This window comes from Flavobacterium arabinosi (genome assembly GCF_048158725.1).
Lineage (GTDB): Bacteria > Bacteroidota > Bacteroidia > Flavobacteriales > Flavobacteriaceae > Flavobacterium > Flavobacterium arabinosi.
The window spans coordinates 1-192,086 of record NZ_JBLNKX010000009.1 but is presented as its reverse complement, the minus strand read 5'-3'; the positions used below and the strand labels follow the sequence as shown (position 1 = coordinate 192,086).

The 192,086-nt window shown below is 33.8% G+C and carries 164 protein-coding genes and 1 other RNA gene; 90 read left to right on the top strand and 75 right to left on the bottom strand.

Annotation, left to right across the window (positions count from 1 at the left end):
* Nucleotides 1-294 precede the first annotated feature (294 nt).
* The 3 genes from ACM55K_RS16480 to gcvT all read right to left on the bottom strand — a co-directional run bounded on the left by ACM55K_RS16480 (nt 295) and on the right by gcvT (nt 4,230).
* Nucleotides 295-1,008 carry a YebC/PmpR family DNA-binding transcriptional regulator gene (locus tag ACM55K_RS16480; RefSeq protein ID WP_416851363.1) on the bottom strand — a complete coding sequence of 238 codons (714 nt, stop codon included), beginning with the start codon at nt 1,006-1,008 and terminating at the stop codon, nt 295-297.
* Between the two features lie 101 nt (nt 1,009-1,109).
* Nucleotides 1,110-3,140 (bottom strand): S41 family peptidase, encoded by a 2,031-nt coding sequence (locus ACM55K_RS16475; RefSeq protein WP_416851362.1) that lies wholly within the window; start codon nt 3,138-3,140, stop codon nt 1,110-1,112.
* Between the two features lie 7 nt (nt 3,141-3,147).
* A complete protein-coding gene (gcvT, locus tag ACM55K_RS16470) occupies nt 3,148-4,230 on the bottom strand; it encodes a glycine cleavage system aminomethyltransferase GcvT (protein WP_416851361.1) in 1,083 nt (360 codons plus the stop codon).
* 261 nt (nt 4,231-4,491) lie between these two features.
* On the opposite strand from gcvT, the gene ACM55K_RS16465 reads away from it, so the two are divergent.
* Both ACM55K_RS16465 and priA read left to right on the top strand, forming a co-directional pair.
* Nucleotides 4,492-4,926: a DUF2147 domain-containing protein gene (locus tag ACM55K_RS16465; protein ID WP_416851360.1), complete on the top strand. Its 435-nt coding sequence runs from the start codon at nt 4,492-4,494 to the stop codon at nt 4,924-4,926.
* A gap of 58 nt (nt 4,927-4,984) precedes the next feature.
* A complete protein-coding gene (priA, locus tag ACM55K_RS16460) occupies nt 4,985-7,435 on the top strand; it encodes a replication restart helicase PriA (RefSeq protein WP_416851359.1) in 2,451 nt (816 codons plus the stop codon).
* 9 nt (nt 7,436-7,444) lie between these two features.
* On the opposite strand, the gene ACM55K_RS16455 is transcribed toward priA, so the two are convergent.
* On the bottom strand, nt 7,445-8,140 hold the full coding sequence (locus tag ACM55K_RS16455) for a LytR/AlgR family response regulator transcription factor (RefSeq protein WP_035674413.1): 696 nt from the start codon (nt 8,138-8,140) through the stop codon (nt 7,445-7,447).
* A gap of 167 nt (nt 8,141-8,307) precedes the next feature.
* On the opposite strand from ACM55K_RS16455, the gene rpsF reads away from it, so the two are divergent.
* From rpsF to ligA, 5 genes are all read left to right on the top strand, one after another.
* The gene (gene rpsF / locus ACM55K_RS16450; protein WP_035671622.1) at nt 8,308-8,649 is read left to right on the top strand and encodes a 30S ribosomal protein S6; all 342 of its coding nucleotides are present in this window, start codon (nt 8,308-8,310) and stop codon (nt 8,647-8,649) included.
* Nucleotides 8,650-8,654: 5 nt separating this feature from the next.
* Nucleotides 8,655-8,951 carry a 30S ribosomal protein S18 gene (gene rpsR / locus ACM55K_RS16445; RefSeq protein WP_007138295.1) on the top strand — a complete coding sequence of 99 codons (297 nt, stop codon included), beginning with the start codon at nt 8,655-8,657 and terminating at the stop codon, nt 8,949-8,951.
* A gap of 66 nt (nt 8,952-9,017) precedes the next feature.
* On the top strand, nt 9,018-9,461 hold the full coding sequence (rplI, locus tag ACM55K_RS16440) for a 50S ribosomal protein L9 (RefSeq protein ID WP_416851358.1): 444 nt from the start codon (nt 9,018-9,020) through the stop codon (nt 9,459-9,461).
* A 140-nt stretch (nt 9,462-9,601) separates the two neighbouring features.
* The gene (locus ACM55K_RS16435) at nt 9,602-10,075 is read left to right on the top strand and encodes a DUF6495 family protein (protein ID WP_416851357.1); all 474 of its coding nucleotides are present in this window, start codon (nt 9,602-9,604) and stop codon (nt 10,073-10,075) included.
* Between the two features lie 76 nt (nt 10,076-10,151).
* Nucleotides 10,152-12,155: an NAD-dependent DNA ligase LigA gene (ligA, locus tag ACM55K_RS16430; RefSeq protein ID WP_416851356.1), complete on the top strand. Its 2,004-nt coding sequence runs from the start codon at nt 10,152-10,154 to the stop codon at nt 12,153-12,155.
* A 715-nt stretch (nt 12,156-12,870) separates the two neighbouring features.
* Here ligA and ACM55K_RS16425 read toward each other — a convergent pair.
* A complete protein-coding gene (locus ACM55K_RS16425) occupies nt 12,871-13,782 on the bottom strand; it encodes a bifunctional metallophosphatase/5'-nucleotidase (RefSeq protein ID WP_416851355.1) in 912 nt (303 codons plus the stop codon).
* 174 nt (nt 13,783-13,956) lie between these two features.
* A complete protein-coding gene (locus ACM55K_RS16420; protein WP_416851354.1) occupies nt 13,957-14,766 on the bottom strand; it encodes a 5'-nucleotidase C-terminal domain-containing protein in 810 nt (269 codons plus the stop codon).
* Nucleotides 14,767-14,813: 47 nt separating this feature from the next.
* On the opposite strand from ACM55K_RS16420, the gene ACM55K_RS16415 reads away from it, so the two are divergent.
* The 12 genes from ACM55K_RS16415 to ACM55K_RS16360 all read left to right on the top strand — a co-directional run bounded on the left by ACM55K_RS16415 (nt 14,814) and on the right by ACM55K_RS16360 (nt 26,739).
* A complete protein-coding gene (locus tag ACM55K_RS16415; RefSeq protein WP_416851353.1) occupies nt 14,814-15,332 on the top strand; it encodes a DUF6913 domain-containing protein in 519 nt (172 codons plus the stop codon).
* A 6-nt stretch (nt 15,333-15,338) separates the two neighbouring features.
* Nucleotides 15,339-16,226, top strand: coding sequence for a 4-hydroxy-tetrahydrodipicolinate synthase (gene dapA, locus ACM55K_RS16410; RefSeq protein ID WP_416851352.1), 888 nt, complete (start codon nt 15,339-15,341; stop codon nt 16,224-16,226).
* 131 nt (nt 16,227-16,357) lie between these two features.
* Nucleotides 16,358-17,152 (top strand): outer membrane protein assembly factor BamD, encoded by a 795-nt coding sequence (locus tag ACM55K_RS16405; RefSeq protein WP_416851351.1) that lies wholly within the window; start codon nt 16,358-16,360, stop codon nt 17,150-17,152.
* Between the two features lie 8 nt (nt 17,153-17,160).
* The gene (locus tag ACM55K_RS16400) at nt 17,161-17,478 is read left to right on the top strand and encodes a DNA-directed RNA polymerase subunit omega (RefSeq protein ID WP_035671643.1); all 318 of its coding nucleotides are present in this window, start codon (nt 17,161-17,163) and stop codon (nt 17,476-17,478) included.
* A gap of 8 nt (nt 17,479-17,486) precedes the next feature.
* Nucleotides 17,487-18,704 carry a bifunctional phosphopantothenoylcysteine decarboxylase/phosphopantothenate--cysteine ligase CoaBC gene (gene coaBC, locus ACM55K_RS16395; RefSeq protein ID WP_416851350.1) on the top strand — a complete coding sequence of 406 codons (1,218 nt, stop codon included), beginning with the start codon at nt 17,487-17,489 and terminating at the stop codon, nt 18,702-18,704.
* 73 nt (nt 18,705-18,777) lie between these two features.
* Nucleotides 18,778-19,662 (top strand): type IX secretion system protein PorD, encoded by an 885-nt coding sequence (gene porD / locus ACM55K_RS16390; protein ID WP_416851349.1) that lies wholly within the window; start codon nt 18,778-18,780, stop codon nt 19,660-19,662.
* Nucleotides 19,663-19,717: 55 nt separating this feature from the next.
* Nucleotides 19,718-21,370 (top strand): DNA repair protein RecN, encoded by a 1,653-nt coding sequence (gene recN / locus ACM55K_RS16385; protein ID WP_416851348.1) that lies wholly within the window; start codon nt 19,718-19,720, stop codon nt 21,368-21,370.
* A 91-nt stretch (nt 21,371-21,461) separates the two neighbouring features.
* Nucleotides 21,462-22,652 carry an enoyl-ACP reductase FabV gene (gene fabV, locus ACM55K_RS16380; protein WP_416851347.1) on the top strand — a complete coding sequence of 397 codons (1,191 nt, stop codon included), beginning with the start codon at nt 21,462-21,464 and terminating at the stop codon, nt 22,650-22,652.
* A gap of 126 nt (nt 22,653-22,778) precedes the next feature.
* Entirely contained in the window at nt 22,779-23,777 is a 999-nt protein-coding gene (locus ACM55K_RS16375; RefSeq protein ID WP_416851346.1) for a glycosyltransferase family 2 protein, read from the top strand.
* A gap of 1 nt (nt 23,778) precedes the next feature.
* Nucleotides 23,779-24,375: a dephospho-CoA kinase gene (gene coaE, locus ACM55K_RS16370; RefSeq protein WP_416851345.1), complete on the top strand. Its 597-nt coding sequence runs from the start codon at nt 23,779-23,781 to the stop codon at nt 24,373-24,375.
* A 59-nt stretch (nt 24,376-24,434) separates the two neighbouring features.
* A complete protein-coding gene (locus ACM55K_RS16365; protein WP_416851344.1) occupies nt 24,435-26,018 on the top strand; it encodes a sensor histidine kinase in 1,584 nt (527 codons plus the stop codon).
* Between the two features lie 4 nt (nt 26,019-26,022).
* The gene (locus tag ACM55K_RS16360; RefSeq protein WP_416851343.1) at nt 26,023-26,739 is read left to right on the top strand and encodes a response regulator transcription factor; all 717 of its coding nucleotides are present in this window, start codon (nt 26,023-26,025) and stop codon (nt 26,737-26,739) included.
* A gap of 95 nt (nt 26,740-26,834) precedes the next feature.
* Here the strand turns inward: ACM55K_RS16360 and ACM55K_RS16355 are convergent, their stop codons facing one another.
* From ACM55K_RS16355 to ACM55K_RS16325, 7 genes are all read right to left on the bottom strand, one after another.
* Nucleotides 26,835-27,575, bottom strand: a complete 741-nt coding sequence (locus ACM55K_RS16355; protein ID WP_416851342.1) for an acyl-[acyl-carrier-protein] thioesterase — start codon at nt 27,573-27,575, stop codon at nt 26,835-26,837.
* A gap of 37 nt (nt 27,576-27,612) precedes the next feature.
* Complete coding sequence (gene miaA, locus ACM55K_RS16350; protein ID WP_416851341.1) at nt 27,613-28,530, bottom strand: tRNA (adenosine(37)-N6)-dimethylallyltransferase MiaA; 918 nt, start codon at nt 28,528-28,530, stop codon at nt 27,613-27,615.
* A 157-nt stretch (nt 28,531-28,687) separates the two neighbouring features.
* Complete coding sequence (locus tag ACM55K_RS16345; RefSeq protein ID WP_416851340.1) at nt 28,688-29,521, bottom strand: ion transporter; 834 nt, start codon at nt 29,519-29,521, stop codon at nt 28,688-28,690.
* Between the two features lie 27 nt (nt 29,522-29,548).
* Nucleotides 29,549-30,910 carry an exonuclease domain-containing protein gene (locus tag ACM55K_RS16340; protein ID WP_416851339.1) on the bottom strand — a complete coding sequence of 454 codons (1,362 nt, stop codon included), beginning with the start codon at nt 30,908-30,910 and terminating at the stop codon, nt 29,549-29,551.
* Nucleotides 30,911-30,967: 57 nt separating this feature from the next.
* A complete protein-coding gene (locus tag ACM55K_RS16335) occupies nt 30,968-31,636 on the bottom strand; it encodes a YggS family pyridoxal phosphate-dependent enzyme (RefSeq protein WP_416851338.1) in 669 nt (222 codons plus the stop codon).
* A 1-nt stretch (nt 31,637) separates the two neighbouring features.
* Nucleotides 31,638-32,525 (bottom strand): 3-hydroxyacyl-CoA dehydrogenase family protein, encoded by an 888-nt coding sequence (locus tag ACM55K_RS16330; protein WP_416851337.1) that lies wholly within the window; start codon nt 32,523-32,525, stop codon nt 31,638-31,640.
* Between the two features lie 84 nt (nt 32,526-32,609).
* Nucleotides 32,610-33,575: a Gfo/Idh/MocA family oxidoreductase gene (locus tag ACM55K_RS16325; protein ID WP_416851336.1), complete on the bottom strand. Its 966-nt coding sequence runs from the start codon at nt 33,573-33,575 to the stop codon at nt 32,610-32,612.
* Nucleotides 33,576-33,719: 144 nt separating this feature from the next.
* Here ACM55K_RS16325 and ACM55K_RS16320 point away from each other — a divergent pair, with 144 nt between their 5' ends.
* On the top strand, nt 33,720-34,361 hold the full coding sequence (locus ACM55K_RS16320) for a protein-L-isoaspartate(D-aspartate) O-methyltransferase (RefSeq protein ID WP_416851335.1): 642 nt from the start codon (nt 33,720-33,722) through the stop codon (nt 34,359-34,361).
* Between the two features lie 26 nt (nt 34,362-34,387).
* Here ACM55K_RS16320 and ACM55K_RS16315 read toward each other — a convergent pair whose 3' ends face one another.
* Both ACM55K_RS16315 and smpB read right to left on the bottom strand, forming a co-directional pair.
* A complete protein-coding gene (locus ACM55K_RS16315; RefSeq protein ID WP_416851334.1) occupies nt 34,388-35,437 on the bottom strand; it encodes a Fic family protein in 1,050 nt (349 codons plus the stop codon).
* Nucleotides 35,438-35,522: 85 nt separating this feature from the next.
* Nucleotides 35,523-35,975, bottom strand: a complete 453-nt coding sequence (gene smpB / locus ACM55K_RS16310) for an SsrA-binding protein SmpB (RefSeq protein WP_035671685.1) — start codon at nt 35,973-35,975, stop codon at nt 35,523-35,525.
* Nucleotides 35,976-36,044: 69 nt separating this feature from the next.
* Here smpB and ACM55K_RS16305 point away from each other — a divergent pair, with 69 nt between their 5' ends.
* Nucleotides 36,045-36,275, top strand: a complete 231-nt coding sequence (locus tag ACM55K_RS16305; RefSeq protein ID WP_416851333.1) for a VF530 family protein — start codon at nt 36,045-36,047, stop codon at nt 36,273-36,275.
* A gap of 2 nt (nt 36,276-36,277) precedes the next feature.
* Here ACM55K_RS16305 and ACM55K_RS16300 read toward each other — a convergent pair whose 3' ends face one another.
* The 3 genes from ACM55K_RS16300 to ACM55K_RS16290 all read right to left on the bottom strand — a co-directional run bounded on the left by ACM55K_RS16300 (nt 36,278) and on the right by ACM55K_RS16290 (nt 38,367).
* A complete protein-coding gene (locus ACM55K_RS16300; protein WP_416851332.1) occupies nt 36,278-36,829 on the bottom strand; it encodes a DUF3575 domain-containing protein in 552 nt (183 codons plus the stop codon).
* Nucleotides 36,830-36,945: 116 nt separating this feature from the next.
* Complete coding sequence (locus tag ACM55K_RS16295) at nt 36,946-37,497, bottom strand: GNAT family N-acetyltransferase (protein WP_416851331.1); 552 nt, start codon at nt 37,495-37,497, stop codon at nt 36,946-36,948.
* Nucleotides 37,498-37,515: 18 nt separating this feature from the next.
* The gene (locus tag ACM55K_RS16290) at nt 37,516-38,367 is read right to left on the bottom strand and encodes an aldose 1-epimerase family protein (protein ID WP_416851330.1); all 852 of its coding nucleotides are present in this window, start codon (nt 38,365-38,367) and stop codon (nt 37,516-37,518) included.
* Between the two features lie 173 nt (nt 38,368-38,540).
* Here ACM55K_RS16290 and ACM55K_RS16285 point away from each other — a divergent pair, with 173 nt between their 5' ends.
* Nucleotides 38,541-40,808 (top strand): M1 family metallopeptidase, encoded by a 2,268-nt coding sequence (locus ACM55K_RS16285; protein ID WP_416851329.1) that lies wholly within the window; start codon nt 38,541-38,543, stop codon nt 40,806-40,808.
* 81 nt (nt 40,809-40,889) lie between these two features.
* On the opposite strand, the gene ACM55K_RS16280 is transcribed toward ACM55K_RS16285, so the two are convergent.
* Complete coding sequence (locus ACM55K_RS16280; protein ID WP_416851328.1) at nt 40,890-41,930, bottom strand: agmatine deiminase family protein; 1,041 nt, start codon at nt 41,928-41,930, stop codon at nt 40,890-40,892.
* A gap of 185 nt (nt 41,931-42,115) precedes the next feature.
* Between ACM55K_RS16280 and ACM55K_RS16275 the strand changes: the two genes are divergently transcribed.
* A complete protein-coding gene (locus tag ACM55K_RS16275) occupies nt 42,116-43,639 on the top strand; it encodes a choice-of-anchor I family protein (RefSeq protein WP_416851327.1) in 1,524 nt (507 codons plus the stop codon).
* Nucleotides 43,640-43,717: 78 nt separating this feature from the next.
* Here the strand turns inward: ACM55K_RS16275 and ACM55K_RS16270 are convergent, their stop codons facing one another.
* From ACM55K_RS16270 to ACM55K_RS16255, 4 genes are all read right to left on the bottom strand, one after another.
* Complete coding sequence (locus ACM55K_RS16270) at nt 43,718-44,605, bottom strand: carbon-nitrogen hydrolase (RefSeq protein ID WP_416851326.1); 888 nt, start codon at nt 44,603-44,605, stop codon at nt 43,718-43,720.
* A 175-nt stretch (nt 44,606-44,780) separates the two neighbouring features.
* A complete protein-coding gene (locus tag ACM55K_RS16265) occupies nt 44,781-46,469 on the bottom strand; it encodes a glycoside hydrolase family 28 protein (RefSeq protein ID WP_416851325.1) in 1,689 nt (562 codons plus the stop codon).
* A gap of 536 nt (nt 46,470-47,005) precedes the next feature.
* Nucleotides 47,006-47,299 (bottom strand): type II toxin-antitoxin system RelE/ParE family toxin, encoded by a 294-nt coding sequence (locus ACM55K_RS16260; protein WP_416851324.1) that lies wholly within the window; start codon nt 47,297-47,299, stop codon nt 47,006-47,008.
* A complete protein-coding gene (locus ACM55K_RS16255; RefSeq protein WP_416851323.1) occupies nt 47,299-47,544 on the bottom strand; it encodes a hypothetical protein in 246 nt (81 codons plus the stop codon). The genes ACM55K_RS16260 and ACM55K_RS16255 overlap by 1 nt, the downstream gene beginning before the upstream one ends.
* A gap of 454 nt (nt 47,545-47,998) precedes the next feature.
* On the opposite strand from ACM55K_RS16255, the gene ACM55K_RS16250 reads away from it, so the two are divergent.
* Nucleotides 47,999-48,280 carry a hypothetical protein gene (locus ACM55K_RS16250; RefSeq protein WP_416851322.1) on the top strand — a complete coding sequence of 94 codons (282 nt, stop codon included), beginning with the start codon at nt 47,999-48,001 and terminating at the stop codon, nt 48,278-48,280.
* Nucleotides 48,281-48,351: 71 nt separating this feature from the next.
* On the opposite strand, the gene ACM55K_RS16245 is transcribed toward ACM55K_RS16250, so the two are convergent.
* The 4 genes from ACM55K_RS16245 to ACM55K_RS16230 all read right to left on the bottom strand — a co-directional run bounded on the left by ACM55K_RS16245 (nt 48,352) and on the right by ACM55K_RS16230 (nt 51,489).
* Nucleotides 48,352-48,762 (bottom strand): putative quinol monooxygenase, encoded by a 411-nt coding sequence (locus tag ACM55K_RS16245; protein ID WP_416851321.1) that lies wholly within the window; start codon nt 48,760-48,762, stop codon nt 48,352-48,354.
* Between the two features lie 122 nt (nt 48,763-48,884).
* Nucleotides 48,885-49,205 carry a hypothetical protein gene (locus ACM55K_RS16240; protein ID WP_416851320.1) on the bottom strand — a complete coding sequence of 107 codons (321 nt, stop codon included), beginning with the start codon at nt 49,203-49,205 and terminating at the stop codon, nt 48,885-48,887.
* Between the two features lie 146 nt (nt 49,206-49,351).
* Entirely contained in the window at nt 49,352-50,158 is an 807-nt protein-coding gene (locus ACM55K_RS16235) for a hypothetical protein (RefSeq protein ID WP_416851319.1), read from the bottom strand.
* Nucleotides 50,159-50,619: 461 nt separating this feature from the next.
* Nucleotides 50,620-51,489: a DUF808 domain-containing protein gene (locus ACM55K_RS16230; protein WP_416851318.1), complete on the bottom strand. Its 870-nt coding sequence runs from the start codon at nt 51,487-51,489 to the stop codon at nt 50,620-50,622.
* A gap of 200 nt (nt 51,490-51,689) precedes the next feature.
* On the opposite strand from ACM55K_RS16230, the gene ACM55K_RS16225 reads away from it, so the two are divergent.
* On the top strand, nt 51,690-52,157 hold the full coding sequence (locus ACM55K_RS16225) for an OsmC family protein (protein ID WP_416851317.1): 468 nt from the start codon (nt 51,690-51,692) through the stop codon (nt 52,155-52,157).
* Between the two features lie 34 nt (nt 52,158-52,191).
* Here the strand turns inward: ACM55K_RS16225 and ACM55K_RS16220 are convergent, their stop codons facing one another.
* The 4 genes from ACM55K_RS16220 to clpB all read right to left on the bottom strand — a co-directional run bounded on the left by ACM55K_RS16220 (nt 52,192) and on the right by clpB (nt 58,542).
* Complete coding sequence (locus ACM55K_RS16220; RefSeq protein WP_416851316.1) at nt 52,192-52,839, bottom strand: HAD family hydrolase; 648 nt, start codon at nt 52,837-52,839, stop codon at nt 52,192-52,194.
* A 116-nt stretch (nt 52,840-52,955) separates the two neighbouring features.
* Nucleotides 52,956-53,555, bottom strand: coding sequence for a nitroreductase family protein (locus tag ACM55K_RS16215; RefSeq protein ID WP_416851315.1), 600 nt, complete (start codon nt 53,553-53,555; stop codon nt 52,956-52,958).
* Between the two features lie 845 nt (nt 53,556-54,400).
* The gene (locus tag ACM55K_RS16210) at nt 54,401-55,384 is read right to left on the bottom strand and encodes a hypothetical protein (RefSeq protein WP_416851314.1); all 984 of its coding nucleotides are present in this window, start codon (nt 55,382-55,384) and stop codon (nt 54,401-54,403) included.
* A 554-nt stretch (nt 55,385-55,938) separates the two neighbouring features.
* Nucleotides 55,939-58,542, bottom strand: coding sequence for an ATP-dependent chaperone ClpB (gene clpB, locus ACM55K_RS16205; protein WP_416851313.1), 2,604 nt, complete (start codon nt 58,540-58,542; stop codon nt 55,939-55,941).
* 143 nt (nt 58,543-58,685) lie between these two features.
* Between clpB and ytxJ the strand changes: the two genes are divergently transcribed.
* Nucleotides 58,686-59,075 (top strand): bacillithiol system redox-active protein YtxJ, encoded by a 390-nt coding sequence (ytxJ, locus tag ACM55K_RS16200; protein ID WP_416851312.1) that lies wholly within the window; start codon nt 58,686-58,688, stop codon nt 59,073-59,075.
* An 86-nt stretch (nt 59,076-59,161) separates the two neighbouring features.
* Here the strand turns inward: ytxJ and argH are convergent, their stop codons facing one another.
* The 12 genes from argH to fahA all read right to left on the bottom strand — a co-directional run bounded on the left by argH (nt 59,162) and on the right by fahA (nt 72,633).
* Nucleotides 59,162-60,442 carry an argininosuccinate lyase gene (argH, locus tag ACM55K_RS16195; protein ID WP_416851311.1) on the bottom strand — a complete coding sequence of 427 codons (1,281 nt, stop codon included), beginning with the start codon at nt 60,440-60,442 and terminating at the stop codon, nt 59,162-59,164.
* Between the two features lie 166 nt (nt 60,443-60,608).
* Nucleotides 60,609-61,679 (bottom strand): M20 family metallo-hydrolase, encoded by a 1,071-nt coding sequence (locus ACM55K_RS16190; RefSeq protein WP_416851310.1) that lies wholly within the window; start codon nt 61,677-61,679, stop codon nt 60,609-60,611.
* Nucleotides 61,676-62,461, bottom strand: a complete 786-nt coding sequence (gene argB, locus ACM55K_RS16185; protein ID WP_416851309.1) for an acetylglutamate kinase — start codon at nt 62,459-62,461, stop codon at nt 61,676-61,678. The genes ACM55K_RS16190 and argB overlap by 4 nt, the downstream gene beginning before the upstream one ends.
* Nucleotides 62,451-63,398: an N-acetylornithine carbamoyltransferase gene (locus ACM55K_RS16180; RefSeq protein WP_416851308.1), complete on the bottom strand. Its 948-nt coding sequence runs from the start codon at nt 63,396-63,398 to the stop codon at nt 62,451-62,453. Before ACM55K_RS16180 ends, argB begins: the two co-directional genes overlap by 11 nt.
* 70 nt (nt 63,399-63,468) lie before the next feature.
* Nucleotides 63,469-64,239, bottom strand: coding sequence for a glutamate 5-kinase (gene proB / locus ACM55K_RS16175; protein ID WP_416851307.1), 771 nt, complete (start codon nt 64,237-64,239; stop codon nt 63,469-63,471).
* On the bottom strand, nt 64,223-65,419 hold the full coding sequence (locus ACM55K_RS16170) for a glutamate-5-semialdehyde dehydrogenase (protein ID WP_416851306.1): 1,197 nt from the start codon (nt 65,417-65,419) through the stop codon (nt 64,223-64,225). The genes proB and ACM55K_RS16170 overlap by 17 nt, the downstream gene beginning before the upstream one ends.
* 90 nt (nt 65,420-65,509) lie before the next feature.
* A complete protein-coding gene (locus ACM55K_RS16165; RefSeq protein WP_416851305.1) occupies nt 65,510-66,646 on the bottom strand; it encodes an aspartate aminotransferase family protein in 1,137 nt (378 codons plus the stop codon).
* Between the two features lie 124 nt (nt 66,647-66,770).
* Nucleotides 66,771-67,748, bottom strand: coding sequence for an N-acetyl-gamma-glutamyl-phosphate reductase (argC, locus tag ACM55K_RS16160; RefSeq protein WP_416851304.1), 978 nt, complete (start codon nt 67,746-67,748; stop codon nt 66,771-66,773).
* A complete protein-coding gene (locus tag ACM55K_RS16155; RefSeq protein ID WP_416851303.1) occupies nt 67,741-68,934 on the bottom strand; it encodes an argininosuccinate synthase in 1,194 nt (397 codons plus the stop codon). Before ACM55K_RS16155 ends, argC begins: the two co-directional genes overlap by 8 nt.
* 4 nt (nt 68,935-68,938) lie before the next feature.
* Nucleotides 68,939-69,556: a GNAT family N-acetyltransferase gene (locus ACM55K_RS16150; RefSeq protein ID WP_099715142.1), complete on the bottom strand. Its 618-nt coding sequence runs from the start codon at nt 69,554-69,556 to the stop codon at nt 68,939-68,941.
* 475 nt (nt 69,557-70,031) lie between these two features.
* Nucleotides 70,032-71,216 (bottom strand): hypothetical protein, encoded by a 1,185-nt coding sequence (locus ACM55K_RS16145; RefSeq protein ID WP_416851302.1) that lies wholly within the window; start codon nt 71,214-71,216, stop codon nt 70,032-70,034.
* Between the two features lie 133 nt (nt 71,217-71,349).
* Complete coding sequence (gene fahA, locus ACM55K_RS16140) at nt 71,350-72,633, bottom strand: fumarylacetoacetase (protein ID WP_416851301.1); 1,284 nt, start codon at nt 72,631-72,633, stop codon at nt 71,350-71,352.
* A 108-nt stretch (nt 72,634-72,741) separates the two neighbouring features.
* Here fahA and glyA point away from each other — a divergent pair, with 108 nt between their 5' ends.
* From glyA to ACM55K_RS16110, 6 genes are all read left to right on the top strand, one after another.
* Nucleotides 72,742-74,016, top strand: coding sequence for a serine hydroxymethyltransferase (gene glyA / locus ACM55K_RS16135; protein ID WP_416851300.1), 1,275 nt, complete (start codon nt 72,742-72,744; stop codon nt 74,014-74,016).
* A 143-nt stretch (nt 74,017-74,159) separates the two neighbouring features.
* Nucleotides 74,160-74,753 carry a MiaE family protein gene (locus ACM55K_RS16130; protein ID WP_416851299.1) on the top strand — a complete coding sequence of 198 codons (594 nt, stop codon included), beginning with the start codon at nt 74,160-74,162 and terminating at the stop codon, nt 74,751-74,753.
* A gap of 194 nt (nt 74,754-74,947) precedes the next feature.
* The gene (locus tag ACM55K_RS16125; RefSeq protein WP_416851298.1) at nt 74,948-75,508 is read left to right on the top strand and encodes a helix-turn-helix domain-containing protein; all 561 of its coding nucleotides are present in this window, start codon (nt 74,948-74,950) and stop codon (nt 75,506-75,508) included.
* Between the two features lie 51 nt (nt 75,509-75,559).
* Nucleotides 75,560-75,991 (top strand): response regulator, encoded by a 432-nt coding sequence (locus ACM55K_RS16120; RefSeq protein ID WP_039110653.1) that lies wholly within the window; start codon nt 75,560-75,562, stop codon nt 75,989-75,991.
* A 10-nt stretch (nt 75,992-76,001) separates the two neighbouring features.
* Nucleotides 76,002-77,798 (top strand): ATP-binding protein, encoded by a 1,797-nt coding sequence (locus ACM55K_RS16115; RefSeq protein ID WP_416851297.1) that lies wholly within the window; start codon nt 76,002-76,004, stop codon nt 77,796-77,798.
* A gap of 18 nt (nt 77,799-77,816) precedes the next feature.
* Nucleotides 77,817-78,314 carry a GNAT family N-acetyltransferase gene (locus ACM55K_RS16110; protein WP_416851296.1) on the top strand — a complete coding sequence of 166 codons (498 nt, stop codon included), beginning with the start codon at nt 77,817-77,819 and terminating at the stop codon, nt 78,312-78,314.
* On the opposite strand, the gene ACM55K_RS16105 is transcribed toward ACM55K_RS16110, so the two are convergent.
* The 3 genes from ACM55K_RS16105 to ACM55K_RS16095 all read right to left on the bottom strand — a co-directional run bounded on the left by ACM55K_RS16105 (nt 78,315) and on the right by ACM55K_RS16095 (nt 81,620).
* Complete coding sequence (locus ACM55K_RS16105) at nt 78,315-78,884, bottom strand: pentapeptide repeat-containing protein (RefSeq protein WP_416851295.1); 570 nt, start codon at nt 78,882-78,884, stop codon at nt 78,315-78,317.
* Between the two features lie 101 nt (nt 78,885-78,985).
* Nucleotides 78,986-79,420, bottom strand: a complete 435-nt coding sequence (locus tag ACM55K_RS16100; protein WP_416851294.1) for a DUF6526 family protein — start codon at nt 79,418-79,420, stop codon at nt 78,986-78,988.
* Between the two features lie 109 nt (nt 79,421-79,529).
* Nucleotides 79,530-81,620 (bottom strand): TonB-dependent receptor family protein, encoded by a 2,091-nt coding sequence (locus ACM55K_RS16095; RefSeq protein WP_416851293.1) that lies wholly within the window; start codon nt 81,618-81,620, stop codon nt 79,530-79,532.
* A gap of 1,391 nt (nt 81,621-83,011) precedes the next feature.
* Between ACM55K_RS16095 and ACM55K_RS16090 the strand changes: the two genes are divergently transcribed.
* The 18 genes from ACM55K_RS16090 to ACM55K_RS16005 all read left to right on the top strand — a co-directional run bounded on the left by ACM55K_RS16090 (nt 83,012) and on the right by ACM55K_RS16005 (nt 104,379).
* Entirely contained in the window at nt 83,012-84,376 is a 1,365-nt protein-coding gene (locus tag ACM55K_RS16090) for an MFS transporter (protein WP_416851292.1), read from the top strand.
* A 63-nt stretch (nt 84,377-84,439) separates the two neighbouring features.
* Entirely contained in the window at nt 84,440-85,750 is a 1,311-nt protein-coding gene (locus ACM55K_RS16085; protein ID WP_416851291.1) for a DcaP family trimeric outer membrane transporter, read from the top strand.
* 36 nt (nt 85,751-85,786) lie between these two features.
* Nucleotides 85,787-87,199, top strand: coding sequence for an MFS transporter (locus ACM55K_RS16080; RefSeq protein ID WP_416851290.1), 1,413 nt, complete (start codon nt 85,787-85,789; stop codon nt 87,197-87,199).
* A gap of 114 nt (nt 87,200-87,313) precedes the next feature.
* Nucleotides 87,314-88,192: an AraC family transcriptional regulator gene (locus tag ACM55K_RS16075; protein WP_416851289.1), complete on the top strand. Its 879-nt coding sequence runs from the start codon at nt 87,314-87,316 to the stop codon at nt 88,190-88,192.
* Between the two features lie 353 nt (nt 88,193-88,545).
* On the top strand, nt 88,546-89,667 hold the full coding sequence (locus tag ACM55K_RS16070) for a muconate/chloromuconate family cycloisomerase (protein WP_416851288.1): 1,122 nt from the start codon (nt 88,546-88,548) through the stop codon (nt 89,665-89,667).
* Between the two features lie 11 nt (nt 89,668-89,678).
* On the top strand, nt 89,679-89,969 hold the full coding sequence (gene catC, locus ACM55K_RS16065) for a muconolactone Delta-isomerase (RefSeq protein ID WP_282731547.1): 291 nt from the start codon (nt 89,679-89,681) through the stop codon (nt 89,967-89,969).
* Between the two features lie 51 nt (nt 89,970-90,020).
* On the top strand, nt 90,021-90,947 hold the full coding sequence (gene catA / locus ACM55K_RS16060; RefSeq protein ID WP_416851287.1) for a catechol 1,2-dioxygenase: 927 nt from the start codon (nt 90,021-90,023) through the stop codon (nt 90,945-90,947).
* A gap of 164 nt (nt 90,948-91,111) precedes the next feature.
* Nucleotides 91,112-92,461 (top strand): Rieske 2Fe-2S domain-containing protein, encoded by a 1,350-nt coding sequence (locus tag ACM55K_RS16055; RefSeq protein ID WP_416851286.1) that lies wholly within the window; start codon nt 91,112-91,114, stop codon nt 92,459-92,461.
* Between the two features lies 1 nt (nt 92,462).
* Nucleotides 92,463-92,948, top strand: coding sequence for a benzoate 1,2-dioxygenase small subunit (gene benB, locus ACM55K_RS16050; RefSeq protein WP_416851285.1), 486 nt, complete (start codon nt 92,463-92,465; stop codon nt 92,946-92,948).
* A gap of 10 nt (nt 92,949-92,958) precedes the next feature.
* The gene (gene benC / locus ACM55K_RS16045) at nt 92,959-93,978 is read left to right on the top strand and encodes a benzoate 1,2-dioxygenase electron transfer component BenC (RefSeq protein ID WP_416851284.1); all 1,020 of its coding nucleotides are present in this window, start codon (nt 92,959-92,961) and stop codon (nt 93,976-93,978) included.
* 16 nt (nt 93,979-93,994) lie between these two features.
* Nucleotides 93,995-94,783: a benzoate diol dehydrogenase BenD gene (benD, locus tag ACM55K_RS16040; protein WP_416851283.1), complete on the top strand. Its 789-nt coding sequence runs from the start codon at nt 93,995-93,997 to the stop codon at nt 94,781-94,783.
* A 15-nt stretch (nt 94,784-94,798) separates the two neighbouring features.
* Nucleotides 94,799-95,578: a 3-oxoadipate enol-lactonase gene (gene pcaD / locus ACM55K_RS16035; protein ID WP_416851282.1), complete on the top strand. Its 780-nt coding sequence runs from the start codon at nt 94,799-94,801 to the stop codon at nt 95,576-95,578.
* Nucleotides 95,579-95,581: 3 nt separating this feature from the next.
* Complete coding sequence (locus ACM55K_RS16030) at nt 95,582-96,928, top strand: 3-oxoacid CoA-transferase (RefSeq protein ID WP_416851281.1); 1,347 nt, start codon at nt 95,582-95,584, stop codon at nt 96,926-96,928.
* A gap of 62 nt (nt 96,929-96,990) precedes the next feature.
* A complete protein-coding gene (locus tag ACM55K_RS16025) occupies nt 96,991-97,509 on the top strand; it encodes an FUSC family protein (RefSeq protein ID WP_416851280.1) in 519 nt (172 codons plus the stop codon).
* A gap of 16 nt (nt 97,510-97,525) precedes the next feature.
* Nucleotides 97,526-98,734 (top strand): 3-oxoadipyl-CoA thiolase, encoded by a 1,209-nt coding sequence (gene pcaF, locus ACM55K_RS16020; protein ID WP_416851279.1) that lies wholly within the window; start codon nt 97,526-97,528, stop codon nt 98,732-98,734.
* Between the two features lie 35 nt (nt 98,735-98,769).
* The gene (locus tag ACM55K_RS16015; RefSeq protein WP_416851278.1) at nt 98,770-99,309 is read left to right on the top strand and encodes a TetR/AcrR family transcriptional regulator; all 540 of its coding nucleotides are present in this window, start codon (nt 98,770-98,772) and stop codon (nt 99,307-99,309) included.
* 481 nt (nt 99,310-99,790) lie between these two features.
* Complete coding sequence (locus tag ACM55K_RS16010) at nt 99,791-101,395, top strand: family 43 glycosylhydrolase (protein WP_416851277.1); 1,605 nt, start codon at nt 99,791-99,793, stop codon at nt 101,393-101,395.
* 77 nt (nt 101,396-101,472) lie between these two features.
* A complete protein-coding gene (locus ACM55K_RS16005) occupies nt 101,473-104,379 on the top strand; it encodes an exo-beta-1,4-galactosidase (RefSeq protein WP_416851276.1) in 2,907 nt (968 codons plus the stop codon).
* A 166-nt stretch (nt 104,380-104,545) separates the two neighbouring features.
* On the opposite strand, the gene ACM55K_RS16000 is transcribed toward ACM55K_RS16005, so the two are convergent.
* The 4 genes from ACM55K_RS16000 to ACM55K_RS15985 form a co-directional block, all read right to left on the bottom strand.
* Nucleotides 104,546-106,894 (bottom strand): glycoside hydrolase family 2 TIM barrel-domain containing protein, encoded by a 2,349-nt coding sequence (locus ACM55K_RS16000; RefSeq protein ID WP_416851275.1) that lies wholly within the window; start codon nt 106,892-106,894, stop codon nt 104,546-104,548.
* Nucleotides 106,895-107,124: 230 nt separating this feature from the next.
* Nucleotides 107,125-107,457, bottom strand: a complete 333-nt coding sequence (locus tag ACM55K_RS15995; protein ID WP_416851274.1) for an ATP-binding protein — start codon at nt 107,455-107,457, stop codon at nt 107,125-107,127.
* A 27-nt stretch (nt 107,458-107,484) separates the two neighbouring features.
* Nucleotides 107,485-107,841, bottom strand: a complete 357-nt coding sequence (locus tag ACM55K_RS15990; RefSeq protein WP_416851273.1) for a hypothetical protein — start codon at nt 107,839-107,841, stop codon at nt 107,485-107,487.
* Nucleotides 107,842-109,184: 1,343 nt separating this feature from the next.
* On the bottom strand, nt 109,185-110,285 hold the full coding sequence (locus ACM55K_RS15985) for a Fic family protein (RefSeq protein ID WP_416851272.1): 1,101 nt from the start codon (nt 110,283-110,285) through the stop codon (nt 109,185-109,187).
* Between the two features lie 569 nt (nt 110,286-110,854).
* Between ACM55K_RS15985 and ACM55K_RS15980 the strand changes: the two genes are divergently transcribed.
* The 4 genes from ACM55K_RS15980 to ACM55K_RS15965 all read left to right on the top strand — a co-directional run bounded on the left by ACM55K_RS15980 (nt 110,855) and on the right by ACM55K_RS15965 (nt 114,618).
* Nucleotides 110,855-111,109, top strand: coding sequence for a hypothetical protein (locus ACM55K_RS15980; protein WP_416851271.1), 255 nt, complete (start codon nt 110,855-110,857; stop codon nt 111,107-111,109).
* Nucleotides 111,110-111,519: 410 nt separating this feature from the next.
* On the top strand, nt 111,520-111,711 hold the full coding sequence (locus ACM55K_RS15975; protein WP_416851270.1) for a hypothetical protein: 192 nt from the start codon (nt 111,520-111,522) through the stop codon (nt 111,709-111,711).
* A gap of 151 nt (nt 111,712-111,862) precedes the next feature.
* Nucleotides 111,863-112,369, top strand: coding sequence for a hypothetical protein (locus ACM55K_RS15970; RefSeq protein ID WP_416851269.1), 507 nt, complete (start codon nt 111,863-111,865; stop codon nt 112,367-112,369).
* A 50-nt stretch (nt 112,370-112,419) separates the two neighbouring features.
* The gene (locus ACM55K_RS15965) at nt 112,420-114,618 is read left to right on the top strand and encodes a TonB-dependent receptor plug domain-containing protein (RefSeq protein WP_416851268.1); all 2,199 of its coding nucleotides are present in this window, start codon (nt 112,420-112,422) and stop codon (nt 114,616-114,618) included.
* Nucleotides 114,619-114,959: 341 nt separating this feature from the next.
* On the opposite strand, the gene ACM55K_RS15960 is transcribed toward ACM55K_RS15965, so the two are convergent.
* The 3 genes from ACM55K_RS15960 to ACM55K_RS15950 form a co-directional block, all read right to left on the bottom strand.
* Entirely contained in the window at nt 114,960-116,171 is a 1,212-nt protein-coding gene (locus tag ACM55K_RS15960) for a glycoside hydrolase family 27 protein (protein ID WP_416851267.1), read from the bottom strand.
* Between the two features lie 65 nt (nt 116,172-116,236).
* Nucleotides 116,237-117,172 carry a family 43 glycosylhydrolase gene (locus tag ACM55K_RS15955; RefSeq protein WP_416851266.1) on the bottom strand — a complete coding sequence of 312 codons (936 nt, stop codon included), beginning with the start codon at nt 117,170-117,172 and terminating at the stop codon, nt 116,237-116,239.
* An 84-nt stretch (nt 117,173-117,256) separates the two neighbouring features.
* Complete coding sequence (locus ACM55K_RS15950; RefSeq protein ID WP_416851265.1) at nt 117,257-119,182, bottom strand: glycoside hydrolase family 97 protein; 1,926 nt, start codon at nt 119,180-119,182, stop codon at nt 117,257-117,259.
* 477 nt (nt 119,183-119,659) lie between these two features.
* Here ACM55K_RS15950 and ACM55K_RS15945 point away from each other — a divergent pair, with 477 nt between their 5' ends.
* The 12 genes from ACM55K_RS15945 to ACM55K_RS15890 all read left to right on the top strand — a co-directional run bounded on the left by ACM55K_RS15945 (nt 119,660) and on the right by ACM55K_RS15890 (nt 139,426).
* The gene (locus ACM55K_RS15945; protein WP_416851264.1) at nt 119,660-122,755 is read left to right on the top strand and encodes a SusC/RagA family TonB-linked outer membrane protein; all 3,096 of its coding nucleotides are present in this window, start codon (nt 119,660-119,662) and stop codon (nt 122,753-122,755) included.
* A gap of 19 nt (nt 122,756-122,774) precedes the next feature.
* The gene (locus tag ACM55K_RS15940) at nt 122,775-124,457 is read left to right on the top strand and encodes a RagB/SusD family nutrient uptake outer membrane protein (RefSeq protein ID WP_416851263.1); all 1,683 of its coding nucleotides are present in this window, start codon (nt 122,775-122,777) and stop codon (nt 124,455-124,457) included.
* A 325-nt stretch (nt 124,458-124,782) separates the two neighbouring features.
* Nucleotides 124,783-126,228: a family 43 glycosylhydrolase gene (locus tag ACM55K_RS15935; protein ID WP_416851262.1), complete on the top strand. Its 1,446-nt coding sequence runs from the start codon at nt 124,783-124,785 to the stop codon at nt 126,226-126,228.
* 55 nt (nt 126,229-126,283) lie between these two features.
* Nucleotides 126,284-128,569, top strand: a complete 2,286-nt coding sequence (locus ACM55K_RS15930) for a GH92 family glycosyl hydrolase (RefSeq protein WP_416851261.1) — start codon at nt 126,284-126,286, stop codon at nt 128,567-128,569.
* 13 nt (nt 128,570-128,582) lie between these two features.
* The gene (locus tag ACM55K_RS15925; protein WP_416851260.1) at nt 128,583-130,112 is read left to right on the top strand and encodes a glycoside hydrolase family 28 protein; all 1,530 of its coding nucleotides are present in this window, start codon (nt 128,583-128,585) and stop codon (nt 130,110-130,112) included.
* Between the two features lie 108 nt (nt 130,113-130,220).
* Entirely contained in the window at nt 130,221-134,216 is a 3,996-nt protein-coding gene (locus ACM55K_RS15920; protein WP_416851259.1) for a two-component regulator propeller domain-containing protein, read from the top strand.
* A gap of 141 nt (nt 134,217-134,357) precedes the next feature.
* Nucleotides 134,358-135,986: a glycoside hydrolase family 43 protein gene (locus tag ACM55K_RS15915; protein WP_416851258.1), complete on the top strand. Its 1,629-nt coding sequence runs from the start codon at nt 134,358-134,360 to the stop codon at nt 135,984-135,986.
* A gap of 153 nt (nt 135,987-136,139) precedes the next feature.
* Nucleotides 136,140-136,655: a cupin domain-containing protein gene (locus ACM55K_RS15910; RefSeq protein ID WP_416851257.1), complete on the top strand. Its 516-nt coding sequence runs from the start codon at nt 136,140-136,142 to the stop codon at nt 136,653-136,655.
* A 179-nt stretch (nt 136,656-136,834) separates the two neighbouring features.
* Complete coding sequence (locus ACM55K_RS15905) at nt 136,835-137,041, top strand: hypothetical protein (protein WP_416851256.1); 207 nt, start codon at nt 136,835-136,837, stop codon at nt 137,039-137,041.
* Nucleotides 137,042-137,983: 942 nt separating this feature from the next.
* Entirely contained in the window at nt 137,984-138,193 is a 210-nt protein-coding gene (locus tag ACM55K_RS15900; protein WP_416851255.1) for a helix-turn-helix domain-containing protein, read from the top strand.
* Between the two features lie 2 nt (nt 138,194-138,195).
* The gene (locus ACM55K_RS15895) at nt 138,196-138,510 is read left to right on the top strand and encodes a HipA N-terminal domain-containing protein (RefSeq protein ID WP_416851254.1); all 315 of its coding nucleotides are present in this window, start codon (nt 138,196-138,198) and stop codon (nt 138,508-138,510) included.
* Nucleotides 138,511-138,568: 58 nt separating this feature from the next.
* Complete coding sequence (locus ACM55K_RS15890; protein ID WP_416851253.1) at nt 138,569-139,426, top strand: HipA domain-containing protein; 858 nt, start codon at nt 138,569-138,571, stop codon at nt 139,424-139,426.
* A gap of 387 nt (nt 139,427-139,813) precedes the next feature.
* On the opposite strand, the gene ACM55K_RS15885 is transcribed toward ACM55K_RS15890, so the two are convergent.
* The 7 genes from ACM55K_RS15885 to ACM55K_RS15855 all read right to left on the bottom strand — a co-directional run bounded on the left by ACM55K_RS15885 (nt 139,814) and on the right by ACM55K_RS15855 (nt 145,324).
* Entirely contained in the window at nt 139,814-140,464 is a 651-nt protein-coding gene (locus tag ACM55K_RS15885) for a nuclear transport factor 2 family protein (protein ID WP_416851252.1), read from the bottom strand.
* A gap of 40 nt (nt 140,465-140,504) precedes the next feature.
* Nucleotides 140,505-140,822, bottom strand: a complete 318-nt coding sequence (locus ACM55K_RS15880; RefSeq protein ID WP_416851251.1) for a cupin domain-containing protein — start codon at nt 140,820-140,822, stop codon at nt 140,505-140,507.
* 64 nt (nt 140,823-140,886) lie between these two features.
* A complete protein-coding gene (locus ACM55K_RS15875) occupies nt 140,887-141,078 on the bottom strand; it encodes a hypothetical protein (protein WP_416851250.1) in 192 nt (63 codons plus the stop codon).
* Nucleotides 141,079-141,098: 20 nt separating this feature from the next.
* On the bottom strand, nt 141,099-141,911 hold the full coding sequence (locus ACM55K_RS15870) for an SDR family NAD(P)-dependent oxidoreductase (protein WP_416851249.1): 813 nt from the start codon (nt 141,909-141,911) through the stop codon (nt 141,099-141,101).
* A 7-nt stretch (nt 141,912-141,918) separates the two neighbouring features.
* Nucleotides 141,919-143,133, bottom strand: coding sequence for an acetyl-CoA C-acyltransferase (locus ACM55K_RS15865; protein ID WP_416851248.1), 1,215 nt, complete (start codon nt 143,131-143,133; stop codon nt 141,919-141,921).
* 133 nt (nt 143,134-143,266) lie between these two features.
* Nucleotides 143,267-144,484, bottom strand: a complete 1,218-nt coding sequence (locus ACM55K_RS15860; RefSeq protein ID WP_416851247.1) for a CaiB/BaiF CoA transferase family protein — start codon at nt 144,482-144,484, stop codon at nt 143,267-143,269.
* Nucleotides 144,485-144,490: 6 nt separating this feature from the next.
* Complete coding sequence (locus tag ACM55K_RS15855; RefSeq protein ID WP_416851246.1) at nt 144,491-145,324, bottom strand: HTD2 family dehydratase; 834 nt, start codon at nt 145,322-145,324, stop codon at nt 144,491-144,493.
* 127 nt (nt 145,325-145,451) lie between these two features.
* Between ACM55K_RS15855 and ACM55K_RS15850 the strand changes: the two genes are divergently transcribed.
* From ACM55K_RS15850 to ACM55K_RS15800, 11 genes are all read left to right on the top strand, one after another.
* Nucleotides 145,452-145,868, top strand: coding sequence for a VOC family protein (locus ACM55K_RS15850; RefSeq protein ID WP_035672919.1), 417 nt, complete (start codon nt 145,452-145,454; stop codon nt 145,866-145,868).
* Between the two features lie 70 nt (nt 145,869-145,938).
* On the top strand, nt 145,939-146,724 hold the full coding sequence (locus ACM55K_RS15845; protein WP_416851245.1) for an IclR family transcriptional regulator: 786 nt from the start codon (nt 145,939-145,941) through the stop codon (nt 146,722-146,724).
* Between the two features lie 36 nt (nt 146,725-146,760).
* Entirely contained in the window at nt 146,761-147,858 is a 1,098-nt protein-coding gene (locus ACM55K_RS15840) for a hypothetical protein (RefSeq protein ID WP_416851244.1), read from the top strand.
* A 184-nt stretch (nt 147,859-148,042) separates the two neighbouring features.
* The gene (locus ACM55K_RS15835; RefSeq protein WP_416851243.1) at nt 148,043-148,606 is read left to right on the top strand and encodes a hypothetical protein; all 564 of its coding nucleotides are present in this window, start codon (nt 148,043-148,045) and stop codon (nt 148,604-148,606) included.
* A gap of 46 nt (nt 148,607-148,652) precedes the next feature.
* Nucleotides 148,653-149,777, top strand: coding sequence for a bile acid:sodium symporter family protein (locus ACM55K_RS15830; protein ID WP_416851242.1), 1,125 nt, complete (start codon nt 148,653-148,655; stop codon nt 149,775-149,777).
* Nucleotides 149,778-149,818: 41 nt separating this feature from the next.
* A complete protein-coding gene (locus ACM55K_RS15825; RefSeq protein WP_416851241.1) occupies nt 149,819-150,679 on the top strand; it encodes a 3-hydroxyacyl-CoA dehydrogenase family protein in 861 nt (286 codons plus the stop codon).
* A gap of 52 nt (nt 150,680-150,731) precedes the next feature.
* On the top strand, nt 150,732-151,697 hold the full coding sequence (locus tag ACM55K_RS15820; protein WP_416851240.1) for an HpcH/HpaI aldolase family protein: 966 nt from the start codon (nt 150,732-150,734) through the stop codon (nt 151,695-151,697).
* 60 nt (nt 151,698-151,757) lie between these two features.
* Nucleotides 151,758-153,281, top strand: a complete 1,524-nt coding sequence (locus ACM55K_RS15815) for a carboxylesterase/lipase family protein (RefSeq protein ID WP_416851239.1) — start codon at nt 151,758-151,760, stop codon at nt 153,279-153,281.
* Nucleotides 153,282-153,382: 101 nt separating this feature from the next.
* Complete coding sequence (locus ACM55K_RS15810; RefSeq protein ID WP_416851238.1) at nt 153,383-154,243, top strand: alpha/beta fold hydrolase; 861 nt, start codon at nt 153,383-153,385, stop codon at nt 154,241-154,243.
* Nucleotides 154,244-154,512: 269 nt separating this feature from the next.
* The gene (locus ACM55K_RS15805; RefSeq protein ID WP_416851237.1) at nt 154,513-157,155 is read left to right on the top strand and encodes a TonB-dependent receptor; all 2,643 of its coding nucleotides are present in this window, start codon (nt 154,513-154,515) and stop codon (nt 157,153-157,155) included.
* 289 nt (nt 157,156-157,444) lie between these two features.
* Entirely contained in the window at nt 157,445-158,227 is a 783-nt protein-coding gene (locus ACM55K_RS15800; RefSeq protein ID WP_416851236.1) for an alpha/beta fold hydrolase, read from the top strand.
* A 205-nt stretch (nt 158,228-158,432) separates the two neighbouring features.
* On the opposite strand, the gene ACM55K_RS15795 is transcribed toward ACM55K_RS15800, so the two are convergent.
* The 6 genes from ACM55K_RS15795 to ACM55K_RS15770 all read right to left on the bottom strand — a co-directional run bounded on the left by ACM55K_RS15795 (nt 158,433) and on the right by ACM55K_RS15770 (nt 163,673).
* Nucleotides 158,433-159,173 carry an alpha/beta hydrolase gene (locus ACM55K_RS15795; protein ID WP_416851235.1) on the bottom strand — a complete coding sequence of 247 codons (741 nt, stop codon included), beginning with the start codon at nt 159,171-159,173 and terminating at the stop codon, nt 158,433-158,435.
* Nucleotides 159,170-160,003, bottom strand: a complete 834-nt coding sequence (ygiD, locus tag ACM55K_RS15790; protein WP_465245428.1) for a 4,5-DOPA-extradiol-dioxygenase — start codon at nt 160,001-160,003, stop codon at nt 159,170-159,172. The genes ACM55K_RS15795 and ygiD overlap by 4 nt, the downstream gene beginning before the upstream one ends.
* A 70-nt stretch (nt 160,004-160,073) precedes the next feature.
* A complete protein-coding gene (locus ACM55K_RS15785; protein ID WP_416851233.1) occupies nt 160,074-160,637 on the bottom strand; it encodes an ester cyclase in 564 nt (187 codons plus the stop codon).
* Between the two features lie 81 nt (nt 160,638-160,718).
* Nucleotides 160,719-161,549: a helix-turn-helix domain-containing protein gene (locus tag ACM55K_RS15780; RefSeq protein WP_416851232.1), complete on the bottom strand. Its 831-nt coding sequence runs from the start codon at nt 161,547-161,549 to the stop codon at nt 160,719-160,721.
* 436 nt (nt 161,550-161,985) lie between these two features.
* Nucleotides 161,986-162,382, bottom strand: a transfer-messenger RNA (tmRNA) gene (gene ssrA / locus ACM55K_RS15775).
* A 73-nt stretch (nt 162,383-162,455) separates the two neighbouring features.
* A complete protein-coding gene (locus tag ACM55K_RS15770; protein ID WP_416851231.1) occupies nt 162,456-163,673 on the bottom strand; it encodes a serine hydrolase domain-containing protein in 1,218 nt (405 codons plus the stop codon).
* A gap of 239 nt (nt 163,674-163,912) precedes the next feature.
* Here ACM55K_RS15770 and ACM55K_RS15765 point away from each other — a divergent pair, with 239 nt between their 5' ends.
* From ACM55K_RS15765 to bglX, 11 genes are all read left to right on the top strand, one after another.
* On the top strand, nt 163,913-165,115 hold the full coding sequence (locus tag ACM55K_RS15765) for an NAD(P)-dependent oxidoreductase (protein WP_416851230.1): 1,203 nt from the start codon (nt 163,913-163,915) through the stop codon (nt 165,113-165,115).
* 249 nt (nt 165,116-165,364) lie between these two features.
* On the top strand, nt 165,365-166,435 hold the full coding sequence (gene corA, locus ACM55K_RS15760; protein WP_416851229.1) for a magnesium/cobalt transporter CorA: 1,071 nt from the start codon (nt 165,365-165,367) through the stop codon (nt 166,433-166,435).
* A gap of 54 nt (nt 166,436-166,489) precedes the next feature.
* Nucleotides 166,490-168,583, top strand: coding sequence for a phosphate acetyltransferase (gene pta, locus ACM55K_RS15755; protein ID WP_416851228.1), 2,094 nt, complete (start codon nt 166,490-166,492; stop codon nt 168,581-168,583).
* Nucleotide 168,584: 1 nt separating this feature from the next.
* A complete protein-coding gene (locus ACM55K_RS15750) occupies nt 168,585-169,784 on the top strand; it encodes an acetate/propionate family kinase (RefSeq protein ID WP_416851227.1) in 1,200 nt (399 codons plus the stop codon).
* A 95-nt stretch (nt 169,785-169,879) separates the two neighbouring features.
* Complete coding sequence (locus ACM55K_RS15745) at nt 169,880-172,624, top strand: LuxR C-terminal-related transcriptional regulator (RefSeq protein WP_416851226.1); 2,745 nt, start codon at nt 169,880-169,882, stop codon at nt 172,622-172,624.
* A 242-nt stretch (nt 172,625-172,866) separates the two neighbouring features.
* The gene (locus ACM55K_RS15740; protein WP_416851225.1) at nt 172,867-175,875 is read left to right on the top strand and encodes a SusC/RagA family TonB-linked outer membrane protein; all 3,009 of its coding nucleotides are present in this window, start codon (nt 172,867-172,869) and stop codon (nt 175,873-175,875) included.
* A gap of 4 nt (nt 175,876-175,879) precedes the next feature.
* The gene (locus tag ACM55K_RS15735; RefSeq protein WP_416851224.1) at nt 175,880-177,334 is read left to right on the top strand and encodes a RagB/SusD family nutrient uptake outer membrane protein; all 1,455 of its coding nucleotides are present in this window, start codon (nt 175,880-175,882) and stop codon (nt 177,332-177,334) included.
* Between the two features lie 17 nt (nt 177,335-177,351).
* Nucleotides 177,352-178,254: a LamG domain-containing protein gene (locus tag ACM55K_RS15730; RefSeq protein WP_416851223.1), complete on the top strand. Its 903-nt coding sequence runs from the start codon at nt 177,352-177,354 to the stop codon at nt 178,252-178,254.
* 76 nt (nt 178,255-178,330) lie between these two features.
* Nucleotides 178,331-179,719, top strand: a complete 1,389-nt coding sequence (locus ACM55K_RS15725) for a glucoamylase family protein (protein ID WP_416851222.1) — start codon at nt 178,331-178,333, stop codon at nt 179,717-179,719.
* A gap of 6 nt (nt 179,720-179,725) precedes the next feature.
* On the top strand, nt 179,726-180,424 hold the full coding sequence (locus tag ACM55K_RS15720) for a carboxylesterase family protein (RefSeq protein WP_416851221.1): 699 nt from the start codon (nt 179,726-179,728) through the stop codon (nt 180,422-180,424).
* Between the two features lie 3 nt (nt 180,425-180,427).
* The gene (gene bglX / locus ACM55K_RS15715; protein WP_416851220.1) at nt 180,428-182,728 is read left to right on the top strand and encodes a beta-glucosidase BglX; all 2,301 of its coding nucleotides are present in this window, start codon (nt 180,428-180,430) and stop codon (nt 182,726-182,728) included.
* 157 nt (nt 182,729-182,885) lie between these two features.
* Here the strand turns inward: bglX and ACM55K_RS15710 are convergent, their stop codons facing one another.
* The 4 genes from ACM55K_RS15710 to ACM55K_RS15695 all read right to left on the bottom strand — a co-directional run bounded on the left by ACM55K_RS15710 (nt 182,886) and on the right by ACM55K_RS15695 (nt 186,496).
* Nucleotides 182,886-183,977 carry a PAS domain-containing sensor histidine kinase gene (locus tag ACM55K_RS15710; protein WP_416851219.1) on the bottom strand — a complete coding sequence of 364 codons (1,092 nt, stop codon included), beginning with the start codon at nt 183,975-183,977 and terminating at the stop codon, nt 182,886-182,888.
* A 232-nt stretch (nt 183,978-184,209) separates the two neighbouring features.
* Nucleotides 184,210-185,055, bottom strand: a complete 846-nt coding sequence (locus tag ACM55K_RS15705) for a hypothetical protein (RefSeq protein ID WP_416851218.1) — start codon at nt 185,053-185,055, stop codon at nt 184,210-184,212.
* A 21-nt stretch (nt 185,056-185,076) separates the two neighbouring features.
* Nucleotides 185,077-185,895, bottom strand: coding sequence for a 3-deoxy-8-phosphooctulonate synthase (gene kdsA / locus ACM55K_RS15700; RefSeq protein WP_416851217.1), 819 nt, complete (start codon nt 185,893-185,895; stop codon nt 185,077-185,079).
* A 148-nt stretch (nt 185,896-186,043) separates the two neighbouring features.
* The gene (locus ACM55K_RS15695) at nt 186,044-186,496 is read right to left on the bottom strand and encodes a 2-dehydro-3-deoxyphosphooctonate aldolase (RefSeq protein ID WP_416851216.1); all 453 of its coding nucleotides are present in this window, start codon (nt 186,494-186,496) and stop codon (nt 186,044-186,046) included.
* A 194-nt stretch (nt 186,497-186,690) separates the two neighbouring features.
* Between ACM55K_RS15695 and ACM55K_RS15690 the strand changes: the two genes are divergently transcribed.
* Nucleotides 186,691-187,248 (top strand): YeeE/YedE family protein, encoded by a 558-nt coding sequence (locus tag ACM55K_RS15690; RefSeq protein WP_416851215.1) that lies wholly within the window; start codon nt 186,691-186,693, stop codon nt 187,246-187,248.
* 3 nt (nt 187,249-187,251) lie between these two features.
* Nucleotides 187,252-187,665: a DUF6691 family protein gene (locus tag ACM55K_RS15685; RefSeq protein WP_416851214.1), complete on the top strand. Its 414-nt coding sequence runs from the start codon at nt 187,252-187,254 to the stop codon at nt 187,663-187,665.
* Nucleotides 187,666-187,706: 41 nt separating this feature from the next.
* Here the strand turns inward: ACM55K_RS15685 and ACM55K_RS15680 are convergent, their stop codons facing one another.
* From ACM55K_RS15680 to ACM55K_RS15660, 5 genes are all read right to left on the bottom strand, one after another.
* Complete coding sequence (locus ACM55K_RS15680; protein WP_416851213.1) at nt 187,707-188,378, bottom strand: lysoplasmalogenase; 672 nt, start codon at nt 188,376-188,378, stop codon at nt 187,707-187,709.
* A 15-nt stretch (nt 188,379-188,393) separates the two neighbouring features.
* Nucleotides 188,394-189,659, bottom strand: coding sequence for a sterol desaturase family protein (locus ACM55K_RS15675; RefSeq protein ID WP_416851212.1), 1,266 nt, complete (start codon nt 189,657-189,659; stop codon nt 188,394-188,396).
* A 94-nt stretch (nt 189,660-189,753) separates the two neighbouring features.
* Nucleotides 189,754-190,029: an ATP-dependent Clp protease adaptor ClpS gene (locus ACM55K_RS15670; protein ID WP_416851211.1), complete on the bottom strand. Its 276-nt coding sequence runs from the start codon at nt 190,027-190,029 to the stop codon at nt 189,754-189,756.
* 46 nt (nt 190,030-190,075) lie between these two features.
* Nucleotides 190,076-190,909 carry a 50S ribosomal protein L11 methyltransferase gene (gene prmA / locus ACM55K_RS15665; RefSeq protein ID WP_416851210.1) on the bottom strand — a complete coding sequence of 278 codons (834 nt, stop codon included), beginning with the start codon at nt 190,907-190,909 and terminating at the stop codon, nt 190,076-190,078.
* A 124-nt stretch (nt 190,910-191,033) separates the two neighbouring features.
* The gene (locus ACM55K_RS15660) at nt 191,034-191,834 is read right to left on the bottom strand and encodes a hypothetical protein (RefSeq protein WP_416851209.1); all 801 of its coding nucleotides are present in this window, start codon (nt 191,832-191,834) and stop codon (nt 191,034-191,036) included.
* Nucleotides 191,835-192,086 lie beyond the last annotated feature (252 nt).

The following is a 192,086-nucleotide window of genomic DNA, read 5'->3' as shown; positions in this document are numbered from 1 at the left end:
AACAATTTGCAATTTAAAAAACATCGAATAGTCTTTTTGGGTGCGCTTTAAATAGCGTGGTTCTTCTTGTTTTTCCATAAGGATACTTTTTGTGTATCACTATTTCAGGACGGGACAGTATTAAGATAAAAAACCCCATCAACTTAAAGCTGATGGGGTTTTCAGTTTTAAAGTGGGTTTTTAAACGTATAGTTTTATTCCCTTTTTTTATGACAAATTTTAAGGTATTAAAAACAAAAAACTCCAGATTTCTCCGGAGTTTAAAACTGTAATCTTATAACTGTAATCTGATAGCTATTCTTCTTCCATAGTATGATACACGTTCATCACGTCATCATCTTCTTCTAATTTTTCAATTAGTTTTTCTACATCGGCTACTTCAGCTTCAGAGAGTTTTTTAGTAATTTGAGGAATTCTTTCAAATCCAGACGAAAGAATTTCTAATCCTCTGTTTTCTAATTCTTTTTGAATAGTTCCAAAACTTCCAAACGGCGCATAAATTAATATACCGTCTTCATCTTCAAAAACTTCTTCTGCACCAAAATCGATTAATTCTAATTCTAATTCTTCAGGGTCAATTCCGTTTGCTGGAATTCTAAAGTTACACGTATGGTCAAACATAAATTCAACCGAACCTTGCGTTCCCATTGTTCCGTTGCATTTGTTAAAATAGCTTCTAACATTAGCAACAGTCCTGTTATTATTATCAGTAGCCGTTTCAACCAGAATTGCAATTCCATGAGGAGCATATCCTTCAAATAAAACTTCTTTATAGTTAGCGGTGTCTTTATCCGTTGCTTTTTTGATTGCGCGTTCTACATTTTCTTTCGGCATATTAACTGCCTTGGAATTCTGAATAACAGCTCTTAATCTTGAGTTGGCATCAGGATTAGGTCCACCTTCCTTTACAGCCATCACAATATCTTTACCAATTCTGGTAAATGCTTTGGCCATTGCTGACCAACGTTTCATTTTTCTTCCTTTTCTGAACTCAAACGCTCTTCCCATTGCTAGTTTATTATTTTGATCTGCAAAAATACAGTTATTCCTTATTTTACCAAAATCAAATTAAATTCTTTTATCTAATTAAATAAATTAGTAGTATTATTTTATTTCAAAGTATTAAAATCTTCAATTATTGTAATGGCTTCATTCAAATAATGATTCTTTTTTAATGCATCCAACTGGAATTGATTGTTGCTTTTTTCTAATGGATGGATGGCGAGAAGGAATTTATTAAAATCCGAATTGTAAACATTCAAATTAATATTTCCGGAATCAAAAGAATTAATATCTTCCCATAAATTACTGACTTCATTTTGTTCTTCAAAAACCAGATCAATTGTCAATGGTATCGCTTTCTTTGGTTGGTTTGTCAAAGCATCGATTCGTTTATTAATCATTTTAATAGCATTAAAATAAGAGTCGTTGCTAATTCGGAGTTTGCTTTTTTCTGATACTTTTTGAATCAAATTGTTTTTCACATAAGGTTTAAATTTAATAAAAGTATCAATACTGTCATTTTTGAAAGAAGTAGGATAGTCATTCTCTTTTTGAAAGATTGTTTCATAGATCTCCGGTATTCGAACATTTGGAAAAACACCCACACTTTGATGACTTTTACCAGTTATTCTGTAAAATTTATTGACGGTTACTTTTATAAAATTTTCAGAATCATTTTCTTCTAAAGGGACTATGGTTTGCATGGTTGCTTTTCCTAAAGTAGTATTGCCTATCAATAATGCTCGATGATAATCTTGAAGAATTGATGCGAAAAATTCACTTGCGGATGCTGAATTGCCATTTATTAGAAGCACGATAGGATCTTTATAGATCATTCCTTTGTATGGATCGTCAATTGTGGTTTGTCCTTTTTTATTATCAATTACTACGGATATTGGACCGTTATCAATAAACATTCCGGCTAATTTTATCGCTTCTTCCATCGATCCGCCCCCATTATCCGCTAAATCAATAATTAATCCCTTGATGTTGTCTTTCTTTAATTTGATTACTTCTTGGGCAACATCTTGGGCACAACCTTTACCGCTCTGGCCTTCTAAATCAGCATAAAAACTAGGGATTTTTATATATCCTATTTTGGTGTCTTTCTCAACAATAAAACTGTAAACAGTGTTTTCTTCGTCTTTTATGACTTGCTTCTCGATTAGTACTTCAAAACTTTTTCCGGAACTACGTTTCAGGGTTAGTAATATGTTTTTATTTGCTTCTGAGAGGATCATATTCGAAATGGATTCCATTGAAGTGCAAGAAACCAGTAAAGTCTCTTTTAGATTTGAAATCGAAACAATCTGATCTCCTTTTTTTATTTTTCCAGTTAAAAATGCGGGACCATTTGGATCTAATTCATCTATAATAATTTCACTTTTTTCATTTAAGCTTACATTAAGCCCTAATGATAAATGTTCCTTTGATAATGAAGCTACAAAACTTGTCTTGGAATCATCACTAAAATAAGCGGTATGTGGGTCGAAGTATCCGCAGAAATGATTGTATAGGCTTTCAGCTAAGCTCGATTCATTTTGTAAAATGCTATTTATTCTACAAAGTTCATTTTGAATAACAGTGTTTTTCGAATGAATAGCCAATGTATTAAAATTGGTTTTAATAGAATCTAGATTTTTGCTTACCTGAGCAATATCATCCAAAATTTCATATCGAATTTTTTTTCTCCAAACTTTCTCGACTTGATTCTCTACTAAATAGATTGGAAATGATTTTTTATAAAACCGAATCGTATCTTTCCCTTCATAGTCCATGGTTTCTTTATCTATTTTTTCTAAAATATTCTTATTTCTTAAAAGATCTTCTTTGTAAACCGAAGCTATATCGGTTAGAAAAGTACAATCTTTATCTTTGATGAGATTGTCAATATTCAAGCGGTATTTTTGAGATAAAATATTATATTCTGATTTTAGAAAAACAGTTCTTGAAGGATCAAGTTGGTCAATAAAGCTATCAAAAACAAAAACCGATAAACTGTCGTCTACCGGTTTTGGATTAATATGTTCGCGCTGAATTAACGCATTTATTTTAGAAAGTATTTCACAAGTTTTGACATCATTTTGACCAAATAGTGAAAATGTAGTCAAGAATAATACGAGTGAAATTTTTTTCATTTATTTCTTATTTCTTGTAAAACGGTAATTTTACCACTTTGGCAGGAACATCATTTTTACGGATTCTAATGAATATATCACTGTCTAAAGCGCTGTTTTCAGTGGTAACGTAGCCTAAACCGATTCCTTTATTCATTGATGGCGACATGGTGCCCGAAGTTACAATTCCTATTGGATTTCCTGCTGCATCAACGATTTCATAATCATGTCTTGGCACAGCACGTTCCTGCATTTCAAAAGCCACTAACTTTTTAGAAACTCCTGCTTCTTTTTGCTTTTTCAAGTTTTCTGAATTGGTGAATTCTTTGGTGAATTTAGTAATCCATCCCAAACCAGCTTCAAGTGGAGAAGTGGTGTCATTGATGTCATTTCCGTACAAACAAAATCCCATTTCTAATCGTAACGTATCACGGGCGGCAAGACCTATTGGTTTAATCCCAAAAGAAGCACCAGCTTCAAAAACTTTATTCCAAATTTGTTCTACTTCTGAATTTTTGCAGTAAATCTCAAATCCTCCAGAACCTGTATATCCTGTTGCCGAAATAATCACGTTCTCAATTCCTGCAAAATCACCTACTTCAAAATGGTAATACGGAATAGCTGATAAATCCCTAGAAGTCAATGATTGCATGGATTCAACAGCTTTAGGGCCTTGAATAGCCAATAATGAATAATCATCAGATAAGTTTTTCATTTCGACTCCTAAATCATTATGAGCTGAAATCCAATCCCAATCTTTATCAATATTCGAAGCATTTACGACTAATAAATACTGCTCGTCTTTCATTTTGTAAACAATCAAATCATCTACAATTCCACCATCATCGTTTGGTAAACAAGAATATTGTGCTCTTCCAATGGTCAAAACAGATGCGTCATTAGAAGTTACTTTTTGTATCAAAGCCAACGCATTTGGTCCGGTAAGCAAGAATTCGCCCATGTGTGAAACATCAAAAACACCCACGGCATTTCGAACCGTTTCATGTTCTGCATTCACGCCTTCATATAAAATAGGCATATTGTATCCGGCAAACGGAAGCATTTTTGCTCCCAAACTCTCGTGTATGTGCGTAAGCGCAGTATTTTTCATTGTAATTTTGTATAGGATTTCAAGTGGCTAATTTATTGATTTTATTTCGGGTGACAAAGGCCTATATATGCAAAATTTAAAGTTTCAAACGTTTTCGTAATAACAGACGGAACAATTTTTTTAAAATAATTTTCAGAATTTAATCCAATGAAGTTAGCAAGCAATTTCCTGCTATTCATTACAATCTTTTCCTTTTTAATGTTTAATTTTACAATTAATTAATTTGAGGTCTTTAATCTGCCAGAGCAAAAATCAATCATTATGAAAAAAAGTAGATTTGTTATTATAGCGCTGTTTTTTGTTACCATTTTCTATGGTCAAAATCAAACGGTTATTGGTAAATGGAAAACTATTGATGACGAAACTGGAAAAGCAAAATCAATAGTGGAAATCTATGAGAAATCTGGAAAGATTTATGGTAAAGTAATTGAAATTCTCGAAGAAGAACATAGAAAAAAAGTTTGTACTAATTGTTCAGGCGAGGATAAAAACAAACCTATTCTTGGAATGATTGTAATTAAGGGATTGAAAAAAGACGGAGATGTGTATACTAAGGGTAAAATCTTAGATCCTAAAAACGGGAAGCTTTATAAATGTTTCATTACATTAGAATCAAAAGATAAACTTAAAGTTCGTGGTTTTATTGGGATTTCATTGTTTGGACGAACACAATATTGGTACAGGGTAAAAAGTTAATTCAAGTAGAATGAATTTAATACCCGTCCAAATAATAATAAATACCTAAAATCTAAAAATGCATTTCTTCGAAGTAATTTTACCCCTTTCTCTTGCCAAAACCTTTACCTATAGCGTTTCTGAAGCTGAATTTCATTATATCAAGAAAGGAATGCGTGTGGCAGTACCTTTTGGTAAAAGTAAAATTTACACGGCGCTAGTAATTGAAATTCATCAAAATGAACCCATTTTATACGAAGCCAAAGAAATTCACCAAATTCTGGATGAAAAACCTATAGTTACTGAAATCCAAATTGCACATTGGCAATGGATAGCTTCTTATTATATGTGTGCTATTGGTGATGTGTATCGAGGCGCTATGCCAAGCGCACTTTTGCTGGAAAGCGAAACCATAATTTCTCAAAAGCAAGATTTGTTTGTGGATGAAAGTCTGCTTTCGGATGATGAATATCTAGTTTATCAAGCCTTGCAACAGCAAAGTTCGCTCAAAGTTCAAGACATTATAGCTATTTTAAACAAGAAAAATATATTTCCTGTTATTCAAAAATTGATTGACAAAAATATATTGGTTCTTCAAGAAGAAATTTCAGAAAGTTACAAGCCAAAGTTGGTTCGTTATTTGCGTTTGCATTCTAAATACGATTCGAATGCAGGTTTGGGTGAATTGTTGGAAACTTTGAAAAGCGCTAATAAACAAAAGGAAATTGTACTGGCTTATTTTCAATTGAGCGCTACCGAAAAGAAACCGATAACTGTTAAAAAATTGGTTGAAGCTGCTAATTCCTCTTCGGCAATTATAAAAGCATTAATTGAAAAAGAAATATTCGAGGATTATTTTCTTCAGGAAGACCGAGTAAATTTCAATGGAAAAATAAGAGAAGATCAACTGCAATTAAGTCAAGCGCAGCAAACTGCTTTTGAAGAAATTAAAGATAGTTTTGTTCAAAAAGAAGTCTGTTTGCTACATGGTGTAACTTCCAGTGGAAAAACCGAAATTTATATTAAGCTTATTGAAGAATATCTGGAAACGGGAAAACAAGTGTTGTATTTATTGCCCGAAATTGCTTTGACTACACAATTAGTGGGAAGATTGCGAACTTATTTTGGAAATAAAGTAGCTGTTTTTCATTCGAAATATAACAATAATGAACGTATCGAGGTTTGGAATCAAGTTTTGGTAAATTCAGAGAAAGCGCAAGTAGTAATAGGAGCGCGATCCGCTTTATTTTTGCCTTTTCATAATCTGGGATTTATAATTGTTGATGAGGAGCACGAACAAACTTTCAAACAAGTAGATCCTGCGCCGCGTTATCATGCGCGTGATGCTGCGGTGGTTTTGGCTCATTCACATAAAGCAAAAGTTTTATTAGGTTCGGCAACACCAAGTATTGAAACTTATTTTAATGCAAAATCAGAAAAATATGGTTTAGTCGAAATTTCGAAACGATTTGGAAACGTCATGATGCCAAATATTGAATTGGTGGATTTGAAAGACAAATACTTTCGTAAAAAAATGACAGGACATTTTAGTGATGTTTTAATTGAAGAAATCAATATAGCTTTGTCATTAGGTGAACAAGTGATTTTATTTCAAAATAGAAGAGGTTATTCTCCTATAATTGAATGTATTACTTGTGGTCATGTTCCCCAATGCCAACAATGCGACGTGAGTTTGACGTATCACAAACATAAAAACCAGTTGCGTTGTCATTATTGTGGCTATACGATGGCAAAACCTTCGCATTGTCATTCGTGTTCAAGTGTTGATTTGACTACAAAAGGATTTGGAACCGAGCAAATAGAGCAAGAGCTGATTTCGATTTTTCCTAATTCAAAAATGGGAAGAATGGATCAGGACACCACGCGAGGAAAATTTGGTTTTGAGAAAATTATCGATAGTTTCAAGAATAGGGAAATTGATATTTTAGTTGGAACGCAAATGCTTGCCAAAGGATTGGATTTTGACAATGTAAGTTTGGTAGGAATCATGAACGCGGATAATATGTTGTATCATCCTGATTTTAGGGCATTCGAAAGAAGTTTTCAAATGATGACTCAAGTAGCGGGTCGGGCAGGCCGCTCAGAGAAACAAGGAAAAGTAATTATTCAAACGTATAATCCCAATCACAATACGATACAGCAAGTAACCAATAATGATTATCTGGGAATGTATAAGGAGCAATTGTATGACAGGCAAATCTATAAATATCCGCCTTATTTCAGAATCATAAAGCTGACATTAAAACAACGCGATTTTGATAAACTAAAGGAAGGTGCCATGTGGTTGTATCAAGTAATGAGTCAAAATCTTACTATGCCGGTATTAGGTCCTGAGGAACCCGCTATAAATAGAATTAGAAATGAATACATACGAACAATCATTATTAAAATTCCACAAAACGTGTCTGTAGTAAGCACAAAAAAAACTATCCAAAAGATATTGAATAGTTTTGAGGCTGTTGCTCAATACAGAGCTATAAAAGTTACGCTAAACGTCGATTTTTATTGAAAAATAGTTTTATGCAAATGATAGGGCTTTAACTAAATCTTCTTTTTTATTTCTACTTAAAGGTATTTTGGTAACTCCAATTTCGGCAAACTTACTGTTGAAGCGCTCTACTTTGTCTATATTTATAATATAGGACTTGTGAACTCGGATGAATTTTTCTTTAGATAAATCATTTTCAAAAGATTTCATCGTAGAAAGCACTAAGTTGCTGTCTTCTTCTGTAACAACTCTAACGTAGTCGCCAAAAGCTTCAATCCATTTAATTTTAGAAGTAAATATTTTTAATTTTTTCAGATTGCTCTTAATGAAAATATGTTCCCCTTCTTCTTCTTTATTTTCTTTTTTAAGAGAATATAAATCGATTGCTCTTCTAACAGATGCATTGAAACGATCAATAGCAATAGGTTTTTGCAGATAGTCGGTAGCGTCATAATCAAATGCTTTCATGGCATACTCCGCTTTAGAAGTAATGAAGATTATTTGGGGTTTAATTTTTAAACCGTCTAAGAAATCGAAACCGCTTATCACAGGCATCTCAATGTCTAGAAATATTAGATCCACATTATGCACGGACATGCAGCTTCTAGCTTCAATTGCATTAGAAAAATCACCAATTAAATGCAGATTTGGATGATTATTTACTAACTTTGCGATGATCATTCTTTGAATGGAACTATCGTCAACTACTACACAATTAAGTTTCATAATTTTTGTATTTTAAGATTTGGAATAGTAAATTTAATAATCATTTATTTAAAAAACTAATTTTCATCGGTTTTTTTAACCATACAACGAATAAAGTGAAATTGTCATTGTTTGTTTAAAAAAATTGATTACTTTTGCAGCCAAATTAACAAATAAATAAAACATTTATGAATCATTATGAAACTGTTTTCATTTTAAATCCCGTTTTATCTGAAGTTCAGGTAAAGGAAACAGTAAGCAAATTTGAAGATTTTCTTACTAGTCGTGGAGCTGAAATGGTATCGAAAGAAGACTGGGGTCTTAAAAAGATGGCTTACGAAATTCAAAACAAAAAAAGTGGTTTTTACCATTTATTCGAATTCAAAGTAGCAGGAGAAGTTCTTATTGCTTTTGAAACTGAATTTAGACGTGACGAAAGAGTAATGCGTTTCTTGACTGTAAGTTTAGATAAACATGCTATATCTTGGGCTGAAAGAAGAAGAACTAAATTAAAATCTACAAAAGCTTAATTATCATGGCAACATTACAACAATCGGCTTCAGGAAAAAAAGACGGAGATATCAGATATCTTACACCTTTAAACATAGAAACAAACAAAACTAAAAAGTATTGTCGTTTCAAAAAATCAGGTATCAAATATATTGATTATAAAGATGCTGATTTCTTATTGAAATTTGTAAACGAACAAGGGAAAATTCTTCCTCGTCGTTTAACAGGAACTTCATTGAAATACCAAAGAAAAGTGTCAGTTGCTGTTAAGAGAGCACGTCACTTAGCATTAATGCCATATGTGGCTGATTTATTAAAATAATTAAAAACTAACAGTTGTTGGTTTTCTGAAATATGAAACCTAACTTCTCAAATAAAGGACAACAACATGGAACTTATTTTAAGAAAAGATGTTCAAAATTTAGGATTTAAAGATGACGTAGTAAATGTGAAAAACGGATACGGTCGTAACTTTTTAATCCCACAAGGTCACGCACATTTAGCAACTTCTTCTGCAAAGAAAGTGTTAGCTGAAAACCTAAAACAAAGAGCTCACAAAGAAGAGAAAGTAGTAAACGACGCAAAAGCATTGGCTGAAGCTTTGAAAGCTATTGAAATTAAAATTTTCGCAAAAGCAGGTGGTGAAAAATTATTCGGTTCAATTACGAATATTGATATCGCTGAAGCATTAGCAAAAGGTGGTCAAGTAATTGATAGAAAATTTATTACAAGTGGAATTGTTAAACGTACAGGAAAATATGCTGCTAACGTTAGATTACACAGAGAAGTAATTATTGAATTAGCTTATGAAATTGTTGCTGAAAAAGCATAATTTTAAATTTATATAATTAAATCCCGATGGAAGTCGGGATTTTTTTTTGTTTAATCTGAACTTGTTTCAGATTCTTTACTTTAAATATAATATAAAGAGCATCTTAATAAATACAAGATGCTGAAATAAATTTAACATAAATGAAATACTCAAGATTAACAAAAGAACAATTTGAAGAATTAACGCCTGAATTTACTAATTTTCTAGCCACTCAAGCAATTGATAAAGCGGAGTGGGATAAAATTAAAATTGAAAAACCGGAAGTGGCTGAACAAGAACTTGATGTTTTTTCTGATTTGGTTTGGGAAGGGGTTCTAACAAAAGCAGAATATTTAGAGCATTTTTCTAAAAACCATATTTTTCTTTTTCATTGTTTTGATACTTATGTTCAATCTATTGTTTTGAAATCATTGGTTCCAGAAACTGATTTTCTTACCAAAGAAGGATTGCAATGGCTTAGCGATAACATGTTTACCGATACAATTGAAATGAAAGTGGGGAAAAAAGAGTTTACCGATGAACGTAATACCTCAGTTTTCGAATTAATACAGCAAGGTTCTTTTTTAAGTGATGGTCTTTTGTACAAACAAATAAATACAATTATAGAGTCATAATTGTATTGCAGTTTCTTTTAATTTGGTTATTTTAGTACACTTTTTCAAAAACTAAAATAGCCAATTTTTATTTTCTATGGATATTCAAAATACAATTCAAACTTTAAGAGAGGAATTAAATCAACACAATCATAATTATTACGTGTTGGATAAACCAATAATTTCCGATTATGAATTTGATTTGAAATTAAAACAACTTCAGGATTTAGAAAATAAATATCCAGAATACTTTGATGAAAATTCTCCTACGCAACGAGTAGGCGGTACGATTACAAAAAACTTCCAAACCGTTCCTCATGAACACCGAATGTATTCTCTTGATAATTCTTATTCGAAAGAAGAATTGATCGATTGGGAAAAGCGTATTCAAAAAGTTCTCGGAGAAGTTCCATTAGAATATACCTGTGAATTAAAATATGATGGGGCATCAATCAGTATAACTTACGAAAACGGAAAATTAAAACGGGCAGTAACTCGTGGCGATGGTTTTCAAGGGGATGATGTTACTAATAATATTAAAACCATAAAATCAATTCCGCTTAAGCTTAAAGGAAATTTTCCTGATAAATTTGATGTGCGTGGTGAAATCATTTTGCCCTTTGCCGGTTTCGAAAAAATGAACCAGGATTTAATCGAAATAGGGGAATTACCGTATTCAAATCCTAGAAACACAGCTTCGGGAAGTTTGAAATTACAAGACAGTGCCGAAGTTGCAAAAAGACCGTTGGATTGTTTGTTGTATTTTTTAATTGGAAATAATTTACCTTTTAAATCACAATATGAAGGATTAGAAACGGCTAGACAATGGGGATTTAAAGCACCCAAAGAAGCAAAACTGGCTCGTAATTTAGAAGAAGTTTTTGAATTTATTGATCATTGGGACACTCATAGGCATACTCTTCCTTATGAAACAGATGGCGTAGTGGTAAAAGTAAATTCTTTTCACTATCAGGATGAATTGGGTTTTACTGCCAAATCTCCGCGTTGGGCAATTGCTTATAAATTCAAATCAGAACAAGTTTCAACAAAATTAAACTCCATATCCTATCAAGTAGGAAGAACTGGGGCTATTACTCCAGTGGCAAATTTAGAACCAGTACAATTGGCAGGAACCATAGTGAAACGTGCTTCATTACATAATGCTGATCAAATTGAGAAACTGGATATTCGTGTAGGAGATACCGTTTTCGTAGAAAAAGGAGGAGAGATAATCCCTAAGATTATTGCCGTTGATTTAGGCAAACGTCCAGAAAATACACAGCCTACAAAATACATCACGCATTGTCCGGAATGTAATACAGAGTTGGTCAGATCGGAAGGCGAAGCGAATCACTATTGTCCGAATTTTTATGGTTGTCCTCCACAGATTATTGGACGAATACAACATTATATTTCCAGAAAAGCTATGGATATCGAAGGCCTTGGCGGAGAAACAGTTGCGTTACTTTTCAATAATGGATTGGTTCACAATTATGCTGATTTATATGAATTGACGGTAGAACAAATTCTTCCTTTGGAAAGAATGGCTCAAAAATCTGCTCAAAATTTGGTGAAAGGGGTAGAAAATTCGAAAAATATTCCTTTTGAAAGTGTTTTATTTGCTCTTGGAATCCGATTTGTTGGTGAAACGGTAGCTAAGAAATTAGCCAAGCATTATAAAAATATTGATGCATTGAGTCAGGCCACATTGATGGATTTGATTTTGGTGGATGAAATTGGAGAACGAATTGCACAAAGCGTGATTGATTTTTTCGAAAATCAAGAAAATAGGATTATAATCGAAAGAATAAGAAAACATGGCGTACAATTTGAAATTGTTGAAAAAATAAATCCAAATGCCACGGATAAACTTTCTGGAAAAACCTTTGTAGTTTCAGGTGTTTTTGAGAAATTTTCAAGAGACGATTTGAAAAAAGCTATTGAAGATAACGGTGGGAAAGTGGGAAGTTCTATTTCTGCCAAAACAGATTATGTTGTTGCCGGAGATAATATGGGACCGGCTAAACTAGAAAAAGCCAATAAACTTAATGTCCCGATAATTTCTGAAGATGATTTTATGAAACTGATAAATGAAAGCTAGAAAGTGTAAATGCCAATAGTAAAAAATAAAGATAGCCTTGAAAAATGGATTACAGTTTTTTATTTCACAGTTGCTTCGGTTGAAGTTACGGTAGAGTTATTTGTATATAAACCAGTACTTTTTTTTCTAAATCCTCTTATTTCAATACTATTGATGATTTTGTACTGGAATACTTCAAATGAAAGAAATAGACTATTTTTTGCAACAATATTCTTTTCATTAATTACAAATATTTTTTTTATTCCAAATACTGAAAAGATGCTTTTTTTTTAGGATTACTTGCCTTTTTAATACATCGAGTACTAAAAATTTATTATATAATTAAATTGACAAAGCTTATCACTTTCATTCCCTTACTGATTGCAATTGTTCCATTTATGTTTGTTTTCTTTTATTTATTATCTATTTCGGAGGGATTAACGTCTAAAAGTTATGATATTTTAATCATTCAAAATATATTGATTTTCATTCTTGGCGTAATTACTTTATCCAACTATGTGATGAATGACGTTAAAAATAATACTTAGTTATTAATATTTGGTTTGTTATCAGTGACGCAATATTTATAGTTTTTATTGAAAAATACTATTTTTCTAATTTAGCACCAACTGTTTTTAGACCATTGGCAATGCTGTTAAACATAACATTACATTATACTTTTTATAAATTTGTTATTGATGTGGAGTATTCCAACTTGATTTCAGATCCCGAAAAATTAAACAATAATTGATGTTCCTTTGGATGTATTCTGTTTATTATTATCCAGATAAAAATCAATTCGGCCTAAATTAATTCCGTAACAACCTACTTGATTTACCAAAACTTCTTTGCCAATAATGTTTTTTGCAACCGTTGGTTTATCAAGAAAAGTATGCGTGTGACCGCCTATTATTAAGTCAATATCCTGGGTCAGTTCCGCTAGTTTTAAGTCACAAATTTTATTGGGTTCGTCTTTGTATTTATACCCTAAATGCGACAAGCAAATTACTAAATCACATTGTTGCTCTTTTTTTAAAATCCGAACCATATCTTGAGCCGCCTCAACAGGATTATTGTAGACCGTTTCTTTGTACATTGCTTTATCCACTAATCCATTGAGTTCAATTCCAAGGCCAAAAACACCAACTTTGATTCCATTTTTATTAAATATCTTATACGGTTTTACAAAACCATCCATCACCGTGTTTTTAAAATCATAGTTTGCTGATAAGAATTCAAACTTCGCATGAGGCATTTGAGCATACAAACCTTCAACGCCATTATCAAAATCATGGTTTCCTATTGTGGAAGCATCATATTGCATCATGCTCATCAATTTAAACTCTAATTCACCGCCGTAATAATTAAAATACGGCGTTCCCTGAAAAATATCACCGGCATCTAGCAATAGCACATTTGGATTTTCTTTTCGGATTGATTCTATAAGAGCCGCTCTTCGTACAACGCCGCCCATATTAGGATTTCTGGGATGATCCGCCGGAAAAGGATCTATATAACTATGTACATCATTTGTATGTAGAATTGTCAAATGTTTCGTCACACTAGATGTAAAGCTAGTTAAAGGTAGTCCTAAACTCAATAAAGCGGTACTTGCAGCGGTTTTTTCGATAAAATCTCTTCTTTTCATTTTTGTTTTTTTGGAGCTATTTACTTCGTCAGTTCGCTTCGCTCGTGTCCTGCTGTACGCTATATCTTTATGTTTTTAAAAAAAACATAAAGGTAATTGCGAGAGCAATTCGACCATCAGGGCTAGGGCTATATATTTATAAAACTATTTTCTGTTTTTTAAAAGGAATTTTTTCTATTCAACAGTAATCCTGACATCATTTAGAACCGGAATCGTATCCACTTCTTTGAAATAATCAATTAAAACGTTTCGTAACTTATAATCCAAAACATATTTCTGAATGCCTTTTTTAAAGAAATTCATATTGTCCCCACCATTGGATAAATAATCATTGGTACCCACATAATAAATTTTGTCTTTTTCAATAACTTTTCCTTGCACTAAGATGTTTTTGGCGGTATTATTTTTGTCAATTGTAAAAGTTATTCCAGATAAAGGATGCGGTTTTTTTTCGGCAATGAAATAATCAACTAATTCAAAAATTTGCCCTCCTTTTAAAGCAATGACAACCATGCTGTTTTCAAAAGGCATAATTTCAAAAGCAGTTCTTGTCGTTACATTTCCTTTTGGAAGAATAGAACGAATACCACCATGATTCAGTAAACAGATATCGATATTCTTTTTTTCTCGGGCATTAAAAACTAAATTGCCTCGCATCAAGGTAACATCGGCTAGTAAATTACCAATATTGGTCTGCCATTTGCCGGAACTTTTGTCTAAAGTTACCGGACAATACGCCAAAACGCTGTCTAAATCTTTATTAATGTGTTCGCGGTAGGGTTTGATAAAGTTTTCAATTTGCTTTGTCTGCTCGTCATCTAGGCTCGGGTCAGGAACTTGGTTTTTCTTTTCAGTAATTGGGATTCTTTTACCTTCTATCTTCGTAATGTAGTAGTTTTGTTTGCTACAGGAAGTAATGAAAATAAATGTTAAGAATATAACAAAAAGTTTTAAAACATCGTTATACTTTTTTAGATTTACCATTTCAAATGCGACTTAATTAATTAATTTTGTAATCAAGTAAAAGTAATATGTTTTTAAATTACATAAAGAATTTTTCTGTAAAAAAAATATTAAAAAGCAGCTTGCAGAATGTTAAAGGCAGTTCGCTTTCAACTTCGGTACAAACTGTAGGTTTACTTATAGATGCCAGTTATTTTTCGAAAAAAGAGGCGTTGATTAACGAGTTAATAGCAAATGGAATTCCAGCAGACAATATTAAAGTTATTGTTTACAAAGACACTTTTAGAAAAAGTAATGCGCATAATCATCCTGCTTTTGGAGCGAAACATCTCAATTGGAAAGGGGAGATAACGAATCAACAGGTAAATGATTTTGTAAACGAAAAATTTGATTTACTAATCAATTATTACGATGTTGAAAAAGCAATTTTAATGGTTGTTACTCACAATTCAAAAGCAAAATTTAAAGTTGGATTTTCATCAATAGATAAAAGATTAAATCACTTGATAATTAATACCAATGCCGAAAATTATAAAGTTTTCACTCACGAATTATTTAGATATTTAAAAATGTTAAACAAATTATAATCCCATATGCAATCATTAATAGGAACAGGTGTTGCCCTTGTGACGCCATTTAACGAGGATTTTTCAATTGATATTGAAGCATTAAAAAGAATTGTAAATTTCTCAATTGATAATGGAATTGAATACCTTGTCGTACTTGGTACAACTGCTGAAAATGCAACATTGTCTCATGACGAAAAAGAAGTAGTTATCAAGACGGTAATAGAAACTAATAATGGAAGATTGCCATTGGTATTAGGTGTTGGAGGTAATAATACAATGAAAGTTGTAGAGGAGCTTAAAACGAGAGATTTATCACAGTTTGCTGCAATACTTTCGGTTTCACCATATTATAGTAAACCAACTCAGGAAGGAATCTACCAACACTTTAAAGCTGTTGCTGAAGCTTCTCCTATTCCTGTAATTTTATACAATGTACCAGGAAGAACGGCAAGTAATATGTTGCCTTCAACTGTTTTGCGTTTAGCAAATGATTTTGAAAATGTGGTTGCTATCAAGGAAGCAGCTGGTGATATTGTTCAAGCGATGCAAATATTAAAAAACAAACCAAAGGATTTTCTTGTGATTTCTGGCGATGATATGATTGCCTTGCCAATGATTTTGGCAGGTGGATCTGGCGTTATATCTGTAATTGGACAAGGTTTTCCAAAAGAATTCTCTGAAATGATTCGATTGGGTTTAAATAGAAAAGTAGAGGAAGCATTCAAATCACAATACCTTTTGTCGGATTGTATTGATATGATTTTTGAACAGGGGAATCCTGCAGGAATCAAACAAGTGTTTCTATCATTGGGAATTGCTGAAAACACAGTGCGTTTGCCATTAGTAAAAGTAGATGAATCATTGGCTGACAGAATTGGACAATTTGTTAAAAAAATGAATAAACAAGCGTAAAAAGCAGTGTGTTTTTTTATACAAAAATATATTTTGTAGTAGCTAAATTAATAACTAAATTTGCCACCGAAACTTCGGTATGATTTTCTGTAGGTTGAATACAACACAGAAATCGTAAAAAAAGTAAAAAAATGAAAAAAATAATATCTCTATTGCTTCTTGTTACCCTTTTTTATTCTTGTAACGAATATCAAAAAGCACTAAAAACCGAAGATGTTGCTGTAAAATTTGACATAGCTACTAAATTGTACGATACAGGTAAATATTCAAAAGCGATTCGTCTTTTTGAACAAATTGCCCCGGCATACAGAGGGAAACCACAAGCGGAAAAGTTGTTTTACATGTTTGCACAATCGTATTACAAAACCAAACAATATTATTTAGCAGGATACCAATTTGAAAGTTTTGTTTCTGGTTATCCAAAAAGTGAAAAAATACAAGAAGCGGCTTATTTAGGTGCGAAAAGTTATTCAATGCTATCTCCAGTTTACAGCTTGGATCAGGCAGATACAGTGAAAGCGATAGATAAATTACAAGCATTTATTGATACTTATCCTAATTCGGAATATTTAGCAGAAGCAAATGCAACTTTAAAAGTGTTAAGTGATAAAATAGAGAAAAAGGTATATGAAAATGCAAAAGGGTATAATACTATTTCCGATTTTAAATCAGCAATAGTTGCTTTTGATAATTTTATAGCGGATTACCCTGGAACAAAATTCAAGGAAGATGCCTTGTTTTACAAATATGATTCAGCTTATCAACTGGCAATCAATAGTGTTCCTGCAAAAATGGAAGAGCGATTAAATGTTGCAAAAGTAGCACATTCAAATTTGGTTAAATTTGATGCCAATACAAAATACAAAAATAAAGCAGACGAAATGTTCGTTAGAATTGAAAAAGATTTACAAAAATTTACTAAATAAATAAAGTCATGGATTTAAAAAAGACGAATGCTCCGGTAAATACAATAACATACAACAAGAATGTTATTGAGGAACCTACTGGAAACGTGTATGAAGCGATAACCATTATGGCTAAAAGAGCAAACCAAATCAATTCTGAAATCAAAAAAGAATTGACTGAGAAATTGGAAGAATTTGCTACATATAATGACAGTCTTGAAGAAGTTTTTGAAAACAAAGAACAAATTGAGGTTTCAAAATTTTACGAGAAATTGCCTAAGCCTCACGCTTTAGCGGTTCAAGAATGGTTAGATGGTAAAATTTACCACAGAGATTCAAATAAGTAATAGTAGTAATGTCAGTTTTAAACGGTAAGAAAATTTTGCTAGGGATTTCTGGTGGAATTGCAGCCTATAAAACAGCTTCATTAGTACGACTTTTCATAAAAGCAGGTGCGCATGTCCAAGTGATAATGACACCTGCTTCTAAGGATTTTATAACTCCATTAACGTTATCTACGTTATCTAAAAATCCTGTATTTTCCAGTTTTTACAATCAAGACGACGAAAATGAGAAATGGAATAATCATGTTGAATTAGCACTTTGGGCTGATTTGATGGTTATTGCTCCAGCAACTGCAAATACCTTGTCAAAAATGGCAAATGGCACTTGTGATAATCTTTTGATTGCAGCATATTTATCAGCAAAGTGTCCCGTCTATTATGCACCTGCAATGGACTTGGATATGTACAAACATCCCTCCACCATTGCTAATTTTTTCTCGCTTACTGAATTTGGAGACACTATAATTCCTGCTGAAAGTGGAGAATTAGCCAGTGGACTTTCAGGCGAAGGACGTATGGCTGAACCGGAACATATTGTAGGTTTTATAGAAGCAGATTTAGAAAGCAGATTGCCATTAAAAGGAAAAAAAATATTAATTACTGCCGGTCCCACATACGAAGCGATAGATCCAGTACGTTTTATAGGAAATCATTCTTCAGGGAAAATGGGGTTTGATATTGCCTCTAGTGCTGCAAATCTGGGAGCTTCAGTAGTATTAGTTACTGGACCTACACATTGTAAAACTACTAATCCATTTATAAAAGTGATTCCAGTGGTTTCTGCCCAGGAAATGTATGATGCCTGTCATCTTTATTATGCTGATGTGGATGTTGCGATTGCTGCTGCTGCAGTTGCGGATTATAAGCCTAAGAATGTAGCTTTGCAAAAGATCAAAAAGAATGATGATGATTTCACTATTGAATTGGAGAAAACAAAGGATATCTTAGCATCTTTAGGACAAAGTAAAAAAAATCAGTTTTTAATTGGTTTTGCTTTGGAAACAGAAAATGAAATTGAAAATGCTAAGTTGAAAATTCAGAAAAAAAACTTAGATTTGATAGTTCTAAATTCATTGCAGGATATAGGAGCCGGTTTTGGAAAGGCGACAAATAAAGTTACTTTTATAGATAAGTTTTTTACTATCGAAGCCATGGAATTAAAATCGAAAGAAGCAGTTGCTGATGATATTCTAAATAAAGTAATAGCACACTTTTATAAAATGAGCTAGCGGATTGCAATTCAAACGGCAATGATGGTGAGTGATTTACAGATGACCCATAAGAAACAATAGAAAGCTACAGATGAATAAAATAATTACTTTTCTTTTACTACTTACTTTTGGGCTTACACAAGCGCAACAGTTAAATTGTACTGTGACTGTAAATGCACAAAAATTAAGTAATGCAAATCAGCAAGTTTTCAAGACGCTGGAAACATCGATAAGTGAATTTGTAAACAAAACGGATTGGACAGGGCAGACTTTTAAGCAAAACGAAAAGATTAATTGCTCTATGTATATTACCGTTTCATCAAATAGTTCGGATCAATTTACGGCCACTATTCAGGTACAATCATCAAGACCAGTTTTTAACTCTTCCTACGCATCTCCTGTATTGAATTTTAATGATAAAGACTTTAGTTTTAGATATACGGAGTTCGAAAATTTAATTTTTAATCCAACAACTTTCGATTCTAATTTAGTTTCGGTACTCGCGTTTTACAGTTATGTTATTTTAGGAATGGATTTGGATACTTTTGTTTTGGAATCAGGAAATCCAAATTTTGAAATTGCTCAAAATATTTCCAATGTGGCGCAACAAGGAGGATCTAAAGGATGGGGGCAAACGGATGGAAATCAAAATCGATATTTTCTAATAAACGATATTTTATCACCGGCATTCAAACAAATCAGACAAACTATGTATGACTATCATACCGGATTAGACTTGATGAGTCAGGATTTAAAAGCTTCGAAAGAAAAAATAAAAGGATCGTTAATTAATTTGGCAAAATTAAATGCTTCAAGACCTAATGCCTTTTTAACGCGTGTCTTTTTTGATTCCAAATCAGATGAAATCGTTTCTATATTTTCTGGCGGACCAAGTATTACTATATCAGATTTAGCTGATAATCTGAATAAAATTTCTCCTTTGAATTCAAGTAAATGGGTGCTAATAAAATATTAATTGGTTTTCAATTTTTAATTTATTCTTTAGCTCCTCATCCCAAAACAATATATAGATGATAACGTCACTTTCGATAAAAAACTATGCTTTAATAGAAAAATTGACTATCGATTTTTCAAAAGGTTTCTCAACAATTACAGGAGAAACGGGCGCCGGTAAATCAATAATTTTAGGAGCATTAGGACTAGTTTTAGGAAAAAGAGCCGACTTAACTTCTTTGAAAAACAAGGAGGAAAAGTGCATCATTGAAGCTCATTTTGAAATTTCAAAGTATAATTTATTGCCGTTTTTTGACGCCAATGATTTAGACTATGAAAATGAAACTATAATTAGACGCGAAATTCTGCCTTCGGGGAAATCCAGGGCTTTTATCAATGACAGTCCCGTAAACCTTCAGGAACTTCAGGAATTGAGTTTGTTTTTGATTGATATTCATTCGCAACAGCAAACGCAAGAACTTTCGGATGAAAATGTTCAGTTTGATATTATCGATGCCATTGCCAATAATAAAGAGACGATTCTGGATTACCAATCGCTTTTGAAAAGTTATAAATCGGATAAATCCAAATTGAATTCGCTGCTGAAAAGGCAAAGCGAATCTAAGAAAGAACAGGAATACAATACTTTTTTATTGGATGAATTGGTTACGGCTCAATTAAAATCAGGGGAACAAGAAACTCTTGAAGCTGATTTTGAAAAATTGAATAATGTTGAGATTATTAAAGAGTCTATCGATAAAGCTTTGGCTATTGCCAATGAAGAACAAATAGGAGTCTTGAATAATTTGAAAGAAATTAAAATTTCATTACAAAAAATAGCTCCTTTTTCAGCTGATTATCATTCTTTATTAGAAAGAATTACAAGCGTAACAATTGAGTTTGATGATATTTCAGAGGAGATGAATCGTTGTTCTGAAAAACTAATTAATGATCCGGAGCAATTGGACTTAATTAGCCAAAAGTTGCAGGTTCTTTTTAATTTGCAAAAGAAACATCAGGTTTCTACGGTTGATGAATTACTGAAAATTCAAGCTACCTTAGAAAATTCAGTTTTAGAATTAGGAAATATCGAAGAAGAAATTATCGCATTAACGCATTCGATTGAACAAAAAACAACGACATTAGACGCGATGTCGACTATAATTCATGATAATAGATTAGAATCGATTCCAGTTTTATCTCAAAAATTGATTGCGATTTTAGAAACGTTAGGAATGCCTAATGTTCGTTTCAAAATCGATATTAATACTGCTGAAACGTATTTTCAAAATGGAAAAGATGAACTTCAGTTTTTATTTTCTGCCAATAAAGGAACTGATTTTGGTTTGTTGAAAAAAGTGGCTTCCGGTGGGGAAATGTCAAGAATCATGCTGGCCGTTAAAGCAATATTAGCACAATATTCAAAATTGCCAACACTAATTTTTGATGAAATTGATACTGGTGTTTCAGGAGAAATTGCCATCAGAATGGGAGAAATCATGAAGGAAATGAGTCAGGAGATGCAAATTTTTGCCATCACGCATTTGCCTCAAATCGCTGCAAAAGGGAATGCACATTTCAAAGTATTTAAATCGACTGTTGGTGATGATACACAATCGGAACTAAAGCTATTGAACGAGGAAGATAGAGTAGTGGAGATTGCACAAATGTTATCAGGAACAATCGTTTCTGAATCGGCCTTAAATCACGCAAAAGCGTTGTTGAACTAATATTTTGCTTTATATTTGCTCCCTTTTAGGAAGCATTTTGCGAAAGCTTAAAAACAATTATACAAAAAATTAAATTAAAGAATAACCAAATATGATTATAGAACCTAGAATGAGAGGATTTATTTGTACGACATCTCACCCAAAAGGATGCGAACAAAATGTTAAAAATCAGATAGAATATATAAAATCAAAAGGAAATATTGATGGGGCTAAAAAAGTCTTGGTAATTGGAGCTTCAACCGGTTTTGGGTTGGCTTCTAGAATTACAAGTGCTTTTGGTTCTAATGCAGCAACGATTGGTGTATTTTTTGAAAAAGCACCTTCTGAAGGAAAAACGGCTTCACCAGGTTGGTATAATTCTGCAGCTTTCGAAAATGAAGCTCATAAAGCAGGTTTATATGCAAAAAGTATCAATGGCGATGCCTTTTCTAATGAAATAAAAAAACAAACATTAGATCTTATCAAAGCTGATTTAGGTCAAATTGATTTAATAATTTATAGTTTAGCTTCTCCTGTTCGTGTTCATCCAGTTACTGGTGTTGTGCATCGTTCTGTTTTGAAACCAATTGGAAGTACTTATACGAACAAAACGGTTGATTTTCATTCGGGTAAAGTTTCTGAAATTTCTATTGAGCCTTGCAGTGGCGATGATATTGAAAATACAATTGCTGTAATGGGTGGTGAAGATTGGGGTATGTGGATTGATGCTTTAAAAGCAGAAAATTTATTGGCGCCTGGAGCTACAACTGTTGCTTATTCTTATATTGGCCCCTCATTGACTGAGGCAGTTTATAGAAAAGGGACAATAGGTCGTGCTAAAGATCATCTTGAAGCGACTGCATTTGCTATCACTGACAGTTTAGCTGATATTGATGGAAAAGCATTTGTTTCTGTAAATAAAGCATTAGTAACTCAAGCAAGTTCTGCGATTCCTGTAATTCCATTGTATATTTCTTTATTGTACAAAATAATGAAAGAAGAAGGAATTCATGAAGGTTGTATTGAGCAAATTCAACGTTTATACCAAGACAGATTATATACCGGAAATGAAGTTCCTGTAGATGAGAAAGGAAGAATTCGTATCGACGATTTAGAAATGCGTCCTGACGTTCAAGAAAAAGTAGCTAAATTATGGATTGAGGCTGTTACCGAAAACTTATCTGAAATAGGTGATTTAGAAGGTTACAGAAAAGATTTTTACAATCTGTTTGGCTTTGACGTTCCAGGAGTAGATTATAAAGCAGATGCAAACGAAGTGGTCAACATCGAAAGTATTGCGTAATCCCATACCAAAGTAAATATTTATAAAACCATCAATTAATAGTTGATGGTTTTTTTATGTATAAAGATTATATTTGTTAAAATTATTTGAGTCTAAAAAACATCTTTAATACCACATTCTTAATTTATGTTATTTTCCCTTATCATACCGGTTTACAATCGCCCGGACGAAGTTGATGAACTTTTAGAAAGTTTATCTCGTTCAACCTACAACGAAATTTTTGAAATTGTTATAATTGAAGATGGCTCCACTTTACCTTGTAAGGATGTTGCTCAAAAATATGGCGACAGACTTGATATTTCCTATTATTATAAAGAAAATTCAGGACCAGGGGACTCTAGGAATTACGGAATGACTAAATCTAGAGGAGATTACTTTATCATTTTTGACTCGGATTGCATTATTCCGGAAGGTTATTTGATGGAAGTAGACAAAGCCTTAAAGCAAAATTATGTAGATTGTTTTGGAGGTCCTGATAAAGCTTTAGACAATTTTTCAGATATTCAAAAAGCAATCAATTTTGCAATGACTTCTTTTCTTACTACAGGAGGAATTAGAGGTGGTTCAGAAAAAATCGATAAGTTTCAGCCTAGAAGTTTTAACATGGGATTGTCTCGAAGAGCTTTTGAAGCGTCGAAAGGTTTTGGAAACATCCATCCTGGTGAAGATCCGGATTTATCAATTCGTTTGTGGAATTTAGGTTTTGAGACCAAATTATTTCCAAAAGCTTATGTCTATCACAAACGAAGAATTGATTGGGATAAATTTTCCGTTCAGGTGAATAAGTTTGGTAAAGCAAGACCGATTCTTAACAGTTGGTATCCACAATACAATAAACTCACTTTTTTCTTTCCGTCTATTTTTATAATAGGATTTTTCATATCCTTACTATTATTGGTTTTCAATTTTGATCAGCTACTTCAGTTATATTTTTTTTATTTTTTGGTACTGTTTTTGGTGTCTACGTATCAGAACAAGAGTGTTAAAATTGGATTTTTATCATTGATAGCTGTTTGGAAACAATTTTATGGTTACGGAATAGGATTTTTAGAATCATTTATAAAAATCATCATTCTGAAGCAAAACCCACAAGAGGCTTTTCCTGAGTTATTTTTCAAAAAATAATATGACAAAAATAATTGGTTTAACAGGCGGTATCGGAAGTGGGAAAACAACCATTGCAAATTATTTTCAATCATTTGACATTCCTGTTTACATTGCAGATGATGAAGCAAGGGAAATTATGAAATCAGCAGAAATTATTGAAGCTATTAAAAAAGTATTTGGTAATTCTATTTTTATAAATGATGTATTGAATAGAGAAAAATTAGCTGAGATCGTATTCAATGACCCTGAAAAATTAAAAGAACTCAATAAAATAGTTCATCCTGCCGTAAAAAGACATTTTGATCAGTGGCTTTTGCAACATGCAGCAGCACCTTATATTATTTATGAAGCTGCCATTTTATTTGAAAGCGGTGGTTATAAAAATTGTGATTTAATTATATCGATTACTGCACCAGTTGAATCAAGGATTCAAAGGGTTATGGAGCGCGATAAAATTACACGCGAACTTGTTTTAAAGCGAATAAATGCACAATGGACTGACGAACAGCGCATTTCAAAAAGCGATTTTGTCATAGAAAATATTTCAATTGAAGCGGCAAAATTAGAAATTGTTAAAATTCTTAAAATTTTAAAGATTAAACAAAACGAGTCTTAGATGTTAATCTTTGGTTAATGTATTATTTAATATATTGTTAAAATACTAATTTTGTCTCGATGAATAAACTTTTTTTTAGATTACTTGTATTGTTGATGAGTTTATCCCTGATAGGAATAATTCTTGTTCAGGTGTATTGGTTTAATACCTCATTTAAAAACAATGATGAACAATTTAAATTTCATGTCAAGCAGGTTATTGGTAATGTAGCAGATAAATTGCAACAACATGAAGCATACAGTTTTTATGATAAATACAATCATTATAAAGACAGTACTGGAAAGATTCCAAAAAAGAATGATTTATTAGAGTTTTATTACGTTCAAAAGAATCCGAAAACAAACAAAACTATAATATATTCAAATAGTATCATATCAGAGGATTACAATATATCTTCAACGCTCTTTGACAAAAAATTTGACACTGAAAGGTTTAAAAATTTTAATTCTAAACGTGTTACTGAAGTTTATAACAATAATAATATTGATAATCCTGGCGTTCAACAAAGTTTGATACCAGATGTAAGGATTGAAAAATCTGGAAATTTAGATGTTTTAGACAATGCGCAATTTGAAATTTTCTTTAAAGATATTGCTTCTGCAATGCCTCTTGAAGAAAGAGTTTCAAAAGAAACATTAAACAAACTCATAAAAAAAGAATTAGAGGAATATGGTGTAAATACAAAATTTGAGTTTGGTATTTATAGTAATAATTTGGCAACTAAAATTAAGTCAAATAATTTTAAATACGATAAAGAAGCCACATATTCAATTCCTATACTTACTGATAATGAAGGAAATAGTAAATACCAATTATTGGTTACTTTCCCTCATAAAAAGAAGTTTTTATTATCGGAACTCGTTAGCATAACCATACTTTCAATCATATTTACGCTTATTATTATTATAGCTTATTCAAGTGCTTTGAACCAATTGATTCGTCAACGCCACATATCTGAAATAAAAACGGATTTTATTAATAATATGACGCATGAGTTTAAAACCCCTATAGCGACTATTAATTTAGCTTTGGACGCTATTAAAAATCCAAAGATTATTGATGATAAGGAAAAGGTGTTTCGATACCTCCAAATGATTAGAGATGAAAATAAGCGAATGCACGCTCAGGTTGAAAATGTTTTAAGAATCTCTAAACTGGAGAAAAAAGAATTAGACATTAATAAAGATTCTAATAATATTCAGGATATTATTAATGATGCGATTGAGCATGTTAATTTGATTTTAGAAGACCGACATGGATCTATTAGAAGTCATTTTGACGCTAGTAGAACTACTGTTTTAATTAATGATGTTCATTTTACGAATGTGCTTGTTAATATTTTAGAAAATGCAATAAAATATTCCCCAAATGTTCCGGAGATTGATGTGTATACCGAAAATGTTAAAGACATGGTTATTATCAAAGTAAAAGACAATGGTTTGGGTATGAGTAAAGTGGCTCAAAAAAGAATTTTTGAAAAATTTTATAGAGAACATACTGGAGATATACATAATGTTAAAGGTCACGGATTAGGTCTGGCGTATGTTAAAAGAATAGTTGAAGACCATAACGGTCAAGTTTATGTAGAAAGTGAAAAGGGAAAAGGAAGTACCTTCATAATAAAATTACCATTAATAAATTAGGAATATGGAAAATGTAAATAAAAAAATACTTTTAGTGGAGGATGACCTTAATTTTGGTGCGGTACTAAAAGATTATTTAATGCTAAATGATTTTGATGTTACTTTAGCAAAAAATGGAATGGAAGGATTTGAAAAGTTCAAAAAAGATACTTATGATTTGTGTATTCTAGATGTAATGATGCCATATAAAGATGGCTATACACTAGCTAAAGAAATCAGAGAGAAGAACAATGAAGTGCCTATTATTTTCTTGACAGCAAAATCTATGAAAGAGGATGTATTGAAAGGATATAAAGCAGGTGCTGATGATTATTTGAATAAACCCTTTGATTCTGAAGTTTTATTGATGAAAATTAAAGCTATTATTCAAAGAAAATCTTCTGATACAAAAGCAGAGCAAGTTCAATTTGAATTTAACATTGGTAAATTCCATTTGAATTCTAAACTTCGTTTTCTAACATATGATAATGAAGAACCGATAAAATTGTCTCCAAAAGAGAATGAATTATTGAAAATGTTGATTCTTCACGAAAATGATTTAATGCCAAGAGAATTGGCCTTAACAAAAATATGGAGAGATGACAACTATTTTACGTCAAGAAGTATGGATGTTTACATCGCTAAACTAAGAAAATATCTGAAACTGGATGAAGATGTTGAAATCTTAAACATTCACGGTGAAGGATTTAGATTAGTAGTGAAAAATAAAAAAGCAGTATAAAATAGAAAAGGCTTCGAGAAATCGAAGCCTTTTTTTTTGGGAGCTATTTACCACTTGAGTTCGCTTAGGGAGTTTGTTTAAATAACAATTTTATTCTATTTGCAATTCAATTGTAAAGCGAAACTTGTTTTATCTTCTTTCGTAATACTAAAAATGGTTTCGTTTTCAGAAATATTTTCATGAATGATTACTTTATCTTTTAAAGACAATTCCTTTAGAAAATTCATTTCAAAACTTTTAATCTTTTGATTCAGAATTAATTTTTCATCAACTAAATCCAAACACCATTCCAGGTATTTTACATTATTGACATGATTTACGATATCTAAATCCGACAAGAATACGGTTTTTTCAAAAGCGATCTCTTTTTCATGATTGAAATTAATCTTAGAAAAACCTTCCTGTGTGGCTCTTTTTTCCGGATATAATTCAAAATGGTCAAACGGCAAGGCCAAACCTTCCGGTCTGCGGGTTTTAGTGTTGAAAACAGCCCAAAAAGTCTCCGATCCTACGATTTTTTCTCCATTCACATGCATTTCTAAAGCACGCACAGAACGGGAATTTTCTAGTGAATTGATCCACGTTTTCACGGTTACAATATCTCCCCATTTTGGTAATTTAGTAATTTCAACACGCATTCTGCTTAAAACCCAAGCTTGGTTGAATTGCTGCATATCCAAAAAACTAATCCCCCCAATTTCCGAGTGTGCCGCAGCCGTTAATTGTAAAATATTACACAAATCAGTATATTTTAAAAATCCATTGGGCGCGCATTGCGTGAAATTGATTTCCCAATCTTTGCTTAAAACAGAAGTGAAATTTGGAGCTATTGGCATATAAATAATTATGAATTTGTATTCTTAGATTTAAGTTTTATTTTTTGGAATTGATATAATCAACAATAACTTCATATGGGGTTTCAAAATCAAACCATTTGGTATTTTCAGTTCTTTTGAACCAGGTGAGTTGTCGTTTAGAAAACCGTCGGGTGTTTTTCTTTATTTCTTCAATGGCAAATTCCAATGTTATTTGTCTGTCAAAATAGCTAAACAATTCTCTATATCCTACGGTTTGTAAGGCATTCAATTCTTTATTTGGGAATACTGTTTTTGCTTCGGCCAATAAACCTTCGTTCATCATGATGTCAACACGTTGATTGATTCGGTTGTAAATGATCTTTCTATCCGCTTCGAGACCAATTAAAATAGAAGTAAAGTTACGCGTGTTTTGCTTTTGATTTAAAAAAGAAGAATACGGTTTCCCGGAACCCAAACATACTTCCACAAAACGCATCATTCGTTGTGGGTTTTGTAAAGTTTGCGGATTTTCGATTGTCAAGCTTTTATAATAATCGGAATCTAGTGTTTCTAGTTTTTGTTGTAAATATCCAATTCCTAATTTTTCGTAATTAGCCGTTATTTCTGAACGTACTGCTGGTTCAATTTCGGGAAATTCGTCAAAACCTTTCAAAATTGCATCTACGTATAATCCTGAACCACCAACGAGAATCGCATAATCATTTGTCAAGAATAATTCGTTGAGTTTGGTAATTGCTTCTTTCTCGAAATCACCTACGGTATAATTCTCAAATATGGATTTGTTTTGGATGAAATGATGCGATGCTGCCGCCAATTCTGTTGTGCTTGGTACAGCTGTCCCAATAGTCATTTCCTTAAAAAACTGTCGGCTGTCACAGGAAAGAATATCACATTTGAAATAATTGGCTAATACAATACTCAAGGAGGTTTTTCCTATAGCTGTAGGTCCGATAATAGTTATTAGGTACTTCATATTTTTTAGCCCAGATGGAAACGTAAACCCCGGAGTTATGAAAGTCTTTTTTCTTGGTGTAAAAGAGCGACCAAAGGAAGCTCCTTTTATGCCTTAGAAAAACAACTTTCATAGCGAGGAGTTGCAGTGTACAACTGGAATTAGCTTCAGATTAGTATTATTTTAAATTTGCACCACAATGGAAACAGTATTTAGCGTTATATACATGTCCTTCTGTTCCACAATTCGGACATGGATTAGTGGTGTCAGATACCTTCTTTTTAAGGGAGTTAGTGGCAAATTCTGCTGTAACTATTCCTGTGGGCACAGCAATAACGCCATATCCCATTATCATGACGATGGAAGCGATGAATTGTCCCAAGGGTGTGATGGGAGATATATCTCCGTAACCAACGGTTGTGAGTGTGACAATGGTCCAATAAATACTGGTGGGAATACTGGTAAAACCGCCTTCTTCCCCTTCAACGACGTACATTATGGAACCAATTATGATGCTGCTGATTAACATGAAGTAGATAAAAATAAGGATTTTGCCTCTACTGGCAATCAAAGCTTCTTTTAGGTGAATGGATTGGCTAGAAAATTTAGGATGCTTCAAAATCTTGAATAATCTCAATAATTTAATAGCTCGAACGACTGTTAAAACGCTGGCTCCTGCCAAAATAAAAGACAAATACATGGGCAAAATAGCGATTAAATCGATAATGCCATAGAAACTGAAAATGTACTTAATAGGTTTATTGATGGATAGTATTCTAAGAATGTATTCTAAAGTAAAAAAAACGGTAATAATCCATTCTAGGACAATGAGTTCATGATGGTATTTCGTATCAAACCCTTTAACCGTTTCGAGCATAACTATGAATACGCTCAATAAAATAATCCCTAAAAGGATAAGGTCAAATAAGCGCCCTGAGGCGGTATTCGTGCCATAGATTACTACATTGGTTTTTTGTCTGAAACTTTCAAATTTTGATTTTATTGTTTTCATATTTATTTGGGAATTAATAGAATATGATTAAAATCGTATAATTTTGAGCGTTTTACTTTTTCGGACATGACTTTGGATAATATTTCGGGTATCACGGTTGCTTTGCATTGGGATTATAATGTTTCTAAGGATTTCAATATTGTTAATTTGATAGTTTAAATCATAAAAAGCATATCCTTTGTAAATCCCGTTTTCGATTAAAACCGCACTGCGCTCGTTGATGGTTCTTCCTCTGTCTATAAGTACCATATTTTGATTTTCAAAACTGTTTTTGTCGATGAATGCCTGAACTCTTGTATTGTATTCTTCTGGAGAAACATTGCCTATACAAGCACCATCACATTCTTTTATATTGTATTGAAAACAGTTCGTTTTTGAAACATACAAACCTGTTAATTTTTGGCATAAATTATAATGGGAAGTGATTCTAAACAATGCGTCTTTTCCTTCTTGTAATGAAGTAAATGAAGTTATTTCTTTTTTTCGACCGTCCGCTTTTTGAAGTTTTAAATTAAGATAACCCTTTTCGTCTTTTTCGGCATACAAAGCCAATTGGAAAATACTTTTTCTTTGCGCCCGATTATAGATTGGTTTATTGACTTTTACTTCTTCGCTTTCTTTCAATAAAGCAATCAGTTCGCTTCCGGTTTCATCATAAGTTACCGTGAAAACTTCGGCTTGTATTTTTTTGCATTTAGCAGAAGTTCCAGTAAAATGTTGGTTGATACGTTTTTTTATGTTTCGGCTTTTGCCAATATAAATCAAATTTCCTTTTTCATTGTGAATGTAATAAGTTCCGGTTTTTGCGGGTAAACTTGAAACAATGTCTAATAATTTGGGGGCAATTCCTTTTTCAATTTCTAGTTTAATGAAATCTTTGACAATTTCTTTTTCTAAATCTTTCTCCAAAAGGATTTTGAATAATTTCACTGTTGCCAATGCATCGCCGCTAGCACGGTGTCTGTCTGCCATTGGGATTCCAAGAGCACGAACCAGTTTTCCTAAACTATGGGAGGGTTGCTCCGGTAATAACTTTTTTGATAATTCAACCGTACAAAGTGTTCTGGCTTCAAAATCATAACCTAATCGTCTGAATTCGGTTCTTAATATTCTGTAATCAAAAGAAGCATTATGAGCGACTATGACACAATCATTCGTCATTTCGATAATGCGTTTGGCCACTTCAAAAAACTTGGGAGCAGAGCTCAACATGGCGTTATTAATACCAGTCAATTTTACAACAAAAGGCTGAATTGGAATTTCAGGATTGACTAAACTGATGAATTGATCCACAACTTCATGACCATCAAATTTATAGATGGCGATTTCGGTGATTCCTTCTTCGTTGAATTGTCCTCCAGTGGTTTCTATGTCAAGTATTGCGTACAAATTTTTTGTTTAATGTTTAAGTTTCAAGTTATGAAACATCTATCGTTGTGTCAAAAATTACTTTCTTCCCCCAAAGATACTACTTCCTATTCGAACCATCGTGCTTCCACACTCAATTGCAAGTTGATAATCACCGGACATTCCCATTGATAACATTGATACCGTAGAAACGCGATTAATCGCGTCTGTACTTCGAATCGAATCAAAAATCGATTTCAAATGAGTGAATTCTTTCTTGATTTGCTCTTTATTATCGGTAAAAGTTGCCATTCCCATTAGTCCTACAATTCGAATGTTTTTCATTTTCTGAAATTCATTTGAAGATAGGAGAGAAGTGAGTTCTTCCTCGTCAAGTCCAAATTTAGTTTCCTCTTCGGCAATATGCATTTGTAATAAACAATCGATAATTCTATCGTTTTTTTGTGCTTGCTTGTTGATTTCCTGTACTAATTTTAAACTATCCACGCCATGAATCAAGCTCACAAATTGTGCCATAAATTTGACTTTATTGGTCTGAACGTGACCAATCATATGCCATTGAATGTCTTTGGGCATTTGTTCCCATTTCTCGGCCATTTCCTGGATTTTGTTTTCTCCAAAAATGCGTTGTCCCGCTTCATAAGCTTCCATCAAATCAGTAACAGGTTTGGTTTTTGAAACAGCAACAAGAGTTACGTGTTCTGGTAAAGTGGATTTTATTTTGAGAAGGTTTTGTGCGATTGACATATTAAATAAATTGTTTAGCAATTTTCTCTGCTTTTTTGCTTTCCGAATAATCGTAGAAACCTTCACTGGTTTTCACTCCCATTTTCCCAGCACGAACCATATTTACTAATAATGGACAAGGGGCATATTTTGGGTTTTTGAATCCGTCGTACATTACATTTAAAATGGCTAAACAGACATCAAGACCAATAAAATCAGCTAGTTGTAAAGGTCCCATAGGATGGCCCATTCCTAGTTTCATAACCGTATCAATTTCATAAACACCTGCCACTTTGTTATATAGCGTTTCGATGGCTTCGTTAATCATGGGCATCAAAATTCTATTGGCAACAAAACCAGGATAATCGTTTACTTCAACAGGAGTTTTTCCTAATTTCTCAGATAAGTCCATGATGATTTTGGTCACTTCGTCGCTCGTATTGTAACCACGAATGATTTCTACCAATTTCATAATAGGCACCGGATTCATAAAATGCATTCCAATAACACGTTCCGGATGTGCTACTATCGCTCCAATTTGTGTAATGGAAATGGAAGAAGTATTGGTTGCCAAAATCGTATTATGAGAACAAGCTTCGTTTAATTGCTTGAAAATATTCAGTTTCAATTCAACATTTTCCGTAGCTGCTTCAATCACTAAGTCAACACCTACAACACCATCTTTGATATCCGTATACGTGATTATATTGGTAATTGTTTTTACTACATCTTCTTGGGTGATGGTACCTTTGGTCAACATTCGGTTTAAATTAGCAGCAATAGTTGCCATTCCTTTATCCAAAGATTTTTCGGAAACATCAATTAATTTTACGGTAAAACCACTTTGGGCAAAAGTATGGGCAATTCCGTTACCCATTGTTCCTGCACCTATTACAGCTATTGTTTTCATTTATATTTTGGTTTAAAGTTTAAAGTTCAAGTTATAAAGTTTCTCTAGGGAGACTTTATAACTTGAACTTTAAACTAATCTTATTTATTTTTTAAAACAATCAATGATTTGATACGCCACTTTTAAAGCTTCGGTTGCTTGTTCCAATGTTACAACAGGAGTTGTATTATTGGTGATGGCATTAGCAAATGATTCTAATTCGTCAAGAATTGCGTTGTTTTGTTCCACATCAGGATTTGAAAAGTAGATTTGTTTTTTTACACCTTCAGCATTTTGTAAAATGATATCAAAGTCACCAGGAATTTCTGGAGCATCTTTCATTTTTACCACTTCGCATTTCTTTTCAAGGAAATCAACGGAGATATAGGCATCTTTCTGGAAGAAACGAGATTTACGCATGTTCTTCATCGAAATTCTGCTTGCAGTTAAATTAGCTACACAACCATTTTCGAATTCGATTCGGGCATTAGCAATATCCGGAGTTTCACTTATAACGGAAACGCCACTGGCATTGATATTTTTAACTTTGGATTTTACAACACTCAAAATAGCATCAATGTCATGAATCATCAAATCCAGCACTACGGGAACATCCGTACCCCGAGGATTGAATTCCGCCAAACGGTGCGTTTCAATAAACATAGGATTTTCAATCATGTTTTTGGTAGCGATAAACGCTGGATTGAATCGCTCTACATGTCCTACTTGTCCTTTGACATTGTACTCTTTTGCTAAAGCGATTATTTCTTCAGCTTCTTCAACAGTTGTAGAAATGGGTTTTTCAATAAAAACGTGTTTTCCTGATTTGATAGAAACTTTAGCACATTTGTAATGAGAAAGGGTAGGAGTGACGATGTCTATAACATCAACAGCGTGAATCAATTTGGCTATGGTCTCAAATTGTTTGTATCCAAATTCAGCAGCAATTTTGGCTCCATTTTCAAGATTTTCATCATAAAAACCAACCAATTCATATTTTTCTGATTGTTGTAATAAACGCAAATGTATTTTTCCTAGATGACCGGCACCTAATACTCCAATTTTCAGCATAATTATGTAATTTGTACAAAAATAGCAATTAATTGATTAATTTTTTATTGATAATGAACAATTATTTAATGTATTTTAAATTCAATTTTCAATATTTGATATTAGAAATTCTTTTCTATTTTTGCCGAAATAAAATAGTAAACTTTGAAAGACACAGCCAAACATCAAGGACTTCGGAATCAGTTAGTAAGCACTTTGGAACAAAAAGGGATTACTGATAAAAGTGTTCTGGCTGCGATAAAAAAAATCCCAAGACACTTATTTTTGAATTCCAGTTTTGAAGATTATGCCTATCAAGATAAAGCATTCCCTATTGGCGCAGGCCAAACTATTTCTCAACCGTATACAGTAGCTTTTCAATCCCAATTATTAGAAGTCAAAAAAGAGCATAAAATTTTAGAAATAGGAACAGGTTCAGGTTATCAAACGGCTGTTTTATGTACCATGGGAGCAAAAGTTTTTAGCGTAGAAAGACAAAATGAATTGTTTAAACAAACTTCTATTTTATTTCCAAAATTAGGTATTCGTCCCAAACATCTTTCTTTTGGAGATGGATACAAAGGATTACCAAGTTACGCGCCTTTTGATAGTATTATTGTAACTGCGGGAGCTCCATTTATTCCCCAGCCTTTGATGGCGCAGTTAAAAATAGGAGGAAGGTTGGTTATTCCATTAGGAGAAGATGTCCAAATTATGACTTTACTAATCAGAAAAAATGAAACACAATTTGAGAAACATGAGTTTGGGGAGTTTCGATTTGTACCACTATTAGAAGATAAAAATTAACTGAAACCCGCTAAAAAGCGGGTTTTTTATTGACCAATAATACTTAGATAACGTTCTAAGCTTTCTTTTTCCATTTGAGCTATAAATAACAAAAAATCTTCTTTATTATTTTTAGTTTGAGCTGTTTCCAGTGCTTGGTAATATTGCATTCTACTTTCATAATCACCTTTTATATTAGCAATGATGTAGCCATGTTGCAGTAAAATTAAGTTCATGACCAAGCGTGAAGTTCTTCCGTTTCCATCAATAAAAGGATGGATAGTGACTAAGCGTTCGTGCATTTCGGCAGCTAAAATGATAGGATGAAGGCTGTTTTTATTGGTTTCAAACCAAATGAAAAAATCTTCCATTTCTTTGGCAACCAGAAAAGGTTGTGGAGGCATATGGCTACTTCCTTGTATCATGACCTGTACTTTTCTATAACGTCCTGCATCTTCAGGATGAATACCTCTTAAAATAAGATTGTGAATAGAAAGTACTTCTCGTTCATTTATGGAAGTGTTTTTTTGTGTCAAATCTTTGATATAAGCAATCGCTTCCTGATGATTAATTACTTCAAGATGTTCCCGCATACTTTTCCCCGAAATTGTCAAACCTTCATTGATAACCAAATCAGTTTCCCGAAGCGTCATCGTGTTCCCTTCGATACGATTACTTTCAAAAGTATATTCTAGTTCCAATGCCTGAGCAATACGATAACTGTCAAACGCTCTAAAAGAATCTAATTTTTTCTTTAAGGAATCTATTTCATCTAGAATTTTTTGTAATGTTGTAGATACCTTTTTCTTAACAGCTTTATTTTGGTATCTTATTTCTTCCTCTGCAACCTGTAATGCTTTTAATGCAAATTCATCTTGACCTATTTCATAAAGAATTTTTTCTTTAAGCCAAGCTACCATTATTGTTTCTAAATCTATTTCAAGTAAAGCTGCAAGTTTCAAAACTTGATCTCTAGTAGGCTTTCTCGTACCACTTTCAAATTTACTGATTAAGGCTTGATCAATTCCTAAAAGTTGAGCCACTTCTCTTGTCTTGAGTCCTTTTTGTTCTCTTGCATTTTTGAGTAGTGTTTTCATTTTATGAAAAATGTTTTAAATTGTCTTGACAAATTTAGTCATTTTATTTTGATAAAAAAACAAAATTTTAGACTTAAAATTTAATTTAAAATGATTTTTTTATTCTGTCAAGGTCGCGTTTAGTATCTTGTTCTTTTAGCGATTCGCGTTTGTCATAGGTTTTCTTTCCTTTACAAAGACCAATTTGTAGTTTAGCCATTCCTTTTTCATTAGTGAACAATTTTAAAGGAATAATAGTCAGTCCTTTGGCTTGAACGCTTTTGATTAATCCTTTCAATTCTCTTTTATTCAAAAGTAATTTACGTTCGCTTCTGGCTTTATGGTTGAATTGATTACCAAAAGTATACTCTTCAATATAAGTATTGATTGCAAAAAGTTCGTTGTTACTAAATTCACAAAAACTCTCTGTAATATTAGCCTTTCCTAATCGAATGGATTTAATTTCAGTTCCTGCCAAAACAATTCCAGCAGTAAATGTCTCGATTATTTCGTAGTCGAATTTGGCTCTTTTATTGTAGATATTTATTGTTTTTAGCATAGGAATACAAAGGTAGAAACAAATCTACGAAACACCAATTGTTTTTATATAAATACTTAAATTTGCAAAATGGAAAATTTGAAATCAAAAGACCCTTTACACGGAATGACCCTTCAAAAAATTGTGGAACAATTAGTCGATCATTATGGATTTGATACTTTGGGAGAACTCATTAAAATTAAATGTTTCACAGATAATCCAAGTGTGAAATCCAGTTTGACTTTTTTACGAAAAACAGATTGGGCTAGAAAGCTAGTGGAAGATCTGTACCTGAAATCATTGCCTAAATTACTGAAGTAAGTTTAGTTTAATTTATATGAAATCATTACGCCTCCTCTGTATGGGATCCATTCGCCGCTTTTGTTATATTTTTCCGCAGTTTCATAGCGTTCGTTAGTACCAATATAATATCCTTTATAAAAACCTTGATGCCATCCACCACCAAAGAAACAATCCAACATAAATTTATCATTAATTTTCACCTGGTATCCTAGAGTTGAACCTACAAAATATCCAACACCTTTTTCATATTTATCAGTATTTAAATAATTCCACTTTTGAAAATTAAATATGCTGGCACCAATATGGGCTCCAACATAAAACCCGTTATATTTTTCTTTAAAATGGTACCGATATTCTGGGGTAAATGTGTAAAATTCTCTCGGCTTTCCAGCTATCGATTTCCAGGGAGAAGCTAAAATGTCGAATTGAAAAGTGGATTTTTTTCCAATACTAGTTTCAATACCTACATTTGGAATTGCTAACATAGTAGTTAATGCATTAACCTTTACATAGGTTTGACTTTGTGAATGAATTGAAAAGATAAGAATTGCAATTACTAATAATTTTTTCATGATAAAGTTTGCGTAATGCTTTGGAGAAGCATTTATTTTGGTGGCAAATATAAAGATTATTCTTTCAAAGCGATTACGAATCCATTTTTATACTGAATCGGGTATTGAAAATTTTATCAGATTTTATTCAAAATAGAATAAATAACAGTGTCTAAAAAATGCCCATCATAAAATTCATTTTCTTTTAAATGGGCTTCTTTTACAAAACCACTTTTTTGTAATACCTTTTCAGAACCAAAATTTTCTGGATCAATTATAGCTTCAATTGAATGCAGCTGCATTACTTTAAAACCATAATTAACAGCCTCTTTTACAGCTTCAGGCATGATTCCTTTTCCATTAAATTCAGGAAGTAGCATATAACCAATTTCTGCTCGAAAATGTTCCGGTTTTATCCTGTAATGTCCAATGATACCAATCAGTTTTGGACTGTCTTTAAGCGTAATTGCCCAATTGATTCCTTCGTTAGTTTCAATTTTAGCATCAATCATAGCTATGTGTTCCAAGGCATCCTCAGTAGTTTTTACTAAAGGTCTTGGAATATATTTCATCGTTTTAGGATTAGAACGTAAATCGAAAATTTCATTTACATCACTTGCATCAACACGTCTCAATATTAAACGCTCGGTTTCCAGATTCGGAAATGGATTAAAATTTATGGTTAACATATTTTGTTGCTTTAAAAATTAAAAGATTTCGATGCTAAATTCAGAATGAAATGTTTGATTTGCGTTCAGAATTTGAATTTCTTCTTTTTTAAATAGATTTCCAGAATTTTCGTTTGTATCTGAATAACCAAACCAAGGTTCTATGCAAAGAAATGGCGCGTTCACTTTTGTCCAAATTCCTAAACTTGGAAAATCTTTGAAATTTACTCTCAAAACAGGATTTTCATTTTCTAAAATCATCAATGAATTTGATTCTAATGTTTTAAAAATTATAGCATCATTTTCGAATAATTGGTAGGTCAGTGGAATTAGGTTGTTTTGAACATCTAATTTTTTAGTTTTATCAGAAATCAAATCATTTTCAAGAAGATAATATTCCAGTGGTTCTTCTTTTTCGAATACCAAGTAATAGTTCTCAAAATTTCCGGGTAAAGCAAATGCTGGATGTGCCCCAATAGAAAATGGCATTTGTGATTCTCCTTTATTAATAACTTTATATTCAATGCGTAAACTATTTTCATCCAATGTGTAAATGAGCTGTAATTCAAATGCAAATGGATATACTTTTAACGTTTCTTCAGAAGACTGTATCGAAAAAGTGGCAGTATTTTCCTTTTTATCAATTAATTCAAATTCCATATCTCTGGCAAAACCATGTCGTGATAAATGATATTCGGTGTCATTATATTGATAGGAATTATTTTTTAGCGTACCTACAATAGGAAATAAAATAGGGGAATGCTTGCCCCAAAAATCAGGATTTCCTTCCCAGATATATTCTTTATTTTTATTATTCTTTAAAGAACATAATTCGGCTCCAAAGTGTTTAATTTCAGCAGTTAGATTCGAGTTTTTAAGTGTTGTAGTCAAAATAGTTTCCAGTTAATTTAAAAATTGATTTTAGATGGTAAATATATTTTATAATTTTTGATAATAATTGGGATTGACATTAATTTTATTTTCTTCAAAATTTAGCCAAATTTCTTAAAATTAGTTTAAAATTCTCTTTTTTTTCATTTATTTGTGATATAAATAAAATGAAAATGAAAAAAAGCCGCTTCAGAGTCCTATTAAATTTGACTTTATTAGTGGGAGTTTCGTCTATTTGGGCACAACAAACTCCTACAAATGCAACAATTAACGAAGGTTCAAAGTATGATTACCATGATGCTTTTGCCCCGTTTTTTTATACTAAAAACGGAACAACTACCCGTTCAGCAAGTGGTCAGCCAGGATCAGAATACTGGCAAAACAGAGCGGATTACCAATTGACGGCACGGCTGAATGATCAAAACAATGAAATTACCGGATCAGGAATTATAACCTACACAAACAATAGTCCGGACAAAATGAATTTTGTTTGGATGAATCTGGATCAAAATTTATTTAAATCAGATTCAAGAGGAAACGCAGTTGTTCCCATTACAGGAAGCCGAAATGGTGCCCAGGGTCAAATTTTTGACGGAGGTCATAAAATCAAATCGGTTAAAGTAATTGCGACTAGTAATGGAAAGACAATTGAATCTGTTGCTAAATATATAATTTCTGATACCAGAATGCAGGTTTTTATTCCTCAGGGATTGAATGCTAAGGGTGGAATTGTAAAAATTAAAATTGATTTTTCTTTTATAGCTCCTAACGAAGGTTCAGATAGAATGGGAGTATTGGAGACTAAAAACGGTAAAATATTTACCATAGCACAATGGTATCCTAGAATGTGTGTGTATGATGATGTACGTGGATGGAATACGAATCCTTATTTAGGAGCTTCGGAGTTTTATTTAGAATATGGCGATTTAGATGTAAATATTACTGCTCCCTCGAATCATATTGTAGTTTGTTCCGGCGAATTACTAAATCCTACAGCAGTATATTCTGTTGAGCAACAAAAGCGTTTGGCGCAAGCTTCAAAAAGTGATAAAACGGTACTAATTCGTTCTGCTGATGAAGTTACCGCTGCAGCAAATAGTACTGCTCCCAAAACGGAAAAGACTTGGCATTATAAAATTAAAAATGCACGTGATCTTTCTTGGGCTTCCTCTGCAGCTTTCATTTTAGATGGTGCAAAAATTAACTTAGCAAGTGGTAAAAAATCATTGGCGCTTTCAGCATATCCTATAGAAAGTGCAGGAAATGATGCTTGGGGACGTTCCACAGAATATACGAAAGCTTCGATAGAAAATTATTCTAAAAGATGGTTAGAATATCCTTATCCAGTAGCTACAAATGTGGCTGGAAATGAAGGTGGAATGGAATATCCAGGAATTGTTTTTTGTGGATGGGAATCAAAAGGTGAGGATTTATGGGGAGTTACAGATCATGAATTTGGTCACAATTGGTTCCCAATGGTTGTAGGTTCAAACGAACGCTTGTTTGCCTGGATGGATGAAGGATTCAATACCTTTATTAATTCACTAAGTTCTGTTGATTTTAATAATGGGGAATACAAAGAGAAAGTAACTGATTTACACGACAGGGCAGAAACGTTTACTAATCCAAATTTAGAAACGATTATGAGTTCACCAGATAATATGAAAGAAGCTAATATTGGCCTTTTATGTTATTTTAAACCTAGTTCGGGATTAGTGATTTTGCGTGAGCAAGTTTTAGGTCCGGAGCGTTTTGATTTGGCTTTTCGCACGTATGTAGAACGTTGGGCATTTAAACATCCAACTCCCGATGATTTCTTTAGAACTATTGAAAATGTTGCAGGAGAAGATTTAAGTTGGTTTTGGAGAGGTTGGTTTCAATACAACTGGCGTTTAGACCAGGGAATTAACTCGATTAAATATATAAAAAATGATCCTAAACAAGGCGTTATAATTTCAATTGAAAACTTCGAAAAAATGGCAATGCCTGTAATTTTAGATATAAAAACTAAAAGCGGAAACGTAACTCGAGTTAAATTACCTGTAGAAGTTTGGCAAAAAAATGTTGAATGGTCATTCAAGCATAATTCTACCGAGGAAATTGAAAGCATTACAATCGACCCTGATCACGTACTTCCTGATAGTAATGACAGCAATAACATTTGGACTTCTGCCAATGGAATGGTTGATGTTGACATTGTATTAGATGAATATTTAGGGACTTATTCTAATAAAAATTCACCAATTAAAATTGTGTTTTCAGAAAAGAACAGTATTTTAAATGTTGCAATAACGGATTATCCAAAGTTTACTGTTGAACGTATTGCAAAAGATACTTTTGAGTCTAAACAAGCAGGAATTACATTTAAATTCAATGAAACTAAAATAGGATTAGACATGATTTTGACTAATGGGCAGAAAATACCTTTTACTAAAGAGTAATTTATATTTATTGAGTCGAGTCACAAAAAAAACACCAGCATAATGTTGGTGTTTTTTTATGCAAAAGAAAAACTTGAATTTTTATTCAGGAATTTGTTGACTCAAACAATGTAATGTTCCAAAACCCCAAATAAAATCAGTAGCACTAATTCCGATGATTTCTCTATCAGGAAAACATTCTGAAAGTATGTTTAACGCTTTTCTATCATTGCTGTCGTTAAAAGTAGGAACCAAAACACAATTATTCAAAATCAGGAAATTAGCATAACTGGCAGGCAATCGCAAGCCATCAAATTCCAAGCGTTTTGGCATTGGTAAAATCACAATTACAGGTGATTTTCCATTTTCCAGTTTGGCATTTTGCAAGCGTTTTAAATTGTCTTGTAATGGTTTGTAATTGTTGTCTTTTGGATCTGTTTCTACAATGGTCACAATAGTATCTTCGTTTACAAATCGGCATAAATCATCAATGTGCCCGTGAGTATCGTCACCTTCAATTCCGTCGCCTAACCAAATCACATTTGTAATTCCAAGATATTCCTTGAAAACAGCTTCGTAATCTGCTTTGGTAAAATTTGGATTCCGAACCTGAATATCCGGATGCATCAAGCATTCTTCTGAAGTCAGTAAAGTACCGCGTCCATTTGAATCGATTGCGCCTCCTTCAACAATTACCGGTTTTCCTTTGTACATTACCGAAGTAACAGGAATATTTAGAAATTCGCCTACTTTCGCAGGAACGAATTTGTCTAATTGAATGTTTTTATATTTTGCCCAACCATTAAAATTGAAGTTCAAAGCTTCTCTTTCGGCACCGTTTTTAACGATTATTGGACCCGAATCACGCATCCAACTTCTATTGGTTTTATGAATGATGTACGAAACATTTGTTAGGGCAACATGTGCTGTTTCCAGCATTGCATTGACTTTTTCTTTTTGGTTTTCATCGGCAACAACTAAAAAGACTTGCTCGAAAGTGGTCACTTTTTTTATAAATTCTACAAAAGCCCATTTTACAGCTTCATATTTCCCAGGCCAATCTTTTCCATTGTGTGGAAAACATAGTAAAATACCTTGTTGTTTTTCCCACTCAGCAGGAAATCTTCTATTGTTTGTCGTCATACAGCGTTTCTAATTTTACAGCGTACAAATATAAACATTCAGGAGGATTTTGAAATAGTTGACAAAGATCATTTTTTGAGTACTACATAATTTACAGGAATAGTTTTGGTAATGATTATATAATATTGAGTTAATTCTTGTCGAGTTACAGCTAGGTATTTTTGAAAAAAAATAAAAATACAGTTATGAAAAAATATGGTATTACAATACTGGCGGCAATTATGGTATTGTCAAGTTGCGAAAATGACTCGAATAAGGAATCTTCTGAGTTGGTTGTAAATGAAAATGCAGCCAGTTTCAAAGAAATTGGTTCGATAACTATTGGTGGTGCCGGAGCTGCTGAAATAAGTGCTTATGATGAAGTTTCTAAAAAATTATTTACGGTTAACAACAGTAATACGAATAGAATAGATGTTATTGATTTATCTAATCCATCCAGTCCGGTTTTTATAGCAAGTATCGATTTAACGCCATTTAATGGAGCTTCAAATAGCGTTACAACGTATAATGGTAAATTAGCAGTTGCATTAGAAGCGAAACCTAATAAGCAAGATGCCGGAAAAGTGGTCGTTTTTGATACGGCTAATTACAGTGTGATAAAAGAAATTACGGTTGGTGCTTTGCCAGATATGATTACGTTTTCTCCTGATGGGAATTACATCATGACTGCTAATGAAGGAGAGCCAAATGACACCTATTCTATAGATCCGGATGGATCCGTTTCTATTATTGCGGTGAATAATAATTATGCGGTGACAACGTTAACTTTCGAAAATTTTAGCAGTCAATTGAGTACGCTGAAAACAAAAGGATTCAGAATTGCAAGTCCAACCAATAATTTCACCTCCGATATTGAACCGGAATACATAACCATTTCTTCTGATTCTAAAACGGCTTGGGTTACCTTACAGGAAAACAACGGAGTGGCTAAAATTGATTTGACTACCAAAAAAATTACGAATATTTTTCCATTAGGTTATAAAGAGTACAATCTTGCCGAAAATGCAATTGATATCAGCGATAAAGACGGTGGTGTTTTTATGAATATGTGGAAATTGAAAGGAATGTTTCAACCGGATGCTATCACTAATTTTGAAATCAATAAAATTCCTTATTTTGTTACTGCAAATGAAGGAGATGCCAGAGAATATTCTGCTTTTGTGGATGTAAAAAGAATCAGCAGTTCTTCGGTTGTTCTTGATCCAATAGCGTTTCCTAATGCTGCTGCTTTAAAAGCAGAAACAAGTATGGGAAGGTTGAATATCAATACCAAAATGGGTGATACGGACGGCGATGGTGATTTTGACGAATTAGTTTCTTTTGGAGCTCGCTCTTTTTCTATTTGGAATGGAAATACTGGAGAAATGGTATTCGACAGTAAAAATGAATTAGATAAGAAAGCACAAGAATTTGGTGTGTATGATGATACTAGAAGTGATGATAAATCAGTAGAACCAGAATCAGTTGTGGTCACTAAAATGGGAGATAAAACGATTCTTTTTGTTGGATTGGAAAGAGTGGATGCCGTTATGGTGTATGATGTTTCGAATCCAGCCGCTCCAAAATATTTACAGACTTTTAAAACAGGTGATGCTCCAGAAGGGTTGCTTTTTATTCCAGCTTCGAAAAGTCCTACCAAAAGAAGTTTAGTGGTGGTGAGTAGTGAAGGGGATGGAACCGTTAAAATATTCCAACCGGATTTGAATTAGGTATAGAAGTTTATTTTAAATAAAAATCCCTGCTTAGAATTATTTCTCAGCAGGGATTTTCTATTATAGAAAGATTATTTAGTCAATCGCTCTTTTTGTAATATCACCAAAAGCGTCTATTCTTCTGTCTCTAAAGAAAGGCCAGTTCTGACGTACGTTTTCTTGTAAGTCTAAATCTACTTCGGCAATCAGGATTTCTTCTTTGTCGTGTGAGGCTTGCGCCAAAATTTCGCCTTGTGGCCCCGCTATAAACGAAGATCCCCAAAACTGAATTCCCGCTGTATCAGGTAAATATTGTTCTAAACCAATTCTGTTTGCTGCTGCAACATACACGCCATTTGCAACTGCGTGACCTTTCATTACACTCATCCAAGCACCATGTTGATTTACACCATATTCATCTTTTTCTGCTGGATGCCATCCAATTGCTGTTGGGTAAAATAATACTTCAGCACCTTGTAAAGCGGTTAAACGAGCTGCTTCGGGATACCATTGATCCCAACAAATTAGTGTTCCTATTTTTCCTTTTTGAGTCGGAATAGTTTTAAAACCTAAATCACCAGGCGTAAAATAGAATTTTTCATAAAAATGAGGATCATCCGGAATGTGCATTTTGCGATACAATCCTGCTTCTGATCCGTCAGTATCAATAATGTAGGCGCTATTATGGTAAATTCCTGCCATTCTTTTTTCGAAGAAAGGAACAATAATCACTACGCCTAACTCTTTTGCCAAAGCACTGAAAGCAATAAACGAAGTGCTGTATAATGGTTCTGCCAAAGCAAAATTATCTACATCTTCGCTTTGACAAAAATAATGACTGCTGTATAATTCCGGCAACGAAATAACTTCGGCACCAAGGTTAGCGGCATCACGAACCCAACTGATACATTTTTTCAAGTTGTTTTCGGCAATATCATTAAGATTCAATTGAATGACTGCTATTTTGTATTTCTTATTTGGCATGACTAAAATTTTAGACTGCAAAAATAGTGAATTTTATAAAGAGTAGAAAATAGGGGTAATGTGTTTTTTGTTTTAAATACTCTCTGGCTATATCGTATTGGATTTTAAGAACTACTCCGAAGTCATTAGAATTCGGAGTGTCTTATCCATGCGGTTACTAGAGAATTTTATTGGTTTATAATTTTACAGCTCCTTTAGGAACTGTTTCTCCAATACTAGTTGTTTTGGAATAATCCAACTTAGGCGAAGAAACTAATTCAATATTCTTGGAAGCCGCCCCATTAATTGTAACCGCCTTAGGTGATGTCGAATTAAATTCAATGTTTTTAAAGGACATGTTTTTACCATTATAAATGTCAAATATATTGCTTTCTTTTATGTCCAGTTTGATATTGTTAAGTTTGATTCCTTTGGCATCAATGATTGAAAAACCTTTATCTGCTTTTGCAGTCAAATTTGAAATTTCGATGTTTTCAAGGTTCATTTCAGGCAAGCCCTGTAAAAATACGGCTTGATACGCTCCTGCAATGGTTATGTTTTTGATAGAAATGTTTTTGAACTGTGGCGTTTTTTCATCAATAGGAACCATTTTGGTATTAATTTTATTTCCTCCTTCAGCCAAAGTTTCTGCAATGGATTTCCCTCCATAATAAAGGTCGAAAGAAATAGCCTGTGAAGGAATATCGGTCATGAAAATATCCGAGATAAAGATGTTTTCGACAACACCGCCACGTCCACGATTGCTTTTAAAACGCAATCCAACGTCAGTTCCCATAAAAGAACAATTCGATACGTGCATATTTTTTACTCCGCTAGACATTTCGCTACCTACAGTCACACCTCCGTGTCCATGATAAACGATATTATTTCTTACAATAATGTTTTCGCAAGGAACAGCACGATCACGACCATCTTTGTCTTTTCCTGATTTGATGCAAATGGCATCGTCGCCCACATCAAAACTTGAATTTTCAATGATCACATTTTTACACGATTCTACATCAAGACCATCCCCGTTTTGAGAAAACCAAGGATTACGAACGGATACATTACGAACAATTAAATCTTCCACCATTAACGGATGAATATTCCAAGCAGGAGAATTTTGAAATACAGGCCCGTCAAATAATACTCTTTTACTGTTTTGAATGCTTACCATAACCGGACGAAGAAAATCATGAATGGCTTCAAATTCTTCTTTTGTTTTTAAATCGAGGCGTACATTTTGGTCGGCACCTTTAGAAGCATTCATAAACGTTTCCGATGGATACCAGCTGTCTTTTTTTTCATTGAGTACTCCGCCCGAAGCAACAAATTTTTTCCATTGACTTTCGGTAAGTTTACTCTTTTTGACTTGTCTCCAAACCTCGCCTGAACCGTCCCAAACTCCTTTTCCCGTAAAAGCTACGTTTTCTAGGTTTTTTCCATAAATAGGGGAGATGCAACGCCAAGTATTTAATCCTTCAAAACTGGTTTCGATTAGTGGATATAAACTTTTATCAGTTGAAAATTTTATTAAGGCACCTGTTTCTGCATGCAATTCGATGTTGCTTTTCAAAATGATGGGACCAGTAAGCCAAATTCCGGGAGGGATAATCACTTTTCCACCTCCTTTTTTGGATACGGCAGCAATGGCATCGGCAAAAGCCTTGGTATTTAAAACAGTTCCACCATTTACAGCGCCAAAATCTTTTATGTTTACACTGTTGTTCGGAATTATGGGTTCTTTGACTTTAGCCATTTTGAATTCAATGTTTTTATACGTTTCATCGGACTTTGAATTTTGGGCTACACTATTTTTCGACCAGAGAGTTATTAAAACTGTCAAAGCGATGCAGAATAGGTTAATTGGTTTCGTTTTCATTCTTATTTAATTTGATTTAATTTTTTTTTAAAGTTCATAAAACCATTTGGCTCTATGTAAGTTTTATTCTTTATTTCCTGATTTTAACCTTTTTAAGCGAGGGAAAAACATTTAAAAGTATCGCAATTAATCGTGTAGCCGTTACCATCTATTTTAGTTGTTTTTTAAATCCCTAATAATTGCGTTTTACAGGTATTGATTTTAGTAGCAAGGGTAATAAAAAGGAGCCCATGTAAAACTAAAAAGAGAATAATGTAATCGATTACTCAAATGTATCTAATAAATGAGTATTTACAAATTAATTCCGATTAAAAATATATAGTATATTATTTTATGCTGTTCAATCGCAGTATTTGTAATGCATTGCAGATAGAAGTTGGGTGTTGGGTGAGTTTGTTAAGAAGCAGAAATATAGGTAATGTGTTTTTTAGATTTTAATAGTCCTGGGTATATTGGATTTTAAGCACTATTCTGAAGTCACTAAAATGCTGAGAGTAGATTTATTTCATAAAAAAAGAGTTTATTTCAACTCTTTTTTACTCCAACTGTTTATTTGGATTTTGTTTAGTGCAAAATATCCGTGCTATAAATACAACTCCTTTTTCATCTTCTTTGTAGAGTAATTTATAATCTCTTATAATGATTCTCCTAAATTCAGGTTCTATTTCATCTTGCTGATATTGTTCTATATAACGAAGTTCTCTGGTTATTTTTAGAATATCATCTTTTACATTTGTTGCTCCTTGTACTGATTTTTCCTTGTAGTAATCGAAGATAGTTTTTAGTTGTGTTTTGGCTGTATTTGTCCAGATAATTTTTAATTTATCCATTACCAATTCTCAGATTCTTTTTCCAAATCTTCCTGCGTACTATGTTCTCCTCGTTTTATTTCAGCTTTTGCTTCGACTAATTCTGATTTATATATCGCTCTAGTTATGGGCTTTCCGTCCACTGTAAAAGCTACTATTTCCTCATCTTGATAACTTTCTATAACAGCTTTTACGACTTTTAAAAGACGTTCATCAGCGGTATTTATAGATTCTAAAATACTGTCTCTTAGTTCTAAAGCTCCCATGATTACTTTGTTTTTTTAATCTTTCAAAGGTAGTTATTTTGATTTGTTTATTTTTTAGATTTTGGTAAAATAAACTTGGATACTATTTAGCGTTGTTAGAAATCGGAATTAATGGAAGTTTTTTATTACTGAAAAGCTCTTGTTTAGAATGTTTTAAATTAACCAATCGGAAGTCAAAAATTACCGAGAGTTTATTTGTTAGTAGTACTATCGTTGTCTTGCTATGTCCGTTCGTTCGAGTTGAAAATCCTCGCATTCGGGTTTTTTCATGAACTACTCCATAGTCGGGAGACTTCGTAGAGCGGGATTTTGAGCTGGAGAAAAAATTAATATAAAATTGGCATTAACAAAGTTAAGGAGGCTTTATTTTTGTATATGGTATTATAGCTAACGAAATGGGTAAGTTTTGTTTTGCCAGAATACTGTATTTTATAATTCATTAAATTTTACAATTATGACAGAAGAATTTCAAATCATAGATAAAGAAGACATAGCTCTTCTTAAATTTCCGACAACAGATGTTCTTGACGATATGGACGAAATAAAAACGAGAATAAGTGAGATCAATAGGGCTTTATCATTGGGTAATCTTGAGCATTCAAAAATTAAAATTTTCTTTGAAGATAACGAATCCAAAAAAATAGTAGATACTACGGTTTGGGGTGTTACTGACAAAAATGTTATGTTAAAGCAAGGTGTGATGATTCCAATTCACAGAATATATAAGTTGTTTTAGTGTAGTATTACTTATTTGGAGCGGTTCTTTTCACCATTAGCTGTATCGCTAAGAGTTGTTTTTTTTACGGATTATTTATCCATTTTATTTGCCGAGCCAATTAGGGTAACCTCTACAAGTTCCAGAGATTTAACCATCTCTTTAACAGTCTCCTTATATTTCTTAAAATGAGTTGTTTCTATGTGTGATTTGTATGCCGTTGTATCAGCATATATTTCAAGTATTGTGATGTGTGATGGTTCGGTTTTGTCCGCAACGGCGTAATAAGTTAGCACTCCAGGTTCAAGACGAACTGCAGTAGTCATTTGTTCTTTTAATGCAAGATTATACTTGTCCAATTGCAATGGATCAACTTTAATTTTTGCCAATCTAACCATTTGAATTTTTTCCTGAGCCATAGCATTTGTACCAAAGAAAAGTGTTAATATGAATAAAGTAACTACTGTGGTCAGAGATTTATTGGTTGGTTTAAAAATTTTCATATTTATTATGTTGAAGTTAAAATTATAATAGTCAGAGTCCTTTTGATATTTGTCAATAAATTATTTGCTTTTTTTGTTCACCAGCGGGACGCTTGCGATAGCGAGGAGATGTAGCAGTTACATTATTTTTTATTAATCTTACGTATCTTAAAAATATTATATTTCCCCCTTAACATATTTTCATTCTTTTCAATATTTTTTAATCTATCGTGATTTTGTTTTTCTTGCATATACATTCTTTTGTTCCAAATAGAAAAAAGTAAAATTATTACTGCTAGTATTAAAGTTCCATTTGCATCTAATACTCCATTTGTTAAATTACCTTTTTTTGTAAAAAACCAACCATGAGATTCAATATTACCAAGTTTCATAAATATTCCAACAATTAAGAGGAAAATTCCAATTATAGATGACAATACATATGTTACTTTTAAGATTTTCATTTCGTATTTTGTAAAAGGTAACGTTCCCACGCTTGTGGCTGTTGTGGAGTTTTGAAAACGAGTATTTTCGGTTAAACGAAAATACAATTAAAAAATAATAATTCCACTAAATTCCGCAATAGCCACAAACGTGTGTTAGCTGTTGTTTATATTTGGTGAAGCATCTTTATAAAACCATTTTTATCAATTGTCAGAGCAAATTTATCATCTTCAATCATTATTGGATTATTTGCATTTCGACGATAGTCCTTCATTAATTCTGGTTTTCCTAAATCTTTATTTACAGCATTTTCAATAAAATGTTCTTTGATATTTTCTTCATCTATTTTGATTATTGTTGTAATTAATGTCCAAATTTCAGAACTTTCATAATTAAAAAAAGTTCTTGTTTTAAATTGTCCATCACCAAACTTTGTTTCTTCAACGTGTTTTATAAAAATATGTACTAATCTTTCGTATGTTAAAACTATTGGAATAAAGTAATCCAAGATTGTCACATCAACAAATTGATTGGTTAAGTTTAGTAATTCTCTGTAATAGTCTGAATTTTTATAATTTATTTGATTTAATATTTTTCCCTTAATATTTATTCTGTCGATTTCATTTTTAATAATTTCTTTTCGTTTATCTACTAATATTCGCCTTTCGTTATTAAAAAATAATTTTTCTACTTCAGTAATTTCTTGATTATCTAATGTTTTTAGACGAATTAATTCGTATTTTATTTCACGTTTTATTTCACCGTCTTCTAAAATATAATTGACAATTTTTGGATGTAAATTTTCCAAACCTTCTCTTTTTATTTTTAATCCGCAATAACAATTAAAATCCATAATAGAAAAAGAATAACCGTGACTTATGGTTTTTTCACATCTCCATAAAAATAAATTCTCGGCTTCTAACGGAGTATATTCTGTATTTATTCTAATTAAGTTTGGCACTATTTTTTTCAAAAATTATATCTTTAGATTCTTGATTCTGCGGTTAAATAACAGTTAACTTGCATATAGTCGCTATAAAGTAGCGACTATACAACCTTAATTGGGTAGATTGTTGCTATTTTATAGCGGTATAGTAAACAAATATATTAAAATTTTCTTACAAATTATTGATCAATTTTTTATTCCAATATGATTATAACAGAGTCTAATTTTAACAAAGCACTTTTTTCGAAAACTTTATTCTGGAAAAAACTCGATGTCAAATAGCCCCGATGGGAGCAAGTATCCTTTTTTATAAATGTAACCCGATAGGGTTGCGTTTATAAAAAGATACTGCGGACAGCGGGACAACTCGTGATGAAAAATTAGAAATGTTCTGCTCCTAAAAAAAAAGCATAAAAAAACACCAGCCTTTCGACTGATGTTCTCCTAGTTTTTATTATTTATAAGACTAAAGTGTATTCAATTGCTGCTTACTTTTTGCCAATTATCTTTTTGAACAGGGTTACAATTCCCAAAACAATTCCACCGATTATAAGTCCGATTATAAATTCGGTTACGATGGAGGGCAATTGAGGTAATACATGATGTAAGAAATCGATATTATGTACAAATATGCCGCCTGCCACTAATATCAAGGCGATAGTACCTATGACGGATAAACTTTTGATGACCTTTGGCAGTGCTTGCACCAGAATATTACCTACCGTTTTTGTAAAACTGCGTTCTTTGGAACTCAGTTGAATCAGTTTTAAACCTGCTTCATCCATTCTTACAATTAGGGCTACAATCCCGTAAACACCCACGGTTGCTATTATTGCAATGATGGAAACAACCATAATCTGTGATAAAATAGGTTTTCCAATTACGGTGCCCAGCGCAATAATTACAATCTCTACTGATAGAATAAAATCGGTTACGATGGCTGATTTTATTTTTTCTTTTTCGAAAGCTAAAATTTGTTCTTCGGTCATCGGTTCCAACGAAATTTCGTGTTTTGTATGTTCGTGTGGAAAGAAGTATTCATATATTTTTTCGGCGCCTTCGTAGGCTAAATAAAGTCCACCAAGCACTAAGATTATGATAACAGCCACAGGTAAAAAAGCACTCAGCAGAAAGGCGATGGGTAAAATGATTACTTTATTAATGAAAGAACCTTTTGCAATTGCCCATAATACGGGAAGTTCTCTTGATGAAATAAATCCGGAAGCTTTTTCGGCATTTACGGCTAAATCATCGCCTAAAATACCAGCCGTTTTTTTGGCTGCAAATTTACTCATTACTGCAACATCATCCATAATTGCTGCGATATCATCTAAGAGTGCGAAAAAACCTGATGCCATTTTGATTGTTTTTTAAACTACGTTGATTTTGGTATTGATTACCCAAATTTAATTTGCGCGTTTTGATTGTTTATTGATGCGAAGCTACTACTTTTTGATTTACTCTATTTATAAAAAGGGTGAATTTTTAGTTAATATTCACCCAAAATATTTCTGTATTAGCAGTACTGTTTATATTTACTTTTGAAATAAAAATAATTATGGGATTCAAACATGTATTTATAGCCAAATTAGATTGGTTTTTTTCTAAAAAGGAAGTGGCGACGTATACTAAAAGTCATACCATAACAATTGACGGCAAAGCTGTTCTACATGTTTCAGCAGCTAAAGCTTTCAAAGGAGATCCTGCTTTGTACAATCCTGAAGACCTGTTATTGAGCAGTGTGGTTTCCTGTCACATGATGTCTTACTTATATGTTTGTAGTCAAAATGGGATTGACGTGGTTTCCTATACGGACGAAGCGGAAGCAAGTCTTGAAGTTTTGGCCGACGGTAGCGGCCGTTTTATTGCAATTAAACTGAATCCGAAAGTTTGTATCAGCAACAAAGAAAAAATCGATGAGGCACTTAGCTTGCATAAAAAAGCAAACCAACTCTGTTTTATCGCCAATTCGTGTAATTTTCCAATTGTACACTTTGCAACTTGTGAAATTGCTGCTACAAATTAAAGCGGTTACGCACTTTTACTTTTTTGGATACTAATTATAAAATAGCAATTAAATCTAAGGGTTGGTTTAATACATATTTTGCTCCATTTGCAATCAATTCGTCTTCTGGTCTATAGCCCCATGAAACCCCTACGGCACACATATTGGCATTCGTTGCCGTTTGCATATCAATACCGGAATCTCCTATGAAAATGATTTCTTCAGCTTTTAATCCAAAGTTTTTACTTATTTCCACTGTTTTAAACGGATTCGGTTTTTTTAGTGATTCTGTCGTCAAACCTACTATTGGATCAAAATAATCAGGAAATAGGGCTGCTGTAATTTCCTTTGTCAGGTCATCTGCTTTATTCGAAAATACGCTTAGTTTTATATTGCGTGATTTTAATTCGTCTAATAATTCGAAGATCCCATCATAGGCTTTTGTTTTACGCGTACAATTATCACGATATACTTCAACCATCAAATGGTAACAACGATCAATTTGTGTTTCATCATTATGTGTTGCCGGCAAGGCTTTACTTACCAAATTTCTAAGGCCACTACCAATGAAATATTGATAAGCATCATAACTGTGCGTAGGATAGTTGAGGCCTTGAAGGACACTATTCATAGCATCTGCAATGTCTTCCAGAGAATTCACCAATGTTCCGTCTAAATCAAAAATAATTCCTTTAAATTTCATTTTATATTTTTATAGGAATCGAAAAATTCGTTTCGATTCTTGTTTGGATATCATGCCCAAAGGTAGGGATGTTATTTTTTATCTAAAAATGTACAGCTGGTTTAGCCCGGTTTTGTTTAAATAGTTTCAATTACACTCTCTTGTAATCTCCTAGATTTTGGTGTAACTTCAATTCGGTTGAAATCATCTTCCGAACCGTAACCTACGGCCATTGCAAAGAGTGGTTTGTATGCTGTCATATTAAGAATGCCCCTATATTTATCCGATTCTATACCTTCCATTGCTGTCGAATCCAGACCTAATGAAACACTAGCCGTCAGACCAACTCCCAAGGCGATATAAACTTGTTTGGACAGCCATATTTTCAAATCGGCTTCAGGCATACTCGCTTTCATTTGATTGTACCAATCCCTTCTGGCTTGCGGTAATTCGGTGTCTACCACTTTTTGAAAAGCATCCAAATCATCCGCTACACTAAATACAACCAATAGTTGCGCTTGATTTATTTTTTCTTCATTATGCATGGAAACTGAAGCTAATTTTGCTTTAATTTCTGGATTTTGTACAAATGTAAATTTCCAAGGCTGAATGTTTATAGAGGAAGGAGTGAGGCGTAAAACCTCTTTCAAATCTTCAATTTTTTCTTGTGGTATAGCTTTGTCAGCGTTGTATTTCTTTGCAGTATATCTTTTTTTTATTAAATCTAAAATATTCATGGTTACATTTTTAAACGGTTGTAATAGGATTAATTATAACTGCAAAGTTAAGTTAATAATAAGGTTTATACAATGTGATTGAGGTAGTGGCGAACGGCAATTTGCAATGGTAGATTAAAGATTTTCTATGAAGGCTCTGCGAAGTCTCCCGACTTTGAATCTATTCCAATAGGCAACAAACACAAGCTGTAAAATATTCTACTAAAGCAGTAGCTGCATAAAGCAGTGGGTACGAAATCTGGAGACTTCGTACAGACTTTGTTGAGCTGGGCTTCGGGGCTAATAATTAAAAATACCTTAGTGGCTGCATTGACCTAGCAATACCCAAAGAATAATAAAAACGATGATAGTACCAAAACATCCGCCTCCTAATTTTTTTGCACCGTAACCTGCTAAAAGTCCTCTAAATAAGTTATTCATAATACATGTTTTAAGTTACAATTTGTTTTTTGTTCATTAGAATTTCATTCTGTCAAAGTTCGGGATTTAATAGGTGTTTTATTTATATAAGAAATATAAAAAGTTTCAAAATTCGCATTTTTTATAAGCCAGTTCTTGCTTGTGGGCATAGAAAGAATTTCATTGCTATGGGATGTTCAGTAACTACCAATGACGTTTTTTAACATTCCAACAATCTACAAATTTGTCATGCTGACGAAGGAAGCATCTCCACGAGACACGTGAGATATCGAACTGGAGAAGTGAATTTTTGTCTTTTTTTTTATTTTGTTTGTGTGTACGAGCGAGATGCTCTTACTAGCGGTAACTTTGCACAGCAATTACGTTTTTAAGGAACACTTCGAGGAGTATATCAGTGTAGTTGGATTTATTTGCTAAAATAAGACTTACGGTTCTTTATCACTGAATGATATTGGTGTTTTTCTATCCTGTTTTACTTTCCTATTATGATTTGTTGCGGGAATCCATTTTGGTGAATTTAGGATAGCTTTTATTATAATTTGATCAAGATTATCATCAAATGGTACACTTAAATATACGTTCTCTGTTTTGCCTTCTTCATTGATGGTGAAATTTGCTACAACAGATACTTTGTTGGTATTAATTAATTTAAAACCTTCTGGAAAGTAAGACATTATGTTGTCTATAATATTTCTAGCCCATTTTTTTTCTTCACCTGGGAATGTTGCTGGTGTATCTTTGATATCAGTACTGTTTTGAAGTACGCCCTTTTCATCAAAAATTTTCACATCTATTAATTTTAAATCCTGATAGGTTTCAATGGCACTAATTTTTCCGTTTTTGTGAAAATACTTCCATTTTCCAGTTTTCTTTTGCCCTGCAGCAAAAGTTCCGTAGGAGGAAGGGATTCCATTGTCAAACCAACTTACTTTTGCACCACTTTTTTCTACAGAAGAGTAAAGAGAATCATGTTGAAAACCATTAGGATACCAAGACAATCTTATACCAATTGGATTTCCATTGCTATAGAAAACGGAGTCCTTCATCTTTCCATTATAATAAAGATTGAACCAAGTACCTTCTCTTTTATTATCGACATAAATCCCTTTAGATTCTATTTTTCCATTAGAATATAGACTAATAAACTCCCCATTTTTTATTTTACAAATAGAGTCTTTACAATTTAAAGAATACAATAACTTTTGTTGTTTTATGAAATAATTTTTTCTCAAATAACCAGAATCAACTTTTTGTGTTGTAGCATAATATTGTGCTTCATTTGCATTGCATTCTTCCCATTTAAAATTATAGAATTTTTCTGTTTTTTGTGCATTTATAGATATTGAAAGAAAAAATACAGCTAGGGACACATGCCATTTTTTAAAAATAAGGTTCTTAGTTTCTATCATTTTTAGTTTATAGTGGTTTTAGTTTAGTAAATCGGTAGAAATATCTCGTCCTAAAATAAAGTTTAATTAGACTTAATTCTAAAATAGATTTAAAATTATTCCAATATAAATTTTTTAGGTTATTGTTTTTACGTTCCTCAAGATATATTTGTTAACTCGTTTATACCAGCCATAAAGTGACTCCAATTCACCCATTTTTGGTCGGCTTTGTGCCAAAATTAGCCTTTTAAAGTTTTGCTAAGATATAAATAATATACTACAATTATTACATTACCTTCTTCATTTGGAAATGGTTGATAAAAGATTTAAATGGTTACCAACGCAGTTTGTTTATCTAAATTTTGTTCTAAAAAAAGTTTGTTATCACTTAGCCCCGATGGAAGCAAGTATCCTTTTTTATAAATGTAACCCGATAGGGTTGCGTTTAAAAAAAGATATTGCGGACAGCGGGACAACTCGTCATGAAAAATTAGAAATGTTCTGCTCCTAAAAAAAGACATAAAAAAACACCAGCCTTTCGACTGATGTTTTTCATTACTTTTAAATTATTCCGATTAAGAAACTAACTCGGTTTGATTTCTAAAAACTAATTTTCCGTCAAACGCATCTATCAAAACAATGCTGTCGGTAGTTATTTTTCCGGATAGAATTTCTTTGGATAATTCATTGAGCACGTCTCTTTGAATCACTCTTTTCACGGGTCTGGCTCCAAATTGCGGATCATATCCTTTCTCAGATAAATAGGCAATAGCTTCTGGAGTGGCATCCATCTTGATGCCTTGTTGCGCCAGCATTTTGGTTACATTTTTCAGTTGTAAGCCTACAATTTGAGCAATATTTTCATTAGTCAATGGCGTGAACATCACAATTTCGTCAATACGATTGATGAATTCAGGACGCACCGTTTGTTTCAATAATCCTAGTACTTCTACTTTGGCGAGTTCGGTTGCCGCTTCGACGCTTCCTTTTAGATTTTCGAATTTCTCCTGAATAATTTGGCTTCCCATATTAGAAGTCATGATGATGATCGTGTTTTTGAAATCGGCAAGACGTCCTTTATTATCTGTCAAACGTCCTTCATCCAAGACTTGTAGCAAGATGTTGAACGTATCGGGATGCGCTTTTTCAATCTCATCCAATAAGATTACGGAATAGGGTTTTCTACGAACAGCTTCGGTCAATTGTCCGCCTTCATCATAACCCACATATCCCGGAGGCGCACCCACCAAACGGCTTACGCTGTGGCGTTCTTGGTATTCGCTCATATCAATACGCGTCATTGCATTTTCATCGTCAAACAGGTATTCGGCCAAGGCTTTCGCCAATTCGGTTTTACCAACTCCCGTAGTTCCAAGGAAAAGAAAGGTTCCCACCGGTTTTTTCATATCCTGTAATCCGGCACGGCTTCTGCGCACGGCATCACTTACCGCTTGAATGGCTTCTTCCTGTCCTACGACTCTGTTATGCAATTCATCTTCCAGTTTCAGTAGTTTTTCTCTTTCACCCTGAAGCATTTTCATCACCGGAATTCCAGTCCATTTGGCCACGACTTCGGCAATGTCTTCGCGGGTAACTTCTTCTTTTATCAACGAAGTTCCGGATTGGTTTTCTTGTAATTCCTTGAGTAAAATGGCTAAACGTTCTTGCGCCTCTTTGATTTTACCGTAACGAATTTCGGCTACTTTTCCATAATCACCGTCACGTTCGGCACGTTCGGCTTCGTATTTAAAATCTTCAATTTCCGTTTTTACTGTTTGAATGTTATCGACTACATCTTTCTCAGATTTCCATTTGGCGTAGATTTCATTGCGATCTTCTTTGAGATTAGCCAAATCCATACCTAAAACTTTAAGTTTACTTTCGTCTTTTTCTCGTTTAATGGCTTCAATTTCAATTTCCAACTGCATGATTTTTCGATCCAAAACATCCAGTTCTTCGGGTTTCGAATTGATTTCCATACGCAGTTTTGAAGCAGCTTCATCCATTAAATCAATGGCTTTATCCGGAAGAAAACGGTTCGTAATATACCGTTGCGATAATTCGACAGCCGCAATAATAGCATCGTCTTTGATTTGGACTTTATGGTGTGTTTCGTATTTTTCCTTGATGCCACGCAAAATCGAAATGGCACTTTCGGTATCCGGTTCTTCGACCATTATTTTTTGGAAACGTCTTTCGAGTGCTTTGTCTTTTTCAAAATATTTTTGATATTCGTCTAAAGTAGTTGCACCAATAGCGCGCAGTTCTCCACGAGCCAACGCCGGTTTCAGAATATTAGCCGCATCCATAGCGCCTTCGCCACCGCCGGCTCCTACGAGTGTATGGATTTCGTCAATGAATAAAACAATATCACCTTCGGCAGAAGTAACTTCTTTCACCACGGATTTTAATCGTTCTTCAAATTCTCCTTTGTATTTGGCGCCAGCAATCAAAGCTCCCATATCAAGGGAATACACGATTTTATCTTTCAGATTGTCTGGAACATCTCCATCTACAATTCGGTGTGCTAATCCTTCGGCAATGGCGGTTTTTCCTACTCCAGGTTCTCCCACGAGCATTGGGTTATTTTTAGTTCTACGGGTCAGAATTTGCAACACTCTGCGAATTTCTTCGTCACGGCCAATTACTGGATCGAGTTTACCGTTACGAGCCAATTCGTTGAGGTTTTTGGCGTATTTATTTAAAGAATTATAGGTTTCCTCAGCAGATGCCGAAGTCACTCGTTCTCCTTTTCGTAATTCGTCGATTGCTGCTTTTAGTCCTTTTTCGGTAACGCCTTGGTCTTTTAGGATTTGGGCAACTTTACTTTTGGAACCAAATATGGCTAAAATTAAATGCTCCACAGAAACGAATTCATCATTCATTTTTTTGGCAATGATCTCGGCTTCGTTTAGCGTTGAATTTGCTGTTCTGGAAAGCATAATTTCGCCGCCGGATACTTTAGGGAAGCTTTGTATAGTGCTGTCTATTATTTGTTCCAATAAACTCACATTTACATTCAGTTTCTTCAATATAAAAGGCGCCACATTTTCATCGACTTCAAAAATAGCTTTGAAAATATGTTCGTTTTCTATTTGTTGTTGCCCGTGACTTTGCGCCAATTGTTGGGAAAGCTGAATGGCTTCCTGAGATTTGATAGTAAATTTATTTATGTTCATGATGGTTATTGTTTTGTTGTTATTTGACTAACTTTGCCAATTATATTCAATATATATTCCAATACAATAATACAGACAAATTGACGGAAATTTCATGATTTTTATCATACTTTAAAGCCAAAATGTCTTAAAACAAGACAATTATGAGTTTTTTTCAAAATATTTTTAATAGTTCAGACAACAAGGATTTAAAAGAAAACAAAATCAACTGGAATGAACTAACCAATTTAGGGCAACTGAATGAAATTATTTTCATTTCGAATGAAAAACCGGTAGCAATTTTTAAACACAGTACCCGATGCAGCGTAAGTAGGATGGCGCTGAAACAGTTTGAAAATGAGTTTAATAGCTCAGATAAAGTTACGCCTTATTTTTTAGATTTAATAGCGCATCGCGATATTTCTAATGCCATTGCGGATCAATTTGGTGTAAGGCATGAATCTCCACAATTGATTTTAATTAAAGACGGAAAAGCCATTTACAACGTTTCGCACAGTGATATTGATGCGGAAGAATTGGGTAAAAAGGTTTAAAAATCACCTCTTTTAAGTTTAAAATATAAAAAAATCCATTCGTTGAAGCGAATGGATTTTTTTGTAACAATTATTTTGGTTTTGAATTAATAAGAACTTTTCATCTTCTCTTTTATAGCATCTAAACATAAGTTATTGATACTTCCTTCGTGCGTATGTTTGGTTTCTTTTGGTGATTTAAAAGTGCCATTTTCCAGTTGTTCTGCAACGGCTTTATAGGCATCCCTAAAAGGCATTCCTGCAACCACCATTTCGTTTAAGGAATCTACCGTAAACAAATAATCGTATTTTTTATCGTCTAAAATGTGTTCTTTTACTTTAATATCTTTAATCGCAAAAATAGCGATATCCAAACATGCTTTCAGGTTTTGAATCGCTGGAAATAATCCTTCTTTCAACAATTGTAAATCCCTGTGATAACCACTTGGAAGGTTGTTGGTAATTAAAGTGATTTCGTATGGTAACGCTTGAATTTTATTGCATTTTCCACGAATCAATTCAAAAACATCGGGGTTTTTCTTGTGAGGCATAATGCTCGAACCTGTTGTAAGATGCGAAGGTAGAGTGATAAAATCAAAATTCTGGCTCATATACAAACAGACATCCATCGAGAATTTAGCCAAAGTTGCTGCAACGCTGCTCATTGCAAAAGCAACTGTTTTCTCTGATTTTCCACGGCTCATTTGTGCCGCTACCGAATTAAATTTTAAAGTTTCAAAACCTAATTCTTGCGTGGTGAATGTTCTGTTGATAGGAAACGAGCTTCCGTAACCTGCAGCCGAACCTAATGGATTTTGGTCCACAATTTTTAAAGCGGCATTCAACATTGTTATATCATCAATTAAGGTTTCAGCGTAAGCAGAAAACCACATTCCAAAAGAAGATGGCATGGCAATTTGAAGATGGGTGTAGCCTGGTAATAACACATTTTGGTGTTTTTCAGCTGATTCCATCAGTAAATCAAAAAGGCTTTTTACTTGCTCTTTCAATTCTTTAACTACATCTTTCAGATATAAATTAACGTCTACCAAAACTTGGTCGTTACGAGAACGGGCCGTATGTATTTTTTTTCCGGCATCGCCTAGTTTTACAGTTAGTAAATACTCGATTTTGGAATGTACGTCCTCGAAACTGTCTTCGATTTCGAATTTTCCGTTTTCGGCATCTTTTATGATTTCTTCCAAAGCCAAAACCAAAGAAACGGTTTCGGAGTCTGTTAAAAGTCCGATTTGTCCCAACATTTTTGCATGCGCAATAGAACCTAATGCATCATATTTGGCCAGAACTAAATCCAGTTCCCTGTCGTTTCCAACGGTGAAATGTTCGATTTGCTTATCGGTTGGTATTCCTTTTTCCCAAAGTTTCATATATGGATAATTAGATTTTTAGACTTTTAGATTTTTAGCCCCTATTACTTCACTTAATTTCTATTTTCACAGGAGTTCAGTGAACTTCGTTTGAAGCGACATCCTTTTTCTGGCTTCTTTAGCCAGGAAAAGATATAGCGGATAGCGGGATTAGCTCCAAATTATTTTATTGTTTGAAAAAATCAGTTAGTATTTTGATATACAATTGAATTCCTTCTTCTATTTCATTTATAAATATAAATTCGTCTGCCGAGTGTGACCGCAAAGTTTCGCCAGGTCCTAATTTCAAGGATTGACAACTCAAAACCGATTGATCTGAAAGGGTAGGCGAGCCATACGTGGTTCTTCCCAGTGCGATTCCAGCTTGTACTAATTCGTGTGCCACAGGAATCGAAGATGCGTTTAAATGCATCGAACGCGGATTGACTTCGGCAGTCAGATGTTTTCTTATGGTATCTAAAATTTCCTGATTGTTATAGCAATCATTCACTCTGATATCGACAACCAAATGACATTCGGCCGGAACTACGTTGTGTTGTTTTCCGGCAGTGACTTGCGTTACGGTCATTTTTACGGGACCTAAAACCTCCGATATTTTTTCGAATTGATAACTGTTAAACCATTCAATAACGGGTATCGCATTGTAAATTGGATTATCAGGATTGTTGTGTGCGGCATGACTGGCGGTACCTTTTACGATGACATCAAGTACCAATAATCCTTTTTCGGCTACGGCCAATTGCATCAAAGTAGGTTCTCCCACAATGGCACATTCCAGTTCCGGTAAATGTTTCAATACGCTGTTTAACCCATTTTTTCCGCTGCTTTCTTCCTCGGCTGAAGCTACTATTACAATATTGTAAGGCAGATTTTCATTCGAATAAAAATGAACAAAAGTGGCTAAAAGTGAAACCAGACAACCTCCCGCATCATTGCTTCCCAGTCCAAATAATTTACCGTCTTTTACGATGGCTTCAAAAGGATCGTTGGTATACCCTTGGTTTGGTTTTACGGTATCGTGATGCGAATTGAGTAATAGTGTCGGCTTGGTTTTATCAAAATTCTTATTGAAAGCCCAAATATTATTATTCTCTCTTTCGAAAGGAATGCTATTTTGTGCAAACCAATTTTCGATTAAAAGTGCTGTTTTGTCTTCTTCACTTGAAAATGAAGGTGTTTCAATCAGTGCTTTTAATAGCGCAATGGCTTCTTGTGTAAGGATTTCTATACTCTTCATAGTGTAATTGTAGTGTACAATGCCGTTTTATCTTGCAACATCCTGTGATGACCAATTTTTATTTTTTGAACTCCTTTGGATAAACTATTGAAACAGTTGTCTAATTTAGGAATCATACCGGAATGTATCGCTTTTTCGGTTTTTAATTTGGAATATAATTCTTGATTGATGTTCTCAATTACGGAAGAATCATCCTCGGCATCATATAAAACGCCCGGTTTTTCGAAGCAATAATTCAAAGTGACATCAAAAACTTCCGATAAAGCAATTGCCAATTCGCTGGCAATGGTATCCGCATTAGTATTTAATAATTGCCCTTTTCCATCGTGTGTTATTGCGCAAAATACAGGAACGATACTATTTGAAAGCAACGTTTCCAATAATTGCGTGTTCACTTTTTTGACATCGCCCACAAAACCATAATTGATTGTTGGATGGTTTCTTTTATCCGATTGAATTAAATTTCCATCCGCACCGGAAAATCCCATAGCATTGGTCGAATTTGCTTGTAATTGGGCAACGATATTTTTGTTGATTTGACCTGCGTAAATCATCACAACTACATCAAGCATAGCGGCATCGGTAATGCGTCTTCCATCAATCATTTGAGGAACTAAACCAATACTTTCAGCCATTTTGGTAGCTGATTTTCCGCCGCCGTGAACGAGTACTTTGTAGCCTTCAATTTTAGAAAAATCAGATAAAAATTGGGATAATTCCGTTGTGTTATCAATAATGTTTCCTCCAATTTTTATTAGGGTTACCGGTTTTTTATTTTCCATTTTCCAATATTTTTTGCAACACTAATTGTGCGGCATAGGTTCTATTATTGGCTTGTTCGATAACAATTGAATTTTCGCTGTCAATCACTTCATCAGTAACAATTACATTACGTCTTACAGGCAAACAGTGCATGAATTTAGCATTATTAGTCAGTTTCATTTTATCAGCAGTTACAGTCCAGTTTGGGTCAGAATTTGTAATCTGACCATACTCGTTATAATTGCTCCAGTTTTTGGCATAAATGAAATCGGCATTTTCGAAAGCTTTATCTTGATCGTATTCAATCTTGGAATCTTTCGTGATTTCAGGATTCAATTCGTACCCTTCGGGATGTGTAATGACAAAATCAGCATCTTGCAATTGCATCATTTGCACGAAGGAATTGGGAACAGCCTGTGGTAATGCTCTGGGATGCGGTGCCCAAGTCAACACTACTTTTGGTCTGTGTTTCGTTTTGTGTTCTGCCATAGTAATGGCATCGGCTAGTGATTGTAATGGATGTCCTGTAGCACTTTCCATATTGACAACAGGTACGGTGGCGTATTTTAAGAAACCCATAAGAACGGTTTCTGCATTGTCTTTTTCTTTGTCTACCAATCCGGCAAAAGCTCTGATGGCAATAATATCGCAATATTGAGAAACAACAGCTGCCGCTTCTTTAATATGTTCTGAAGCTCCTGAGTTCATGATGGCTCCATCTTCAAATTCTAATGTCCAACCTTCACTGGTAAAATTCATTACCATGACGTTCATTCCTAAATTCAAAGCTGCTTTTTGCGTACTCAAACGCGTTCTCAAACTGGAATTAAAAAACAACATTCCTAAGGTTTTGTTTTTACCCAGTTTTTTGTTTTTAAGTGGCTTTTTCTTGATTTTTAATGCTTCTTTCACCCATTTGTTGAGCGAATCTATGTTTTGTATGGAGATGTAGTTCATTGTCTTATTTGTTTAATCGGGTTATTTGTTTAATCGATTAACCGAATTAACGATTAACCGAATTAACATTTTATAGAATTCTAGTAAAAGGTATTTCGTTTTTTAAAGCTTTCAAAATAAAGTTGTCTTCCAATCCATTGACAATCCAGGTTTCGATATTAGCGGCTTTGGCAATTGCCGTAGCTTCTATTTTGGATTGCATTCCACCGGTTCCGTGCGAGGATTTAGAATCGCCAATCTCTTTTTCCAATAATTTTAAATCGGTTACCAAAGAAATTGTTTCAGGAACGGCATCATGGATGGATGATTTGGTGTAAATCCCGTTCGTATTGGTAGCAATGATAAGAATGTCAACATTTAATAAAACGGCGGTTAAAGCGGCTAATTTATCATTGTCTCCAAACTGGATCTCATCCGTTGCCACAGTATCATTTTCATTGATAATTGGAATATAACTGTTTTTGACCAATACATTTATCGTGTTGACGATATTGAGCTTGGTTTGTTTTTTTTCAAAATCAGAATACGAAAGCAAACACTGCGAGGTATGCAAACCTAAATCGCTAAAGTTTTCGTTATAAATCCGCATTAAATGAGGCTGACCAATAGACGCTAACGCTTGTTTTACAAAAACATCTTTATCGTGGTTATCCAGTTTTACAAATTGTTTGGCTGCAGCAATCGCACCGGAACTTACAATAATAAACTCATAATCATCTTTCAGAGCCGCTATTTGCATTCCAATATCCTCAATCTTTCCTCTCGAAATGTGATTGGTTTCTTTGGTTAAGGTATTGCTGCCTAACTTTAATAAAATTCTTTTTTTACCTGATTTGTCCATTTCCGTAAATATACCACTTATTAGTAACTAAATGTTGCAACCCAATTGGTCCACGTTGGTGTAATTTGTCCGTGCTTATCGCCAACTCTCCTCCTAAACCAAATTGTCCTCCATCAGTGAATCGGGTAGAGGCATTTTGATAAACGGCTGCGGTATCTACATTTTCCATGAATTCCTGGGCAATTGCATCATTTTTTGTGATTATGGAAGCCGAATGTCCGCCACAATATTTATTTATTTTGTCAATCGCTTCTTGATTTGAATTGGTTGTTCCAATAACAATTTTATAATCTAAAAACTCTTCGTACCAAATTAAATCCGATTCGATCTGAGGAATATTTGCTACTCTTGAAATGCTTTCATCTCCTAAAATAGTAACGTTTTTTTGTTGTAATTCCGTAATTATTTTTTTAGCAAAAGCTTCCCAATTTTCAATATTGGTATCAATTAAAACTTTATCTAAAGCATTGCAAACAGATATGTTTGAGGTCTTTCCGTTAATAATAATGTCAAGCGCTTTTTTTAAATCAGCTTCCTTGTTTACATACACAAAATTATTTCCTCGGCCACTTATAATCACAGGGCAAGTGGCATGTTTTTTTACAAAAGCAATCAATTTTTCACCACCACGAGGAACGATTAAATCCACTTTTTGTGTTGGTTTCTCTAAAAATGCCTGCGTTTCTTCCCGATTGTAATTCAAGTATTCCACCCATTCTGTAGCAACATTGTTTTCTTTTAAGGCTTGGTGCCACAATTCTACAATTTTCAAGTTGGATTGTAAAGATTCTTTTCCGCCTTTCAATAAAATTTTATTTCCGGATTTAAAAGCAATTCCGCCAGCTTCAACCGTAACATCAGGTCTGGATTCATAAATAATCATTATGGTTCCAAAAGCCGCTGTTTTATTGATGATTTTCATTCCGTTTTCATGGTCGAAATTAAAACGCTCCACGCCAATAGGATCTTCTTGACTTGCTAATTGTTGCATGGATAAAATCATACCGTCAATTTTGGCATCATCAACCAATAAACGTTTTTCCATGGCCAAATCATCCCCAGAATAATTATTTAAATCTTGTTGATTTATAGTCTTAAGATTGGCTCTTTCTTGTTCAAGAAGTTCGGCCATGCGGCTTAAAACTGAATTTCGTTTTTCTATTGGTAATAAGTGGTTCATTAGTTTTTGGTTTTGCTATTTTAGAAAAAAAATCTAAACATATAAGTCATGTAAGTTTAAGAGCTTAGATGACTTATATATTTAAAAAAATCATTTCAATTCTGCCAATGTTTCTTTTAAAGCTATAATAAAGGTGTCGATTACTTCCTTCTTGATTGTCAATGGAGGAAGGATTCTTAATAAGTTTTTATTATTAGCATTTCCTGTAAAAATATGTTTGTCAATAATCATTTTTTTACGAAGTGTACTTACGTCAAAATCAAATTCCACACCTAGCATTAATCCTTTTCCTTTTACTTTAATAACTTCAGGAACTTGTTTGATTGCTTCTAAAAAATAGGCGTAAACGTCATTTACGTTATCCATTAATTTTTGGCTTTCAATCACATCCAAAACAGCAATTCCAGCAGCACAAGCCAAATGGTTTCCACCAAAAGTAGTTCCCAATAATCCATAACTCGCTGTGAATTTTGGAGAAATTAAGATTCCGCCAATAGGGAATCCGTTACCCATTCCTTTCGCCAGACAAATAATATCTGCTTTGATGTTATGATGTTGGTGTGCAAAAAACTTTCCGCTTCTTCCGTATCCTGATTGTACTTCGTCCAAAATCAAAACGGCATCGTAGGCCTCGCATATTTTTTCTAATGCCTGAAAAAATTCAGTTGTTCCTTGGTCTAAACCGCCAACTCCTTGAATTCCCTCAATAATAACAGAAGAAACATCTCCTTTTTTTAGTTCGTTTTCTACTAACTCGATGTTGTTCAACGGCAAAAAAGTAACAATTTGTTGTGCATTGATCGGCGCAACAATTTTTTTGTTATCTGTAACCGCAACTGCAGCCGAAGTTCTTCCGTGAAAGGAATTATCAAAAGCAATTACACGCGATTTGTTGTTGTGAAAAGAAGCTAATTTCAAGGCGTTTTCATTGGCTTCAGCTCCAGAACTGCATAAGAATAGCGTATAGTCTTCCAATCCGGAAAGTTTCCCTAATTTTTCTGCTAATTCTACTTGCAATGGATTCTGAATCGCATTGGAATAAAAACCAATATTGTCCAATTGATTTTTTAATTTGGCAACATAATCCGGTTGTGTGTGTCCAATGGAAATTACTCCATGACCACCATATAAATCTAAATATTCCACTCCTTTTTCATCTGTAATAGTACAGTCTAGTGCTTTTACAGGAGTGATGTTGTATAATGGGTAAACGTCAAATAAGTTCATTTTTTAATTATTTAAAGATTTAAAAATTGAAAAATTTAAAGATTTAAGTCTTTTCTAAATCTTTTTTGTCTTTAGAATCTTAATAATTTTTCAATCATTAAATCCTTCAATCTTTTAATTATTTTTAGAATCCGCTTGGTTTCAAATGCAATCCTGTGGTTTCATCCAATCCAAACATTAAATTCATGTTTTGTATGGCTTGTCCTGAGGCTCCTTTTGTTAAATTATCAATTACTGAAGTAATCAATAACCGGTTCTCTTTTTTCATTAAACTAATAATACATTTGTTCGTTTGAACCACTTGCTTCATGTTGATTCCAGTGGTCGTTACGGTTACAAAAGGTTGATCTTTGTAAAAAGCCTCATATTTCGCAACTACATCTTCCAGACTTTCTTCGATTGTTGTGTACAATGTTGCGAAAATTCCTCTCGCAAAATCACCTCTGTTGGGTACAAAAATCAATTCGTTTGTATAATCTGCTTGCAATTGGTTGACACTTTGGTTTATTTCGCCCAAATGTTGGTGCTCAAAAGCTTTGTAATGCGACATATTGTTCGATCTCCAACTAAAATGCGTCGTTTCCGAAGGCGAGACTCCAGCTCCTGTGCTTCCGGTTGTAGCATTGATATGAACGTCAGTCGTAAGCATTTCGTTTTTAGCCAATGGTAATAATGCTAGTTGAATCGCTGTTGCAAAACAACCTGGATTAGCGATAAATTGAGCATTTTTGATAACCGTTTTATTCAATTCAGGCAAACCGTAAACGAAAGTTTTGCTGTCAAAATCTTTGTCTTTTGTCAATCTAAAATCATTTCCTAAATCGATGATTTTGGTATGACTCGCAAATTGATTGTTCTCTAAAAACGATTTTGATTTTCCATGACCTAAGCACAAGAAAACAACATTTACATTTGGATTTACAGTATCGGTAAAATTCATTTCGATATCGCCCATCAAATCATGATGCGCCACCGAAAGTGGTTTCCCAGCGTTTGTCGTGCTGTAAACAAAATCAAGTGTAGCATTGGGATGAAACATCAATATTCTGATGAGTTCCCCAGCTGTGTAACCCGAACCACCAATTATTCCAATATTAATCATGTGTCAGTTTATTTACAGATGAAAATATGTTTTGGGCATTTCCAAGAATTTTGATAAATCCTTTGGCATCGTCAGATGTCCAGGCGTTGTTCATTTCTCCATATTGACCAAAAGAGGTATTCATTAAATCATTTTCAGATTCAATTCCGTCCAATGTAAAGTGATATGGTTTTAAAGAAACGATAACGGTTCCATTTACTGTCGTTTGTGTGTCTTCAAGGAAAGCCTCGATGTTTCTCATTACAGGGTCCAAGAATTGTCCTTCATGAAACAACATTCCGTACCAGTTCCCCAGTTGTTCTTTCCAGTATTGTTGCCATTTACCCAGCGTATGTTTCTCTAATAAATGGTGTGCTTTGATAATGATTAAAGGTGCAGCGGCTTCAAAACCAACTCTTCCTTTAATTCCGATTATAGTATCGCCCACGTGCGTGTCTCTACCTATAGCATATGCGCTGGCTAATTTTTCTAATGCAACAATGTTTTTTGTTGGTGTGTCCAATGTTCCGTTGATACCTACTAATTGTCCTTTTTCAAATTGTAGCGTTACTTTCTCTTCTCCCGTTTTTTGCAATTGTGAAGGATACGCTTCACTAGGTAAAGTTTGATTTGAGGTCAATGTTTCTTTACCGCCTACGCTTGTTCCCCACAATCCTTTATTAATGGAATATTGTGCTTTTTCCCAAGAATAATGAACTCCATTTTTAGATAAATAATCAACTTCTTCCTGTCTTGATAATTTCAAATCTCTAATAGGAGTGATGATTTCAATTTCGGGAGCAATGGTTTGGAAAATTAAATCAAAACGAATTTGATCATTTCCTGCACCGGTACTTCCGTGGGCGATTGCTTCCGCACCAACAGATTTTGCATATTTAATCGCTTCGATAGCTTGAAAAACACGTTCTGCACTTACTGATAATGGATAGGTATTGTTTTTTAATACATTTCCATAAATCAAATATTTAATGGCTTTGTCATAATATTTATCAACGATGGTAAGATTTGCATGTTGCGCACTCCCTAATTCGTAGGCTCTTTCTTCAATAGCGGCTAGTTCAGCTTCATCAAATCCTCCTGTATTTATAAGAACGGTATGAACTTCATATCCTTTTTCGTTTTTTAAATATTTTAGGCAATATGAGGTGTCTAATCCTCCACTATAAGCTAATACAACTTTTTTCATGATATTATTTTTTTAAGAACAAGGCTTCTTTAATTGATTTTAATCTGTTTAATACTCTGACATTAAATGGATGCTTAGGCGGGTCTTTAGGCTTTTCTTTTGGATCATAAAGCATTCCCGTACACAAGCACATTTTGTTGTCTTTACTTTTTAGGATTTCATAATTGGTACACGTTTGACATCCTTTCCAAAAACTTGGATCACTGGTCAATTCTGAAAAAGGGACAGGTTTGTAGCCCAAATCTGAATTGATTTTCATTACCGCTAAACCAGTCGTGATTCCAAAAACCTTAGCATCCGGATATTTTTCCAATGAATAATCAAAAACAAATGATTTGATTTTTTTTGCTAAACCTAAATTTCTGTAATCAGGATGTACAATCAAACCGGAATGTGCTACAAATTTTCCGTGTTGCCAACTTTCGATATAGCAAAAACCAGCAAATTTACCATTGTCTAATGCAATGACAGCATCTTTGCTTTCCATCTTTTTTTGGATGTATTCCGGAGTTCTTTTAGCAATCCCAGTACCTCTCAATAAGGCGGACGATTCAATAGTATCGCATATTTCTTGCGAATACTTATAATGTTCTTCCTGAGTTACAATGATAGAAATTTTCATTTCAAGAGATTATTTGAGTTAAAAAATGAGTTGGATTCAAGTCTTGAAAAACAAGAGTTATACCATTAATTAAAATAGATGCAAAAAAAGACATTGATCCTAAGCATAGCGTTGTATGGGCTAATGAGCAAGGAAATATAGTTTTTTTAGGATATACTAATCCAACGGTTAACTGGGATAATTTCAAAACGGTATATATGAAAAATGAATAAAAACAAAAACAAAACACGTTGTGGGTACTATGATTATAGCATCCGTACTTCGGGAGAAGCCGTAGGTCTGTTTGTCCGTGATATAGAAGTTATATGTACACTTATATTATTCATGGGTGCAAAAATACAATTATTTTTTAAACACAAGGCTTGTTTTATTTTTTGTAACAAAAATTTAATACAATGTTTGTTTTCTGTAAACTAAAAACTCCCTGAAGTTATTTATTTTCAGGGAGTCGTTATTTTTCTATTTATTTAACCAATTAATTTCGAAATCTATTTCTACTAATAATATCTTTTAATTTGGCTTTCAAATCTTCTCCAGTGTCATAAATCATTTGTTCACTGCTAGGAAAAGCGACTGCTCTTTTATCAAAATAAGAGTAATAATTATCGTCAGATGCGCGTCGGTCTCCTTTATAGGTTGAATAGATGTTTTCGAAAGTAAACTCACTTGTCACAGGAAAGGACTGTAGGAGTTGATTGCTTCTTAAGTTTACATAATCTACTTTTGCGGTAATTTGGCAGGATTTAAATTGTCTCGATTCATAAATACGGGCATTTACGGTTCTAAGATTATCAACCATAACGACTTTTCCTTTTTCGTCTACCACTTCTTTACCATTCGCATCAATCAGTTTTTTTACCCCATCTTTTATGATGCGTTCTTTTGCAAATTCTCTTTCTTTGATTTGTTCGGGTGAAATATAAATTTGGCGAAAATTAATCATCATACCATAATCGTAATCAATTCCTTTTTGTTTGTTGCTGTGGTAAACGGTCCATTTATCATTTAAGCCATAGGTGCTAAAATCCAATAAATCATTTTGCAGGCGAGCTGGAATAATCATATTGGTTTCATTTTTGGTGTAAACCGAAACATAATCAGAACCTTTGAATTTAGCTTCATCCATAAGTTGCAAAACATTCTTGTAATTTGGATTTATCTGATTCAAATAATCCAAATCATCATACCCCTTGCGGAAATTCATCTTGTCTGAAGTGAGCATTAACTTTTTTGCATTAGCATATAAATAAGCTGACAAGGCATTTTTGCTGTCTACAATTTGGTTATTATAATTGTCAAAAGGGAAAATGGCGTTTCTGCCTTCTTTAATTAATTTTAAAGGAAGTATTGGTTTGATTTTTTCCTGACGGTTATTCAATTGTATATAGGTGGTGTACATTTTTTCTAATTGCGCCGGATTTGCCTCTTTTGTCAATATGTTTATCGCATTCAAATCACGCTCTTTGGCTTTGGCGAAAGCCTCTTCGAGTAAATAAACATATTCCTGTTTTCCTTTTTTGTCTTTATTGGTTCGTAAATTAGAAATGGCATTGTCAATTGCGGGATCGTAATTTCCGGAACTTAATAAGTTTTGAGTTTGCTTTACGCCACAAGACGAAACAAGAATAAACAGTGATAATAAAAAAGTAATTTTTTTCATAAGCAAAAGTAAGTAGGGGTTTATTTGAAGCTGTAATCCTATTTTTAAAATTCAAATTTTAAAAACAATGCCATAAAAAAACCTAACAAAAATAGAATAAATGTTAGGTTTTGAAAAGTATTTTTTTTAATTTTTATTTTCTTACGAATGGTGGAAGCAACTTACTGGAAACTTCGCCAAAACCAATGCGAACTTGTCCGTTTTGACAAAATCCTTTCATGATTACAGTATCGTTATCATTGATGAATTTACGTTCTGTCCCGTCATTCATTTTTATAGGATTTTTTCCTCCCCAAGTTAATTCCAGCATAGAGCCAAAGCTATCTTCGGTTGGTCCTGAGATTGTTCCTGATCCCATCATGTCACCCGAATTTACGCGACAACCATTAGAGGTATGATGTGCTAATTGTTGGCACATTGACCAGTATAAATATTTAAAATTAGAATGAGAGACAAGAATTTCTGTAGCATTTTCAGGTTGAATTGCCACTTCTAAATTGATGTCGAAAGAATGCTTTCCTTTTTGTTGTAAATATGGTAGCGGAGTAGGTTCTTGTTTTGGACCTTTAGTTCTAAACGGTTCCAAAGCATCCATAGTTACAATCCAAGGGGAGATTGAAGTGGCAAAGTTTTTGGCCAAAAATGGACCTAGTGGTACATATTCCCATTTTTGAATATCGCGGGCACTCCAGTCATTCAATAAAACCATTCCAAAAATATAATCTTCGGCTTCATTTATAGGAATATTTTCTCCCATAATATTGACGTCGGTTGTTATAAAAGCAGTTTCCAATTCAAAATCTACGGAACGGGAAGGGCCAAAAACAGGTGTAGTTTCGCCATTTGGCAATGTTTGTCCCATTGGTCTGTGTACTGGAATTCCCGAAGGAACTATTGTAGAACTTCTTCCGTGATAGCCTACAGGGATGTGAAGCCAGTTAGGTAATAACGCGTTTTCTGGATCGCGGAACATTTTTCCTACATTAGTTGCGTGCTCTTTACTGGAATAGAAGTCCGTATAATCACCTATTAGTACCGGTAATTGCATTTCTACATCTTCCATTTTGAAGATGACAATATCTCTGTCTTTTGTGTTATCTCTTAATTTTGGATTTTTTTCGTCAAAAATTTCGGCGATGCGATTTCGAACCAATCGCCATGTTTTTTTGCCATCCGAAATAAAATCATTCAAAGTGTCTTGCATGAACATATCATCCGTCAGCTCAATACCTTCAAAATAATTTAATTGCTGTAAAGCTCCCAAATCAATTGCAAAATCTCCAATTCTAGTCCCCACCGTCACTATGTTTTCTTTGGTAAGAAAAACACCAAAAGGAATGTTTTGAATGGGAAAATCGCTGCTTGGAGCTACTTCTAACCATGATTTTCTTTTAGTATTGTTGGCTGTTATAGGCATATTGATGTTAATTATTTTGTTGAAAATTACTCATCAAATATATTATAATCTAACTATTAACCAAACGTTTTTTTGTATTTTTGCAACATATTAACGAAAATCAAAGAAATGCAACGCGACGAACAAATTTTTGACCTTATTCTAGAAGAACAAGAAAGACAAATACACGGATTAGAACTTATCGCTTCGGAAAACTTCGTAAGTGACGAAGTAATGGAAGCAGCTGGTTCTGTTTTAACCAATAAATATGCAGAAGGATATCCTGGCAAAAGATACTACGGCGGTTGCGAAGTAGTTGATGTTATTGAGCAAATTGCTATTGACAGAGCCAAAGAATTATTTGGTGCTGCTTACGCAAATGTGCAGCCACACTCAGGCTCACAAGCGAATACAGCAGTTTATCACGCTTGTATCAAACCAGGAGATAAAATTTTAGGTTTTGATTTGTCACATGGTGGACATTTAACTCACGGTTCTCCTGTAAATTTTTCTGGACGTTTATATACGCCTTCTTTCTATGGTGTAGATAAGGAAACTGGAAGATTAGATTACGATAAAATTCAAGAAATAGCAACAAAAGAACAGCCAAAATTAATCATCGCTGGAGCTTCGGCTTATTCTCGTGATATGGATTTTGAGCGTTTCAGAGTAATTGCTGATAGTGTAGGTGCTATTTTATTGGCGGATATTTCTCATCCTGCAGGTCTTATTGCAAAAGGTTTGATGAACGATCCATTGCCTCATTGCCATATTGTAACTACTACAACACACAAAACATTACGTGGTCCTCGTGGAGGTTTAATTTTAATGGGTAAAGATTTTGAAAATCCATTTGGTTTAACTACTCCAAAAGGAGAAATCAGAATGATGTCTTCACTATTAGACTTAGCTGTTTTTCCTGGAAATCAAGGTGGTCCGTTAATGCACATTATTGCTGCTAAAGCGGTGGCATTTGGCGAAGCATTAAATGATGAATTTTTCACTTATGCTTTACAATTACAAAAAAATGCTAACGCAATGGCGGATGCTTTTGTAAAAAGAGGATATGAAATCATTTCTGGAGGTACAGATAACCACATGATGTTGATTGATTTAAGAAACAAAAATATTTCTGGAAAAGATGCTGAAAATGCATTAGTAAAAGCAGAAATTACGGTAAATAAAAATATGGTTCCATTTGATGATAAATCACCATTTGTAACTTCAGGAATTCGTGTGGGAACTGCAGCGATTACCACTCGTGGTCTGGTTGAAGAAGATATGGAAACTATTGTTGCTCTTATTGATAGAGTGCTAGTGGATCACACTAACGAAGATGTTATCGAAGCAGTAGCTGCTGAAGTAAACGAAATGATGAGCGAAAGAGCTATTTTCGTATATTAATTTTTTTTAGTTTAAAGTTTAAAGGTTTAAAGTTTAAAGTTTTGTGTTTCGAAAAGGTACCACAAAATTTTGAACTTTAAACTTTTTCATTTTTAATGAAACTTTAAACCTTATTTTTTTTCAAACTTTAAACAAATTTTGTAATGTCTGTACTAAGATTAAAATTACCAACCGATCCGAGATGGGTGAATATTGTAGAGAAAAACATTGAGGAAATCTTGACGGATCATGCTTGGTGTGAACAAAAAGCAGCTACAAATGCCATAACAATTATCACTAACAACTCGGAACACCAAGATTTAGTGAAGGATTTATTGGCTTTGGCCAAAGAAGAAATCGACCATTTTGAGCAAGTACACAACATCATCATCAAGCGTGGTTTGAAGTTAGGACGCGAACGAAAAGATGATTATGTGAACGAATTGTATTTGTACATGAAGAAAAGTGGTGATGGAAGCAGGGTTTCAGGTTTAGTGGAACGGTTATTGTTTTCGGCAATGATAGAAGCCAGAAGTTGTGAACGTTTCAAAGTACTTTCAGAAAACATCCAAGATGAAGAATTATCTGTTTTCTATAGAGATTTGATGGAAAGTGAAGCGGGTCATTATACTACTTTTATAACTTATGCCCGAAAATATGGAGTAGGAATTGATGTCGAAAAACGTTGGAGAGAATGGCTTGAATTCGAAGAAAATATTATAACAAATTACGGTAAAAGTGAAACAATTCATGGATAATTTTAATTGTAGTATTTTTGATTTTTATTTAAAATTCGTCTGATTTATTCAAGAGTATTAATAATCAGGTTTTTATATTTTTTGTGTTTTAAAGAAATCAATGTTTAACATTTAAATTTAATTATTTGTTATGGATTAATAATTTTTGATTTACTTTTAGCGTTTAATTTTAACTTTAACGATTGTTTATTGCTATGAAGCTCAATTTTAATTATGATGGAAATATTGCTTGCAGGGCGATATTGCAAGATCAATTAGAAAAATTAGATATTAAATATCAACTTTTAGATCTAGGACAAATTGAAATCGGTGATGACGTTTCAGAAGATAGCTTTACAGCGCTTCAAGACAGTTTAAAGAAGTATGCGATTCATATTATTGATAACCCAAAAGGGCAATTAATTCAAAAAATTAAAGATGCAATAATTGAAATTGTCTATGAAAAGGATAAATTTCCTAACGTAACAATATCTCAGTATCTATCGGATAAATTGAACTTTAGATATGGTTATATTACAAATGTTTTTTCAGAATATACACATACGTCAATTGAGAATTTTATTATTATTCAAAAGATTGAAAGAGCAAAGAAATTAATAATTGAAGAGAAGCTCACTTTAACTGAGATTTCTCATGAACTGAATTATAGCAGCGTCGCTTATTTATCAACTCAATTTAAAAAGGTAACAGGATTAACACCTTCCATGTTTAAAAGAATTGTAGGTAAAAGAAGAGAGTTAGCTAATAATGAATAAATAAAAACACAAAATAACCCCCGATATTTTATGATCTCACACCAAGATTCAATGCATATTCTTTTAGCTGACGATGACGAAGATGATCGCACATTTTTTAGTGAAGCTATACAGGAGCTTAAAATGAATAATAAGTTGACTCTGTTTAAAGACGGTAAAGATCTAATGGATTATTTAGTACATCCTGATATTAGGTTGCCGCATGTTTTATTTCTCGATTTAAATATGCCAGGAAAAACCGGAATAGATTGTCTGAAAGAAATAAGAGCAAATATTCGTTTTAAAGATGTTTCTATTGCCATATATTCTACTTCTTCATCAGAAAAAGATATTGAGGATACGTTTATAGAGGGTGCTAATATTTATATCAAAAAGCCAAACGATTTTTCAATGTTGAAAAAAGTGATTAAGGAAGTTGTAAATATGAATTGGCAATTTCATACCTCAGGATTAAATATAGAGACTTTTTTCTTCAGCATATAAAAGAGGGTAAATGAAAATTCTAGGACTATATAAAAACGCTCAAGTGTTTAAAATAGCTTTAGCTATTGCAATTGTTGTGGTTTGCTATATAGCCTCGATGTTTTATTCCCAAATGAAAAAGCTTGATTCAACGGTTGAGTTAATTGCAAATTCTAATCAAACTCAACTTGAATTAGAAAAACTTTTATCGGTAATCAGTAGTTATGAAACGAGTTTACGAAGTTATATTATTACAAAAGATGAATCGTATTTAGAAGACCGTTTTTTAAGCAGAGGTAGAATTGAAGAAAACTTAGAGAAATTAAAAAAGTTGACTTCGAAGAATCCGACCAGAAATAAAGATATTGACCGACTTAAAAAAATCATTGATTACAGATTTAAGCTATTCCGACAAACGTTAATTATTGCTAAAAGTAAAAATTCAGGACCACTATACTTAAATGCTAAGTTGCTTGAAAGTAGTGAGGTTACTGAAATGATGAAATCTTTTGTCACTAAAATAATATTTTCGGAAAGTGCAAAAACAAAATTTCAAAATGACAGTCATCAGTTTGAATTGCGAGATTCCATTATAACTGCCTTTTTATTAGTCATTCTTTCCCTTTTAATATTGTTGTTATCATTCAATAAAATGAATGTAGATATTGATGAACTCAAAAAAGCAAATGATAAATTAAAACTGCTTAACGAGTCGTACAATACTGCTGAAATGACTGCTGGTTTCGGACATTGGATGGTTAATCTGGAAACTAACACTTATACTTTTTCAGATAATTTGTTCCGTCTAATGGGGGTTGAACCCAATGAATTTGAACCCAATATAAAAAATACAATTAAATATATTCATCCTGATGATTTAGCTTATGTAACGAAAGTGCATAAAGATTCGTTAATAAATCACCAGTCTACTTCTATGATATTTAGATTTTTAACTCCAAAAGGAGAGGTGAAATACATTTTGGGTGTAGGAAGTTTTACTAATGATGGAAATGGAAATTTAATTAAAATAGGGGTAAATTGTGACATTACAAACCAATACAAAAAAACACTTGAATTAGAGGAAAATAATAAAGAGCTTAAATATATCAATAAAGAACTCGAAGCTTTTAACAATATAGTGAGTCATGATTTGCAGGAACCGCTTCGTAAGATTCAAATGTTTATTTCCAGATTAGAAGAAAAAGAATTGGATTTACTAACCCAACAAGGAAAAGACTATTTTTCTAAAATTCGGGTTGCGGCTAATAGAATGCAGACCTTATTAATAGATTTAGTCGACTATTCCAGAACAATAAAAGGAGATAAGGTTTTTATAGAAACGGATTTAAATAAGGTATTAGACGAAACGCTTCAAGATTTATCTTCTAATATTGAAGAGAAAAAAGCAACCCTTCAAGTTGGAAATTTGCCAACGATCAAAGTAATACCGTTTCAGATGAAGCAGCTTTTTATAAACTTAATTTCTAATTCTCTTAAATACAGTAAAGATGATGTGCCGCCTCAAATAAGTATCGCTTCTAAAGAAATTACTGAAAAAGAAGCAGTGGATTATAAAATAGCGAATGCAGCGGATTATTATAAAATTGCCATTGAGGATAACGGAATTGGTTTCAAACAGGAATATTCTGAAAAGATATTTCTTTTGTTCAAACGTTTAGAAACAGATCCTAAATATTCAGGAACCGGTCTTGGTTTGGCTATTTGTAATAGAATTGTAGAGAACCACAAAGGATTTATAAAAGTAAAAGGAGAGCCTGGAACAGGGGCTAAATTCTATGTTTTTATTCCCAAAGGGGATTTACTTTAATTTTAATAAATAATTATAATGATTGCAATAAGAGAAGCTTCAATTGCTGACTTAAATATAATTCAGGAAATTGCCAGTAAAACTTGGCCGATAACATATGGTGAAATTTTGTCAAAAGAACAATTAGACTATATGATGGATTTGATTTATTCAGATGAATCTTTAATAAAACAAATTCAAAACCAAGAGCAATTGTTTTATATTGCTTATGAAGAAACTTCAGTTTTAGCATTTATAGCAATCGAGCACAATTATAAGAGTGAAGCGGTAACCCGAATTCATAAAATTTATATTTTGCCAGAAGCACAAGGAAAAGGAATTGGCAAAATATTAATTGATGCGGTACAAAAATTAGCCAACGAAAATAATTCGACATCACTTTCCTTAAACGTAAATCGTTTTAATAAAGCAATAGCTTTCTATCAAAAATTAGGTTTTGAAATCATTGCCGAAGAAAATATTGAGATTGGTAACGGGTACTTGATGGAAGACTTCAAAATGGAAAAAAAGCTATAATTATTGTACTATAATATCATGTTTGTAAAGCAATCCTTTTAATCCTTCTAAAGCGAAGACGGCTTTTTTTAATTTTGTTGTCTTCGGATCGATGGTATAATTGTAGCTTGTCTTGAAATTAGCTTTATTAGCAATTGCTTTTGCAAATTCAGAACGGTATAAATCGCAATTTTCAAAAATAACTTCGGTTAAATCTGTGGCCATAAAATCTACTGCAATTAAACTACAATTGGTAAAGGATGTTCCTTTGATTTTTAAGGTATAAAACTTGGAGAAATCCAAAATACAGTCTGTAAAAGCAATTTCGAAAATTAATTTGTCGCACATGGCAAAATTCACCTCTTTAATTTCACACCGATTGAAAGTCACGGTTCTAAAGGCTACATAATTTATTTTGGCGTGGCTGAAAGTACAATCATTGAAAATGCAGTCAATAAAAGTGACATCCAGAAATATACATTGGGAGAAATTACAATTGGTAAAAGTGCAACATTCAAATTCCTTAAAATTGACTTCTTCTTCACTATAAATGATGTTGTTGTATTCAATATCTAGAAAATATTCGGGCATTTATGGGTTTTAAATTCAGGTTAGAAGCGATTATGCTTTTCAGCAAAGAAACAAATTCTATAGCTATACAATTCAGAATTTGTAATAATTATTTTAAAATTTTAAACTCTATCTAAATCTGCTTTCCAATTAATAATCGCTTTTTTAATCGCTTTTCCTGAAAGATTTTCATTCAACGTTCTTTCCATGAGTGTAGGAAGTTCTTCATCTGGTGCAAACCGTAAAGCAAATAATTGGTCGTCATTTAATTGTTGTTCAAAATCCTCCAATCTTTTTCCTGTTATAGAAAAATAGCGGTACCGAAGCTCTAATCGTACAATTCGGTTTTGCAAAGTCAGTGCGTAATGTTGGCGCAACATGAAAGCCAGACAAAACAGAACAACAAAAATAACACTGATAAAAGCCCAAATCAAATTGTCCTCGGAGGTAAAAGTAAAATAAACACTGAAGGCCAGAAATGTCATTATAATGGGATAATAAACAAAATGATGAGGTGGATAAAACCGAATATGATTTTTATAAGATTGTTTTTGCATGATTCTATTTTAGTTTTTTAAAGATAGTCAAAACAACTTATTTGGAAAGAAACAGAATTTTTAATTGCAAGAAAACCAAAATTATATAAGTTTAGATTTCGTAAATTGCTTATAAAAAAACATAGGAAACAGCAATGCCACCATAAAAATTTCTAGGATTTCCGGGGTAATAATACCTCGGAGGTACGCTCCCAAAACCAACGGCATTAGGTAAAATGCTAGCTGCATAATGGGTATTCGTTACATTATTAATTCCAGTACTCAATTCCGCTTTGAGGAATTTTTGTATTTTAAAAGTATAAGCCGCTTTAATATCCAACAGTTTATAGCCATCACTATATTTTGAGTTTGTATCATTCATTGGAATTTTACCCACGCTTCTAAAAGAAGTATTCAAACTAAAACCGCTTTCTGTATTCAAATCTACGCCCAAATTCCATTGGACGTTAGGAACGCCTGTTAGTCTGTTACCCGAATAATCGGCATTTCCATCCACAAAATCCTTGAATTTAAAATTGTTAACCGTTCCTGAAAAATAGGGGGTAACTTGCCATTTGGCAGTTTTTAGAAGCCTATAATTTACCGAAAATTCAGTTCCAACATGCGAACTCTCTCCCGCATTAATCCCCACATACTGGTCTTCGGCTGTACGTCTTGCAACCAATAAGTTTGTAATTTGTGTGCTATAAAGTGCGATTTCAGTATATAATTTATTACCCAACCAATTCCCTTTGAAACCCAATTCATAATTCCATCCCATTTCTGGTTTTAAACTGGTATTGATTTGCCCTTCGGGAGTCAATGTTTCGGCAACTAAGGGGGCTGAAAATCCTTTACTGATTGAGGAATAGATGTTTGCACCTTTAGCAATTTTATAAGAAAGTCCGATTCTTGGCGACCAAACATTTCCGAAAGTATAAGGTGGTTCTTGGTTTAGAGTGTTGTGTTGAAAAACATCTTCTAAAGAATACTTCGTTGTATTCAATGCCAGACCGCTTTCTAAAAATAGCTCTTTCGAAAGTTGAAGTTCTATTTGTAAAAAATAATTGATGTAATTCCGTTTCTGGGTTATAGCACTGAATTTAGCTCCCGTAATGCTTCCTTGACCGGGTTGCAATAAGTATAAATTTTTGAAAAGAGAAAAATCATATTTTTCAGATAAGAATTCTGTTCCAACGCTTGCTTCAAAAGGCAAAGAAAATAAATTGGCTTTGTAATTTATCGTAGATCTAAATCCTAAGGAGTTTATTTTTTCTTCTAAAATATCAAAAGGTCTGTCTTCATTTGCCTTTCTGAAATTGGCAAAAACACTCGTTTTGGCAGACCATTTTTTTGAAAACTGATGGTTGTATCCAATTCCCATCAGGAATTTATCAGAGGATTCATTTCCTTTGGCCGCAGCCCAAGTAGTCGCAGCTTTTTCGGGATGATTTGTAAAATCATTTTCATTCAAAGAACTGGGGATAAAAGCTTTTAGACGGGTGAAAATCCCTAAATAGGTCAAATTACCTTTTGCAGTTATTTTTTGTTTCCCATGTACGTTAAATGACTTTCGGTCATAGGTACTATTGGCTCTAAAGCCTTCACTTTGTAAATGTGTATAGCTAGAAAATAGATTTGATTTAGCATCACTATAGCCCGCTGAAAGACTTTGTTTTACCAATCCAAAACTACCGTATGTGGTTACCGATTTTGCAAAGGATTCCCGAAAAGCAGTTTCTCTTGCAAACAAATGAATCACGCCACCCAATCCAGAACCAAAGCTGGTAGAATTAGGACCTTTGATTATTTCGATACTTGCTATGGATTCTAAATCAATATCTTCAATTACTGTTTCGCCTTCGCCACTGGTTAATGGAATATCTTCAAAATAGGCTTTTATTTTATTGGTTCCATATTGTGATCGAGCTCCAATTCCCCGAATCGTAATTCTATTGGTGTTCAAGGATCCTTGTTGCATATATACTCCCGGAATTTTATTTAAAACGGAGGTGAGTATTACACCATCACTTTTGTTGAGGTCTTTTCTCCCAATAAATGATACAGATGCCGCAGTATTTTGAATAGAGGTCTTAATAGGTGATGCCTGCAGAATAATTTCAGAAAGTGCTGTAGTGTCTTTTTGTACCTGACCAAAAATAGGAATAGTACAAATAAATAATAGTAAAAAAGATATAAGGTAAGAAGTATTTTTTTCCAATGCTTTGTATATTTAGGAGAAATAAAAATTTTATAAATTTACTACTTACTTTTAAATTAATGAAAGCTAAATATGATAAAATAAAAAACGCAATTATCAAATAATGTGATAATTGCGTTTACTTTTGTGAATTTGACCGGACAATTTACAAACAGTAGGTTCATAGTGTTTAAAATCAGATAGCTATGTTTTTTTGTTTAGAAGGGAGTATATTTAAGGCGCTATTAATACTAAACTTTATGATTATCATAAGAAAAGACAAAAACTAATGAGCTATTTACTTTTTTATTTTTCTTTTATCACTGATAGCTGAAATCAGTAATCTTAGACCAGTATTAAATCAATTATATTCCAAATAGGCGAACCCAACCAGCCTCATAATTAATAATTTGTGTTTTCATTACTTTACGAGTCGAATGATTTTAATCATCTATATATCAGTAGTTTGTAAATTAAAAATATTTAAAATTATTGATTTTCAGGGTTTTGTGAATTCGCGGAGACTACAATCGAACACCTTATTCCAATATTAGCATTTTTTGACAGCTTAAAATTATGACTAACATGTTGAATTTAAACAATTATTTTTTAGATTATTATTTTTTAAGTTTAAAATGTTTACTAAGTGTTTTTTAAATCCTGATGCAATTGTAAACTACTGATTTCTTTTTTTTGTGAGATGTAAAATTTAGTTAGCCATGAATCATTTACGTAGCGATAGATGTGAGTCTTCAACATTGTTCAACTCTAATAGTAAATCTTGCGCTACAATCTGTGTATTTATAAAAACACATAAAAACTCTTCTTCCTTTCAATTTGTAAGGGTATTCATTTTTGCTATTGCAATGATGTTATCGGGGTTAAGACTATACTTACAAGTCTGATTTACAAACTTCTATTTTCTATTTTATTTTTACATTATCCTTTTTTGATACTAGTAAAAAAGGATATAAAGGATTCTTTTTTGGGTCAATTTCTATAAAAAATTTGATTTGTCCTGTTTTTGATTTAAAAGAACAATTTTTCACCTTGAATAATTTTAATATTTGCATATCGATATTAAAAACAGTTAATAATTGCGTTTTGTGTAATTTAAATTTGTCTTCATTAGTAATTTACTAATTATAGTGCAAATGTATTACGGAATAAGTATGTCGTTTAACTACTAAATTCTTGATGAATACCAATTAGATTGTACTTAAAATGAGAAACAGTATCTGTAAATGACGCATCACATATAAGGAATGGACCATAATAAACCTTGGTATAGTCCTATTAAACATACAAATTTTTATATGGAAAAATTTGTTAAAAACGGGCTCAACCATATAACAGCCTGAAATACCTATTAACCAATAACCATTAAATTTTTAACTAAAAAACAAAAAATTATGCGAAAAATAGATATTCATAATTTGATAGACAACGCAAAGCTAAACCGATTTCATTGGACGGTGATATTCTGGTGCGCACTAATCATCATTTTTGATGGTTACGATTTGGTTATTTATGGGGTAGTTTTGCCTTTATTGATGGATAAATGGCATTTAACTCCATTGGAAGCGGGCACATTGGGGAGTTATGCACTCTTTGGGATGATGTTTGGAGCACTGATATTTGGAACACTTTCTGATCGTATTGGACGAAAAAAAGCAATCATTATTTGTATTTTCTTATTCAGCGGATTCACTTTTATCAATGGATTTGCAGAAACACCTTTACAATTTGGAATTTTGCGCTTCCTTGCAGGACTTGGAATTGGTGGGGTAATGCCAAATGCAGTGGCTTTAATGACTGAATATGCTCCAAAAAAAGTCAGAAGTACTTTAGTAACATTGATGTTTAGTGGCTATTCTGTAGGAGGGATGCTTTCTGCCGGATTGGGAATATTCTTGATCCCTAATTTCGGATGGCAATCCGTATTTTATGTTGGATTAGTGCCCATACTTTTATTGCCTTTGATTATTAAATTTTTACCGGATTCTGTTGGGTTTTTAGCAAAACAAAATAGAACCGATGAGGCTAAAAAAATACTTTCCCTAATTGAGCCAACTTACATTCCTAAACAAGGCGATGTTTTAGATTCTGGAGAAGCGAAAGCTGCAGGAGCGAGTGTCAATCAACTATTTAAACATAACAGAACGGTTAGTACAATTATGTTCTGGGTTGCTTTTTTCACCTGCCTTTTGATGGTTTATGGATTAAATTCCTGGCTGCCAAAATTAATGACTAAAGCAGGTTACGAATTGGGTTCCAGTCTTACTTTTTTATTAGTCTTAAATATTGGTGCCATGGCTGGAGCTATTGGCGGAGGCTGGCTTGGCGACAGATTTAATTTAAAAACAGTGCTGATTTCATTTTTTGCTGTGGCTGCTATTTCTTTGAGTTTACTTGGTTTCAAAAGTTCAACGATGGTATTGTATATTTTAATCGCTATTGCAGGAGCAACTACTATTGGAACACAGATATTGTGCTACACTTATGTTGCGCAGTTTTATCCTATAAACATTAGATCATCCGGTATTGGTTGGGCATCTGGAACAGGTAGATTGGGTGCTATACTTGGGCCTATTTTAGGTGGGGCTTTAATGGGTTTAGAATTGCCTTTTCAATTCAATTTTGTGGCATTTGCTATTCCGGGAGCTATAGGTGCTTTGGCAGTTTGTTTTATTAATGTTAAACACAGCCAGGAGAGAAAAGCACAAGTACAGCAACAGGAAATGGCTGCACTAAATACTATTGTTGCCGAAGAATAGACAATTAAAATCAGAAATTAATCCTAAACAGTTAAGGATTGATAGAACACAAAAAATAAAGAGATGAAGTTAAAAAAAATAGTTGCAGTAACAGGTTTGTTATTTACGGCAGTGCTACTTAATGCGCAGGAAACCATTAAAAAAAAGGATAGTGTTATTGCTATCAAACCAGAGAAAAAAGAACCGCTTTTTGAGGTTAAGTTTTCTGGTTTTATTCGGCATGATGCGGTGTTTGATTCCCGTCAGACAGTTGATGTAAGAGAAGCGGCAGTGGTACTTTGGGGAAAAGATGTTGACTTTGATACCAACGGGAAAGACAGAAACTCCGCTTCCAAGTTTCAAATGCTGAATGTATTATCCAGAGCGGGAGTCAAAGTAAATGCACCCGATGTTTTAGGCGCAAAAACTGCCGGATTCCTTGAAGGTGATTTTTTTGGTAATGCAGAAGGAGGAATCAATGAATTTCGTTTGAGACATGCCTATATTACATTGGACTGGAAAAAAAGCCAGTTGGGAATAGGACAATTTTGGCATCCGCTAACCATTCCGGAAATGTTTCCCGGGGTAGTTAATTTCAGTGGAGGTGCACCATATATGCCATACAACAGAAATCCTCAGATTCGGTTTACCCAAAAGTTGAATGCTCATTTTAATCTGATGATAGCAGCCGTTTCACAAAGGGATTTTACTTCGAATACGGCTCCGTACAGAAACAGTTCAATTCCTTCCGCACATGTTCAGGTAAATTATAAAAATAAAGATGTTCTTGTTGGTTTGGCGGGTCATTTTGAGCAAATTCGCCCTAAAACAGGTTCTGGATTGGCCAATGATTTTTCTAATGAAAGACTCAACAGTGTTTCCGTTATGGCATATGGCCGTTTTGAAACGAAGCCCATGACTATAAAAGCAGAAGCAATGTATGGCGAAAACGCCACTTCTTTCATTATGCTTGGAGGATATGTAGGATATACACCCACTTCAGGTCCGGGTTTAGAAACCTATTCGACTATGGCGACACAATCTTTTTGGATTGATTTAACCGGAAAAACTAAAAAAATAATTCCAGGATTCTTTGCTGGCTTTAGCCAAAATGATGGTGCTACTAATCCAATTTCTGGAAAAGCGGTAGCTTATGGATTTTCAAACATGGTAGGAGGTATAGCGGCATCAGGAAATACAACGACCAGAACCATCAACTATATTTATCGATTGGCACCAAGAATTGAAGTGCCGATTAAAAATTTAAAATTTGGTTTGGAAGCAGAATATTCAGCTGCCGAATGGGGGAATGCGGATAATAGCGGAAGAGCAGTAAGCAATCTGAATTTGATAGGAACCTGGAGAGTTGTATTTGCCACAGTGCTAAAATTTTAATTTTTTTTTAATGCGTTGGGTGTAATTTCAAAAGGAATGCATCCAACGTTTTTTTTTGTGAATATGAAGGAAACCAATAAATGGCTAGCATTAATTATTGTACTTGTAGCCCCATTACTTTCGGTAATCGATGTGTATATCGTGAATATGGCTTTGCCGGAAATCAAACAACAGTATTTGACATCAGACAGTAATACCGAATTAGTCATAAGTTCTTATCTGTTGGGATATTGTGTCTTTTTAGTTACCGGAGGAAGAGCCGGAGATTTTTTTGGTCGAAAGAAAATATTCATAATTGGGATGCTGTCTTTTACTATTACTTCTGCTTTATGTGGATATGCGGACACTATTTTCCAATTGATACTTTTTAGATTTTTTCAGGGTGTGGCCGCTGCCTTTATGATTCCTCAAACCTTGACGATAATACAAGTTACTTTTCGAGAAGCCAAAGAACGAAACTTGGCCTTTGGCTTTTTCGGAATTACATTGGGTATTGCTTCTATTTTAGGACAATTTTTAGGTGGCTATTTTGTAGCACACCATTATATTGAAGAAAGTTGGCGATTGATATTCTTGATAAATGTTCCGTTTGGTTTAGTAACCGTTGTACTTTCATTCTTCTTTTTACAGGAAACGAGTCTGCACAGAGGCGGTAAATTTGATATGCTAGGGGTTTTATTATTGACCATTGCTTTGGGAAGTTTAATTTATGGACTCACTTTAATTCCAGAGCAGGGATTTTCAATTTTAGTTTTGCTTTTGCTGTTTTTATCCGGGATTCTATTATTTATATTTTGGAAGAACCAAAAAAGAAAAACCCAACAGCAAAGCAGTCCTTTAATGAACACGAATCTTTTTAAAATAAAAAGCTTCAATTTGGTTTTACTGGTAGCGTTGTTTTTTTTCGGAGCACACAATTCTTATTTATTAATATGTGCCGTTCAGTTCCAAAATACATTGCATCTGGATCCTTATGTTGCCAGTCAGTATTTTACTTTTAATGGTATTGGTTTTTTGATGTCTTCATTTATTGCTTTAAAATTATTGCATAAATATGGAATCAAATTATTAATTATAGGTTGTTTTCTAATGATTATTTCTTTGGTTTTACAGGCTTTTACTCTTGGAGATCCGGCAAATGTGGATTATATTCCTTGGTTTCTTTTATTGTATGGATTGGGACAAGGGACACTTTTACCGTCCATTTTGAATTATGCGCTTAAAAAAATTCCAACAGATTATGCCGCATTGGCGGGAGGTGTATATTCAACCGTGCAACAATTTTCATCCGCTTTTGGAATCAGTATTATTGGCAGCGTGTTTTTTTATAGTTTGAAACAAGGTTTAGATGGATATACTATTGCAATGAGTATGGCCATTGTTTATTTGGTTTTTGTGGCACTGTTTTTATACCGACTTTCAAAATTGAATACAACCAATCCGTCTTAAAACATCACCAATCTTTTTCTTTTATCTAAAAAATGCAAATAGTACTCAAACGATATAGTTGTATTTGTAGTATCTTTGATAGGTTTCAAAATAATTTTTGAGCTAAAATAATACATGAGAAGTAAATTATTTTTTAAGGGGATTTATGGTGATAACTCTATCGATATGGTTAGGGATATTATTCATATTACACCTATGGAAATAATCGGTAAACGCCATGAATGGTGTATTAAACCTCATGCACATAGTGACCTTTTTCAAATTTTTGTGGTAGAAAGCGGCTCTTTGGAATTAATAATTAATGGCGAAAGTCAAATTGTGGAAAGTGTTTCTTTTTTTTCTATTCCAAAAAATATCAGTCATGGTTTACGCATGAATGCGGATACTAAAGGATGGGTTATCTCACTTTATGATAAATCCTTGGAGAATATGTTAAAACTCGATACGGATATCATAAATAAGATAGACGAAATTCATATTTCAAAACTGGACGAAGAAGATAAATTAATCAATGACGCTTTAATAACAATTCGTAAATGTATCGAGGAATATTATTCTGAATTACCAGGCAAGCAGCACGCTTTGCAGTATTTGGTTGGAATGATGTTGTTGCGTTTGTATCGGATATTTGTTACTTCATCCGCTGTTCATCTTTCCGATAATAAGAATAAAATATATTACCGACGCTTTGTTCAATTAATAAAGGAAATGAAATCTTTTAAAATAAGCGTTGAAGATTATGCTTCCCGTTTAAACATCTCAAGCGGGCATCTCAATCGAATTTGTAAAGATGTTTCAGGCTTGTCGCCAAAAGATGTTGTTATTAATTTTTTTATTGACGAAGCTAAAATTTACCTACGCAATTTTGATATGTCAATTTCCGAAATCTCGTATGAATTAGACATTGAGGATCCTGCTTATTTTACACGTTTGTTTAAGAAAAAAACCGGGCTGACTCCCAAAGAATTTAGAAGTCAATTAGGACGTAAGTAATCACTCCACACGTCTTTTACCACTCCAATTATAAAAATACGATAGCCGCCAATCCTATAAATAAGGCGTTTAACACTCTCTTATTTTCAATTTCACCACAGAAAGTATTGTTTGTCCTGCTTTTTAAAGGAAATTAAGTGTTTTTCTATCTGTTTTTCCATTTAAAGACATTATAAACAAATGGTTATGTTTTTGTCTATTTGTTTGATTTGTCTCATTAATAGCAAATTTATCCAATTTTAGACCCTGCTTTTAGCTATAAATTTGTGATAAGCAAACAGTAAGTGAGCACTCAATTGTTTATGAGTGAGTACTTACTCCTGTCGAAATCAAATAAATTTAGATACTAAGAAATGAATAATCCTATTATTGAAAAAATTGAAGCAATTCTAGTTGATTTGCCAACAATTCGTCCGCATCATCTCTCGATGACCGTAATGAAAAAACAAACAATGGTTATCGTCCGTTTGTTTTGCAGTGATGGAATTGAAGGAATTGGAGAGGCGACAACAATCGGTGGATTGAGTTACGGAGAGGAATCTCCGGAGAGTATGAAACTCAATATTGATACTTATTTTGCTCCTTTATTAGTGGGTCAGGATGCGACCAACATTCACAAAGCCATGTTTTGGATTGAAAAAAACATCAAAGGTAACCGAATTGCAAAATCCGGAATTGAAACGGCGCTTCTAGATGCGCATGGAAAACGATTGGGTGTTTCTGTCGCTACATTATTAGGAGGAGCAATTACCGAAACTTTACCTGTTTTATGGACTTTGGCCAGCGGAAATACACAACAGGATATTGAAGAAGCCGAACATCTTTTAGCCATTGGAAGACATACTACTTTCAAATTAAAAATTGGTTGGCAAGCACCTGAAATTTCAATTGCTCACGTTGCCGCTATCAAAAAAGCGTTGGGAGACAGAGCAAAAGTAACGGTGGATGTGAATCAGGCTTGGGACGAAAGTACCGCAAAAATAAGCATTGCTAAACTTCAAGAGGCAGGAATTGATTTGATCGAACAGCCGATAATTAAAGAGAATTTTGAAGGTTTGGCTCGTTTGAGCAAAATGTTTACCGTGCCGATTATGGCAGATGAAGCATTGAACGATAGTACGGATGCTTACAAATTAGCCAAAATAAGAGGATGCGATGTTTTCGCTTTAAAAATCGGAAAATCAGGAGGATTGCATAATGTTTTAAAAGTGGCTGCGATTGCAGAAGCGGCCGATATCAGTTTGTACGGAGGAACCTTATTGGAAGGAACAATTGGTTCTGTGGCTTCGGCGCATGCTTTTAGTACGTTAAAAACAATGTCTTGGGGAACGGAACTTTTCGGTCCATTATTATTAACGGATGATATTGTAAAAACCAAAATAGCATTTTCGAATGCTTCGATGAAAATTCCACAAGGTCCGGGTTTAGGCTTGGAATTAGATTTAGAAAAACTCAACCAATATAAACGCAAATAAAAATTAGAACTATGTTATTCCACGTAGAAATGACCGTAAAAATTCCACATGATTCCGATGTGAATTTTGTAAACGAATTAAAAGCAAAAGAAAAAGCAATGTCCCAAGATTTGCAACGCAGCGGAAAATGGGTAGACATTTGGAGAATCGTCGGAAAGTATTCGAACATCAGTATTTTCAATGTAGAAAGTCCGGCTGAACTTCATGAGATTCTGAGCAATTTACCCCTTTTTCCTTTTATGGAAATCGAAGTGAAATCATTATGTAAACACTATTCTTCGATCAAAGAAGGAGAATTGTAAACCCTTTTAAATAATCAAAAAAAAACTATAATAAATTAAAAAATCAATATCATGACAAGAGCACAAATAGACGGATTACTTCAAAAAATTGAAAGTACTGAAAAAGTAGAAGGCGGAAGCGACAGAGCCAAAGCAATTGTAAACAGAATCCTTCGTGATTTGTTTTACACCATCGAAGATTTAGATATCCAACCGGATGAAGTTTGGACGGCAGTAAATTACTTGACACAAGCGGGTCAAAATGGAGAATACGGTTTAATCGCGGCAGGTTTAGGATTAGAACATTTCTTAGACTTACGTATGGATGAAGAAGAAGAAAAAGCAGGAATGACCGGTGGAACACCACGAACTATTGAAGGTCCGCTTTATGTTGCAGGCGCACCAAAATCAAAAGGATTTGCACGTCTGGATGATGGAACTGAAGTAGAGCAAGGGGAAATTTTCTTCATGCAAGGAAAAGTTTTGGATGATAATAACAATCCAATTCCGAATGCAATTGTAGAAGTTTGGCATGCCAACTTGAAAGGGAATTATTCTTATTTTGACCAATCACAAAGCGATTTCAATTTACGCAGAACAATAGAAACGGATGAAAATGGAAACTATCAATTCCGCAGCATCCTTCCTTCTGGATATGCAGTTCCTCCTGGTGGATCAACAGAAACACTTTTAAGTGCCATTGGTCGTCACGGAAATCGCCCGTCTCACGTTCATTTCTTTGTTTCAGCACCAGGCTGCAGAAAATTAACGACACAAATTAACTTTGAAGGAGATCCCTACTTATGGGATGATTTCGCTTTTGCAACTCGTGAAGGTTTGGTTCCGGATCTTACCGTAATTACTGATGCGGAAAAAATCAAAGAAAAAGGATTAGACAAGCCTTTTTCCTCAATCGATTTCGACTTCACATTACATAGTGAAATTGAAGGAATTCATGATGCAGAAGTAGAGCGATTGAGAGCTGAATCTGTAGCATAATAAAAAAGAAACGGTCTATTGCCATTTTCCGAAATCTTTTTTGGACTTGTAGAATCCCCGTGAGAAGGAACAAATTGAATTGATTTTTTGAGTCATTCTCATGGTGGTTTTACCCCAAAATAACTCCGGAGCGGGTAGGTTATGACTACTAAACAACAACACTAATGGAAAAATTAAATAAAGAATATGTAGAAAGCCTATTGGAACACAACGTTTCTGAAGGTCTTTATCGTCATAACAGAGAATCCTTTACCAATCCGGAGTTGTTCGAATTGGAAATGAAATATATTTTCGAAAACAATTGGGTGTATTTGGCTCATGAAAGTCAAATAACCGAAGCCAATGATTATTTCACTACTCATATTGGCAGACAACCCATCTTTATTGCTCGCAATAAAGATGGCGAATTGAATGCTTTTATCAATGCGTGCAGCCACAAAGGAGCACAGCTTTGTCGCTATAAAAAAGGGAATAAATCAACGTATACGTGTCCTTTTCACGGTTGGACTTTTAATAATTCCGGGAAATTACTAAAAGTAAAAGATGTAAAAGGCGCAGGATATCCAGAACAGTTCAACACAGAAGGTTCCCATGATTTGAAAAAAGTAGCACGATTTGAATCGTACAAAGGATTTTTATTTGGCAGCTTAAATCCAGATTCTTCTTCACTGGAAGACTATTTGGGTGACACCAAAAAAATTATAGATCAAATGGTAGATCAGGCTGAATTTGGATTGGAAGTAGTACGAGGAGCTTCTACGTATACCTATGATGCAAACTGGAAAATGCAAATGGAAAATGGTGCTGATGGTTACCACGTAAGCTCCGTGCATTGGAACTATGTGGCCACCATGGGAAACCGTAAAGAAGATGGTGTAAAAGCGGTAGATCCTAACGGATGGTCAAAAAGTATTGGCGGTGTTTATGGTTTTGAAAATGGTCACATGCTACTTTGGACCAAAATGCTGAATCCGGAAGTACGTCCTCTTTATAGTCAATTGGATCGATTGAATGCGGAACTTGGTGAAGAAAGAACCAATTTTATTGTCAACGAAACGCGCAACTTGGCTCTTTATCCAAATGTGTATTTGATGGATCAGTTTTCGACTCAAATTCGCGTGGTTCGACCAATCTCTGTCGATAAATCGGAAGTGACTATTTACTGTATGGCACCCAAAAATGAACCTGCTGCAGACCGTGCGTTGCGTATTCGCCAATACGAAGATTTCTTTAACGTAACCGGAATGGGAACTCCTGATGATTTGGAAGAATTCAGATCCTGTCAAGAAAGTTATTTGGCAAAAGCCATGCCTTGGAACGATGTGAGCCGTGGGGCAGAACATTGGGTTTATGGTCCGGACGAACATGCTACCGCCATGGGAATCAATCCAAAATTAAGCGGAATCCGAACCGAAGACGAAGGGTTATTCCTGATGCAACACCAGTATTGGGCAGAAACTTTGGCAGCAGCTTTAGCAAAAGAGGAATTGATTAATCTAGAAAACAATTTGTAAGATGACTAATTACGATAAAATACAGGCTTTTGTTTATCAGGAAGCGAGACATTTAGACGACAAACAATGGGATGAATGGCTTCAGTTATACGATGAAAAAGTAACGTTTTGGATGCCATCTTGGGACGACGAGGATAATCTAACGACAAATCACGAAACCGAGATTTCGTTGATTTATTATCCAAACAGAAATGGTTTGGAAGACCGTGTTTTTAGAATTAGAACCGAACGTTCCAGCGCTACTTTACCAGACACCAGAACAAGTCATAATTGCACCAATCTTGAAATTCTGGAAGAAAACAACGATGAAGTTAAAATACGTTTTAACTGGAATACATTAAGCTTTCGATACAATAAATTGGATCAGTTTTTTGGTGTTTCCTTTTACACTTTGAAAAAAGTGGAAGATTCATTTTTAATCACTAATAAAAAAGTCATCCTTAAGAACGATTACATTCGACAAGTGCTTGACATATATCATATTTAATACAAAAGTAATGGCAAAAATAGCATTAAACTTTGAGGACGGAGTTACCCGATTTATAGATAGTTTACCCAATGAAACGGTGGCAGAAACTGCGTATCGTGTTGGGATAAACATTCCGTTAGATTGCGCTGATGGCGCTTGTGGTACTTGTAAATGTAAAATGAGATCGGGGAATTTCGATGCGGGAGACTATATCGAAGAAGCCTTATCAGATGAAGAAGCAGCGGCAGGTTTTGCGCTTGCTTGTCAAGTGAGACCAAAATCAGACCTTGTGGTTGATATTTTGGCGAGTTCTGCTGCCTGTAAAGTTAAATCTACGGCTGTCGCTACCGAAATCAAGGAGTTAAACCGATTGTCTTCTGAAATCTACCAATTAAAATTGCGTGCTGCTGACGGGAGTTCTTTTCAATTTCTTCCGGGACAATATGTAAATATTGAGGTTCCGGGAACTTCACAAACCAGATCGTATTCGTACAGTTCACAACCTGATACTTCAGAAGGAGAGTTTTTAATCAAATTAGTTCCAGGAGGATTGATGAGTACGTATCTAAAAGAGGAGGCGGCCGTAGGTGGGGAATTAAACATTGTAACTCCTTTGGGAAGTTTTTATTTAAGAGAGGTGCAACGTGATTTAATCTTTATTGCAGGCGGTACAGGGATTGCGCCTTTTATGGCCATGCTTGAAAAGCTAAAAGCAGAAAAAAATACGACACCAATTCATTTGTTTTACGGAGCAACTACTGGTGAGAATGTAGTGGAACTGGAACGTTTGAAGGCGTTTAGTGAAATTATGCCATTGCAACTATTCACTTGTACTTCTGACGAACAAGCTGAAGGTCATGATAAAGGATTCGTTACCCAATGGATTAACAAAGAACTTCTTGGCGATAAAGCCTATGATATTTATATCTGTGGACCAAATGCGATGGTGGAAGCGGTAAAAACTACGCTAGACAAAGAGGCGATTCAACATGTTAATTTTTACATGGAAAAATTTGTTCCAACGGGTCAGGAAAATGTGCAATTATAATTTTTAAACAGTAAAAATGCTTCACCCCAATAGATTTTCAGGAAAAGTGGCCCTTGTTACCGGTGCCGCGCAAGGAATAGGAAAAACGGTTGCATTGCAACTTTTAGCCGAAGGTGGTTCGGTTGTACTCGTCGATCGTTCTCCAATAGTAAATGAAATAGCTTCACAATTGAGTGAAGACCAAAAAAATAAAGCACTTCCAGTTGTTGCCGATTTGGAGCAATTTTCAGGCTTTCAGTCGGTAGTAGAACAAGCTGTGGCAAAGTTTGGAAGAATAGACATTTTGATTAACAACGTGGGTGGAACCATTTGGATGAAACCTTTTGCAACCTATGAAGAAGATCAAATAGAAAAGGAAATCCGTCGTTCGCTTTTCCCAACTTTATGGGGCTGTCGTGCAGTTCTTCCGGTAATGTTGGATCAAAAAGGAGGGGTAATCGTGAATGTTTCTTCGGTTGCGACCAGAGGAATTAATCGTGTTCCTTATGCTGCTGCAAAAGGGGGAGTAAATGCTCTTACGGCTGCTATGGCATTCGAATATGCTGAAAAAAATATTAGGGTGAATGCGGTTGCACCAGGTGGAACCGAAGCTCCGGAACGCTTGATTCCCCGGAATGAAACGCCTGATTCCGAACAGGAGAAAATATGGAGACAAGAAGTGGCGGATCAAACCACCGAATCGAGTTTAATGAAACGCTACGGAACCATTGAAGAACAAACTTCGGCGATACTTTTTCTGGCATCCGATGAAGCTTCGTATATCACAGGAATTACCATTCCGGTGGCCGGCGGTGATTTGGGTTAATAAAAATATAGAATAATGTCAAAAATAAAAATGCAGCATACAACATTGAATTATGTATTTGATGATTTCAAAAAGGAGCAAACTATTGTTTTTTCTAATTCATTAGGAACAGATTTGACGATGTGGGATAAACAATTAGAATTACTTGGTGCAGAATTTAATATCCTGCGATACGATACGCGTGGTCATGGAAAAAGCGAAGTTGCCGAAGGGGAATATTCCATTGAAATGCTGGGGAACGATGTATTGGATTTATTGGATTATCTGAAGATTGAAAAAGTAAATTTCTGCGGATTATCTATAGGCGGATTGACCGGACAATGGTTAGGAATTCATGCGCCGGAACGGTTGAACAAACTGATACTTTGTAATACTGCCGTAAAAATTGGAAACGATGAAGGCTGGAATAGCCGAATTGAAACGGTTCAAAAAAATGGATTGGACAGTATCGTTTCAGGAACGCAGGAACGCTGGTTTACCACTGAATATGTTACCGAAAATAAAGCGGAGGTTGATGCGGTTTTAGCAATGTTTGTGCAAACGCCAGTAGAAGGATATATTTCTTGTTGTGCCGCCGTTCGGGATGCTGATTTTACAGACGAAGTTTCCAGAATTTCGGTGCCAACCTTAATTATTTCTGGTACAGAGGATTTGGTGACCACCGTAAAAGATGGTGATTTTCTAATGGAAAAAATCCCAAATTCGTTATTGGCTGCCTTAAAAACGGCTCATATTTCAAATATTGAAAAGGCTGATGATTTTACAAAACTACTTATTGAATTTATTAAAAATTAAATTATGAAAACAGTTCCACAAATAACAACCGAACAAGCTGCAGCTTTTGTAAAAGATGGCGATATCTTATTGCAAGGTGGTTTTGGGATGACGGGAAATCCAGTCCATTTAATGGATGCTTTATCGAAAACGGAAACTAAAAACATCACTTTCATTGGAAACAATGTAGGTGAAGCGGGGATTGGGGGCGGACGTTTGTTGCGAAACGGACAATTGAAAAAAATGATTGGTTCTTTTTTCACCAGTAATCCCGAAGCGGTGAAAGCTGCTCAGGATGGAATTGTGGAATATGAATTGATACCACAGGGAACTTTGGCGGAAGCCTTAAGAGCCGGAGGGGCAGGAATAGGAGGTTTTTACACGCCAACCGCAGCCGGAACGCCAATTGCAGAAGGGAAAGAAACCAAAATAATTGATGGTGTAGAACAAGTTTTTGTGAAGGGGATTCGTGGAAACGTAGCTTTTATCAGAGCGTGGAAAGCGGATACAGCAGGGAATTTAATCTATCGAATGACAGAGCAAAATTTCAATCGCGCTATGGCAACGGCAGCTGATTTGGTTATTGCTGAGGTTGAAGAAATCGTAGCGGAAGGCGCTTTAGATCCAAATTATATTCATACACCAGGATGCTACATCGATTACTTGGTTCAGGCGACACTTACTTTGGAAGACTTAGGTTCATCGGCATCAGTTAGTAAAGGAAAAAAAGTGAGTGAAGACCGTATGAATATGGCCAAACGTGCGTTACAGGAATTGAAAAAAGGAGATGTAGTCAATTTAGGAATCGGAATTCCAACCTTAGTTGCGGATTTAATTACACCTAAACACGGTGTTATTTTGCACACTGAAAACGGAATGTTAGGCGTTGGTCCAGAACCTGTAGATGGAGGAGGAGCAATGAATTATCCGGTAAACGCGGGAAAAATTCCAGTTACGGCAGTACCGGGAAGCAGCTATTTTGACAGTGCAGATTCTTTTGCGATGATTCGTGGAAAACATGTCGATATTGCGGTAATGGGCGGTTTAGAAGTGGATGAGCATGCGAATCTGGCTAATTGGGCTGTTCCGGGACAACCTTTATTAGGAGTTGGCGGAGCAATGGATTTGGCTTCGGGTGCAAAAACGCTGATTATTACCATGAATCATAATAATAGAGACGGAAGTTCTAAAATTGTACCCACTTGCACCTTGCCTTTGACGACTTTAGGTTCTGTTGATATGGTGATTACGGAATTGGCCGTGTTCAAATATATTGATGACAAATTGACTTTAATAGAATTAATGCCGGGAGCAACATTAGAAGAAGTTCGAGAAAGAACGGAAGCAAAATTCGTGGAGCAATTAGCATAAAAAGAAGGATAGAATAGAATTACCTTTAGTTTTTCAATTCTAAAGAATCTAATATTAATCGAATGGTAAACAAATTAATACGATACAGTATCGGATCTGATTTAATTATTTATGGGTTCAAATGCATTATTGGTTTTCTAATTGGCTATCAATTGTATATGGGTTTTCCTCAATATGAACTGTATTGGACGATGCTCTCTATTATTTTGGTTATATCGCCCGAAGCAAAAGATGCGCGTCGTTTATCGATTGAACGGTTTAAATCGAACCTAATTGGCTCCGGAATTGGATTGTTTTGTTATTTTATTCATGCCCCAAATGTCTATATGCTATTGTTGGGTATTGTTCTTTCCATAGCTACTTGTTATTTATTTAATCTGATGAATGTGGCGCGAACTGCAATTGTAGCGCTCATCATTGTATTAATTCATGAACAAGAACAAATGTCATGGATAGGAGCTGTGGAACGGTTTATATCAGTGACTACCGGATGTTTCATTGGATTATCGATTACCATTATCACATCGACGGTAATTAACTATTGGAGAAAAAAAGCAAACCTTCCGCAAGAAGAATTATAATTTAAAAATAATAAAAATGAATATAGAAGCATATATAATTGATGGAATCAGAACGCCAATAGGAAGTTTTGGCGGAACACTTTCTGGGGTCAGAGCAGATGATTTGGCTGCAATTGTCATTGCAGCATTAGTACATAGAAATCCAAATATTCCACCCGATGCAATTGATGATGTCATCTTAGGGTGTCACAATCAGGCGGGAGAAGACAATCGTAATGTGGCTCGAATGGCGTCATTGCTGGCGGGACTACCGGTTACAGTTCCGGGAGAAACGGTCAACAGATTATGTGCATCAGGAATGTCTGCCATTATTGGTGCGTCAAGAGCTATTAAAGCTGGGGATGGCGATATTTTTATTGCCGGCGGAGTAGAGCATATGACTCACGGCCCGTTGGTGATTTCAAAAGCATCAAAAGCCTATGGAACAGACTCAAAGATGGAAGATTCCAGTTTTGGATGGCGTTTTGTAAATCCAAAAATGAAACAAATGTACGGCGTGGATCCTATGGGAATTACCGCTGAAAATCTGGTGGATTTATACGATATCAGCCGTGAAGATCAGGATATTTTTGCTTACAATTCACAAATGAAAGCGGCCAAAGCGCAAGAAAATGGAGTGTTGGCACAAGAAATTATTCCCGTTAGCATTCCGCAGCGAAAAGGCGAACCGATTGTTTTTTCTGAAGATGAATTCGTCAGAGCCAGTACAACAGCTGAAACATTGGCAAAATTAAAACCGGCTTTCAAAGCAGATGGAACAGTTACTGCAGGAAATGCTTCGGGATTGAATGACGGTGCAGCGGCTACTTTTATTGCTTCTGGAGCGGCAGTAAAAAAATACAATTTGAAACCGTTAGCCAGAATCGTAAGTTCGGCGGTTGTAGGTGTTGAACCTCGAATTATGGGAATTGGTCCTGTTACGGCAACGCAAAAAGCATTGGCAAAAGCCGGATTAACATTGAATGATATCGATATTATTGAATTGAATGAAGCCTTCGCAGCTCAGAGTTTGGCCTGTACCAGAGCCATGGGACTTCAAGACAATGATTCCAGAGTTAATATGAATGGAGGAGCAATTGCCTTGGGACATCCACTGGGAATGTCAGGAACCAGAATTGTTTATAGCGCTGCTTTGTCCTTGCAACGGTTACAAAAGCGATATGCTTTGGCAACCATGTGTATTGGTGTGGGACAAGGATATGCCGTAATCATAGAAAGAGTTTAAAATTTAAAAATGCTCGCACTTTAATTAATTTCTATATGAACAAAAAAAAGGACATACTTGACGCTGCTCTCAAACTGTTCACAGAAAATGGAGAGCGAGCCACTTCTACAAAATCAATAGCTTCTGAGGCGGAAACTTCAGAAGCATTGATTTTTAGGCATTTTGGTACGAAAGAAAAATTATTGGAGGAAATAATCAAACATGGTTATCAAGACGCAGCAAAAATAATTTCCAATTATTTGAATGACGAAAACGGATTGCAATACATTTTGAAAATCGTTGAGGTTCCCCGAATTTTGGTAGATTCGCATCCCGATTTTTGGAAAATGCAACATAAAATCATTGCATTAAATTCACTTTCTCAAAAATACCACGACATTTTTATGAAGCCTTGTTACGAAAAACTAACAGTAGCTTTTTCGAAGTTACAGTATGAAAATCCAACTTTAGAAGCTGAATTGCTACTGATTTATATCGATGGAATGTGGAAACATTTTGCCTCCCAACAATTGGATTCTAAAACAGAAAGTGCCTTGACAAAACTACTACAACAGAAATATGAGAATTTTAATTAAAAAATGAGAAGTTTCCTTTTGATATTGGAAAAGTAGTTTTTAGATTAATCCTTTTTGGTGTTTCCATATTTTAAATGATATTCAGGGTGTATTTGATGATAGGAGATCAATATTCAAAGAACTTAAAACTTCTAAACTTCTAAAATAATTTTTCACTATATTTCACATAGATATTAGTTTTTTTTGACATAAACACCCTTAATTTCAATATATTGACTAATATCTAATCTATTTATTTTATTTCAAATAATTACAGCCAACGGGTTTACAACATTTTATTTTTAGAGATTACTTTCGGCACCAATCCTTTTGCGCAGGCAGAACAGATAAAAATAATGCAGGATAGTGCATGACGGTTAGCTAATTGCGATTAGGTACATTTATTAATTATTAGCGAATTTAGAAAACTTATTTACATTGATTGATTTGTTTATAGGATTGATAAATAAATTATTAATCAAATTGAAATAGGAAAATAGTAATGAAAATAATAAAATGTTATTCTTTTAGTGTTGTTATTCTGATGTGGGCTTGTTGTATAGGACTATGCACAACTAGTTATGCACAGAAACTTAATATCAAAAATGATGTATTTTGGAATACCAAAGATGGGCGTCCGATTAATAGCCAGGGTGGTGGTATATTTAAATTCGATGATCCAGTAACAGGGATAAAAAAGTATTACTGGTATGGAGTTCATTATATTGAGGCCGATAGCTATCGCAATGCGCCATTTATTACGCAAACGACCTCTACTTTTGAATCTGTAACCTGTTATAGCTCTTTAGATTTAGTCAACTGGACGTTTGAAGGTGATGTTTTAACTAAAAACAAAGTAAATAAGTCAGGGAAAACCTGGGTGGGTCGCTTAGGTGTAACTTACATCAAGGAGCTGCATAAATATGCCATGTTTGTTCAACATGATAAGGAGGTATTGATTACTGTTTCAGATTCGCCAACAGGTGAATTTACTTGGTATCAAAAAATAAATATGGAGCAAATGATTGGGACTAGCAACACTGGAGATCAAACCCTATTTACTGATGAAGATACAGGAAAGTCTTACCTCATTTATTCTTATGGAAGAGGACGTAACAAGATCTATGTCTCGGAAATAGGTGTTAAAGAAGGAAAGATAAATCTTTTGGACTGCACACAGGTTTTTAAGGGCGAAAGTCGTGAAGGAAATTGCATGTTCAAATACAATAACAAGTATTATATGTTTGCGTCAAATATATATGGATGGGATGCCTCTTTTGCTTATTATTTGGTTGCAGATGATATTAGAGGGCCTTATTTACCCACCAATGAAATGTTGATTATGAATGGCGCTTCCGAAGATTATGCACATGTTACACAAACTGGTTTTTTTGTTAATGTTAAAGGTAGCGAACAGGAAACGGTAGTTTATTGTGGCGACAGATGGGCAAATTTTGCAGGCAACGGTTTAGGATACAACCAATGGTTTCCGATTTCATTTGATGGGAAAACACCTTATTTTAATTCACTTGGTTCTTGGAACCTAGATGCCAAAACAGGTACATGGAAAGTAGCCGCGGACAATAATTATGTGAAAAATGGTAGCTTCGAAGCAGACCGCAGGTATATTCCCAGTCCTGTAAAACCGGTGCAAATACAATTAACCGGCTGGGCTACTGAGGTTATTGAAGGAAATAAAAATAGCCTTAACGAGATTACTTCTCCGGTTATAAACTATTTTAATACGGAAAACGATAGAAAGCTTGTAATAGGCGAAAAAAGCTTGAATATCAGTGATAAAGTTAATTTTAAACGAAAAATATCCCAGACAATTACCTCTTCACCATATGTAAAATTAGAAGATGGATTGTATACACTGACTGCCAAAGTAAAGAACAGCAGTGGTTTTGACAACTTGGAAATGTATGCTTTAAGCAATGATAACCAATTCAAATACAGTATTAAAGAAGAAAATACATCTTGGAAAACAATTCACATACCAAATATAGTTGTCAAGGCTGGAAAGGTGGAGATTGGTTTTCTGGCAGATGGTGCAGCAAATGTTTTTTGTCAAGTTGATGATGTTTCATTAGTGAAAAACCTATGATAAACAAACTGGGAGTAAAATCAGTTTAGTTTTGGTTTACCAATAGAAAACATTAAAAAAATAAAAAATTTATAATTATGGCGAAAAAGTATTTATGCAGCTTCCTGCTGTTGGTGTCATTGTTCTCATTGAGCAGTTTTGAAAGTAAGGATGAAGTGATTAATCTGGAAGGTACTTGGCATTTTCAAATGGATAGAAATGATGAAGGTGTTACTGCAAAATGGTACAATAGGAATCTTTCGGATGTTATAAAGCTGCCTGGCTCGATGGCGGAGTTCTTAAAAGGCGATGAAATAACTTTAAAAACTAAATGGACAGGTTCTATATATGATAGTTCTTTTTATTTTATTCCAAGATTCGAAAAATACCGCCAGCCCGGAAACATACACATTCCGTTTTGGTTAACTCCCGCAAAACATTATGTGGGAGCCGCTTGGTATCAAAAAGAGGTTAACGTTCCTGCCAATTGGAAAGGCAAACGAATACTTCTTTATTTAGAGAGGGCTCATATCGAAACCAGAGTTTGGGTAAATGACAAAGAAGTGGGGTTGCAAAATTCGTTAGTAGCTCCTCACGTTTATGATTTAAGCGCATTTTTGCTGCCAGGAAAACAGCGCATTTCGATTCGGATTGATAATCGAATTAATAAAATAAATGTTGGACCCGATTCGCACAGCGTAACCGATCATACCCAAGGAAACTGGAATGGTATCATTGGAAAAATTGCCTTGGAAGCCATTTCACCTGTTTATATCGAGGATGTTCAGGTATATCCCGATGTGAAAAACCACAAAGCCCGAGTGAAAATCACGGTTAATAATAGCACTCAAAATAATTTTAGCGGAAAAATTACAATAGCTGCCAAAAGCTTCAATTCTGAATCATCAGACAAAACACAAGAGATTGTTGGTAACCTTTCTGTGTCTAAGTTGGGAGAGAATACAATGGAACTCGAACTGCCTTTTGGAAAAGGGATGCTTACTTGGGATGAATTTGATCCCGCTTTGTATCATCTGGAAGTAAAATTGGTTTCCAAAGAAATAAAAGCCAGTAAAACCGTGCAGTTTGGAATGCGTGAATTCAAAATAGAAGGAAACCGATTTTTGATAAACGGTATTCCTGTTTTTCTTCGCGGAACGGTACATAATTGCGAATTTCCGCTAACAGGTTATCCTGCGACGACAGTTGAGGCTTGGGAGAAAGTTTTAAAAAAAATCAAAGCGTATGGATTAAACCACGTTCGTTTTCATTCCTGGTGCCCTCCCGAAGCAGCCTTTATTGCGGCTGATAAAGTTGGCCTTTATTTGCAACCCGAAGGACCTAGCTGGCCCAATCACGGTCCTAAAATAGGATTAGGTCAGCCTGTTGACCAATTTCTATATGACGAAACCACACGAATGGCAAAGCAATACGGGAATTATGCTTCTTTTACAATGTTATCTGCTGGGAATGAACCGGCAGGAAATCAGGTGAAATACCTGAATGCCTTTGTCGATTTTTGGAAAGCAAAAGATAGCAGGAGAGTTTATACCGGTATGTCAGTAGGAGGAAGTTGGCCTGTGGTTCCGAATGCGGAATACCAGTCACGTGGAGGTGTGAGAGGCTTGAAATGGGAAAAAATGCCGGAAACGGAATCTGATTTTAGCGCTGGCATAGCTCCGTTTAAAGTTCCTTTTGTGTCGCACGAAATTGGTCAGTATTGTGTTTTTCCAAATTTCGACGAAATTCCGAAATATAAAGGAGTATACCGAGCCAAAAACTTTGAAATGTTCCGCCAAGATTTGGAGGATCATAAAATGGGAGATCAAAGCAAAGATTTTTTAAATGCTTCTGGAAAGTTGCAGGTTTTGTGTTATAAAAATGAAATCGAAAAAATGTTGAGAACGCCTGGTTTCGGAGGTTTTCAAATGTTGGGATTGCAAGATTTCCCCGGTCAGGGAACGGCTTTGGTGGGGGTTCTAGATGCTTTTTTTCAAGAAAAAGGATATGTCAATGCCCAAGAGTATAGTCGATTTTGTAATTCAACAGTTCCTTTGGCAAAAATTCCAAAGTTTGTGTATACCAATGCAGAAACCTTCAATGCAGAAATAGTTCTTTTTCACTCTGGCAAAGTTCCATTAAAAAATGCGGTAATCAGTTGGACGATTAAAAACGAAAGAGGGGATGTGCTTTCTTCGGGAAGTTTTGATTCTAAAACATTCGAAAACGGAAATGGCATCTTCGTTGGAAATCTTAGTTTTCCGTTGGCTGATATTAAAACTGCTACGAAATTAAATCTTGAAGTAAAAGTCAATAACACCGACTTTGCGAACGATTGGAATTTTTGGGTTTACCCCGATAGAAATCATGAAATTTCCCCTTCTATTTATTACACCACGGTGCTTGACGATAAGGCAAAAGAAGTGTTGAATAACGGAGGTAAAGTGTTTTTGAATGCAGCAGGAAAAGTGGTGAAAGGGAAAGAAGTGGAAATGCATTTTCTGCCTGTTTTTTGGAATACGTCTTGGTTTAAAATGCGTCCGCCTCATGTTACAGGAATGCTAATTCAGGATAAAAGTCCTGCTTTTGCAAACTTTCCAACCAGTTTTCACAGTGATTTACAGTGGTGGGATATTCAAAACCGTGCTCAAGTAATGAATTTGGAGGATTTTCCAGCCGATTTTCGTCCACTAATTCAACCGATAGATACTTGGTTTATGAATCGCAGACTGGCTTTAGTATTTGAAGCGCAAGTAGGAAAAGGAAAAATTATAGTAAGCAGTGCCAATGTGGGACCAGATATTCAAAATAAACCTGCTTCCCGAGAATTATTTTTCTCGCTTCAGCAGTACATGAATTCGGATCAGTTTAATCCAAAAAATCAGTTGAGTTTTGAAGTCATTCAGGATGTATTTGTAAGTCCTTCAAAAGAAATATTCAAGACCTACACTAAAGACAGCCCTGATGAATTGAAGCCCAATTCTAATCAAAATAAAGTGAAGTAAAGTTTTTCGTAAATAAAAAAAAGTCTATTGAAACGAATTCAATAAACTTTTTAAATAGGATATTTTAGAACCAACTATTTTTGACTATTAAATCTTGAAATAATCCTCGGGGGCTTTGCTCCGAGGATTATTTTTTTTTAAGCAACTTTTTGGGTATATAGTTGTATTAGTTCTTTTTCTCAGGAACAATCTCAATACTTATTGATCCTTCCGCTAAACCTTCCGCGTTAGCTTTTATCTCAATTTTACCAGTGTCTTGAGTTGCTCTAATGATTGCAATCGCTTTCCCGCTGTATGCACTTCTTTCAGGAGATTGGTAGGATTCATGACTTATGATATTACCATTGTCGACTCCTATAATTTTACCTGAATTTGTGATAGTAAATTTTATTAAATTATCTGCATTCGCACATGGTATTCCTTTATCGTCAACAATAGTTGCTGTGATAAAAGAAACATCATCCCAATTGTTGGCGAGCGTTGGATTACTTTTGGTAATTATAATTTTTGACGGTTTTCCGGCAGATGTAAATTCTTCTTGAGCTGCAATTTTACCATTGTTTTTTCCAATTGCCTTTATAGTGCCTTCTTCAAAAGTTACATTCCATTCTCTTGGTGAATCATCTGCTGGTTTTTTTACTGTTCCCAATGATTTTTCATTAAGGAAAAGTTCCACTTCATCGCAATTACTATACACTTGAATTTTTGCATTATCATAGGTATCAAAATCGTTTGGTGTCCAATCTCCAACCCAATTTCCTGCTCCGGCATTTTCAGATTTTCTTACAATGTGTACAACTGGTTCAGGAGACCACCAACTATCTCTCTGTAAGGCTTGTTGTTTCCAATTTCCTGCTCTGTCAAACAAACCTTGGTTGTTTGTCGTTTCCGGCCAATCGGCTTCGCCTAAATAATCATAACCTGTCCATAGAAATTGACCTGCCATATAAGGTTTGTCGCGTAAAGCAAGCCATTGACTAATGACGTGGGTGTTTTCGGTACCTAATACTTTCCAGTTTGGGTGCGCCTCATGGGCAGCGACTAGTTCATTTTCACGATAGTTTTGCCCTACAACATCCATTTGCTCTGCAAAACCACTAAGGTACACTTTAGAATTTGCAGGTCTGAAAAGCGCCATTGTTACCGGTCTGGTATCGTCATATTTCTTTACGACGTCTTCCTGCATTTTGTACTTTTTGTATCCTTCCGGATAACTGAGGTCGTCATGTATTTCATTTCCAATACTATAAATTACGATGGAGGGATGATTTCTATCTCTCAAAATAACATCTTTTGTGTCTTGTTCCCACCAATCCGTGAAATATAAATTATACCCTTTTTCACCATTGTGTTTGGCAGAGTTCCAGGTGTCGAAGGTTTCGTCCATTACCACAAATCCCATTTGGTCACACAAATCAAGAAACTCTGGCGCAACAGGATTGTGTGCCGTACGAATCGCATTTACACCCACTTCTTTTAATTTTTTAAAGCGCTCTTTCCATACTCCTACAGGTACTGCAGCACCAACGGCTCCTCCATCGTGATGCAAACAAACCCCTTTTAGTTTTAAATTTTTACCATTTAACCAAAAACCTGATTCGGCAATAAATTCTGATTTTTTAATTCCAAATGGAACAGTTTGATTATCGATGAGTGTTTTTCCCGAATATAATTTAGTTGTTGCGGTGTATAAATTAGGTTCGCCAATATCCCATAATTTTGGATTCGTGATTTCAATTTCTTGCGAAAACAATCCGGTCGAGTTTGCTGAAATGTTTTTTTGACTTTCAACAGTTTTCACTACCTTTCCTTTATTGTCAATAATTTCAATTTGTAATTTGTAGTCGCCCACAATTCCTTTATTCTCTATTTCAACCTTTAGGTTAACTACTCCTTTAGTGGCTGTAGCAATTGGTGTGGTAATAAATGTTCCCCAATGCTTGAAATGGGTTGGGTTGACCGAAACTAACCGAACGTGACGATAAATACCGGCACCCGTGTAATAACGAGAAGCTGGTTGTATTGAATTATCGGCTCTCACTGCGATAACGTTAGTTTTATCAAAGTTTAAATAAGGAGTAAGGTCATAAGTAAAGCTGATATAACCGTAAGGCCGTTTTCCTAAATGTTTACCATTTATCCAGACATCACTATTAGCCATTACGCCATCAAATTCGATAGAATATATTTTTTTTGCATCAGCCTTATCGATTTTAAATGTTTTGCGATACCAACCAATTCCGGTAGGTAGGTAGCCACCGCCACGAGCCGAGGGGTTGGCTCTGTCATAAGAGCCTTCAATGCTCCAATCATGAGGTACATCTAGTTTTCTCCATTGCGCATCATCAAATAAAGGTTTTTCTGCACCAGGGACTTCTCCTTTTATAAATTGCCAGCCACTATCAAAATTAATTACTTTGCGTGCTTGGGAAAAAACGTTTGTAGCTAATGCTAAAAAGAGAAATAAGAGGGTAAATCTTAGCTGTTGAGAGTGTTTTGTCTTAAAATAGTTCATTTTTTTTTTCTAATTTTTATTTGGGTTATTTTTTTTTAATCATTTTAATATGGTATCAATCTTTTTTAGTTCCTCTTTGGTAAAGCTTGTATTGTCTAGAGCTTTGATTGAATACAATATTTGTTCTGGTTTACTAGATCCTATTATTACAGAAGTAACTCTTGTATCTAATCCAAGCTAAAACCATCTGAGCTAATTTTTTACCTGCTCATTTGCCATTTTATTCAGCACTATGATTTTAATGAATTTATCAAACCAACGATTTGCTCTAATTCGGAATTCTTAATATCTAGATTAGTATTTAATGCTACGAGTATTGTCATGCGATTTTCGGATAAAAGATTCACCCTCTTGTCGAAATTGAAAGGTCTTCTGAATGTTACAATGAACATTCCATCTATATTGAATTCTGGGGGTATTAATCCCTCTTCTTTTATCAAGTCATGCATCCTAATGCCAGAACCTATTTGTTCTACCATTCGCATTCTTTCAAATAAGCCCGAAATTAAAGGATTACGGATTAAGCTTCTTTTTCTAAATTCATTTCGTGTAATGACACTCACTAATGCACCAGGATTATTGATTTCTACCTAATCGTCAAATAATCCTATTGTAATTCGACCTCCTTTATCATAGTAATTTCGATGTGCTAAGGAGTTTATAATTGCTTCTTTGAAAAACAGTTTACGGAATTTTCTATAACTGTTTTCTTGGTTTGGAAACTTCCCCGTCACATCTAGTTTCGAATTTAGCCAATACCTACTTTTTAAAAATTGTTGGTATAGTAGTGTGCCAGTCATTATTTTATCATCAATAATGTATGTTTTCTCTGTCCCATCAAATACAATACAGCGTATTACTGCTTTTTCAAAAAAGTGTTTCGGTTTTTTGGCAAAGAATAAAACAGCACCATCTTTAAAATATCGTTCTTTTGTAGTCAGCCTCAAGTTATGAAATACCTATTCTTTTGAAATAGTATAGTTCAATCCAGCTTCAGTTTTAAAGACCTCGATATTTTCTTTATCAAGGTCGGTTGCAAAGTCTGTTTTTGTAAGGCGCTTCATCAAAATAAATTCTATCTGTTTGTTGGAAAAAATCTCTCATTTTGTCAACAGTTGTTAGTTTTTGTGAATTAGTATCTTCTGAACATACTAGGATATTTTCTTGGAGTTGGTGAAGGTATATTGATCTTTTTTTCGTACTTATTGGGACTGATATTGTTATCATAAATTGCTATTTATTTGTTGATTGCGTAAAATTATACTCTATTTATTTTACACATTTGCGGTTTTCCGTATTAAGTATTTTTATTTACTGTAATTGTTATATAATTATAAATAAGCTTTTAAATCATTCGCTAATATAAAGTAAATTACTTTGTAAATAAATGTTTTTTTAAATCTTGGGGGCTCGATTAAATTCAAACTAGCCTAATTTTATTACTATAAATCAAAGGAGATATTACAAAACTATTCTTAATATGAAATGAGTTTGATAAATACATGGCTTAAGTGAATAGACATAATATTTTTAAAATTAATTTTAAGATTACCTCGCTTTAACTTCCAATTTAAATTTGATCTTGATATTTGTTTAAATATATCCTCAAGTAGAATTGAATAATATTAGCATGAAATCAAATGCTGATAAGTTTCTAGGAAAAGATGGAAAAAGCCTAAAACTCATGCTAACAGAGAGAAAACATCAGTTGATTTATTTGTTCAAATTATTGTTGAAGCAACCATAAAAGAGTTTTATGAAAAAAATAGAGTCGAAATATATTTTAATTTACTATAATTTAGTTAATTAAGTGCTTAATTCCCGCTGACTACCTAAATTAATTCTAAGTTTTTTAAAGTAAAAAGTTGTATCTAAAGGTGAATAAGAGTTCGACTGTCGAACTCTTATTCATAGTCGAACATTTTAAGGACTAGAGTAATAAAATAATGAGAAAAATTATATAATTAAAATTGCTCTGTAATGTTACTATCTTAAGCAATTTTCGAAGCATTTTTTAGAGATTAAAGAATTTAACAATGTCAAATTCAATATAAATTTTAAAACAAAAGCAGAATTTATAATGAAAGATAAATAATAATTTTTTCCTATTCTTAATTATAATTTAAATAGGGAATGAAAAATATACCTCAATCATCTGTTTTCGATAAAGAAAATAATATTCCCGTTCTACGGGTATTCCCACTTTTTTAATACAGCTGGAGTAAAAATATTATTAATTAAATAAAACAAAAAATAAAAGGATATTACTATTTATTGGATCCAAGTTTTTTTACATGATAATAGTGTAAGATGTACTTCTTCCTCCTTTATCATCTTTCATTAAGATTCTTTTTGAAATTAGATCTTGAATATCTCTTAAAGCTGTATCAGGAGAACATTTTGTAATCTTTGCCCATTTTGTTGTGGTCAGTTTCCCTTCAAAGCCATCTAGCATCTTATTAAGAAGTAATTTTTGTCTTTCGTTCAATGATGCGTTGTTTTGTTTTTCCAAAAAACTAGCTTTTGATAATACTTGTTCTAAGATACTATTTGTTGCATTCAAGGCCGCTAATAGGTTTTCAAAAAACCAATGTAACCACTTTGTAATGTCTAAATTCCCTTTTTGAGTTTGTTCTAGAATAGTATAGTACTCGTTACGTTGCAAAAGGATTTGTGCTGACATACTGTAAAAGCGTTTCGAACTTCTATCGGCTTTACACAATTGTATATCAGTAATAGCTCTTGCAATACGACCATTGCCATCATCAAAAGGGTGGAGGGTGATGAACCATAAATGGGCAATTCCTGCTTTCAATACGGGATCTAAAGTCTTTTCATTAGAAAACCAATCTAAAAATTGATTCATTTCTTTCTCTAAAAAAATCGCATCTGGAGCTTGAGAATGTATTTTCTCTCTTCTAAATCCACCAGAAACTACTTGCATAGGACCATTATCATCAGTTCTCCATTGACCAATATTTATTTTATACATTCCGCTTCTTCCTGTTGGGAATAAACAGTTATGCCACCCAAATAATCTATCTTTTGATAATGCAGAATTAAATTTTTTTGTGGCATCAAGCATCATTTCTACTACTTCGTCAACATTTCTATCAGAAGGAACTAATCCTGCGATATCTATTCCCAAATGTCTAGCAATGGAAGAACGTACCTGATCCTTATTTAGTATTTCACCTTCTATTTCGGAGGATTTTAAAACATCAACTGTTAGGGTATCTAACAAAGCTTGTTCCTGCAACGCAAATCCCATTGCTTCCATTTTTCCCATGAGTTTGCCTTGCTTGTTTCTTACTTCTCCAAGTAATAATTGCAAAGCGTTTGTATCCCAAGTGAATATTGGCCAATTTTCATTTTGATAGATGTATTTCATTATTATCCGCGTAATTTGCGGTAAATATACGGACGATTCTCCGCATTTAAATCTATTATCCGCAAATAATGCGGTTCTTGATGTGTTTAATCTCCGTTGGATAATATATTTAGTAATAAATTCGACAGTCGAACTCTTTATGTTAAAGTCGAACACTGTTCTGTTCTTCTACTAAACTTAATATTTTGAGCTTATCCAACAATTATTTTTTCAGTCCATTCCCTTTTATTTTTAATCATTTCATATATTCGCACAATATAATAATAAACGCACATCTGGATATAAGAACATACGCACAACACAATGTAATAGATACTCTAGAACATGATCAATGCTAAATGCACAAATCCTCTTTAAAATACAAATTAAATGGCAACACCAGGGAAGAAATTAGCAGCATCGTTGGAAGTGCTTCAAAAACTGTAAGAACAAAAGATAGTTGGTATCAAAGCAACGGATTTGAGCCGGGTGTATGAAGAACGCTTGATGGATCAAGGTTTTATTCGTGAAGTTTTTAAAGGATGGAATATCTCTGTTGCTCATAACGAAAAAAAAGGGGGAAACATCTCTTGATACACTTCTTATTGGGGGGGTGTTCGAGGTGTTTAAAAGATCGTTATGGTGATGATTATTGTGTTGTTGCAGACCGATCCTTGTTGATGCATGCTGGTAATGATTCTGTACCCTATCAAATGATTCTTCGGTCAACAAAAGGGAACAATTCATTGACTCCTTTACTTTTTAACACCACTTTGTTTACCATGAAATCGCCATTGTTGGACTTAGAATTGATTGAGATTATAAAGGGACCTAGAATTTTTTAATTTGGCTTCTTACTATTGTTTATTGTTCTCCATCTTTATTTACAAGTAATCCAACAGATGTTAGAACTGCTTTAAGTTTAATTAGTGACGGATCGGAACTATTAGGAATACTACTTGATAGAGGGTATAGCCTAAAAGCGGGTAGAATAGTAGGTGCTTTTTAGAAATACAGATTAGGATAAAATTGCAAATAACATTCTAAAAACAATGAAATTTGTGGGTTATGATGTTAGAGAAGTGGATCCGTTTGAGCAAAAAAAAAACATAACCTTGTCCACTCGGGAACGGTCTCCTTATGTTAATAGAATACGGTTGATGTAGCATGAGATGCTAAAGGAGTTATTGAAGTTTTTCCGAAATCTTTAGGAATACCTAATGACAAAGTGGGCTATTTAAAGAGTATTGAAGAAATGTGTATCACAGATGCCTATCACTCTTTATCGATTGAAAAATACCGCGTAACTCCTGAACTGATTGAAAGGGTTCGAAGTGGTGTATGGAATGCCAAAGAAAATGAGGATGACAGAAAACAACGCGAGGCTATGGCAGCCAGAGGCTATTTAGCTAACAGGTGTTTCTCGCTGACAAAGCAACCAAGATGATACATTTTGTACAAAACGTATTGTGAAATAATATAGTTTTGTAAGTCAAAAGAACATCATCATAATTATTTATAGTGAAAGAGACTTTTTTTAGTTTATTTTATGAAACAGCAAACAGGTTTAATTTTTATTTTGAAAATCACAAATATAAATGTTCCCAAAAAATAAAATACTAGTTATTCTCGTAGTCATTTCATTATATAGTACTAGCGTTTTTTTTGCTTATTCAGGTGATTTATTCAATCAAATTCAAAAAATAAGGCACGAAAATCAAATAAAAAAAATAAAATTTAGACAAACTATAATCTTCTCTTTGGAAGAATGGCAAGCCTTTTCGGATAAAACAGAAATAAAATACAATAATGCTTATTATGATGTGATTTCGTTTCATAAATTTCATTCAGAAGTTATAGCAAAAGTGGTAAAAGATGATTTGGAGAATGAATTTCGTTTAGTGATTTCTCAAATTTTAAATAAACATAAAAAATCCCCTTTGGAGAAAAAACGCACCTTTCTCTCTAAACATCTTGTACAAAAAAACAAAGTGAATTTTGGTTTTAAAATCGATTTTAAAATTGATATAATTGAAAATCATAATACTCAATTTAATTTAAAAACCAGACCATTTATCTATTCAGTATTTGATCCTCCATGTTAAAATTATTTTTTTTTGAAGCATCTATTTTAAACAAAATTAATTACATAAACATGAAAAAAACAATAACCGTAATGGTTTGTATTTACTCTTTGGTGGGATTTTCCCAAATCAAAAAAGACACCATAAATTCAATAGGATTAGATGAAGTGGTTGTAAGTACACAACGATTTGCAAAACCAAAAAGAAAAATTACGCAACAAATTGAAAGTATTTCTAAAAAAGAAATCGAGTTTAATAACTTCCAGTCCAGTGCCGATGTGTTAGGGAATTCGGGGACTTTAGCAGTTCAAAAATCACAACAGGGCGGCGGAAGTCCTGTTATTAGGGGTTTTGAATCCAGTAGAATTTTATTACTCGTTGATGGAATCCGAATGAATAACTTAATTTACAGAGCTGGACATTTGCAAAACATAGTTACTGTTGATAAAAATATGATCGAGAATGTAGATGTGCTTTTTGGACCATCGTCTACTATTCACGGAAGTGATGCGCTTGGCGGAGCCATTTATTTACAAACTAAAAATGCAAAATTGCTTTCCGATACGGAAAACCAAAAGGTTAGCGGAACTGCTTTAACGAGTTACAACTCTGCAAACCAAGGAAAATCAGGTCATTTAGATTTCAACTTTGCGGGTCAAAAATGGGGTTCCTTAACTTCATTCTCCTATAATGATTATGGGGATTTAAAAATGGGAAAACATAAAAATGGTTCCAATGATTTTTTTGGAGAAAGACCTTTTTATGTGGTAACCAATGATGGTGTTGACACTAAAGTTGCTAATGATGATAAATATGTGCAAAAATTTTCTGGATACAAACAATATGATTTTATGCAAAAAATTGTTTTTCAGCAAAATAGTAACACGCGACATAGTTTAAATTTACAATATTCTACCACATCAGACATTCCGAGATATGACAGGCTAACTGATTTGAGTTCAAACGGAAAATTTAAATCTGCAGTTTGGAATTATGGTCCACAAAAAAGATTACTTTCTGCTTATAAATTAGACAAAAAGAGGGTGTTCTTGAACAGTGATATGAATTTGGTTGCCAGTTATCAAAACATCGAAGAAAGTAGAATTACCCGTAATTTTGGTAATCCAACACAAAGTTCAAGGATTGAAAAAGTTTCGATATTTGCCATCAATTCTGATTTTAAAACAAAAATAGGAAACGGTGACTTTATTTATGGCGCCGATGTATATTATGATAATTTGAATTCTTCGGGAATTAAAAGAAATATTTTAACTAATGCTGAAGGTATCACTGATTCGCGTTATCCGGATGGAAAAAACAATACTTTTAGAGCCGAAGGTTTTGCTTCCTACAGCAATAACATTAACAAAACGGCCTCGTACAATGCAAGTGCCAGAGTGGGTTACGCGACTTTGAACAGCGAAATTTTAACCAATTTTTTGAATTTACCTTATACTAGCGTATCACAAAAAAACTTTACCTATAGTGGCGCCGTTGGAATTGTAAATAATGCCAGCGAAAACACAAAAATAGGTTTTAATTTAGCTTCTGCATTTCGAGTTCCAAACATTGACGATTTAGCAAAAATATTCGAATCGGCAGCAGGAACTTTAATTGTACCAAACAAAGATTTGAAGCCTGAGAAGTCAGTAACGGCTGATTTGAGCATTACTTTTTGGGAAGGAAAGCGTTTTCAGTTTGAAAATGTTTTTTATTACACAAGACTGTATGATGCAATAGTAACGGGTGCTTTCACATTAAACGGCCAGTCTTCGATTATTTATGAAGGAAAAAACAGTCTCATTCATGCCAATCAAAATCAAGGAAAAGGAAATATTGCCGGAATTTCTTCAACCTTAAGAAGTTATATCACAAAATCATTCTTGTTTTATGGCACTTTCAACTTTACTCACGGTAGAGTCCAAAATGCGGCGGGTAATTTTCCTTTAGACCACATCGCTCCAATTTATGGGAAAACAGGTTTTAAATATGAAAGTAAACTAGTAAATCTGGATTTATATATGTTGTATAATGGAAAAAAAGAATTGAGCAATTATTCACCCAGTGGAGAAGATAATTTGCAATATGCTCCAAAAAATGGTATGCCATCTTGGGAAATCTATAATTTGAAAGGATCCTTATCTTTAACGGAAAAGTTCACTGTTTTCTCTGGTGTTGAAAATATTTTAGATACGCAATACAGGACTTTTGCTTCTGGAATTAATGCTGGCGGAAGAAGTATTTATCTTGGAGGGAAATACAATTTTTAAAATTTAAATCGCAAAAAAAAGCCCGCAATTTCAATGAAATTGCGGGCTTTTTGTATTTCCTAATTTTTATTAGTCGATAATCATTTCTGGAATTTGGTTCTGTCACATCTAAAATAATCTATAACTCTAAGTTTTTTAAATCATTCACTTCATGTTGCGTAATATTTAACATTTTGTTTATTTTCCCCAATAGAAAAAGAAAATATCAATTCATACTTTTAAATACAGCTGCCAGACTTAAGTACAGTATCCAATATATAATTATGAATAGCATAATTTTTCTTATTATTAAATTGCATTAATCGTTTCGGATTACTTATGATACTACTATCTGCGATAACCTATTTTATTATTAGCATCTGTATACCATGACTAGGAATTCTCTTAGAATAAGTATTTGTAAATTTGCCTAAATTTTTATGTTCCCAAACATCTCTGATTTTGATTTTTCGGTTCAGTTTTGCTTTACTAAAATCTAACGTTATTTCTGCCTCTGAATCTGTCCTATTAAATAAGGCAACAGCGTATTTTTTCTTTTTGGTAGATTTTAATTCCTTCACCCATACTTGTAAACCGGTAGATTGCTCGTAGATTAGTTTTCCTTGTATACCTAAAGCGTCTTGGTTAATTGCAATGGCTTCTTTATTTAATAAAATATCCAATGTCTCCTTTGAAATAGTACGAAGGTCATTCCCCAGAATTAAAGGCGATGCAATCATGCACCACATAGAAAAATGACTTTTTTGTTCTTCTTGTGTCATAACAACCAATCTGCCACCATCGTCACCAACGCCAACTAACATCATATCAGCATCATTCCAATGACCTGGCCCGGCTATTTCCGGAAAGGCAGAAGAACGGTCTAATTCATATATAAATCCATCCCATTGCGTTTTGGCGCCTTTTGGGGAATGATCAATATCGGCACCTACTCTCCATGAGTTTGCTATAGCTGGAGCCCAATTTTGATAACTGCCACCACCTTGGTTACAAATATTAAAAAACATTGGTCTTCCTGTTTTTTTAATCGCATTGTAAATATCGGTAAATTCTTTTTTATAAAATTCTTCTGTTCGAATAGGTGCAAAATTCACATCGACTTTTACATAATCATACGTCCACTCCGCAAATTTTTTGATATCCTGCTCATAAAATCCGCCACTTGCAAGGGTCTCATAGTTGGCTTTCAAACCAATATTGGTATATATTCCGGCTTTTAACCCTTTAGTATGAATATAATCTGCTAAAGCTTTCATTCCACCAGGGAATTTAGTGGTGTCAACTATAATTTGACTATTTTCTTCTCTTCCTGGACTCCAAAAATCATCAATATTGACGTAAGTATAACCCGCATCTTTTAAACCAGTACGCACCATTGCATCTGCAATTTGTTTGATAACTTCTTCGGTAGGATTTTTTTTGAAGGTATTCCAAGAGCTCCAACCCATTGGAGGTGTTAGTGCTAATTTAGGATTTAAATGGTCAGCGTTTTGTGCAAGTAGGGGTAAAGTAAACAGAGCGGTAAATAGGTAAATAATGATTTTGTTTTTCATGGGTATATTTTAATTTTGTTTTAGATCAAATTTTATAATTATATTATTATCAAGCAGTTAAAATGCTATTTTTTTTTTACGGGCCAATCCCAGTGTAATAAATCGTCACTCCAGGCAATACCTATTGATGCATTTTTATCAAAATCTCCTTCTTCTTCTGTTTTTGGACCTGAACCATGAAAAAACAGGATATATTTACCAAACTCGCTGTTTTTCTTTAAATTTATTACAGTACCCCCGGTAATTCTGCCTTTTGCCCAGTCCCATTCATTCTGGCCTAATGTGATTACTTTTCCAAAATCTTTCCAATCTTTAAGATTTGAAGAATGTTTAATTGCGATGCCATTTTCTGGAGAATGAATTAAGATATATTCATTGTTCTCATTCAAAACACAAACATTTTCACCTGATGCAGTGTGGCCAAAAAATGTCCAGTTTTTCAAATCATAACTGTAAGACATGCTGACGCCGTTTTGTTTGTAAAAACACCACCACTTTCCTTTTTCATCTTTGTCTTCCAATAGATAGGGATCAATCATTCTTCCCATATCAGCTGTTGATACTTCAGGACCTTTTACTTTTATAATTTCTGGAGAGCTCCAATTTTTGAGGTCTTTGCTTCGCATGATGTATAATCTTGAATCTTTTGTCCCATATCGCGTTTTCTGATCAACAGTATAGTCAGGGCGCGGGTATGTTTGCAGACATAAAACCCATTCGTCATTGAAACGCACGATGTTTCCAGGACTGCAAAAATCCAAAGACTGGTCTTTTGGAGTGATAATTTTTATCGGACTCCAATTTTTCAGGTCTCTAGAATGGCTTGTTGCCGTATAAGAATAAATTTTTCCTTCTTCGGTTTTTACCAATGTAAAAAACAAATAAAACTTATTTTTATGATATAATACCGCTGGATCTCGATAAGCTATTGTATCACTACCTTTAAAAATAATTGGAGATTTTAAAGGGGTAAGTCTGCTAGATTGTGCCTTTAGCTGCATTGTAAAAAACAGTAAAATTAGAATCGAGGAAATCCTGAAAAAATTGTTCATACTATCGGGAAATTATAATTTTTTTTAATTGAATTACATTTTGATTGTAAATCCTCCATTTGGTTTCATCTTGATTTTCATTTTCGAATTTTTCTCTTTTGTGATGAATTCTTGGAGGAATCCGTTCTCTTTTTCATAGATTAGAAACCCCTTTTTATTGGTAACAAAAGAAAGATCAAGTTCAATTTCTTTGGGTGTGTTTTCACCATTTATACCCACTATAAACCAAGTGTTTTCTTTTTTTCGTGCCATAATAATGTATTTTCCGGGATAGCCCTGAATAAATTTGGAATCATCCCAATTAGTTGGAATGTCCTTTAAATAATCGACTACAAATTTCGGCATTTTAGCCATACCATCTGGTTTTTCTGCGATATGTTGGATTCCTGACAAAAATAAAACAGGCAAAGACAGTTCAAAGGCAGGTGTAGTTCTTCGGTTGATATTTGGTATTGAATCCAAAACCATCGGAGTAAAATCCATTGGGTCAAAAACGTTTCTGGCAAAAGCAAGCATACTGCAATGAGAAGGTTCTAAATCGGCAATACTCTGTTTAAAGGTTATATATTCATATCCTTTTACGGCCTCAGTTGTCGATAAATTAGGATAGGTTCGCTGCCACCCTCTTGGCAAGGTAGCCCCGTGAAAATTAATTAATAATTTATGTTCTGCAGCATCTTTTAGCATGTCATGATAATACTCAATCATAGATTGACCATCACCTCCAAAAAAATCAACTTTTATACCCGCAATTCCCATCTCGTTAAGTTTGCTAAACTCTTTGTCTCTGTCAGCGTGGGTCAATAATTTGCTTTTGGGTTGATATGTAGTACTATTCCAAGATCCGGACGAATTGTACCAAACCAATAATTTTACGTTTTTATCTTTGGCATAAGTAGATAATTCCTTCATTTTATCATCACCAATTCTCTTATCCCAATCCGCATCTATCAGACAGTAAGGCCAGTTCATTGCTGAAGCATAATCTATGTATTGAAGTGTTGTTTCATAATTTACAGATTCGTCTTTCAATAAAATCCAACTCCAAGAAGCTAGTCCGCTTTTAATAAAAGAGGTGTCCATTGGAATTGCAGGGTCTGCTAAATCAGTTCCTAATGTGCTTTCGGTAATTGTTTTTAAAGAGCCAATAGCTATTATTCTCCAAGGGGTGTACCAAGGCAATTCTGATTCGGGATTCAACGCGCCTCCAGGAAACACTTCTTCCTTTTGGGGAAAAGTTAACTGCATTTTTTTTGAAATATCATTGTAAACCAATCGGCTGCCACAGTATTTCCTATGTAATCCAGATTCAGATATTAAAATCCAAGTTTTGTTAGTATTAAATAAAGCGGGATATACCCAGCCTTCACCAAAAGCGGGTTTTGTATTTACAGGAACTCCCATAGCATAATGTTCTTCATAAGCCGGATTTGTTTCTTTCCATCCTGATTTTGCTTTTGACATAGGCTGTAGCCATGCTTTTGTTGTTGCATCAAAATTATAGCTCGTTTTTTCGGATAGAATTTTTTTAATATCCGTGGTTGTTTCTGGAAAATAGTACCTAAAAGCAATTCCGTCATTGGATAATTGGAAAATAATATCTATTAATTTCCCCTCACTATTTTTTAAGTGAACCGTGTATTGATTTGCAGTGTATTTTATATTTTTCTTTTTTCCTTGTAACATGGAATAGTCGGAGTGAATTTGTCTGGATTCTGAAACGGACACAATTTTTAGATTGTCATAAAAGTTAGCATCTTCTCTTATTATTCCTAAATCAGAGGTGTTAATTACCAATTTGTCTTTGTAAAAAACTTTGTAAAAAGGAGTTTTATTTTGGGCTAGATTAAACTCTATCTTAATCGTTTTATTTGAGTTTACAAAAAAATAATTGTTTTGTTTTTCAGTGAAAGAGCTTAGAAGGATTCCTAATAAAGACAAGAAGAATATTTTTTTCATAATAGGGAATAAGTAATTTATTTAAATGATTTTTCCTGTAGAATAGTACGTTTGAAAATGCATTTAAAATCGATATCAAAGCTATGATAGTAAATAATAATTTCATTCAACAAGTTCAGCAAATTTATTATTTATGATCTTTTATATAATGGAATATTGCGTCAAATATATGGATGGATGGATTTGTCACATGAAATTTTAAATATTTTAACCATAACGGTAAGAAGTAAATTTTTGACACGTGAATTAAAAAGGGAATAGAAGAAGTGTTTTTACTTAATTAGTTTATATCTATTTAAGAGCTATTGTTTTTAGATTGTTAAAAAAAACAGTCTTAATTAATTGATATCGCATTTTTTTTAGGTTTTTTTTAAAGGGTGGTTAATTTTTCTATGTTTTTGGGCAAAATTTCCCCCTTGCGGCAAAGGTTAAATGCTACTTTTGCTGAAATTTTCTAACTAATACCAAACATAAAAAATGAAAAAAAACAATTTTAAATTATTAATGTTAGCATTTCTAATGTGCATTTCGTTTACATCGTGGGCACAAACAATACAGGTATCCGGTGTTGTTTTAGATGAGTTAAATGTGCCGCTACCGGGTGCTAATGTCTCAGTAAAAGGTACAACTAAGGGTACGACAACAGATATTGAGGGTAATTTCACGATAGCTGTTTCAGGAGTGAACCAAAAATTGGTTTTTGGGTATATTGGATATGTTTCAAAAGAAGTAGCTGTTGACGGGGCTTCTAAAAAAATCAGTATAAAATTAGCGCCTGGATCTACTGCTTTAGAACAAGTAGTTGTAATTGGATATGGCTCTGTTAAGAAAAAAGATTTGACAGGATCTGTAGTGTCTATGGATGCAAAGAAGTTAACCGAGATGAAAAAAATTGGTGTTGCTGAAGCCATGCAAGGTCGATTAGCAGGTGTTGATATTAGTAGAGTAAGTTCTAAGCCAGGAGGAGGACTTTCTATAAAAATCAGAGGGAATACAGTTATAAAAAATACAAATGTTCTTGCTGATGGTAATGGAAACAGTAATGATTTGGCTAGTGATTTGTCAAAACCTCTTTACGTTGTAGATGGTGTTTTTTTAGATGATATTAGTATTATTAATCCATCAGATATTGAACAACTGGATGTTTTGAAAGATGCATCTGCGACTGCTATTTATGGTTCTAGAGGAGCTAATGGAGTAGTTATTATTACTACTAAATCAGGTGTTGTGGGAAAAACACAAATTACTTATGACAGTACATTCGGTTTTAATAATAAAGCGTATGATGTGCCTATGATGAATGGGGATCAATATGTTGCTTATGCCACAGATTTTTTAAAAGCGAAGCAATGGATAGCTCAAAATAATGCGGGAACAGCTTCAGTTGATAGTTTTAATAATACCCCAATTAATTTGAATACGGTATTTTTTAACGCGAATGAACAAAATAATGTTGCCAATAAGAATTATACCTATTGGCCTGAATTATTGAATAAAAAGAATCAGATTCAAACCAGTCATAATTTCGGTATGTCAGGGGGTAAAGACGGACTTACTTATAATGCAGCTATTGGGATGACCAAAAATGATGGTATATCTGGTATTGAAGGATATAATCGTTATACAATTAGCACTTCAGTTGCTAATAAATTTAATGATAAAGTTACAATGGGGGCTAGAATGTATTATACTTTTTCAGAAAGAGAAACTGGTAGCCCGGAAATGTTCAGGACTTCATACCGTTTAGCTCCAACGGTTGATCCGTACAATGATGATGGTAGTCTTACCTTGTTTCCTGATGCTCAAGACGTGCGTTTTGTAAACCCTATTTATGAAGCAAATGGTGCCTGGACTTCAAATACTCGTACAACGGATTTAATTGCAAATATATTTTTAAATTACAAGCCTGCTAAATGGGTTGAGTTAAAAACCAATTTTGCTCCTCAAATAGTAAATAGCAGATATGGTGAATACAGTGGTCTTCTTACTAGAGATGGTCGAAATGATATTACCAGAACTTTAGCAACTTACAACACGAGCATGAATACTGGTTTTAACTGGGACAATAGTGCTGCTTTTAATTTTAATATTACAGAAGGTCACAAATTTAAAGCTTTGTTGATTTCTTCCCTTTACCGTCAACAAGACGAGGGTTCGATGACAAAATCAAGAAATGTAAATTCTGATAACTATTCATTCTATAATACTCAAGGGGGATTAACGCCGTTAATTTACGATTCCTATTATTCTAAAGAGACATTAGCTTCATTTACTGCAAGGGTAAACTATGACATAAACGATAAATACCTTTTTACGTTCACAGGAAGGTATGATGGTTCTTCTAAATTAGCTTCAGGGCATCAATGGGCATTTTTCCCATCTGCTGCTTTTGCTTGGAAAGTAAGTAATGAAAAGTTTATGGAAGATGTGAATTGGATCTCAGATCTTAAACTTCGTTTGAGTTATGGTCAATCAGGAAATAATGCTCCTGTTTCGAGATATGCTTCTAAAGGGTTTTTAACAAGTGCTGATTATACTTTTGGAGGTACGGCGGTTGTTGGAAATACAATTGGTTCATTGATTAATCCTGAACTTGGCTGGGAGGTTTCTTCAGAATATAATTTAGGTTTGAACTTTAATGTTTTGAAAGGAAGGTTAGGAGTGGATGTTGAGGTATACAATAAAACAACAGAAGATGCAATCTTAAACAGATCATTGATGTTATTGACCGGATATGCAGCTTCTACAGGAAATTACGGATCTGTCCGTAATAAAGGAATTGAATTGTCTTTAAATTCAGTAAACGTAAAAACAAAAGATTTTAAATGGGAAACTAATATCAATTTTTCTAAAAACGAAAATGAGATTATTAAATTGGCGGGTGGTTTAAATAAAGAAGTTTATGGTGCGCACGGGGTATTACAAGTTGGAAAACCCGTAGATGCCGCTTACTCCTACCAAAAGATAGGTATATGGCAAATGGATGAGGCTGCAGCTGCTAAAGTATATGGACAATATCCTGGGATGTATAAATTTGTTGACCAAAATAATGATGGCAAGATTAATCAGCAAGATAAAGTTGTTCTTGGTTCCAATTCTCCAAAATGGATTGGAGGAATGACAAATACTTTTTCTTACCAAGGTTTTGATTTTTCTATTTTAGCTTATACACGTCAAGGTGCTTATGGCCATTCTGAATTTTATAATGCTTTTGCTCCTCAAAATCCTGATGGAGGTGCATTTAATGTACTTAATTTAAATTATTGGACTCCAAATAATCAAGGTGGTACGTACCCAATGCCTACTGTGGCAGCTTTGCCTAGTGGGGTTGATGAGTGGTATTATGAAGATATGTCATTTGTAAAGATTGGAAATATAGGTTTTGGATATAGTCTGTCAGACAGAATCCTTGAAAAATTAAAAGTTTCAAGTGTACGTCTATCATTAGACTTTCAAAATCCATATACGTTTACTAAGCACAAAGGGCCAGATCCTGAGACTGCTTTACAGGGTACTTTTGCTATGGCTAATCCTATAACATCGACAGTATTCGGTTTAAAAATTAAAATTTAAATTAATCATAAAATTTATAATGATGAAATTACATAAGAAAATAACAATAAAAACAACGCTTTTTGTGTTTTTAGCAAGCCTTGTATCTTGTACAAGTTATCTGGAAGAGGAGAATTTTTCAAATTTAACATCTTCAACATATTATACTCAAAAAACGGCTGATGATTTAGTGGTTGGGATGTATGGTGCCCTTAGAAATGTTTACAAAGATTATGGTACGGGTGCCTATGGTACAGATATGTTTACCACCCAAACAGCATTATTTATTAGTACACCTATTAATGATTATGCTAATTTTAATTCCAGCGACGGGTTAGTTGCGAGTGAATGGACAAATAATTACAGCCTAGTAAGTAAGGCAAATACAGTAGTTGATCGTTACGAAAACCAGATTGTTTGGACAGATCCCGCTTCAGCAGTTAAGGCCGGCGGAATAGCACAAGCAAAAGCGCTGAGAGCTTTGGCCTATTATAATTTGGTTCAGCAATTTGGAGGAGTAGTACTTTATTTAAATGAAGTTAATGGAATTAACTTTAATTATACACGTTCTTCTGAAGAGGCTGTTTTTACACAAATTATTACTGATCTTGAAGCTGCAATTCCTGTTTTAGAAGTTAAACCAGCACAAGTTGGAAGATTTTCAAAAAGAGCCGCCCAACACTTATTAGCAGATGCATATGTGACAAGAGGATATAAAACCTTTGCTAAATCTACTGATTTTGCAACAGCAGCCGCTTTAACGGAACAAGCAATCGGATCTTTTGATATACGAACTCAAACCTATGCAAAAGTTTTTGATTTTGCCAATCAGGAAAATGACGAAGTACTGTTTGCTGTTCAATATGGATTATCAGGAGGAGCTGCAAATAGAACTAATAACAAAAACGGTTTCTGTGTAAATGCAACATTTAATTATCCTGGTATTGCCAGAGCACAAAACCCATATTTTTCTGGATCTGGAACTGATATAGTTCAAGTAATGCCTACTAATTATTTTTATAATTTATTTGCTGCCAATGATACTCGTGAAGCGACAACTATGCTTAGAGCTTTAAAAGCTACGGTAGCCGCTACTTATAAAACAGATGTTATAAAAGTAGGCGATATAGTAATTTCTTATCCTAAAGTACCGCTTACTCCAACTGAACTTGCGACTCAATCAAATAATTATTGGGTATATCAACCAGGTAATTACTATTTCAACGATTTAACAAACAATGATGTGGCAGGAGCAGTGTATTTAAATAGTACAAATACTAATAAATGTAATTTCCCCATTTTTAATAAATTTAATGAAATAAGCCTTGCAAATACTGATGGTTTAGGTTATCGAGATACGTTTGTATACCGTGTAGCGGAAACTCATTTAATTGCAGCCGAAGCTTATCTAAAAGCTGGTGATATGACAAAAGCTTTGTTTCATATAAACAGAGTTCGTGAGCGTGCTACAGGAGTTGTTAATTATTATACAACAATCACGATTGACAATATTCTTGACGAAAGAGCATGTGAGTTAGCTGGAGAAGATAACAGATGGAATATTTTAAAAAGAACGGGAAGATTAGAAGCGAGAATTAAACTGTATAATCCTCATGTTGCAAATCATGGTGGATTTGATGCTAGTGTGCATTTACTTCGTCCAATTCCTTCAAAAGAATTAGAACTTTCTGATGGTTCATTAAAACAGAATCCGGGTTATTAAAAGAACAATTATATTAAAATTTAGTTAGTTAGTTGAATATAATGGGCGAGTTAAGTTTTTACACTTTAGAAAAAATCTAAAGGAATTTATTTAATTCGTCTATTGTATTAAATTGAAAAACATATTAGAATCCTTTTTTATATTTAAAATATTAATATTCCTGCTTGATATGGAATTATTTATACTATAAAAGTCAAACATAGCATTCAATAAAAAATAGTATTTACTTTTTGTTATCAAATTGTAATTTCTCTTTTCTTCTGAAGCACTGTTAGAAGGAAAACAAAATCCGAATTAGTAAGCAACAAATATCAGTAATTGAGTAATGATAAAAATTAAATTACATTCAAATAGCGATATTAAATATTGTGAGATAAGGCAATTGATCTTGTTATTATTACTATTTTCATGTTTTGTTGGATATTCACAGGACAGGTATAAAAGACCAAAAAGTAATCCTATTATTCCTGATATGATTGCTGATCCCAGTATAGTAAAAATCGATGGGGTTTATTATTGTTATGCTACAACTGATGGGTATGATAAAGGGCTTTCTACTGCTGGTCCACCCGTAATTTGGAAGTCAAATGATTTTTTAAATTGGACTTTAATTCCTGATTTTTTTCCGTCTGTTACGAATATGGTTTATGTAGCTCCAAGCAAAGTCATCAAATTTAAAGACCAATTTTATTTCTATCCAACATTGAACCGGGAAATATTTGCCGCTGTAGCTGATACTCCACAAGGACCTTTTCGCTTAGTAAATAATTCTGTTGTATCAAGCGGTAATTTAAAACCAAAGCCGTTGGTACCAATAAAAGGGCCAAAAGGAACTAAAGGGATTGACGCAGAGGTGTTTGTTGATGATGATGGCCAGTCGTATTTATTTTGGGCACAACGAGGAGCAGCCCGCTTAAAAGAGGATAGAATTACACTGGATACAATAACAACAGTTATTCCAACAAAAAGACTTGGTTATTCTGAGGGCCCTATTGTTTTTAAACGTAAAGGGATTTATTATTATCTCTATACTTTGGAAGGTGATGAGAATTATAAATATGCCTATGGTTACTGCAAGAATTCACCATTAGGGCCCTATTTTTTTCCTGAAAATGATATTATCGCAACTACCGATACTCTGAAAAAAATTTATGGGCCAGGACACGGCACTGTTTTTTCAGAACCGGAAACGGATAACTATTATTTTGCTTATTTGGAGTTTGGCAATGGAAGCACCAATAGGCAGGTTTGGGTTGATAAACTAACCTTTAATAATGACGGGACTATCAAACCAGTCGTTTTATCGCATGAAGGAGTTGGAGCGCTGACAAAATCTAAAAAACTGTCCAACCTTGTTGTTCCAAAGCAAGTAAGTACTTCAAGTAATTTACCTGATTTGATTGTACAACCAATTAAAGATTCCACTTTAAAAAGAACAGAAAATTATAGTCCTGTCAATGCAATTGATGGATCGAATGGAACGAGATGGATGGCAGATTCTACCGATGTTTCGGCATGGTATCAGGTGGATTTAGGAAGTGTGATAAAGATTAAAAAAGCAGCAGCTTATTTCAGTAAGCCAACGGCTGGTCATGCGTATAAGTTGGAATATTCACAAGATGGAATACGTTGGAAAGTATGCGGTGGTCATGCAGCTATAAAGGTTCAATCGCCTCACATGGATTTGTTTTCGATAAAAGCAAGATTTTTAAAGCTCACTTTTTTAAGTGGTGTGCCTGGCTTGTGGGAGTTTAAAGTATATAATAATTAAAATTTAAAGGCAGAATCCTTTGAAAAGGACTGTTTTCAATCTAATGCTCTGATAAATGAAATTAATAAAATGGAGTTTTTTGTCTTTGCTTTTTACAGGATGTACCGTTTTAGTCAAGGAAGTGAATTATGTAAATCCCTTAATTGGTACAGCTCCTTCTACAACTATAAGTTCATTGAAACACGGAGACGGAACCGAAAATAATGCTCAGGTAGTTCCTTATGTAACGGTACCTTTTGGAATGACTAATTGGACACCGCAAACAAAAGACACTGAAATAAAATGCCTTGCGCCTTATTACTATGTTGATACTGTGATTCAGGGATTTAGAGGGAGTCATTGGTTGAGTGGTTCTTGTGTACAAGATTATGGAAGTATGACCATAATGCCTATTTCGGGATCTTTGAAATGCTTACCAACGGTTCGTGGTTCTAAATTTTCACACGACAAAGAAAAAGCGACCCCTTATTCTTATCAAGTGCATTTAGATGATTATAGTATAAATGCTGAAATGACAGCAACAAAGCGCTCTGGTCTGTTCAAATTCACATTTGAAAAAGCAGGAGAAGCACATATTGTCGTGAATCCAAACAGTGATGAAGGGCAGGGTTTTGTTAAAATAATTCCAGAAAACAATGAAATTGTAGGATACAATCCAGTACACAGAATCTATCAGGGTATTGGTGAAGAAGCTGGTTTCAAGGGATATTTTGTAGTGCAGTTCAGTCGTAAGTTTAAAGATTTCGGAGTGTATCAAGACAATAAGATTTTGAAAGGAACTACTCAAATTTCTGATTTAAAAAATTTAGGAGGTTTTATTTCTTTTGAGGCATCGAAAAATGAAATTCTATACGCAACGGTTGGAACCTCGTTTACCAGTATTGAGCAGGCAAGAAAAAATTTAGAAGCCGAAACGAAAGGTTTGGATTTCGAAGAAGTTCAAGATGATTTAAAAAATACTTGGGGAAAATTACTTTCTAAAGTTAAAGTGGAAGGAAGCAATGAGGATGATAAAATAAAATTCTACACCGCCATGTACCATAGCTTTTTGCAACCCAGAACTTTCAATGATGCTGATGGTTCTTACGTAAGTTTTGCAGGTGGAAAAAAGATACTGAATTCGGGAGATAAGGATTATTATGATGATTTTTCGATGTGGGATATCTATAGAGCAGGACTTCCTTTAGTCAGTCTTCTCGAACCAAAGGCAAGTGCCGATATGATGAACAGCTTGTTTTTAAAAGCAGAGCAGGGTGGTTGGCTTCCTATATTTCCATGTTGGAATAGCTATACATCAGCAATGATTGGTGATCACGCTGTTGCAGCTATTGCGGATGCTTATTCGAAGAATCTAATTGAAATTAATGAGAAGCAATACGGCTATTTATTAAAAAATGCATTCGAATCACCTAAAACAATTGAGGAATACAAACAAGGCAAAGGACGCAGAGCATTGGAATCTTATTTGAAATATGGCTACGTTCCTCTGGAAGATGGCGTAGAAGATTCTTTTCATAAAAAAGAACAAGTTTCAAGAACTATGGAATATGCATTTGACGATTTTGCCCTGAGTCAGATCGCAACTAAAAGAGGGGATTTAAAGAATGCTGAAATTTTGAAAAAAAGAGCTTTAAATTACCAAAACGTATTTAGTACATCGGATTTAGCGGTGAGAGCAAAATATGCAGACGGTAGTTTTATAAAAGAATATGATAAGTTTAGTAAGCAATCTTTCATTACCGAAGGAACTCCTTATCAATATACTTGGTATGCTCCACAAGATATTGCGGGACTCATGAAGTTGATGGGAGGGAAAGATGGATTTAACGATAATTTAGATCATTTTTTTGCTTCGGGGCAATATTGGCATGGAAATGAACCCGGTCACCAAATTCCATTTTTATATAATTTTTCAGGACAACCTTGGAAAACACAGCAAAAAGTTTCCGAAATAATGAAAACAGAATATAGTGTGGCAGTAGGAGGATTAAGCGGAAATGATGATGCAGGTCAAATGTCAGCTTGGTACGTTTTTGCGGCAATGGGTTTTTATCCGGTTTGCCCTTCAGTTCCTGAATATGTTATTTCGGCACCTCATTTTGATAAAATAACGCTACATATTGGAAAAGGAAAAACGTTAATTATCAATGCAAAAGGAGCTTCTTCAGGAAATAATTTTATACAAAATCTAAAAATAAACGGAACAGGATATGACAAAACCTACCTCAGTCATTTTGATATGATGGATGGAGGCATATTAGATTTTAAAATGGATAAACAACCTAATAAATCTTGGGGCGCATCATCCACAAACAGTCCCTTTTCATTATCTAAACAATAAAAAATACAGCAGCATGAGTACTATTAAAAATATATTCTTTAGTCTTTTTCTAATTATAATTGGAAACAGCACCATGAATAGTCAAACAAAAAAACCAGATTTAAAAGCCGTTTCAATCGTCGATTTTGGAGCTATTGCAGATGGAAAAACGATTAACACCGTTGCAATTCAAAAAGCGATTAATGCCGTTTTTGAAAAAAATGGAGGAAGAGTTATTTTTCCTAAAGGAATATTTTTGTCAGGAAGTATAGAATTAAAGAGTAATGTAGAAATGCATTTTGAAGATGGTGCAGTTTTGTTAGGAAGTAAGGATCCTTTTCAATACAAAAGACTCAAGAGTAATAAAGCTCTGGTTTTAGCTAATAAAGCATCCCGGATTTCAATAACAGGAAATGGTATTATTGACGGACAAGGAAGAGTATTGGCACTGGCAGTTGATAGTTTGCATCATAATAAAATAATGATAGACTCTAATTACAATTATGTAAGAATGCGACCAAGTGAGCGAAACCGACCTGAATTGATCAATTTCAAATCATGCAGTGATGTTACCATTTCCGATGTCACCATAAAAGATGCCTCAAGTTGGGTTCAAACCTATGAACAATGTACTAATCTAATTATTGATAAGGTTAAAGTTAACAGTACTGCATTTTGGAACAATGATGGTTTTGATATTGTAGATTGTAGTAATGTGCGCATTACAAATTGCGATGTTAACGCCGCAGATGATGGCATTTGTTTAAAATCGGACAATCCTAAATTTTTTAACGATCAAATCTATATTGCAAATTGTAAGATACGATCTAGTGCAAATGCAGTGAAATTTGGCACAGCTTCTTACGGGGGATTTAAAAATGTAATTATAGAAAATATCAAGGTATTTGATACTTTTCGCTCAGCTATTGCTATTGAGTCCGTTGATGGTGGCGTCATTGAGAATGTTACTGTCAATAATATTGAAGCAGTTAATACGGGTAATGCTTTTTTTATACGTTTGGGATATCGTAAAGGAAAGAAACCGGGTATTGTAAGAAATATTTATATAAAAAATGTAAAAGTTCAAGTTCCATTTGGTCGACCAGATATAAATTATGATTTACGAGGTCCTGAAGTGAATTTTTTTCATAACCCGTTTCCAGTTTCTATTGCAGGTATTCCAGGGAATTTTATTCAAGACGTGGTGCTAGAAAATATTGAAATTTCTTATCCGGGAAGAGCTTCTAAAGGGATGGGATATATTCCTTTAAGTCGAGTAGAACAAGTTCCAGAAAAGATTAAAGACTATCCTGAATTTTCAATGTTTGGTGAACTTCCTGCTTGGGGATTCTATGTGCGTCATGTAAAAGGAATTTCTTTTAAAAACGTGAAATTAACCTTGGACGATACTGATTATCGACCAGCATTTGTATTTGATGATGTTGAAAATTTAAGTATGGAAAAAATAACGCTCCCTTTGGATAAAAAAGAACAAGTTTTTCTCAATAATACAAAATCAATTACTCTTGACAATGCTATAAAAAATCAAGCAAACAGGAATTAAATTTATAAAAAACTAAAAGTAACAATAGTTAGAAATAAAGATTTATTTTTGATTTTTAGGGATATTAATACCCTTTTTTAGCGCTATTAATAAATTATTTTTTTACCGATGAAAAAATCAATCATACTTATTATTCTGTTAACGCAATCTTTCATGAATGCGCAGGATTTACTTTTTGAACATTATAATGAGATAAATGGGCTTTCGCATAATTCTGTCCGATCCATTGTGCAAGATACCAAAGGATTTTTGTGGTTAGGAACTTTTGGAGGTTTGAATCGTTTTGATGGGTATGATTTTAAAGTATATAATAGTCAGGTAAATAATACCAGTTATCTTCAAGATGATGACATAGTGGCTATGGGATTGGATAAAGCAAATAATTTATGGATTGGAACCAATAATGGATTGACTAGACATAATATAATCACTTCAACTTTTAAAACGTACCACTATAATTCGAAACAGAAGAATTCTTTAATTGACAATAGAATAAGATCAGTTTACATAGACCATTCAGCAAGACTCTGGATAGGGACAAAGGATAATGGATTGTGTTATTTTAATTATAAAAATGAACTGTTTTACAAAATAAAAATTAAGAATGTAGAAAACATACGAGCAATTTATCAAACTAAAGATGGTAAAATTTGGTTCTCCACTTTTTCAAATGGAATTTTTAGTTTTAATATCGATAATCAAGGGGTAGTTTCTAATATTAAGAACTATGATTTAAGTTATTCTAATTTACAATTTGAAAAGAATCCAGAGTGTAATTTTCTTATTGAAGATAAAAAAAATGATTTTTTTGTAGGAACGAAAAATGGATTATTCAAGTTAAATAAAGTTAAAAATAAATTAGAATTAGTTGCTCAAAAAAATAATGAGCTAGATTATTTTAGGTGCATCACTATAGGTCCAAAAGGGGATTATTGGATTGGTACACTTAATGGAATCATAGAATGCAAAAGTCTTGAAGATATCTCAAAAGATACTTATAAAAGACATATTCCGGATTTGAAAAATAGTAATTCATTAGTAAATAATTACATAATATCACTGTTTTTCGATAAATCAGAAATATTGTGGATAGGAACTGAAAATGGGTTAGATAAATATGATCCTTTTGTAAATCAATTTAAAATATTAACAGGAAATTTTGCGACAAATAATAAGCTTCCCATTGTTAGTTGTTTTGGAAAAACATATGATAAAAAATTAATTGTTGGGACAAATTCGAACGGTCTGTTTTTGAGGGAGAACAATAAATATGTCCAAATATTAAAAAAATATTCAAAAATTTCGACTATTTATTCGACAGATGGAAAAATATTTTACATAGGATTGTGGGATGGAAAAATGTTGAAATACAATTATTTAAATAATACTGATGAGCTTTTAGATGTTGGTTTTAAAAAAGGACCTGTTTTATCTTTTTTTAAAAATACGGATGATACAGTATTGATAGGCTCTTTTGGAGAAGGAATGGTAGAGTTTAATAGTACTACTAAAAAGCATCGGTTTATAAGGGAAGATGTATTGAAAAATCAGGCTGTCAATAAAATAATTGCTACACCAGATCATACGATATGGCTAGCGACTGAAGAAGGTATTTTTAAATATAATAGCACAACTAATAAAATACGGAATTATAGTTCGAATGTTCGGGACGGTTTGTCTAACAACATGATAAAAGATTTAATTATAGATGCTAAAGGTGTACTTTGGGTGGGTACACGTCAAGGATTAAATTATTATGATGCTCGAAAGGATAAATTTGTTGTAGAAGGATCGCCGGTTGAATTGAAAAACATTTGGGTTACCGATATTGCTATTGATAGTTCAGGTGTCATGTGGTTGAACATGAATTATAATAAAATTGGGAGATATAATAAAAAAACCAAAGAAGTAAGAATCTTTTATGTAAATAACGGTGTAAGGTCTAATATAGTCAATAATAGAGGTTTCTTTTTCTATGAAAATTCTACAATATATTTAGGGGGAGATAAAGAGATAATTTACTTTTCTCCTTCTAAAATAATAGAGAACAAATGGTCTCCATCACCAATTATTACGGAGTTCAAAGTTCAAAACAAAGAAGTATTGCCTGGTGTTGAAATTGAGGGGCAATTAATAGTAAAAGAAGATTTGAATTATGCTAAATCAGTAGATTTAAATTACAACAACAGAAACTTTTCAATTACGTTTTCAGCACCTTCTTATGCGAAAGAACGATTGAATAAATTTCAATATAAGCTAGTAGGTCTAGATAATGATTGGATTAATGTTAATAGTAATTCCAGAACCATTCAATACACCAATTTATATCCCAAAAAGTATATTTTAAAAATAAGATCATCAAATAATAATGGGTATTGGAGTCCTCCGGTTTCTTATAATATAAATATCCTGCCTCCTTTTTGGATGACTTATAAGGCATTTTTATTGCTATTAATTCTAGTATCGGTACTGATCTTTTTTGTGAGAAAACAGATTAAAGTGCGCTCAAAACTGAAACACGAACTCTTATTAGAAAAAGTTAAAAGGGATCATGAAGAAAAACTATCGAATGAAAAATTACTTTTTTTTACTAATATCTCACATGAATTAAGGACACCATTGACACTAATTCTAGGTCCGGTTAAACAATTAATGGAACAAGGGAATGGGACTGATTATGAGAAAGCTAAAGTGAATTTAATCTATCAAAATGCAAATCGATTGCTACTATTGGTAAATCAGATTCTTGATTTTAGAAAAGCGCAGTCCGGTGAGCTAAAACTGAAGGTTTCAAAAACAGAAATTTTGGCGAACACACAAAATATTTTCAATTCTTTCGTCCAGTTTGCAGAAGAAAAGACTATAAATTTTAACTTAAACTGTGAAAATGAAGTTATTGAAGGTTGGATAGATATAGATAAATATGATAAAATTTTATATAATCTTCTTTCAAATGCGCTTAAATTCACCAATAGCTATGGGAATGTCGATTTGTTTATAGGTGTCGAAGAAGGGATTCATAAAAAATTAATTATTGAAGTAAGTGACGACGGCGTTGGAATTCCGATTGAAAGTCAGGAGAAAGTGTTTTCCAGATTTTATCAGGTGAAAAGCAGTAAAAAAAATAATACAGGTTCTGGAATCGGTTTGTCTCTTGTTAAATCATTAGTGAGTATTCATAAAGGAAAAATTAGTCTTCAGAGTGCTCCAAATAAAGGGAGTGTTTTTACATTAGAATTGCCAATTTCTAAGGACAGCTTTAAGAAGAATGAAATCTTTGATTTTGTTCCTAATGGTTTAAATATGCCAGAGTTAGCGTTTGATAAGACGAAAAAAGTAAATAATAATACTGATATTAAACAAAGTATTTTAGTAATTGAGGACAATGTTGAGTTGCGATTATTTTTAATTGATTATTTGTCAGATTTTTATATTGTGCACGGGGCAAGCAATGGGGAAGAGGGACTCAACATATGTCGGAAAATTAAACCCGTATTATGTGTGGTCGATGTTATGATGCCGGTTATGGATGGGTTTCATTTTGTAGAAGAGATTAAAAATGATGAAAATATAAGTCATACTCCAGTTATAATGTTAACTGCATTATCTGAAAATGAAAGTAAAATAAAAGGATACGCTTTAGGTGTCGATGGATATTTGGTAAAACCTTTTGACCCCTCGCTACTAAAAACAAGGATAGACAATATAATCAAAACACGTTTTGAATTAAAACAAAAATTTTCTGGAGAAGTCGAGAGTGATATATCCTCGTTGACCCATTCACAAATTGATATTGAGTTTATCTCAAAGGTAAAGGAGCTAATAGAATTAAATATTGATGACGTTAAATTAACAACCAACTTTTTATGTATTGAACTAGCTATGAGTTCCTCTAAACTGTATAGAAAAATAAAACAGTTAACAGATTTGTCGCCTAACGAGTTCATTAAAACATTGCGTTTAAAAAAATCTGCTCAGTTATTAAAAACTAAAAATTATAATGTTTCAGAAGTTGCAGAGATGGTTGGTTTTAGTGATCCATTATATTTTAGTAAGTGTTTTAAAATACAATTTGGTCATTCTCCAAGTTCTTTAACGAAATAGCTTTTTATAATGGAGGGGACTATTTAACATTCGATGGGGTAATTTTACAACTAGTGTAGGGTTAATAAATTTATTGTCACGATTAAAATTACAATGCCGGTAGGTAATTAAATAAGTATTATTATAAAGAATTTGAATAAAATGAGATTTTCAAAAATTATAGTCCCAGTTTTGTTGCTAAACATAGGTATGCCGGTAGTAGGGCAAAAAAAAGAAACAGTTAATTACTCAAAAGTTTGGGTAGCCGATAATGGTGATGGAACGTATAAAAATCCTATTATACACGCTGATTACTCGGATTTAGATGTGGTTAGGGTTGGAAAAGAGTATTATATGACTGCATCGTCTTTTAATTGTGTACCAGGATTGCCAATTCTTCATTCTAATGATCTTGTCAATTGGAAACTCATTGGTCACGCCATTAAAAAGCAAATTCCTTTAGAAGTATTTAATAAACCGCAACACGGTAATGGAGTATGGGCACCGAGTATCCGATTCCATAATAATGAATTTTATATTTATTACTGTGATCCTGATTTTGGAATTTATCTCGTTAAAGCTAAGAAGCCAGAGGGGCCTTGGTCCGAACCCATTTTAGTGAAAGGCGGTAAGGGGTTGATAGACCCAACGCCTTTGTGGGATGATGATGGGCAGGTATATCTTGGATATGCTTATGCCGGGAGCCGCGCAGGAATAAAAAGTATTTTGGTGATTTGTACAATGAATGCTGAGGGTTCTATTGCTCAAAATGATGAAGTGATGATTCTTGATGGACATGAGGAAGAACCAGTAGTAGAAGGGCCTAAATTATACAAACATAATGGTTATTATTATGTTTTTGCTCCTGCAGGAGGTGTTTCAACAGGTTGGCAAACGGTTTTACGGTCAAAAAATATTTATGGTCCTTATGAAAAAAGAAAAGTAATGGATCAAGGAAAAACGGAGATTAATGGACCACATCAAGGAGCTTGGATTCAAACGCAAGCTGGAGAAGATTGGTTTTTTCATTTTCAAGACAAAAAAGCTTATGGTAGAGTTGTTCATTTGCAGCCCATGAAATGGGTTGACAATTGGCCTGTTATAGGAATTGATGATGATAAAAATGGCGTTGGGGAACCAGTGATGGTTTATAAAAAACCAAATGTTGGAAAAACATTTCCTATTCTAACTCCTCCTGATGGAGATGAGTTTAATAGTCTTAAATTGGGACTCCAATGGCAATGGCATGCAAATCCAGAAGTGAATTGGGGGTTTCCCACAAGTATGGGATATTTCAATATGTTTTGTCGTCCTGTACCGGAGGAAGCAATAAATTTATATGATGTACCCAATTTATTGTTGCAAAAATTGCCTTCTGAAGAATTTACCGCGACGGCTAAGCTTACTTTTAATGCTCGTTTTGACGGAGAATATACGGGATTGTTAATTATGGGGCTTGATTATAGCTATTTATGTCTAAAACAAGAGGGAGGAAAACTCTTTCTTTCTCAAAAAACCGCTGAAAACTGCGACAAAAAAGGAATAGAATCGGAAAGTAATCAAGTTCAAATTGAAAATAAAACAGTTTACCTGCAAGTTAAAGTAAAAAAAGGAGGGATATGTGATTTTTCATATTCTCAAGACGGTATAAATTTCAATAGTATTGGGCAAAGTTTTACAGCAAAAGAAGGAAAATGGATAGGAGCTAAAATAGGTTTTTTAGCACTTAGAAAAGGAAAAATAAATGATGCTGGGAGTGTAGCTATTGATTGGTTTAGAATAACAAATTAATGTAGATGTCAGAGTTTGACTGTCGAATTCTTTATTTGTCATTTTTTAAAATTTTCGGAACTCAGTATAGTTCAGAACGGTTAGTCTATTTAAATGAATAATTTATCACTTTTAATATTGATATATAAACACTAAATAAAAAAATATAATAGAATGGATTTTAATTTATCTAAAGATTTAGAAAAGGACATAGTTTTTGAACAGATTGCTTCTTTCTTGAAAGATGAAAATTTTACTGTAGTACAAAAGGATCAAACTCGACCTTGGGGAGGTTTTTTTGTAATTGATGAAAAGCAAGCACAAGCTTTTGCTACAAAATTTTTTCCACTTCTTGAAATGTCTGAAATTCAGATTACCAATAAATTAAGTCCGAAGATTTTGGTTGTTGCACCCAATAAGCGATTGTCTTGGCAATATCATTTTAGAAGAGCTGAGATTTGGACAATTTTTTCAGGCTCAGTTGGGGTTAAAACGAGTGCCACTGATGAGGAAGGAGAACTTCAACAGCTTAATCAAGGAACTTTTATTCAAATGAATAAAGGCGAACGTCATCGTTTGATAGGTTTGGATTCTTGGGGAATTGTAGCTGAAATTTGGCAACACACAGATTCTAATGACCCTTCTGATGAAGAAGATATTGTTCGTTTGCAGGATGATTTTGGAAGATAGTTTTTTCTTTTTATTAGACACTAATTTTTAGCATATCCAAAATACTTTTATTACTATAAATGTAAGTTTTCTAAAGACAATAATCTTAGCGTTAAAAAAAACTCATGACCATTTTTTATCGATATTGGATTTAATCAGTCTTCCAGAAAAAATGTAATGAAATTATAAGGGGTTGTCAGATGAGAATACACAAAGAAGTAAAATCTAAAAGATTAAAAATAATACCTCAACAAAGTCAGTTGAAAGATGTTGAGAGAAAGCTCCCCGCTCTTGAAGAGAAATGGTTTGTTGGTGAGATCAATGAGACTAGCTTTGAAAAGTGGTATTTGGAATACAATGATAAAATAATAAAACTAAAAAGGTCAATTGAAAAACTAAAGTCATAGTGGGCAAAATAATTGATACTCTTGAGCATAAATTAGATGTATTTATTAATATAAAACATATTCAATCAAGGGACTCTATTACAGAAAAGAGAACTAATAAAGATGTTATTTCATAATAATTTATACTATCGTAATGGTTTTTTTTTTTGACCAAATCGATAGCAGAACCATTAAAGTATAATTTGGAAGCCATGAAGATTAGAGGTTTTTATGTGATATAAGTTGTATTTCTAAGATTTTAACTCAATAAATATGGTAAAAGTGTTCGACACTCCCGGTCACTATAATTGATTTTTAATATACAATAAATTGATATTCAATTACTTATGTTTTATTCGAAATATTGAATTTTAGTGGTCGAACCCTTTGTTAAGCCTTGATTTTACTGAGGTTTAGACATAAAAAAAGCCTGAAAATCATCGATTTTCAGGCTTTGTGGAGTCGCCGGGATTACAATCGAACACCTAATTCCTATATTAACTTTTTTTGATAGCTTAAAATTATAGTGTAATATATTGATTTTTAATTATTTAAATAATTTAATTCAATAATTGCTTTTTAAGTTTAAAATTTTTACCTAAGTACTTTTAACGTTTTTTAATAATTCTAAGTTTTTTATAGGTAAAAAGGTGTACATAAAGGAGACGTTAGAGTTCGACTGTCGAACTCTTTTTCACAGTCAAACTCTTTATGTAGATAGAAATTAGGATAGATTATCATGAACATTCAATTTTATATCATTCAAAGGTTCTAGCAATGTAAAGTAGATTTTTCTAAATTACTGATATAACAGTAAAACGACTTTTTATGTCTCTTATTTAGGTCAATTGACTACAAATTGTTTGGAAATTACCGCTATAACAGTAAAAAACAATGTTTTCGTATTTAAATACTTGTATTGTAGAGCATATTTGTTTATTTTTACTGTTAAAACGGTAAAAAATGAATGATTTTAATTTAGGCATCTTCATAAAAGAGCATCGTAAGCAAGCAGGATTAACACAATTAGAATTGGCTAATCTAGCAGGATTAGGGAAAACTACAGTTTTTGATATTGAAAAAAATAAAGAAACAGTTAGCTGGAATAATCTTTTAGCAGTACTAAAAGTATTGAACATTGAAATCCAGTTTAAAAGTCCAATCAATAAATAATTATGAGAAAAGCAATAATATTTGTTCATGATAAAAGAGCAGGAGTATTGACTGAGAATAGGAGTGGAGGTTATCTATTTACTTATGATGAAAGTTATGATGGCGAAGCAGTTTCATTGACTATGCCTATAACTAATAGAGACTATTCATTTGTCAAATTCCCATCTTTTTTTGAAGGATTGTTACCTGAAGGCATAATGCTTGAAGGGCTTTTGAAAATTGCTAAAATTGACAAAACCGATTATTTCTCACAACTTATTGCAACAGGAAATGATTTGGTAGGAGCAGTAACGGTAAAAGAATGGAAACATGAATAGATGCCCAATAACTTACGAATTATGCGGTACCGAAAAATACAGTGAAAAAGGACTCCGAATGATTACTCCTAAACTTACTGCATTAAATGATTTACCATTTACGGCAGCCGAACAAAGACAAGAAGCTGCTAATCGTGCAAAGAAATTGTCTATTCAAGGAGTACAGCCAAAATTAAGTGCTGTTATTTCAGTTGTAAATCTACAATTTGAAATTGTAGATCAGTTTGGTAATTATATTATAAAACCTCAAAATGACATCTTTCCTGAGCTACCAGAAAATGAAGATGTGACTATGAAGATGGCAAAAGTCTATGGGCTTGATGTGCCTCTTCATGGGTTGATTTATTCAAAAGATGGTAGTCTTTCTTATTTTATCAAACGATTTGACAGATACAGTAAGGGAAAAAAATATGCTACTGAGGATTTTACACAATTAACTGGCAATTCAAGAGATACCAAGTACGATTATACTATGGAAAAGTTAGTCAGAGTAATTGACGATTACTGCACTTTTCCTGCTATAGCTAAAGCCGATTTCTTTAAACGAGTTTTATTCTGTTTCATAACAGGTAATGAAGATATGCACTTAAAGAATTTTTCAGTAATTACTAAAGCTGGAAAAACAACTTTGACTCCAGTTTATGATTTCTTAAATTCTTCTATTTCCATTAAAAATCCACAGGAGGAATTAGCCTTATCTCTCAAAGGGAAAAAGAGTGATTTTAAGTCAACGGAATTGATAGATTATTACGCAAGAGAACGTTTAGAGCTTAATAACAAAACAATTGATGCCATTTTATCTGATATGAATAAAAGTCTATCCAGATGGACACAACTTGTAGAAATATCTTTTTTATCTGATATTATGAAAGAAAAGTATCTGAAGTTAATGGAAAATAGAATTAGGAGATTTTAATAATTATTGGGTCTGTCGCATCTAATAATAACCTTTACCTTTCATTCTTTTTTAATCCTTCAATTCTTGAATACTAAAGGTCATTGTTCTCCAAAATCTATAATTCTTAAGACAATATTTTTCAAACTTAGGTTTACGTTGAGTTAAAGAGGTCTTTAGGAAATAAAAATGTGGGAGTTTCAGTTGTTCACCCTACAATTCAACGTTGAGTATATAGGTTTGCACCATTTATTAAGGCGCAAATGAGTAAACGAAAAATAGGAGTAGAGCCAAGTTAGAGGCTGTATTAAACCAATATAAAAGTTAAAGGTATTATAGATTTTTTTTAGAAAAAAAAACAAAATTAACAGAAAGCGGATACATTTTTTTGCTTCTAAAATTATTCAATTATTTCTTTACTTCAATTGCTTGTTGAAGAATAGCACGAGAATCGGCACTTGATATGGGGCTTACTGTGCGATTAGTAACTTTCCAGCCATCTGTAGTTCGCAAGAGTTTCCATTGGTTCACTGTGAGTTGATAAATAGAAAATCCAGGAGAAGTTCCTTTACCAGAAAGTTGCACATGAGAGGCTGTTGTGTCTGGCATCACTATCAGCAAATAACCTGTAGCTACTGCAGTATCGCCATTTAGCGTGATATGAGGAAGCATTGCTAAATGTGTCATTCCGCCCTTGATAGCCTCCTTCTGTTCAGGTGCATTGACGATTTTCAAGATTTCATCTCGACCTTTATCTTGCTGTGCAGCTCCTCGGTCAAAGGTGGCATCTTCTGTAAACATTTTCGTCCAATACGATTCCGATGCTACATCAGAACTAAAAGCAGAACCTGCAAGAAGGTTTAGGATTTCAAGTCGGTCTTCAGTGGCTATAATACGTGCGAGAAGTTGTTCTGTATTCAAAGTACTTGTTTGTTTATGGAGAGTCGAGTTACCTATTTTGTTTTTAGCCTCTACTTTCTGGGCAGAGAGTAGATTAGAAATTAATAAAAAGGCGATATACAATACAAATCTTATATTAAAATTAGCTTGGCTTTTCATTTTTGATAGTTTAAAATTGATTTGATAAAACTCTTAAAAATTAAATTTGGTAATCTTCTCTAACGGGACAAAATATATCAAATATCTTACATTTTGTAAGTGCTTTTCCTCCGTGTACCATATTAGGAGGTATCACAGCAAGTTGTCCCTTTTCATAGATTTTTGTGTCCTCGCCAATGGTCAATTCAAATTTCCCTTCCAAAACTTGGGTGACTTGCTCATGGAAATGTGCATGCATGGGTAAAATCGCCCCTTCTTCAACATCCCAGTAACCCAAGGTTAAATTTTCTGTATGAACAAACCTTGCCTTGAACCCTTCTTTTATTTCATTTTGTGTTAGTGTGTCTACTTCAATCATCTTTTTAGTTCAATTGTTTTTATCTTAGTTTCTTTCCATTTTAGGTAGCCTCGAGCATTCATGATTAGAAAAAAACATTGCCTATACTGATACCAAAACTTTGCATTCTAAAAATTCCCAAATATATCCAAAGTACATTAGCAAGTATATAAGAAATGAAACCTATTCGATTTTTATTGCCTATTAGATAAACCGCTAACAAACTTGAAGCCATTGCCAGCCAATCTAAACCATAATATTTTAGTAATATATCCATGCCGAAATTGCTTTTAACTTTTAATGAATATGGATTCCACCATTAACATCAATAGTAGCACCAGTAATGAATCCCGAAAGGTCAGAAGCCAAAAAAAGACAAGTACCTGCTAACTCTTTCGTTTTACCAACACGTTTTAATGGAATTCCTGAAATTACATTATTCAATTGTTCTTCTGAAAGTCCGTCTAACATACTGGTTTCAATCATAGCTGGGCAAATTACATTAGCTCGAATATTCAGGGGAGCAAATTCTCTGGCTATAGCTTTAGTAAGGCTCATAACACCACCTTTTGAAGCGGCATAGTGAGTACCTCCTACCAAACCTCCCCCACGTTGTGCCGACAATGATGATAAATTGACGATAACTCCAGCTTGCTTTTCCGTAAATATTTTCAGGGCACTTTTGCAAATATTGAAAGTCCCTTTTAAGTTTACATCCATTATCAAATCATACCCTTCGTCTGTGATAGACAGCATCCCTTCTGATTTTACAATGCCCGCACAATTCACTAAGCAGTCAATAGTTCCGAAATGTGCTACAGCTTTTTCTATCACTTTATCACAATCTGATGTATTTCGTATATCACATTGAAGATAAATAATGTCAGGTTTATGACCTATTTGTGAAGCGATAGTGGTACCAACCTCATTGGCTATTTCGGCATTCATTACCAAATCAAGAAGTACTAATTTAGCCCCATGAGCAGCAAAAAGTTCTGCCGTAGCATATCCGATACTGCGTAAAGATGCAGCCCCAACAATCACACAAACTTTGTTTTCTAACAATAGGTGATTGTATTTTTTATCTTTGTTTAAGTCTATATTTTTCATATGTTTTCTAAATAGTAATATTTTCAATTATTACGGCATAGCCCATTCCTACACCAACACACATAGCTGCAAGGGCATATTTTTTCTTGGTACGGTGTAGTTCATTCATAGCTGCTTGAATGATTCGAGTACCCGACATTCCTAGTGGATGTCCAAGTGCAATTGCTCCGCCATTTGGGTTTACTCTTGTGTCATCATCGGCAATCCCTAAGTTTCGTGTAACGGCTAAACATTGAGCTGAAAAAGCTTCATTGAATTCAAATACGTCTATTTGGTCGAGTGTCAACCCTGCTTTTTGCAACGCTTTTTGTGTTGCTCCAACAGGGCCAATTCCCATAATTCTGGGTTCTACGCCTACTACCGCCGAGGATACGATTCTTGCTTTTGGAATAAAATTAAGTCTTTTTACTGCTTCCTCCGAAGCAATCAACATGGCAGCAGCTCCATCATTTAATCCGGAAGAATTTCCTGCTGTTACTGTTCCTCCTTCTTTCTTGAAAATGGGGTTTAATTTGGAAAGGATTTCAATTGTTGTACTGCCTTTAATAAATTCATCTGTATCAAAAACAGTGATATTACCTTTTCTATCAGTCCTTTCAATTTTCATGATTTCATCCGCTAAAATTCTGTTTTGTTGAGCCAAAAAAGCTTTTTGCTGTGAGCGAAAGGCAAACAAATCTTGATTCTCACGGCTAATTCCATACATAACTGCTAAATTTTCAGCAGTTATGCCCATTGCATCGGTACCGTATAATTTTTGCATTTCAGGATTAATAAATCGCCATCCAAAACTACTATCAAACAGTTGCGCATCATTGCCAAAAGGTTTTGATGTTTTAGAAATTACCCACGGGCCGCGGGTCATGTGTTCCATTCCGCCCGCAATAAAAATAGCACCGTCATCAGCTTTGATAGCTCTATTGGCATGAATAATCGCCGACATTCCTGAAGAACATAAACGATTGACTGTTTCGCCGGGAACGGTGTGTGGTATTCCGGCTAATAGTAAAGCCATTCGTGCTACATTTCGATTGTCTTCCCCCGCTTGGTTATGACAGCCTAAAATCACATCGTCAATTAATTCTGTTGGTAAATTTGGGTTTCTTTTGATGAGTTCTTTAATTGGCAAAGCTGCCAAATCATCGGCACGAACATTTGATAAACTACCGCCTAAACTACCAATGGGTGTTCGGATAGCATCAATGATATAGGATTGTTTCATATGTAGATAATATTTGTTTTTTTAAAGGAATATGGTATCGCCATTCTTCATTCCAGTTTGTGTTTTGGAATCATGGCGATTTCATCTGATTAAAAATTGTTTATGTTATAGCTTAATAAATTCATAACTGCTTTTATGATTGTTTTGAACGTTTAAAATTGTATGCTGCATTTTCTATTAAAATTTTTTCCATTTGAGTTTCTGAATATCCCAATTCGCTAAGAATTTCGGTAGTGTCCCATCCACAAGGAACAGCAGTAGAACGCGCCGAAGGATAATGGCCATCAACTTTTATAGTGGAACGAATTACAGCAGTTTTTCCTTCGGTTGGATGATTTTCAAAATCAATTAGCTCAACCTCCTTTAAATGTGGGTCATTAGTTAATGTTTCAAGTGTATGGCAGGGCATAGCGGGTAGATCCGTTTCTCGAAATATTTTAAGCCATTCATCAGTGGACCTATTATCGAGTGCCGCACCACGAATTTCAAACCATTCTGAAACGTATTTTGCCCTGCTTGCCACCGATATAAATCGTTCATCGTGGAGTAGTTCAGCTCTATCCGTTATTTTTAAAAAGGCTTGTACCTGAGCATCAGTATTGATGGTAAAGGAAATATATCCATCCTTTGTTTTAACAGGCTGATTATGCGGACTTAAAAGTCGAAGGTCGCCTGGAGGACCAAGAGGCGGTTCAAAGCTTTGTTGCGCTAAATGTTCTTGCAAAACAAAAGATGCCATCGTTTCAAACATCGGTATTTCTATACTTGCACCTATTCCAGTATTTTGGCGTTGCATCAGTGCTGCCATAACTGTGCCTGCCGTAATTTCGCCCACAACGTGGTCACAGATTAACATAGGAACGTAAGCCGGTTTTCCGTCACGAGCCATCGTTAATCCTGCAATACCCGAAGCACCTTGCAAAACACTGTCGTAAGTTGGCAACCCTGAATAAGGTCCATCTGTGCCATAGCCTGTTATCAAACAATATATTTTTTCTGGATATTTTGACCTGATCGTAGCTGCATCTAAACCCAATCGCTCTAAAGCATCGGGTCGCATATTGGCAACAATCACATCACACCATTCCACTAATTTTTGAATGATTTGCTGCCCCCTTTCTTTTTTTAAGTCGAGACAAATATTCTTTTTCCCTCGATTAAGATGTAGGTAAGCTCCCGAATGTTGTCCCGTAGGTGACATTCCTCCCAGACCACGCATCAAATCGCCCGATGGGCTTTCAACCTTTATGATTTCTGCACCGTATTGCCCCAATCGCCAAGTTGCCACTGGACCAACAACTACGGATGTTAAATCTAGTATTTTGATGCCTTTTAATGGTTCAAACTTCATATTCAATTATTTTACGTTAGCTTCGGCCTCTACCGCTATTTCATTATTATCGTCAAAAACTTTCAACTCCCAGCCCGTTTCTTTTTGTTCGGCAGTCAGGGTCATCGGTCTGTTACAATACAGCGGTGCTATATGTTTTACTTTTATAGCTGTCATTTCCAGCCCCAAATAGGTTCTTAAAAATTCAGTTAATAAAAGTGTAGTTAAACCACCGTTTACTACCAAATCTGGAAGTCCTTCAATATTTTGAGCATAATCCCTATCCAAGTGAATTTTATGAGAGTTAAATCCCAATGCAGAGTATTGGAATATAAGTGTTTCATCAGGAATTACTTGTTGCTGATGTTTCGATTCAATAGATTGGGAAGATGTTTTTTCAGAATTCTTCGAAGCGGTACTCGCACTTAGCAAAATGTAGGTTTGGGTTTCAATAATGGCGGGAATTGATGCAGTAACAGGACGTAATTCGTGTTGGATGGTTACAATTGCCATCGGTCCCGAATTAGTTGTTTTTTCTACGATGCTTTTGATAAAACTCGTTTTTTCTACTACTGAACCTATTACAATGTCACCATTGTAGGATGCAGTTCTTCCTCCTAAAAGCAATCTTGGCAGCCCAAGGTCAGGAATAGGAACACCCAAGCCAGGGAATCCATCTTTGCGTAATTTGGATTTTCGTGTTTCACCAGCTAGCATAAAAAAATGCCATCCTTTTGGTAATATATCTCCTTCTGAAAAAGAACGAGTATCTAAGTCTAACATAGCAGCCACACGACGTACCATTGTAGGACTACATTGTTCATTTGATTGAGTTTTAGACTCTAAAATGCTTTCTTGCATATTGTTATGTATTCTCACAAATACGTGAATAAATGTGAATTTCAACAAAAATACAAATTATTTTTTTATATTTGAAAATATTATTTCATATTTGCAAAAGAAATAACAAATATTAAATTCGCAAAACATGAAATTTAAGTATCATCACATGAATCTATGCACAGAAGATGTGTCAAGATTATCCAAATTTTATCAAAATATTTTCGGCATGAGTCGCCTTCAAGACGAAGAACACGGATTGACAACCGAGGACACCGAAAACAGGTATGACGGGCAAGTTGAATTTATAACCGATGGCACCATAGAATTTCATATTACTCAAAAGGATAATGATGCTGGCCACCGCATGAACCAATGGATTAATCCAATCAAAAATGGTCATTTCTGTTTTAGAACAGATGATATAGAAGGGTTCAAAAAGAAATTAGAGGAGCAGAATATTCCCTATGCGGATTATGGTAAATGGGCATTAGCAGGTTGGTATCAAATCTTCTTTCATGACCCGGATGGAAATATCATCGAAGTACATCAAATAGGTATGTAATTTGATTTGCGGTTTATTTTGCTTAAAATAGCGGATATTTAAACACAAAAAATCGTAAAATAAATCAGATATGAAAGAGAAAGAAGAAAATGGAGTTTATTCTGCCCCCGCATTAGACAAAGGCTTAGATATTTTAGAAGTTCTTAGTAAGTGCGAAAACGGACTGACACAGCAAGAAATTGCGGCTCAACTTGGTAGGAAATTGGGGGAAATTTATCGTATGTTGAATTGTTTGGTGCAAAGGAATTATGTTGCCAACTATGGCAATGTTTATACCATTACTTCTAAGTTGTTTCAATTGTCACATTTTCATCCTCCTACATATCGTTTGTTGACGGAAGCACTTCCAATTATGGAGGGTTTATCAAGAGCAGTTTCTTTTCCTTGTGATTTGAGAGTTTACAACAATGGTTTTCAAACCGTTATAGCGTCAATTCAGCCACCAAATGGACTTGGTTTTATGACTCGGGTAGGTTCTGAAATAGAGGTTGCTCCTTCAGCATCTGGTATGGTGTTGTTGGCTTTTCAAGACCGGATCATCAAAGAAATCAGAATTCGAGAGAGTCTTCCAAATTCATCAGAGACTGAGATTGAAACTTTCAGTAATGGTCTAAAGGAAGTAATTTCAAAAGGATTCGCATCCATAAAGAGTAAGCAGTATGCAGGACTTCACGCCATTTCATTTCCTATATTGGATATGAATGGAAATGCAGTAGCAGCGATGACAGTTCCTATGTTAGCTAGAATTGATGGAACGAACCAATTTACGCATGAGCAGGTAGAAGGAATGTTAAGAGAATGTGTATCAAATCTGAGTCAAAAAATTGCAATAACTAATATAAATGCAAATAATTGAATTATGTCAAATATTAAATTAAATATGCAATCAAATATGAAATTTATAAAATTAGTACTACTGTTTTGTCTTTTTTTAAACTTCACTTTTCTGTCGAATGCACAAACCCCTTCAATGATTAAGGGTGATGCTATTTACTTGAACCCTTATAAGGGTAACGATACTAATGCAGGAACAAAGGAAAGCCCTCTAAAAACTTTGAGTGAAGCGGCCAAACGAGTAAATAAAGCAAGTGGAGTAGGTACTATCACCGTTTACTTGTCATCAGGCATCTATGGTATGAATGAGACTGCAGATTTCAATCCTGTTAATCAAAAGTTCACAAAAACCAACCGCCTTATTATTCGTGCTGAAATATTGCCTGATGATATAAGCTGGAGTCCTTCAGATATGCCTATATTAATTTCTACCATGTCTTTTTCAGTAGAAAAAGATGATAAAGGGCAAGTAACCGGAGGTCAAAATTTTGGTATTCTAATTCAAAACAGTCATGCCACTATTCAAGGATTAAGGGTTTTAGGCGAACCAGTGCACGAAAATCCATCAAAAGGCATGCTAATTAGAAATTATCCAATTGTTTGGGAAGGAAAAGATTTAGAAGATTTAAGAATAACTCAATGTTTGTTTTTGGGAGATAAATTTGCTAGTCCAAATCATCTGGGAGTATTAGCTAGTGGAAAGGCTCTTGAAGTGGATCACTGTGTTTTTTACGGTGTTAAAGATGCTGTAGTAATGTGGAAAAATCCAGCATCTAATGCTTCAATGCACCATAATCTAATAATTAATAGTTACGGTGGTATTGTGTGGACCTGGTCTGCCACAAACGATTTCAAATTTTACAACAATGTTATCAGTAATGCTAATGTGCTATGGATTTTAGATAAAGATGAAAAAGAATCCTTTTTGATTGAAAATTCGATTATAGTAGGTTATAATTCTTATGTAAACAAAGGTGGCGGTGCACATGGATTTGGTGAAAATGCAAATCCAGAGAAACTAAAGATAGCTAAAGATGTGATCTTAAAAAAAGAAGGGAAATTAGAAATAATAGAGGATCAAACCGATAAATTTTATTTGCATATTAAAGCAGGTACATTAGGTTCCAATTTAGGGGCTGGCTTGTTTACAAAATAGTTAGTTCAGGATAAAATAGGTTGGTATATCAGGTTCAATTTTTGTTATTTATGTCAAAGCTTAAATCAATAAAAAGAAAAAATTAAAATACATTTTTGTTATTTATTTTTTAATTGTTTGTAAAAGTCTATCGGCTCAAAAAATCAATTTTAATACAAAGACCCTTCAGGCTAACCAAGTATCTATGTCTTTTGAAAATTTAGATAATAAAGAAATACTTAAGGTGGTCAAAGATACTACGGTGCAACTTGTTGACGAACCCACTTTTGTCAGAATAAAAGATTTGAATTTTAAAAATGGTATTATCGAAGTTAAAGTTTTGAGCCGTTTGTTAAAAAATGCACCAGCCTTTGCAAGAGGTTTTATAGGAATCTCTTTCAGAATTGACGAGAAAAACACAAAATACGAATCCATTTATATACGCCCTACAAATGGTCGTGCTGATGACCAAGTAAGACGCAATCATAGCATTCAATATTATGCTTATCCCGATTTCAAATTCGATAAACTAAGGCAAATAAGCCCTGAAAAGTACGAATCATACTCAGATATGGGCTTAAACGAATGGATTACGATGCGAATTGAGGAAAAAGGCAAAGAAGCCCAATTGTTCTTAAATAATAGCAAATACCCTGTTTTGATTGTCAATGATTTAAAATTGGGCGAAAATACCCAAGGAGGCATTGGACTTTGGGTAGAAATTGGAACAGAAGGGTATTTTAGAGACTTGAAAATAACGAAACAATGAGTGATTTTTGACATTTGAAAAAAATTATAAAACTAACTAATTATTTATGGGAAAAGCATATAAATTCTTACTTATAAGTTCCGCTATTTTAGGGCTTTTAGCGATAGGAATGTTGATTTTTGGAGGTGGATTATTGGCAACAGGTCCTTTTATTGTGGGCTCACTTATATGTTTAGCAATTGGAGGCCGAAACGTTTCAATTTTAAATCAAATGTCGTTTACGATTTGGGTTATGGCTGCAGTTTCAGTCGGTTTTTTTTATCCACAATATTTCCAAAAAATTGGAGATTTTAAGTTCACGGGCTTTATTGTCCCGCTTATTCAGTTGATAATGTTTACGATGGGTACCGAAATGAGTCTGAAAGACTTTGAAGGTGTTATTAAAACGCCCAAAGCGGTTTTGATTGGTCTCGTTAGTCACTTCACTATTATGCCCTTAGTCGGTTTTACCTTGGCCAAAAGTTTTGGTTTTCCACCCGAAATAGCTGCTGGTGTAATATTGATGGGTTCGGTACCAAGTGGAGTAACCTCAAATGTTTTAGCATTTATTGCCAAAGCCAATATGCCTTTATCGGTTACTATTGCTGCGATTTCTACACTTGTGGCACCGTTTATGACCCCTTTGTTAATGAAATTATTAGCAGGTCAATACGTCGCTATTGATTTACAGGCCATGATGCTGCATGTAGCTGAAATCATTATTTTACCAATAATATTGGGTCTGCTTGTCAATAGATTCCTTATAAATGGTGTGAAAAGGTTACAGACCATGTTGCCCAAAATTTCAATGTTAGGTGTTTTGATGATGATGATTGTTATTGTCTCATCGGGTAGAGATTCTTTATTAGAAATTGGGCCATTATTATTTTTATCAGCAATGATTCACCATACAATTGGGTATCTTCTAGGCTATTGGAGTGGGAGGTTTATGGGTTTGGACGAAGCATCATGTCGTACTATTTCCCTGGAAGTAGGTATGCAAAATGGAGGGCTTGCTTCTGGAATTGCATTACAAATGGGAAAAATAGCAACTGTTGGTCTAGCATCAGTGATAGCTGTGCCTTGGATGACTATTTCAGGGTCAATGTTATCAAATTGGTGGCGAAAAAAAGATAATGAAAATAAAGAATTATTAATCCTAAATGAAAATAAATCTACTGAGTCGATTTGAAGGATTTCTCAATTTGATTCATCACTAAATGAAATAAAACTATGGAAATACGTAAAATTACCGTCATTGGAGCTGGCAATATGGGACATCAGATTGCCCTATGTGCAGCTATGTCTGGATTTCAAGTAAAATGTACAGATACTAATCCTGATATACTGGCAAAAGCAATTGCGTTTGCAGATAATTATCTGAAAGAAAGGATAATAAAAGGAAAGTTAAGCGAAGAAGCGGCTAACAAAGCTCTAGGAAACCTTGCTTTTGTCCCAACAATTGAAGAAGCGGTCGTTGAAGCGGATCTTGTAATTGAAGCTATTATTGAGAAATTAGAAGTAAAAAGAGAACTCTTTTCTCAATTAGATAAAATTTGTCCTGCTCATACAATTTTGGCTACGAATAGCTCGTACATCGTAAGTTCTAAAATTGCCGATGCAACCAATCGACCGGAGAAAGTTTGCAATATGCACTTTTTTAATCCTGCCTTAGTGATGAAATTGGTTGAAGTGGTACAAGGACCACACGTTTCTGAGGAAACAGTTAATTTAGTAATGAATGCCGCAAAGGAAATGAATAAAACACCTGTTTTACTTCACAAAGAGATTTACGGTTTTTTAGTCAACCGTCTCTTGCAAGCCACAAGACAGGAAGCCTTAAAACTACTTGATATGGGCGTTGCCAGTTTTGAAGATATAGACACTGCCGCCAAGAACGGATTGGGCTACCCAATGGGTCCCTTTCAGTTATTAGACCTTACAGGATTGGATTTAGCCTATCATGTAGGAATGGAAAAATATGAGGAAAGTGGCGACCCCGCAGACAGACCTTCTCCCACTGTTGTTGAAAAATTTACTAAAGGAGAATGGGGGAAAAAAGTAGGGAAGGGGTTTTATGATTATGAGCAATAGGAAAGTCACAGATAGAAAGGTTTAAAAGTCAAATTTATCATTTAAAAAAAATATGAAACAGTTTTTTATATTTCTAATATCCGCTTTTTTTCTATTTGGATTTGAATCAAAATCACTTGGTTATAAGGATATTAATGTCAAAAAAAATACTTCTATAAACACATTTGCTTCCACTCAATATACGAATGGCAATTTCGTCTGTAAAAAATTATCTGATACGATTAAAAATAACAGCAGGAAAGAAAAATTAAAAGACCGACTTAGTAATGGGGAAGTTTTAAAAGGTGCAGTAATCAACATAGCTCATCCGACAATGGTAGAAGTAGTTTGTGAAGCCGGAGCAGATTTCCTTTTCTTGGATTTCGAACATGGTTTACGCGACTACAATGATATTGGGCAAGCCATTATTGCTGCTGAACTCCATAAAGTTCCTACCCTTGTCCGACTGGGTGAACGTTCCTTAAATCTGACAGAACGAATACTCGATGCTGGTGCCAGTGGCTTTTTATTCCCTCATGTAGAAACAGCTGAAGAAGCTGCCGAATTGGTTTCTTGGTGTCGATACAAACCGCTTGGTGTTCGAGGCTCAGGCTTTGCAAGAGCTTCTATTAGTTATAGCGGTAATGAATATGAACGACGTCAGCAAGCGAACAAAGATGTAGTTTGCATTATGATTGTCGAAAGCCTAAAAGGAAAAGAAAATTTATCCAAAATATTGGCAGTTGAAGGTGTCACAGGTGTTGCTATTGGTCCGGGTGATATTTCGATGGAACTTGGTGTTAGCAATTGGAAGGATCCAAAGGTTGTACAGGTTTTAGACGAAATGGCTGTAGTAGTCAAATCGTTCCCAAATCGAGCATTTCTTCGTCTTGCACTTACACCAGATGAATCTGTAAAAAATGTAGCTTCGGGAGCCAATATGATTCTGCTGACACATGATTGGCAACTCATCAAAGGAATGTATTCTGGGATTTTCAAGGATATTACTAACAAGATTAATCAAGCTGCTAAAAAATAGGAATCGAAAGGTTTTTATAATTTAAACCCGATATAATGATGCTTTTAAAAATATAAGATTATGAAAAACAACCTCCTATTAGTCCTTTTATGCTTTTCTGTTTTTACGATAGCTCAAAACCCAATTGTAGGAACCATTAATGGCAAAATTCAAGGTACAACTAGCACAGATAAAACAGTTCGTATTTTTAAAGGTATTCCTTTTGCTGCCGCACCGATTGGTGATTTGCGATGGAAAGCTCCGCAACCTGTTCAAAACTGGAAGGGCATAAAACAATGTAAAGCTTTTTCGGCAAGTCCTATGCAAAACAAACCTCAGCCATTCTTTTGTTGGACGGAGGAGTTTCTTGCTCAACCCGAAACTATCAACGAAGATTGTTTGTATCTAAATGTATGGACTACCGCAAAAGCTAAATCCAAAAAACAACCCGTTTTTTTATGGATTTATGGCGGTGGGCTAAATAGTGGCTCGGCAAATTGTGCGATTTATGATGGCGAAGAAATGGCAAAAAAAGGAGTGATTTTCGTTAGTATTAACTACAGAGTTGGAGTTTTTGGCTTTATGGCACACCCGGAGTTAAGCAAAGAGTCAGGCCATCAAGCCTCGGGTAACTATGGTTTTTTAGACCAAATAGCCGCATTAAAGTGGGTTCAAAAAAACATTGCGGCCTTTGGTGGTGACCCTAATAACGTGACGATTGCGGGCCAATCTGCAGGAGCGTTTAGTGTAACAGCTTTGATTGCTTCGCCGTTGGCAAAAGGTTTATTTCACAAAGCCATTGCGCAAAGTGGTGGTTTGTTTTCTAATATGCTCAGTCAAAATTTAGAAAAATCCGAAGAGCAAGGTGTTGTTTTTATGAAAAAAGCAAACGCAAATTCATTAGCTGAATTGCGAAAAAAATCAGCTGAAGAATTGCAAATACTAAGTAATAATTCAGAAGTAGGCAGATTTGGAACAACGATGGATGGCTATGTTTTACCTGTTAATTTGATAGAACATTTCAAAAAAGGCTTGCAAAATCAAACACCTATTTTAACTGGTTGGGTAACTGGCGATGGTAGTTTTATGGGAGATGCTACTATGACCGTTGACGATTATAAAAAAGAAGCACAAGCAAAATATGGCGATAAAGCGGATGAGTATTTAAGTATTTTCCCTGCTGCTACGGCAGATGAAGTTAAAACAGTCAAACAAAAATTGACTTTATTAAGCTTTGCAGGTATGCCTGCACATCTATTGGCAAGTTTTAATACCAAAGCAAGTTACGTCTATCAATTCGGTCATGTTGCACCTGATAAGCCAAATTTTCCCAATTATGGAGCTTTTCACACTTCTGAAGTTTCGTATGTACTTCATAATCTGCACACTTGGAATCGTCCTTGGCAATCATTAGACAAAGAAATAGAAACTATTTTTTCGTCGTATTGGGTCAATTTTGCAAAGACAGGCAATCCAAATGTAAACAATTTACCTGAATGGAAAAGTTATAATAAACAGTCAGGTGCTATCATGGTAGTAGGCGATAAAATGGAATCTAAGTCTGGATTTTTGAAAAAAGAATTTGATTTTTTAGAAAAGAATTAATAAATCAAAGTATAAAAACTGTTCATCAGCAACCTCCATAGTTTTTTATAAAAAAATTAAACCAATCAAAATAACGTTATCCACTTTTAAAAAATATCAATATGTATTCAAAATTAGTATCAGCTTTCATTTTTCTGTTTTTTATGTCAAATGTTCAGGCGCAGCAAAAAAATTTAATAAGAGCTTTTCAACCCGCTAATGTGGTCAATAAAATACCTTATGGGAATAACCCCAAAGCAGGGCATTACGTACAGGCGAATGATGCTAAAATTTATTATGAAGTCTATGGTAAAGGTCAACCGATAGTGTTGTTACACGGCGGATTATTTGGCTCAACTGTTGAGTTTTCAGATTTTATCAATCATTTCAAGAAAAATTATCAAGTAATTGCTATTTCTACCCGTGGTCACGGTAAATCTGAATTAGGTACTGAGCCACTTACCCTCGAACAACGTGCCAACGATGCGATGGCGGTTATTAATGCTGTAACTAAAGACAGTGTTATTGTTCTTGGTTTTAGTGATGGTGGTTATTCGGCCTATAAATTAGGTTCAATGTATCCAGAAAGAGTAAAAAAAATGATTGTGATGGGTGCTGGGGAAGTACGTCCAGGATTAAGGGAATTTAAATTCACTGCAAAACAAGCACAGGAAATGGATAAACCTTTCTGGGATCAGCAATTGAAATTAATGCCTGAACCTAACAGAATAGAAGATTTATTTACACAAGTGGCCAATTGCTATAATAATGTTACTGTGAGCAAAGATTTATTGAGTGCAATAAAATGTCCTGTTTTAGTAATGGCGGGAGATCGAGATGGAGGTAATCCTGTTGAACGTGTAGTAAGTGCCGCAAGATTTATTCCAAAATCTCAAATCGCAATCATTCCTAATGCAGGACATGGTTGTTTCTTGGAAAATTTTGATGCAACCTGGGCATGTATTGTTCCATTTTTGAAATAGTAATCCGTTAAATATAAAGTGGAAACTAATTTTATGGAGTACCCTTAATTCACTTCAAATGGTGAAATAAAAGCACCAACAAACCATTTTAAAAACCTATCCCTAAACTCTCTGGGGACACATAACCTTTCGAATTTATTCGAATTGGTGCTAAACTTATGCCTTTTTTTTCTGGAGAATCAGCTAGAAAATTGACTAAAGAAAATTTATAAATCATAATTAAAACCAAATATTAACAAAAATTAACTATTAACTAAATTAAAAACCAAATGAAAAAAATATCATTTAATGACAAACTGGGAACTTTTTGGCTCCTATGTTTATTTATTCTTTCAAGTGCAGCTTATGCACAAAATACAGGAAGTATTTCAGGCTTCGTAAAAGACAAAAACGGCACACCAATTTCAGGAGCTATTATTAAACTATCATCTGCTAATGGCACTGATAGAAGTACCAAGGCTGATTCCTTGTCCTATTATAATTTTAAAAATTTAGCAAACGGTAAATACAAACTTCTTTTTACTATGCTAGGGCATTTACCTTCTACTGTCCAAGTTAATGTAGAAAGCAGTCAAGTCGAGGTTAATGGACAATTGATCGAAGATCCTATGCAGTTAGATGCTGTAGTAGTTACAGGAGGTAGCCCAAAGAAAAAAATTGAATCAAGTGTTGCTATTACTACAATGGCAGCAAAAGATATTCAACAAAGAGCTCCGCTTAATAATATCGATTTATTGAAAGCAATTCCAGGTCTTACTGTAGAAAGTAGCGGTGGTGATGGTCCCGGAAATGTATGGGTTCGTGGATTTCCACAAGGAGGAGGCTATATATATTTAGGGATTTTAGAAGATGGACTTCCTGTTTTACCTACTGGATATAGCACAATTCCTTCGGCTGATCAATACTATAAGTCAGATCTTACCACTAAAAATGTTGAAGCCATCCGTGGTGGTAATGCATCGATAATTTTAGCGAACACTCCTGGTGCCGTAATAAATAACATTAGCTATGTAGGGGCAGCTAAAAGCTATGGGGAATTCAAAGTAACATCAGGTCTTTCTCAAGGTTTGTACAGAGTAGATGGCAATACTGGTGGTGCTTTAGGTAAAAATATAAAATACAATATTGGGGGATTTTATCGTACCGATAAAGGAATTGTACCTCCTCTTTACACAGCAGGTCAAGGTGGTCAATTAAAAGCAAATGTAACCTATCATTTCAAAAACAATAAAGGATACTTTCGCCTTTTAGGAAAATATATTGATGACAAAGTATATTGGCGTCTACCTAGTTATTATTCTTATGATGGATCAGGTAAACCAAAAGCATTATCAAACTATGACATTTTCACACAATCTATGGAAATGATTGATTCAAAATGGGATTATACCGATGGATCTGGAAAGACAACTAATTATGATCTTGGAAATATTTTGCACACCAAATTGGGTGCAGTAGGATTTCAATTTAATTACAAAACTGACAATGATTGGCAGATAACAAATAATTTTCGTTACCAAACCAACAATACTAGTTTTAACTCAACACTCCCATTAGGAACACAGCAATACGTTCCTGGAGTTGATTATACCTATTTAGACGGAAGTCCTGCTGTATATTCACCAAACGATTATAATGTGTTTGCAGTAGCACTATTGCAGCAGAATAAAGATACACAAGTTATGGATTTTCTTGATTTTAAAAAGAAAGTAAATAAACATAGTCTTGGTATGGGTGTATCGCTACACCAATTTAATGTAAATAACGAACCTAATGATGCTTTTGTATACTTCCAAGAATTGAAAGAAAATCCCCGTCGTTTACTTATTCCAGCGTTCGGAATTGGAGGAAATGGTATGATACCCGCTTCAAGTTCTATCGCTATAGCTAATACTCGCATTTTATCCAGTTATATAAATGATGAAATTGCGTTAAGTGATAAATACAGACTTGATTTAGGTTTGCGTCTAGATAATCAAAGTATTGATGGAAAAAGGCCTTATTATGGGGTTAATGCAGATGGTACGCCAAATTTTCAGGCTCCAGCTTCTATGGATATCGCTGGTAGAATGGATTATTCAGTTTCTAAAACCAATTGGGCATTTTCTGCAGGACTTAATGATAAAATAAGTGAAAATGCTGCTATGTTTGCTAGACTTACACGAGCCTACAATACTCCAACATTTAATGATTACGGTGCGCAAACATATAATGAATCATCTATCAAGAGACGTCCGGTATATTTAGCGGAGTTAGGATATAAATATGCTAGTAATGGTTGGTCATTGTTTAGTTCAGTTAGTTATTCTGCTATCAAAAATGTATCTTTAAGTATCCTCGTACCTACAAGTGTTGGAATACAACCATTGTTAGCTTTTGGTTCTACAAGAACAATAAGTGCAGAATATGAGGTAGCTTATAAAGTGTCCAATAACTTAGGTCTAAGACTTACAGGAACATTGCAAGACGCAAAATATACGGATTATGAAGCATCTACTAATACCAATCCTATAGTATTAGCACAAATGGGAGATAAAAAGTATACTTTTACTGGAAATAGAGCAGAAAGAGTTCCTGTTTTAAGTACAGAACTATCAGCAAATTATGATTACAAAAGATTCAATACCAATTGGGGTATTATCTATACAGGAAGTCGTTATACTTCTCCATCTAATAGCTATGAATTACCAGGATATGTCACTATGAGAGCCAGTGTAGGGTACAAAATAACAAAGGCAATTGAAGCTAAATTTTGGGTTGATAATTTAACAAATACTAGAGCTCTTACCGAAGGAGATACTAGAGGGGATCAATTTAGAGATTTTTCAACTGTAGCTCCAGGAACTCTTATGATTGGTAGAACAATTTTACCTCGCAGTTTTTGGGCTTCAATATCTTACAGTTTTAAATAAGATATTTAATTGTTAATCAATACAACTACTTTATCGAGTAGGTAATTATAACCTCAGCAATATCATAATATTATCGAGTAATTGTTGTTAACTAAGTATTGAAACAGAATTTAAAAGAGGTTACTTTTCATTAGGTAACCTCTTTTTTAATTCCCTCTTTATCAAATGTTTTTTTTTTCAATTTTAAGACTATAACTACAAGTTCATTAGGAAAATTGATTAAGAGTCAATACTTTTTTTATTCTTATTTATATTAATTTTAACAATTTAATAAGTGCTATTCATTTTTATGACAGAACATACAATAGATAAAATCATCCAACTAGAAGGCAAAAACATTTACGTAGAATATTACCATACTTTTGATGGGCGTCCTACAATTGTTTTTTTGCACGATTCTTTAGGCTGTGTTACCTTATGGAGAGATTTCCCTCAAAAACTGTCAGAAGCTGTAAAGTGCAATGTATTGGTATATGATCGATTAGGGTACGGAAAATCCGATCCGATGCCGACTCATGAGCGACCTGTAAATTATCTTGAACTGGAAGCCGATTTATTAAACGAACTATTAATCCAACTCGACGTGAAAGACGCTATCCTTTTTGGACATAGTGACGGTGGTTCCATTGCATTGATCACAGCCGCGAAGTATCCGGACAGAATCAAGGCTATAATTTGTGAAGCGGCACATATTTTTGTGGAAGAAGTGACGCTTAAAGGAATTTATAAGGCAATGGAAGGCTACAGAACAACTAATCTGGCAGAACGTCTGGCAAAATATCATGGAGATAAAGTAGAAAGTATCTTTAAGGCTTGGACAGAGACCTGGACAAGTGCTGCTTATAAAATCTGGAATATTGAATACCTATTGAAAGATATTACCTGCCCTTTGCTTTTTATCCAAGGTAAAGCAGATGAGTACGGAACATTGGAACAGGTAAACAGAACCATAAACCAGGTATGCGGAATAACTAAAAAACTTGTCATTCCGAATATTGGTCATACTCCTCACAAAGAAGCTCCCGAACAGACTTTTGATGCAGCTAAAGATTTTATAATGAAATTGAAATAAATAGGAGTTCTATATGTAAAAAAACTTTTCTAGAATGGCTACTATCGGACTAATTTACTATTTAACTAAATTAAAGTTGATAGTATAAGTCTCTTTAATTCTTTGGGTTTCTAAGACGCCATAAAAAGAAAGAAAACAACTTAAAAAAATACCCGCTTTACGACAAAGCGGGTATTTTTTTAAGTTGTCAAGATAGGGGAAGTTATTATTGAGCACTATTTGTTTTTAACCAAAGATTTACGTCATCAAACATTTGTTTGTTGATAGTATGACCTTCATCGTATTGATGGAATTCGGGATTTATACCTTTTGTTTGAAGATACGATACGGCATCAGTTGCAAAAGGAAAATGAAGTACCGCATCTTGTCTGCCATGAGAAACGAAAACTTTAAGTTTTTCAAGACGTTTTTCATCCGCAATAAGAGGTTTAACTTCCGGAAGCAGCCTGCTGCTCATTACAGCGATTCCTTTAATTTTTTCAGGTTCAGTAAGCGCCACGCTGTAACTCATTATACCTCCTTGGCTGAAGCCCATCAAATAAACCTGTTTATCATCAAAATCAAGGTCATTTTTAAGACTTTCAATAAAATCAAGAATAGTTACTCTGGCAGCTTCGGCCTGCTGCTCGTTGATCTGGGGGTGTCCGCTGGTAAAATTTACCTGAAACCAGGCAAAACTTTGCGGTCCCAGAGTAAGCGGCCCACGTGCTGATACTACTAAAAAATTGTCCGGCAGGTCGTTGGCAAAAGAAAAAAGATTTTGCTCATTTCCACCTACACCGTGTAATAGTAACAGTAAAGGCGGATTTGTTATTTTGGTTTTGGGCTGTCTTACAAGGTAATGCAGTGTTGTTTTTTCTTTGCTGGAATTCATAATGGTAAAACTAAAGATTGAAATTAAAATTAGGATGCTAAAGCAAATCCCAAAATATTTTTTTATTATCATGCCTTATCTATTTTTATAGAAAGCATATTAAGGGATCCCGCTACTATGGCGTCATTAAAGACAGTAACCTTTTCGTCTTTTTCCCTCAGAGCGAGAGTGTAAAGCATAGGAATATAGTGTTCAGGAGTTGGTACGGCGAGCTGGAACTCTCGTCCCTGTTTATCAAAATTGATAAGAGACTGGTGATCATTCTCAAGAATCATTTTTTTCATTTTTTCATTCGCAATATGAGCCCACTCGAAAGCATATCCGGGTAGCATCATTTTATCCCATGCGGCCAATTGTAAATTGTGTACCGTGTTACCGCTTCCAACAATTAGAACACCTTTGCGTCTTAATGCTGCCAGCTCTTTTCCCAATTCATAATGATAAGAAGCAGGTTTGGTATAGTCAATGCTCATTTCGACAATAGGAATTTCGGCATTGGGATATAGGAATTTCAAAACTGTCCAACAGCCATGATCCAGTCCCCATTCATTACTTAGCCCGATAGCGGTTGAAGTGATCAGTTTTTGAGTTTCCAATGCGAGCTCCGGGCTTCCAGGTGCAGGATATTGGACGTCAAAAAGCGCCTGAGGAAAACCTCCAAAATCATGAATAGTTTCTGGTTTTTGCATTGCCGTTACAAAAGTGCCTTTGGTTTCCCAGTGAGCTGATATACATAGAATAGCCCTTGGTTTAGGCAATGTTTTAGCCATCTGCTGAAAACCTTGGGTAAAACTGTTATCTGCAAGGGCATTCATCGGATTACCATGCCCAAGAAAAAGAACAGGCATTCGATCAGTAGCGCTAAAGGCATCTGTTGCTGTCTTAAGGGAGCTGAGTTGCATTGCTGCAGCTCCCAGTGGTAAAATAGCCATGGTTTTAAGAAAATTTTTTCTATCCATTTTTATGCTTTATTTATTTTCCTAGTATTTGGTCCATATAGGATTTATTATCCCAGAAAAGATATTCTTCCTGCATTACACCGTTTTCCCAAACTCCGATAGTTGCCATTGGAATTTTGAATTTCTTACCTGTAGGTTGTATAAAAGTACCATCTCCTGCGGGCATAGGCTGTGTAAACGTACCTTCCATATAACCCATTACAGCAGTAATATTGCCGGAGCCAATTTTAAAAGGATGTTCTTTAATACGGGTGTCCGGAGCATATACAAACATCGCATCAAGAGTTTTGATATGCTGCTCCAAACCCACCTCAGTGTGACCGTCAGGAAAGTGTACTTTTATGTTCTTTGCATGGCTTTCGTGCAAACGTGTAAATTCATGATTACTGAAAACTATATAGTCTAAAGTGTCAAAAGTTTCAAGGTGTTTCGCTACTTGAGCGTTAGCAGCGGTAAGCTCTTTAATTTGTTTTACCAAAGATGCTTTATCTTCCTTTTTTTGTGCAAAAGCGGTTGTAGTCACGGCTGTAAAAATAAGGATTGCACCAGTTACCTGTCTTGTAATTGAATTTTTCATAATGTATCATTTTTTAATGATGCAAAGTTGAGACTTAATGACATGACTGCGGTAACACTTTTCGGAAGAAAGGTTGTGTTTTTAGGAAAGCTGCTTTTGAATTTCTTCTCTAAACTCCGTTGGAGTCAATCCTGCTTTACGTTTGAAGGCATGGGTAAAATACGTTTTTTCATTAAAACCTAGTTCATAACCTATTTCAGCCACATTTTTATCGGTGGACATCAGAAGATTTTTGGCCTGGGTAAGTTTACGGATTTCGATAATTTCCGAGACGCTTTGCTGTAATATATTTTGGCAAATGAGGTTTAGGTTGCGCGAGGTCATAAAAAGTTTAGCGGCATAAAAATTTACATCTTTCGGTTCTTTATAATGTTCTTCCAATAATCGTAGAAAATTTTTAAAAGTGCTGCTTTGTATTTTTTTTGACTCATCATCGTTCAGATTGAGTTTTCGGCGTTCGGATTCTATTATGGTAAAAAGTGCACTTAGTAATTGCCTGATTACAGAAAGGTCAGGTGCATCCTGCTGGTATTCATCATAAATTATTTTACATATAGTGTCTAACTTTTCAAAACATTTATTGCTCTGCATTGAGATGTTGGCTTTATCATGGAATGATGCGTAAAGACTGAAGGTGGTTTCGGCGATAAATTCACTTTTGAACCTCAATACCCACATGTCACATTTACCATCTTTAAGAAGTGGCTTGACGCGATGGATTTTTCCTTGGGTTACAAAACTTATAAAAGGAGCATCCATCAGACGGGATTTGAAATCTATAAAATGTTCCAGCTGACCCTGCCCACCTATAATAAGTTCTTCAAAATTGTGGGCATGAGGCTCATTCACAGAATGCATTATCTTCTGGGATTCTGCAGCTGTAATGCGAAACATATTGAAAATTTCTGTCATAGTTTGCTTTTTAAAAGGATGTTAAAGATAATTATAATTTATAAGAAGCAACAGCAGATTCTCTGCTGGATAAGATTAGGTAGAAAATTGGGCAATTTTTTGCGAAATTAAATAAAGTAATACGGTAAAGTCTTAATCTAGTTTAAGAAGTAATATAAAACTAAATTAAGACTATTTCTTAAACTTGTTTATAATCTATTTATTAATCACTCTTAAAAGATAGTTTCTTATTTTACCAGAAGAAATTGACTTAAAAAGTTTTGTAATAAGATTTCTTGACAAATTCACTTCATCAGGATTAGAATAAAAATAAGCATTCTTGTTTAATACAATTTGATTTAAAATTTAATCTTCAGTTAGTTGCATAGTTGAGTGTTTTTTTCTTTTTATATTCTGTAGACATAAAAAAAGCCTGAAAATCGATGATTTTCAGGCTTTGTGGAGTCGCCGGGAATCGAACCCGGGTCCAAACAAGCAACTAAAAGGCTTTCTACACGTTTATTTCCTGATTAGATTTTCGATCTTACGTTTGACCAGAAACAGTCGCGCAAGACTTATCTTCTTAATTTCGAAATCCACCCGAAGCTCATGGAAATCTAGGTTTAAATTTACGATTCACCTTTATCGACCGCTATAAACCAAAGCTTTCGAGGTAAATCCTGCTTTCCTATCTGATAGGAACGAGGCTAATCTTACTATAATTCAGATTATGCAGCAAGAGCGTAGTTTCCTTCGCCGTGTAAGTGTTTTGAGACCTTTTATTAACGAGAATTGTCCCAGTTCTCGACGTGCTTACTTTTCAATTCGACTTGCTGTCAAAACCAGTCGACCCCTTTTATTTTAAGTTTGCAAAGATACAATTTAAAACTTGAATTGTTATCGATAAACTTTTAACTTAAACAAAAATCATTCCTCTTTTTCTCCTTTATCCAAGTGAAACGGATAATCACCAAATAGCATTGATAATTTTCTGACTTTGTACGTTTTTGTTGTAAACTTATTCGATAAAGCAATTATTGTAACCTTCTCTTTTGGCAAAGTGACATAAGATGACGTGTTACCATGCCACCAACCGTTATGAAAATAGAAATTTTGTCCCGTTTCCCAATTGATCATACGAATGCCAAGACCGTAATTTTTTTCTCCTTTGCGTTCGTTGCTGTATCCTATAAAAACCTTTTTAAACAACTTTGAATTTAAAAAAGCTGGAGAATTTCTTGCTCTGTCAAACTTTAGTAAATCCCGAGGAGTAGAATAAATATTTTTGTCACCGTAAACTGCATCCAAATAATCTTTGCCTATCTCAACACCATTTCCCTTATAAGAAGGAGCGATACTATCTTTATCTTTTTCATAATCAAAAACAAAAGTATTTTTCATACCCAGTGGCTTGAAAATAATTTGTTTCATCGCTTCTTTATAGGAAAGTTTAGTTATTTTTTCAATTATCAATGCCAACATGGCATAGTTAGTATTGCAGTAGCTAAATCTTGTATCAGTTTTAGATTCTAATCCAATATTTTTAGTAGCCATAATGGTTAATATGTCTTGATTGGTTAACCTGTTATGTCTGTCCCAAACCGTTTTATCCCGATCCGTAAAATAAGCATAATTGCGCATGCCACTTCTATGGTTTAACAGTGTTTTTATAGTAACATCCGGAAAAGGGAATTCTTTTAGAATAGTATTAACCTTTTGGTCTAAATCTATTCTTTTGGCATTTATTAACTTCAGTACAGCAGTTGCAGTTAATACTTTACTCACAGATGCCAAATGAAGCGGAGTTGTACTCGTTATTAATCTTTTCTCTCTAAAATTCGCGTAGCCTTCATAATTTTCATAAATAATTTGTCCATTTTGAGCTACAAGAAAACTTCCGTTAGCACTGTGATTCGGCCAAGTTCTATTATAAAAAGATTCAATGGACCTTTTTTTAGAATCGATGTATTCCGCAGTTAGTTTAGGACTTTCATTCGTTATAGGTTTCATTTTAGGCAATGTACTCTTTGGGAGTTGAGCGTCACTTAATGCTATTTTCTTTTTCTCTTTGGTACAAGAACTCAAAACTATTATCAGGACGAGTAATTGTAGTATATTTGCTTTTTTTATAAATATCATTTTCATAGTACTAGAACGACAAATATATAGAATCAATCCCTTTTGATTCCTCTTTTTTCCGAAACCTTAACACTATTTTATCAACGTTTTATAATTGCTGTTTTGTATCATTTTGGACATCAGCTTTTAATTGATTTAAGACTTGTAAATTTATTTTAAAAAGAAAGTCAATTTATTTAAAAATGTTATATTTGTAACAAATAAATATAAATAAGTTATATTAAATCAATATAAAAACGTACAAAATGAGATTCGGAATCATAAAAGAAAGAAAAAACCCACCAGATAGAAGAGTCGTTTTTTCTCCAAATGAATTAGCGAGAATAAAACAAATGTATCAAGGTGTATCTATAAAAGTAGAAAGCTCCGATATTCGAATTTTTATGGACGAGCAATATAAAAATTTAGGAATCGAAGTTACAAATGACATCAGTGATTGTGATGTTTTATTTGGAGTGAAAGAAGTTCCTGTCGAAGATTTAATTCCTAATAAAGCGTATTTCTTTTTTTCGCATACCATAAAAAAACAACCTTACAACAGAAAATTGCTGCAAGCAATTTTAGAAAAAAATATTGTTTTATATGATCATGAAACTATTGTAGATTCTCATAATCGCAGGTTAATTGGTTTTGGAAAATATGCGGGAATTGTTGGTGTTTACAATAGTATTCGTGCTTTTGGAATAAAATTCGAATTGTTCAAATTGCCAAAAGCAGATACACTTTCCGGTAAAGAGGCACTAATCACTCATTTAAAGCGATTGGTGTTGCCACCTTTGAAATTTGTGATTACTGGTGCAGGAAAAGTGGGTAATGGTGCAAAAGAAGTTTTGGATGCCATGAAAGTTAAGGAAGTTTCAGTCGAAAATTACTTGACAAAGAATTATGCACAGCCCGTTTATACTCAAGTCGATGTATTAGAATACAACAAACGTAAAGATGGAAAAGTATTGGATTTTACCGATTTTTATGAAAACCCACAAGAGTATGTGTCCGATTTTGAACGGTTTACAAAAGTTTCAGACATCTATATTACAGGACATTTTCATGCCAATGAAGCTCCGGTAATTCTAACAAGTGAGATGCTACAGTCGAAAGATTGCAAAATAAAAGTTGTTGCGGATATTTCTTGTGATGTCAATGGTCCAATAGCATGTACTCTGAGATCATCAACTATTGCGGAGCCTTTATACGGATACTGGCCAAGTGAAGACAAAGAAGTAGATGTTTTTCATCCTGCAGCAATTGTTGTAATGGCAGTTGATAACCTGCCCTGTGAATTACCAAAAGATGCCAGTGAAGGTTTTGGTGAAATGTTTATGGAACATGTTATTCCTGCATTTTTCAACGGAGATAAAGATGGAATTTTACAAAGAGCTAAAATTACTGAAAATGGAAAATTGACTCCAAGATTCAGCTATTTACAGGATTATGTTGATGAAAAATAAAGAATATAAATTTTGAGATAAAAAACCGAGTAATGAGGCATTGTAATGTCTATCTACTCGGTTTTTTTGTGAAATTTTATAATTGAAACATGATTTATCTCATAAAAAGGATGATTATTTCTCTATACCTTTGTTTTCCAAAATAAAATAATTGAATAGTATCATATTCATTTTAATGAATGCCAAATTACTACAGTAGCCATTCATTGATAAAAGTTTTTTGTAATATTACGATATAAATGAGTTGGAATGAGAAAAATTAAATACAAAAAAGGCAGAAAACTTCAGCCCTATAACCTTGAATATACAGGAGTTCATAAAACTCAAGAGTCAGAGATGCAATTGTTTGTTTTTGATAATTTTGATTTGATAGAATATGAAGATTTTAAAGTTTCTGATTTGGATAAATATATTGATTCACAAAAGACCAATTGGTTGAATTTGCATGGTTTAAATAATATCGAATTGGTAAAGTCTATAGGGAACTACTTCAAAATCGATAATTTTATGCTTGCTGATATTTTGAATACGACAAGGAGAACCAAATTAGAGGAGTTATCAGATGTCCTGTTTTTTAATATAAAGTCATTATTGCCGGCCGGAGATTCAGATAACATAAGTGTAGAGCAAATTAGTTTTCTGATAAAAGATGGAATCTTAATTTCTTTTCAAGAAAAGCGAAGTGATTTTTTTACTCATATTCGAGAGCGTATTCGAACGCATTCGGGAATTGTAAGAACAAAAAAAGCCGATTACCTTCTGTATATATTACTTGATTCCATTATGCAAAATTTCTATATAACCTTAGAGAATGAAGAAGATAAAGTGGAAGAACTAATTAATCTTTCTAAAAATAGTGCCGATCCAATAATTTTGGAAAGAATTGAAAAGCATCGCGATAATTTCAATTTTCTGAAACGATCTATTATTCCGCTACGGGATTCTTTGTATGACATAAAAAGCATAAAAGACGATAATGTTTTTAATGCTATGGAAATGGAAAACTTTAGTTTTTTTACGCGATTGCACCAAAAAAGTTTAGAGCTTTTAGAACAAATTGAATCCGATATGGGTTCGCTGGAAAGTGCGTCTAATTTCTTTTTTTCGGCGCAAACGCATAAGATGAATGAAATTATGAAAACACTGACTATTGTGTCGGCGATATTTATACCACTTACATTTATAGCGGGTGTTTATGGAATGAATTTTGAGTTTATGCCTGAATTACATTATAAAAATGGGTATTATGCAGTTATGGGTGTCATGCTGTTAGTTGTAATCGGAATGATTATTTATTTTAAAAAGCGACGCTATTTTTAGGAATTAAAAAGGTATACATTCAGTAAATATTGAATTAAATATAAAAATATAAAGATGAACAAGGCCATATATATAGCAACAAGCGAACAAAATAGTGGTAAGTCGATTATAACGTTGGGATTGATGAGTATGCTTATTGGTAAAACTGCCAAAGTTGGATATTTTAGACCCATTGTAGAAGATTTTGAAGAAGGAGGATTCGATAATCACATTGAAACGGTGATTGGTCATTTTGGGTTGGATATTCAATTTGAAGATGCTTTTGCCATTACAAAAAGTAAATTAATCAAAAAGAAGAACAAGGGAAAAATAGGGGAGGTTCTCGATTTAATTATTGAAAAATATAAGAAATTAGAAGAACGTTTCGATTTTGTTCTAGTTGAAGGAACCAGTTTTACTGGAGAAGGAACTGTTATCGAATTGGATATGAATGTTTTGATTGCCAAAAATCTAGGGATTCCAACTATTATTGTTGGTTCCGGAGTTGGGAAAACATTAGAGGAATTGATTGATAGCCTTTATCTTGCCTATGATTCATTCAAAGTAAAAGAAGTGGAAGTTTTGGCTGTAATCGCCAATAAAGTGCAACCAGAAAACATTGAATTAGTAACTACTGGTTTGAAAAAAAGTCTGCCAGAAAGCATATTGGTGAATTCAATTCCTTTAATTTCTAATTTGAATAATCCCACAATTCAGGAAATTGTAAACAAATTAGATGCTAAAGTTTTATTTGGCGACGCTTATTTAAACAATCAAACGGGGAATTTTAGCGTGGGAGCGATGCAACTTTGTAATTATTTATTGCATTTAAAAGAAAATAGTCTGGTGATAACTCCAGGAGATAGAGCTGATATTATTCTTGGCGCACTTCAGGCGAATGAATCCGTGAATTATCCAACAATTTCAGGAATACTGCTGACAGGAAATATATTGCCTGAACAGAGTATTCTAAAATTAATTGAAGGACTTTCTCCGGTTGTTCCCATTTTTGCAGTAGAGGAAGGGACCTATTATATTACCAATAAAATAGGTTCCATTAAATCTAAAATTTACGCCAATAACAAGCAAAAGATTGAAACGTCCATAAACACTTTCGAAAAATTTGTCGACTTGGATAATTTGGCTGAAAAGCTAATCACTTTTGAAGCGGAAGGAATGACGCCAAAAATGTTCCAATACAATTTGGTAAAAAGAGCTAGAAAACATAGAAAACACATTGTTTTACCAGAGGGAAATGATGAAAGAATAATTATTGCAGCTTCGCGATTATTAGCGATGGATGTGGTTGATATTTCTATTATTGGAAACCAAAAACAGATAGAAAATAAGGTTTCGGAACTGGGGTTGGATTTTGATTTTTCTAAAATTAAAATTATTAACCCAATAGAATCCGAACATTATGAGGATTATGTAAATACCTATTATGAGTTGCGAAAAGCAAAAAACGTAACTGTAGGAATGGCCAAAGATTTAATGGAAGATGTTTCGTATTTTGGAACAATGATGGTGTATAAAGGTGATGCCGACGGAATGGTTTCCGGAGCAGCACATACTACACAACATACCATTTTACCAGCTTTGCAATTCATTAAAACGAAACCAAATTCATCAGTAGTTTCCTCAATATTTTTTATGTGTTTGGAAGACCGGGTTTCTGTTTTTGGTGATTGCGCCATCAATCCAAATCCTACTGCGGAACAACTAGCAGAAATAGCAATTTCCTCTGCTGATTCCAGTTTAGCTTTTGGAATAGAACCAAAAATAGCCATGCTTTCCTATTCGTCAGGTTCTTCTGGAAAAGGCGATGAAGTAGATAAAGTAAGAACCGCAACCGAAATAGTTAGAAAAAAACGCCCCGATTTAAAAATAGAAGGACCCATTCAATATGATGCAGCAGTCGATATGGCTGTTGGAAAAAGTAAAATGCCAAATTCAGAAGTGGCAGGACAAGCCAGCGTTTTGATTTTTCCAGATTTAAATACAGGAAATAATACCTATAAAGCGGTGCAAAGAGAAACTGGAGCATTGGCCATTGGTCCGATGTTACAAGGATTAAACAAACCGGTAAATGATTTAAGCCGAGGTTGTACAGTAGATGATATTATAAATACAGTCGTGATTACAGCGATTCAAGCACAAGGATTATAAAATGAAAATAGTAATTATAAACTCGGGAAGTTCATCCATAAAATACCAATTAATACACATGCCGGCTAATGAAGTTATTTGTTCGGGGATGATTGACAGAATAGGATTGGAAACTTCTAATCTAAGTTATGTAACCAATAACACTAAATTAGAAGAAACCTTGCCAATTGCGAACCATAAAATTGGTTTGGAAAAAATTGCCAAATTACTGATGGATGAAAAAGTGGGGGTAATTAAAAGTACGGATGAGATTGAAGCTGTCGGGCATCGTGTGGTGCATGGCGGCAGTGCTTTTTCGAATACGGTAATTATTACCAGTGAAGTAAAAGATAAAATCAGACAACTTTTTGATTTGGCACCCTTGCATAATCCAGCTAATTTAGAAGGGATAAATGTGGCGGAGAAAATTTTCAATTCGGCTAAACAAGTGGCTGTTTTTGATACTGCTTTTCATCAAACGATTCCTGTCGTGGCGCACAAATATGCGTTACCGAATTACCTTTTGACAGAAAATAAAATACGCGTATACGGTTTTCATGGAACGAGTCATAAATACGTTTCGGAAAATGCGATTCATTATTTGAAACAGAATTCTAAAAACAAAGGCTCGAAAATTATTACGATACATTTAGGAAATGGGTGTAGCATGACTGCCATAAAAGACGGAAAAAGTATCGATCATACATTAGGATTTGGTCCAATGAATGGATTGATTATGGGAACTCGAAGTGGAGATGTCGATCAATCCGTGATTTTTTATCTGGTTAATTCCTTAGGGTATTCGCTTGAAGCGGTGAATACGATGTTGCAGAAACAAAGCGGAATGCTTGGACTTACGGGCTATAGCGATTTGAGGGATATTGAAGCGAATGCAGAGAAAGGAAATGCTGATTGCCAGTTGGCTTTAGATATGAATGCGTATCGAATTAAAAAATATATTGGTTCTTACACTGCAGTTTTAAACGGACTCGATGCTATTGTTTTTACAGCAGGAATCGGAGAAAATTCCTCTTATATTCGAAAATTAGTTTGTGCGGATATGGATTATTTCGGAATTGAATTAGACGATTCCAAAAATGAAATTCGTTCTAAGGAAATTCGGGAAATTAATACACCCGAATCGAAAACTAAAATATTGGTTATACCTACCAATGAAGAAATAGAAATTGCAAATCAGGTATTTGAATTATTGACCAATTAAAAAAGCATATTCTAAAAAAGCTTCTGTACTCAGAGGCTTTTTTTATACTTTTTATTTAAGAAATCTTTTTATATTTGGACATAAAACGCCACATTTTGAAAGCAAGAATTACATTCATAATCCTATTCTATTTTTTTTCGTTCCAACTTTATTCTCAAGAGTTACTTCCTTTCGTAGAAAATTACAGCAAGTCTAATTATCAGGGTGATAACCAGATTTGGAATGTAGCACAAGGAAATGATGATGCCATGTATTTTGCCAATAATTATTATTTGTTGCGATATGATGGTGTAAAATGGGAGAAATATACGTTACCTAACAAAACAATCATTCGTTCCATAATGGTCGACGGCGACAAGATTTATTCTGGTTCGTATAAAGAATTTGGGTATTGGTTTCGAAAAAAAGGAAAGATGTATTATGTTTCAATTTCCAAAGGCAATAAGGCTTTTGATGAAAAAAATAATGAAGAAATTTGGAAAATATTTAAGTTTAACAACAAAATTTACTTTCAGTCCTTTAATGGGATTTTTCTTTTTGACGGAAAAGTAATTAAGGAAATAAAGTTCTCTTTTCTTATTTCCTATTGCTTTATCGTAGACAATCAGCTTTTGATTGCTTCAGTTGAGAAAGGGATTTATAAAATGAATAATGGGCATATAGAAAAAGTAAAGGGATGGTCAATCTTAGAAAACAATGTCATTCATGCTATTCAAAAACACCAAGGCAAAACGTATTTTTTTACTAAAAAGAATGGTGTTTATGTTCTGGAAAATGGCAAGTTGATTCCTTGGAAAAATCCATTAAATGACATTTTGAAAGTTGCAAACATCAATGTTGCCCAGTTCATAAAAAACAATAAACTAATAATAGGAACAGCAAATAAAGGGGTTTATGTTCTGGATTTGAATGATGGTTCTTATAAAAACATCAATAGAAACAATGTCTTGATGAACAATTCGATTTTAAGTATTGGCCAAGATAAAGAGAACGATTTATGGCTGGGACTGGATAATGGAATTGCGCATATTGAAGTGAATTCACCCATTTCTATTTTTTACGACAGTTCGGGAATTTTAGGCTCCGTTTATTCTGTTGCCAGCACTCCAAAAGGCTATTTAATGGCTTCTAATCATGGAGTTTTTAAATATGAGGACAAGCAACTTTCACTGATTCCCAATACACAAGGTCAAGCTTGGAATATCAGTAAAATAAATAATAAATACCTAATAGGTCACAACGAAGGAACTTTTATTTATGATAATGGATTGTTCTATAAATTAAGTACTATAAATGGAGGTTGGAATTTGGCAAAAAGCAGCATTAATAATTCCTATTTACAAGCTACTTATAGCGGTGTAATCATTTATAATGATGCTAATGATTTGAATCAAAAGATAGTTATAAAAGGAATAATGAAACCTATTAAATATGTGGCGCAAAATAGGAAAAATGAAATATGGGCTGCGGATAATAACAGAGGCTTGTATCGAATTCTGTATAATGATGCGTACGAAACTACCACTATTGTAAATGTTTCCCAACGCAGTAAAATCGATAATGATTTTGGTGTGAAAATATTTGAGTTCAGAAATGAAATCCTTTTCTTGATACACAAATCTTGGTATACTTATAATTCAATCACCAATCAATTGGAAGGGAATGAATTGTTTAATTCCAATTTCAAAAACGTCTCTGATATAGTTGCTATTGACGAAAACAACTTTATGGTACTTGAAAATGGACTTTTGTATCAGGTTTTTGCCAATGATAATAAATTCATTAAGAACAGTATTCAGGAGAAATATTATAAAGGAAAAATAATCAATGACAATTTGAAAGTGTTTAAGAATAACGACAGTTATCTTTTGAATCTGGATGACGGTTTTATTTCTCTTGAATTAAAATATAAAAATAAACCTAAAACCAATATAAAGATCGAAGCTTTTAATGATACTATTTTGGTGGAAAATAAATCAAAAATCAATCATAATTCAGATCTTAAAATAAACGTAATATCCGGAATTTATGGTGCGACAAGACCTGATTTATTTTATAAAATAAATGAGATAAAAGAATTTATTCCTATAAAAGAAGGATTGATTATTTTGAATAACCTCAATAGTGGTTCTCATGATGTAACTATTTATGGTAACGATGGCTTGCATTATGATAAAGTTTCCAGTTTTCAATTCATGGTGGCAAAGGCATGGTATTTTTCTTTTTGGATGATTTTTGTATACCTGATTTTAATAGGAATGGTATTGTATCTTTATTATAAATGGAATAATATGAAATATATTCAGAAACTGAAATTACGGGAAGAAGAATTAAAGCATCAAAAGAAAATTCTGGAAATGGAATTAAAAGCCGAAAACGAGTTAAATGTTCAAGAATATGAAAAACACATTCTTGAATTGGAATTGCAATCAAAATCATCTGAAGTTGCGGGTAAATCACTTTCGATTGCCAAGCAAAGTGAAATGATAGAGAATATCCAGGGGATTTTAGATTCTGAAGCAGATTTCAACAAACTAAAAAGCGAGATAAAAAAAGCCATAAAAATCAATTCGGTCAACAAGCATGAATGGGAAACATTTGAATCAAACTTGAATCAAATTCATAATGAGTTTATAATTAATCTTTCTAAAAAATTCCCAATCCTTACTTCCAAGGATATTAAGCTTTGCATTTACCTAAAAATGAATCTTTCTTCAAAAGAAATTGCACCAATGATGAACATTTCTTTCAGAGGTGTTGAACTGCATCGTTATCGATTAAGAAAGAAATTAAATCTTACTCAGGAAGAAAACCTTTCTAAATTTTTATTAACTATATAAAATAACTTGTATTTTTATATATAATATATTATTTCAGTTATTTTTTTAGGAAATTACAATACATCATTACTACATCATACCGATGTAGTACAGTACTTCTTTACCTTTCTTAGGGGCTTTAAAACATAGATTTCTTATCTGGTTTCAATGTTTTGATGTATTTATGTAGTAACTCCATTATGGTTACTATAACGTTGTAATTATCTAATTTGGTCCCACTAACTTTAACAAATTATTAATATATGAGAAATTTTATTTTTAGCTTTTTAGCACTCATTCTACTTCCGGCGTATATGTCTGGTCAAGTAATTAAGGGAAAAGTATTGGATAAGAGTGGAATTGGAATTCCTGGAGCAATGATTTTTGCTGTTGATTCTAAGACTTCAGCTGATACTGATTTTGACGGTAATTTTAATATCAATGCCAAAGTAGGAGAGGTATTGAAAATTAGCATGGTAGGTTTTGATGCCATATCAGTCAATGCATTGTCTGGTGCTATGAACATCACTTTAAAAGAATCCAAAGACACTGAATTAAAAGAAGTGGTTGTTATTGGGTACGGAACTAGAAAAAAGATTGATAATACCACCGCAATTACCTCATTAAAAGCAGAAGAAATATCTAAAACCAAAGTTTTGAATGCTTCGCAAGCCATACAAGGTAAAGCTGCCGGAGTTCAAGTAATTTCTTCAGACTTGCCGGGAAGTACACCTTCTGTTGTTATTAGAGGTTTAGGAACTGCATTAGGAGGAAGAACTCCTTTATTTATTGTGGATGGGATGCCTACAGAGAACATTAATAACATCAATACTAATGATATTACATCATATGAGATATTGAAAGATGCTTCTTCGCTAGCAATCTATGGAACCAGAGCTGCAAATGGGGTAATCATTATTACGACCAAAAAAGGGAAAGGCGATAAGGTTTCTGTAGAATTTGAAAGCTTTGCAGGTTTTAGAGAGCCTTTGAAAAAAGTAAAAATGGCGGGAAGTAATAAATATTCCCATTATTCGAATGCAGCCTTACAAACGACTACTTTTTCACAAGATCAACCGGTTAATACGGATTGGTTTGATGCCATTACAAGAAAAGGATCGTATACTCAAAATAACGTTTCAGTTTCCGGGGGTACGGAGAATATAAAATATTTCTTTAGTATTGGAAATTATCAGGAGAAAGCAATTCTTAATGGTTTAGATTACAGTCGTACTACTTTTAGAAATAACAACGAATACAAAATTTCTAAAAAACTGACTTTAAATCAAAACTTCAGTTTTGGTTCAACAAATTCTTCTCCAAAACCATTGAGTGCCTTTACAAATGCGTACAAGCAATCTCCAATAGTTCCTGTTCGTTTTTCTAATGGACAATATGGTGTGTCATACGTAGGAAGCGATGGTTTTGCTGGAACAGCAGGTTCTTCCTTTAATAATGTTGGTAATCCTGTTGCTCAATTAGACTACTTTAATGAACAACAACGCAGTATTACATTACAAGGTGGTTTAAAATTAGATTATGAAATTGTAAAATCGTTAAAATTCACTTCCCAGTTTAACGGAGAATATTATAGTTGGAAAAATTATAATTTTGAAGATACAAAGGCTATTTGGCAAACGAATAATAATCCAGGTCAGTTAGCTACAATTATGTATCCTTCAGATAAGAATATTAACTTATTGACAAAAGGCAGAAACCAATATTTCAATTGGAATCTATCCAATTACATTACTTATAATAAAGTATTTGGTGATATCCATGATGTTGAAGTAACCGGAGGTATTGAAACTTCTATCAAAGGAGCAAGAGAACAATTGACGGTTGCCAGAAAAAATGTAAATGCAAATGCTAATTATTGGTCTTTAAAAGACGTTGATTATGTAGGAACGGTTACTAGTTATAAAGATGAAATTTTTAATGAAAATAAAATAGCTTCTTATTTCGGTCGTTTCCAATATAAATTAATGGACAGATACTTGTTTACAGGTACAATTAGACGTGATGGTTCATCAAATTTTGGTAAAGACTATCGTTGGGGAACTTTTCCTGCCTTTGGTTTAGGATGGGTTGTTACCAAAGAAGATTTTATGGCTAATGTAAAAGGAATCAATTTATTAAAATTAAGAGGAGGTTGGGGTAAATTAGGAAACCAAAATGTTCCACTTAATAATCAAGCGTATAGTTCAGGTCTTAGTTATTATTTAGGAGGTTCTATATTGAACGAGGGTACTACTATCAATTCTCAAGTAGATCCAAGTTTATCATGGGAAATTACCGAGGAAACTTCTGGAGGTATCGATTTTGAATTGTTGAACAACAGATTAAAAGGTTCATTTGATGTGTATGATAAAACAACAACAAATGTTATTTTAAATACAAAACCTTATATGACTTCAGGTATAAGTAATTCTTCACCAGCCCATGTTGGGGAAGTATCTAATAAAGGATATGAAGTTGCTTTACGTTGGGATGATAAACTAACTGACAATTTGAGTTACTGGATTGGAGGTAATTTTTCTAATAACAAAAATGAATTGACAGGTTTGAAAGATGCTACGCTTGCGCCAATTACTGGCGGAGATTTAGCAAATGGGCAATGGACAAAACTATTAGATAATACTTCTGTAGGGAGACCATTAGGTAGTTTCTATATGTATGAATATGCTGGTTTTGATGCTGCAAATGGTAAGATGTTATATTATACTGCAACAGGTGCCAAAGTGACTCAAGATGCTTTAGATGCTAATAAAGATAAAAAATATGTTGGTTCAATTTTACCTAATTCTACTTATGGTGTTACTTTAGGCGTGAACTATAAAAACTTTGATTTATCAGTTGACGGATACGGTACTTCTGGAGCAAAAGTGTATAATGGTAAAAAAGCACAACGCTTTAGCGGAGAAAATGTAGAAGAATCATTGGCTACCAATTTCTGGACTGCAAATAATACTACGGCTACAAATCCTGGACCTTTTAATTTAGTTCCTGTAGCTTCTACTTATTATTTAGAATCAGGCGATTTCTTTAGAATTAACAATATTTCGCTTGGATATAAAATTCCATTAAAAGGAGAATTTTTGAATTCTTGCAGAGTATATGTGAATGCAATAAATCCATTTATTACTCAAAAATTCTCAGGTTTTTCTCCTGAATTAAATGGTAATGGCGATCCTTATGGAACACAAGGTATTGAGTTGGATGCATACCCAACATTAAGATCATTCGTTATCGGTGCTAATTTAAAATTTTAATACAATGAAAAAGATATATATATCAATTTTTGCGCTATCCGCATACTTTTTCTCTGGATGTTCAAACGACTATTTAGATGCAGATCAAACAGAATCTATTTCTACGAAAGATATAGCATTGTTCAACAATGATGCAGGAGCAGCTACTTTTGTAACGGCAATCTATAGTAAATTCTTGGATTGGAACATGACTTCATTTTCTTGGATTGGGTTGTCAAGTATTGCCTCTGATGATGCCGACAAAGGATCTTCTCCGGGAGATACAGGTTCAGATAAAGATTTAATGGACGCCTTAACATACAATGCTTCAACTCCATCAACAAGTGAGATTTTTGCAGCTAATTATGAGGGGATTAACAGATGCAATCAAGCATTAAGTATTGTTCCGCAATTAGACCAAGCTAATCCAGCTTTACGCGCCAGATTATTAGGTGAAGCTAAATTTTTAAGAGCTTTTATGTATTTTACTTTGGTAAAAACGTACGGTGGTGTGCCAATTGTAGATCATTTGCCAAATCCATCTTCTGATGAAGACAGAATCATGCAATTAACACGCAAAACAAGTGCTGAAGTTTATGCTTTTATCGAAAGTGATTTGAATGATGCTATTGCGGCATTGCCAAACAAATCAGAATATGCTGCTGCTGAAAAAGGAAGAGCTTCAAAAGGAGCTGCTTATGCATTATTGGCAAAAGTAAATTTATACCAAAAAAACTGGCAGAAAGTAGTGGACAACTGTAATTTGATTACAGGATATTCTATTGTTCCAAATTATGCTTCTATGTTTAGATTAGCTGGAGAAAATGATGCTGAATCTATTTTTGAAATTCAAGGTACTGGCTCAGTTCCTGCTAAAGGAATCTCAGGATATTCCAATACACAAGGTGCTCGTGGTGCTGGTGGATGGGGTTGGGGTTTCAATACACCATCTCAAAGTTTAGTAAATGCTTATGAAGCTGGTGATGTTAGAAAAAATGCAACAATCATTTTTGCAGGAACCACTTTATACGATGGTAGAGTTGTACCAACAACTGTTGAAAATCCTAGATACAATTTTAAAGCGTATTCTTCTGCTTTCACAGATGGTTGGGAAACCGATGTGAATATCAAATATTTGAGATATGCTGAAGTAATACTAATGAAAGCGGAAGCATTAAACGAATTAAACCAGACTCCTGCTGCTATTCCTTTGTTGAACCAAATCAGAACTAGAGCTGGATTAGGGAATACAACTGCAGTATCTCAAGGAGATGTTAGAACAGCAATCTGGAAAGAAAGAAGAGTTGAAATGGCATTCGAACACGATAGATTCTTTGATTTAGTAAGAACTGGTCAAGCAGTTGCTGCGTTTGCTATTGATGGTAAAACATTTGTTGCCGGTAAACATGAATTGTTTCCATTACCGCAAGCATTCATTACGCAAGCAAACGGATTATCAATACAAAATCTGGGTTATTAATTTAAAAAAACAGTAAAATGAAAAAAAATAAATATATTTTCTTATTTGCTTCTGTTCTGGCTTCTCAATTTTTTGTGAGCTGTAATGAGGACAGTATAGATAAAGTAAACAGCTCAATTCCTTATGAGTCAATTGGAGGTTATGAAAACTCAGATGATGTTGCTGCCAGTAATTTGATTGCTAAATTTAGTTTTGAGAATACTATTTCGGATTCAAAAAATGGAATAACTGGTGGAGTTGGAACAAATGTGACTTATGGAACTGGAATCAAAGGGCAAGCCTATAAAGGATCTTCAAATTCTTTTATTGCTTATAGTACAGTAGCAAGTTCTTTGGTAGATGTAAAAAGCATTACAGTTTCTATGTGGATCAATACGAATCCGCATACAGGAGGAGCACAATCGTTATTTATGCTACCAAAAACTACAGATTTTTGGGGAAATATTTTCTCCTTGATTGAAGGTACAGGTCCAGCAACTACTATGTTAATGAAAAATCATCTTCAAAAAGATGTCACACCCAGTATTGCTTGGTCAGGTCAGTTTATAGAACACAGTGGTGCCAACGTTTTAGCTAATATGTTTGGAACTTGGAAACATGTAGTATGGACGTATAGTGGAACAAGTTCTACTTACAGTATGTACATTGATGGAAAAAAGCTTGATTTGCCTGCTTCAATAGCAAAACGATATGCAAGCGATCCTCTTACTGGTGGAGTTGGTTATGGTGAACTCGCTAATTCGAATGTTTCTAAATTCATTATTGGTGGATTTCAACAACATTTAGGGACTCCTTGGGGTGCTGCTGATGGTTGGATGCTGAATTATACAGGTTTAATGGACGAGTTTAGAATTTATAAAACAGCACTTTCTGACAATGAAGTTGTTGCTTTATATAAATTGGAAAAAGATAACAGATAAAGATTTATTGACACACCTAGTTTGCATAAAACTAGGTGTGTATTTTTTAACTATTAATCCTATTATTTTTATAAAGATGAAAAACGGTTTATACATAATGTTTTTTTTAATTTTTTTAAATTCTTGTTCGTCTTCATCACCTGGAGGAAATAGTGGTACTGGCACGCCATTACCAACAACTCCTACAACTCCTGTACCTGTTTTAACAGATACTGAAGCTATGGATCAAGTTCAAAAAGATGCTATCAAATATTTTTGGGATTATGCTGAAACCAATTCAAAATTAGCAAGAGAGCGTTACCTAACTGATGATCCAAGTTTTGAAGCTAATATAGTTACAACTGGAGGTTCAGGTTTTGGGTTGATGTCAATTGTAGTTGGTGTAGAGCGGGGATTTGTTAATAGAAGCGAAGCTATTTCCAGACTTACAACTGCTTTGACTTTTCTTGAAAATGCGGAACGTTTTCATGGTGCATGGCCGCATTGGATAAATGGAAAAACAGGTAAAGTAATTCCTTTTGGAACGAAAGATAATGGAGGGGATTTAGTAGAAACTTCTTTTTTATGTCAGGGTTTATTAACCGTTAGAGAATATTTCAAAAACGGAACTACTGCAGAACAAGCTTTAGCCACTAAAGCAGATAATTTATGGAAAGGTGTAGAGTGGGATTGGTATACTAAAGGCGAAAATGCGTTATACTGGCATTGGTCACCTACTTACGGTTGGGAAATGAATTTTAAATTGGAAGGATACAACGAATGTTTGATTACCTATATAATGGGTGCTGCGTCCCCTACACATCCTATTCCGGCTGCAGCATATCACCAAGCTTGGGCAAGAAATGGTGCAATCGTAAATGGCGGTTCACAATACGGAATTCCAGTGCTATTTAATTATAATGGAGCAACAGGAAATGTAGGTCCTATGTTTTGGGCACATTATTCTTATTTAGGTTTAGATCCTACTAACTTGACGGATCAATATGCGGATTATTGGGCATTAACCCAAAATCATGCAAAAATAATGAACAAATATTGCATTGCTAATCCACGTCAATGGAAGGATTATTCTGAAAAATGTTGGGGATTAACAGCGAGTTATTCTCGTAATAATGATGGATCTACCGGATATTCAGCGCATCAACCTAATAATGATTTAGGAGTGATTTCACCAACAGCAGCATTATCTTCTTTTCCTTATACGCCAGCAGAATCAATGAAATTTTTGCATTATTTATATGATGAGAAAAGGAGTTCTTTAGTGGGAATTGCGGGACCTTATGATGCTTTTTCTCCGCATTATAATTGGGTAACACCACGATATTTAGCAATCGATCAAGGTACAATTGCCCCAATGGTTGAAAATTATCGTACCGGTTTATTATGGAAATTATTTATGAATGCGCCAGAGGTAAAACAAGGTTTAGTGAAACTTGGTTTTCATTCCGGGAAATATAATTTTTAGGGAATTATGAATTGTAAAATCATAATAATTGCCTTTTTATTTTCATGGAATGCCTTTTCACAATCGGAGGTAAACGGAAAAATGAAAATCGAAATCGTGCAAAAACACGAAATGGGTTATGCATTACATATTCCGGCGAATACTAAAGATAAAAAGCCTTTAATTATTTTTCTTCATGGTTCAGGTGAAAAAGGAACTGATATCGAAAAAGTAAAAATTCATGGGCCTTTTAAATACATCAAAAACCACGAACTCGATGCCTATATTTTGGCACCACAATGTCCTGAAAACGAAGAATGGAATAATGAAGTATTGTATCGTTTGATTTTAAAAATTCAAAAAGAAAACAATATAGATTCAAACCGAATTTACCTTACCGGATTGAGTTTAGGCGGTTGGGGAACTTGGAATCTGGCTTTTGCTCATCCTGATATGTTTGCTGCAATAGTTCCAATTTCGGGATTTGTAGATTTGATTCAATTAGAAGAAGCGTGTAAAATTGCGGCAATTCCAACTCGTGTTTTTCACGGTTTGATGGATGATGTTGTGAATCCAGATTATGCAATTGCCATTTATAAAGAACTAAAAAAGTGTAATGGCAATGTCGAACTAACCATTTTTGATGATGCAGGTCACGACAGTTGGTCAAGAGTATATGACAACCAGGAAATTTATGATTGGATGTTTAAACAAATAAACAAATAAAAAATGAAAATTAAACTAATTATACTTCTCTTAGGCTTTTCGCTTTTTGGCTACAGCCAAAAAAAGACAGCTAAAAAGACGGTTAAAATTAAACCCAAAACCGAATTTGTATCCGAATTATTGTCGAAAATGACTTTGGAGGAGAAAATAGGGCAATTGAATTTGCCTACTTCGGGAGATATTACAACTGGTGCAGCCAATAGTTCTAATGTGGCTAAAAATATTGAAGAAGGTAAAGTAGGTGGGTTATTCAATATCAAGTCTGTTCAGAAAATTAAAGAAGTACAAAAGATAGCAGTCGAAAAAAGCCGATTGAAAATCCCATTACTTTTTGGAATGGATGTTATTCATGGTTATGAAACGACTTTTCCTATTCCGCTTGGATTGTCTTGTACTTGGGACATGAAACTGATTGAAAGGAGTGCTCAAATTGCAGCCCAAGAAGCCAGTGCCGATGGAATTAACTGGACTTTTTCTCCTATGGTTGATATTTCTCGTGATCCGCGTTGGGGTAGAGTTTCAGAAGGTTCTGGTGAAGATCCGTTTTTGGGAAGCCAAATTGCCAAAGCAATGGTTCATGGGTATCAACAAGATGATTTATCAAAGAATAATACCATTTTATCCTGTGTGAAACATTTTGCGTTGTATGGTGCGCCGGAAGCGGGACGCGATTACAATACCGTTGATATGAGCAGAATAAAAATGTACAATGATTATTTTCCTCCATACAAAGCGGCTGTTGATGCTGGTGTAGGTTCAGTTATGGCATCGTTTAATGAAATTGATGGAATTCCTGCAACTGGAAATAAATGGTTAATGACTGATGTTTTGAGAAAACAATGGGGTTTTAAAGGTTTTGTGGTTACTGATTTTACAGGAATTCCTGAAATGATAGAACACGGAATGGGAGATTTACAAACCGTTTCTGCGTTAGCTCTAAATGCCGGAGTTGAAATGGATATGGTAGGTGAAGGTTTTCTTTCCACTTTAAAGAGATCATTGGATGAAAAAAAGGTAAGCATAGAGCAAATTGATAATGCGGTTCGACTTATTTTGAATGCCAAATATGATTTAGGATTGTTTCAAGATCCTTATAAATATTGTGATGAAAAAAGAGCAAAAACGGAGATTTTTACGAATAGTAATAGAGCTGAAGCCAGAAAAATCGCTGCTCAATCTTTGGTTTTACTTAAAAACCAAAACCAGTTACTTCCTTTGAAAAAATCAGGAACTGTGGCCGTGATTGGGCCATTGGCTGACGCCAAAGAAAACATGGCGGGTACTTGGAGTGTTGCAACTAACATGCAAACATCGATTTCATTAGTAGCCGGAATCAATGAAGTTGTTGGAAATAGTACAAAAGTGCTTTACGCAAAAGGAAGTAATCTGGATTATGATGCGGCTTTTGAAGAAAAAGCGACCATGTTTGGTAAAACCTTGCATCGAGACAGTAGAACTAAGGAAGAATTATTGGCAGAAGCTTTGAAAATTGCCAATCAATCCGATGTGATTATTGCAGCTCTTGGTGAATCTGCGGAAATGAGTGGAGAAAGCAGCAGCCGTACCAATTTAGAAATTCCACAGGCTCAAAAAGATTTGTTGCAGGAATTGCTTAAAACTGGAAAACCGGTGGTTTTAGTATTATTTACTGGGCGTCCATTAGTTTTAGTTCAGGAAAATGCAACTGTTCCAGCGATATTGAATACATGGTTTGCAGGAAGTGAAGCAGGAAGCGCCATTGCTGACGTTTTGTTTGGCAATGAAAATCCTTCGGGAAAATTGACTGCTACTTTCCCTAGAAGTGTAGGGCAAGTGCCTATTTATTATAATCAAAAAAATACAGGAAGACCATTAGGGAACAAAGAAGGAAAGTTTGAAAAATTCAGATCTAATTATATCGACGAAAGAAATGAGCCTTTATTTCCTTTTGGTTTTGGATTGAGTTATACCACATTCGATTATTCGAACCTGAAGATTTCATCGGATAAAATGAATTTTAACGAAAAAGTAAACGTTACCGTTGATGTTACAAATACCGGAAATTATGATGGTAAAGAAGTGGTTCAATTGTATATAAGAGATTTAGTAGGTTCTGTTACAAGACCTATAAAAGAGCTGAAAGGATTTCAAAAAATCGCTGTTAAAAAAGGAGAAAAACAAACTGTAACTTTCGAAATTTCCGTTGAAGAGTTGAAGTTTTATAATTCTGATTTACAATTTATTGCTGAACCGGGTGCGTTTCAAATTTTTGTTGGCACTAATTCTAATGCAGAGAAGAAAGTTAGTTTGGAGTTGATTAAATAAATTTGGTTTGTTTATTTAGTGACGACCCTTCGGTATTTATATCGAAGGGTTTTTTTTGACCAAAAGAAATGAAATTGTGTACTGGTTTTAAATAGCTTTTTTTATTATCCAAATCTAAAAAACATCAAAATCAATTAGTTAGGAAGGAGTAAGGTTCTCAATCTTTAAAAGAAATTATGAATTTTACGCCTTCATTAATTTTACTTTCTACTTCAATACGCCCACCTAAATTAGTGATATGATTATAAATTAGGTAAAGCCCGATGCCATTACTATCAATATGATCGTGAAATTTTTGGTGCAATCCAAAAATTTTGTCACGTACTTTGTCCATATCAAAACCCAATCCATTATCAGAATAAATTAACTGACAGATTCCGTTTACTTTTTTAGAAACAATAGAAACGGAAGGTAAAGTTTCCAGTTTTGAGTATTTTATTGAATTTGTGATCAAGTTTAAGAATATGCTTTTTAGGTATTCTTTATTAAAATGAATGTCAGTAAGCTCTGAAAAATCAATATTAATTTTGATTTTTGAGTTTCCTATTAAAGAATTTATAGAAAGTAATACTTCATTTAAATTTTCATTCAAATTTAATTTTTCAATAGGAGCATTTAATTCCTCTTTATGAATTAATTCGTCTACTGAGTTTTTTAAAGTTTGTCTTAAACGCTCTGTTGTTGTTTTTAGAATAGTTATAAATTCAAGTGTTTCTTCATCATTAATTTTAGAAATATCAATGAGATCAAACACGGATAGCAAATTATTCACAGGAGACTTCAAATCATGAGAAGTTGTGTATGATAAATGCTTGAGGTCTTTATTAATTTTTGTCAGATTTGCCAGAAGTAAGTTTCGTTCTTCTTCGATTCTTTTCTTATGTGTTATGTTTTTAGCAATAGCATAAACTAATTTTTCTTCTTCAACAGGCATTGATGTCCAAGACAACCATACAATCTCTCCACTTTTAGTTAAGTATCGATTTTCAAAATTTAAAAGCGGTTTATTTTTATATACTTGTTCTCTGGTTTCGATTGTGATTTTAAGGTCTGGTGCGTAAACAAAACTACTAATGGGGTTAGCATATAATTCTTCATCTGAATAACCTAATAATTTTGAAACAGCAGGATTTATTCTCTTAAAATAGCCATCAAATCCTGCAATACAAATAAAATCAGCTGAGATATTAAAAAAATTATCGAAGTGATATTCTCCATCTGAATCAGGATTTCTTTTTTTTATTGTCATTGAGTTTAAAAATTATTTGTTATTCGGATTTTAGACAAATACAAATTTTATGAATTGTTGAATTTTAGAAGAAACCATATTAGCCAAATTTAGCTAATAATTATTTATAATAAAACAATGGTGTAAACAAATTTAAATTAAATGTATTGCTATAATTTAAATAAAATAGGGGTTAAGCAAAACGAGGCTGTCATTTTACTGACAACCTCGTTTTGTATTATTTGAACACTATTTATATTTTGAAAATTCCTCCAAAAGCGATTATTCTTTGTAGAAAGAAAAAATCTTGAGAGGCGCTATCTTCAGGATTTTGAGTCGTTCTAATATCCTGCATGTTGATATAGCCACCTTTTAATTCTCCTTGAACATAAAAATGTTTAAAGAAAGTAATATTCAAACCAGCTTTCAAAGAAGTTCCATAACCAGAAACATGAAAGTCGTCATGACGTGGCTTTCCTAAAAGTGTCGTATTTGTTTTTGGATATAATAGACCAATACCACCACCTTCGGTTAAATTAATTTGGATTTTATCTGTATTTCTAATTTTGAATACTGACGAAATATCATCATGTCTTGAAAATTCAGTATTTACATAATTTAGTCCATCTGTATGTTCATAAAGTAAGAAACTTTCAGTCATAACAGTAGGTGTATTGTTGTAAACCCCATCATAAGGTGCGTTTCCGGTAATCGTACCAGTCATGTTCAGCGTTTGATCTTGTGTCATCACATATTTCATGTGATCTACTCCAATGCCAATGCTGTAATGGTCATTTATGAAATACCCCATTCTAAAATTAGTTTGGGGAATAGTCATTTTTGACGGATTGATATAATCTACATGCCAACCTTTTGGTTTGTCATGAGCAACCATATTATCGAGAGTGAAATTATAATCTTTACCTCGAAAAGTCACATCAGATTTAGTGTAATTATCTCTATTTCCACCCCATGATACAAAGAATTTTCCTTTGTTATGAGCCGTATATTTATTTTGTAATTTAATTTGTTCTTGAGCGGATGCGTTTATTGAAAAAATTATAATTGAGAATGCGGAATATAAAAAAAAATGTTTCAAAGAATTGGGGGGAGCTAAGTTTTAAAATGTATTTATAGTTTTTCTTATTGCGACTAATTTGGTCATTAAACCTTCAAAATAATCTAAATGTAGCATATTAGCTCCATCACTTTTAGCGTTAGCCGGATCAAAATGAGTTTCGATAAAAATCCCATCCACACCTACAGCAATTCCTGCTTTGGCAACGGTTTCAATCATATCAGGTCTTCCGCCAGTTACTCCTGCCGTTTGGTTGGGTTGTTGTAGCGAATGCGTAACATCAAGAACAGTAGTTGCATATTGTTGCATCGTAGGAATACCTCTAAAATCAACAATCATATCTTGGTAGCCAAACATAGTTCCACGATCCGTAACCATTACGTTTTGATTATTACAGTCTAAAACTTTTTGTACGGCATGTTTCATGCTTTCAGGACTCATAAATTGTCCTTTTTTCAAGTTTACCACTTTTCCGGTATTGGCAGCAGCCATAACCAAATCAGTTTGACGAACAAGAAAAGCAGGAATTTGCAACACATCTACATATTGTGCAGCCATTTCGGCATCTTCATTAGTATGGATATCAGTTACGGTAGGAACATTAAAAGTTTCAGAGACTTTTCTAAGGATTTTTAATGCTTTTTCGTCTCCAATTCCAGAAAAACTGTCAATTCTAGAGCGATTAGCTTTCTTAAAAGAACCTTTAAATACAAATGGAATTTCTAGTTTATCCGTGATACCAATTAATTTTTCGGCAATACGCATCGCCATTTCTTCCCCTTCAATGGCACAAGGACCCGCAAGTAAAAAGAAGTTGCCACTATCAGTATGTTTGATCAGTGGAATATGTTGTATGTTCATAATTTATTTTTTGAAAGTGCAAAGATAATTAGAAATAATGATTTAGTATTTTTTTGGAGCTATTTCCTGCTATTCGTTGCAATCTTTTCTTAAAAAAAGAAAAGGATTTCCACTGCTATCAGGGCTAGGTCATTCGTGTTTTATTTAATTATTTTTTTAAACTAAGACCAACAGGTACCATTAAAATTCCTTTTTCATAAATATTCAAATAGAGTTTTATAGGTTTTTTTTGTCCGTCCCATTTTAGTTCATATACATCCAGAAAACCCGCACCTAAATCTGTTCTTTTTGTTGGGAAAGGGCAGCAGCTTTCTAATTTTGTAAAAGTGATTTTTTCTCCTTTAGGTCCAGTCAAAGCATTCAAAAAACGTTCCTGATTGATCGTTTCGTTTGCTGTGTTTCTGTAAAAAATATTGATTGGATAATCTTGATCGTAACCATATTTTTTATCTTTACTGAATGCTGTTATTACAAAAGTATTTTCATTTGTAAGTGTGAGAGCAGGTGCATTGTCATCTACGTTTTTCAAGGTAGATTGGGTGCTAACACAAGAAGCATTAAGTAGTATTAATAAAGCGATAAAAGGAAGTGTTTTTTTCATGTTTTAATTAATTTTTTGGTAATATTAACAGCAATTATAATACCATTACCCGCTTAAAGAGCTACAAATATAAACAGAACTTTAAAGCCTATTACAATAACAAATATTAATTTATTTGACAGTTTTTTACTATTGTAATTTTTCTTACATAGATTGAATAATTTGCTTTATATATTTGCATAAAATTTATAAATATGGATATTATTTTTCAAACTTGGACTTGGTATGTTTCCGGATTTTTGATAGGCATGATTATGCTTTGTCTAATTTATTTTGGGAAGACTTTTGGTATGTCTTCAAATCTACGATCACTTTGTGCAATGACAGGAATCGGAAAAAAAGTATCTTTTTTTGATTTCGATTGGAAAGAACAGCGATGGAATCTATTAGTAGTAGTAGGTGTGATGTTAGGTGGATTTGTAGCCGTGCATTATATGAGTGACCCCTCTAATGTGTCAATTAACTCTAAAACTATCGCGCAATTAGTACAACTGGGAATCGATGCTCCAAACGGAAAATTAATGCCAGATGCACTTTTTGGTACGCAAATTTGGCAATCTCCCAAAAGCATTTTTATTCTTATAATTGGTGGAATTTTAATAGGTTTTGGCTCTCGTTATGCTGGAGGCTGTACCTCAGGACATGCTATATCGGGCTTAAGTAATTTACAACTTCCATCTTTGAAAGCGGTTATAGGTTTTTTTGTTGGAGGATTGATTATGGCTCATTTTTTATTACCCTTAATTTTTTAGAATATGAACGTATTAAAATATTTATTAGTTGGATTTGTTTTCGGAATTGTACTTACAAAATCAGAAGCGGTTTCATGGTATCGCATTTATGAAATGTTTCAATTTCAATCCTTTCACATGTATGGAATTATTTCCGTTGCTATTTTGACAGGAGTAATTGGCATCCAAATCATAAAAAGGAAAAATTTAAAAGATATAAAAGGACAGCCAATTGAAATTCTGGATAAAGAAAAAGGTTCTTCCCGTTATTTGATTGGCGGATTATTTTTTGGGTTGGGTTGGGCACTCGTTGGTTCTTGTCCGGGTCCTATATTTATTCTACTTGGCGCTGGTTTTTGGAGTGTACTTTTAGTGCTGTTTGGAGCTTTGTTGGGTACCTTTATTTATGGTTTATTAAAAGATAAATTACCTCATTAATTCCACTAAAATTTAAATAGCATTTTCTGTAAAAGGAAATGCTATTTTTTTCTGTTTAATTTTAAAATACCAACTACAATAAAGTATTGTGCAAGTAGGTACGTTGCCATTATAAGAAATGAACTGAAAATGATGGGTTCATAAAATTTATTGAAAGCAAGAATACTATCTGAACTTACAAAAATAACCGCACCTAGTAATATATAAGTCCCAGCAGGTTTACTCCATTTTAAATACCCTTTAAATGCAAATAAAAGCATTGTAGATAGAACGATAGCATAAGCCAAAACCGGTATTTTTAAATCGCCTAAAGTTGGTAATAATAGTAAAAACATTACTACTAAATATACAATAATAGCTGTGATACCTACCCAGAAAATAGCTTTGTTTCTGAATGAATTTATCCTTAATTGTTTGCTGAACAAAATAATATAAGCAATGTGCGAAATCAGAAATGCTACCAATCCAATTATGAAATATATTTCAGCTTTGTAAGCAAACATTAAAACGATATCTCCCATCCAAGAAAAAGTCAAGGCTATTGAAAGAAATTTTTTTGATGGAAAGTCTCCACAAAAATAAACAGCCAATATAAGAAAAGGGATCAAAAAAGGTTTTATAAACCACGAAATGTCTTCTCTTCCCAAAATAATTAATAAAAGATAAACGAAACTGATTCCAATATAGGCTTTAAAAGATAAGGTACTTCTCATGAATTGTTTTTAAGATTATGCCACTTCTACTGTTTCTTTTTCGAAATTTACACTTACAAAGTAGACTGTGGCTATTAAGGATAACGTAAGATATCCAATAATGATATAATTTGCATAAGGGTAAAGTTGATTCATTGAAAACCAGTCCCCAAAATAAGCAATAATAGCTATTCCAAAAGCAAATCGGAGAATTTCCCAAAATATTGAAATTTTCCGCGCATCCATTAATTCAGTGTAGCTATAGACAGTTACAAAAATAAACGCTCCATATATAAACACATTGGGTAAACCTATTATGGCAATGGAGTTATATAAATAGCTGATAAATAATAAAGTAATTATAGCTTGAATCATGGACCAAAGCATCAGTTTTTTAGAATGTTTAGTACCATATTTTTCAAAAGCATAAACATCTTTAATTTTGTGTACAGGATATTTTTCTTCAAAATTTTCTGGACGCCATCCCGTTGGTTTAAACCAAATGGTGAATTTGTCTTTCCAGTTTTCGGCGCGCCAAGCATCGGTTATCAGTAGCCAAAGATGCTGAAAATTAATGCGAATAGGATTCCAGGTTTGTGCGGGTCTTGTGATTCCAAAAACTGGTGGAACTGATGCTAATTCTTCTTGAAATGTTCCAAATAATTTATCCCAAATTATAAATATTTGGGAATGATTTTTATCCATATATTCTGGATTAATAGCATGATGCACCCGATGGTGAGAAGGCGAAACCAAGATGTTCTCCAGAAAACCAATTTTTTTAATATGCTTGGTATGATACCAAAATTGAAGAAATAAATGAATAGGAAGTGTAATCGCAATTACTTTTGAGGGAACTCCTAATAGCGCTGCAGGAATCAGCAAAAAGGTAAATAAATTCACAAAACTGGATATGGGCTGACGTAAAGCACAAGCTAAATTAAACTCTTCACTACTATGATGAATGGCATGCTTATTCCATAAAAAATTAATTTGATGCGAAAAACGATGACTCCAATAACCATAAAAATCAATAGCTATGAAACCAATAATATAGGCAAGAACGGTAGGTTCTAAATGAAAAATAGCTATTTTTGAAGCGATCCAATCGTAAGAAATAAGGGTGATACTAAGCCCTAAAACGTCCTTTACGGAGTTGACCATTCCAGAACTTACGCTTGAAACAGAATCCATGTTAGGAGCTGTATCTTCTCCTTTATAATGACCATATATTTTTTCTATTATGATTAATATCAAAAAAATAGGCATTACAAAAACTAAAATTTTTCCGTATTCTACCATAAAAGCCTGTTGTGTTGTTCAAATATATAATAAAAGTATATATTTTTTGAATTATTTGTAATAATTCTATAACAGGCTGTGAATTTAAATACGGTTAAATAATTTCAGCGCTTAAACCAGCTTCCAATAGTTTGGTACACTGCGGTTTTAGCTTATTATAGGGACCTGTTTTTACAGTGCATTTTCCGTTGTAATGAACAATTAACGAACATTGTTCCGCTTGTTCTGCAGAATGATTACAAACACGTATTAAAGTTTCTATAACATGGTCAAAGGTGTTTACATCATCATTATAGACAATAATTTCGTTATCTATCGATACAATTTCTTTTACACTGACTCTTTCTCTTACTTTTTCTTTAGTACTCATTTTGTAGGCTTTTTGTACTTGTATTATTAATAAAAAAAATAATTAACTAATTTACGTATTTTAAAGAAACCCAGTTGTTTCTTTCGAATTTTTTAACATAAGTTAAACCTTTTTCCGTGCAGGAAGCATCAATAAATGGAATGTCTTCTAAATAGAAACCACTTAAAAGTAACGTCCCTTTTGGATTCAAACAATTCACGTAACTTTGCATATCGTTCAACAAAATGTTTCTATTGATGTTAGCAATTATCAAATCATATTTTTTGTCTTTCAACAAAGCTGCATCACCTTCATAAACTGTAATATGTTCACAATTATTGCGTTCCCCATTTTCAATTGAATTCAAATAACACCAATTGTCAATATCAATGGCATCGATTGGTTGAGCTCCTTTCATTTCGGCAAGAATAGCCAAAATTGCTGTTCCGCAACCCATATCAAGTGCTTTTAAGCCAGTAACATCGATTTCCAATAAATGTTGGATCATCATATGTGTAGTCTCGTGATGACCGGTTCCAAAACTCATTTTTGGTTCGATTACAATATCAAATTCGGCATCCGTTTTTGGGTGAAAAGGAGCACGTACATGACAATTTCCATCTACATCAATCGGTTCAAAATTCTTTTCCCATTCCTCATTCCAGTTCACTTGCTCTATTTCTTCGAAAGTATAGTCAATTTTAAATTCCTCCGATTCTAAAATTTGAATATTGTCAAGAATCATTTCGTCCCATAAATCCTTTTGCACAAAAGCAGAAACACCCGTTTCGGTTTCGGTAAAACTTTCAAAAGCTTTTTCTCCTAATTGGGCAATTAATATTTCTGAACCTAGTTCTTTTGGTTCTATGGTAAAATGATATCCGATATAAATGTTTGACATTGTATTTTTTTTTGCAAAGATAAGGAAATATTCAAGTAAATTTTAAACAAGGCATCATAAACCATAAGGCTTGACGCAATAAATTATTACAAATAGTAGGAGAAAAAGACGCTGTTTGATTTTTTTATATGAACTTGTTGATCGCAATTTTAAGGTCATGAATTGGTTTTAATGAAATCTCTGTTCCACTCTCCCCATTTTGGGAATAATCGAATGGATTATCAAGGTCTTTGATTAACATAAACATATAAGAAATTAAAAACGTAACTACTAATGTAAAAAATAGTGAAGCATAAAAAGGCTCGATTTTTATAATTAAGAGACAGCATCCGATTAAAAAGCCCATTGCTTCCAGAATTGCATAAGCTGAACCAATGAATTCTGTGTCTCTGATGGTATCGATTCTCAATATCATTTTTCGAAGATTATTTTGTTCATTCTTCATTTTAATGATATACCCCGCTTGAATTCCTTCTTTATCGAGCTCAATAAAAAAATGATTCATATCACTTATTTTTTCTAATATTGATACGGTTTTTTCATTTTTGTAAAACCAATCAACAAGGGAATTGTAAAAGGTTTTTTGTAATTCCATAAATTCGAGAGCTGTTGGAGTATTTTTGCTTTTATAAATAGTGTAAGTGTCATCAAATAATGATTTCATGGATGCTGAAAGTTCACTGGGCAATTTTTCACTCTCCTTATAATCGGATAGTACACCGCTAATTAAAAAACCGATAAGGAATATGGTTCCAGCCACTAAACTTGTAAAAAGTGCATTTAATTCAATTACTTCTAATCCATAATGATGGGAAAGAATTTTTAATGTTGCTATTAAAATGATTAAGGGGATTATTCGGATTGCAATGGACCATTTTTTCCAAATTTTCCTTCCTGATTTTTTAATTAAACCTTCTGATTCCATTGTTTTTGTATTGTATTTTCTGAAATATTTATTTGTGACTATTCTACAACTAAATAGAAATCATTTTGTTGTTACCAAGTCAAAAATAGACTGAGTTAAAAAGTAAGATTTGAAATAGTTTTGTTTATTTCTAAATTTGTCCCGTCCTGAAATAGTGATACACAAAAAGTATCCTTATGGAAAAACAAGAAGAACCACGCTATTTAAAGCGCACCCAAAAAGACTATTCGATGTTTTTTAAATTGCAAATTG

What these genes read in the sequence shown, in the direction of transcription:
- ACM55K_RS15925 (WP_416851260.1), top strand. Translation starts at nt 128,583, where the DNA reads ATGAGTACTATTAAAAATATATTCTTTAGTCTTTTTCTAATTATAATT.
- ACM55K_RS16315 (WP_416851334.1), bottom strand. Translation starts at nt 35,437, where the DNA reads ATGAAAACACTACTCAAAAATGCAAGAGAACAAAAAGGACTCAAGACA.
- proB (WP_416851307.1), bottom strand. Translation starts at nt 64,239, where the DNA reads ATGGACAAATCAGGTAAAAAAAGAATTTTATTAAAGTTAGGCAGCAAT.
- ACM55K_RS15740 (WP_416851225.1), top strand. Translation starts at nt 172,867, where the DNA reads ATGAGAAATTTTATTTTTAGCTTTTTAGCACTCATTCTACTTCCGGCG.
- ACM55K_RS15810 (WP_416851238.1), top strand. Translation starts at nt 153,383, where the DNA reads ATGTATTCAAAATTAGTATCAGCTTTCATTTTTCTGTTTTTTATGTCA.
- ACM55K_RS15885 (WP_416851252.1), bottom strand. Translation starts at nt 140,464, where the DNA reads ATGAAAAGCCAAGCTAATTTTAATATAAGATTTGTATTGTATATCGCC.
- argC (WP_416851304.1), bottom strand. Translation starts at nt 67,748, where the DNA reads ATGATTAATATTGGAATAATTGGTGGTTCGGGTTACACAGCTGGGGAA.
- ACM55K_RS15880 (WP_416851251.1), bottom strand. Translation starts at nt 140,822, where the DNA reads ATGATTGAAGTAGACACACTAACACAAAATGAAATAAAAGAAGGGTTC.
- bglX (WP_416851220.1), top strand. Translation starts at nt 180,428, where the DNA reads ATGAAAATTAAACTAATTATACTTCTCTTAGGCTTTTCGCTTTTTGGC.
- ACM55K_RS16400 (WP_035671643.1), top strand. Translation starts at nt 17,161, where the DNA reads ATGGATTTAAAAAAGACGAATGCTCCGGTAAATACAATAACATACAAC.
- kdsA (WP_416851217.1), bottom strand. Translation starts at nt 185,895, where the DNA reads ATGAACATACAACATATTCCACTGATCAAACATACTGATAGTGGCAAC.
- ACM55K_RS15815 (WP_416851239.1), top strand. Translation starts at nt 151,758, where the DNA reads ATGAAAAACAACCTCCTATTAGTCCTTTTATGCTTTTCTGTTTTTACG.
- coaBC (WP_416851350.1), top strand. Translation starts at nt 17,487, where the DNA reads ATGTCAGTTTTAAACGGTAAGAAAATTTTGCTAGGGATTTCTGGTGGA.
- gcvT (WP_416851361.1), bottom strand. Translation starts at nt 4,230, where the DNA reads ATGAAAAATACTGCGCTTACGCACATACACGAGAGTTTGGGAGCAAAA.
- ytxJ (WP_416851312.1), top strand. Translation starts at nt 58,686, where the DNA reads ATGAGTTTTTTTCAAAATATTTTTAATAGTTCAGACAACAAGGATTTA.
- ACM55K_RS15720 (WP_416851221.1), top strand. Translation starts at nt 179,726, where the DNA reads ATGAATTGTAAAATCATAATAATTGCCTTTTTATTTTCATGGAATGCC.
- ACM55K_RS16265 (WP_416851325.1), bottom strand. Translation starts at nt 46,469, where the DNA reads ATGAAAACGAAACCAATTAACCTATTCTGCATCGCTTTGACAGTTTTA.
- argH (WP_416851311.1), bottom strand. Translation starts at nt 60,442, where the DNA reads ATGAAACTTTGGGAAAAAGGAATACCAACCGATAAGCAAATCGAACAT.
- ACM55K_RS16150 (WP_099715142.1), bottom strand. Translation starts at nt 69,556, where the DNA reads ATGAAAATTTCTATCATTGTAACTCAGGAAGAACATTATAAGTATTCG.
- ACM55K_RS15865 (WP_416851248.1), bottom strand. Translation starts at nt 143,133, where the DNA reads ATGAAACAATCCTATATCATTGATGCTATCCGAACACCCATTGGTAGT.
- ACM55K_RS16005 (WP_416851276.1), top strand. Translation starts at nt 101,473, where the DNA reads ATGGCGAAAAAGTATTTATGCAGCTTCCTGCTGTTGGTGTCATTGTTC.
- ACM55K_RS15875 (WP_416851250.1), bottom strand. Translation starts at nt 141,078, where the DNA reads ATGGATATATTACTAAAATATTATGGTTTAGATTGGCTGGCAATGGCT.
- benC (WP_416851284.1), top strand. Translation starts at nt 92,959, where the DNA reads ATGGCAAAAATAGCATTAAACTTTGAGGACGGAGTTACCCGATTTATA.
- ACM55K_RS16355 (WP_416851342.1), bottom strand. Translation starts at nt 27,575, where the DNA reads ATGCCAATAGCTCCAAATTTCACTTCTGTTTTAAGCAAAGATTGGGAA.
- ACM55K_RS16115 (WP_416851297.1), top strand. Translation starts at nt 76,002, where the DNA reads ATGAAAATTCTAGGACTATATAAAAACGCTCAAGTGTTTAAAATAGCT.
- ACM55K_RS15965 (WP_416851268.1), top strand. Translation starts at nt 112,420, where the DNA reads ATGAAAAAAACAATAACCGTAATGGTTTGTATTTACTCTTTGGTGGGA.
- ACM55K_RS15725 (WP_416851222.1), top strand. Translation starts at nt 178,331, where the DNA reads ATGAAAAACGGTTTATACATAATGTTTTTTTTAATTTTTTTAAATTCT.
- ACM55K_RS15835 (WP_416851243.1), top strand. Translation starts at nt 148,043, where the DNA reads ATGTCTTTTGAAAATTTAGATAATAAAGAAATACTTAAGGTGGTCAAA.
- ACM55K_RS16030 (WP_416851281.1), top strand. Translation starts at nt 95,582, where the DNA reads ATGAAAACAGTTCCACAAATAACAACCGAACAAGCTGCAGCTTTTGTA.
- ygiD (WP_465245428.1), bottom strand. Translation starts at nt 160,003, where the DNA reads ATGCAACTCAGCTCCCTTAAGACAGCAACAGATGCCTTTAGCGCTACT.
- ACM55K_RS16010 (WP_416851277.1), top strand. Translation starts at nt 99,791, where the DNA reads ATGAAAATAATAAAATGTTATTCTTTTAGTGTTGTTATTCTGATGTGG.
- ACM55K_RS16300 (WP_416851332.1), bottom strand. Translation starts at nt 36,829, where the DNA reads ATGAAAAAATTATTAGTAATTGCAATTCTTATCTTTTCAATTCATTCA.
- ACM55K_RS16250 (WP_416851322.1), top strand. Translation starts at nt 47,999, where the DNA reads ATGACAGAAGAATTTCAAATCATAGATAAAGAAGACATAGCTCTTCTT.
- ACM55K_RS15915 (WP_416851258.1), top strand. Translation starts at nt 134,358, where the DNA reads ATGAGATTTTCAAAAATTATAGTCCCAGTTTTGTTGCTAAACATAGGT.
- ACM55K_RS15895 (WP_416851254.1), top strand. Translation starts at nt 138,196, where the DNA reads ATGAGAAAAGCAATAATATTTGTTCATGATAAAAGAGCAGGAGTATTG.
- ACM55K_RS15675 (WP_416851212.1), bottom strand. Translation starts at nt 189,659, where the DNA reads ATGGTAGAATACGGAAAAATTTTAGTTTTTGTAATGCCTATTTTTTTG.
- ACM55K_RS16375 (WP_416851346.1), top strand. Translation starts at nt 22,779, where the DNA reads ATGTTATTTTCCCTTATCATACCGGTTTACAATCGCCCGGACGAAGTT.
- rpsF (WP_035671622.1), top strand. Translation starts at nt 8,308, where the DNA reads ATGAATCATTATGAAACTGTTTTCATTTTAAATCCCGTTTTATCTGAA.
- ACM55K_RS15910 (WP_416851257.1), top strand. Translation starts at nt 136,140, where the DNA reads ATGGATTTTAATTTATCTAAAGATTTAGAAAAGGACATAGTTTTTGAA.
- rplI (WP_416851358.1), top strand. Translation starts at nt 9,018, where the DNA reads ATGGAACTTATTTTAAGAAAAGATGTTCAAAATTTAGGATTTAAAGAT.
- catC (WP_282731547.1), top strand. Translation starts at nt 89,679, where the DNA reads ATGTTATTCCACGTAGAAATGACCGTAAAAATTCCACATGATTCCGAT.
- ACM55K_RS16420 (WP_416851354.1), bottom strand. Translation starts at nt 14,766, where the DNA reads ATGGTAAATCTAAAAAAGTATAACGATGTTTTAAAACTTTTTGTTATA.
- corA (WP_416851229.1), top strand. Translation starts at nt 165,365, where the DNA reads ATGAGAAAAATTAAATACAAAAAAGGCAGAAAACTTCAGCCCTATAAC.
- ACM55K_RS16255 (WP_416851323.1), bottom strand. Translation starts at nt 47,544, where the DNA reads ATGGGAGCTTTAGAACTAAGAGACAGTATTTTAGAATCTATAAATACC.
- ACM55K_RS16145 (WP_416851302.1), bottom strand. Translation starts at nt 71,216, where the DNA reads ATGAAAAAAATTACTTTTTTATTATCACTGTTTATTCTTGTTTCGTCT.
- ACM55K_RS16275 (WP_416851327.1), top strand. Translation starts at nt 42,116, where the DNA reads ATGAAAAAATATGGTATTACAATACTGGCGGCAATTATGGTATTGTCA.
- ACM55K_RS15930 (WP_416851261.1), top strand. Translation starts at nt 126,284, where the DNA reads ATGAAATTAATAAAATGGAGTTTTTTGTCTTTGCTTTTTACAGGATGT.
- ACM55K_RS15845 (WP_416851245.1), top strand. Translation starts at nt 145,939, where the DNA reads ATGAAAGAGAAAGAAGAAAATGGAGTTTATTCTGCCCCCGCATTAGAC.
- fabV (WP_416851347.1), top strand. Translation starts at nt 21,462, where the DNA reads ATGATTATAGAACCTAGAATGAGAGGATTTATTTGTACGACATCTCAC.
- ACM55K_RS15735 (WP_416851224.1), top strand. Translation starts at nt 175,880, where the DNA reads ATGAAAAAGATATATATATCAATTTTTGCGCTATCCGCATACTTTTTC.
- pcaD (WP_416851282.1), top strand. Translation starts at nt 94,799, where the DNA reads ATGTCAAAAATAAAAATGCAGCATACAACATTGAATTATGTATTTGAT.
- ACM55K_RS15750 (WP_416851227.1), top strand. Translation starts at nt 168,585, where the DNA reads ATGAAAATAGTAATTATAAACTCGGGAAGTTCATCCATAAAATACCAA.
- ACM55K_RS16070 (WP_416851288.1), top strand. Translation starts at nt 88,546, where the DNA reads ATGAATAATCCTATTATTGAAAAAATTGAAGCAATTCTAGTTGATTTG.
- ACM55K_RS15940 (WP_416851263.1), top strand. Translation starts at nt 122,775, where the DNA reads ATGATGAAATTACATAAGAAAATAACAATAAAAACAACGCTTTTTGTG.
- ACM55K_RS16215 (WP_416851315.1), bottom strand. Translation starts at nt 53,555, where the DNA reads ATGAATATTTTAGATTTAATAAAAAAAAGATATACTGCAAAGAAATAC.
- ACM55K_RS16260 (WP_416851324.1), bottom strand. Translation starts at nt 47,299, where the DNA reads ATGGATAAATTAAAAATTATCTGGACAAATACAGCCAAAACACAACTA.
- ACM55K_RS16435 (WP_416851357.1), top strand. Translation starts at nt 9,602, where the DNA reads ATGAAATACTCAAGATTAACAAAAGAACAATTTGAAGAATTAACGCCT.
- ACM55K_RS16415 (WP_416851353.1), top strand. Translation starts at nt 14,814, where the DNA reads ATGTTTTTAAATTACATAAAGAATTTTTCTGTAAAAAAAATATTAAAA.
- ACM55K_RS16085 (WP_416851291.1), top strand. Translation starts at nt 84,440, where the DNA reads ATGAAGTTAAAAAAAATAGTTGCAGTAACAGGTTTGTTATTTACGGCA.
- prmA (WP_416851210.1), bottom strand. Translation starts at nt 190,909, where the DNA reads ATGTCAAACATTTATATCGGATATCATTTTACCATAGAACCAAAAGAA.
- ACM55K_RS15850 (WP_035672919.1), top strand. Translation starts at nt 145,452, where the DNA reads ATGAAATTTAAGTATCATCACATGAATCTATGCACAGAAGATGTGTCA.
- ACM55K_RS15830 (WP_416851242.1), top strand. Translation starts at nt 148,653, where the DNA reads ATGGGAAAAGCATATAAATTCTTACTTATAAGTTCCGCTATTTTAGGG.
- ACM55K_RS15985 (WP_416851272.1), bottom strand. Translation starts at nt 110,285, where the DNA reads ATGAAATACATCTATCAAAATGAAAATTGGCCAATATTCACTTGGGAT.
- miaA (WP_416851341.1), bottom strand. Translation starts at nt 28,530, where the DNA reads ATGAAGTACCTAATAACTATTATCGGACCTACAGCTATAGGAAAAACC.
- ACM55K_RS16335 (WP_416851338.1), bottom strand. Translation starts at nt 31,636, where the DNA reads ATGTCAATCGCACAAAACCTTCTCAAAATAAAATCCACTTTACCAGAA.
- ACM55K_RS16325 (WP_416851336.1), bottom strand. Translation starts at nt 33,575, where the DNA reads ATGCTGAAAATTGGAGTATTAGGTGCCGGTCATCTAGGAAAAATACAT.
- ACM55K_RS15770 (WP_416851231.1), bottom strand. Translation starts at nt 163,673, where the DNA reads ATGAAAATGATATTTATAAAAAAAGCAAATATACTACAATTACTCGTC.
- ACM55K_RS16105 (WP_416851295.1), bottom strand. Translation starts at nt 78,884, where the DNA reads ATGCCCGAATATTTTCTAGATATTGAATACAACAACATCATTTATAGT.
- ACM55K_RS16015 (WP_416851278.1), top strand. Translation starts at nt 98,770, where the DNA reads ATGAACAAAAAAAAGGACATACTTGACGCTGCTCTCAAACTGTTCACA.
- ACM55K_RS16455 (WP_035674413.1), bottom strand. Translation starts at nt 8,140, where the DNA reads ATGAAACTTAATTGTGTAGTAGTTGACGATAGTTCCATTCAAAGAATG.
- ACM55K_RS15825 (WP_416851241.1), top strand. Translation starts at nt 149,819, where the DNA reads ATGGAAATACGTAAAATTACCGTCATTGGAGCTGGCAATATGGGACAT.
- ACM55K_RS16100 (WP_416851294.1), bottom strand. Translation starts at nt 79,420, where the DNA reads ATGCAAAAACAATCTTATAAAAATCATATTCGGTTTTATCCACCTCAT.
- ACM55K_RS15660 (WP_416851209.1), bottom strand. Translation starts at nt 191,834, where the DNA reads ATGGAATCAGAAGGTTTAATTAAAAAATCAGGAAGGAAAATTTGGAAA.
- ACM55K_RS15840 (WP_416851244.1), top strand. Translation starts at nt 146,761, where the DNA reads ATGAAATTTATAAAATTAGTACTACTGTTTTGTCTTTTTTTAAACTTC.
- ACM55K_RS16120 (WP_039110653.1), top strand. Translation starts at nt 75,560, where the DNA reads ATGCATATTCTTTTAGCTGACGATGACGAAGATGATCGCACATTTTTT.
- ACM55K_RS16090 (WP_416851292.1), top strand. Translation starts at nt 83,012, where the DNA reads ATGCGAAAAATAGATATTCATAATTTGATAGACAACGCAAAGCTAAAC.
- ACM55K_RS15955 (WP_416851266.1), bottom strand. Translation starts at nt 117,172, where the DNA reads ATGCAGCTAAAGGCACAATCTAGCAGACTTACCCCTTTAAAATCTCCA.
- catA (WP_416851287.1), top strand. Translation starts at nt 90,021, where the DNA reads ATGACAAGAGCACAAATAGACGGATTACTTCAAAAAATTGAAAGTACT.
- ligA (WP_416851356.1), top strand. Translation starts at nt 10,152, where the DNA reads ATGGATATTCAAAATACAATTCAAACTTTAAGAGAGGAATTAAATCAA.
- ACM55K_RS16170 (WP_416851306.1), bottom strand. Translation starts at nt 65,419, where the DNA reads ATGAACCACTTATTACCAATAGAAAAACGAAATTCAGTTTTAAGCCGC.
- ACM55K_RS16075 (WP_416851289.1), top strand. Translation starts at nt 87,314, where the DNA reads ATGAGAAGTAAATTATTTTTTAAGGGGATTTATGGTGATAACTCTATC.
- ACM55K_RS15890 (WP_416851253.1), top strand. Translation starts at nt 138,569, where the DNA reads ATGATTACTCCTAAACTTACTGCATTAAATGATTTACCATTTACGGCA.
- rpsR (WP_007138295.1), top strand. Translation starts at nt 8,655, where the DNA reads ATGGCAACATTACAACAATCGGCTTCAGGAAAAAAAGACGGAGATATC.
- ACM55K_RS16280 (WP_416851328.1), bottom strand. Translation starts at nt 41,930, where the DNA reads ATGACGACAAACAATAGAAGATTTCCTGCTGAGTGGGAAAAACAACAA.
- ACM55K_RS16165 (WP_416851305.1), bottom strand. Translation starts at nt 66,646, where the DNA reads ATGAACTTATTTGACGTTTACCCATTATACAACATCACTCCTGTAAAA.
- ACM55K_RS16130 (WP_416851299.1), top strand. Translation starts at nt 74,160, where the DNA reads ATGTCTGTACTAAGATTAAAATTACCAACCGATCCGAGATGGGTGAAT.
- clpB (WP_416851313.1), bottom strand. Translation starts at nt 58,542, where the DNA reads ATGAACATAAATAAATTTACTATCAAATCTCAGGAAGCCATTCAGCTT.
- ACM55K_RS15685 (WP_416851214.1), top strand. Translation starts at nt 187,252, where the DNA reads ATGAACGTATTAAAATATTTATTAGTTGGATTTGTTTTCGGAATTGTA.
- ACM55K_RS15670 (WP_416851211.1), bottom strand. Translation starts at nt 190,029, where the DNA reads ATGAGTACTAAAGAAAAAGTAAGAGAAAGAGTCAGTGTAAAAGAAATT.
- ACM55K_RS15680 (WP_416851213.1), bottom strand. Translation starts at nt 188,378, where the DNA reads ATGAGAAGTACCTTATCTTTTAAAGCCTATATTGGAATCAGTTTCGTT.
- ACM55K_RS15970 (WP_416851269.1), top strand. Translation starts at nt 111,863, where the DNA reads ATGTTCCCAAAAAATAAAATACTAGTTATTCTCGTAGTCATTTCATTA.
- ACM55K_RS16080 (WP_416851290.1), top strand. Translation starts at nt 85,787, where the DNA reads ATGCATCCAACGTTTTTTTTTGTGAATATGAAGGAAACCAATAAATGG.
- ACM55K_RS16330 (WP_416851337.1), bottom strand. Translation starts at nt 32,525, where the DNA reads ATGAAAACAATAGCTGTAATAGGTGCAGGAACAATGGGTAACGGAATT.
- ACM55K_RS16025 (WP_416851280.1), top strand. Translation starts at nt 96,991, where the DNA reads ATGGTAAACAAATTAATACGATACAGTATCGGATCTGATTTAATTATT.
- ACM55K_RS16360 (WP_416851343.1), top strand. Translation starts at nt 26,023, where the DNA reads ATGGAAAATGTAAATAAAAAAATACTTTTAGTGGAGGATGACCTTAAT.
- ACM55K_RS16055 (WP_416851286.1), top strand. Translation starts at nt 91,112, where the DNA reads ATGGAAAAATTAAATAAAGAATATGTAGAAAGCCTATTGGAACACAAC.
- ACM55K_RS16230 (WP_416851318.1), bottom strand. Translation starts at nt 51,489, where the DNA reads ATGGCATCAGGTTTTTTCGCACTCTTAGATGATATCGCAGCAATTATG.
- ACM55K_RS16180 (WP_416851308.1), bottom strand. Translation starts at nt 63,398, where the DNA reads ATGAACTACATCTCCATACAAAACATAGATTCGCTCAACAAATGGGTG.
- ACM55K_RS16190 (WP_416851310.1), bottom strand. Translation starts at nt 61,679, where the DNA reads ATGAAGAGTATAGAAATCCTTACACAAGAAGCCATTGCGCTATTAAAA.
- ACM55K_RS16210 (WP_416851314.1), bottom strand. Translation starts at nt 55,384, where the DNA reads ATGATAGAAACTAAGAACCTTATTTTTAAAAAATGGCATGTGTCCCTA.
- ACM55K_RS16295 (WP_416851331.1), bottom strand. Translation starts at nt 37,497, where the DNA reads ATGTTAACCATAAATTTTAATCCATTTCCGAATCTGGAAACCGAGCGT.
- ACM55K_RS15975 (WP_416851270.1), top strand. Translation starts at nt 111,520, where the DNA reads ATGTGTATCACAGATGCCTATCACTCTTTATCGATTGAAAAATACCGC.
- ACM55K_RS16465 (WP_416851360.1), top strand. Translation starts at nt 4,492, where the DNA reads ATGAAAAAAAGTAGATTTGTTATTATAGCGCTGTTTTTTGTTACCATT.
- ACM55K_RS15860 (WP_416851247.1), bottom strand. Translation starts at nt 144,484, where the DNA reads ATGAAGTTTGAACCATTAAAAGGCATCAAAATACTAGATTTAACATCC.
- ACM55K_RS16245 (WP_416851321.1), bottom strand. Translation starts at nt 48,762, where the DNA reads ATGAAAATTTTTAAACCAACCAATAAATCTCTGACCACAGTAGTTACT.
- benB (WP_416851285.1), top strand. Translation starts at nt 92,463, where the DNA reads ATGACTAATTACGATAAAATACAGGCTTTTGTTTATCAGGAAGCGAGA.
- ACM55K_RS16225 (WP_416851317.1), top strand. Translation starts at nt 51,690, where the DNA reads ATGGGATTCAAACATGTATTTATAGCCAAATTAGATTGGTTTTTTTCT.
- ACM55K_RS15710 (WP_416851219.1), bottom strand. Translation starts at nt 183,977, where the DNA reads ATGACAATAAAAAAAAGAAATCCTGATTCAGATGGAGAATATCACTTC.
- ACM55K_RS16240 (WP_416851320.1), bottom strand. Translation starts at nt 49,205, where the DNA reads ATGAAAATCTTAAAAGTAACATATGTATTGTCATCTATAATTGGAATT.
- coaE (WP_416851345.1), top strand. Translation starts at nt 23,779, where the DNA reads ATGACAAAAATAATTGGTTTAACAGGCGGTATCGGAAGTGGGAAAACA.
- ACM55K_RS15785 (WP_416851233.1), bottom strand. Translation starts at nt 160,637, where the DNA reads ATGAAAAATTCAATTACAAGACAGGTAACTGGTGCAATCCTTATTTTT.
- ACM55K_RS15820 (WP_416851240.1), top strand. Translation starts at nt 150,732, where the DNA reads ATGAAACAGTTTTTTATATTTCTAATATCCGCTTTTTTTCTATTTGGA.
- ACM55K_RS15695 (WP_416851216.1), bottom strand. Translation starts at nt 186,496, where the DNA reads ATGAAAAAAACACTTCCTTTTATCGCTTTATTAATACTACTTAATGCT.
- pta (WP_416851228.1), top strand. Translation starts at nt 166,490, where the DNA reads ATGAACAAGGCCATATATATAGCAACAAGCGAACAAAATAGTGGTAAG.
- ACM55K_RS15935 (WP_416851262.1), top strand. Translation starts at nt 124,783, where the DNA reads ATGATAAAAATTAAATTACATTCAAATAGCGATATTAAATATTGTGAG.
- ACM55K_RS15960 (WP_416851267.1), bottom strand. Translation starts at nt 116,171, where the DNA reads ATGAAAAACAAAATCATTATTTACCTATTTACCGCTCTGTTTACTTTA.
- ACM55K_RS15795 (WP_416851235.1), bottom strand. Translation starts at nt 159,173, where the DNA reads ATGATAATAAAAAAATATTTTGGGATTTGCTTTAGCATCCTAATTTTA.
- dapA (WP_416851352.1), top strand. Translation starts at nt 15,339, where the DNA reads ATGCAATCATTAATAGGAACAGGTGTTGCCCTTGTGACGCCATTTAAC.
- ACM55K_RS16220 (WP_416851316.1), bottom strand. Translation starts at nt 52,839, where the DNA reads ATGAAATTTAAAGGAATTATTTTTGATTTAGACGGAACATTGGTGAAT.
- ACM55K_RS16125 (WP_416851298.1), top strand. Translation starts at nt 74,948, where the DNA reads ATGAAGCTCAATTTTAATTATGATGGAAATATTGCTTGCAGGGCGATA.
- ACM55K_RS16270 (WP_416851326.1), bottom strand. Translation starts at nt 44,605, where the DNA reads ATGCCAAATAAGAAATACAAAATAGCAGTCATTCAATTGAATCTTAAT.
- ACM55K_RS16405 (WP_416851351.1), top strand. Translation starts at nt 16,358, where the DNA reads ATGAAAAAAATAATATCTCTATTGCTTCTTGTTACCCTTTTTTATTCT.
- ACM55K_RS16425 (WP_416851355.1), bottom strand. Translation starts at nt 13,782, where the DNA reads ATGAAAAGAAGAGATTTTATCGAAAAAACCGCTGCAAGTACCGCTTTA.
- ACM55K_RS16365 (WP_416851344.1), top strand. Translation starts at nt 24,435, where the DNA reads ATGAATAAACTTTTTTTTAGATTACTTGTATTGTTGATGAGTTTATCC.
- ACM55K_RS16155 (WP_416851303.1), bottom strand. Translation starts at nt 68,934, where the DNA reads ATGAAAAAAGTTGTATTAGCTTATAGTGGAGGATTAGACACCTCATAT.
- ACM55K_RS15945 (WP_416851264.1), top strand. Translation starts at nt 119,660, where the DNA reads ATGAAAAAAAACAATTTTAAATTATTAATGTTAGCATTTCTAATGTGC.
- ACM55K_RS15920 (WP_416851259.1), top strand. Translation starts at nt 130,221, where the DNA reads ATGAAAAAATCAATCATACTTATTATTCTGTTAACGCAATCTTTCATG.
- ACM55K_RS15950 (WP_416851265.1), bottom strand. Translation starts at nt 119,182, where the DNA reads ATGAAAAAAATATTCTTCTTGTCTTTATTAGGAATCCTTCTAAGCTCT.
- ACM55K_RS15765 (WP_416851230.1), top strand. Translation starts at nt 163,913, where the DNA reads ATGAGATTCGGAATCATAAAAGAAAGAAAAAACCCACCAGATAGAAGA.
- ACM55K_RS15805 (WP_416851237.1), top strand. Translation starts at nt 154,513, where the DNA reads ATGAAAAAAATATCATTTAATGACAAACTGGGAACTTTTTGGCTCCTA.
- ACM55K_RS16110 (WP_416851296.1), top strand. Translation starts at nt 77,817, where the DNA reads ATGATTGCAATAAGAGAAGCTTCAATTGCTGACTTAAATATAATTCAG.
- ACM55K_RS15870 (WP_416851249.1), bottom strand. Translation starts at nt 141,911, where the DNA reads ATGAAAAATATAGACTTAAACAAAGATAAAAAATACAATCACCTATTG.
- priA (WP_416851359.1), top strand. Translation starts at nt 4,985, where the DNA reads ATGCATTTCTTCGAAGTAATTTTACCCCTTTCTCTTGCCAAAACCTTT.
- ACM55K_RS16480 (WP_416851363.1), bottom strand. Translation starts at nt 1,008, where the DNA reads ATGGGAAGAGCGTTTGAGTTCAGAAAAGGAAGAAAAATGAAACGTTGG.
- ACM55K_RS15690 (WP_416851215.1), top strand. Translation starts at nt 186,691, where the DNA reads ATGGATATTATTTTTCAAACTTGGACTTGGTATGTTTCCGGATTTTTG.
- smpB (WP_035671685.1), bottom strand. Translation starts at nt 35,975, where the DNA reads ATGCTAAAAACAATAAATATCTACAATAAAAGAGCCAAATTCGACTAC.
- argB (WP_416851309.1), bottom strand. Translation starts at nt 62,461, where the DNA reads ATGGAAAATAAAAAACCGGTAACCCTAATAAAAATTGGAGGAAACATT.
- ACM55K_RS16305 (WP_416851333.1), top strand. Translation starts at nt 36,045, where the DNA reads ATGGAAAATTTGAAATCAAAAGACCCTTTACACGGAATGACCCTTCAA.
- ACM55K_RS16475 (WP_416851362.1), bottom strand. Translation starts at nt 3,140, where the DNA reads ATGAAAAAAATTTCACTCGTATTATTCTTGACTACATTTTCACTATTT.
- ACM55K_RS15800 (WP_416851236.1), top strand. Translation starts at nt 157,445, where the DNA reads ATGACAGAACATACAATAGATAAAATCATCCAACTAGAAGGCAAAAAC.
- ACM55K_RS15905 (WP_416851256.1), top strand. Translation starts at nt 136,835, where the DNA reads ATGAGAATACACAAAGAAGTAAAATCTAAAAGATTAAAAATAATACCT.
- fahA (WP_416851301.1), bottom strand. Translation starts at nt 72,633, where the DNA reads ATGCCTATAACAGCCAACAATACTAAAAGAAAATCATGGTTAGAAGTA.
- benD (WP_416851283.1), top strand. Translation starts at nt 93,995, where the DNA reads ATGCTTCACCCCAATAGATTTTCAGGAAAAGTGGCCCTTGTTACCGGT.
- ACM55K_RS16285 (WP_416851329.1), top strand. Translation starts at nt 38,541, where the DNA reads ATGAAAAAAAGCCGCTTCAGAGTCCTATTAAATTTGACTTTATTAGTG.
- ACM55K_RS15855 (WP_416851246.1), bottom strand. Translation starts at nt 145,324, where the DNA reads ATGCAAGAAAGCATTTTAGAGTCTAAAACTCAATCAAATGAACAATGT.
- ACM55K_RS15780 (WP_416851232.1), bottom strand. Translation starts at nt 161,549, where the DNA reads ATGACAGAAATTTTCAATATGTTTCGCATTACAGCTGCAGAATCCCAG.
- recN (WP_416851348.1), top strand. Translation starts at nt 19,718, where the DNA reads ATGATAACGTCACTTTCGATAAAAAACTATGCTTTAATAGAAAAATTG.
- pcaF (WP_416851279.1), top strand. Translation starts at nt 97,526, where the DNA reads ATGAATATAGAAGCATATATAATTGATGGAATCAGAACGCCAATAGGA.
- ACM55K_RS16000 (WP_416851275.1), bottom strand. Translation starts at nt 106,894, where the DNA reads ATGAACTATTTTAAGACAAAACACTCTCAACAGCTAAGATTTACCCTC.
- ACM55K_RS16345 (WP_416851340.1), bottom strand. Translation starts at nt 29,521, where the DNA reads ATGAAAACAATAAAATCAAAATTTGAAAGTTTCAGACAAAAAACCAAT.
- ACM55K_RS15730 (WP_416851223.1), top strand. Translation starts at nt 177,352, where the DNA reads ATGAAAAAAAATAAATATATTTTCTTATTTGCTTCTGTTCTGGCTTCT.
- ACM55K_RS15900 (WP_416851255.1), top strand. Translation starts at nt 137,984, where the DNA reads ATGAATGATTTTAATTTAGGCATCTTCATAAAAGAGCATCGTAAGCAA.
- porD (WP_416851349.1), top strand. Translation starts at nt 18,778, where the DNA reads ATGAATAAAATAATTACTTTTCTTTTACTACTTACTTTTGGGCTTACA.
- glyA (WP_416851300.1), top strand. Translation starts at nt 72,742, where the DNA reads ATGCAACGCGACGAACAAATTTTTGACCTTATTCTAGAAGAACAAGAA.